The sequence below is a fragment of the Paenibacillus sp. NN59 genome (genome assembly GCF_057597225.1).
In genome coordinates, this window is record NZ_CP199678.1 from 403,699 (window position 1) to 634,384 (window position 230,686).

Here is a 230,686-nt window from a genome sequence, read left to right on the forward strand (position 1 = left end):
ATCCTTCTGATCCGGGTGTGCATGTAGATATGGCGACCTTGCGGATTATAGACAGATTCCAATGGAAGATGGACACAGAAGCGGATACTACGAAGTCTTCGTTGAACGAGCCATATGTTGAAGCGCAAGTCGTTGAGCGCTGGATAAGCCGGGTAGGTCCGACAATGGAAAAGGAAGGCAGACTTCGGTGGCAGGCTTCGCAGGCTAATCTGTACATGAACTATGATGCTGTCCAGTGGCGGGTGCAGACAGAAGCTGTGCATACCGTGGATCATGATCAGGTCCCTGTTACATTTTATCGTACATCACTTGTTTGGAAAGGGAACGAAGTTAAAGCGACGAAGGGCGAGAATGAACGAGTTGAAGATGCCGAAACCGCCAACGATGCTCCGCTAGAGATTGTATGTCAGATTGATTTTATGGTTGAACCCCATTAAGGAGAAGCCGAGGTGAGTCCACGTGAGTCGTTATACAGCCACAGCGACATATCCATGGAAAAATGAACTTGAAAGGTATCGCACATTAGCAGCTGAAGCTGGCTCTGCACCGGCAGATGGCTGGAGCAGGGAGCGTAAGCTGGCAATCGTGAAACAAATTGTGTGCGCTTACACGAAATATCAGGATAGTAACGGTGCAATTATCGATCCGTATTCAGGAATGGAACGGTACTACTCCACCCCGGCCTACGCTATGGCAGCTGCAGTACTGGTGGATGCAGGGCACATGGAGCTGCTGGATTCTGCATCGGCAGCTCTGTCCCATAGCATTGATGCGGTGGTAAGCGGTAGTGCGCCGGACAATCATCCGGATTTTTTTCCTGTACTGATGATGCGGGCATACATGTTGCTAAGATCTCATCGACCTGATAAGGCCTCTATCTGGGCCGAGGCACTTCGGACGATTGATCCCGAGAACGATTATGTATTTACGATGAGTAAGATGAATAATGCCAATCGCATGATCAACTGGAATGCCATTATGATCTCTGGTGAATATCTGCGATGGAGCGAACATCTTGCGAGTGAGGATACAACGTGGATGGATCGTTATCTGGAAGCATACCATCTGCCACGTTTTACTCCGCTCGGTCTGTATCAGGACGGTCCGCTGGATCGACCGAATTGTCCGTTTTCCTATGATATCGCTACCCGCTATCATCTGGAAGTGATGCTTGATGGAGGTTATGAAGGGGCAGTCGCAGATGCATTACGAGAGAAGCTGAATCATGGTGCGTTCAGCTCACTGCTGATGTTGTCTCCGCTGGGAGAAATACCGCCGCGTGGTCGCAGCTCCCAGCACCAATGGAATGAAGCGGCGGCGGCATATGTTTGCTCGGTACACGCCAAGCTGGCGATGCAGGCTGGGGATTCGGTGATGGCCGGGGCGTTTTCACGAGCGGCAAATCGTTGTTTTGAAGCCGTAGAGCGCTGGTTGATGCCGGATGGACGTTTGAAGATTGTACGCAACGAATATGCGCCTGAGAAACGTCACGGCTACGAAGTATACACCAACCACACCTGTTACAATCTGTGGACGGCAGCCGCGCTGGCACATGCCTGTCTTCGTGATTCAGATGAGGAGATTGTGCAATCCTATCTTCCCTCCGAGATTGGAAACAGAGTACTACAGGCGGACGGTTGGTTCGAAACCATGCTTGCCTCTGTGCCAGGCCAGCAGTTGGTTCTGCACACTGCGCTGAATGACCCGTACACGATCCCGGGGCTGGTACGAGTGCAACAGGCAGGTATGCCGGGATTAATAGGCCCGTCCGCAGCCAGTCATGTACAGGCAGGATTTACGGAATTTGCTGAAGGTGTTGTGCAGCCTTTGAGTTATTGCCCCGCTTGGAAGACAACGGATGGGGTGTGGCATAGTCTGGCTGAGGGCATACCATCAGGTAGTGAGTATGACCGTGATGCGGGAATTGATCCGGCGAACGGTGGCGGTTCAATCATATTTAAAATGGCGATCCGGATGGGTGAGATTACGGCGGATAATGAGCTACAAGAAACCGTGTCAGCAGTTGGTTCAAATATTGTGAAGAGCACTGCTGAGAAAGCCATGTTGAATACAACGGAGAATGATTTTGAAATTACCTGGACGGGGCCTTTACCTGGGATGCGATCTATCATTACCCGTTATGTGCAACGAGCAGATGAACTGGTGGTGACGTATATATTTGAGGGTGAGATGGAGGCGGTGGGAGCTGTGATTCCACTGATGTTTAGCGATGGTCGGGAGCAGGCTGTGATTACTTATACGGAGCAGAGTGTACGCACAGCGTACCTGGGAGCATACGTTGAATCGACAGTTCAAGATGCCAAAGCGGTAATTCAGCTGAATCCACAGGAAGTGGCTTCACGCAACGGACTGCTTAAGCAGGCGCGGATGGAAGTTTACGATGCACAGCAACTGACATTCACTATTCGATTGGGACGCGATCTCACATAGGAACAGGAGGACATGATCATGAATACCTCAACATCCGCAACATGGCTGGAGGAAGCATGGCAGCAAGGGGTTCACAAGACGATTCGAAATGCGAAACGAATCCAGGATACCTTTCCTCATATTTCACCGCAGGGTGAGTACGACAAAAATGCTCCGGAATGGTGGACAGCCGGTTTCTGGCCCGGACTGTTGTGGCTGGTGTACCGGGATGATCCGCAGCATGAAGCGGCCGCGGATCTGCGGCAAATCGCCGCTAGCTGTGAGCGACAGCTTGAAGATTGTCTGCGTGATCCAGACCTGGTGGATCACGATCTGGGTTTCATCTGGCTGCTTAGTGGCGTAGCCAGTTATCGCCAGATGGGCAGCGAGGATGGGCGCCGCCGCGGCATGCTTGCCGCGAATCTGCTCGCTGCCCGCTTTCACGTGCGCGGTGAGTTCATCCGCGCATGGAACTTCGGCTCGTCGATGATGGACACGCGCGGCGTTGCCATCATCGACAGCATGATGAACCTGCCGCTGCTCTACTGGGCATCCGAGCAGAGCGGCGATCCTCGCTTCCGATGGCTGGCGGAAGCGCATGCGGACACCGTGGCGCGCGAATTCGTCCGCGCAGACGGGTCCATCTGCCACGTGGTGGAGTTTGATCCACACACGGGGCAGAAGCTGCGGGAGCATGGCGGCCAGGGCCATGCTCCCGGGTCCGCCTGGGCGCGGGGCACCGCCTGGGCGTTGCACGGGTTTGCGCTGTCTTTCCGGTATACGGGCGAAGCCCGATATCTGGAGACAGCGGAGCGGGCGGCCGATTTCTTCCTCGCCATGCTTGGCGAAGACATCGTGCCGGTGTGGGATTTCCGCGCGCCTGCCGAGCATCAGGCGGCGTGGGACTCGTCCGCTGCGGCGATTGCCGCGAGCGGTCTGCTTGAGCTCGCGAAGCTGTCGCCACGCGGGCAAATCTACGCTGCCGCGGGAGAGCGCATCGTCCGCGGCTTGTACGAGCGCTACAGTCCTGCTGAATCTGTAGCGGAAGAAGGGCTGATAATGCAGGGAACGGTGCATTACCCGGAAGGCCGGGGAATCAATGTGCCGATTATTTACGGCGATTACTTCTATATGGAAGCGCTGGCGAAGTTGCGTGGAAACGAGGGGTTATTTTAACGGAAAACGCTGAAGAAAGCCGATTTTCCGAAAATTTGTTCCAAACAAGGAAGTTTGCCGCAGGCGTGCCGGGGCACGTCAAGGGGAAGTGACGTAGCTGAGGGCGAAAAAGGGGTAAAAGATGCAATTCAGTGGGTTTCAAGATACGCCTATCCAACCGCCCTGCATAGGGCGGTTATTTATGTTGCTTCTCTGCTGTATCTTCAGGAAGTGAACTTACTTCGCTGGCGAACGTCTCAGAATGACAAAGTCGGCAGAAGACTGCTCGGGATATCGCTGGCGTATGATCTCATGCACTTTGAATTCGGGATAATCGAATAGATAGTGGAACAGATTGCGATCCTGGATAGTTTTCACGCCGGAATCTCCTTGCTCCTTCAGCCTTGTATAGAGCACCACCCATTGAGTTGAAGTGTGGAGAACATCACGTAAAGTAGCCCGAAAATCCGTTTCATCTGTAATATGATACAGCACATCCAGGCACACAGTCAGATCAGCTTGCAGAAAACCGCGATTGACCCACAGGCCCGGTGTATACACCATGAAGCTTTTGGAAGGATCGCTGGCATATAGCGAAGCGCATTGTTTTATAGACGAGGATGCCACATCCATGCCCAGATATTCACCATAGTTCATATATTTCAACTGGTTTCCATCTCCGCAGCCGAATTCGATGACCCGATGAATACCTTCGCGCCGGATTAACGCATTGACCACCTCCGCTTTGAATTCCGCCAGCACGCCATATGAACCCCTGCCCGACGTTTTACCTGAAGAATAAGTCTGCTCCCAATAATGGATGTAATCAAATGACGGATTCACACCGATTTCCCCCGATACTGAAAAATGATGTTGCGTAAGATCGCAAGCCTTATATTCAGGTTATGCGCAGCGGGAGTAGATGAGACTATAGTATGATTTTCCATATAATTACCTGAAAATTTCCTGAAAGTCTAAACATCTGGAAAGTTCTTGCCGACATTAATTAGAGTAGGAAAAAATTGACGATTAATCGGAGGGAAATGATGTTTAAGCCAAGATTGACCAAGTACATGGTGATGATGCTGGTGTTGATACTGAGTATTTCCAACGTAGGCTTGGCCGCTGCGGCAGAGAAAGAACTGTCCAAAATTGTGGTTTCCAAAAATGAAATGTCGCTCGAAGTCGGCGATTCCGGGTCGGTTACCGTAACGGGGGTATATTCGGATAATACCTCGGCAAACGTTACGATCAGTTCATCCTGGACGAGCAGTGATGCTTCGGTAGCCTCTGCATATAATGGTTCAATAACAGCCAAAAAAGAAGGTACAGCCACAGTTACAGTGGCGTATCAAGGGCAAAGTCAATCTATTCAAATCAAAGTGACCAAGAAAGTCAAAGCCCTTTCCAAAAATGTGCAAGATCTTGATCTCCGTACAGGGGTTACCAAGGATATTTTGCTGACTGCAACGTATAGCGATAATACAACGAATGAGCAGGCGGCCAGCAGTGCTGAATGGTCAACAAGTAATGAGAAAGTGGCAACAGTGGTTAACGGTAAAGTGACGGGTCAGAGTGCAGGTACAGCGTTGATTACAGCGAAGCTGGGCAGTCAGAGCGTAACCATAGATGTTAACGTGGAAGTGGTTAAACGTGTGGATGTGGACAAAAGCCAGATCAGTCTACTTCTGAAACAGAAGGAAAGTGTCACATTAACAGCGACCTATCCAGATGGAACTTCCAAAGATGTAACCGATCTGGCAGAGTGGACGTCAAGCAACGAAAAGGTTGCAGATGTACTGAAAGGCAACATTACAGGTTATTCGGCAGGTTCTGCCACAATTACAGGTAAATATGGTACCAAGTCGGTATCCGTAGATGTGGATGTAGATCTGACGAGCAAGCTGAGCGTAGCGAAACAGAGTATCTTCTTCCGCTTGAGTGATACGAATAAAACGGCCAATGTCGCAGTTACAGCTTCATATCCAAACAGTAGTGATGTGAATGTAACGGATCAGGCAACGTGGACATCCAGCAATGAGAAGGTGGCTACGGTGTTCAAAGGCCAGATTACAGCAATAAGTGCGGGATCAACAACGATTAAGGCTGCATACAGTGGCAAAACGGTAGAGATCGCTGTCGATGTAGATACGGCGAGATATCTGGATATCAAAGATGTTACCGACAAACTTGCCATGAGCGTGACTGGTGATAACAAAAAGAAAAACCTGACAGCGAACGCTGAATACATCGATGCAAGCAAGGAAGATGTAACGTCCAAAGCGACGTGGACATCCAGCAATGCAGATATTGTATATGTATCGGGTGGTGAACTGATTGCATACAAATCGGGTACAGCTACCATTACCGCAGCATATGGCGGCAAAACGGTGAAATTCACAGTAAACGTAGACGTGCCTGACAAGTATGAGATGGATAAAAAGAAAGCAACCGTTGCTGTTGGCGGAACCACTGCTGCCAAAGTGCTTGCCGTATACGGTGAAACTTCCAAGGATGTATCTGACGATGCAACGTGGAGCAGTAGCAGCGAGAAAATCGCTGAGGTAGACAGCAAAGGGGTTATTACGGGTGTAGCGACAGGCAAAGCAACGATTACTGCTAAAATCGAAGGAAAAACGTTGACACTGCCTGTAGAAGTAGGGATGGCGAGCGGGCTGGAAGCGGATATGAACTTTGTCGTGCTGTCTGCAAAAGAAACTCAAGCCATTATCCTTACAGGCACGGATGGGGACGGTAATACGAAAGACGTCACAGCCGATGCAACTTGGAAATCAAGCAATGCGCGTGTAGCTGATGTGAAAAAAGGCGTAATCACAGGTAATAGCAGTGGTAAAGCGAACATCACAGCTGAATACGGCTCACAGAAAATCACAATTCAGGTTGAAGTCGATGTCATTTCACGGATTGAAGCATCTGAACCAGCTCTTTCGCTGAAATCCGGTGAAACCGTGGATTTGAAGTTGACTGCTACCTTGAGTGATGGCAGTGAGCGGGATGTTACAGACAAAGCAGAGTGGAAATCAAACAGTTACAAAGTGGCTCAAGTGACCAAAGGCAAAGTGAAGGCACTGAGCTCAGGTAAAGCAAGAATAACTGCGAAGTACGGTAGCAAAACGATTACGATTGCGCTGGATGTAGATACATTGAAATATTTACAGACGGATAAAGTCACGTTAACGATGAAAGTTGGCGATAAAGCAACCGTAGTCGCCACCGCAACGTATTTGGATGGAAGTGAAGCGAATGTGTCCAAACCAGCACTTTGGACTTCCTCCCGCATTGCGACGGCTTCCGTAAAAGATGGGATCATTCAAGCGAATGGTAAAGGTAAAGCGACTATTACCATCTCCTATGCAGGTGTAAAAACAAAGGTCAACGTTGTGGTTGAGGAGAAGTAAGGTCGGAATACGGAATTAGAAATAGTAAATGTCAAAAAGGTGATATCAGCATTCAAGCTGATATCACCTTTTTGAGTACCATATAGAGTCGAAAAACATACCTTTTCCCGAATTCATAATTTAGATTAGCGATCTAATAGCGATCTAATCTGGTCACATCGTATGTGACAGTACCAAAGCACCATAGGCAAAAGCAATAAGAATAAGAATTGCCGGGTGCAGCTTGGTTTTGGTCATGACCCAGAGGGAGATGCCTGCAATAATCAGCGTCTGCCAGATGCCGATGGAGTCCGTGGATACTTGGCCGAATTCCCAAGTGAGTAGAATCATGAGCACTGCGATTACCGGCTGAACAAGCAGAGTCATGCCTTTGACCTTAGGTGAAGTCCGGTGTTTGTTCAACAAACGAAGTAATAGAATGAGTGCAACTGCTGACGGTACAATGGTAGCGAAGCTGGCAATTAACGCACCAAACCAGCCTGCGACGTGATATCCGACAAATGCAGCAATTTTCGTGGCAATCGGGCCTGGGAGCGCATTACCGATCGCCAGTACATCACCGAACTGCTCGGTTGTCATCCAGCGGTAATGATTCACAATCTCTTCCTGCATCAATGGAATGGAAGCGGGGCCGCCTCCATATCCGAGGATGTTCGCTACGAAAAATCCCCAAAATAATTCCCACCATGTCTGAAGCATCCTACGATACCTCCTTGTCGGAGTTACCTTTGGATTTTATACGCTGTACCAGCCCGAAATGGAAGAAACCATAGACCAGGAACACCGTAATCACCAGTCCCGGATGAATATTGAGTAACTGTAATGCTGCAAAAGCAATCACACCGAATAAAATAGCAAACCACTTACCCAAGCCTTTCCAGGCTTTCATCGCAAATTCATAGGCCATCATACCAAGCATCACAAAAATGACAGGGCGCACGGCTGCTACCATACCCGCTACAATCTTGGATTCACGCAGTGCGTACATCGAACCGAGTAGAGCAATAATCGCGATGCTTGTTGGCAAAATATGAGCGAGTACGGACACAATAGCGCCTAGAACACCCTTTGTTTTATAGCCTAGATAAGCAGCCATTTTGGTTGCGATAGGTCCGGGCAAGGCATTGGCAATCGCCAGAATCTCGCCGAATTCATCGTCGCTGACCCACTTGTACCGGGTGACGGCTTCATAACGGATTAGCGGAATAACCGAGGGGCCGCCGCCATATCCCAAAATTCCGGTTCGTACCATGCCGATCACGAGACCGTTGTAATCTTTCCAACTCATGCTGATATCCTCCTAGAGTCTCATGCCCATGCGGCTTTTATATCGTTTTAAGAGCAGTTGTGATTCCACTTTGACGATGCCAGGCATCTTGTAGAGTTTCTCCAGTATGAACTGCTCCATCTCTTCCATATCTGCAAAAATACCGTGCATATGCAGGGTACTTGGGCCTGTCATATGATAGAGACTGGTCACCGCTGGCTCATCATCCAGCATCTCTGCAACTTCATCCAGGAAGCGCGGTTCCACATCGACATTGAAAAAGGCAGAGACCTGTAGCCCCACCTTGCCTGGGTTAATGACAACGGTGAAACGTTCAATGATTCCTTTTTCCGATAATGCATTGATGCGAGCTTGAACGGCTACGCGGGATAATCCGATCTGTGTACCCAGGTCTGTATAGGAAATCCGGCTATTCTCATGGAGCGCGGCGATGATTTTGCGATCCATCTCGTCCAGATTGTACATTTGCGGAATTTCTCCACCTTTGGAGGAACGTTTGTGAGACATGTTTGAATCACCCTTTTCGTTTTCATATGTTGCAAGATGTGTATCCGAATTTAAAGAGTAATTGAATGTACGCTTAATACATGCAGCATTCATAGTTTAATGACGAAACGTAACTAACGTCAACTGATTTTAGGGGGATTGTTAAAAATATTTAAGGAATCACCTTCATTTTGTCTCATCTATGAAAGAAAAAAGACTGCTCGCTTTATGCGGGCAGTCAGCACATCCTTGTTAGGACAAGTTACTTCATGAATTTGTATCAGCAAGGATGCTTCTCTCAGGAGATTAAGAGTTGTTGCTATAGTTAAGGTGTTTATCTGGATGGTGATGCATCACCCATTATGAGTTCACTGTCTTAGGTAGTAGTAGCGTAACCGTAGTTCCTTCGCCGGGTTCTGATGATACGCGTAACGTGCCGCCTGCTCCCCGTGCACGCTCCTCCATGCTGAACAGCCCAACACCATTCCCGGCAGTAGCGTCGTTAAATCCGGTACCTTGGTCTTCAATAACGACAAGCGTGAGCTCTTCCGTATCTTCTACGGTCACTTGAGCCTCGGCAACGTCGGCATATTTGGCTACATTAGTTAAGGCTTCCTGGATGATGCGATAGATGGCGATCTCTCGGTTCATCGGGAGCCGCTTGCGCAAATTACATTCGAGAGTAACTTCGATACCGTAATGGCGGTTATAGTTCTCAATATAGGTTCGAATGGCAGGAACAACACCCAGATCATCCAGCACAGACGGGCGAAGTTCCCAAGCCATACCGCGAACATCTTCCATAATGCCGGTAACCTGTTTCCGTAGTGCTTCAACGCCCGGGTTAGCTTGATCTGCCAGCAGACGGTCCATCTGAATTACGAGAGAGAACAAGCTTTGTCCAATCCCGTCATGAAGGTCACGAGAAATACGCCGCCGTTCTTCTTCCTGAATGTTCATGACTTGCGACATCATCTGTTGCAGCTCAGCCTCGACTTGTTTCAGCTTGGTTACCTCACTGCGCACAGCTAAATACTGGTATGGCTCACCGTCGTTATCGAGAAAAGGCACAATTGTGGTATTTACCCAGTAATAACTGCCGTCTTTCGCACGATTCCGAATCTCGCCATTCCACACCTTGCCAGCAGAGATGGTATCCCATAACGTCTTCATAAAGGTTTTACCGTGGTACCCCGAGTTAATAATCCGGTGATCCTGACCAATGAGCTCTTCGCGGCTATATTGTGAAATTTCGCAAAATTTATCGTTCACGTATTGGATTTTACCTAAACGATTCGTCAGCGCTACGATCGAGGATTCGTCGAGTGCAAACTTCAAATCACCAAGTTGATGCAGCGAACCTTTCAGTTTGCTTCGGAATTCATTGTCCGAGATGTGCTTGTCAATCTCGCTGAGTAGGTGCTGAACAGGTTGGTCGGCTAATCCGCTGAGTCTGTTTTTGCGTGGCTTACTCAAAGTTCAACAACCCCTTTTTCATCGCAAACTTCACCAGTTCCGGTCTGGTGCGCAGGCCAAGCTTTTCCATCAGATTGCTTTTGTGGGATTCCACCGTTTTGACACTGATGACCAGATGCTCGGCAATTTCCTTATTGGCGTATCCTTTGGCAATCCAGGACAAGATCTCTTTTTCCCGATCCGAGAGTGTATCGTATGGTCCGGCATTTTCCTGTTTGGCTTTGTCCAGATACTCGCTCATTAACCGTTTGGTTGCACTTGGATAGAGGTAGGCGCTTCCATCGGCTACAGAACGAATTGCAGCCAGCAATTCCTCGTGGGGCGCGCTTTTGAGGATATACCCGGAAGCTCCTGCGTGGATTGCGCGGAACAGGTATTCCTCGTCATCATGCATCGTAAGAATTAAAATCGATACATCCGGCATTAGCTTTTTTAACTCCGCCGTAGCTGTCAATCCATCCTTGCCCGGAGGCATGCTGAAATCCATCAGAACCACATCGGGTTTCAGTTCCTGTGCTTTGGCAATGGCCTCGTCTCCATCGGCTGCATCGCCAACAATATGTATATCGTTCTTTCCTTCCAGCAGGGCGATTAGCCCCGAGCGTACAACCACATGGTCATCCACAACTAACAGTCGAATCACATTCATTTCCCCCTGTCCGATTCCATCATCTATATCCATCATACCAAAAAAAGAGGCTTTTCAGAGGGGAATCTCCGAAAAGTCTCTTATTCAGTGTGTTCTGCTTCCATATTCTGCTCATGCATATTGTTCCAATTGTCTGGCAGCTTGCTCGGTTTGTACAATCATCTCGGGGGAAAACGTGCAAGGGGTTCTGCTTCCCACCAGCAATACACCGCTGGGCAGACTCCCTTCTCTGAACATGGGCACGGCTATCGCACAAACGAGTCGTTCAGCAAGCATAAGCGGGCAACGGTCCGGGATATATTCTCCATGGGACTGCTCATCCAGCATAACCGTGCGTCCGGTTCGTAGCGCTGTACCCACCAGATCTTGTCCAGGGCGCATAGCCATGCGTTTGACACGTTCATTGGTTGCCCCGAAGGTATACTTCCAGCGCAACATTGATCCAGACACACAAGCCATTCCGCAAAAATCGCCGGTGGTGTTCTGACACAGGCCGCTCATCATCTCCTGAACGGCAGATGAGACTTCATCATGCATGAGGGACACTTCCTTTTTTCGAATCATATGATGATCTGTTCTTCACTCGTTACGTTTCTTTCATTATTGTGGTCGTTCATCGTTGTCACAACATATGGGTAACCTTGAACTCAAGGCTCGTTGGATGGGAGAATCAGTTTACAATCAGGTTATTCCGATGTTAGTTCTATTGTAGACTGTTTCGTCAGCCTTGTAATTCAGGGAATACCCCTATTTCGCTTCTGGAAACTGCTGAACGTGGGCAGCGGATCACTCCGAGAAGCATAAGAATGAAAAAAACAGCTGGCCGATTAGCCAACTGTCACGTTTGAATGTGTATTCAGGAATGAGTATATATCTAGGAAGATTCTCCTGGAGATCAGAACATGTACACGTATCTTTCTTCTACATTGTAAATGTGCTCAGTAAGGCTGGCCATACTTCGATATTCTCATGACAAGAAGGGCATGTTGTGTTGCCTGCCAGATAGGGCAGATGCGTTGACAGTGTCTGTTCTCCGATCCTTGCTGTCCGTTCTGCTAAAATTCGTGTCTCCTCATCTGTCCATGCAGAAGTGGGATTGATGGCTTGAGCCTCCTGATCAGGTTGAAAAACAGGATCTTGTTCATAAGCTTTCAGAGGCACAGCATGATTTTCATCGGGCCATATGTACATTTCATTTGCGCATGCTGGGCACTCAGCTACATACTCATCCCCTTCCGAAAATGTCATCAGCATATTCGCGACGATATAGGATTTGCGGAATGCGGCATCGGCAATGAGGATGTAACGTTTATCCGTATCATCTGTGGATGGTTCGGCAGCATCGGTCAACACTTGTTCTGTCAGTGATCTGAGCTGGTCGATCGCTTCTACGTAATCAGTGTACACCTGCGTGCAGACCGTACTTCCCACCTCCTCAGCCAGCTCAGTCCAGGATGGCGGATATGGCATTTGGTGCTGCTCATCACGGCTTGCTTCAATAATACCGCAGTTGATATACAGTTCCTTGCGCACTGCTGTATCGGAAGTCGTACATGCCAGACGAGCTAGGAATGGCATGGCGGCGTAGGTAGCCGTATAGATTGTATTTTGATGAAACAGATATTCCTGAAACAGTTCGTCAAAGACCTTTTGGCTGAATTGCTGCTGCAATTGTTGCAATAGGCGGGGTGCATCTTCTGCTGACCCATAGGGGCCTGACAGTTTTGCCCAAAGATCACGATCTAACGATAACATATGTATTCCTCCTGTTCCGGAGATGCATAAGATTGTAAATTCGCAAGATTGAACACTCACAAGCATTTAACTGTATGCTAGCACTATCGTAAAAGTTTGACAATGCAAGATAAGATCACTCACAAACGGGGCATTATTGGGGATATGTGACTTTTCTCACAGCGAATTGGGGGAGTTTCCCGCCAAAGATCAGGTAATCCCCCGATAACCTTTCGAACTCATTCACGATATGATGTACACATAAGGAATCACCGAGGGGGACGAAAGTTATGGGTACAGTATTCGTGGAAAGAATCACCCGAAAAGTAGAGCAGACGCAGACACAGACACAGACGGAGGCGGGCAAAATGACACAGAGAACAGGCGGGATTCTGTCTTTTGTTACACCGGAGCAATGGAGTCTGATCGAAGAGAAAATGCAGCCTAAAAAAGTAAAGTCGGGATACAGTCTCTTTTTGGAAGGTGATGAAGCTGGATATCTGTACTACATTCGTTCGGGACGAGTGAAGTTGACCAAATCGACGGAGGATGGCAAAGAGATTATTCTGTCGATCCAGCAAAGAGGCGATCTGATCGGTGAATTCGGCGGTATTGGTGGATTGAACCACAGTTACAGTGCAGAGATGGCGGAAAAAGGGGAACTGGCCATCATCTCGCTGACGGATCTCGAAAGTGTGCTTAGCAAAAATGGGGATCTTGCGCTGAAATTCCTGCAATGGATGGCACTTGCACAGCGGATTACACAGTCGAGATTCCGTGACCTGTTGCTCTACGGCAAAGCGGGTGCACTTGCTTCGACACTAATTCGTGCCAGCAATACGTATGGCAAGATTGTTCCAGATGGCATCGTGCTGGAGATGAAGCTGAACCACACTGAACTCGCTGAGATGATCGGGGCAACTCGGGAAAGTGTTACTCGTATGCTCGGAGCATGGAAGGAGCAGGGTACCCTCGATATGCTGGACGGCAAATTAATGATTCGGGACATGGCTGCATTACGTTGCATGTGTGGATGCCCTTCGTTCCCAAGCTGTCCGAAAGAACTGTGTCGTCTGTAGGCCATATTACCAGTAGATTCAGACAGTAGAACAGTAACTTAGAGAGAACGCACGGGTGGGGAGACACGAGATCGGAACGGAACGTAACAAAGGAATTGGGCAAAACAGAACTAGCGGTACCAAATAGAGTAAAACGGGAACTAAAGTAGCGAAATGGAACGAATGAATAGAAAGGAAAAAGGATGAAGCGGCGCGGGCTGTTTCATCCTTTTTCCTACTTTTTGTTATGTAGCTTTTCCAAACTATCGGGTCTCGCTCTCCCGCGGCTAACGATCTCAGATGAGCCTATTTTATGTGTTTTAGCCCATTTGGAAATCTAACGATCAGGAGAGACGTTATTTCTCAAAATTCACACGAAAATGTAGCTTTTTTGCGGTTTTTTAGTGAAATAGCGTCACTGGAGATCGTTAGAATCCCAAACAGCTACAAAACATCCAAATAAGCTTCGTGATGATCGTTAGATTTTGGCTGCCACTGTGTACCTCGTTTCACCCGCAGGTAAGCACATCTGATATTTATTCTAACTCCCGATCCAGCATGGAGTAGAGAGACGAGTCATGATATGCCCCTTTATAGAACCAATGCTCCCGGAGAAGGCCTTCACGTTGCATACCGATCCGCTGCATGACGCGCTCAGAAGCCGGGTTTTCTGGACGGCATTTGGCATAAATCCGGTGAACGCCAAGTTCCTTGAAGCCAAAATGAAGTAATGCGCGGCAGGCTTCGGTCACATATCCATTCCCCTGATAAGCAGGGTGAAGCACATAGCCGATCTCAGCATTGGTCTGATCGACAAGGTGGAGCCCTGCGCCGCCGATGAGAAGCCCTTCCTTTTTCAAAACAATGGCAAGTTCATATCCTTCTCTCGGCTCGGCCAGCTGCATACGAATGACATCCTGTACATAAGCCCGGGTATCCTCCTCCGTGTTCGGGCCCCATGCGGTGTGTTCCGTGACTTCGGGCATCGAGGTGTACGTATGGATGTGAGGCCAGTCATGTTCTACAATTTCACGAAGAAGTAATCTTTCTGTTTCAAGCTTCATAATGTACACTCCTTTGCTCCAACTCAGGTTTCTTCTTTCTACTTGGAGTGGGTCATATCCCTCTGCTGAATGGATTCCGCATCGTATTGCATCCTATTGTAACGCACCATATGCACGCAAAAAAGCCCACGATCGAATTCATACAACTGAATTCCTCGCAGACTATTAGAAGATTACCAAAATCGTTTATGTGACGGTATGTTTTTATGGTTGGTTGCAAGTCGTTGCAGGATATGTGTAGGCTAGCTTGCGGATGATCTCCTTTTGCCATCTTGTGTCACCCAGGTTAATCGCCAGGTTCAGAAGATCCAAATAATCGTCAAGCTGCAGGACAGCCTTTTGCAGAGTTGTGTTCATTCGATGTTCGTTCCCCTTTATCTATAAAGTCGTAAGCATGGTTGGCATCATCATCGGAATTGAAAATAAACAAGCTCAATAATGATAATCATTATCACATATATAATGTCATTATGCATCGAATGTAGGTAAATTGCAATGCCTAACCACGCGATAACTCAACTTTTTTCAGGAAATAGGCTCATGATGACCTTTGTGGACTATAAAATTTTTCAAAAATTTTACATAAATCGAGAGGAATTCATCATATGAAGCTTTAAATTAGATAGGGACAAGCATCATACGTTATGGAGGAGGAGAAAGGGTATATGAAAAAGGCGTTAAGACAGCACTGGATCGGGGCATTCCTGGTCTTTGTTATGATGGCAACAACGTTATTCGCTCCGGGGGTTCAGGCTCCGGTTCAAGCCGCAGCACCACTTACCGTATCACAAGCGATTGCTGCCCAGAGCAGCGGAGGCACGGCAACCGTCGAAGGTTATGTTGTGGGACATGCGACCGGGTCACTGACGGCCAAGTTTACCTCACCGTATGCCAATGATTTCAATGTGCTGATTGCAGATTCTGCATCCGAGCGCTCGAACGCCAAACTGCTGGATGTGCAAGTTTCTTCTTCTTTCCGTGCTCAATATGGACTCGCTTCAAACCCTGGTCTGGTAGGCAAAAAAATTATCGTAACGGGAACGCTTGGCGCCTATAACAGCTATGCTGGTGTCAAAAATCCTACGTCGATTACCCTTTCTTCAGGTACCACGAACCCTGACCCCGAGCCAAATCCGAATCCGGGCACACCTCTTCCGGGCGGAAACGGCAAAAAAGTGTTGTTTGATAACACGCATGCTCAGACCGCAGGTGCGGCTGACTGGATTATCGATGGAGCTTTTTCAGACTTTGCGAATGGTTTGCGAAACGCAGGCTTTACCGTGGATCAGCTGGAACGCAGCATCCCGTATACATTCGGTGAGCAAGCGTACACCTATAACAAATTGAAAGACTACGACGTGTTTGTCATCGGCGAAGCCAACGTGCCATTCAAGGCCACGGAGCAGGCTGCGCTCCTGCAATACGTACAGAATGGCGGAAGTGTCTTCTTCATCTCCGATCACTATAATGCAGACCGGAACAAAAACCGCTGGGATTCTTCCGAAGTGTTCAACGGCTACCGCCGTGGTGCTTTCCTGAATCCAGCCAAGGGCATGTCCTCTGCCGAAGCAGAATCCCCGGCGATGCAAGGCGTGACCAGTTCCGACTGGCTTGGAACGAACTTCGGCGTTCGTTTCCGTTATAACGCGCTGGGTGATGTGAACGCCACAGATATCGTTGCACCTTCACAGGCTTTTGGCATCACGACAGGTGTACAAGCTGTAGCGATGCATGCCGGATCAACGATTGCCATTATGGACCCGAACAAAGCTAAAGGTTTGGTGTATGTTCCGGCCGGCGTGTCCAAATGGAATAACGCCGTCGATCAGGGCGTATATAACGGTGGCGGAAGAGCAGAAGGGGCGTACGCTGCGGTTGCCAAAGTAGGCGCAGGAAAAGCGGCGTTCATCGGTGATTCCTCTCCCGTTGAAGATGCGTCGCCAAAGTATTTGCGTGAAGAAAACGGAGCAACCAAGAAAACCTACGATGGCTTTAAAGAGGCGGACGACGCTACGTTCCTCGTGAATACGGTGAAATGGCTGGCAGTCAAAGAAAGTTACACCAGCCTGTCCCAAGTGCCAGGTCTGACCCTTGATACAGCAACAAGCTTGTTGCCAATGGAGACACCAGCAAGCTCCACCGAGCCACAGCTTGAGCCGTGGGCTGCGCCAGCTGCAGGGTACAAATGGTATGATCCAACGACATTTAAAGCAGGTTCGTACGGCAAGGCTCAATAATGGGTAAGTCAGGGCTAAATTAGAATTAGATAAGGATTTAGAATGACAATCATTCAAAATACGAAGCAACGTTAAACAAACGCAAAGAAGGAGCTGGTGATGTCACTCAGCTTCTTCTTTGCGTTTCTTATTTTAAATAATCATGAATGATCTTCTTATCAAAGCTATTTGAGATTTTATACTTCATGGATGTGTTCTTTTTAGGAGAGGCCTCGTAATCATAGACATCGATATACTTGTCATCATATAAAAACATTCCAAGTCTTGCGCCTCCATTTACATCAACCAGCAACCTATAAACCTCATTGAAATCTTTGGAAATACTCGAATCTTTCTTCACTTCAAGGTTATCGTGTTGAAGTCAACCTCGTTCCATGCAACTTCCTTTAGGGACTTTGTTGAATTCATTGTAAAGAACCATAGTACGATTGCTAAAAGGATGATCATACATGCCAGGATGTAATAATTACGTTTCTGCATCATAAATCTCCTTAATTTTGTCGTTATACATTTATTGTAACATTTAGCCAATTGGCAATGCATAAAGCTTCTTTTCTCCGGGCAAGGTATGGGTACTCGGGCTAGTAATCCAAAGAGGGAGGCGACACAAGATGAATCAGCACATCGGACAAGCAGACTGTGACAGTTCCCTGATGCGGCAGAAGTTAAAGGCGGACCTGCACCGCGTAGCAGAACGAATGAATCTGACATTATCGCGTTTTGACCATGACAGTGTCTGTTTGCTGGGGCAGTTTGCGGAGATTCGTGCCGAAATCAAACACATTGAGGTGCTTGCTTCTTCTTTTTATCTCGACTGTTATTTGTCCCCGTTTACGGAGAAGTTTGCAGAACTGACGTCCAGTGTGCAGCATCTATCCGACCGCAGGTACGGAGCGCTGATTGTGATTGAACGGGAGGTTCCGCTGGAGACGATGATTCATTCCGGTGTAGCGGTGGATGCCAAAGTAACTCACGCGTTGCTTGAATCGCTCTTCATCCCTGGTGCGCCATTGCATGATGGAGCTGTGCTGATTCGTGGCAACCAGATTGTATCTGCTGGCAATGTGTTGCCGTTATCCCAAGCCGAAGCCCACGAACGTAAGTTGGGCACACGCCACCGGGCGGCACTTGGATTAAGCGAGCTGACCGATGCGGTGGTGCTGGTAGTCTCGGAAGAGACGGGACAGGCTTCTTTTGCGGTGGACGGGGCGCTGCATCCGATTAATGTGGTTGAAACGCTGACCTAGAGCGTAGAGCGTAGAGAGTAAGATTTGTGCGAGGTGAGTACAGGTACATAGGTACATAATCGAGAGCACATGAGCATATTGACCTGCCCATGCTTCCATTTGAGATACGAGTTATTGAAGAGGCTAACCCACCAGTCACAGGATGACAGGCGAGGCCTCTTTTTGCTATGGTGAGTTTCACATTCAAAGATATCTCATCAGGCTTAACTATGGCTTAGATACGAACGGTGCTGCCTCAAAGCGAGCATAGTGGTGATCCTTTTGCACAAACTGGGTGAATATGGGTACAATAGAGGGTGGAGCTTGAATAGGAGCGCCAGAATTCAACACTGCGATTTATCGCAAAAATGGTTAGAGGAGACGTTAGCACATGAGTTGGTTTGAAGCAATGGAGCAACATGATTACGAGGAACTGGTCCTGTGCCAGGATCGAAATTCAGGTTTGAAGGCCATTATTGCCATACACGATACAACACTTGGGCCTGCGCTAGGCGGTACACGGATGTGGACATACGCTTCAGAGGAAGCTGCCATTGAAGATGCACTGCGTCTCGCTCGGGGCATGACATATAAAAATGCAGTATCCGGTCTTAATCTGGGCGGAGGCAAAACGGTAATTATCGGAGATCCGCGTCGTGACAAAAATGAAGCGATGTTCCGCGCCTTCGGCCGCTACATTCAGGGTTTGAATGGCCGTTACATCACTGCCGAGGATGTGGGCACGACGGAAGAAGACATGAACCTGATCTATCAGGAGACCGATTATGTCACGGGGATCTCAGCTAGCTATGGCTCATCCGGCAACCCTTCCCCTGCAACCGCTTGGGGGGTATACCGCGGCATCAAGGCTGCTGCGAAGGAAGCATTCGGAACCGATCTGCTAGAAGGTAAAACAATTGCCGTTCAAGGCGTGGGCAACGTAGCGATGCATCTGTGCAAGTATCTGTACGAGGAAGGTGCGCATCTAATCGTAACCGATATCCATAAGGATTCCGTGAAGCTGGCGGTGGAACGTTTTGGCGCCAAGGCGGTTGATCCGGCAGATATAACAAGCGTCGAATGTGATATTTATGCGCCATGTGCGCTCGGCGGCACGATTAATGACGATACACTTAAGACACTGAAAGCCAAAGTGATTGCGGGTTGTGCGAACAATCAGCTGCTGGAGCCACGCCATGGGGATGAACTGTATCAGCGTGGCATCGTGTACGCACCGGATTATGTCATTAATGCAGGCGGTGTGATCAACATTGCGGATGAGCTGAACGGATATCATGAAGATCGAGCATGGGCGAAGATCGGAGAGATTTACACCACGCTGGAGAAAATATTCGAAAGCTCCCGCACCGAAGGCATCGCTTCTTATGTCGCGGCAGACCGTCTTGCCGAGCAACGGATCGAGATGATGAAAAATACGCGTAGCACCTTTTTACAAAATGGTCATCACGCATTAAGTGCACGCAGACTGCGGAAATAAACGCTACCAGCCGCGCATCTGAAAGCTGAATTCATGTAAGACAACGTGTAAGACGATAGGTAAGACGAGCAGAAGAGCTAAGGGACAATCCTGAAGGTTTGGTCAAACGAACGTAGTAACCTCCGAAAAAAAACGCATTTTCGGAGGTTTTTCGTGCAGACCCCATTCAGTGTTGTCCCTTTTTGGTGTGATTGCTTGTTTTCGTTTTAGCATAAGTTTAAGCGGCAGCTCTTATAAACCGAGGCTTGGATTTAGACACTTTTCGAGTAATCGGGTGATTCGATTCCACGGTTATTTGTGGCGTTTTTTTCAATATACCAGAGAAGAACCATACAAATCGCATAGAACAGACTGATCCCCAGAATAATGATCCATACACTCTTCATATCCACACTTCGAATGAACAGACCCGTCAGATAAGGGCTAAGGGTATACCCCAGACAACCGACGAACAACAGCAAGCCGTTAAATCTCCCCTGATGGCTGTCAGGCACGCGGGATGCTATATATAGATTGATATTGGTCTGCACCAGAATCTCTCCAATCGTCCAGAGCACCGTGGATACCACAACGATAGCAAATTGAGGCCAATCCCCGAGCAGATATAGCGCACCAAATCCGATGCCATAAAAGAGAGCGCCTGCCGCGATGGAGTTTAGAGCCGTGAATTTACGGGTCGCCGATAGCACCAGCGTGGTCAGAAGAATGACACTGATCGCATTAATGGTCATGACAGAGCCGTAGTAAGCTGCTCCATGTTCACCGAACGTCTGATTCATCTGCAAGGGCAGGCTGAACGAGTATTGCATGTAAATAAAATAGTTAAGAAAAGATACCACGATGAAAAAAACAACGAGTGGATTCTTCAGCAGCATAGGGAACAATGGCGAAGGCAAAGAATCTGATCCTTGTTGCTGCCTGGATGGAGAGCGACCTTGTTTATGTTGTTGTTGTTGTTGTTGTTGTTGTCCCGGCTGAGGGTGTTCTTCTTGGTGTTGTTGCTTCCCATGTGGCCGTTGTTCCCCCTGTGATTGCTCTGTATGCTGTGCAGATTCCCCAGCAATGGTTTGCTTTGCTTGGCCGCTTGTACCAACAAAAACCTTTTTCCAAATGATGAAGGTAGAGATCAAAAATACGGTGCCGATACTCAGAAAGACGATATGCACGTAATCTTTAATAAAAAAGCCGGCAATCAATGGCCCAAGCGCGATACCGAGATTGGCTCCGAGATACATCAGGGAAAAGGCCGATTTCCGCTCCTTTTCCTCTGGACACAGCTGAATAATTAAGGCGTTATACGCCGGGCGTGTAATACTGATGAAGAACATGACCGCAATCAGAAGATAACCGATGGTCATCGTGCCTGACCAGAAGGAGCAGCTCATGATCATAAGGGCAGACAAAATCTGCCCGGAGATAATGATCGTTTTTTTGCCAATCAGATCACTTAAATAACCGCCAAGCAGTACACCGGGGCCGCTAATCAGAGCCGCCATGGATACAAAAATACCCGCGCTGACCACACTCATGCCCATCTGCAGCGTAAGCACCAAGGTGATCAGGGAGAAAATAAAATCCCCCGTGCTGTTAATGGTTCTCGCCAAGCAGAGATAATAGATGTCGCGGCTGAGTCCCGCGTATGTTTTGAATAAAGACAATCGTTTCAAACCTCCCCCAAAAAAACACAATCCCAGTAAAAAAACTACTACGTTAAGGTCGTTCTCTACTGCGTATTCACGATCTTATACGTTTTCGGGAACCGCCACCTCAATGACGAATCGATCGTACATCTCCAGTAACGTCTGACGTAATTCCTCGAACGAATCACCTTCCACAATAGCGAACCCTGAGCGGGTCATCGTGTCGTTTACAGCCCCGGCGTGTTGCCCCACTTCATAGGAGACGTTAAATTCAATGATGCCTGGAACGTCCGCATAATCGTCTCTGCCGGAGATGTGCTGGATCACTCCTGCGCGGGAGGGGAAGCAGATCATACCCGTGAATTTGTTGCTGGTCTCCTGCTGCGTAAAGGTATATGTACCGAGTTCCAGATCCGCCACTGCTTCGAAAAAGTCCACACCATGCGTGTTCTTGATGCAAGGCGGCATCACATGTGAACCCCCGATTCTGGCTCCAATCTCTCCGAAAACCACTTCGCCTTCCGGCGTGAGGAACAGTTCGGCATGGGTCACCGATTGATTGATGCCAAGCGCGGCAATAACTTGTCTGTTGATGTCTTCGATTCGCTGTATAAAATCTGCTTCTGTGCCTTTGGAGAAAGTAATGCTAGCCGGGGGTTTCTGCTGCGTTGCGATATCCAGACAGTTGTAGAGATATTGGGAAACGGAAGCAAACACCACTTCTCCCTTGCACACAATGGAGTCACAGTGGAACTCTGTGCCATGAATGAATTCTTCCAGCAAATCCCGTTGCTGTTCTTGTCTTGTGTATTGAAGGTAATGCAACAGTTCTTCCATACTGGACAATTTGAACGTGTTGATACTGCCGTAACCGCTGAGCGGCTTCACAATGATGGGGAAACCATACGTAGCAGAGAAATGAAGATAGTCCTGTTGCTGGAGCGCAATGGCCGTTCTGGACGTGCGGATTCTGCGCTGATGCAACATTTGTTTCATAATCCATTTGTTCCGAACCGCTTCGGCCTGATTGCGCTGCATGCCTGGAATGCCGAACTCGGAACGGAGTTGTCCGCCGATCTCGATGGCATTCTCACCCGGAGTTAACAGAGCACCGATGGAGTGAGATTGCAGGATTTGTTGCATATGTGCCCGGATGGCGTCCACAGATTCGAGATGATCAACGTATCTAATTTCATCAAAATAAGCTTCAAGCCGTTCAGGGTGATGTAATTGATGGCGTTCAATAATCAGAATTTTTCGGCAGTCTGTATATTTGGTCAAGGGTTTCACGAAGTTTAAACCAAAGGGAAGCCTGAAATCAGATATGTATACGATCGTTTTCATATGTCCTCCTGGATAAAATTTGAAATAATGAATGGTTTTCACAACATTATAGCTCATTATTTTCAGTTTTCAATACATTTTTTGTAAAATTTTATGCACGATTGTACATATTTTTGTTGCGTTGAAGTGTTAATTGACAGCAGGAATTTTTTGGTATAGTATCGTACCGAATTGGAAAATAAATGGGAGGTAATGGAGATAAATGGATATAAATAAAGAGAAATATGCCATACTGGGCACATTGGGTGACGATGAAGGATTCTTGACTTGCAGCATGCATATTGCGAAAAAAATGGATAATTCTGATATGATTAAGCCATACCCCGAATTCGAAGCGGCTGCAGAAGATCTGAAATCCGGCGCGATTTCCTGCTTGCTGGTGCCTGGAGCGTATCCCAAGCTGAACAGTTTCATTATGGATTCAGATCTGGTCGTGTCCGAAAGTTTTGTAGAGAAGATCCCTGCACTGGTGCTGTCCGGCTTCCACGCCGCTTGCCCGGAGCAGATTGATACGATTTTTCATCATCCGGCAACTACATACTTGTTATCTGAACTGAATATTGCCTATAGAGAGAACAGCACAGTATCTTCCAACCCGGAGGCCTGCAGGCAGGTTATGCTAAATACAGAGACCTCCATTGCGCTCACGAACCAGCTCTGTGCGGATCATTACGGACTGGTAACGTATAAAGTGCTGCGTGAAGGCATTCAAATGCCATGGGTATGTTTTACGAAAAAACCACAGAGGGTGAATGCACTCGTATGAAGAGAATCGCAATTATACTGGATAAAAATCTGGAGCAAGGAGCCGCAGCCAATGTGGCAGCGCTGCTTATGGGACAAGCTGCCCTGAACGAACCGGAGTTATATGCCGATCAGCCTGTACGGGATCAGAGCGGCATTCAGCATGCAGGAATCCGCTATAGCACCGTTATTCTGAAGGCGGGGGAGAATCAACTGATCAATCTGGCTAAGACCTGTGCCAAGAATCAGGACGGATTGAAGCATCTTGTTTTTACACAGACAGGACAGTCCTTGAATAACGCTTTTGAACAATATGCAAGTGAAATTGCATCGATGACATTGGAGGCGACCAAAGTCGTAGGTGTCATTGTATGGGGAGAAGACGAGTCCGTTCGGACGGCGACCAAGAAGTTCAGTGTGATGAAATAGTGTAATGAATAAGGCGGGTTTGGGGATACGCTTTAAATGGAGTACAACTGGGGTGCAGTTGCAACAAGCAGGCTGTCGCGCCTAGCTGGAACGGAACAGAACGGAGCAGAGTACCGGAGACTAGCGGACGACAGAAAAGCTTGTCGATGCGGGGTATGAAACATAAGGGCTACGAACATAAAAATAAGGGCAGAAGCGATCCTATGGATGGCCTCTGCCCTTATTTTGTACAAGAGAAATTTTTAGATGAATGCTCTGTATATGGTGATGAAGATGCAGGTGCAAGTACAGATAAGATACAGGTTATGTGCCGCTCACGGCTGTAACCTTTTTCTCTGTTAAATAGTATAGCAGCGCGAGCAGGGGCATGATCAGACCAATGAGTGTCGTGAGGCTCCAGCCGCCATGGGCATATGACCAACTTCCAAGTGAAGAACCGATGGCACCACCGATGAAAAAGATCGACATAAACAGGCCGTTCACACGTCCTCTTGCCTCGTTGCCAAGGGAGTAGATGATGCGTTGACCCAGCACCAGGTTACCGGAAACAGCCATATCCAGCGTAATGGCAACCACGACCAGCAGGATCAAGGCTGGTGTAGAATGACTCTGGAACAGATAGGCCAGACCAAAGGAGGCTGCGGCAATAACCATAGCGGCTCCGGTGAGCACCCTTGTAAAACCGCGGTCTGCCCATCTTCCGGCGATCGGAGCGGCAATGGCGCCGCCTACCCCGGCGAGAGCAAACCAGGCGATGCCTTGCTGCGACAAGCCAAAATCGGTTGCCAGTCGAAGAGGCACCGTCGTCCAGAATAGGCTGAATGCGCCGAACAAGCTGGCCTGATAGAACGCGCGCCGCCGCAACATCGGCAGGGTGCGAAGCAATGTGCCGAGGGAGAGAATCAATTGTCCATAAGTCAGGTTTGGATCAGGCCGACGGGCCGGAAGTGCCCGTGACAGTAACAGCATGAGCAACGCGATCACCACGGCCGAGAATGCAAAGACCGCCTGCCAGCCGAACACGCTGGTGATAAAGCTGGCGACAGGGCGTGCGAGCATTATGCCGAGTAGCAGACCGCTCATCACATTGCCGACCACCTGCCCGCGCTGCTCTTCCGAAGTCAGATAAGTCGCATACGGCACCAGAATTTGTGCAACGACAGAACCGATGCCAATGAGCAGTGAAGCCGTCAGGAAGAGGAAAGCACTGGTGGAGAAGGTGGCTGTAATCAGCGCTAGTACAAGTACAATAAGAAACAGAACCATTAAACGGCGATTCTCGATAATGTCGCTGAGCGGCACGATGAACAGCAGTCCAATGACATAACCAATTTGTGTCAGTGTTACGATTAATCCGGCTGCGGCAGACGAGAGACCTGTAGTGCTGCTGATTGGCCCAAGAACGGTCTGAGCATAATACAGGTTAGCTACGATCAGACCGCAGGAAGCAGCGAGCAGGAAAATAATCCAGGCAGGCACGGTAGTCTGATTCTGGTTGGTACTTTGTTTCTGTTTGGAATGAGGATATTTGGTATCCATAAGATCAACCTCCAATAAAAGTGTATGATGGTCATTCAATTGCCATTTTCACTTAAAACGATGTGTGATTTTAATTAATGAACGTTTCGTTTACTAATTACATCTAAATAATATACGATACGTTTAGTATTGTAAATAGGCAGTTACAGAACAAAGTGATTTTACATAAAGATGACGGAAACACAATAACATTGCTGGGAGCTTAAAAATGTATATCGACGCTGTATTTTAGTATAATGAACGTATCGTATTTTTTATTGAGGATAACAGCGATTCAACGGTTATTCTGTTATTGAATTGGTTGTGTAAATACTTTGGTTGAGCTTATATAGATGATTGCAATGGAGGGGTCAGCAATGACTGCAAAAAGAGGACGTCCCCGCAACATGGAGACCCAGAATGCCATTCTTGCCGCGGCGTATGAACTGCTACTGGAGGATGGGTTTGCAGCGGTGACGATTGAAAAGATTGCCGAACGTGCACAGGTCAGCAAAGCCACCATCTACAAATGGTGGCCAAGTAAAGGTGCTGTTATGCTGGACGGGTACATGTCGGCGTTAACGGCCAGGTTGCCTGTGCCGGATACGGGGTCTGTATATGAGGATGTGCGTGCTCATGCAGGGAACCTGGTTCAATTTTTGACAAGTGCCGAAGGGAAAGTCATTACACAGATCATCGGAGAAGGGCAGTCTGATCCCGCCCTTGCGGAAGAATACCGTAGCAGATATATTCAGCCGCGCCGCCGTGAAGCATGGGGCATTCTGGAGAAAGGCGTGGAACGTGGCGAATTGAAGCAGGGACTGGACATTGGGCTGTATATCGACATGATCTACGGGCCTGTATTTTACCGGATGCTGGTCACGGGCGAGCCGATGGATGATACGTTTGTGGAGTTGCTGCTAGGCACGGTATTCAAAGGCATCGGGTCTGAGGCATAGCAATAAGTGATAGCAGCATGTGATAGTGAAGGAAGAGAAGAAGAGAAGAAAAGGAAAAGGGAAAGGGCAATTCGGAGAAAGACCGAATTACCCGGGGATACGGTTACTGCGTAGCCAAACGAAGTCTATACCTGGAAGATCGGGGAGATGGCAGAGGGCCATGTGTCCGTTGGTTTGGGGACGAAGGGAGTTTCGTGCTTGTTTAATATTGGGGGATCATTCCACACTGAACTTGGCAGTTCGTGTCTGTCCGTGTTGTATAATCCTATGGAAATAGTAGGATATTGAAGTTGGAATAACTGTATCATGTTCCTGTCCATTCTTCTAATGGATTTTTTCTATAAGCAATTCGAGGCGAAGGCAAGCTGGAGATGTAGAAGTTCTTGTGCTTGCATAAAAATGTAAATTTATTGCCACGATTGTTATTGACCACTGTAAAATTTAGGATTAAAATTGGTCTAATCATATAAATTCAAATTTCTGGATTTTAATTGTGGAGGTGGGATACATGGAACCTGCAACTACGATACGCTCAACGATTGAGGATTACATCAGGAAACAGGGATATACCCTTCAATATTTTGCAGATATATCGGGAGTGAACGCTGGAACGCTTAGCGCCATTATTAAGGGAACACGCCCCATCGCCATGGCGCAGCTTGATCTGATTACCCAGGGCATGAATCTGGAGGAAGGCTATTTCTACGAGACGTATGGTGGGGAGTGCTTCGTAGAGTCGGCTCCACACTGGCGAAGGCTTGAGCCCTTCCTGCAACGCTGTGCGGAATTGGACAAGCTGGACTGCATCCAGCGGGTGATTCAACAAGTAACGGATGATCGTTCCTATATCTCGGAACTGTTCGAGATGGCCGAAGGTATGCTGGAGCGCGGTCAGCAACAAGCTGCCCGTATGTTATATGAATGTGTAGCCGAGTGCGAGAAATACCAGCATTCCGAGCGCCTGGCCCTCTGCCAGTATCGCATCTTCACCCTCTCGCTCGGTCAGAATCAGCATGACAATCTCCGTGCAGCGGTACACTTCGAGCCGTATATTAATCGTTTGGATGAGGAGAGGCAGCTGGATGCGATCAAGGATTTGGCGAATACGTATCTGGCTTTAAGGTATTGGGACAAATCATTTTCACTTGCTGATGATCTGGGACGGAAAGCGGAAATTATCCAATCCTATACTAAGAAAAAAATTAGTAAAGAGAACAGGGTCACAGCTTACCCTTTATTTGTGTACCAGGCATATTCAAACTTGCTTAAAGCCACTGCATGTGAGTGGCAAGGTGAGTATACTGAGGCACTGTTATATACAAGAAAAAATGCTGATTTAACTAGTGTGTTGAATTCTAGTGACGAAGATAATGTTTATATCGATATGTTTAATAGATGGACTGAGGCCAACACATATTTATATAATCTGATGATGGGGAAGAAAGAGATTCTTCCGGTATATTTAGCTTGGGTTGAACAAAATGAAGGAGAAACTCTTACTGCTCTTGTTAAAATTATTGAAGCGGCAAATAAATTTGAAATGGATATAGATTATATTTTACTGAAATTTGAAAACTCTTTTAATTTAATGCTGAGCGATAAAAACTTAACTGAAGGGTACAATGAGCAAATAAAGAATGATCAATACTCTAAACTTTTATTTGAACTCGCAATGTATCTTTTTAACAGAGGGCGGTACGCAGAAGGAATGGAAAAGCTGGTCACTTGTCTGAATTCAGCTATTAGAATTAATAATTCTAATGACATAATACAATGTGTTGCTCTCTTTGAGAGGTACAGGTCTTTTGCATCTAAAGAAGTGGAAAATAGCTATCGCAATCTAATGGAGGAGGTTCACGGCTATTATGAAAATAAAAAAAATCATGGCTATACTCTTGTTTAGTGTTGTGATTATTAGCATCTTTCCTATAAGTCAGTTTGATGTGAAAGAACAGATTTATGTACTATTAGGTCATGGTGCTGGAGGATTGTAACATAAGGTATAGGGGAGTATCTATGGATACTTTATTGGTTTATTTCCGAATGAGGAAGTAAACCTTTTTATGTTTTCATAGCTTAACCGATGCAAAATAATAGATTTTAATATAATTTACATAAAAGTGGTCTGAGTGATGGAGTTGTGATAATGAAATTGGTACCTACCATAAGAGTATTTCGAATAGTATGAAATCGATATATACATGGAAAATAAGCCAGCTCTCATAATTACAAGCGACCTATTTTTTAATTAAACATTATATATCATTCCAACTCATCCAGCCTGAAGCTTAGATTTAAAGATCAGCTTCTTCAATGAACTTAAAGTGAAAAACAATACAAGACACATACCTAATTTTACACCGATATCTGAGAGACGTTGAATATTACCAGCGGCAAAAACGTTGTATCCATTGGTGACAGCTGAACTAAAATGATCCCCAAAGAATAGATAATATGATCCGAAAATGACCATATGAGAAACTGTATACAAGATAGAGAAGGCGAAGGGCATCAAAGAGATGTAGATATTTTTGCTGATAACAAACAAAATGAGTGTTTGAACAGCTAGGATCAGACCACCAATAAGCATGAAGCTATTGCGCCCTGAAAAATCATAAGCGCCGCTGAAAAATAAATTCTCAAAAAGCGTAAATGAATCGAGGCCACCAAACATATTTTTGAAAAGACCCAGATATGCCTGCAAGTATCCTAATCCAAATAAAATGGGAACCGACAGTAGGCACCAACGATCAGTGTTTTTGCGAGTCAGCAACAGAGCACTGCTCAAGGCACATATTGTAATGAAGGCTACAGGGAGAAGTTCGATCACTCTGTTATGAACATCATAATAATGAAGAACTACTCCTGCGAACAGGGAGCTAAAATACAGGATTAAGCTCATGATTATAAACTGTAGGATCAGTTTACTTGATAGACCATAAGTCTCTTGAGTCAATTTAGTTTTTATGCTGATCGGATCGCCAAAAGACGCTATAGCTTTGGTGGTGGCTTGTTCTTCAGTGCATCCCTCATTGATATGATGCTCCTTGGAGGAGTGTAAATGAGTAGCCATTTCTTCGGCTAAATCGCTACGTTCTCGTTTAGATAAGAATGATTTCTTAAAAACTTGGTCTAAATAGGATTGAATGTCCATTCGCCGTTCCTCCTAAGAAAATATTAATGATATGTGTATTTTGTTCCCATGAGGTTTTGATCGATTCAAGTCGAAGTTGGCCATCATCTGTTATCCTGTAATATTTTCGTCTAGGGCCACCTTCTTGATCACCCCAGTAGCCCTCAATGTAAGAATTGGCTTCCAGCCTCTTTAATGCAGGATACAGCGTACCTTCCTTCAGCAGAAATGCTCCATCGGTGACTTGATTGATATATTGAGATATCTCATACCCGTATGCATCCCTTTGACTCAGAATGGAGAGCACAATACCATCGATATATCCTTTGATCATTTCATTCTTCAACTGATACACCACCTACTATGTAATTCTATGTAGTTAAATTAACATATATTTGAAGATGGTTCAAGAAGATAGAGCAATCTTTGGGCTCTATATTGTATGAATTCATCCTTTTGATAGAAGTTGACTATATCTAATAACATTTCTTATAGAATACTATAAAATATTTAGAAAAATATTATATAATTGGAATATATTTATCTGCGTTAACTTTCAATACAGCATGTAACAATGGATCAATTGGAGGTTGATTTTTGAAGATAACTCGTGAATACTTCCGTCTGTTTACTAAAATGATGTTAAGCAACAAAGTGGCATTCGTATGGTATCTGTTATTTCCCCTTATTGCGTTTTTCATTTTTAACTATCAGTGGTTTACCCAGGAGCCTGAGATCACTTTGATCTGATCGCAAATGTGATAAAACGCCCGCCAGAAATACAAGGTATTCCTGATGAGAAGGAGATCATCTACCAGCTGCAGGGTTTGTTATTTCCTCTAACCTTAAAGGCTAAGGATCTTTTTCGTTTTTTTCTGTATTCTGACCACTCCAACCGTATTGAAGTGAATAATGAACCTTATGTAGATGAAGCTATGAGTCCAGCTGAGGTTGATTTGGTACAGCGTGTATGGCATATGGAGTTTGGGCAACTATCTGTTGGGGAGAGGCGCTATCTGTGTATTTTGGCTATCACATTAATGAAGAGGAAATTGTACATCTTTGACGAGCCACTAGCGGGAATCGATCCTGAGATGCGTTATCATATTCTAAAAAGGATCGAAAAGCTTGCACTCCATAATGAGTGCACTGTACTGGTCTCGAACCATCACTTGCAGGATATTGCAAATATCCAGTGTGTTCTGCATTTTATTCATCAAGGTAAAATAACCTTTAGTGGGTCATATGAGACATTTATTGAAATGGGAGATGGAGTGAATCCTGACTTAGCGTTTTTGGAGCAGGTGAAGTAGGGAGAAGTGTTGCATTTTCAAAAAACGCAGTTACTCATTTTTAATTTTAACCGAGGACGGAGAGGGGAAAAGCTATTTTTTATTTTCACATCCTAGAAAAGGAAGAATGTAATGCTCTTTCTAAAGAATTATTTTTACAATATTATGCAAAGCATAATATGTTATAAAAAGCACTTGTAGTCATTAGCAAAATATATAGCTTACTCATATTAGTGGTACTTATGAATGTGAAGAACCAACGGGGTTATATTTTTACTGGCGAGATACTATTGGTTAATGACTAGACTTGATTTCACAATTTTGGTAATTTAATAACGCATACAATAGCGATACTATATTACTAAAGGAGAATTTAAATTTGAAAAGTAAAATGAATTTCTTAGTTCCCCTTATCTGTTCTATTATATTATTTGTTATTGGATTTCAGTTTATTGCTCAAAGTACTGATTGGGGTATGGACAAAGCTATGTTGGTTTTGGCAGAATACCAAAATGTAAAGTCTGATACCTCTGATATCTTTGGTAGTTTTATAAACTCAGAGATTTGGTCGTATAAAATTGAAGGAATATTATTGATATTTTTAGGGATGTTAATGTTGTATTTAGCAAATTCATTACGAAATAAATAAGGCAGGGGCTGTCCCATAAGTCATAAAATTGGCTAGGGACAGCCCTGTTTTCTAAATTGTAGCAACAAAAAAATGGGTCTGGCAAAACGACTTGATCTGATCGCAAATGTGGTTAAACGTCCGTCAGAAATACAAGGTATTCCTGATGAGAAGGAGATCATCTACCAGCTTTGCCACTTGCCCTTACTCAAAATTGTACGACAATAATTACCAGTAAAGAGTTAACTTGTGCAACAAACTGTGCTAAATTGAAGATAATAAAAAAGAGCAAGGATGCGCTAACATCCCTACTTTTTACAACAGCCGCTTCTAAGGGTGGTGGCTGTGCATAGGTAGCTGAAATAGATCATTACCTTAGCGGGGGCGGTCTATTTCTTTTTGTTTTGATTATTTAAGCAATTAACACCGAATCGCCACAGCCATCACCCTTGCAGCGATTAGAAAAAAACGATTGATATGACAGGGATTGCATTCGACACCAATGGGTTTTATTCATCAAGGTAAAAACACCTTTAGCGGATCATATGACACATTTATTAAAATGGGTGATGGGGTGAATCCTGACTTGGCGTTTCTGTGAAATGTGGATGGATCACGATATGTGGATAAAACATAAGACCGCGTATCCATATGTTGTATGTATTTTTGATTAATGGACATATTTTAAAATACTTAAGTTATGAAACTAAATCTTTGCAAACAATCATTAGATTTTGCAAAGGAATAAAATATGAATTTTTTGGCAATGTATCCTAAAATGATGTAAAACGAGGGGGTGCATGTTATGAGTGAACCGATGCAAATCAAGGATCGAATCGAACGGGATAGGCAGAAGTTACGTCGGTTGGCGGAGAATCATGGCATGCAGGATAACAAAGTCCTCGAGCAGTCCATGGTGTTGGATGAGCTAATCAACGAATATTATCGTTTCCAATATAAACATATGATGAAGAGACAACCGATTGCTTAATGCAGTCGGTTTTTTGATGTAACCCAAAAGAAGCCGACTGCAAAATTGCATTCGGCTTTTAATGTTTTCCGAAAGATAAATCACGCTTCCCTAACTTACTCCCATAACAGCCTTCCATCCAATTCCTCTTTAAATTCCGTACTAAATCCATAGCTTACAGGATCGTCGCGACATCTCTAAACTGGATATGATGACCTCAATTCACCCGGAATGGATGCATCTGTTGGTTCCAACGGATTGAACCATTTCATCGAACAACAGCGAGGGCTCATACAATGAAACGAAGGAGGGGGACAAGTGAATGGCAGAAAGGACGTTGAACTTTGTTAGTTCTATTCGAGATTTCATAGGTTTCAGCTCAATCCGAAAAAGCATAAACCTGCGCTCCAAGCTGCTAGTGCTTTTTCTGGCATTGACGCTCTTGCCGCTTAGCTTGCAGGGGGTGATGAGCTACGCTCATTTTTCGCAGACGCTGGATCGCAAGACGGAGCAATTCACCATTGATATGGTGAGGCAGATCAACACCAATCTGAACCGAATGCTCAAGGATTTTGAGCGGTTGTCGCTCTTGCCGCTTTATGACGAGACCGTTCTTAGAATCCTGCGGAAGTACGATGGGGCGATGGGTGCAGGGACGTGGGCGAAGTCGGATGATTATCAGAAAATGAAGCTGTATACGTCCGCTCAAGCCTATGATCGGCCAGAGATTCGAGGCATTCATCTGATCAGCAACAGCGGCATCCTGTTCTCCAATCTGGACTCCCTTGCGGTCAAACCCGTCTGGGACGGCAACCAAGAGAAATGGTTTGCCGAACTGAGGGGCACCGAAGGCATATGGCACTTGCTTCCTCCGCATATTCCCGGCTACTACGTAAGAGGTCAGGAAGCGGAATACATCAGCGTGGGCAGAGAGCTGCGTGATCCGGGAACGCTACAGCGGCTGGGGTACATTTTGATCGATATCCGGCTGGAGGCATTTGGACAGCTATTATCCAACCTGAATTTTGAGCAAAAGGCAAGTCTGATGATCGTGGACAGCCAGCAACGTCTTATTTTTGAAAAAACGTCAACAGACGGCTTATCCGCTTATGCTCCTTTGTTATCTCATGGAAAGCATCAGGATTATGCAGACAATCAGAAGATAGAGCTGGAGGGAAGATCTTATCTCCATGTAAAGCATCATTCAGGATATTCAGGGTTGTCCGTGATCAGTCTGACGCCAATTACGGTCATTCAAAAGGAGTCTGGGGAGATGCTGACCTTTACGATGGGACTTGCTCTTCTCTGTATGGCGGCTGTAGCGATCCTCGCCGTACTCGTATCGTATAGGGTCACACGTCCGCTTATCCGTCTGAAACATCATATGATTCGTGTGGAACAGGGGGATTTCAGTCAGCGGGTTACTCAGTACAGCAGTGATGAACTGGGGCAGATCAGCAGGGGATTTAACCGGATGATGGAGGAGATCCACCGTCTGTTCCATGAGGTGTATATGCTCGAAATTCAGGAACGGGAGGCTGAATTGTCGGCGCTACAGAGCCAGATGAACCCTCATTTTATATACAACACACTGGAGTCGATCAACATGATGGCTGTCCGCCAGAGGCATGCCGAAGTATCTGCCATGGTGACAGCGCTTGGCAGGTTACTTCGATACACCATTGATAAGGCAGATCGCATGGTGACGCTGCGGGAAGAGCTGGCGTTTGTCGATTCTTATGTACGAATTCAGCAAGTGCGTTACAACGGTGAACTGGAGATTATTTATGACATGGAGGAAGAGGTTAACGACTGTCTTGTTCCCAAGCTGATCCTGCAACCGCTGGTGGAAAATGCAATCTGCCATGGGATCGAAGGACGGCTAGCAGGCGGCAGCACGGGTGGTAATAATGGCGGCATGATCTGGGTATCTGCCGTTTTATTCGATCAGGAACTGCTCATCAGTGTTCGGGACAATGGCAAAGGGATGGAACAGGAGGAGCTGGATCGGTTAAATGCTTCTGTCTCTGGGCAGACCGTTTCTGGACAAAACGTGTACCCAACCGCTAATCCCATTCTGCATCGTCATGCCGGGGAAAGTCTGGGGTTGCACAATATCGCTCAAAGGCTGCATCTGGTGTATGGAAAAGACAGCGGACTAACGGTTGATGGCAGCCCCGGACAAGGGCTGGTTGTGACTTTATCCATTCACCTTCAACGGAAAGGGGATTGATACGCATGTATAAAGTACTGCTTGTGGAGGATGAAACGGTGATTCGTCAGGGGTTACGAGAGTTGATTGTACAGGCATCCCCTCAGTTTCAGGTGGTGGGGGAAGCGGCAAGCGGAGCCGAGGCATTGGAGGTACTGCGCTGTGAAGTGCCGGATGTACTAATCACGGATATCCGTATGCGCGAGATGGATGGATTGACGCTGGTTTCATTAGCGAGAGAGATGTACCCTGATCTGCTGATGCTTATCATCAGCGGGTACGGGGAGTTCGAATATGCACGCAGGGCGATGGAACACGGGGTATTAAGTTATCTTTTGAAGCCAATCGAACGTCATGAACTGGTGAAATGTCTGCAAAAAATACAATCGCTGCTGGACCGTAGGTATGGTCTCTCCACACTTCCCATCCCCGAAACCTCTGGCGCAGCCAACCCGGAACACGGGGAACCTCGCAAAATTATTCGTAGCGTGAAAGAGCATATCCACCAGCATCCCGATGGTGATCTGCGGCTCCAGACGGTTGCTTCACTGGTCAATCTGAACCCGACGTATCTGAGCCAATTATTCAAAACCGAGACGGGCATCAACTATTCGGAATATATCGCGGAGGCTCGAATGGAACGTGCCAAGTGGCTGCTGGCCAACACCGGACTCAAAATCTATGACGTTGCCCGGTTATCTGGATATCAGAGTCCGAAACATTTTATGTTGGTTTTTAAACAGCAGATGGGGTGTACGGCAGGGGAGTACCGTGACGGATATGGTGTACAGCGTGGGGAGTAGTAAGAAACAGAGAGTAAAGGCAAGGGATTAGCACTAGTACAATGCCTCTTGGTTTAGAAGAGTTTGGACGAGCGAAGTATAGAGAGCATTTAGGCGAGTACTGTATGAGGGCAGGGACAGAGCCACGAGTAAATCTCTTTAAAAAACGTACCATTTCTGCAACTGACGTGATTTAGGAGCAAGCAGCGCTTTCGATATACTGGGGTGGCACAGGAATACCATAACGTCCATAAGGGGGATTTCCATGAAAAAGGCAGGACTGATGCTGATTCTCGCGCTTATGATCACAGCTCTAATCGGGTGTACTAGCACCAATACGGGCGGGGGTTCTAACGCCTCTGGTGGAGAGAACGACAAGGTAGAGCTGAAGTTCATGATGTGGGGCAATCAGGCACACATTGATGTGTACAACAAGCTGATCGATGGCTTTACCAAAGAGAATCCGGGCATTAAGGTAACGATGGAATCGGTACCCTTTGCCGACTATCAGCAGAAAATATCGGTGCTTGCCGCTGGCGGATCGCTTCCTGATCTGGCCTGGGTATCGGAACGCATGATACCACAATTCAAGTCCAATCACATCCTGGCCGACGTGTCGGCGTTCAAGGATGATGCACAATTCAAGCTGGACGATTACATTCCCAGCACGCTGGATCTCTTCCGTGAGGGAGATCAACTGTTAGGCTTGCCGTTTTCCACACCGCCTGTGGTGATGTTTTATAATCAGACGCTGTTTGACAAGGCTGGGCTGACCGATCCGAATACGCTGGCTGCCAAAGGCGAGTGGACGTGGGAGCAGTTCGAGGCTTCTGCCAAAGCGATAACCAGCAAGGATGCGGCGAATCGCATCTATGGGGCTAACTTTTTTCGGGACTGGAAGACCTGGGCCGTGCTTTCTTCATACTCCTGGTCTAACGGAAGCGGGCCGTTCAACGAAGATATGACAGCGTTTACCTGGAATGACCAGTACGGTGTGCAGACCTTCGCGATGCTGGAACGCATGATGTTTACCGACGAATCTCACCCGAAAGCGGGCGAACAGGTGAGCTTTGATGCAGGCAATGTGGGCATGTTCTTCGATAACTACAGCTATGTGTCCAAAGCGAGGGAGATCAAGGATTTTGAATGGAGCATTGCCCCTATGCCGTCCGGTTCACAGGGCAGCGTACCGATGCTGGGGCAGGCGGGCTATGCCATGTTCAAGGATAGTAAGCACCCGGAGGAGACGAAGAAATTGCTGAAGTATTTTGCCAGTGAACAGGGAACGCAAGCAACCGCGACGTACTTTGTGCCTGCGCGTACTTCGGTGCTGAACTCCGATGCTTTCATCCAGCAGCCGAACAACCCGAGCAAAGAGCATATCGTGCAGGCGGTCATTGATGAAATGCCGAAAGCTCGTCTGATTCCTGGACATATCCGCTGGCAGGATATTGATAACGCGGTACTGCAAGGTTTTGACCGATTATTCGCCCGTACAGCCTCGCCAGAGGAAAATTTGAAACAAATGCAGACGGAAGTGCAGCGCATATTGCAGCCCTGAAGAGTTGGAGAGTGAAGGAGTGCGGGAGATGAAGCGTAAATAAGATAGAGCGTAGGGAAGACGGGAAAATGACGGAAAGAAAAATGACGGAAAAAAAGTGAATGGGGCGTATGCAGAGTGAGAGAAGTGAGAGAAGTGAGGGGATGAACCAGGTGGAAGACATGAAGAAGGGTCAGCGGACGGAGCAGACCAAGGAGTCGCAACAGATGCAGCATTCTCAGAGTTGGCAGAACTCCCAGAACCCGCAACATTCACATCAAGTCGATCAACTTCGGGCTAAGCAGCATGTGCAAAAGACAGGTCAACTGCAAGCCATGCTGGAACAAAAACCGCTGTCGCTCATCGTCAGTCTGCCCGGGAACGATCTCGCACTGGCTCGGGCGGCACGGGAGGAAGGTGCGGATGCTCTGAAGGTGCACTTTAATGTGGGCCATCGCGCAAGTGGCAACCATTTTGGTTCTCTGGATGAGTACACCGAGGTATTTCGGGCGATCCGCTCGGAGTTCGCTGGTCCGTTCGGCGTTGTGCCATCCGGGAGTATCGAAGGGACACGGAGAGAAGATGTGGAGCGCCTGGCGGATCTAGGCTTTGATTTCTACTCCATCTATGCGCATCATCTGCCTTCTTTTATGCTGCAAGACTTTGGAGTGGAATCTACGTTTGCGATTAACAACGAGTATGATGTGTCTTTGGTGGCATCTGCTGTACATTTCGGCTTTACTGCATTGGAGGCTTCGATTGTACCCGGCAAAGAATACGGCACCCCGCTCAGCTTTGCGGACGTGCTTCGTTATCGGCAACTGGTCTTGCAGGCCGGGGTACCGGTACTTGTCCCTTCCCAGCGTAAATTGGTACCGGAGGATGTTCCCGTGCTTCACCATAGCGGCATCAAGGCGATTATGCTCGGGGCCATGGTTACAGGCAAAACGGAGGATGAGCTGCGTAGAGCGGTGAGTAGCTTCCGCAATGCCATAGATCGTCTGACTGGGAGGGATGGCTCGTGAGCCGATCCAAAAAGCGGAGGCGTGGAGGGCCGCTCGCCAGGGAAGCGCAGATTGCTGGCTGGTTGTTTATTTCACCGATGGTGCTGGGCTTTACTTTGCTGCTTCTGTTCCCGATGGGGCTTGCGTTTTATATGAGCCTGACGGATTGGCCGCTGCTTGGGGATCACCATTTTATCGGACTGAACAATTACCGGGATATTATGACGGACGCCATGTTCTGGGAAGTGCTTGGCAATACGGTTTACTTTACGGCAGGTCTGGTGCCGCTGAATATCGTACTCGCTTTGCTGCTCGCCCTGCTCTTATCCAAAAGCATTCGAGGGATTGGCCTGTTCAGAACGGCCATTTTTGTCCCGGTGATGACGTCATTAATTGTCTGGGCCATCGTGTGGAAGCTGATGTATGCAACAGAGTCGGGGCTGATCAATCAGCTATTGCTGATGATGGGCATTAAAGGCCCTGCCTGGCTATATGATCCGAACCTGGCCATGCCTGCGGTCATTGTGACGAGTGTGCTGAAAAATGTCGGTCTGAACATGGTGCTGTTCATTGCAGCACTTCAGCAAGTCCCGCGTTCCTTGTACGAAGCGGCGACACTGGACGGCGCGGGCAGAAGGGCTTCTTTTTTCAACGTCACCCTGCCTATGATCACGCCGACCGTATTTCTGACCGTCGTGATGACCGTCATTGGGTCGCTCAAAGTATTTGGACAGATCTATGTCATGACCCAAGGCGGGCCGAGCAACAGCACGAAAGTTCTGGTCTATTACATCTGGGAAAAAGCGTTCAAGCTGTTTCAGTTCGGCTATGCTTCGTCCCTTGCGTATGTGCTGTTCCTGATTGTGCTGATTCTGACGCTGCTGCAATGGCAGCTTCGAAAGAGGTGGGTGTTTGGTGAAGGCGATGCCTAGTTTGTCAGGCCGAAGGTTCGGGGCTGCGGTTGGCACCTATTTGATACTGTCGGCAGTTTCGCTGATCATGATTGTTCCGTTGATCTGGATGGTCTCGACATCCCTCAAGGAACCGCAGAGCATATTTACCTATCCGCCGCAGTGGATACCGGACAGCTTGCAATTTCAGAATTATATCGATGTGTTTCGATTGATTCCGTTTCACCGTTTTTACGGGAATAGTGTGTATATCTCTGCGTTGGTGGTGCTTGGCACGGTGTTTTTTTCCTCGCTTGCTGGGTACGCCTTTGCCAAGATTCCGTTTAAGGGACGGAATGTGGTCTTTCTCATTTTGCTGAGCGCGATGATGATTCCGCATGAAGTCACAGCGATTCCGATGTTTCTGTTTATGCGGCAGCTGGGGTGGATCGATACGCATCTTCCGCTGATTTTATTGCCGATCTTTGGCGCGGGCGGCGTGTTTGGCATCTTTGTGATGCGGCAGTTCTTTATTACGGTGCCCACCGAGCTGGAGGAAGCGGCCATGATTGATGGCTGTAGCCGATTTCGGATTTATTGGCAGATTATGCTTCCGCTTGCCAAGCCGGGTATGGCGACGCTGACGATTTTTACATTTGTGACGAGCTGGAATGAGTTCTTCGATCCGTTGATTTTTATCAATTCGAGAGAGCTAATGACGCTGCCGCTGGGGTTGTCCCTGTTCACGGATGAGGTGGGCACAGCCTGGCAGTATTTGATGAGTGCGACCGTGATGGCGACGGTGCCGCTATTGATCGTCTTTTTCCTGGCGCAGCGGCGTTTCATTGAGGGAGTGGCGATGACGGGATTGAAGGAGTAGTCGGGATCGGGAAGTCAGACAGACAGAGGCACGATGCATCAGGCATCAGGCGATTGGAAGGGCAGCATATCGTATGGAAGGGAGAGGGCATGTTTGAATGAAGTGGCGAATGTCAAAAGGGAAACGGCGGATGTTGTCGTTGTCGGAGGCGGCCCCGCGGGAATAGCGGCGGCGATTGCAGCAGGGAGGCAGGGTGTTCGCGTGGTGCTAGTGGAACGCTACGGATTTGTTGGCGGGATGTCAACGGCTGCTATGGTCTACCCGTGGATGACGTTTCATACCGAGCAGGGTGAGCAGGTCATTCGGGGGATTGCACAGGAGATTGTGGATCGCTTGCAGGCACGTGGCGGTTCTCCCGGGCATCTGCGTGATACGGTTGGTTTTGTGCATAGCGTGACACCGTACGATCCGGCCGTCTATCAGGTGGTCGCGGCAGAAATGTTGAAAGAAGCGGGTGTTCGGCTGTTGCTGCACAGCTTCGTAGATGGTGTTACTACGGTGGATGACCGAGTAGAGGCGGTGCGAGTGACGAACAAATCCGGTCAGCTGGAGCTTCAGGCGAACGTATTTGTCGATGCGAGCGGTGATGCGGATGTGGCTTATCTGGCTGGGGCCACTATAGCGAAGGGGCGGGAGGAAGACAGCCAATCTCAGCCCATGACGATGAAGTTCCGTATGCGCGGCGTGGATCTCGGGCGTGTGAAGCAGTATATGCAGGAGCATCCGGAGGATTTTTATGAGAAAACACCTTTTGCCGAACTGGACACGATTCCGTTAACGGGCGTGAGCGGCTTCTATTCACACTGGAAGAGAGCGGCAGTGCCGATTCAACGCGATCAGGTGTTATTTTTCACCGGACCGGCGGCTGATGAAGTGTTGATTAACTGTACCCGGGTGCAGGGGCTTGATGCCACCAATGCTGTGGATTTAACCGAAGCTGAACAGGAGGGACGAAAGCAGGTGCTGATGATTGCCGAATTTCTGCGGAATGATGTGCCTGGTTTCGAACGAGCTTCGATCTCGGCTGTAGCCCCACAGATCGGCATTCGTGAATCCAGACGTGTCATTGGGCATTATGCGCTGACTCAGGAAGATGTCGTTGCAGGACGGAAGTTCGACGATGTCATCGCTAGAAGCGGTTATCCTATCGATATTCATGATCCCTCCGGGCAGGGCGTGACTGCAGCCTTTATTGAAGGAGATGGTGCGTATGATATTCCCTATCGTTCGCTGCTCTCGCAAAATATCAGCAACTTGCTGGCTGCCGGACGCTGTATCTCCACGACACATGAGGCTCACGCCACAACCAGACTGACCCCAAGCTGTATGGCAACGGGAGAAGCTTCGGGAACAGCTGCGGCTATGGCGGTAAAGCTGAAACTTCCGCCTGCAAAGCTTCCTGTATCACTGTTGCAAGCAGAGTTGCGTCAAAATGGTGCGGCAATTTGAGCGGAAAAGGGAACGAAGTTAGGGTAACCGCACAGTGGTGAAATTCTAACGATCACCAGAAGCCTTATTTGGGCAAAAAAGTAGACAAAAAAATTCTAACGATCCCCAGTGACGCTATTTTGCCAAGATTGCTCGGAATGGGGCGGAAAATGGCCTGAATCAGCAAAATAAGCTTCCTACGGATCGTTAGAATTGAAAATGCCTCAAAAATGGCTAAATAAGCTCATCTGAGATCGTTAGAGTTCAAAAGCTCCAATTCCACGAAAAATGTGGAACGGGAGCTTTTGAACGTTGAACCGTTACTTTGTTTAGCTCGTATTTTGGCAGTTCCACTTCGAGTATTGAAGCTGGACAGTTGAATCGCGAGCAACCGTAGCGGTAGCCTCAAACTGTTCAACATGGAGCAATAGAGTAGCTTAGCTTCAAACCATTGCTACAAGCAATGGAGACCAAAGGAACTGAACCTAAGCACCTGGAACAAAACAACGCCCACCTCCCTAGTTCATTCGTGCCTCAAGTCTTCTGGCAACGATCGAGAGGGAGTAGTTGATGATGAAATAGAGTACAGCAGCGAGCAACAACGCCGGGATGATGTAATCGAAGCTTTGACCTCCAAGGATCTGCACATTGCGCATCAGCTCCGGCAGGGAGATGATAATGGCCAGTGACGTATCCTTCAATAGTGAGATGAACTGGCTGACCATGGGCGGAGACATGCGGCGCAGTGCTTGTGGCATGATGATACCGATGAGCGTCTGCATGTAACTTAGGCCAGAGGAGCGGGCAGCTTCCACCTGACCACGTTCTACAGATTTAAGGCCGCTTCGCACGATTTCTGCGATCATGGCGCCTTCGAACAGACTCAGTCCTACAACCGTGGACCAGAAGGGTGGCATTTTAATACCAAGCTGTGGTAGCACGATATGGATAAAAAAGATGATGAGCAGCAGCGGCAGGTTACGAATGGTATCTACGATAACCGCCACAATCTGGGAGAGGACGGGGATTCGTGTAAATCGTATCGTACCGAGCAGTGTGCCCAGCACAAAGCTGAACACAATGGATAAGCCTGCAACTTGAAGGGTCACCCAAAATCCTTGCAACAGGAAACGAAGGTTAGGCCACTCATAGGCCCCGCTAAAGTCCATACATCCGATGCCTCCTTCGGTGAGCGATATATGTTCAATGAATCACCACATGTGACTGGGTAGTAATACCCTACATCGTAACCTGCCCGGCAGGTTTGTTTTTCTTCGGTTTACCTTTAGGTTTGCGCGCTTCTGCATCACTCTGTCCAAATCTGCGTTCCATATAATGCACCAGAAAGCTGAGCGGTAAGGTCAGTATCAGATAGAACAGAGCAACGATGGTGTAGACGCTTAGTGGCTGGAACGTATCGGAGTTCACAATGTCGGCAAAATACATCAAGTCCATGCCGGCCACAACCGCCAGGATGGATGAGTTTTTGACCAGATTAATAAATTGATTGCCAATGGAAGGCAGTACAATTTTGATGGCCTGCGGCAGGATGACCAGATTCATGGCCTGTACATAAGACAGTCCCGATGAACGTGCGGCCTCCAGTTGACCTCGAGGTACAGTTTGGATGCCTGCCCGAATCGCTTCTGCGATGAAAACGGCCGTGTATATGGTTAGTCCCAGTGTGCCCGCGACAAATCCATCCAGAGAAATACCCAGCGAAGGCAGTCCGAGATAGAAAAAAAACACAACCAGCAACAAGGGAATGTTGCGGATAAATTCAACAAAGGCCGTACCAAACCAGTTCAACGGTTTGACCGGTGAGATTCGAAAGATCGCCAGAATGGCCCCGAGTACAAAGCTGCCAATCAGAGCCATCACGCTCACTTGAATTGTATTCAGAAATCCTTCCATAAAGCGGTCGGAGTGTCTGAACAGTACGCTGAAATCCAATGTGCCCATAACAAGAGCCCCCGTTCTCCAGGTGTGAAAATAAAACAACAGCGCATCTGCTGCATACGTATTTCTCGTATACGGCAGATGCTTGCAGTGTATATTGAATGTTTAGCTGATGGTAGATTTGCTCATCATCAGGTACTTGGACTATTCAGGCTTGCTACCTAGCCACTTTTCATGCAACGTGTCATACTCCCCGCTATCCTTCAGGGCTTTCAGCATCTTGTTCACTTCTTCTACAAAAGCCGTATCGCCCTTGCGAATCGCCATGCCGTATGGCTCACTAGTGAAGTTGCCGCCAACCAACTTGTAGTTGTTGTCCGTCTGCTGCATGCCGATGAGGATGATGTTATCGGTCGTCAGCGCCTCGCCTTTGCCTGCTTTCAGCGCTGTAAACGCATCTTGATAATTATCAAACTCCAGCACGTCGGCTTTCGGTGCCTTCTCGCGGATATTCTGTGCAGACGTAGAGCCTTTCACGGCAAGCACTTTCACACCATCCAGGCTCTCCAGACCAGCGATGGCACTGTCGTTTTTCACCAGAAGGGATTGGCCTGCCTCGAAGTACACATCACTGAAATCCACTTGCTCTTTACGCTCATCCGTGATGGTCATCGTCGCAATGATGATGTCGATATCTCCGTTTTGCAGCATCGGTATCCGTGTTTTGGACGTTACTTCTTTCAGTTCGACCTTCGTTTCATCTCCCAAAATCTGCTTGGCCAGTGCCTTGGCAATATCGATATCAAAGCCTTCCACATCTCCACTTGCCGGGTCTTTGAGTCCAAATAACTTCGTGTCATATTTCACGCCAGCAATCAGCTTGCCGCGTTCCTTAATCCGTTCAATCGTACCTTGCGCTTCCGCATCGCCCCCACCGCTTGTGGAAGGTGTGTTTGTACCAGTGGAGTTACAGCCAGATAATACGAGTGATAACATAAGCACCAACATTAACGTTAAAGACGGGAACTTCATATTATTGTTCATCAATTTAAGACCCCTTTCAAAATGTGGAGTGAGCATAAATGATTGGATTAACGTCTGGGTGAAAGTACGAAGAGGTTAATGATGGATCAGGCGGCTAAGGAACTGTTGTGCTCTTTCTTCTCGGGGATTGTCAAAAAAATCTACTGCGGGAGCCTCTTCGACGATCCGGCCCTCGTCCATGAAAATGACCCGGTCTGCCACCTCACGGGCAAATCCCATCTCGTGGGTAACGACGACCATGGTCATGCCGTTGTGGGCAAGGGAGCGCATCACATCCAGAACCTCCCCGATCATCTCAGGATCAAGGGCGGACGTGGGTTCGTCAAAAAGCATAATCTTCGGTTCCATGGCGAGTCCTCTCGCAATGGCTACACGCTGCTGTTGTCCACCGGACAATTGGGATGGGTAACTGTCTGCTTTATCGGCAATGCCGACCCGTTCAAGGTATTTCATAGCGGTTGCTACGGCTTGGGCTTTGGGTTGCTTACGCACCTTGACGGGTGCAAGAGTGATGTTGTCGATGACTTTTTTGTGGGGATACAGATTGAAATGTTGAAAAACCATGCCGATGTCGCGGCGGAAGAGGTTGATGTCCACCTTTTTCTGATGCAGAGGAATGCCGCTGACAACGAGCTCACCTTCACTGATGGTCTCCAGGCGGTTAATACAACGGAGCAACGTACTTTTGCCAGAACCTGAAGGTCCGACAATAACGACGACTTCTCCTTCTTCGATACGAAGATGAATATCCTTGAGGACATGGAAATGACCGAAATGCTTTTGCACACGTTTAAATTCAATCAAGAACACACACCCTTTCTGCAATGGAGAGTAAAAATGGGATAAAAAGGCATTATTGCAAAGTGGTTATTTAATCATACATAGACATCCTGCTGATAGCAATTGGTCTGTAATAAAACGTGACATAAGTAATGGGTTTTATAGGGCTTTAGCCCAAATTTACGTTATATATATGTTATGTAGTTGATTTTCTTGTGACGAATGCTGACAGAAAAATGAATCAATACTCCTAGTTTATTTACAATGACTGGAATTGATGTATGCTGTAAACTAAAAATAGTGTCTTGTTTTTATAGACGGGCTAACAAATATAAATAACAAATAACATCAAGTTCACTCTGTACATGGCAAAAAAGCTTAACCCGTCGCTACTGTGCCGTTGATATGATGAAACGAGAGAATCGAGTAGAGAGGATGATTTCATACCATGAATATATATCGCTCCCCATTATCTGCAGGGTCAGGCAGTGCAACTGAACTTCAAGCATACGAAGTGGATTTGCCCGAGATTCCTAAAAATGATTTTCATATTACCGAGTATGGTGCCGTTGGAGACGGTATTACAGATAATACAGAGGCCTTTCGGTTGGTTATTGCGGCATGTGCAGACGCAGGTGGAGGCAGGATCATCATTCCTGCCGGCGTGTGGCTCACTGGACCGATCGTGCTGCGTAGCCGAATTGAACTGCACGTGCAAGCCGGCGCACTGGTAACCTTCAGTCAGGATTTCAACAAGTATCCTCTTATTGCATCAAGCTTCGAGGGTTGGCAGGTTGTACGTTGTCAATCTCCAATTGATGCAAACGGGCTCGAAGATATTGCGATTACGGGTGAAGGCATCTGGGATGGCGGCGGTGAAGCCTGGCGTCCGGTGAAACGTTCCAAAATGACGGCTGGCCAGTGGAAGCGACTGCTTGCCTCTGGTGGTGTTGTGGAAACGTCAGAAACGACGGATGAACAGATCTGGTGGCCTTCCCAATCTGCGATGGATGGCGGTGCCATTGCCGAGAAGCTCTACCTGGAAAAAGTACGTGATCTTGCCGCGCATCAAGAGATCCGGGATTTCTTGCGGCCGAACATGGTTAGCTTGCGCCAATGCAAACGGGTTCTGCTGGAAGGGCCTACTTTCCAGAACTCACCGGCCTGGAACCTGCATCCCTGGGCATGTGAGCATGTGACGATTCGTAAAGTGAATGTGCGAAACCCGTGGTTCTCCCAGAATGGAGACGGGCTGGATATTGAATCATGTCGTCATGTTCTGGTAGAGCAGAGTATATTTGATGTTGGTGACGATGCAATCTGTATGAAATCAGGAAAAGATGCCGAGGGGCGTGAACTCGGGCTACCATCGGAGTACGTTACGATTCGGGATTGCACGGTGTATCATGGTCATGGCGGCTTTGTGATCGGCAGTGAAATGTCCGGCGGTGTAAGGCATGTCCGGGTAACGGATTGTACGTTTATCGGCACGGATATTGGTCTGCGTTTCAAGAGCGCACGCGGACGCGGGGGGATCGTTGAGGATATTCAGATTGAGCGCATTTATATGAAGGATATCATTATGGAAGCTATTTCGTTTTCCTTTTTCTATGCGAATATGGAGGGGTCTGCCCGCGGTGGGGACCTTGCAAAAGAGGTCAGCGAAGAAACGCCGGTGTTCCGCGATATTCGCATCTCGGATGTGGTCTGCGCGGGAGCCGATACGGCATTATTTGTTAGCGGTCTACCGGAGATGCCTCTGGACAGCGTAAGTATCGAACGTTACAGCGTGGAAGCTCGTACTGGCATTCAGTGTGCTCAGGCAAAACATTTACAGATTACAGGGCTTCAGGCACAGATCACCGAAGGTCCGCTTATTCATCTTCATAACTGCAAAGGCGCTACACTGGAGGACATTAAAGGTGTGGGTGCGGATGGGAAGCTATTGAAAGTCACTGGACTTGAATCTGCGGGGATCGTATGTCGGGAAACGGATGCAGATACGGAAGGACGGCAGATATCGGTAAGTCCGGAAGTCCGAAATGGAGTTATCATTCGTAGATAAACGGTGTGATTTTTTCGTGCCTATTAGAAGTGTAATAGGGCAGCCATGTATGCAGTCCAGTCATCGCCTGAACTTCTCCTGAGATGGAGAAGAGCACATGCTGGAGCTGGAACACGGCTGCCCAATTGATTTTGTATAGGAAGAATAGGTCAGGACAACATGTCACATTCATCGATGCTCTTTGCGATAACGCAGCGGCGTTGTGCCTGTGATCTGTTTAAAGGTTTTGTTAAAATGAGCAGTATGCTCAAATCCGACCTTCTCTGCGATAAATTGAACCCGCTCTTGTGTTGAAAGTAATCTTCGCTGTGCCTCTCGAACTCGAACGATACGCAAATATTCGCTGAAGCGAAATCCGGTAAGCCTGCTGAACATTCGGCTGAGATAAGAAGGGCTGATATAAAAACGGGCTGCAGCATCTTCCAAAGTGAGCGGTTCGGTGTAGTGTTTATTGACATAGGTTACAATCTCGCTGATCTTGTCCTGCATCGGATGTAGCGAGCCTGGATTGGATTCCCGGATAACCTCCTGTGCCCGATGGACAAGAATCAGAAGTTGAGCCAACAGACTACGTACGGCGATCTCATAGTGAGGGCGTCGTTCTTTGCATTCCTGAAGCATCTGCCACAGGATGCGCTCGATCTCTGGTTGATCTGACTCGGGAAGACGGAGGAGGCTGGAGCATTTGAATGGCAGCAGACCACAGATGCCTAGCTCCATGCCCGTGGCAAAAGCAGGCGAAAAACCAATGAGAATCCGTTCGAAGCCAGGTTTGTTGCCTTTGGAGGTGGTGTGTACATCATGCGGGTTGATGAGAACCAGGTCACCTTTTCGCGCAGGCAAAATCTGTCCATTCATGGAGTATACCCGTTCACCTTCGAGCAGGTAATATAATTCGTAAAAGGGATGAGCATGAGGTTGCGGCATCGCACTCCCGTCATGTCTTCGCATATATTCTATGGTAAAGGCATAATCACCAATCCGATACTTGGGTCCGATTCGATCCTCAATGAGACTCATTAGGCAACTCCTCTCCACTTCAGCTTGGCGTTGATACTCATATCATAACGGAAAGTAGATAATTTTGTAAACGCTATCATATAGAGTGAGATTGCTTTTTGTGAAGATAGATATTATTCATCAGGGACGGGGGGATATTGTGGAGAAGGTGGACGAATGGAAGAATGCCCGTTATAAAGGTGACAAAACGGACATGTTGTTTTAGAGTAAGGAGAGCGAGGTCATGCTCCAGTTTGGGAGTATCCCCGAAAATGAATTGGAAGGAAGGAAACAAGTTATGACAGCACATGAATTATCACCGCTCGTAGCTGCGCTGGATATGCAGCCTCACGTTGAAGGTGGTTGGTATAAGGAAGTTTGGAAAGCATCTTATCAAATCCCTCAATCCGTATTACCGGACGCTTACTCTGGTCCACGCTTCTCAGCAAGTTCAACGTATTTCTTGCTTCATGCTCATGAGATCTCCGAGTGGCACACGGTGCTTTCGGATGAGCTGTGGTTATGGCACAGCGGCAGTCCAATTGAATTGAAATTGGGTGGCAACGGCGAAAACCCGGAGAATGAGGAAGTGCTGATTCTCGGCATGGATATCGAGGCAGGACAATCTCCGCAGGTACTTGTGCCTGCAGGTGTATGGCAGACGGCACGACCATTGGGCGATGAGCCGGTTCTGGTCACTTGCGTCGTAGCGCCAGGTTTTCACTTTGATGACTTCAAGCTGGTATCCAAAGGATAAGCTTATATTTAAAACTTTAAATTTAAAAAACCGATTCAGATATGCTTCAGCATCTGAATCGGTTTTTTTGAGTGCTCTTCTTTCTTGCTCTTACATTTCTCATATCTCCTTGATGTTCATTGTGAATGCTTTGCATGTCCGATGGCGAATACTGCTCACTTCGGATTTTCATTACTCATCCAGCTGTCTACATAAAACTCTCCATTATACTCCGGTAGCTTAGCGAGTTCCTTAAGCTTGAGTTCAGCTTCTTCCGCGGTAGAATACTCACCGATAACAGCCGTGAACTCATCCGTAGACGTTTTAAGGAAGGAGATATCCTCATCCGGATAAGATTCTTTTAATATACCCATGGACTCGCCAAAAGGCATTGATTCTGTACGGAGTGAGAACATCTTTCGAGGTGTGACTGGTTTGCCGTCAGAAGTCAGCTTCACTTCCAAATATCCAGGGTTCTTGAATTCCGTGACGGAATACTGTACGCCTTCTTTTAAAACAACAACGAATCCGACGGAGGAGTCGTCTAGAATCATGGAACCATAGACATCTTTCACTAAAGGTTGAGTCATGAAGTCGTTTTTTACTTTCTCCATATCCATGTAACGTGCACCGCTGAATGTAAAGAGGATACGATTGGGTGCTGACTTGTGTACTACATTATAATAAGGTGCGTCATTCGTCTGATCCTGGTCATCGGTACTAAAATGAATTTTAAGCGTATTTTGCGTTGCGTCCGAACCCACGGTTACTCCATCGGTAATCTTACCGCCATCGCCGAATTGTAATACTTGAACAATCGTTCCGACCACAGGTATTTTGACCATAGCATTTGCAACTGTAGGAATGTTGACGATGAACAGAAAAGCTGCACATGCTGCCAGAGCAGAAGCATAGCGAATGATACGAGATGATTTTTTGCGAGCAGCCGCTTTTCGCTGGGCTTGACGAATAACCTCTGTAAGTTGAGCCGGGATTTCAATGTTTTCATAACGTTCTTTACTTGTCATAGATCTCCAACCTCTCCTTCAACTAAATCCAATTTTAATTTATTGATGATCCGATAAAATTTTGACTTGACGGTATTCTCAGATAGGGAGAGCACTTCAGCGATTTCTCGAAAACGCATATTATCGAAAAACTTCAATATGATATAGGCTCTATCTTCAGGCACGAGGCGATCGAGCGCATCGTACAGATCCATCTTTTCTTCTATGGAGGCTCCTCGCTCTGGAGCTGCGAACTCTTGCACATGATCCTCCATATAAGTTACGCGCTGGCTGCGACGAATATGGTCGATCGATGTATTGATTACAATCCGTGACATCCAGGAATCAAAATAGGTCATGGAATCCATTTTTCCATAAGCAATATAACCTTTGTATGTGGCTTCGGATACGATGTCCAATGCTTCTTGTTCATTTTTCACATAGCAGTATGCCAGTCTGTATAATTTGTTTTGGATCGTTGTTATTTTTTCGCTGAACTGTTCTTCCTTTGTTTTTCTGCTGTTCAGTCTAATCAATCTTGTTCCCCCCTGATCAACCTAAATAATATTCAAGTCCTCGTGTATTCCAGGCCCGGATTGGTGTAGAGTGCTTGAGTTGTTTGATACCCGTTAGACTGATAAGGAGGCAAAATAGTTTTAAGGCTTGCAAAAAAAATATGTAATCTCTATTACAAAGGGGCCATACCTTCATTTTTCACAACGAAGTCTGTGACTATAACCTACACAGAACCATATCAAAACACCCGCTCTTCCAGAAACGAAGGCGGGTGTAGTTCAATTCAATATGTCAGAAATTAAAATTGTCCGGATCGGAACCGAAACGCTTATTCTCGTTCAGACCGTTAATCTGTTCAATCTCCTCAGCTGTTAACTCGAAATCATATAGCTCGGTATTGGCATGAATGCGCTCAGGTGTTACCGATTTCGGGATGGTCACGATGCCGTTTTGCAGATCCCAGCGCAATATGACTTGTGCCGAATTCTTGCCGTATTTGGCAGCGATGTCCTGGAGCAAAGGATGCTCCATCAGATTACCTTGTCCAAGTGGAGACCAGGCTTCAATCTGAATCTCATGTGTACTGCAATAGTCGCGTAGTTCCTTCTGAGTCAGGAGCGGATGAAGCTCGACCTGATTGACCGCAGGTTTGATGGTGGCATCCATCAAGAGGTCTTCCAGGTGGTGAGTCTGAAAGTTACTCACGCCGATGGCGCGAACACGTCCTTCTTTATAGAGTTTCTCCAGTGCTCTCCATGTATCTTTGTACTTGCCTTTGACAGGCCAGTGGATCAAGTAGAGATCGAGATATTCAAGCTCCAGACGTTGCATGCTTTCTTCGAAAGCGGCAAGCGTGCTCTCGTAGCCTTGGTCACTGTTCCATACTTTGGTTGTGATAAACAAATCTTCACGAGCAATGCCAGATTCACGAATGCCTTGAGCGACACCGGATTCGTTATTATATACTTTGGCGGTATCGATGCTGCGGTACCCAGCTTCAATCGCTGTTTTGACGGCACTTACAACCTCATCTCCGTCTTTCACTTTGAATACGCCAAAGCCAAGCCATGGCATCTTGACTCCATTGTTGAGTGTGGTTGTGTCCTGAACGTGTTTCATGATCTGTCATTCCTCCTCTGATTCTTCTGTGAATTTCCTATATATAGAGTACTACGATATTAGTAATCGGTCGAATTTTTCGAAATGAGATTTGTTAAAGAGAGTTAGTTAAATTTCAAGAATTATTTCTTTGAAACATATATAGTTATGTTGGACTAGTTATTTAAATAAAAGTAACTATTTACAACAAAATGGTTTATGGTTCCAAAAAACTATGATATAGTAAACTTGGTATATATAACCTATATTGTGATCTACATATTCACAATCGCGCATTCATAATTGGGGAATAACCCCAAAATTGCTTGGGGAAGGGATGATGGTTAAAGCTGAATTGCCTCAGATCTCGATTGTCGTAAAAAACATTTCATGATGCATGATGTTGATGAGTATGTCACGATTTAATATTTCTGTGTTCGTATAACAATGGAGGTAAGTGATATGAGTAGTTTTACTGAGCATAAGAATGAGCCTATTGCAATTATTGGTGTGGGGTGTCGTTATCCGGGCGGAGTGCATTCTACTGAGTCATATTGGAAGTTGCTTGTAGATGGAGTTGACACGATTTCTGAAGTGCCAGAGGAGCGTTGGAACAAGAATACATATTACAACCCTAAGAAGGAAAATATGGGTAAGACACAATCTAAGTGGGGTGGATTTCTAGATAGAGTGGATCATTTCGATGCTGCTTTTTTTGGTATTTCTCCAAGAGAAGCGGCGTTAATGGATCCGCAACAAAGGTTGCTGCTGGAAATTTGTTGGGAAGCAATGGAGGATGGACTTCAGGTTCAGGAGAAAATGGCAGGTACCGATGTAGGCGTGTTTATTGGTGCTTTTACATTGGACTACAAACTACTACAGTTTTCAGAATCAAACAGACACCTTGTTGATGCACATTCGGCTACCGGAGCAATGATGACTTTATTAGCGAATAGAATCTCATATGTCTATGATTTTCGTGGGCCTAGTTTAACAGTAGATACTGCTTGCTCTTCTTCACTTGTTGCTGTACATCTGGCATGTCAAAGTCTTTGGAATGGCGAAAGCTCCATGGCATTTGCGGGGGGAGTAAATGTAATTGTAAAACCAGAATATTATATTGCGGAATCCAAAGCAGGGATGTTGTCACCAGATGGTCGCTCCAGAGCGTTTGATTCAAGAGCTAACGGTTACGTTCGTGGAGAGGGAGCAGGAGTAGTGCTACTTAAACCCTTATCAAAAGCTTTGGAAGATGGCGATCCTATACATGCTGTAATTCGAGGAACTGGTAGTAATCAAGATGGAAATACACCGGGAATTACTGTGCCAAGGGGTGATTCACAGAAGCAGTTGATTCAGGAGGTTTATAGCAGAAGCGGAGTTCATCCGCAGAGCGTAAAATATGTAGAGGCTCATGGGACGGGTACTCCAGTAGGAGATCCAATTGAAGCTAATGCACTTGGCAGTATTTTTGGAAATCAGGCCGAAGGCCAACAATGTTACATAGGATCAGTCAAAACAAATATCGGACATACAGAAGCTGCTGCAGGGATTGCGGGGTTGATCAAAGCAATGCTATGTCTTAAAAATAAACAGATTCCTGCACATCTGCATTTTGAGAATCCGAATAAGGATATTGACTTAGAAGCATTAGGGATAAAGATACCGACAAAACTGACCGAATGGCCGACTAGAGAACATGAACCAGCTATGGCGAGTGTCAATTCCTTTGGCTTCGGGGGAACAAATGCTCATGTGATTTTGCAAGAGTATAATGATAAGCCACAAGATGCGAAGAATTCAATAATTAAAGATAAGGGAGATTCAACACCTGAAAATGTGATCTGTCCCATTGTAATTTCGGCACGTAGCCAGGATGCACTTAGAGATTTAGTACTTGCTTTTAAAGAAAAATTCGCCGGATCTACATATAGTCTTCAAGATATAGGATACAGTTTAGCTCGCAAAAGGAATCATCATGATCATAGGTTGTCTATCTCTGCTGTATCCATTAATGACTTGAACGAGAAAATTGATCAATTTCTAAATGGAGATATTGGTGATGGAATCAGTTCTGCAATTTCTTATGGGAAGCATAAGCAACCGTTAGCTTTCGTATTTACAGGTATGGGTCCTCAATGGTGGGCTATGGGAAGAGAATTATTAAAGGAAGATGTGGTATTTCAGGATTTTGCTAAAAAATGTGATGAATTATTTAAGAAATTTTCAGGTTGGTCTTTAATTGATGCTATGAATGCGGATGAAATGCATTCCCGTATGGATGATACGGAAGTCTCTCAACCTGCCAACTTTCTCTTACAGGTTGGTCTTGTAGAGCGATGGAAGGCATGGGGGATTGAACCTGATGCGATCGTAGGACATAGTGCTGGTGAAGTAGCTGCCGCATATTGTGCAGGTGTGCTGAGTTTAGAGGATGCCATCAAAGTTGTCTATTACCGAAGCCATCTTCAGCAGAGAACAACAGGATGTGGACGTATGGCAGCGGTTGGTTTATCCCACGAGGAAGCGAAGATTGCGATCCATGATATGGACCAGATATCCATAGCGGCCATTAATAGTCCAAACTCGGTCACCCTAGCAGGAACACCGGAATCGTTGGAAAAAGTTATCCAGTCATTGGATAACAAAAAGATCTTTTATAAATATTTACATGTTAACGTGCCATATCACAGTCACTACATGGATCCATTGGAAGATGATTTGATTCGTGGGTTAGAAGATATCCATGTTATGGAGGGTCATACACCGCTATACTCCACTGTTACTGGGAAAATAATGAGTGAAGGAGATTTCTCAACCCAATATTGGTGGAAAAACGTAAGAGACTCTGTTCTTTTTGCAGAGGCTGCAGGAAATATGATCAAGTCAGGTATTTTGAATTTTGTAGAAATTGGCCCTCATCCTGTGTTAGCAAGTTCTTTAAAAGAATGTTTGAGTCTGCATAACTCTAAGGGTGAGACATTCACATCCTTGCGCAGAAAGGCAAATGATAGAAAGACATTAATTGATTCATTGGGAGCACTATATAGTAAAGGGTATAACATAAACTGGCCTGCGATATATTCGGAATCAGCAGAAATGATAGCTATGCCTATTTATCCTTGGCAAAGAGAACGTTACTGGCAGGAATCAAAGATGTCAGAAGAAGAACGGGTTAATAGCCCCACGCATACTTTATTAGGAAGAAGATTGAATACACCAGATCCTACTTGGGAGAACGAATTGGACTTGTGGTGCTCTCCATTTCTGGAAGATCATCAGATTCAGGGTACGATTGTCTATCCGGGAGCAGCATATGTCGAGATGATGCTAGCTGCTGCTAAGGAATTATTTGGGGATACAAGCTATATCTATGGTGAAGATGTCAAGTTTAGAAAAGCACTCTTCTTATCTCCTTCCGAAATAATTAAACTCAGATTGATTTATGTTGAGCAAACTTCAGAAGTTGAAATTTATAGTCAAAAACTAGGGGCATCCGAAGGGTGGACTTTGCATGCCACAGGTTCAATTCGAACTGACGCTGGAACAAATAAGCCTGGTTACGAGCTTGCGAGTTTGAAAGAGCGGTGTGAGTTAGAGATATCCAAAGAAAAATGCTACTTACAGTTTAGAAAGTTTGGACTGGAGTACGGGGAAGGCTTCCAAGGGATCGAAAGATTGTGGCAAGGAGAACATTGTGCACTTGCTCAAATTTTGGTACCAGAATGTATACATTCTGAAGTGGACAAATTCCAGATTCATCCGGCTGTATTGGATCAATGTTTTCAGGTTCTTGCTGCTGCACTCCCTTTTCAGCAAGAAGACGAAAATTCTTCAGTGTACATGCCTGTTGGGGTTTCTAAAGGTGCGCTTCATGCACCATTGAAATCCAATATGTGGATATACGCATCTATCACAGAAAAAAGTGAAACTCTACTTAAAGGCGATATCTTCCTTATGGATTCTGAAGGTAAGACTATCATGGAAATTTTAGGGTGTGAGGCTATGTCATTGAAGGATGATACTGCTTCAAACTCTGTCAAAGTACCTCAAAGTATCTATGAAACGCAGTGGATTTTAGGGCCTAGGCATAATCCAATTGATTATGCGCCTGTGAATCATCAAGAGAAAGGTGCTTGGGTTGTGTTTTCTGATATGCAATCTATTGGTTCTATGCTCATTGAAAGATTAGAGGGGCAAGGTGAATATTGCTATCGTGTCAGTCACGGTTCAACTTATGGGAGAAACGGTGAGAACTTTATCTTAAATCCTTCCAGGTCTGAAGACTTTGTTAGTTTACTTCAAAGTGTAGTCTCTGAAGGCAAACGATTAAAAGGGATAATATACAACTGGGCCTTAGATATTTCTGAGGGCAGTATGATAAATTCGGAAGCTTTAAATGAAGCAGAGCAATTGGGTAGCATCGGTATTCTCTATTTAATGCAGGCCATAACACATAATCGACTTCAAGATAAAATTCGTGTATGGGTGGCGACCAAAGGAGCACAACAGGTCGTGGATGCTGCTCCTTTAAGTCAGATTTCTCAATCTCCGATTTGGGGATTGGCTAAAGCGATCGGTCATCAGGAGTATATGGATCAATGGGGAGGAATTATTGATTTGGATGATGATTGTTCTGCTGAGGACAATTCATCCCATTTATTTGAGGAAGTGTGGTATACGGATGGAGAAGATCACCTAGCTTATAGAATGGGACAGCGGTATATCCTCCGGTTGGAAGAAGATATTACATTGAATAGTTCCATTCCTGCCAAATTCCGTGGCGATGTGAGTTACCTTATTACTGGTGGTTTCGGTGGATTGGGACTACTGACTTCTAAATGGATGATTGAGCATGGAGCACGACGCTTGATCCTAATGGGTAGAGCAGAATTTCCAGAACGTAAGAGTTGGAGGGATATAGACCCTGAATCTGTACAGGGAAAGAGAATTGCTGCTGTAAAAGAATTGGAGAAACTGGGTGCGACGATTCATTTTGCCAAGGCTGATGTATGCAATAAGGAAGAAATTGAACGTGCTATTCATGAATACAATGAAGCTGGCTGGCCGGAAATACGTGGTGTCATTCATGCTGCTGGAGTTGCAAGACCTCAATTACTGTATCAGATGAATCAACACGACTTCATTAATGTCTTGCGCCCTAAGGTGCTAGGGGGCTGGAATTTGCATGAACAATTTAAAGATGATCCTCTCGATTTCTTTATTTTATTCTCTTCGGTCGCATCTATAGTGGTTATGAGTGGGCAAGCAAACTATAGTGCAGGCAATTCATTCCTAGATGCACTCGCGCATTATCGCAGAGCAAGAGGGATGCATGGATTAAGTATCAACTGGGGGCCATGGCTTGAATCAGGTATGGCAACACAGTTGGATTTACTTAACTTTTTTGACACACGTGGGTTGTTTGCAATGACCAATAGCCAAGGTCTCGAAGCCCTCAACCATATTCTATGTCAGACTCGAGCGCAGTTCACTGTGTTAGGAGCTGATTGGCCAAGAGTCGCGGATAAAAACTATCCTTTAGGTAATGTACCGCCATTGATTGCATCTCTTGTATCGAAACATAGAGCTCTGCAAGCTCAATCTGATTCTGAAGGTCAGCGTACAGTAAATTTTGTCGAGGAGTTAATGTCCGTTACTGAGCCCGAAGAAAGATTGGAAATGCTTGTATCTTATCTTTTGGATGTTTCAAGTACTGTACTTCGAATGAATAGATCCAGTATTGAGGCATCATCTCCACTCAATTCTTTTGGGCTAGATTCAATGATGGCTATGGAGCTCAAAGGAGCTATCGAATCTGGGTTACAGGTTAGTGTCGCAGTAGTTGATCTTTTAAGAGGAGTAACTACTGAAGATTTGGCTATTAGTATCATGGAAATGCTGATTGAAAAACAAGCTGGTCAGTCTGATCAAACGGTAGAAGAACTATTATCTGAGATGGAAGAGTTGCCAGAAGATATGTTACATGAAATGCTTAGCCAAATTGCAGCCGGGAGTGAACAAGTTGGGAAATCTCAATGATCGCATTTCAGCCCTGTCTGAAGAACAAAAGGCCTTATTGAAGCTGAAGCTTCAGTCAAAATTGCATCAGGAAGCTGAAGTGCAAGAGCTTGAATTGGATGTTGATTATGAAGCATTGTCCTTTTCGCAAAAACGCCTCTGGTTTCAGAGTCAATTGGATGTGGAGAGTGCAGCATATAATATTCCTTCTGCATTTTTGTTATTGGGGGATTTGAATCCACATATATTAGAGCGTTGCTTTTACGAATTAGTAGAGAGGCATGAAATATTACGTACAAATATCGTTGTTAATACAGAAGGTGAGCCTAGACGTAATCAGCTGTCTAATGTAGAGGTAACAATTCCGGTTGTGGATCTAACGGACTTGTCAAGAGATGACCAACGGAAAGAAAGAACTCGAATTGTACAGGAGGAGATCGGGAAACCGATCTCTCCGACTTCTTCATCCGTTCTATGGCGGTTGTTATTGATACGTCTGAATCAGGATGAGCATTATCTTGTCATTACGATGCATCATCTGATCTTTGATGGATGGTCAGTTACATTGATGCTTCAAGAGTTAAGTGCGCTTTATACTGCGTTCAATAAACAATTGTCCTCACCTCTGGAACCGTTGACAGTTCAATATTCAGATTATGTTACTTGGCAGAAACATCATAAATCGGAACAGGTCTTGCAGAAGCAATTGAAATATTGGTCAGATTACTTGGAAGGGGCGGCATCCGTCCTTGAGCTGCCTACTACATATGTACGTCCTTCTGTACAAACTTTCAATGGAGCTTCATACGTTCTCGAACTGTCAAAGGAATTAAATGAGAAGCTTAAAAATTTGTGTGTTTCTGAGGAAGCAACACCATTCATGGTTACCCTTGCAGTATTCAAAACATTATTATATCGATATACGGAGCAGTCGGATATCACATTAGGTGTTCCTGTTTCTGGCCGAAATGAACGTCAGTTTCAGCAACTGATCGGAGTTTTTGTTAACACGCTCCCGATTCGAACTGTTTTTGAGGAAAAAATGAGTTTTAGAACGCTACTTAGAACAATCAAGATGAACTCTTTAGAGGCATTTTCTAATCAGGATATACCTTTTGAGGATATTGTTCAGGCGGTGCAGCCTAATCGAAGTGCAAGTATGAATTCATTGTGTCAAGTGCTTTTTACATATCAAAAGGCAGTACCCAATTTTCAGCTAGATGATGTTTTAATGAACTATCAGCCTATTGATGGAGGTACTTCAAAGTTTGACTTATCACTAGACATTTTGGATGGTGGGAATCAATATCCACCTAAATGTATCTTTGAATACAATACTGATCTGTTTGATTTCTCGTTTATGAAACGTATGGCTAGTCATTTTGAGATTCTGTTGGAGAAAATCTCGGCCGACCCTGATGCTCTTCTGGGTCAATTTACATATCTAACTCCTGAAGAGATAAATAAACTTAAGTTTTGGCAAGGTACTACGATTAATTATTCGGAAAATGATAATTTTTGTACATTGTTCGAGAAAAACGCTATAGATAAAGGAAATTCCATTGCTTTGAGTTTTAATGGTGAACAAGTTACTTATCGTGAATTAAATGAACGTTCCAGCAAACTGTCCGCATATTTAATTGATAAACCAGTGGAGGCTGGAAGTGTAATTGGTATATGTTTACCGAAGTCCATAGAATTCATTGTTGCTGTCATGGGGATTCTTAAAGCGGGAGCGGCTTTTCTACCTATGGATCCTTCGTATCCTACCAGTCGTTTAGAACACATGGTAGTGGATTCAAAGATGGAACTCGTGGTCACGAAAAATGATGTTAGTTGCCTGGATTTCGGCTCTTGCGATGTAGAGAGAGTCTTGATTGAAGAAGCGGTTTTACAAATACCAACTAACAGTTGTACTCGTATGGTTTCAGGCGATGAACTTGCTTATGTGATATACACATCTGGTTCTACTGGGTTGCCTAAAGGCACGATGGTGACTCATCGTAATCTCATTCATGCTTATCGGGGTTGGGAACATGAATATCGTTTATCTACTGAAACGACTTCTCATTTACAAATGGCCAGTTTATCCTTTGATGTATTTGTAGGTGATGTGGTCAGAGCCCTTGGGTCGGGTTCAAAATTAGTTTTATGTCCTTCTGATTTGTTGTTGGAACCTTCTGGATTGTACCAATTGCTCTATCAAGAAAAAGTAGATTGTGCGGAGTTTGTACCCGCAGTGATCAGAGGGCTTATGCAATACCTTGATGAGAGTAATCAAGATCTTGACTTTATGAAGTTACTCATTGTCGGTTCAGATACGTGGACAATGGAGGAGTATTCAAAATTAAAGAGTTTGTGTGCAGATGACACTCGCTTAATTAGTTCCTATGGGCTAACAGAAGCTACAATAGACAGCTCTTACTATGAATATCAGAACGATACTGCTCACTTTAGTGAGACTGTTCCGATAGGGAAGCCATTTCCCAATACGCAATTACTTATTCTGGATAGACATAGACAAGAGGTTCCAATTGGTATCACTGGTGAATTGTACATTGCTGGTGATGGGGTAGCAAAAGGGTATATCCATAAACCTAACTTAAGTGAAGAGCGTTTTTTGATAATTTCCACAGGGGTTAGACAAGAATTGTCTGTTTACAAAACTGGTGATTTAGCCAGATACCTAGCTGATGGGAACATTGAATTAGTAGGACGCTCTGATTTCCAGGTGAAAATACGCGGGTATAGAATCGAGATTAACGAGATCGAAAAAAATATTCTACGTGTACCAGGTGTCAGCCAATGTGTAGTCGTTGTCAAAGAGGACAAATATGCATTGAAATATCTGGTTGGATATATAATTTGTGAAAAAGAAGCGGTCGTCACGAGTAAAGATGTACGAGACTATTTGAAAAAACAATTACCTGATTACATGGTACCCTCTTCTGTTGTTGTGTTAGATGAATTCCCATTAACAAGTAATGGGAAGATAAATAGATTACTTCTTCCAACGCCCACTGTTTTTGATATGAGTGTAGATACAATGTATGTGCAACCTCGAACAGAACTAGAAGAAATCATAAGTGGAATCTGGAAGGACGTTTTTGGGGTTTCACGGGTTGGCGTTCAAGATGACTTCTTCGAGCTTGGCGGATATTCCTTGTTGGCTATGAAGATTGTTGCCCAGATCCGTAAGGCTACTCAGGTTGAACTACCCTTGCAAGCTTTATTTCAAGCCCCTACTGTAGAAGGGCTTGCTGAGACGGTAGCATCACTTCTTAACAGTCAGTCGACAAATGTAAGTAAGACAAATACAGATTTAATGCTTATGATCCATGCCGATCCTATAAATAAATATAAGCCTTTCCCGCTAACTGACATTCAACATGCCTATTGGATCGGTCGCAACGAAAGTTACGAACTCGGAAATGTTTCCACACATAGCTATGATGAGTATGAAGCGCAATTTCTCGATATAGAGAAATTTGAGAACGCTTGGAATGTGTTAATCAAGCGCCATGATATGTTAAGAACAGTAGTTACATCCGAGGGGATGCAGAAGGTTCTTTCAGAAGTTCCGTTCTACCAAGTGAAAGTTACAGATCTTCGAGGTGAAAAACAAGAAGAAATTAAAAATTCAATTGATGCAACGAGACAAGAAATGTCACATCAGATGTTGAATCCACATCAATGGCCTGTTTTTGATATTCGGATTACTTTGTTGGATGATCAAAAGTCACAGATTCATTTCAGTACAGATGCCATAATGTGGGATGTATGGAGTTTTGTTATATTAATGAGAGAACTTGTTTTGATATATACAGGAAGGGAATCGGAACTTAGTCCTTTAGAAATTTCATTCCGGGATTATGTGATGGCACAACAAGAATTTAAGAAGTCAAAGCAATACAAGGAAGCTTTTGAGTACTGGAAAACTCGATTACCTACAATGCCTCCGGCACCTGAACTACCCTTATCACGAAATCCGACAGAGATTATAAAACCTAAGTTTGTTCGCTATCATGAAAAACTGGACATTGAATCATGGACTCGATTGAAAACCAAAGCAATGAAAATTGGTATCACAACAACAGGAATCTTATTAACTGCTTTTGCAGAGGTCATTCGAAAATGGAGTAAGAATCCTGATTTTTCATTGAATCTAACCTTTTTAAATCGAAATTCATCTCATGCTCAAATTAATCAAATTGTTGGAGAATTTACTTCGGTTCTATTATTTGAGGTGAAAAACCATAGCACATCCACTTTCAGTGAGCGTGCTAGACAAATTCAGAACCATTTATGGAATGATCTCGAGAACAATTATATTAGTGGCGTGGATTTAATCAGAGAGTTGAATGCAACTCATGGCGGAGGCAATCAAGCAAAGATGCCTGTAGTGTTTACCAGTGCCCTTGTCGTTCCAATTCCGGACGAGAAAGAAATGCCTTTCCCTATCAAACCTGTAGAAAGCTTGGGAGTAACCCAAACTTCACAAGTTTGGCTTGATTGTGGAGTATGGGATGATCGTAATGGGCTCTATTGCAATTGGGATGTCGTAGAAGAAATGTACCCCCCAGGCTTTATCAAGGAAATGTTTCGTGTATTCTGGTCGCTAGTGAAGCGGCTTGCAGAAAATGACGAAGTCTGGAACCAGCGGTGTATTCCATTAGTTCCTATGAATCAATTAGAAAGAAGGAACGAAACTAATCCCCAACAGCAGTTGCAATGCGCTGAGTTGCTACACACACTATTTAATAAAAGCGCACTTATTCATCCTAATCACCCTGCCATTATTAGTTCTCATAACATACTGACCTATGATGAACTTTTCAGAATATCGAATCAGATTGGTAGACAGCTTCGTTCGTATGACATTCTGCCGAATCACCTGGTGGCAATATACATGAATAAGGGCTGGGAGCAAGTCGCAGGCGTGCTGGGGGTTATGCAAGCTGGTGCAGCTTATATGCCGATTGATCCAGATCTCCCCGAAGAAAGATTGAGAGAATTAGTTGAATTCACAGAAATAAAATATGTCCTGACTACGAATGAACTATTGGAAAAAACAAGGAACTTACCTAGTGTTTTTACAGTGGTTATTAGTGAAGAATCACTAAAAAGTTGGTCAGATGAACCTCTGGATACAGTGCAGGCTTCAAGTGACCTTGCGTATACCATCTTTACATCAGGCACTTCTGGTAAACCAAAAGGTGTAATGATTGATCATGCAGGGGCTGTTAATACGATTATGGATGTTAACAGAAGATTTGCCGTAGATCAGAACGATAAGGTATTTGCTCTATCAGCATTTCACTTTGATCTCTCTGTGTATGATATTTTTGGAAGCTTGGCAGCAGGAGCTACAATCATCATTCCAGATCATCATAGGTTACTGGAGCCAGCACATTGGGAACATACCATAAAACAAAACGGAGTGACCATCTGGAACTCTGTGCCTTCGCTAATGGCGATGTATGTGGAGCATTTAAGAAACCACAATAAAAGTTCAACGACACTGCGATTAACGTTGCTTAGTGGCGACTGGATTCCACTATCTTTACCAAGTCAAATTAGATCTGTATCAAAAGTAGAGGATATTGTCAGTTTGGGGGGAGCAACAGAAGCTTCAATATGGTCAATCTTCTACAGAATTAATGAAGTGGAGCCAGATTGGAAAAGCATACCCTATGGGAAAGCGCTATCGGGACAAAAAATTTATGTGTTAAATGATGCACTTGAACCCTGCCCTGACTGGGTCACAGGACAAATCTATATCGGAGGAGTCGGTTTGGCTAAAGGGTACTTCAAAAATGAGGAAGCAACCAAGTCGAGTTTTCTTTATCACGCCAATGAGCACATCTATCGAACGGGAGATTTAGGAAGATATTTACCGGATGGAAATGTTGAATTCCTGGGTAGAGCAGATATGCAACTGAAAATTCAAGGATATCGAATAAATCCCAATGAGATATGTTATCAACTGCTCAAACATCCTTTAGTAGATGATGCGGTTGTATTATCGGTGGGTGAACCAAAAGCTTATCAGAAGTTAGTAGCCTACTATCGAGCAACTGAAAATCCCAACAATATTAGTGATGAATTAAGAAGCTTTTTGGCGTTGAAATTGCCGAAATATATGATCCCTGTAGCTTTTGTAAGGGTAGAATCGTATCCACTTAATGCAAATAACAAGATTGATTATGATTCTCTGAAGGACGGAGTAGACTGGACGTTGCACATGATCAATAACTATCAAGCTCCTTCTACAGCGTTGGAAAAAAGTATTGCCGCAATGATATCCAATATACTCCAGCTCCCTCTTCCTGGGGTAAGAGATACTTTTTATGAGTTAGGAGGGGATTCGCTACAATTAGTCAAGCTACTTACGAAGTTAAGAGAATACTATAGTATTGATCTACTTGTGGGAGAACTATTACAGAACCCGACAATAGAGAAGCTTGCTATATGTTTGAACCAGAAATATGGTATTGAAAATTAAAATAGTTGAATTCTTCAAAGAAGGGGCTGCTGATTTTTGAATAGAGTTTCTATGAAAAAGTATAATTCATGGATTGTAAGTTTCTATCCTGTAGCAACCCCCCGGCTTCGTATTTTTTGTTTTCCCTACGCCGGGGGGAATGCCATTGCTTACAAAGACTGGGGAGATTATTTCCCAGAAGATATTGAGGTTTGCTGTATCCAGCTTCCTGGGAGAGGTGACCGCTTGCTGGAGTCTCCAATCTCCTCGATCCCTGTAATAATGGAGAAGTTAGGTGATTGTTTTCTCGATTTTGCAGAGGGGATACCATTCGTTTTTTTCGGCCACAGTATGGGTGCGTTATTGGCCTTCGAATTTACGCATTATCTAAAAAAACATCATCAGATCGAGCCGGAGGCACTGTTCGTTTCTGCTCATCGCGCTCCCTATCTACCTAGAAAAGATAATTCAATATATTATAATTTGCCGGATGATGAATTATTGATAAGGTTAAAAGAATTAAACGGGACTCCTGACTGGTTTTTTGACGAGCCTGAACTGGTTAAACTTTCACTGCCAACGATCAAGGCAGATCTTGAATTATGCGAATGTTACAGTTATCAAGATTATCCCTTATTAAACATCCCAGTATATGCTTTTGGAGGAACAAGAGATCCTGAGATCAGTGAAGATAGTATTAAAGCATGGGAAAGGCATACGATGTCAGAATTTTATGCGAAGTTCCTGCCGGGTGATCATTTCTTTTTACATAGCTCAGAGGAATTACTTGTTTCTGAGATATACAAGGTAATGAGGAAAATTGTGTTGTCTAGTGTCAAACAATCGTAATAAGAGGAGTAGAGCCATGTCCTTTCTTTCAAGATTTAGTGTCAATAATCCGGTTGCCATATGTATTGTAATTATTTTGATTGTTGTTGCTGGGGTTTATTCTGTCCCTCGATATAAACAGGAGTCTCTACCATATGTTGAGATACCATACTTACACGTGACTACAGTATATGGAGGGGCATCTTCACAAGAGGTACAAAATGAAATCACAGTACCTATCAATCGTGCGTTAAAAAACGTTGAGGGTATAAAGGTATCTCAATCCACCTCTGCAGCAAATTTTTCTGATATAACGATGGAATTTGGATTTAAAGAAGATATGAATGAAAAGCTGAAGCAGGTTGAGGAAGTATTAAGGGCGGTTACTCTTCCGGCTGGAGCAGACAGACCACAAACCAGTAAATTTACGATTGATGATAAGCCGATTATGTATCTGTCTCTCAGTAAGCAAAATGATATTCAGGACAGTGAGTTTCAACAAGTTATAGCAGATGAGTTGATGCCTAAATTAGAGAATGTTAGTGGTATAAGTCAATTAAAAGTGTATGGGCTTGCATCTAAAAACGTTTACGTCAAGCTTGATCCAATTAAGTTAGAAGCTAATAAAATTGCTCCTCAACAAGTGATCCAGTTGCTGAGGGCAACCAACACAACAATTCCATTTGGCACCATTATGTTAAATAACTCTTCTACAGAAATACAAATAAGCGGAAATTTTGATACTATCGAAGATTTGGAAAAATTTGCACTTGAACCCTCGGGGCAATTAAGACTTAGTGATGTAGCAGTGATAAGTGAAGGTTTTGCTCAACAAGACACAATCACTAGACAGGGTGGGGCAACAGGCAGCTTGATACACATTATGAAAGATGCCAATGCGAATGTTGTTGAAATATCTGATCAAATACAAAAAATTTCCGATGAATTTGACTCAGGCAAAGTTAAAATGGAAATTATCTATGACAGTGCAACGGATGTAAGAAAGTCGGTTGGTGGATTAACTCGTGAAGCCATACTTGCTGCTATATTTGCTTCATTATTTATATTTATTTTCCTAAGAAATGCAAGGGCTACGTTAATCGCGATTGTTTCTATTCCATTGTCGATATTGATCACGTTAGCATTTTTGAAGTACTTTACGGATATTACGATGAATGTGTTAACCCTTGGTGGTATAACCGTTGCTATTGGTAGAGTTGTTGATGATAGCATTGTTGTGATTGAAAATATAATAAGAAGATCTAGAAACGAGAAAATAACGAAAGATCTTGTCGTTGAAGCTACAAAGGAAGTTGGTAAGGCTGTGACAGCCTCGACGGTTACAACTGTTGCTGTTTTCTTACCGCTAAGTGTGGTCAGCGGATATATTGGCAAAATATTTGCTCCGTTCTCACTAAGCGTCATTGTTGCTCTGGTTGCTTCTTTAATAGTTTCGCTAACAGTAGTGCCTATGTTGAGCTATGTACTTCTTCGAAACGCTAAAGTTGAGCAACACAAAGAAGAGGGGCTTCTTATTAGAAGTTATGTCAGATGTCTTAAGTGGTTCATAACGCACAAAAAAACTGTGCTTATTGGAGCTCTAGTATTCATTTTACTTAGTATCCCTTTGGTTAAATTAACAGAAATTACTTTTTTTCCGCAAAAGAGTGGTAAATATGTTAAGTTAATATATAACCTTCCCAAGGGTGTGAGCCTTGCTGAAGTAGACTCAAAAGCACAGGAAATTGATACTTTGATTAACCAGTCATCAGATGTAAAAAAAGCCGTTGTAACCTCTGGTTCACTTCCAGGTGAACTTGATCCTAATACGTACTTAGCCAGCACTGGTAATAAGGCCGAATGGTTTATTGCGCTACAAAATGATACAGACATTCAGAGCTTTATTGCAAATACGAAAGATCAATTAAAGGAGTATATCAGCGGAAATAATTTAGAGATTAGAGAGATTATTGATGGACCCCAAGGGCCTGATATTTCAATTGTAATTAACGGATCAGATTTGAAGGATATCAAATCCTCGACTGAACAAGTCATCGCTGCGTTAGAAGGAATTGAAGGAACAGCAAATATCGCAGGCAGTATTTCTGATTACACCAAAGCAGTTGACGTCAACATTCGCGCAGAGGATGCATTGAAATTTGGACTTACAACCGGACAGGCATGGGAATTAATTAATCCGATCTTCTCTCAAAATACTGTGGGTAAACTGGGGAATCAAGAAAATGCTTCTGATATTGTTGTACAGTATGACAAAAAGAGTTACTCCATAAATGAGTTGAGAAATCTCCCTATTCTATCACCGACTGGTCAATGGATTACAGCAAAAGATATTGCTGATATCAAGGAGGTTGAACATTTAGGATTAATTCAATACCAAAATGATGAGCAGTTTTCTGTAATTACAGGGCAGATTATTGCTGATAATAGCAGTGATATTAATTCAAAGATTAAAGAAAAACTAAGCTTGATCCAGTTTCCGGATAATGTAGATCTTGTACAAGGAGGAAGTAGTAAACAGGTTGAAGAAATGATTACAGATATGGTGCTCGCTATCATTATAGCTGTAGGACTTGTGTATATGGCTATGGTAGTAACATTTGGAGGGGGGAAAATACCTTTTACGATTTTGTTCTCATTTCCTTTAGCTTTTACCGGAGCGATTCTTGGTACTGTACTGGCAGGCCAGCCGATCTCTATAGCCAGTTTAATTGGTTTGTTAATGCTTATTGGTATTGTTGTGACTAATGCTATCGTACTGGTAGATCGAGTTCAACAAGAACGTGCGTCAGGTTTATCCATTCGTGAAGCTTTAATTCATTCGAGTAAAGTACGAGTTCGTCCAATAATCATAACTACAGTCACTACGATTGCAGCGTTATTGCCGCTTGTTATTGGTGTAGGTGAAGGTGGTTCTCTGGTTTCCAAAGGATTGGCTGTCGTGGTCATTGGTGGATTAATTACATCGACTGTTCTTACGTTGTTTATTATCCCGACTCTTTATGAGGTGTTCCATTATCGAAAAGTACGAAGTGAAACGAAGTAATTTCAGGCCTTCAGTGAAGTCTATTTTGCTTGTAAGCAACGTCCCTATAAATTTAAGAAGGTAGGTATAACTTTGGAAAAAAATAATGAGGAGTATGAACAGGCACTAAAACGGGTTAAAGCTCTTAAGGATTTTTATATTCATCTGGTGGTATATATTCTGGTGAATACTGGATTAATAATATATAACCTAGTATTTTATCCGGATAGCATATGGTTTATATATACGTTGTTAGGATGGGGAATTGGAGTGATTGCACATGGATTTACCGTCTGGGGTGGTGGATCGATATTTGGTGCTGAATGGGAAAAGAAGAAAATAGAAAAGTACATGAATAAAAAGTAATTATGGGTAAACTGGGCTCACTAATGCATAAATGATAGTGGGTCCAGTTTTATTTTTTAAGGACTGTCACAAAATAAGATTTAGATGTAACTATTTCTATATATTTACTTAGGTGTGAGTGGTGTATATAATTTGTATAGAATACATAATTATGGATAAAGGGAGTTGTTGATAACGGACACGAGCGAATTGCACGTTGTAGTAGGTACAGGACCATTAGGGATGGCAGTCATGGAACAGTTATTATTAAGAAACAAGAAAGTGCGAATGGTTAACCGAAGTGGCGAGATTGATTCATCGGCTAATGTAGAAGTAGTTAGAGGGGATGCAACTGATGATTTAGAGTTCAGCAAGGCTTGTTCGGGGGCTTCTGTTATCTATCATTGTGCCAAGGCTCCATATAAGGAATGGCCTGAGAAGTTTCCACCAATTATGGATGGAGTGATACATGCAGCTATAACTGAGAATGCGAGAGTTGTATATGCAGATAACTTGTACATGTATGGACAGACGAAATCCAAAATATCTGAGGACTTACCCAATCGAGCTACAGGACGTAAAGGCGTGACTCGTGCAAACATGGCAGAGACATTAATGGATGCACATAACAAAGGAAAAGTGAAAGCTGTGATCGGTAGAGCATCGGACTTTTACGGTCCAGGAGTGTTGGATTCTGCTCTGGGAGAACGTGTCTTTGGAGCTGTCCTTGATGGTAAGCCATCAGAGGTGTTAGGAAATATAGATTTGCCTCATACCTATATATATATTAAAGACTTTGCAAAGGGGCTTGTGGAGTTGGCAGAGGACAACGATTCTTATGGGCAGATATGGCACATCCCGAGTGCAGAGACAACGACGACCAGGGAAATAATCGCGCGTATTTATAGATTGAAAAATCAGGAGCCGAAGTTTCGAGTAGCACCTAAATTTTTTGTGAACGTGATGTCCCTCTTCAATTCTGATATGAGGGAACTTAAAGAAATGTTGTATTTGTACGAAGCTCCGTTTGTTGTCGATACAGAAAAATACGAAAGAAAATTTAAGAAGAATGTAACTTCACATGACGAGGCCATATTAGAGACATTGGCATGGTTCGAACAAAGAGCCTCTACAAGATAGTATGTTCAGTGTATTGCACGACCCTTCTATATCTATAGAGGGGTTCTTCGATTTTATTGGCACAAAAATGAAGGTTTGGTTTTGACGTTTGTGGGTGATAAGATGAGGTATACGAAAATCGACGGAAGTGTAGCATGAATAGTGGATCTTGATCATGATTCTTGGAGGGATACCTTTAGGAGGAATCTTATCCAAACCATGAAATCGTATGCTTTTACATAATCAAAGTCAATCAAGCGTAGTGATCTCGTATGACAAGTCGAGCTCGCGCGATTAACAATAAAGGAGCAAATTAATCATGGCTAAACCTAAAAAAACCAAAACGGCAGCAGCCTGGTCTCTCGTCATTATGGGAGCAGGTTTCGCAGCATCATTGCCATTCCAGGGGGTGCCGGTAGGTAAACTGCTGGTTGGTTCGTTTGAAGCAGGACTCGTGGGTGGACTTGCGGACTGGTTCGCAGTAACTGCGTTATTCCGTCATCCGCTAGGTATTCCGATTCCCCATACGGCGTTACTGCCGAAGAACCGGGATAAGATGACGGAAGGTTTGGTCTCCGCTGTGGAGAATAATCTGCTCAACAAGGACAGCATTACGGAGAAAATTGCTGGCTTCAAAGCAGCTGAGATTGTGCTGGATACTTTGGGCCGGGAGCTGCATAGTGACGGCATCAAAACCATGATTGATACGTTGTGCAAACGTATTTTGGCCGGGCTTCCGCTAGAGCAGATCGCTCCGATTGTAGCCAAAGAGATCAAGTCACAGGCCGGAGCGTTTGACTTGGGGCCGATTCTCGAACGGGCCGCTGTACAGGTAACTGAGCGAGGGTATGATGCTCAGGCTCTGGATTATGCGTTGAAACAGGCAGAGGAGTGGCTGGTCAAACCGGAAACGATTCTGTTCCTGGGTGAAAGTGGCATGAAAGCTATTAGTGGTATCCAGATGAATGGACTCATGCAGTTTGCGATGAATGCGTTCATGGGTTATTTGAATGAAGACCGTCTGGGCGGCATTATTCAAGGATATCTCTTTGACCGGGTAGAGGATATGAAACGGGAAGGCAGTGCGCTGCGTTACAAAGTGCTGGATATGCTTCGTACACAGGCCATGCGTATTGCGGTGAGTGAAGCTGTGCAGGATGGCCTTAACGGGTGGAAGAATAATCTGCTGGATGGCTGGAATGCTGAGGAAACCGTGCTGAACAAGCTCATCGAGATGCGGGATAAAGCACTAGTGGCGATGGAGGATGGTCGTTATGTGGATACGTATGCACTACCTGCAATAGAGAAGGTTTTGGCTGATCTGCGTGCAGATGATGCGTTAATGACAAGCATGAATGGCAAGATTGTAGAAGGTGTCACCACACTGCTGGAGAAAAATCACTCCAAAATCGGGAATCTCGTGCGCGAAAATGTAGATAAAATGGATAATGCTTCACTCATCTCGCTGATTGAAGATAAAGTAGGTCAGGATCTGCAATGGATTCGGATCAACGGTGCGGTGACCGGATTTATTATCGGGGTCTTACTGACCGCGCTACGGATGGTACTTGAATAAAAGGGAAGGCCGGGCCGATCTGGCTGGCCAGCAAGAAGAGCCGCTCGTGTGTAGAGCAGGCTCTTTTTTAGTGTCATCGTAATGATGTGGTTTGTTATCTTGTTGCTAGCTTGGGATGAGAGGTGGATTATTTGGAGGTTAGTTGCTTGGCTTGAGCGGGCAATTCATCTGCCGTCACTTCTTCCCAGTGCGTTACACCACGTATTGCGGCTACATAGAGCTTCAAATATGCACCACTTTTAAGTGATTTTCCTGTAGAAAAGTTTAATGTTTTGGATTTTCCCTCATCCGTATAACCGACTAGTTTGTAGCTGTATCGTCCATTTTCATCCTTGTTTACTTCAGTCTGATTCACAACCGTATAATAGGTTGTTTTGCCTGCTGGATTATCAGGTGTCAGTTTAGCCGGGTCCATGAATATAAGCCACAGGCAAGTCAGAATCACAAGCACTAATGCGAGAATACCGAGTGATTTTTTCATCATAGTGCACTCCTTTACAGATTGGAATTCAGGATGCTGCAATATCTTTATATTTTAGGTAGCGAATCGACCAGATGGCAAATAGAAGAATGAACAAGCTGTTCATAAATAAAAATACCATATTCTCTGAGGTAGTCAGCCCTTTCTGACTAAGCACACCCATACCGATCGTGAGCAGGGAAAACGGGAATAACATGCCAATCTTCAATACATACATGCCTAATCCAAAAAAAACTGCACAAAGGCTGATACCAATAGGTGTAGCAAAGCTGCGTATCCGAATGGATAACCCAAGTTGAAGTGAAGCGATGGAAAGAGAAGCAAACCACCCTCGTAGGCTCCAGACCAGAATTTCCGTTGGAAACTCGCCCGGAATGTTGAACATCTTGCCCGCAGCCCAATACATCAGCATGAAAAAGGCTTGGGCGAAAAAGATCAATAGGCCAACAATGACCAATTTGGCAACAAACAGACTGGTGACACTTAACGGCGAAGCCAGAACCATGTTCCAGTTGCGGTTGCTATGCTCCAGACGGCATACAAAGGCACAACAGATGGCGATGAGAATAGGCAGGAAGAATTCCCCGTAAAATAAACTGACCTGTGTCCACAAGCTGAACCAACCATTTTGTAAAGCGGCCTGGTTAAAATAAAAGTTAAAACATCCGATAAGCAGGCTGATAATAGGCAGGATTGCCAGTACCAGACCGATCCGGGAACGCCGAAGTTTAAGCCATTCGGCAGAGATACTCCTCAGCATATAGTTCCCTCCTTAGATTTCTTGTCTCGAGGCATGAAAATTGCCAGCAAGATAGAAGATGATCGTCATGCACAGGGCCGCTAACAATAGGCCGACAGGCAACATTCCAGATACATAGGTTCCTGAAGAGGCGCTGTAAATGTAAGTGACCGGGTTCAAATCCAAATAATAAGACCAGATAAACAAGTGACGAATAGCGGCTGGGAACAAACCGGATGTGGTTCCAATGAATCCTCCCAGCATGCCCAGACACAAAGCAAACGCCTGATTGCGGACGGTCAGCGACAACCATTGCTGTAGTGCTGTAATGGCAAGTGTAGTTAATAACGTCCCAACAACAAATTGCACAAGCAGGGAGAGTGGGATGGAACCGGAAATGTTTTTGGATAGACCAAAGCCCACGATAAAAATGGCCTGTGCTATGATGCCATACAGGATCAGACTGTTTGCACAGATATATTTGGCGGTGTAGACATGATTTCGCCCCGTATTGGTAGTCATTAACATCTTCCAAGTGTTCCCCTTATGCTCCATATCACAGATGCGGGACACCACAATCGCCGATATGATCGGCAGAAACAGACCATTCATCGAAGCGATGCTGAAAATGAGTGCTTCCCAGCTGGCATTACTCGCGCTTCGAGAGATCGAGATGCTCATGGACATGGCAGCCCAGATCATCTCTGCAGCAAGGAACAGGGTAATCATGATCCAAATCTTTTTGCGCCGGATTTTGTAATACTCCAGAGATAGAGCTTTCATTACAGGCTTCTCTCCTTTCCAGTCAGATCAAGGAAAATGTCTTCCAGACTCTTTTTGTGTTCCTCAATGCGAGTGACCGGAATGTTCTGTTCCACAAGCGCTTTATTCAGCTTCGATACTTCTTCGTCGCGAAGATACTTCAATATGAGCTGATTTCCATGAACTTGTGGCATATAGCCATGAGTTAGTAGAAGTTTTTCTGCTTTTGCCGGCTCGGGGGTCTGAAAACGGATCGTGGCCTGATTGTTAGCCTGTAGACTCTGCATGGTACCTTGAAACAACAATTTGCCATCACTGATAATGCCCACGGAGGTTGCGATCTGTTCGATCTCGGATAACAAATGGCTGGAGAGCAGCACGGTGATGCCATATTGACCAGGCAGGGACTTGATCAATTCTCTGATTTCACCGATACCGGCAGGGTCAAGCCCATTCGTAGGTTCATCCAGAACAAGCAAGTTGGGAAAAGCAAGTAAAGCCATGGCAATGCCCAGCCGTTGTTTCATACCGAGTGAATACTGATCGGCCTGTTTATGTTTCTGATTTTCCAGTCTTACAATTTTTAAGGCTTCATCGATATTTTTGCTTGGTACATTTCGCAACCGCTGCATCACCTTCATATTTTCAAGACCGGTCAAGTGACCATAATACGAGGGGGATTCAATCAATGAACCGGTTTGGCTCAGAATGGCGGGTCGATGTGTGGTCAAGTCTTTCCCAAAGACCTTGACCGTACCTTCACTAGGTTTGATCAACCCTAGCAACATTTTTAACGTGGTCGTTTTTCCTGCTCCGTTCGGGCCTAGAAATCCAAAAATTTGCCCCTTCTCAACCGACAAATTCACTTGATGCACACGATTCATACCGCCGTATGATTTGGACAGATTATGCGTTTCGACAATGGGGGAAGTGTTTATCATTGATTTCATCTCCATTTCACGGTGATCTCTGTTAAGTTCAATATAGATCAGACGTCTTGCTCTTGGCTGAAGATAACCTTACATTTACCTTAAATAGAATTGGAAAATATAGGCTTATATTCATGTCCTGATGTATAATGAAAAGGGTGATACGAATGGACATAATGAAAAACAAGAAAATACTGATTGTAGATGATGAACCGGAAATCCGTGAGATGATCGAACGCTTTTTGCGTAAGGAGGGCTTTTTCAGAGTCTATACCGCAGGTAATGTGGCCCATGCTCTGGCAATGTGCAGAATAGAGAAGCCGGATGCAGCCATCCTGGATATCATGTTGCCAGATGGAGACGGATTCTCCTTGTTGTCTTCTATTCGTTCCTTCTCGGACATGCCTGTGCTATTTTTGTCAGCGCGAGGGGAGGATGAGGATCGTTTACTAGGTTTAGGTTTGGGAGCAGATGATTATATGGTCAAACCTTTTCTTCCAAGAGAGCTGATTCTTCGGCTCATGGGCATTTTGAAAAGGGTATACGCTTCCAATACGATAGAAAGATTGCCTGTATTTCGTCTAGGTGGATTAACCATTGATTTGGAAAGCGCTGTCGTTCATGGGAAGGGAACAGAACTTCCACTGACAGCCAAGGAGCACGCTATACTGGTCAAACTTTATGAGAATCAGAACCGGATTGTAACCAGTGATGCACTATGTCAGGCCGTTTGGGGAGATGAGAGTTACGGATATGAGAATACCCTAATGGTTCATGTTCGGCGGATTCGGGAGAAAATCGAAGAGGACCCGTCTAAACCAGTGTTTCTGTTAACCGTCCGTGGGCTTGGTTATAAACTGATGACTCAGGAGACTCGATAATGGATGGTTTGGTTCGTATTCTAAGAAGATTTGTCGGCTCTACCATTCTTGTATCTGTTGTACTGCTTTTATTTAATCTCGTATTGCTGGGTTCATTGATCTTCAAGGAAATTCACGAAGGACCTTCCCCCAGTGCTGTTGTCAAACAGGTCGCAGGCAGTTTGAGCAAGAGCGAGCAGGGGGAGTACACATTACAAAGTAAAGGGATGGAGATTCTCGCTGAACATCAAGCCTGGGCGATGCTTTTGAATCAGGAGGGTGGGGTGCAGTGGAGTGAGCGTCTTCCAGCAGAAATCCCTCTTACTTACAGTGTGACCGATGTTGCTAAATTTTCTCGATACTATCTTAAAGAGTACCCGGTATATGTGTGGGAACGGGAAGATGGACTTTTGGTGTTGGGGTATCCCAAAAATACGTATGGAAAATACCAGTTCGATTTTTTGGCGGATTGGCTCAAGTCTCTACCGGTCAGGATTGTACTGTTATTGATATGCAATGTGGCACTTGCGCTACTTATCTCATTGCTAATCGGAACCCGTGTCATACGAAGCATTCGCCCGTTGATCGATGGCATTCATGCACTTGCTAAAGGAGAGTCGGTGCAGGTTGAAACCAAGGGCATATTCAATGATTTGTCTGAAAGCATTAACTCGACCTCCCATATGTTACAGGAGAAAAATGATGCGCTAAAGGCAAGGGATGAGGCACGATCCAACTGGATATCAGGGATATCGCATGATATACGGACGCCATTATCCATGATTTTGGGATATGCCAGTGAACTGGAGGAGCAAGCGGATCTAACAACCGAGCAAAAGCAACAGGCATCCATTATCCGGCGTCAGGGGGAGCGTCTGCGATCGCTCGTCAGTGATTTGAATCTGGTATCGATGCTAGAGTATGAAATGCAGCCCCTACAGATGAGATCCATTCGGTTGCCTGTTCTGGCAAGGCAAGTAGTATCTGATTTTTTAAATAATGGTCTGGACGAGCGTTATCCGATATCGTTGAATGTTCAAGACGAAAGTCTGTATGTGCAAGGGGATGAACGATTGTTATATCGAGCGGTAACCAATCTGGTGCAGAACAGCATCAGACACAATCCAGAGGGGTGTGCAATCGAATTGATGATCAAGCGTGAAGTGCAAAGTGGTTACGCACAATTCATAGTCTCCGATGATGGGAAGGGAATTCCCGAGGAAGATCTGCTTGATGTGCTGGTTCTTCCTTATACGGCAGGTCGCATAAGACCTCCACGTCATGGGCATGGTCTCGGACTTCCAATGGTATCACGGATTGCTCAAGCCCATCGGGGGAAGCTTCTGCTCCAGTGCAACAGCCAAGGAGGGCTTCGCGCAGTATTGGAACTGCCTGTAACGGTATGAGAGTTGCCTGTCTCAGGACAGGTTCTTTACAAGCACATGCGTATAACAACGTAATATAGAGAATTAATAATTTAAAGTAAGATCTAGTCGATTTTTGGGATGTTCCAAAGAAGGTAAAATAAGGATTTACAAAATCTAGCAAAGTGTGATAGAGTGAAGACAGAAGTAGATTACATATTTTATATTTAATGTAAATATATGTTTTGTTTGAATAAACTCCGGTGTTTAGCTTATTTAAGCTATACATATACAAAAAATTGAATGGAGGTTTTTTCAATGAAACAATTCAATCTCGAAGCATTAGCAGCAATCGAGGACATCAGTGATGATGAACTGATGGTGGTTACAGGGGCGTTGGCCGCAATCGAGGATAAGAAAAGCGGCGGTGTATTTTGCACAGTGAGTCATGAGTGCCATTATAATTCTGTTTCACCTTCTTCCTGGTTGACTTGTTGTTAATTCTGAATTCGATTTTCTTCAAGCACATAGCTGATCTCAGTTATGTGCTTGAAGTATTTATATGGCGTTTGCCTGTTTACCACCATTGATTTAGAAAGGGAGAGAAAACGATGAGCATACAGGAGCAGTTGAATAACTCCCGCTGGGGTGATGCTTTATATTTGACAGAGAAATACAAGCAGTATGAACTTGAAGTTGCTGCCGAGCCTTCCGCTCATGGAGATGCAGTATCCTCAAACGATGTAAGAATGAAGTTGTGGCTGGATCAGTTCTTTCAGGATCAGGAGCAATTAGCGGATCGATTCCAGGCTGAATCTATGGACATGAATAAGGTGAATAGTCTATTTCAAACTCCAGATTTCCAGTACGCGTTTACAGATATGGGCTGGCATCAGGAGCTTCGGAAGACGTTTCTTGAGAATGAGCATGAGGATATTACATATTTCATCGAGGGCAATACAGAGGAAATCCCTTTTTTTGAGTTTTCACAACCTTTTCTGCAACGATCTATTCAGATCATGACAGAGGGTCTTTCAGAAGGATATGAGTGGCTGGATCGGCGCCGTGTCATCGGGCTTGTACTGAAGACCGTCTCGGATAAAGTGTTTCACTTGTCTGCGAAGACACTCATCTATGAACTAAATAAAGCTCGGCTCCAGGAGGAATTGATAGGTGAAGATTCCCGGCAGAGATATTTGCATTTTGTAAGCGAGAAAATTCAGTCCAGAGAACAAATTCTCAACCTGTTACTGGAATATCCGGTTCTTGCCCGAGGTATTGCCGAGCAGACGTTGCGGATCAATCAGAATATGATTCGGGTTCTGGAGCGATTGACGGCCGACCGTCATGAACTGGAATCTTTGTTTGATTTTAAACTGGACAGGCTGGAGGATATCGTATTTCTTGGGGATTCCCATAATGGTGGAGCCAGCGTGCTGCGGTTGAAATTTACCGGGGACGTTGATGTCATGTACAAGCCAAGAGACATGGCAATTGATACTGCATTTGCTGGTATACTACATTGGTTTAATGAACAGGAGATTGGATTGCCTTTCCGGATTACCAAAACGCTGGACCGTTCCGAGTATGGCTGGCAACAATATATTTCTTACGAGGAAGTAACCCGGGAGGAAGAGGCAGAACGCTTTTTTGAGAGACAGGGACAATATTTAGCGATTCTATATGCATTAAATGCAACGGATATGCACATGGAAAATATCGTTTCCCAAGGAGAGCATCCGTTCTTCGTAGATCTGGAGTCTTTGCTGCACAATCAACCCTTCAAGTATATGGATGAGAAGGAGCAGTATACGGCACTGGAGAAGACCCTTTCGATATTGAATGATTCCGTATTAAAAACAAGCATGCTCCCTACGCTGGACTCCAACGCCTTGTATCATAGTGATCTGAGCGGGCTTGCCGGAGATGTGGAACAGATTCTCAATACCTATGAGGTTCACGATAAAAACACAGATATGATGAGGATCAAACGAAGCAAGATTGCTGTAAGTCGGTTCAGTCACCTGCCATCTTACAATCAAACGCCAATACAACCCGAACGCCATATCCATCGTTTAAAAGAAGGGTTCTATCGCACTTATCGTTCCATCATGGAGCAAAAAGACCGTTTCATCATGGCAGTACGCCACCATTTTCATGGGTGTGCTGTGCGGACAATTGTTCGGCCAACCGTGACCTATTTTACATTAATCGAAGCCAGCTCTCATCCTAAATATTTACGCAATGGGCTGGACAAAAGTCTGCTGTTTGACATGATGTGGGCCATCGTCCGGCAGGATCGTAACCGTGAGAAACTGGTCAGCTATGAATGCCATGATCTGTTGCACGGAGATGTGCCCATGTTCAAAACATTAATTGGTGAGAAGGTGCTGTTTCATCATTCGGATAATCAAGCCATTGAGGGTGTTTATGACTCGGATATCTTGACCCAGACGGAGACAAAGGTTCGGGCCATGAATGAAGATGATATGGATATGCAGTGGGAATTTACGGAGCGTACACTGCAAACGAAGTATGTACTGGAGCGCTCGTTCGCTATGGAGAAGAGTACAGCGAGTGTACGGCCAGAGGCGTTGAACGGGCATCCAATCTCCACGACCCGAGCTGATTACTTACGTGAAGCGGTAAGGATTGGTGATTATATTAAGGATATCGCGATCACGGGAGATGAGGGCAGCACCGTATCCTGGATCAGCATGGGCATGGATGCGGACGAGAAACTGATCTATAAATCCTCGGAACTGGGTCTATACAATGGGGTCACGGGCATCGCTTATTTCTATCTTTATCTAGGTCAAGAGACGGGTGACGGGAAGTATACGGAGATGGTCGATTTGTGTATCCAGACGGCCTGGGAGATGATTCGCAAAAACATGGACAGAAATATCTCTCTGTTTACAGGTTACGGATCACTTCTCTATTTGTTAGTGCATAAAGCGAAGGTATACTCCCAGCAGGATGTTCACCCGGAACTGCTCGAACTGCTGGATATACTGGATGAGATGATCGAGGAAGATGAGCGGCTGGATGTCATCTCAGGTTGTGCAGGCACATTAATGGCATGCGTGGATTTGTATATGATGTTCCACCTGCCTAAGGCACTGGACATAGCTACAAGATGCGCAGATCGTCTGCTTAAGCTGGCTGGGCCGATGGAACAAGGCTTGGCATGGGTGACATCGGCGATCAATAAAGTGCCCCTTAGCGGCATTGCACATGGAAACGCAGGCATATGTCTGAGTCTTGCCCGTCTGTACCGTGTTACAGGTCACGAACCTTATTTTGAAGCTTGTTTGGAAGGAATTAAATATGAGGAATCGATCTACAGTTCCGAAGTGAACAACTGGAAGGATCTCCGGTTCACGGATGGCAATATGTCGGAAGAACATTATGTCATGTATTGGTGTAATGGCGCACCCGGTTTGGGTATTGCCCGGGTAGGAACAGCACAGGAGTTAAGCTTCTGCGGGCCTATAGATGTGCTGGAAAAAGACATTCGCCGAGCGGTGACCAAGACTATGGAAGATGGTTTCACAGAAGTCAGTTATTCACTATGTCACGGAGATATGGGGAATTTGGAGCTGATCTTGCTCGCAGCCGACTATTGGCAGGATGAAACGTTAGAAGCATACGCTTATCAAATGGCTGATTATATCATGACCAAGGTTAGAGAGGATAACGGTCACTGGAGATGCGGCATTCCGAGTCGTCAACAAATACCAGGACTTATGCTGGGTCTGGCCGGAATCGGATACCAGTTACTGCGGCTGTATAATCGGACACTGCCTTCTGTACTTATGATGGAAGGGCCGGTAAGCCATGAACTGAAGGATGTAGAGCAGGTCACGCAGCAGGATAGAGTGGAGATGGCTTTTACCAGACAGCAGGAGTATACGGCAGAGCCGTCATCTGAACCGGGACAGCATTATGCCTAAACGTTCAGTATTTAGCCGTCTGCGTGGCAAGGCACAGCGAAAAATTCCTGTTAAATTGCAAATGAATCAATACGACTGCGGGCCCAGCTGTTTGCATATGTTGCTTGCGTACTACGGCTATGAAGCCGATTTTACCGATCTGAAGGAACGATTTGCCATGCTGGGGAGCGGTCGTGACGGAAGCTCCATGTTGAAAATGAAGGAGGTAGCCGAAACCTACCATCTGAAAGGTGTAGCCAAAAAGGCACCTGCGCCTTCACTCAGTAATGATTTCTTGCCGATCATCTGTTTCTGGGAGCAACGACATTTTATTGTGCTTGAGGAGATTAAGGCTGGTAAGTTATATACCATTGTTGATCCTGCCATGGGAAGAATGACGATCACTAAACAGGAGTTCGAAGAGAAATATTCAGGTATTTTTCTGCTGGTATACCCGGATGAGGGGTTTGTCCCTTTTTCAGAAAAAAAGATGAGTAAAGTAGCGTATTTCAAAGATTTGATTCGCAGCAACAAAAAGTATTTTGTATGGGCCGTATTGCTTGCCCTGGGATTACAGCTTGTATCGGTGCTTTTTCCGTTCCTGATGCAGGTTTCGATTGATGCGGTAACGGGCAATGAGGGATACTCCATTTTTCCCGTGTTGCTCACCAGTGTGGCTTTATTAACCTTGTTTCAGATCGGTTTTGGATATGTTAAGGATATGTGTATCGTGCGCCTTCAGGAAGTGCTGGATTCGCAGTTAACCACCAATTTTGTGTCCCACATGTTGAAGCTCCCGTATCAATATTTTGAGATTCGCTCTCGCGGAGATCTGATGATGCGAGTCAACAGCAATGTTACCATCCGGGAAATTTTGTCGCAAAAAATGATTTCCACGTTCATCAATTTATTTTTAATTGTGGTGACGTTTACCTACATTGTCATTCAGTCACGCATCATTGCGTTCACGTTGCTAGGTATAGGAATAACACAGGTCCTTATTTTTGTATACACGCGCAGCAGGTTCAAAAAACTGACGCAAACTCAGATTGTAGCTCAGAGCTTGGCAGGATCTTTTATGACCGAAGTGTTAGAAGGGATTTCAACAATTAAATCTCTCGGTATCGAGCAGCGCACGGAAGAAAAATGGCGGGAGTTATTCAAACGCCAGCTTGCCACGGTGAAGGAAAAGGCTATTTTTCAAACTCGAGTTAACACGATAACCAATACTTTGAATTTTATGACACCGATGCTCATTTTGCTCGTGGGTTTGTACCAGATTATGCAAGGCAACATGACGTTAGGTATGCTTGTTTCATTCCAGTCTCTGGCTGCACTGTTTTTGGGGCCGCTTAACTCACTTGCTTTGATGCTGAATGAGTTCGTAATGGCGGATGCGTTGCTGGATCGGATTTATGATGTGATTTTGGCAGAAAAGGGTCGGTCTTTTCAGAAGAAACCAACGGAGATGGTGCATGTTGCCGAGCTTCAGGGTGATATTACGATTGACCATGTGAGCTTCAAATATACGGAGTACAGTAGTCCTGTGCTTAATGACATTAGTATGACCATTAAAGCAGGAAAGAAGGTGGCTCTCGTTGGCAGATCAGGCTCTGGTAAAAGTACTCTCGCTAAATTGCTAGTGGGGTTGTACACCCCTACACAAGGAAATATTTATTTCGATGGCATTCATGCGGAGGAATTAGATCCTCAACATATTCGTGATCAAGTCAGCATCGTTCTTCAGGATAACTTCGTGTTTAACAATACCGTTTACGATAACATCAAGCTGCATGCGGAAGAAGCGACTGCAGAAGAGGTGATGTTTGCTGCAAAACTTGCCGATATTCATGCAGATATCGAACGCATGCCGATGAAATATAACACGTTAATTTCGGAGGCAGGCTCTAATCTGTCCGGGGGACAGAAACAACGGGTAGCTCTTGCACGGGCGCTTGTGAGCAGGCCCAAAATTCTGCTTTTGGATGAAGCAACCAGTGCACTGGATACGTTAACGGAATCTACGATTGCCGGGAACTTAAGCATGTTGAAATGTACGCAAATTATTATTGCTCACAGGCTGAGCACCATTCGAAATGCCGACACGATCTATGTGCTGGATCAGGGAGAACTTGTCGATGCGGGAACACATGAAGAGTTGGTTACAAGGTGTGACGCGTATCAGAGACTCGTAGGAGAGCAGCTGAATGAGGCCAAGCTCAGACAATATGGATAGAGCATGTTATTTATGAGGGTGTCTCTGCTTCGCTGGGCCTGGATAAGAGGTGTGTCATTTATAATCAAGCTTTCTTTTTGACACCAGCCGGTGTTCGGAAGAAAGTTTTTTATTTTTATATGGAAAAAGTTAGGGCCTAAATGGTACAGCAGTCTTAGAAGCGGGTAATATACACCCAAATATAGGCATGAATCAACTAGGAGAAAAGTTTCAGGAAAACGCTCCTGTGAGCGGATGTGTCTTATGTTGATTTTGTACTATGATGCATGTAACAGGTGAAGGGGGCGCTCTTTACTTACACAGGTTTGAGCCAAAAGGGGGAATTGCTATTCCGCGCACAAAAGGGATGAGAAGTTTATTCGCACTGATGATGGTGTTCACTATATTGCTGGGAGGGTGTCAGAAGATGACAGAGAGTGAGAAACAGGCGTTGTACCAGGAAGCTGAGAAGGTTGTGGTGCAGCACTTCAAAGAAAAGTTTGAACTGGATGTGGTCGTTACGAGCAAGGAACTGCTGCCAGAGATGGCGATGTCGCAGATCGGACTGAAGGGGCATGTGAAGGATCATGACGATCAGACCTTTGGCATATCGTACGATTACAAGAAAAAAATCACCAAAAATCTCGTGATTAGTCCCGAGCTCGAGGAAGTCATTAAAGCTAAAGGACATGATCCATACGCCAAATAAAAGGGGAGGTGCAGTGATTGAGTAACGGCAGGAACATTGATGATGAAACGTACAAAACCTTATCGGAGTTAGCCTATCAGGATCAAAAGGCAGGTGACCGTCTGACGGAGCTTCCCGGCTGGCAAGTACTGGAGGGCACAGAGAGTAATAAATTTTCCGGCTTCGATGCCGTAACGTTTTATAATCCGGAGACCAAGGAGGCAGTCATTGCCTATCGGGGAACCGAGGGGAGTGCCTCTCTGGACCGCTCGGTGCCTGATTTCGTGATGGATGCACGCATCGGGGGCGGAGAGTTGATCCGCAAAGGGCAACAAGACACGGCACAATTTGTAGACAACCTGACACCGGATTGGCTCGATAGAGGCGTTCAGAATATCAAAGATTCCACAGGTATTTCCAAAGTGGAGAACTGGGCTGGCGACAGGGTAAGAGATGTACAAAACTGGACGGGCGATCGAGTAAAGGATATCGAAAAGACCTATTCGCCTACGGGCTGGGCTAACCAGATGTATCAGTCGGAAGATTATGCGAACCATATGAAAGAAAAGTATGGCGATCTGAATTTCTCTCTGACAGGACATTCTCTCGGAGGTGGGGATGCGCAGTATGCTTCCGCTTATACAGGTCTTCCTGCGGTTACATTCAGTGCACCTTCAGTGATGGGCAACTTGACTCCTGAGATGCGTCGGCGGGTAGAGGCAGGTGAGTTGGATGGCCAAGTGACGAACTATGCGAGTCCGGGCGATCTGGTCGCTAGCGGAACGTTAGGCGGATATGATCGTCATGTAGGTTCTACGTATTATATTGATTCGAATTACGCAGATGCCAATAATGGTGTAAGTCTGATTGATAAAATCAAGAATACATTTGGCGGAGAAAACTACCACAGCCTGGATCAGTATAACTTCAAAAATGGTTACATTTCCAACGAGTTGTATGATCCGATCACGGGTGAGCGGGTTCGTTATTCGCCACGACTTATGGAGAATCTGGGACCGCTGAGCAAAGCGGTAGGTCCGATGGGGCTGAGAGGCGGTGCCGGCAGAGGAGCGGCTGCGGCGCTGGGATCTGGTCTAATCCAGGTTACCCCGGAGGAACTGAAAAGTGTGGCTTCCCGCTGGAAACAAAATGCCCAGCAGTGCAATGCCGAGTTGAATCAGGTGCGGACACGTATGGCTCAGTATTTACATACAAGCCGTAGCCGCAGACTGGAGCCCATTGTGACTCACTTGGATGCGTCTATCCAGGAGCTGAGCACATGGCATATGAAGCATACGAGCCAGTTCCTGAACTTTATTGAGGAAAAGGCGGAGGCTTTCCGGCAAGCGGATGAGAGTCCGGTACATTTTAACTAGTTATAAATGACAGGCTGGAGAGATAGCATTGAGTATTCAAGGTGAGAACGTGCACTGAGGGGGAGGGAACCACGGATGAGCGGACAATTGCTGGTGGAATTGAATGACCTGCGGATTGCGGAAAAAGAGCTGTCACAGCTACTGGTTCGCATGCAAGCGGATGAGCAGGAGGCAAGGGCGCTGTACAGCCGTCTGAACGATTGGAAAGGACAATCTGCGGATCATACGAGGCAACAGATTGAAGAATTTTTCGCAGGTCTCGCCAAGCGTATCCAATCCATCGAGATGCAGAAGAAAAGTCTGATCCAGTATATTGAATTTATGATTCAAACGGATCAGCAACGTTAATATGCAACGGTGTGCCATATTGCGGATGGCGCATGTATCGTGCACGGCAAGTTATCTGGATTCTAGATATGAGTTAACCAAAAAAGGAGTTTGTAGCATGAACGGGGTTATCCCGTTCGCTGCAAACTCCTTTTTGCATCTTATTTAAATATTTTCCTCGGCCAACCTGGATAGATAAACTGCAGATTAACGTTTTTTGCGGCGAGTGGCCAATGCAATGCCCAGGAAGGACATGATCAGAGCCAGGATCGATACGATTAACGTTGCTTGTTGCAGCTTCAACGTACCTGCATCGGAATCCGTGTTGTTCGGTTGACCTGTTACCGTATCGGAGAGAGCATCGCCGAGAGTGGTGTCATCATTTCCTTTTTTGCCATCAGTCGCAGTGTCAGAAGCATTGTCACCTGTCGCGGTACCAGCAGTACCTGCACTGTCATGCCCATCACTTGTTCCACCTGCTGCGGCATTGCCAGCAGTTGCAGGATCTTCGCTGATGGTTGTGATGCTGTGAGGAGAGTTTGCCCCCGGCTGGCCTGTCCACTCTACAATGCTGCCATCACTGTAATATTGGAAGGCATCCCATGCCACTTCTGTTTCTGTCTTTGGGTTCTGTGCAACAAAGTTAAACTGTTGGAACTGTCCAGCCAGAATCCCTTGGTTATCTCCATCAATCTCCCAAGTGATCGAGGTTACTTCTTTAGAATCATTTTTCTCAGTTGTGATCTTCCATCCAGACAGTGGCTGATATTGCTTAAATGCAACACCCTCTGGAATTTTGAGTGTGATTTTAGTTGTTGGCAACTCTTTCTCAGACGGTATTTTAATCGTATATGTCTGCCATGCACTCGTTTGTGCGACGGACGGATTTACCGTGACGTGAGCGCTGGCCAAACCGGAGAACAGCAGGAATGCTGCTGCACCTGTTGCCATAGCAGATGTTAATTTGGATACCCATGATGTCTTTTTCAAAATGATAACCCCTCTCATTCTTTCTTATGCAATCGTTGTTAGATACACTTCACTCTTTTAAAAATGGTTTCGTTGTTTACTACGGCTTTGCTGCCTCAATCTTGAACTCGGCATCGAGGGCATCAAGTGACCGAGTTAACGCGTGGACTTGGATACTCCACTTGCCCGGCATAGAGATGTAGTCCTCCGCCTTGTATACGCCCGTATCGTTCTTCGGAATGGTGATCTCATAGATACCCATATCCATATCCAGATGGATCAGAGACAACGTCACCTGTTCGAGATCTTTGACGATACTGCCATCCGCTCGCTTTATGCTGACTTCGAACTGATTTTCTCCCACTACGTTTGGGCTTACCTGGAGTGTTATCACGGAGCCATCATCTGTCGTTTGTGTGCCCTTATAAGGACCGACGGGTGCTGGCTGACCTGGAGACAGATGTGTCAGTACAGCCGCGAGCGCAAGAATGATGGCACCTGTAACCAGTTCAGCCTTTAGACTGCCAGACAACTGCTTACCTGTAGCGGCTCTTGCTCGATTGGCATGTATCAGCGCGAAACCGATCATCACGATAAGTAGCAGAATTTTACCAATCAGAACCAGGCCATATGCTGTTGTGAATAAAGAGTTCAGTAGCGGTGCGGGCAGGATGACCAGACTGCCATAGATACCCGTAGCGATCAAAACGGCTACAGCACCGATACCCCAAACGGTAAATCTCCTTATCGCTGCCCAGTAGACTTCGCCTCGCAATTTTGCAGGCAATCGATTGGTGAGTGCAGGCAGACACACTGCCATAGCGGTGAGAGCCCCGATCCAGAATGCAGCAGCGGCAAGATGTACAAAGTCCATGGCTACAGCAAGCACACGTTGCTCTGCGGCAGCAGGATGCCCCGTCATAGCATGGGTAAGCAGCCAGCCTAGAACCAGCACCAATGATCCGTATGAGGACCAGATTCGCACGCGCAGGGATCGATCCAGATCATAACCGGACAGTAGTGTGACTGCAAGCAACATGGCAATCAGCATCTGTAACATCCAGATCTGACCGAAGGAGGTCAGTTTGAGCGCACTGCCTAATAAGGCCCAACTGAATTCGCCGAGATTGACACCTGACTCATAGAGTGTGTTCAGCGGAAGGCTTATTAGTGCGGCAAAGGAAGCAGCAGCATAGCTGATCCAGAGCAATTTGTAGCTACCCGGTGCCTCCATCGGTTCCCGTAGCAGGGAAGCTGGGGCAATTCGCAGTAGCAGGAAGGCTAGCGTACCGAGAATGACGGACAGACCGAGATATTGAATCCAGTCCGTGAATGACACGATCCATTTCAATGGGCCACCGGTGGCACCTGAACCGGACGCCAAATCCTTCAATCCGGCAGGTGCTCCGGTAGGCTCACCGATATGGAACACATACGCTCCAGAGATTGGATGACCATCGGCAGATACGGCCTTCCAATTGACGAGATATGTCCCGTCAGCAAGGCCAGGCTTCAGACCCGTTTCCAGAATGTGCGGGCGTTCTGAGTCAATCTGTACGTCACCATTGTCCGCTTGATTTCCGTCAGGTCCGGTAATTTTAATATCATAAAAGGCCGTCTGCAATGATTCATTAAACTCCAACGTCAGCCGCTGCGGTGCAGTAACGAGCAGTTCATTTTCTTCAGGAGACGCCTTCACGATATAAGCATGAGCAGATGCCCATTGCGGCATCACCAGACAGAACACCAGTAACAGACTGGTGAGCAGCGCCCAGTGACGTTTGCTCCAACGCAGGGTTAAGCTTCTTACTCTCAAAAAATCATCACCCTTGGGTTATAGAATTACAATTATCCATAATTCGTCGTTCACACATAATCTATACCATTATAACTTTGTCCAAAATGAAGGCGTATGACTACATAGGGCTATAAAAAATCATGGATTACTGCATATTTGTGACAAATGCTTGAAATGATGCACATTTATAAGTGGTGCTATTACATAACGCATATCAGAAGTAAATCGTTTTGTGGTAGACTTCCCTATTCTATTCGCTCTGAAACATGTATTATTTACGAGGCTTGCGCCCGGCAAGCCCGCTCTCTAATGCGTAGCGAGTGAGCTGCACCCGGTTCTCCAGCTGTAGCTTCTGCAGAATGTTCTTCAGATGATTCTTGACGGTCTGATCCGAGATACCGAGCTGCTCGGCAATTTCACGATTGGTGTACCCGGCAGATACCCATTGCAGAATCTCCAATTCGCGAGCGGTTAACGGATTCTCTTGCACATCCTCACTGCGAGGAGCGGGAAACTCCTGCAATATTCGGTATGCTAGCTCCTTGCTCAGCGGTGCATCGTCACTAACAATGGCGCGAAGGTATTCCAGCCAAGTGGAAGGAGATAAATTTTTGCGTAGATAACCTTGGGCTCCTTGTTTCAATGCTTCAAAGAGGTAAGTGACATCATCCGATACGGTGACCATTACGATCATGACGTATGGGAAACGCAGTTTAATCTGCCTTGTTGCTTCGAGTCCATCCATATCGGGCATCTGCACATCCATCAGAATCAGGTCAGGCATCCAGTGTTCGGTTAGCTCAATCGCTTCCTGCCCATTTTTGGCTGTGCCAATGACTTCAAACAGGCTATCTTCGGATAAAATGGTGCATATCGCCTCACGCGCATGTGCGTGATCGTCAACAACGAGTACACGTACCAGTTCCATCAAGTCTGCCCCTTTCCAATGATCATTTGTGTATTACCTGGTGTCGAATCAAGCTGGAATGTCCACCCCATCTGCTCGGCTCGTTCTTTTGTGATTCGTAAACCGTACCGGTCCTTGAACAGCATCGGATCGCCTTGAATTCCAGTACCGTTGTCACGGATATGAACAGACCAGTTAGAGGCATTGCCTTTAGTGTAAACTTCCACTTTGGTGGCATGGGCATGTTTGCGTACGTTAAGCAGTGCTTCCCGAATACAAGCAAGCAGTTCTACCTGCTCTTTGGCCGAGAAGGAAACTTCGGTCAGATTCCATTCTATATCTGCTTCTGGAACGGTATCACTCACGATGGCTTCGACCTGAGCTTGCAAAGCGACGGCTTCAGGATCAGCAACAGGTGAAGGTACATAACGCAACTGAGCAATAGCTTGCCTTACATATGTATTGACTTCGTGCACGGTTTTTTGAATCTCGCGCAGATCCTGCTCATGGCTGGTGCCTGCAAGACTGCGTCCTGCTTTGTCAGTCTTTACCGAGAGCAGGAATAGCGATTGTGAAATGCCGTCATGCAGTTCCCGGGCAAGCTGGTCACGCGCTTCAAGCGCCGTTTTGGATGCTCGCTCTTGTTCGAGGGCAGCTCGGGCCCCTTCTAACATCAGGAACAAACGGCTTAGCAGTGTCACGCTGACAAGATATACAATTACAGGTGTCAACCAGTTTCCGGCATCCATCGATAGATAAGGCATCAGAAACTGATGGCGAATATATTCCCACAGTCCCACGGTGATGGTGGGAATTAGCAGGATCATCCATTTGATCTGTTTATAGGACATATATACATAACTCCTTTTAAGGGCTGGATACATCATACTGTAGCAGGTTGTACCTTTTCCACAATGAGGGTAATGGGATCATTATAACGCAACCTTGTCCAAGACCCTAGTCCGGGCTGTTTACAGGAAATGGGGGAGCATCATGGAGTATTTAGAAGGATATCTAAGAACACAGAGGGGTGAAATACTGTCACGCTAGGTGAGGGTTGATGTGCTCTGCTCAGGAGGGCTCTGCCCGTTTTCGCTATGAGGGAAGGTCCTCTATACTTATATAGAACGCAAAATCATTACAAAACATGTTAAGGAGTGACGCAGCAACATGAGTCAAGAAGTATTGGAACGTCGCAGTGAATTGCTCAAGAAGAACATTCACCAGATGCTTGTTCAAGACAATCAGCACGGGATCAGTCGCCAAGACAACATGTTTTTGCAACAGATGATCAAAGAGTTACATCAGACCTCGCATGAACTGAATACGATGAGTAACGAAGAGTCTTCACAAGACTGAACTGGCCCCTGATGCATTCGATGAATCAAATCACACTTCACATCACGATGAAAAATGAAAATGGCGCTATCCCTCATGGGATAGCGCTTTGGCGTTTATACATATATCAGACTACTGCAATAGTTGATGAGCCGCTCGTTTCTCGATATACCGAATGAACAACTCCGCGAGTTCCGGGTCAAATTGCGTACCTGAACATGCCCGCAACTCCTCTATGGCCTCATCCACATTTTTGGTTTTCTGATAAGGTCGCTCGGTGGTCATGGCATCAAAGGAATCGATCACGGTCAGCATCCGGCACAGCTTAGGAATTTCATGCCCCTTCAGGCCGTAAGGATAGCCATGGCCGTCATAGCGCTCATGATGCAATTCAATATACGGAATCAGATCGGCGAAGCGATCATTCGTCATCACCATTTTTTTGCCCCAAGTCACATGACCCTTGATGGTATCCCATTCCTCGCATGTCAGCTTTTCTCTTTTGTTCAATATAGACCAGGGGATCTCCAGCTTGCCAATATCGTGAATCAGCGCCCCAAGCACGAAACGCCGCTTTTCTGCATTGTCCAGTTTCAGCACTTCGCTAATATCGAGCGCGTATTTATAGACCCGTTTGGAATGTTTGAACGTATCCATATCCTTGTATTGAAACAGGTTCAGCTGCTGCTCGATGTCGCGGACGTCTTGAACCAGATCAATCTCGTGCTCCATACCGTCATTGCTACCATAGCGATGTACGTTGTTTTTGCCTTGCTTTTTGGCATAGTAAAGCGCTTTGTCCGCCTGATCCACCAGTTGAGACTTGTTATACATATCCACTTGGTATGCAGCAATTCCGGCAGAGAAAGAGAGACAGCCATGCGGTAAAACCTCTACCCCTTCAAAAGGTGTATCATTCAGCTGTTTGCGTAACTTATTCATAAATCTGTAAGACTCATCGAGTTCCATGCCTGGCATGAGCAACGTGAATTCTTCTCCACCATATCGAAAAGCGGTAACGGATGTGCCTTCGGTCTTGCGAATGAGAAAATCCCCAAGCAACGCCAGCAGGCTATCACCTTGAAGGTGACCGAACTGATCATTATATTTTTTGAAATCATCAATATCAAGCAATCCCAGACAGAGGGGCGTTCCTTGCGTACGAGCTTTGTTTAGCTCCGTTTCCAGCATGCTCTCGAAATAGCTATGGTTGAACAATCCTGTACGCTGATCCGAGTTTGCCTTTTCTTCAATGGACTGGTACATGATGAACAGTTGCTTGAACGCATGAGATAACAAGATGCTGAGGCTGAGATATAAAAATAGACCAAGGACACCGTTATGTACAACCAAAATGGTAAGCACAAGCGCCAAAATAAGTGTACAGAGGTAGACCAGGAGGGATTCGGTTACGAATGCCCGTTTCATCTGCTGTAATGCATCTTTGGTTGAAAAATGAAAGAACAATCCTAGCGTAATGGTATTAATAATAAAATAGGCAGCCAGCGCTGCAACATATGGAATCAGGTTGTAACTATCAATCGCTCCGACCTGACCACCTGTCCATTCGAACACAGTGGCGGCTCCGGTGATCATGAGACTATAGATACTGAAATTGACAACATGTTTCCACCAGGCAAGCTTGCGGTCTTTAATTAATAAAATGATAGAAATCGGCAACAACACCGAGAGGCTGAATGCCCCGCCAAACATAAATATGCAGGCCAGATACACAGAGGAATCCATCGATTGCTGGTTACCCTTCGGAGGAATCTGGAACGTAAAATAGTCGAGGATGAGCGCGGCTCCCAGCATGGTATAAACCATGACCCAATCGGTTGTAGTCAGATGTACATAAGACCACTGGTTCATATAGATAAAAACGCCAACCCCGGTGCAGCTAAGCAAAATAACATACATCATGCTTCGATCTGCTTTGCGGATAAGGTTACGAATAAAGTTCATAGAAAATCTCCTGCTTGGATTTAGTCAACTCGTGATGTTAGGTATAAACGAAAGGTGCAGTATCACGACATCTTATAAAGATAACAGACTCCTGCTCGATGCATTTATATTGGTTATTGTTGTATAGGTATATACTATATATTTTTTAACATAACAAGATCGCTTCCAAAAATCCAGCAAGAAAAAACAGGCCGCTCGCAGCCTGTTTGTCTGGTGTGGCAGCAGAACCTAACCGCCAAGCTTGTATCCCGAAGTAAGTGCTACAACGACAGACGCTACGATGATGGCGTTGATAACAATGCGGGAATATTTGATGCCCTCGAATTTCTTCATGGAAAAGACCTCCCTTCCTTGGAGTCTGGTCCGATGCTCACCCAATTCTCACTGGGTTTGATATGTTTCTGCGGACGACATATCTTCTTTGCCCCGATTCACCATCATGTACTGGATAAACAGGAATATGCCAACATTCATCACGACATCACCAATGCTGATGACCTGTGTTCGTGGGTATGGACTCGATAGCGGGATGATGTCGCCGAGAAAGGCAAGATGGGTTGATGCGTCCATCATATAATGCTTGGATACGGCGGTGCCTTCCCGAAGCAGATCGACATAATAAGGCCCAAGCACAGCAGAAGCTTCAACGGAGACGGGCATGCGTCCACCATTAAGAGCCATCACGATGAAGTTGAGAAACACCCCGATCCAGATCAGCGTGAACCCCCGATGATGTCTGTTGAGCCATAAAAAGATGAGGCCGGTGATATAAACAGCGGCAAACAGATAACCATTAATGGATGCTACCCAGCTCAACCGCTCCTGCATATAGAAAATGCCAAACTGGAAGAGTAACAGTAGAGGGAAGATCCAGCCGCCGCGTAGCTGCAGTGTTGCAAACTGGTTGAGTCCATAACGGACCCCACCCCTGAATAGACCAACAATCAAGCCGATCAGAATACCGTCGTATACCATGATTAACCCCTGTTCTTGCGGACGTGCGCAACGATACTTGCGTGTTTGTGTACATAAGAAATTCGACCTGATATTGGCAATTCCTGCATGGTCAAAATGATTTTTAAGAAGAATTTTGTAAATGCATATATAAAAGCCGTCTTCCCGAAAAATAGAGGTCGAAACCTGAACCCGAATCGGTGAAGACGGCTTTATATTTTGCTAAAAAATGATCATTTCAGTCAAGTGTTTATCTAGGGCGATATTTACTCGGAACCACCATTCAAATAATTAAAGAAAGGCTGATCCACCCAGAAGTTGTATGAGGTGATGTCTGTTTCAGGAGCCAGCTTGCGGAATCCTTCCTGAATAGCCTTGGCATTTTCTTTAAGTGAGAAAGATTGGGCATAATAATGACCAAGCGTAATTTTGTTGTTTGTAATCACTGGGAAATTAGCCAGTGCGGTTGGTGAGTAATACAGCGGCTGCCACCAGGAGTTGATGATCAGTGGAGATTGGCTGTTGCTGTTCTTTTTAGCAAATTTCAGAACGATGTCGTTGAAACGGACTTTGTCCGCCGTGTTGTTAAATTCAAACTGAATGTCATATTCCTTCGCATAAGCGATGTAATTGCCATTCTCAATCTGCGTAACTTTGTAATCTGGTGTTTCTTTCGGCTCGCCCCACTCTTTCAAATAGATAAAAGCAGATGTCTTCGGCTGGAATTGTACATCGGCATCGATGCCTTCGCTACGAAGCAGGCCAATCAGCTGTACTGCATGATTGATGCTATCATGACCATAAGTTAACGTCAGTTCATCGATAAAGTTGGAGTCAAATCGGCTGTCTTTCAGGTTGTAACCTGTAACGAGATCCTCACGTAGCGCCTGATCTACAATCTTTCTCAGTTCCGGAGCTTCAATCAGATCTGCCGTGCGATATGCAGCATAGAGCTTGGAGTAGATATCTGCATCATTGGAGCGTCCGATTTCATTTTTATATTTACCTTGGCTGATCAACACACGTCCAAGCAAAATGTTCGCTGCATCCTTGCTTGCTGCGCCGCCCTTAACCAGAGCGGGATACAGACTCTCCGGAACAAGTCCTGTATCAATGGCCGCGGCCAGTTCTTGTCCAGCTTGTCCTTGCAAGCGATTCGGCTTGATGCCTGCTTTGGTAAGGGCCTTCGCTGTTTTGTCCGCAGGATAGGTGTAAGCGAGTTCTTTGAAACCAGCTGCCTTGACGGCGAGGAATACCGCTGTGTAAATGCTCAGTTGATCTTTCGCACGTACCTCCGTTGTTGATAACACACCGTTGTTGAACAGCGCAACAGCTGCCTCGTAGGCGTCGTCACCCGATTTCAGATCGCTGAAGGCAGGTGCCTTTGTGGCATCCGTACTTGTAGTGGAGGCGGAACTTGCTTCCGTAATGGCTGCTATGGCTTTGATAAAATCACCCTTGGATGATTGCTGTGGCAATTGGACACCGTACTTGGCTTGCAGGAATTGAGCGAAATCTGCTGCACTCTCTGTGTAGCCAGCTGGTGCTGTTGCTGCAGGGGTGTTCACTTGTAGCGTTTTAGGTGCAACTGGCGTTGCCGATGCTGCAGAAGCAGAAGCGGGCAGACTGAGACTGCCGAGGGTTACCGGAGCGGCGAGCAGGGCTGCCAGCGTAATCTGGGTGATCTTTTTCAAATGAAAAGCCTCCTTAAAATAGGTTGGAAATGATAGGTGAATGAAATATAATCCTGACAAATCCTATCAGAATATAATAATTGGATTGACTTTAGCACGGAGTCGCGCCAAATGTCAACGGAAAAAAGCCAGTTATAATGCGGTTTCCAGAGTATGGAAACCAGTGTTGTTACGATGATCTTCCATATGAGTGTATACGCTGAAAGTTTTATTGACAAGGATCGACATTATCCGCTAGGATAATAAAAAAGATTATTGAAAAGGGGAATTTTCAAAATGAAAAGAGGTTTATCGTTCGTCTTATCAATTGTTATGTTGTCTATTTTGCTGGCCGCTTGTGGGAAATCAGCTACTAAAGACGAACAATCCGCTCAAGGCGGCGATTCTGAAAAATCCCTGCGAATGGCACTGGTACTTCCTGAAAAAATAGGGGTCAACCCTTTCTTTGTACAAATGGATGAAGGCTTCAAAAAAGCAGGTAAAGAGTTCAAGGTGGATACCAAAACGATTGAATCAACAGACCCTGCAGCATTCGAGCAAAACCTGCGTGCAGCTGTTGCTGAGAATTATGATCTGATTATTACAGCAACGTTCCAGGCAGAAGATGCACTCAAAAAGGTTGCTGCCGAGAATCCAAACAAGTCGTTTGCGATTGTAGATACAGCGATTGATCTGCCTAACGTTCGTAGCGTTGGTTTCCGTGAATATGAAGGAGCGTACCTGCTGGGTGCTGCTGCTGGACTTTCCACGAAAACGGATAAAGTGGGTATGGTCGCTGCAATGGACATTCCTTTGATTAAGAAATATACAGAAGGTTTCAAAGCAGGTCTGGAGTCGGTTAATCCAAAAGCAGAATTCCTGGTGAACTATGTTGGTGGTTTCAATGACCCGGCTAAAGCGAAAGAATTGGCACTGGTGCAATTCGGCAAAGGTGCTGACTTCATCGCAGGTGCATCTGCTGTAGGTGATCTTGGGGTGTTCGAAGCGGCAAAAGAAAAAGGCTTCTACACTTCTGGACAAGATACAGACCGTACAGTAGAAGATCCGGAGCATATCGTACTGTCCCAGTTGAAATCTACGGATACTGTTGCTTATGAGACCGTGAAAGATTTTGCAGAAGGTACATTCAAAGCAGGCGCAGTGAACTACGGCTTGAAAGAAGACGGTGTAGGCCTGACATACGTTACGCGTGACAGTGAGTCTCCATTGAATGCATTTGTTGGTCAAGAGGTTATCGACAAAGTTAAAGCGATCAAGGATGACATCGTATCCGGTAAAATTGTAGTTAAAGATCCATTGCAACAATAGTAAGGATATAAATCACTTCTTATATATGATCTGAAATATTTCATATGAAGAATGAGCAATGAATTGACGGATGTGTAATCCATCTAGTTAGCCGGCTGCCCAACCAGGCAGCCGGTTTTGCTACTGTTACAGTGACCATATATGTTGAACTTAACGTTTACACCATAACGGAGAGGACAGAAGAAACCTGGAGAAGCGAAGTGGTTGCCTAAAAGCTTTCTGCAAGAAAGCTACATCGTAAGCATAAGCTTATCCCCGGATTTTCTCCTTTATAAAAGGGAGTTCAAAAAAATCCGGGGATAACAGCGATCGAAAGGTTGTTCTGTCATCGGAGTGCCCAGTGTAACCATTTCACGTTGAACTTACATCAATCGAGAGGAGCGAACGCAAGATATGCTGTTGGAGATGGAGCAAATTACGAAGAAATACGGTAGCTTCACGGCGAACAAGGATATCCATTTTAATCTTCGCGAGGGGGAGATTCATGCTCTCGTCGGGGAGAATGGAGCAGGGAAAACGACGCTAATGCGTATGCTGTACGGGATGGAGCAACCGACAACAGGCACGATTAAAGTCCGTGGGCGCGAGGTAAGCTTTGCAACACCATCTCAGGCTATGGCGAGCGGGATTGGCATGGTGCACCAGCATTTCATGCTGTTTCCATCCTTTACGGTAGCGGAGAATATTGTCATTGGACGTGAACCTGCGGCGGCAGGGGTATTTGATCGAAAAAAAGCGGCAGCTCAGGTCGATGAATTGGGCAGACAATACGGCATGCCGGTCGACCCGTGGAAAAGAGTTGGAGAATGTCCCCTGGGTATGCAACAACGTGTAGAAATTCTTAAAGTGCTGCATCAGGGAGCAGACATCATTATATTGGATGAACCTTCCGCGGTGCTTACTCCGCTTGAAGTGAAAGAACTGCTGGCGAATATGAAATCGCTCGCGAAGCTGGGCAAAACCTTCGTCATTATCACACACAAGCTGCAAGAGGTTATGGATGTTGCGGATCGAATCACCGTACTTCGAGATGGACAAGTCACAGGTACATTAGAAGCGAAGGATACCGATGTAGAGGAGTTGTCACGTCTGATGGTCGGGCGTGAACTGGTGCGAATGGACAAACCCGCATCTGTTCCGGGTGAAGCTGTGCTTCAGGTGGAAGCCGTTCAACTCTCGGGAGCCAAAGACCGCTCTGCACTTAATAATATTCATATGAAGGTTCGCAAAGGTGAAGTGGTCGGGATTGCGGGCATCTCCGGTAACGGTCAATCCGAATTGATTCAGGTGATTGCCGGGTTGCGGAAGCCCGATGGAGGCCGAGTGCTTCTATCCGGACAGGACACGACCAATTGGCCGGTACGCCGGATTCGTGAGCATGGTCTCGCCCATATTCCGGAAGACCGCTATATGTGGGGGGCAGCGAAGGACGCCAGCGTGAAGGAGAACGGACTGATGGGACACCATCACCGTCTGCAAAAGCGGGGCATGGTCAAGGCCAGAGCAGCCAAAGCAATGGTGGAAAGCTGGATCAAACAGTTTAGCATCAAGACAGGCTCGGCGGAAACAAAAGCCCAATTTCTATCGGGCGGTAACTTGCAGAAGCTGATTGCTGCACGTGAATTTGCGCAGGATACACCGTTTCTGATTGCAGCAGAGCCTACACGTGGGGTAGATATCGGTGCAATGGAGACTATTCACGCGGAATTGTTGCGCAAGCGGAATGAGGGAGCAGGTATCCTGTTGATCTCATCCGAGTTGTCAGAGATTTTGCAATTATCGGATCGCATTATCGTGATGTATGAAGGCGAGATTGCCGGAGAACTTCCGGCAGCGGAAGCGACAGAAGAACAGATCAGCTTGCTGATGGCAGGAGGGAAAGAGCGGGTATGAATCGGGTAAAAGAAACACTTCGCGGACTTGTGCAGCCGCTACTTGCCGTATTGATTGGCTTGCTCGCCGGTGCGATTGCCATTCTGGTCGTTGGCGGCAATGTCATAGATACGTATGCCGAGATGTGGAAGGGTGCCTTCGGTAACTTCTACTTCTTCACCAATACATTGGCACGTGCCACGCCGATTATTTTGGCGGGTCTGGGTGTTGCACTGGCATTCCGCGCCGGATTTTTCAATATGGGTGCGGAAGGCCAGATGATTCTGGGCGGACTCAGTGCGGCGCTCACGGCGCTTTATCTGCCAGGGCCGGGCTGGTTCGTATGTATTGCTGCCATCTTGGCGGGAATTATCGCCGGCGGTGTGTGGTCCCTTTTTGCAGGGTGGCTGGATGCACGCTTTGGCATGAACCTTTTGATTACCACACTACTGCTTAACTATATTGCGACGTATTTTGGTGGATATATGGTTTCGTATCCATTCAAAGATAAGACAGGATCAGCAGCGATGGCGCAGACACCAATGATTGATCAGAGTGTCTGGCTGCCGAAGCTATTTCAGGGTATGGGACTGCACGCGGGTTTCATTATAGCGATTATAGCGGCGATGGTGATCTACTGGTTTACGCATAAAACGGTGACGGGTTATGAAATTCGTATGCTGGGTAGCAATCCGTCTTTTGCGGCTTATGGCGGTGTTCGCCGGATTCGTATGATGATGCTGTCCATGGTCATTAGTGGTGGACTTGCAGGTCTTGCGGGTGCAGGCGAAGTGCTAGGTACGCAGTATCGTTTCCTGGATGGCTCGTTATCCTCGGCAAGTTATGCGTGGAGCGGCATCATGGCTACATTGCTGGCGCGCTCGCACCCACTGGGTACAGCTGTAGCGGCTATTCTGCTCGCGGCATTACAGACAGGGGCGATGGGCATGGAGCGGAATACGGATGTCCCTCTGGAAGTTGGTAGCGTAATTCAGGCTGTCTTGACACTGTTTGTCTCGGCACAGATCGGTTATTCCTTCCTGAAGCGGAGAAAGGAGAAAAAGTCCAATGCAACAACTGTTTGATGCAGCCATGTTTGGCTCAACCTTGCGGATTATGACGCCGATTCTGCTCGCAGCACTTGGCGGGGCTTTATGTTCGCGCGTCGGTCTGTTTAACGTGGGTTTGGAAGGACTGGTGCTGATCGGGGCATTCTCCGCGATTGTGGGCAATTACTTGTTCGGCAATGTACTCTTGGCAGTACTGTTTTCGATTATTATCGTGATGCTGTTCTCGGCGCTTTTTGCATTTATAAGTATTAATCTCAAGGCTAACGCCATCGTCGTCGGTATATCGTTGAACTTTCTGGCGGCGGGACTCACGACCTTTGCCCTGCGGGCAATCTTCGACGTAAAAGGTGCATACTATGATAAAAATATGGTGGGCCTCCCGAAATTGGACATTCCGCTGATTAAGGATATTCCTTGGGTGGGCACGGTGTTATCTGGTCATAGCCCACTCGTATATCTAGGCATTATGATTGTTATTGCTTTACAGTTCTATCTATTTAAAAGTGTATCCGGCTTCCGTCTGCGTTCCGTGGGCGAGAATCCGATTGCAGCACAGAGCATTGGCATCAAGGTACGCGGCATTCAGTATGGTGCTGTACTGATGTGTGGTGTATTGTGTGCACTGGCTGGAGCGCAGCTGTCCCTTGGTCAGGTGACGATGTTCACCGAAGGCATGACCGCAGGTCGCGGCTTCATCGCTTTGGTTGCTACGATGCTGGGACAAGCCAACCCGCTTGGGGTGATGGGGTCTAGTGTACTCTTTGGATTCATGGAAGCACTCAGTATTCGTCTGCAAGGCTTCTCTCTGCCGACCCATTTCACCATGATGTTGCCGTATATTGTAACACTGGTGGCGATGTTCTTTTTCAAAGACCGGACGTATGCGCAGGATGCATTGAAAGCAGGCGGAAGCTCACGTTAATTGTAGCAAAGGAGGAATCAGGGACGTGCATAACAAAGCTGAGCGTTTGAAAAAAACCAAAACACCGTCACCGAAAGCTGGCGCCGATTACGGAGATCGGTTGCCGCCAGGTCAGGTGCTGACGGAGAAATTCCCGATTTTGCATGAAGGGGAAGTGCCGGAGTATGACCTTTCCACTTGGGATTTGAAGGTTTTTGGTGAAGTCGAAGAAGAGAAGGTGTTCTCTCTGGCTGAGCTTCAAGCGATGCCGCAGGTGAACATGGTAAGTGATATTCACTGCGTTACCCGCTGGTCAAAATTTGATACACCGTGGGAGGGTATCCGCTTCTCGGAATTCATGAAGCTGCTGGGGGTTAAACCAGAAGCGAAGTACGTCATGATTCATGCGGACCATGATTATGAGACCAATGTGCCACTCGAAGAACTGATGCATGATGATGTATTGCTTGCGTTCAAATATAACGGCGAGCCACTCACACCGAAGCATGGATTCCCACTGCGACTGGTTGTGCCACAGCTGTATTTCTGGAAAAGTGCAAAGTGGGTGCGTGGGCTGGAGTTTATGACAGAGGATCGCAACGGCTTCTGGGAAAGCAATGGTTTCCACCATTTTGCCGATCCGTTCAAGGAACAGCGTTTCTCGGGTGAGGATCTGCCGATTCCTGAGGATGAGTGGACGAAGAAGGAGTTTGATTAAGATGTTGATGCCGATTTTGCAGATTCATTCGGAAGATATGCCAGAGTATGCTATCGTGTGCGGTGATCCGGCTCGTGCGGAGAAAATTTCCCGAAAGTTGGAGAATGCCAGAGAGCTCGCGTTCAGCCGCGAATATCGCACATTTGTAGGTGAGTATGAAGGCATTCAGATGGCCGTGGTTAGTCATGGGGTAGGTTCACCGGGTGCAGCTGTGTGCTTCGAGGAATTGATTCGCGCAGGAGTGAAAACCCTGATTCGTGTAGGCACAGCAGGCTCATATACAGCCGATTATCCAGCAGGTAGCGTTATTGTGAGCACTGCAGCTGTACGCTCCGATGGGCTGACACGTCAGCTAGTACCAGATGGCTTCCCCGCGGTGGCGGATATTGATGTGACCAGCGCATTGGTTGCTGCTGCACGTGAGACAGGCAGTGGTAAAGGTGAGGCTGTGAGTGGTAAGGCAGGAACAGAAGCTGGAGCAGCATCATTTACAGGTGTGGGGGCTACCAAAGTTGGCGTGGGAATCACAGTAACACTGGATGCATTCTTTACAGGGGTAGAGGAGATTCCACACCGTAAATACAAGCAGGCTGGAGCACTTGCCGCCGAGATGGAGATCGCTGCACTCTATATCGTAAGCACCTTGCGTGGTGCACGGGCTGGAGCCATTGTAGCGATTGACGGCTTCGCAGACAGTGATCTTGCTGCCGAGTATGATCCGCATACCGATGCGGTCGCTAAGGCTGTGGAGCACGAGATCAATGCAGCGCTACGCGCACTTGCTACACTTGCTCGCCAAGATCAGGCGACAAGATAGCTTAAACATAATGTGAACGTCCACTGAGAGTGGACATTTTGTCAGACGTCCTTCTACGGTCATGAATATGGCCGGGGGGCGTCTTTTTTTACATCGAGGAAAGTTATTCTATCATCGGAGTGCAGTGTGTAAGAACTTTTGTTCAGCTGATGTAGTCAGAATGATTTTGAAATCATTGGGTAATTATATACAGGAACAGAATCCAACATGAGATTGCAAAAGGAGGATTTACACGATGACACAGAACAATCAACCTCAGGATGAAGCAAAACTTCGCAATAAACTGGATGAAGATGGCGACTCCTTGATGGAGAAAAAGAAGATCTTGAATGGCGTGGACATTGAGCCACAGGCGGATGATTGGGCAGCTAAACCATCACCGGTTGCTTATAACGAAGAAATCAATACAACCTCCAAAAAATAGTATTAATCGACAGAGCAGGTACCTTAGGGTATCTGCTTTTTCGTCCTAGTATAATATTATAAATACATAATAAGGAAAGGTGGAGGGAACAAATATGAAGAATACCATACAGATCCGAAATGCACAGCTTGCTGACTATCCTGGTGTATCTACGTTGTTGGATCAATTACACGAGTTACATGTACAGGCAAGACCGGACATTTACAAACCTTTGCACCCCAGGCTTGGGGAAAAGGAGTACACCGATTGGCTTGCGAAGGATGATCGTTACCTCTATGTAGCGGAACACGTAGAGGCTGGTAAAATTGTCGGCTTCAGTAGCGCACAGCTGAGCATCATTCAGGATCATTCGCTTTTTGCGGATCGCAGGATGTTATACCTCCACGAACTCGTGGTGGATTCAAGTCACCAAGGACATGGAACAGGCAAACGATTAATGCAGACCATGTTGGATCTGGGAAGAGAGCTTCAGGCGGACCACTTAGAATTAACGGTTTCTACATTCAACTCGCATGCACAGGCTTTTTATGAACAGATGGGGCTAAGGGTGCGTAGCAGCAGACTGGAGTTTTCATTGTAATTGTAAGTCGAGTAGTGGAATAAATCTGAGCATAAAAACTACATACACAAAATGTTCGATAATAAAATAAAATAAATCCTTGAATACCCCATGGGGGTATGTTAATCTGAATGAAGAACGAAAGAAAAGGGGTGTTATGATGGAACATCAAAGCCATCCCGAAGAGCCGGTATACACTGCGGAACATCAGTCCGAGCAACAAGCGGATTCATGCCACGCCGTGAACCTCGATAAAGACGGCAAGCCCATTCGTAAAAGCCACCATTCGCAGGAGATGAAGGGCAACCTGATCTCTCGTTTGAACCGGGTCGAGGGTCAGATTCGCGGCATCAAAGGGCTGATTGATAAGGACACATACTGTGATGATGTGTTAACCCAGATCGCTGCAGCACAGTCTGCGCTCAATTCGGTAGGCAAGCTTTTGCTGGAAGGGCATATGAAGAGCTGTATTGTGGAACGTATTCAGGCCGGCGAACACGAAGTCGTGGATGAATTACTGGTTACCGTTAGAAAACTGATGAAGTAATGTGCAGATGATAAACTATATATTTTGAACTAATCGTTTACACAGAAACGGAGTGCCCATGTAAATAATCTTTAGTTCAATTTATATAGTAAATACGAACATACTCAATCGAGGAGGAATGAAACATGTCTAATGTTACGTTGAATGTCAAAGGGATGTCTTGTAATCACTGTGTAAAGTCCGTTGAAGAAGCGGTGAAAAATGCGGGTGCAAATGGTCAGGTGGATCTGGCAGCCGGAACAGTAGCTGTAGAATATAATGAGCAGGCGGTTACAGTAGATCAGATCAAAGCCGCAATTGAAGATCAAGGATACGACGTTGTTTAATTGATTCGAGAGAAGTTCATTAACGAAAGATGGCAGTACAGGCTTAAACCTCTTGATTCTCAGTTGAACTTGATTATACAAGGGAGGGTTTAAGCCTGATTTTCCGTCCTGAATATACCCCTATAGGGTATATAAAACGTTCGAAAGGAGCTAACATGATGACAACGGGCGCATCTGAAAATATAGAACCTGTACCAACTCCTGTACCTGTGGAGAATTCAGGTCTCAAGACAACCTTGCACATTACGGGTATGACCTGTGCCGCATGTTCTACACGTGTGGAGAAGGGGTTGTCCCGCATGGAAGGCGTACATGAAGCTAATGTGAACCTTGCCATTGAACAGGCAACCATCTCGTATGATCCCAAAACGACCAGTGTGAACGCATTACGGGACAAAGTCGCGGCACTTGGCTATGGTACGGTGACAGAATCTGTTGATCTGGATATTACAGGAATGACCTGTGCGGCCTGCTCTGCACGTATTGAGAAAGGACTGTCACGACTACCGGGTGTTATTCAAGCTAACGTTAATCTGGCGCTAGAGACAGGGCATATTGAATATGCTGCCGGTACCCTCAAGCCATCTGATATTACAGCCAAAATCAAACAGCTGGGTTATGGCGCTGAAATGCAATTAACACAGGAGGAATCGACCTCTGTTCGGGAACGGGAGCTACAGCGTAAGAAATGGAAATGGATGATCTCCGCACTCTTGTCCATTCCGTTATTGTGGGCAATGGTTGCCCATTTCTCCTTTACATCGGGCATTTATGTACCTGAGCTGTTTTTGAACCCATGGTTCCAGCTGTTACTGGCGACACCCGTGCAATTTGTGATTGGATGGCAGTTCTATGTAGGTGCATATAAAGCACTTCGCAATGGTAGTGCTAACATGGACGTGCTTGTGGCACTCGGAACAAGCGCCGCCTTTTTTTATAGCCTGTATCTGACGCTCACGAGCGGGTACTTACCTGATGCCAGTGTGGGTCAGAGTATGGATCATGGTGCAATGGGAACGGGTATAGGAACTGCTGCAGGCGCTACCGCTATGCCGATGGTGGAGCTGTACTATGAGACAAGTGCGATTTTGATTACGTTGATTTTACTTGGAAAATGGTTCGAGGCTGTGGCGAAAGGGCGCTCTTCACAGGCGATTAAAAGCTTGATCGAACTCGCTCCTCGTGAAGCACGTGTTATCCGTGACGGACAGGAAGTTTTGATTCCGGCTTCCTATGTAGCCGTTGGTGATCTGGTTCTGGTAAAGCCTGGAGACAGCATTCCGGTGGACGGTATCGTAGAAGAGGGTCAATCCTCTGTCGATGAATCCATGCTGAGTGGAGAGAGTCTACCTGTCGATAAAAAGCCTGGCGATCCCGTCACGGGTGCAACGCTGAACAAAAACGGTGTTCTTCGTATTCAGGCGACCCGAGTTGGCTCAGATACGGCTCTATCTCAAATTATTAAAGTGGTCGAACAGGCACAGGGATCAAAAGCACCTATTCAGCGGATTGCCGATGTGATCTCAGGAATATTTGTGCCTATTGTGGTGGGGATTGCCGTACTGACCTTTTTGATCTGGTATCTGTTTGCAAGTCCGGGGGACTTCGCCGGATCGTTGGAAAAAGCGATAGCTGTGCTCGTTATCGCCTGTCCATGTGCGCTCGGGCTGGCGACACCGACCTCTGTCATGGCTGGTTCAGGTCGTGCGGCGGAATATGGCATTCTGTTTAAAGGCGGTGAACATCTGGAGTCAGCCCAGCAGATTCAGACGGTTGTGCTCGACAAAACAGGAACCGTTACCCAAGGCAAGCCTGTATTAACTGATGTTATTGCTGCACCCGGCTGGACGGAATCAGAGTTGCTTAAACGTGTTGGAGCGGCAGAGCAAAGCTCGGAGCACCCGTTAGCCGAGGCGATTGTGAACGGTATTCGGGAGAAAGGTCTGCTTTTGGAATCGGCCGCATCGTTTGAGAACATCCCTGGTTATGGTGTCCGTGCAAAGGTATCTGCTGAAGAGATTCTCGTGGGAACACGCCGCTTGCTGGCAGATGCGAACGTAGAGGTACCGGAGGAAGGCATACAGCAGATGAGCGCTTTGGAGGAACAGGGCCGTACGGCTATGCTGGTTGCTTCTCAAGGCCAGTGGGCGGGCATCATTGCGGTGGCGGATACGATCAAGGATACTTCTCGGGAGGCCATTGGACGGCTTCAATCTATGGGAATCGATGTCATTATGATTACGGGAGACAATGAACGAACAGCTCGTGCGGTAGCAGAGCAAGCGGGCATCCAGAACGTTTTGGCAGAAGTTCTCCCGGAAGGCAAGGCGGCGGAAGTGAAAAAATTGCAAGAGAGTGGCCGAAAGGTTGCCATGGTTGGAGATGGCATCAACGATGCCCCCGCACTGGCTACAGCCGATATCGGAATGGCGATTGGAACCGGAACCGACGTAGCGATGGAAGCCGCAGATATTACGTTGATGCGTGGTGACTTAAACAGCATTGCAGATGCCATCGAGATGAGCCGCCGCACGATGGGCAATATCAAGCAGAATCTATTTTGGGCACTTGGCTACAATGTGATTGGCATACCGATCGCGGCCGCGGGATTTCTGGCTCCGTGGCTGGCAGGGGCTGCAATGGCATTCAGCTCGGTGTCGGTTGTGCTGAACGCCCTGCGGTTGCAGCGGATGAAGCTTGCTCGAACGAAGTCATAAGATAAGAGATTAACACTTGGGTAATAAGAGCTATGTAACAGATCAATGATGATCCTTTAAAATGCGCGGCTCGCTTTAAGGCGAACTGCGTATTTTTTTACGCAAAAGCGGTCATAAGCTAACCAAGATTAACACTCATGAAAATAAACCCAGCTTCATTCATGAAAATAAGGTCAACTTTTCTGAATATTACGAAAGATTATTGACAATATAGACATATACCTTTAAAATTTAAACGATCGTTTGATTCAAACGGATGTTTAAATCAAATTTGAACTATTTTGAAGATGGAGGAACCTAATTATATGTTGCAAGCTCTACGTACATTGTTTAAAAAACCACCAGTGATCATAGGCATTGTTACTGCACTGATGTTTCAGGTTATTTTTAGTGTGATCTGGATGACCGCATATTCCGGTGTGAACGATCGGACGAAAGAATTAACGGTAGCTATTGTGAATGAGGATGGTGAACTGTCCAAAGGGATTGCGGATCGATTGGCAGAAACATTGCCTTTCCATACCGTGGCTAACCTGAGTGCCTCTGAAGCACTGGATCAATTGAACCATCATCAAGTGCACATGGTGCTGGACATTCCGGCAGGATTTAATGAATCCCTTCAAACAGCTGGCGCCACTGCCGAGATCAAATATACGATCAATGAAGCCAATCCGGTAACGATTAAAAGTATGATGCAAGGTGTGTCACAGAGCGTGACCAACACCATTAACAAACAAGCTTCCGCACAAGGTGTGCAAACTGTACTTACCGCTTCGGGTGCTTCTGCCGATCAAGCTGCTCAGGCCGCTAAGAACCTGACCAACCGGGTGGAAGGCAAGACGACATCGATTAATCCGGTGAACGGCATGAACAATCAGATGGTACCGATGATGATGGTGCTTGCCTCTTATGTAGGCGCCATGATTATGGGCATGAATCTTCAAGTAGCTATGGGTATGTTATCTTCAATGTATTCCCGCATGACATTGTTCGGTGCCCGAGTTGTCATTAATGTAGGTTCCGCATTGGTTGTTTCTTTGCTTGGTTCCTCTCTGATCGTGGCATTGGGAGGACAGATTGCACAAGGGTTTGTAGCCTTCTGGTTGTTCCAGGCGCTGTTCCTGTGTACGTTCATGTTTTTCTCCCAGTTCTTCCTGATTTGCTTTGGACCAGCAGGAAGTGTGTTTAACATCATCTCGCTATCCCTGCAACTGGTGTCATCCGGTGCGATGGTGCCGCGTGAATTGTTGAACAGCTTCTACAGCGGAATCGGTCACTACTTGCCTGCAACCTATGCGGTTCAGGGTATTCTAAGCGTGCAACTAGGTGGCCCGGGCGTGCAGTCTGCCGCAGGCTCCATCGTGGTTGTACTGCTGATTGCTGTTGCACTGTCCCTCGTTGTGACGCTGCTCAAAAAAGGGCGCAAACCGGCTGGCATGCCAAGCCCGGCTCCAGCAAACAGCTAATATACGTACGCATTATGAAGCTGCGTCGTTTGTACCAAGCACCCCGGTGATTTTCATCGGGGTGCTTGGTGTAATATAATAGATGGGATGAAGTGAGGGCTACAGTCTGCGTAAAATACTGTAGCAACTGACATGAACGGATAAGAGGAGAGAAACAAATGACGGAACCGGAATTGGATATCAAAACGAGGATATTGCTTGCAGCGAAGAAACTTTTTGCATTACAAGGGTATGACGGGACGAGTGTTCGTCAAATCTGTGATGAGGCGGGGGCAAATGTGTCGCTGGTGTCTTATCATTTTGGCGGTAAAGAGAAAGTGTTCGATGCACTATTTGAGCATTTTTTCCCCGAACATATTCTGAGTAAGTTAGCTGCAGAATCGATGTCCCCTGTAGAAGGTATCCGCCGAATTGTTGGTGAAGTCGTGAGGTTTACGATGACGGATCGCGAGATGAGTGACATTGTACAGTTGGAGATTACCCTGCGTACTCATCGGACTGCAACGGTGTTTCAATATCTGGATCCGGTCTGGAATAAAGTAAGAGAGTATCTACAGCAAGGTAAAGATGAGGGACTGTTCAAGATTGAATCTTCATCCTATGCCATGCTTCAGGTTATGGGCGTAGCACTTGCGCATAAGCGGGCCAAGCACTCGCGTTTTGGTTTTGATTATCAGGATATGAATACAGAGGAACTTGCCGAAGAGACGGTAGAGTTCGTACTTCGAGGATTAGGAGTGAACAGCCATGAATGAAACGATTGAACTGATGATGAGACATCGCTCTGTACGTAAATTCAAACCAGACCCGGTCAGTGAGGAGCAACTCGCAGCTATTGTTGCGGCGGGACAGATGGCATCCTCTTCAAGCAATGTACAGGCTTACTCGGTGATCGCTGTGACAGATCAAGAGCAGAAAGCCAAACTGGCTGAGCTTGCCGGGGGCCAGGCTTATGTCAATGAATGTCCGGTCTTTCTCGTATGGTGTGCTGACCTATATCGATTGAAGGATGCAGCGGCGCGTCATCTTCCGGAGAAGGAGTCTTATGCGGACTCCACCGAAAACTTTATGGTAGCTACGATTGATGCTGCCCTTGCTTCTCAGAATGCTGCTCTTGCAGCCGAATCGCTCGGTTTCGGCATTGTATATATCGGCGGAATCCGCACTCGTATTGAAGAAGTAGCTACATTGCTCCAATTACCGGATGGCGTTTATCCAGTATACGGGATGTGTATCGGGGTTGCGGATCAGGAAACCGGTATCCGGCCACGTCTTCCACTGAAGGCGGTATTACATCATAATCACTACCAGCCTGCTCAGACCCTGGAAGGTGTTCAGGAGTATGATGTGACCACGACGGAATACTTGAAAGAACGTACCCACGGTGAACGCGCAACCCCGTGGTCTGAACTCATGGCGAAGCGTCTTACCGAGCCTGCTCGTATGCAGGTGAGAGCATTCCTTGAACGCAGAGGGTTCTTGAAGCGGTAATGAAATAGATAGATTAATAGTAAATTCAAAATTAGTTTCAAAAGCCAGTAGGACAGAATTGAACAGCTACTCCAAGGTTAGTTGGATATGCCAACGTATGCTTAGTGGAGAGCTGCTCAACAAGAATCCGACTGGCTTTTTCGTGCTTATGCCCTCGTTCAGTGTTGCTTTATTGCTGCGTTCTCTTATTCTGGCAGGCGATAAAAACGCTTGGTGTTCCGGTAAAAAAGACGTGTGGCTCGCTCGATTCCCATACCTGTAATCTCACTCCAGGCCTGAATCACCTGACCTGTCATAGCCGGGTGTGTCATCTTATCTTGAAACGGCCCTTCAAAAGGCCAAGGCCCATCGGTCTCGGCCATCACTTGCTCTGCTGGATATTGCCTTGCGAGTTCGCGGATCTCCGTCTCGTATAGAATATCGGGTGTGAAGGAGATATAATACCCGTTGTTTGCCATACGCCGAATGGTCTGCTTGGATCCTTTGAACCAGTGGAAGTGGGCCCGTGTAAACTGATGTTTCTCCAGCAGTTCGCAGGCTATATCGGCATCCTCATACACGGCATGCAGGATGATGGGTTTATGGTGTTTTTTGGCGAGTATGATGAACTGCTCCAGCAGATCAATATATCCGTTTTGGTCAAAGCTAAGGCCTGCTCGCTGTGCTTCTTCACGGTTGTAATAGGGCAAGCCTACCTCACCGATGGCAATAGCATGTCCAATGTTTTCTTCAATCCAAAGAAAGAACTTTTCTTGCTCGTTGAGGGAGGGAAGTTGCTGTTCGGGATGATAGCCAAACGCCGGGTAGATGTAACGCGGATGCTGTTTAGCAAGTTCCAGATTGGCCTGAGCAGAAGCCAGATTCATGGAAACCGCAATGACGGCTTCGACCTGATGCGATGGTAAGCTTAGCAACATCTTCTCCTGTTCCTCATGTGTGTATTTATCAAAATGAATGTGGGCATCGATTAATGGTGCAAACGTTGGAGAATGCATGGGGGAGTGCCTCCTTATATCGTAGGTATGTATATATAACGCCGAGTTCATGGTGTTGGATCACCCATATTAGGAAAAATATAACTAAAAAACCCGCGCTATCAAGATAGGCGGGCTTTCTGCTGTTCTTCTTTCATCCACTGGGCAATCTGCCGTTTGCGTTCGAGAAAGGCAGGCTCTTCTGTTATTTCATCTCGTCTTGGACGGTCAAAAGGAACATGAACCTCGTGTAGCACAACCGCCGGTCGATTGGATAATACATAGACCCGATCCGCCAGTAACAGTGCTTCCTCGATATTATGGGTGATGAATAGCACCGAGCGACGATTCTGTTCCCAGATATCCAGCAACCAGCGTTGCATGTCGCTCCGCGTCAGAGCATCGAGCGCGCTAAATGGCTCATCAAGCAGCATCAGTTCCTGCGGGCTGAGCAGTGCACGAAGGAAAGCAACACGCTGTTGCATTCCGCCTGACAGTTGATGAGGATATGCCCGCTCGAAGCCTGCAAGGCCAACGCTGCCCAGCCACTGTCTTGCCTCTGCGAGCGCTTCGGCACGCGGAGCAATGGGGGCAGTGAACGCTGTAGCAGAAGCGATCTCGCCTGCCAGCAACACATTGTCTTCAATGGTTCGCCATGGGAAAAGGGCAGGTTGCTGCGGCATATAGCTGATATGTCCGCGTTGTCCCGTAACCTGCTTGCCATTCATGAGCACTTCGCCGTCCTGTGGCTTGAGCAGGCCGCCGATGATGTGGAACAGGGTACTTTTCCCGCATCCGGAAGGGCCGACGATGGCGACAAACTCCCCTTTTTGTACCGTAAGGGACAAGCCATTCAACACAGACAGTTTCCGCCGCCGTTCCTTGAAGGACACATGCAAGTTAACAATGTCTAGCGCGGGAGGAACCGAAATGGAACCCGGACCATTCGTTTTATCCTTCGGGTATCTTTTCATAGGGAATCACTTCCTAAGTACATAATACGTTAACCTCTGATATGCAAAACTAGCGCTTCTGTGGGCGCCAGCGAACGAGCAGCTTCTCTAACAGCGCAATGAGCAGGAAAAGAAGCAGGCTGAGTGCCACGATAATCATGATGGCAACAAAAAGGCGATCCGTGCGGTAAGCCGATTTCTGCAACATCATATAATAACCGATGCCTTTGTCGGCACCAATCCATTCCGCGATGATGGCACCCATGACACTGTATGTGGCGGCGATTTTGACACCGGAAAATATCGATGGAAGGGCATGCGGAAGCTCCAGTTTCCAAAAAATATGACGGCGATTCGCACCTGCCATGCGCATATAGTTCATCATCGCCGCATCCGTGCGTGTTAGACCGTCCATGGCAGCGACTGCTACCGGGAAGAAGCAGACCAGAATGATAGTAATCAATTTGGGTAGCAGGCCGAAGCCGAACCAGATCAGCAGGAGCGGTGCAAGTGCGATGGTCGGGATATTTTGACTAAGAATAAGTAGTGGATACAAAGCTGACTTCAGAAAAGGGATCAGATGCAGTACCATGGCAATGAACAGACCGACCGCTGTCCCGGCGACAAATCCGATAAGGGTTAGCTGAATCGTTGCAGAGGCGTGCATACCCAATCGGTCAGCCTGAGACGCCGCTTCGCGAGCGATATCGGACGGGGCGGGCAACATCCATTTCTCAATGTGGAATAGGGAGACGGCCCCTTGCCATATCGCAATAAAGAGAATAACCGCCACGAGGGGCGGCCATACACTTTTGAAATAGGTAGACATTAGCGATATTTCTCCGTCAGTGTATCCATGCTGAATCCGTCCGGGCTATGTGCGATTTTGATCTGGGAGATGATGCTTGGACTACCAGCTTCCACAAGTACCTCGTGCATTTTGCGAACAACCTCCAGCAGTTCATCCAGTTCGCCTTCCATGGTGGTATCTAGCGCATTGACCTGATATTTCAGGCCGGATTGCTGAATGACTTCAATGGCACGGTCTACGTATGGATATGAGTTCTCGCCGTTCGGTGTTTTGGGAATAACCTGAATACTGAGTAATGTACTTGCCATGAGAGATTAATGCTCCTTTCGGGTGTGGATGGATAAGTAGATATGGTCGTTGTACACTGTAACACTCCGATGACAGAATAACCTTCCAATCGCTGTTATCCCCAGATTTTTTGATTCCCTTTTCCAAAGGGGAAAATCCGCTTTTTCAGGTTTTTTCTGTACTCTCCGTTTCTTGTGTACAAAAAATTCAACTTATCCATTAAGCTGTGGAAAAAATTCAAGAGAAAGCGCGCTTATGAGGTGGTTTTCCTTAGAAAACCTTATAAGCGTTGACTTCTTCAATTTTTTTCTGCCCTCTTCGTTCAAAACGTGTAAATATCAAAGTTCATGGTTACAGTTAGATTTAATATTACTGTGGTAAAAATTCATTGGTGTATGCTTTCGTTACATCAATCTCTTTATCCAGCAGTTTCTTGCTGAACATCCAGTCGGTGTAGTTCTTCCATACGTCTTCCTTTTGTTCACCCCAGCGCGGGGCATCATCTTTGTATTTCGGGCTGAGCCACTTTTGGCTTGCGAGTACTAATTCTTTGTCCAGGTCGGGAACAGCTTTGATCAAAATGTTCGCTGCTTCTTCAGGGTGATCAATCGCATATTGATATCCTTCAGAAGTGGCCTTCAGGAAAGCCTTCACCAGTTCAGGGTCTTTCTGAATCGTCTGTTCATTGGTCACGAGTACAGGGGTGTAGTAATCCAGCGCTTTGGCATAATCCTTCACATATAACATGTCAATCGGTTCTCCGCGTAATTCAGCCTCAATTCCTGTCCAGGCATAGAAAATCCACGCAAAGTCGATGTCCCGTTTCACAGCTGTGAAGAAGTCGGCATCGCCCATGTTAATCTTTTTGACTTTGGATACGTCAGCACTTTCGCCCTCCATAATGGATTGCATCACCGCTTCTTCCACTGGGGAACCCCAGCCGCCGTAAGTTTTACCTTCAAAGTCTTTGGGTGATTTGATCTTACGATCCACTGGAGCGGCAAAACCGGATGTATTATGCTGAATAACTGCGGCAATCGACACAAGAGGAACGTCCTGCGTACGCGCCTGAGTTACACTTTCCTGATAACTGACGCCAAACGGTACCTCACCCGAGGCAACCATCGTATCCGCACCGCCGGCTCCTGGCTGTACAATCTCCACATTTAAACCTGCTGCTTTATAAAAACCTTGGTCCACCGCTGCATACAGACCGGTATGATTCGTATTTGGAGTCCAGTCGAGCACGACCTTTACATCTTTCAGTGCAGTACCGCTCCCCTGATTGGTTTGGTCCGAACCTGTCGCACCTTGCTGCTCTGTTGGAGCGGCTTCTTTGCCACCACATGCAGCTACGGTAACGAGTAGCACACACATGAGTAACATTCCCATCGTTTTACGCCATTTCATCGTGTTTCTCTCCTTCGGTATGTCCGGCCGGATGGCACGGGGGTACTCCTTGGCTTCATATCCAATCCCTTTGCATAAATCGACGAATTTATACTCGCGGGTTATCCGAATAACGTCATTTTTCTGTTTCTGCATGTCAAAAGAAAACAAAAAAAGCGCCCCGTAATCTGGGACGCGTGCAGGCGTGAGAGAGTGGCGTTCAGCTTATAGCTGTGCCGTTGCAATATACTCCGATTCCTACGCTGGCATGATCCAGATCAGGTCTAAGGGTTAGTATCTTGATGGGATACACTCTCAGCCGGCCAATTCCGACTCCCCTGGGAAACTATGAAGTTACGGGCATTACTAGGTGTAATTATAGGCCAGTGACAGGATTGTGTCTACATAAGTTGGACTAAAAATATTTTCACAGAATGTTCACTTATGTGAGGGTAGCCCGATTGTCTATAATGATCCAAGTTACAGAAAGGATGAGTGTATTGTCAGTACGCAAGAAACAACAAGTGATTTTTGGACTTATGATGTGTACAGGAATGGTCGTAGTGATGATGACCTTCAATCTATGGCATACGGGGATGTTAAGTCAGATGTCCGTGCTGCAGCTATTGCTCCAATTTGTGATCTGTTTTGCCATCGCCTTTTTGGTGGAGTCGTTCATCGTGGGACCGATAGCGAGAAAAATCACATTTTCCTTCTCATTTGCGAAGTCGAGTAAAATTAGAGGTGTAGTTACGATGTCCTTTTTCATGGTAATCGGCATGGTTTTGCTCATGTCTTTATATGGCATCATTACAGCCTATACTGCAGGTCAGCTAGAAGGAGATTCCGTAATCAATGCGTATCTTCATACGATTGTACGTAACTTCGGTCTGGCATTGCCTTATCAGTTGATTGTACTCGGGCCGCTAGTGCGTTATGTATTTGGCAAGTTGTTCAAGGGACCAGTAGCCGTTGTGTCGGTTTAAATCATCGTATCGTTATCCATCATAACAAAAGTATTTCCTGGGCAATCCTGTGGTTTAAGAAGTTCTAGCGTAAGCGATCCAAAACAAAATACCAATAACCACAGCGGCAATAATGATCGTAGTGAAAACTCCGCTCAACCATGAACCTCGCTGGGCTTGGCGGGCAAGTTCATCTGCTCTTTGTTTGGCGGCTTCGCCCTCGGATGAATTCAGATGGTTTGGGTCCATATTCATAAAGCAATCACCCCTTGGTGTTTTAGAAGTTATTTCAATTGTACTTGATCCAGCTTTGGAAAGATACGTAAACGGGCATATATGAGTTGCAATGTTGTTCTGTCTTCGTATATACTGAGAAACACAATTACAGATCGGATCATGCCGTTGAAGAGAATCCAACTCAGAGGCGTTTTCGCCAGGGAGCGAATTGAAACTATCCCAAGTTAACCGGAACCGCCCGTTATCGCGGACCAAGAGGCTGATCAGGAGATTTGAACTGATTTGGCAAGTTGGGTGGCACCGCGAGCAGAGCGCTCCTCGTCCCAAGGGATGAGGGCGCTCTTTGTATTTTTTTAGCCAAAGGAGACGGTGATCATGTTAGACATGAAGTGGGTTCGGGCACATGCAGAAGAGGTTCAGGCGGCGGCACACGGGAAAAAGATCAAGGTTGATATTGCTGTGTTACTACAGCGGGATGACGAGCGCAAGGCACTTTTGCAGCAAACGGAAGAAGCGCGTCGTCAGCGTAATACACTATCGGCTGAGATCGGGAAGCTTATGCAGTCGGGTGAGCGTGAGCAAGCGGAGAAGATGCGGGCACAGGTTAAACAATTGAATGAACAGCTGGAGCAAGAGGAAGCCAAGCTGGCGGTAATCCAGGAGGAAGTGACCAGACTGCAATGGCTGGTGCCTAATATCGTGTCGCCAGATACGCCTGTGGGCTTGTCGGATGAAGATAATGTAGAGCTACGGCGAGTGGGAGAGCTACCTGTGTTTGACTACGAGGCCAGAGATCATGTCGAGCTGGGAGAGATGCACGAACTGATCGACATTCCGCGCGGCGTGAAGATCGGTGGAACGCGAAGCTATGTATTGAAGGGGGCAGGTCTGTTGTTACACCGGGCGGTACAGCAACTTGCACTGGACCTGTTGCTGAAGCAGGGATTCACCCCGCTGGAGGTTCCACTCATGGTCAGGGAGGATACACTGGTAAACACCGGATTTTTCCCGACAGGCCGGGATCAGGTATATGAATTGCAAGGAGAGAACAAATGGCTGGTCGGCACATCGGAAGTACCGCTGGTTTCTTATTATGCGGATGAAGTGATTGATGTGAAAGAGCCCGTAAAGCTGGCCGCAATATCGACATGTTTCCGTAGTGAAGTAGGCTCGGGAGGACGGGATGTACGGGGCTTGTACCGTGTACACCAATTTGCCAAAGTAGAACAGGTCATCCTGTGTGCGCCGGATGCGGCGGAATCGGAACGGATGTTACAGGAGATTACGGGACATGCAGAGGAATTGCTGCAACGGCTTGAATTGCCCTATCGTGTAGTGGCGGTATGTACGGGAGATATGTCTCAGAAAACGTACAAACAGTATGACATCGAAACATGGATGCCAAGCCGCGAAGCATATGGGGAAACTCATTCGTCGTCGAATTTGCATGATTTTCAGGCTCGGCGTTCGAACATTCGCTGCCGTGATGAGGAGGGCAAGTTGGTCTACTGCCATACGCTCAACAATACAGCCGTAGCTTCACCGCGCATTTTGATCCCACTGCTGGAAAACCATCAGCAGGCAGATGGTAGCATTTATATTCCGGAAGCTTTGCGTCCATATATGGGCGGGGCCGAACGCTTGAATTTGCCAGAGCATGAGCAGGGTGAATAGAAGAAATACAGTGGTTTCAACTTAATGAAATGAAAGAGGCAAATAAAGAGGAGCCCGCATCGGGTTCCTCTTTATTCAAACATATGATCAACAACCCATTGAATTTTTTTCTGTATTTCTGGTGTTTGTATACGCTCCATGATTCACCTGTATTCTTAATGTAGCTTCCATTCAAACTCGTTAATAATTTCGATTTCTCCGGATTGCAACACCTTTTCAAAACGATTGCGGGCCATTCTCATCAGTAAGACCATCTCATCTTCTGAGCGTACCTTCGTGGATGGTGAAGTGGAAATGGCTCTCATTGCACTTTGTCATTTAACTTTAACCATCCAATGTCCGATATAAAGTATAGTAGATAGTAAAATATTAGGCGAAAAATAAATTAAACGGTTGGATGATGGGAGAATGAGACTGGACATGGACAAGAGTCGAATCAAATGGTCGTTACGAGGTATGCTTGCTCTAATTATCGCACTTACGGTTGTATTGCCTACGTCAGTTTGGGCAGCGTCAGGTGATGTCATTTCAATTGAGATTTCAGGTAGCAGTCCGCAGAAGATGAATGTGGGGGAGACTACATCCTATCAGGTGCTGGCGACGGTGGAAGGCGCGGACCATAAACAGGATGTTACCGGGGGAGTAACCTGGTCCACTAGCAATACTGCTGTGGTGACAATCACAAAAGGTAAAGTCAAAGCGATCGCTGCAGGCGAAGCTACGATTGTTGCTCAAGTGAGCGGGGTTAAAGCACAGGTGGTTGTTCAGGTGCAGGATAAAATCAAAAGCATCAAGGCTTCACCTAATGCGTATACGTTTGTAAAAGGAAACGAAGGCACGCTTCCGAAAGTCAGCATTACGCGTGCTAATGGCAAGGAAGAGGAGGTCACATCCGATATTGTATGGACGGTGTCCAGTAATCTGGCTGTGATTGAGAACGGAAAGATCAAAGGCGTCACTCCTGGTAAAGTGATACTGCAAGGGAAGTACGGATCGACTCTCGTTAAAGTACCGATAACGGTGACAGACACCATTAGCAAGATAGAGGTTAAGCCTGCAACAATCCAGTTAACGATCAAAAAATCTAGCCCACTTAAAGTGATGGGGGCGTACTCCAGTGGCAAAACAGTCAATCTATCCAGATCTGTGATATGGACGTCATCCAATCCCGGCGTGGCAGCAGTGAAAAATGGTACGGTCAAAGGGATGAACGAAGGACAAGCCACCTTGACTGGTACGTATCAGGGTCAGACCGTTACTGTACAAGTCAACGTAGTACCTACCCTCCAGAAGCTGATTATGGGTCAGAAGAGTTTGGTTTTGTCTCCGCAGTCCAGCTCGGCTCTAGGGGTAATGGCTCAGTATGATACAGGGAAAACGTTGATGGTGACAGGAAGTGCGGTGTGGAGCAGTTCTAAGCCGAATATCGCCACCGTAACAAATGGCAGAATCGTTGCTGTAGCCAAAGGTAAAACAAGCATTACCGCGAAGTGGGGCAATAAAAAAGTGACGATACCTGTGACGGTAAAATAATGTTCCCTTTTTCCATATAAGTGTTGATCAGATCGAATTGAATCCATGTATACTATGAGGGAGGCGTACTTATGCGTCTCCTTTTTTGAACATAGAATCGAGCTTCGAGGAGTGATTATGGAAATGACCGATCAGATGAACCCGGAGAATTGGCCTGCATGGGCCACGGAACCTGTAGAAGTTGTAGGAGCTAACCCCGCTTGGAGTGCGCAGGCTGAGGAAGAAATTGCGCAGTTAAGAGAGCTTTTGAAACACCTGGAAATACATACATTCGAACATATAGGGAGCACATCCATACCTGGTTTGTCTGCCAAGCCAATTATTGATCTGATGGGGAAGGTGCAGTCCTGGGATGACATGGAGCGCATTGCCGAGCAGTTGAACCCTGTAGGCTGGAACTACGTTCCGCCTGAACTGGATGGCCGGGAATACAGACGATTCTGGGTCAAAGTTAAAGATGGGAAACGAGCTGTGCATCTGCATCTCATGCGTCCAGATGAGGAACGCTGGGAGCGACAGATCCGGTTTCGGGATGCACTGAGATCTCGGCCGGATTTGGTGAAGGCCTACGCCGAACTGAAAATCAAGCTTGCAGATGAGAATAAAGACGACAGAGAATCGTATACCACTGCCAAAACCGAATTCATCTTAAAGGTTCTGGATGGACGGCTGTGAAGCATCAGAACGGGCTGTCCATTAAAAATAGATGGGTCTACTTCATCGCCGTGATCATCACGATGGCAGCGGGACTAGCTTCCAGAACATATGGAGCGGTTTTGCCGAAATGGATGTATGAGCATTTTGGAGATGCGCTATGGGCAGGCATGATCTATTTTGGCGTACGTATGGTATTCATTCACTTGAGCCGTGCGAGAGCAGTCTGGATCAGTGTTATATTCAGTTGGGGCGTTGAATTCTCTCAAATGATTCAGGTACCTTGGCTGAACGATCTGCGTTCGACGTTGTTGGGAGCTCTGATATTGGGTCGTGGATTTCTAGTCAATGATTTAATCCGATACCTAATCGGCATATTATGTGTTTATTTTATAGACCGTTTTATCTTGACTAGATTTATACGTTTATAGAGTCAATTCATAAATAGGAGGTACGCTGAATGAATATCGATAAACTTTTTGCAGCATCCCCTGAGTTTGAAACCGAACGGTTGTACCTCAGACGTCTTACGATGGATGACCTCGATGAATATTATGCATTTGCATCTGACCCGAAAGTTAGTGAGCAAAGCTTGTGGCAGTGCCATCAAAGCAAGGATGATTCCATCGGTTATCTGGAGCGAGTGCTGCGAAACTATGAGCAAAAAACGGTATATCTCTGGGCTTTTGTGCTGAAAGAAACGGGAACGCTGATTGGAAGAGGTGGCATTTTCCATCTGGATGAATTCATGCAGAGCGGGGAACTGGGGTACGCCATTGGTAGCGCCTATTGGGGCAAGGGGCTTGCCGCGGAAGCTATGCAACCTATCGTTGATTACTGCTTTGATCAACTGGACTGTAACCGGCTGGAAGGTAAATGCAATGCGGGCAACATCGGCTCTGCGCGTGTGATGGAAAAGCTGGGCATGGTGCAGGAAGGTCTGCTACGCAAGCAGTTGAAAATTAAAGGTGTGTTTACCGATCAGAAAATGTACGCCCGCATCCGGGATGATCTATAATATTAGATTAACATGAGCTGTCTTACAGCGACCAAGGAGGAAACCTTATGATCTATAGCATTATTTCCCGTTCCGTATGGGAGGAAGTGTCCAAAGGAGACACATATGCACCAGAGAGTTTAGAAACGGACGGCTTTATTCATTGTTCCACCGCAGAGCAGATTCCATGGGTAGCTGAACAGTATTATGCGGGACGTACCGACCTGTTGCTGCTCGGGATTGAAGAGAGAACGTTGAAGGCAGAGCTGGTCTATGAAGGTTTGTATGAATTAAATGAGCTGTTTCCACACATCTATGGAGAGTTGAATCTGGATGCAGTAAGTAAGGTATTGAAATTTGAACCGAATGCAGACGGCACGTTTTCTTTCCCGGCATAACTTTCTGAAATGGGGGTAAGACGGATGGACATGAATCAGGCTTTTTTGGAAACAGCGGAGAAACAGTTCCTTTACTACAAGCAGCTTGGTGAACGCGCAATGGAGCAATTGGAGACGGAGCAGTTGTTCCAGACATGGAACGAGGACACCAACAGCATTGCAGTCATCGTGAAGCATTTGTGGGGCAATATGCGATCCCGCTGGACGGATGTGCTGACAACGGATGGTGAGAAGCCATGGCGTGAGCGTGATGCCGAATTTGTGGGTGATTTTCATACGAGGGAAGAGTTGCTTGCCAAGTGGGAAGAGGGCTGGGACTGTCTGCTGGGAGCGCTGCGTTCGTTTACTCCGGATCACATGTCTCAGATCATATATATTCGGAATGAGGGCCATACCATTATGGAGGCGATTATGCGGCAGTTGGCGCATTATCCGTACCATGTGGGGCAGATTGTGCACACGGCCAAAATGTTAAAAGAAACGTCGTGGGATAGTCTTTCTATCCCCAGAAATGGGTCAAATACTTATAACGAAGGCAAGTTTTTGAAACCAAAGACCAGAAAACATTTTACAGAGGACGAGCTTGAATGAGTTTTAGAGAAAAGAGGGATTACAAACGATGACACAAATTGCGTTGATACGTCACGGCAGTACGGCATGGAATAAAGAAAAACGTTCGCAGGGACAGACAGACAACCCGCTTGATCAGGAGGGCAGAGAACAGGCGGCTTTGTTAGCGGCGAGGCTGGCGGAGGAATCCTGGGATGCCATCTACGCCAGTGACTTGGAGCGGGCAAGTGAAACGGCTCGTGTTATCGCAGATCGGCTTGGTATTCAGGAGATTCATCTCGACCCGAGATTACGTGAAATGGGCGGAGGTCAGGTGGAGGGTACAACAGAAGAGGAACGTGTCGCGAAATGGGGAGCAGATTGGAGTTTGCTCGATCTAGGAAAAGAGCAACCGGACACAGGTGCTTCCCGAGGGAAAGCGGCGTTAGAAGATATCCTTCGGCAACATCCGAATGGACGAGTCATCGTGGTGAGTCACGGGGCTGTGCTTCGTAATACATTGCGGGCACTGGTACCGGAACTGGATATCAGCGTGAAGCTGGGGAACACCTCCATTACACGGGTGAACCATCGGGATCAGGCATGGCAGTGTGAATTGTACAATTGCAGTGCGCATCTGGAGTGAGGTAAAGCCATGGACACAATCTCCTATAACTGGACAGAGGACAGGTTATCTCCACTCGGAGAGCGTGGAATTGTAATTCGCTGCGGCGAGTCGCTGTCTGAGGTGGTACATCAGAGAGTGGTGTCAGTATGTGCTCTTTTGGAAAAGGGATCTGTGACAGCTGCGGTGGATTGGGTGCCTTCTTACTTGTCTGTCACATTGTTTTACGATCCTTGGATATCGTCTTATGAGGACACATGTGGGCTTCTGCTACAACATTTGCGTCAACTCAATGACGAATCTAAAGATTTGAAGTCCATTGGGATGGGGAATTCTCCTAGGATTGTGACTATTCCGGTATGTTACGGCGGAAAGTTCGGGCCGGATCTGGAACATGTGGCTAACGAACATGGGCTGACAATAGAGGAAGTCATAGCGATCCATTCATCGGTTGATTACCTGGTACATATGATTGGATTTGCCCCCGGCTTCCCATATTTAGGAGGACTGCCTGAACAAATAGCCACGCCACGGAGGGTAACGCCGAGGCTTCAAGTAGAGGTGGGGACGGTAGGCATAGGTGGTTCTCAGACAGGGATCTATCCGATAACGACACCAGGTGGGTGGCAGTGTATTGGACGGACACCTATCCGTCTTTTCCGTCCGGAAACGAATCCTCCAAGTCTGCTTGAAGCGGGAGACTTTGTTCACTTCAAGCCCATTACGATGCAAGAATACTTGGAACTGGCGCGGAAGGAGGAGGAGTGATGAGTATACAGATCATTCGTCCTGGCTTGTTAACAACCGTTCAGGATGAAGGTAGAATCGGGTATCGCCGTTATGGTGTGCCCGTAGGCGGTTCAATGGACATGTTCGCGGCGCGAGCAGCCAATATACTTGTCGGTAACTCTCGGCACGATGCAGTACTTGAAATCACGATGTCTGGGCCGGAACTGCAAGTGCGAACCAATCAACTGCTTTCGCTATGTGGTGCAGATCTCAGTGCCACGGTAGATAGGCAGCCTGTACCTTTGTGGCGCCCTGTGCTGTTGCGGGCTGGCAGTGTATTGAAGTTTGGCGCATGCCGGCATGGCCTGCGTGCATATTTGGCGTTTGCTGGCGGGATCGATGTACCAGAAGTAATGGGCAGCCGTAGTACGGATGTTAAGACCGGGTTTGGTGGTTTTCATGGGAGAGCTCTGCGTGCGGCAGATGTCCTGGATACGGGAAGCATCCAAGATCAGGTTCGACAATGGATGCGTTTTATGGAAGAACAATTAGGTGATAACAAATCCATGGTCGCTCCGGCATGGCTATTATCAGAGCGGGAGAGACCCAACTATTACGGTAAAGCTGTCGTTCGAGTGATGCAAGGTCAAGACTGTGCGGAATTCAGCGCAGAGAGCCTGGATCGATTTGGTACCGAAGATTACCTCATCTCTCCCCAATCTGATCGTATGGGATACCGGATGCAGGGGTTACGGCTGGAGCTGGATCGGCCATTGCATCGTTTATCCGAGGCGGTCACCTTTGGCACGGTGCAGGTACCTGCGGATGGGCAGCCTATCGTATTGATGGCGGATCACCAGACCATTGGAGGATATCCTGTGATTGCACAGGTAGCTGCGGTTGATTTGCCCATTCTGGCTCAGGCCAGGCCCGGAAGTCGCGTTTCTTTTGCAGAGATTACGCATGAAGAAGCGCGTGATCTCTACATCGAACGTGAGCGGAACTTAAGACTGCTGGATCAGTTGATTCGCAGGAAAATGGCCGAAATGGAGGTGATATCATGAGCGTTTCATATACACTGGATATCAATTGTGATCTTGGTGAGAGTTATGGTTTTTATCAGACGATGATGAATTCCGATGAAGCCATGATGCCATTGATCACATCGGCTAATATTGCCTGTGGATTCCATGCGGGTGATCCCTCCGTCATGCGGCTGACGGTAGAACGGGCAATCGTGCATCAGGTAGCCATTGGCGCACATCCCGGGTTGCCTGATTTGCAAGGATTCGGAAGACGAAATATGGAGATTACACCACGGGAAGCCTACGACATGGTGGTATATCAGATTGGGGCTTTGCAGGCTTTTGTCTATGCCAGAGGGGGACATCTGCATCATGTAAAACCACATGGAGCACTTTATAATATGGCGGCAACCAATTCGAAGCTCGCTGAGGCTATTGCCGAAGCGGTTTATAGGGTGCAACCTGAGCTTTATTTATATGGTTTGGCAGGCAGTGAGCTGATCAGGGAAGCTCAGCGAATCGGTGTACGCGGCGTGAATGAAGTATTTGCAGATCGGACGTATACCTCTGATGGCAGATTAACGCCTCGCAGTCACGAAGGTGCTCTCATAGAACGATCTGAAGAAGCACTGGCTCAGGTGATTCGCATGGTTAAAGACGGAGTGGTCGTATCTACGGATGGAACCTTAGTTCCCATTACAGCAGATACAGTTTGCATCCATGGTGACGGCACACATGCGCTTACGTTTGCTCAAGAGATTCGTCGCATGCTGGAAGCCGAGGGTGTTGCACTGACAGCATATGAAGCGAGATAAAGATGGAGAATGGAGGAGTTGTACACCATGAAACCGATACGGAATTCGGCCAAAGCGGTCATTGTTCAGGACGGAAGTTTGTTACTGATTCGTCTACAAGATCAGTATGGTGATGCTTATGTTTTTCCAGGCGGTGGGCAGGAGAAGGGTGAAGAACTGAAAGATGCGGTAGCTCGGGAATGTCTGGAGGAGATTGGACAGGCGGTGCAGGTAGGTGAGCTATTACATATCCGGGAATACATCGGTGCCAATCATGAGTTTGCTGAGTGGGATGCAGATATCCATCAGGTGGAGTTTTATTTCGAGTGCAGTCTGGTTGATCCAAAAGCTTCAGTCTTTGAAGGCTCTAACCCGGATGATCATCAGGTTGCTGTAGAATGGATTGCGCTCGAGGAGCTGTCCAACATCCGCCTGTATCCCAAAACCATCGGTGAATTGCTGTTGAAAAAGGGAGAGCAACGCATTTACCTTGGAGACCTTAATTAAGTTAACATTCTCAAAATTGTCATGCATATGTTCTGGTTCAGGGATTCATCATAGGTGAGGCGGGTACACTATAAGTACAGGCGTATGTTAAAGGAATCGTGCTTAAATATACATCTGTACATTGTGTCATTAGGAATCTGTGTCGACTGTTAGAGACATAGATTGTATACAATTAATCTTAAAAGAATAGTTCAAAGCTTTTGGGCTTTGAAACTGCTTCTACCAATGAAAGAACTGCAGAAGTAGTGAAAGGGACGAAGTCGATTCTGAAGAAGCGAAGCGCTCGCCTTTATCACCGGATTATTTACCATTAAACCATATTCAATAATAAATCCGGGGATAACAGCGATCGAAAGAACGATTCGTCACTGTAACGGTCACACTGCATAACTATGTTGGTAGCTAGCATCAAAGCCAAGCTTTCAAACACTCCCCCATCCCGAAAGGAGCAACTCCCATGAACCAGAACGAATTGGAACAAAACATTGTGAAGGCTTTGGAAAACAACCCGTATTGCAGTTTCTCCACCGTAGAGAATGGCAAGCCAAAGTCCCGTTATATGGCTATTTTTAATGATGGGCTGAATATTCATCTGGCAACCAACCGTCAGACGCACAAAGTAGAGGAACTGGAGAACAATCCAAATGTTAGTCTTCTGCTTGGTTACGAAGCCGGAGGCACCAAGGAAGTGGTGGAGATCGAGGGTACTTGTGAGGTCACTAAAAATGAATCCTTGCGTGAGCAAGTGTGGAATGATGAGTTGAAGGCATGGTTCGATGGACCTAATGATCCCAACTATGTAATCTTGGATATTACCCCAGCTCGCATAGAATATACAGGCAAAGACCATGAGCATCATGTGTGGGAGCAATAAATTCAGGCGTAGCTTCAAGGTAAAGCCAATTACCAAATTATCTTGGCGAATACTCGTTGTCAGACGACGAAAATATAGAGAATGTTCAACCGTGAATGCCTTTTCTAAGGCTTCGCGGTTTTTAATTTTATCTCAAAACAGCAAGATATGCACTTGATGTAACATTGATGTAATATACGTGATTTTGAGTAATTATACCCTAACCCTTTCCTTATTCACTGCAAAATATGTCGAAATCACGCATGAAAACGTAAATTAGACTAGTTATGTGCGGATAACGTAAAAATTAATGCTTTTCATTGTTTTAACATTACGTTATGATTTGATGTGTAAATACACGCACAGATATGAATAGATGTTCATGTGAGATAAACTTACCTGAAGACGCCGATGAGTGCTCATTGGATCATCAGTACGCACAACCCATGAAATCTATTATTTTCTGTGCCTGTATTTGCGGTATTGCATGATTTAATGTACATAAACCGGGAGGGGTTATTTTTGAAGAAAAGTAAGAAGTTATTATCAAGCCTGACTGCCGCTTTCGTTGCATTTAACGTGCTTGCGGTATTTCCAGTACCTGTATCGGCTGCCGATGCGGCCAAAGTCAAATTGCGGATCATGGAAACAACGGACATTCATGACAACCTGATCAACTATGACTATTATTCAGACAAAGCGACGGATCAATATGGACTGGCCAAAACGGCTACACTGATCAAGAAAGCCCGTGAGGAAGCGAAGAACAGCTTGTTGTTCGACAACGGTGACTTGATCCAGGGTAACCCGATGGGAGACTATGTTGCGAAGATTGATCCTCTGAAAAAGGGTGAAACTCACCCTGTATATAAGGCGATGAATCTGCTCGATTATGATGCAGGCAACATCGGTAACCATGAATTCAACTATGGTCTCGATTTCCTTGACATGACGCTGGAGGGGGCAAACTTCCCTTACATCAATGCCAATGTTTATGTAGACGATGGTGACAAAGATGAAACTAATGACAAAAACTACTTCACTCCTTATAAAATTTTGGACAAAAAAGTAACGGATGAAAATGGTAAGGAGCATACCATTAAAGTGGGTGTGATCGGCTTTGTGCCGCCGCAAATCATGCAATGGGACAGTGCTAACCTTGAAGGTAAGGTGATTGCCAAGGATATCATCGCTACTGCGAAAAAATTTGTTCCGAAGATGAAAGCGGAAGGTGCGGATATTATCGTAGCGATCCCTCACTCGGGATTCGAGGATATTCCGCAAACCGACCTGATGGAGAACTCCGTGCTGTACCTGAGCCAAGTGGAAGGCATTAATGCCATTCTGTTTGGACATGCCCACAAAGTATTCCCTAGTGCAGACTTTAAAGGTAAAAAAGGAGTAGATCTGGAGAAGGGTACAATCAATGGTGTTCCTGCTGTCGAGCCTGGCTTCTGGGGTGATCACCTCGGAATCATTGATCTGGACCTGGAGCAAGTGGACGGTAAATGGAAAGTGGTTGATTCCAAAACAGAAGCACGTCCAATCTACGATACAGCGAACAAAAAACCGCTGGTAGATGCGGATCAGGCAATCGTTGATGCTGTCCATGACGAGCACGAAGGCACACTGGAATATGTACGTGGTCCCGTTGGCGAAACGACAGCACCGATCAACAGCTTCTTCGCTCTGGTGCAGGATGACCCATCCATTCAGATCGTAACGAATGCACAGAAATGGTACGTGGAAAAGAAACTGCAAGGCACTGACTATGAGAATGTCCCAGTCCTGTCTGCGGGTGCACCTTTCAAAGCAGGTGGACGTTCTGGTGCTTCGTATTACACGAACATTCCTAAAGGTACGATTGCCATCAAAAACGTGGCAGACCTTTATGTATATCCAAACACGGTACACGCTGTAATGGTGAATGGTGCCGAATTGAAAGAGTGGTTAGAATGGTCAGCAGGCCAATTTAACCAGATTGATCCAGCTAAAGGCGGTCAGCAACAATTAATTAATATGGATTTCCCAACGTATAACTTTGATGTTATCGATGGTGTAACCTACCAGATTGATGTTACACAACCAGCTAAGTACGATAGTAAAGCGACAGTGGTTAATGCATCGGCTAGCCGGATCAAAAACTTGAGCTTCGAAGGCAAGCCGGTAGATCCAGCACAAAAATTCATCGTAGCAACGAATAACTATCGTGCATCTTCATCCAAATTGGCTAACCCGGACGGTAAACGTATCGTTCTGGCTGCACCGGATGAGAACCGTCAAGTGATTATCGACTATATCCGTGAGAACAAAACGATTAACCCGACAGCGGATGGCAACTGGTCACTGGCACCAATTAAACCTTCTGCTGGTGTAACAGCGGCAGCGCTGAATGACCTTGAGGTGGTATTTGCTTCTTCCCCGGATGCGAAGGATCTGGTAGAAGCCAATCCGGCCATGTCTTTTATTGGTACCAATAAAGATGGCTTCGCAGAGTACGGATTGAAACTGACAGGTGAGGCAGCAACAACACCAAAACCTGAACCAAGCCCGGCTCCGACACCGAAACCCGAACCAACACCAGCGCCGGCACCAAAACCTGTACCAGCACCAAAACCACAGCCTGAGAAACCAGCTACGAACCATAAAGTCGTATATGTGGTGCAAAAAGGGGACAACCTGTATCGCATCGGTTTAAAACATGGTGTAGACTGGCGTGTCCTTGCCAAAACAAACAAAATCACCAATGTGTATAACCTGAAAGTTGGACAAAAAATTGTCATTCCTGCTTCATAGAGTCTAATAAAGGGTATAGACGAGAGACTGGCAGTCATCAGACTGCTGGTCTTTTTTGTGGCAAGACGGAATACAAATGTTTCTGTATACCTCATATAGGAAGTCATTAAAACATTAGAGATTAATTGTTGGACCCATGATATACTATTTACAAACTTTGGGTATAAAACTTGGTAACATTAATGATGTAGCTTGATAAACTGGCAAGGGGGTTCTACATGAATTGCAGTGGCTGCAGTCCAATCTATCCGATAGAGGGCCAAGGTACGTTGTACCTGCGTCCCGTCTCCCCTGCTTTGCTGGAAGCGCTGCAAACCAAGGGAAGGCATGTTGATTATTCAGAAGAGATGCTTTGGTTCCATTTTTCAGAGGTACAGGAGTTACAGGATCGGATGGAAGAGATTATAGATATGGAGAAGATATTGTCGATTTCGCTGGCCGTTCAGTTAAAGTCTGTAACGGAACCATTCACCGATGATTATGAGGGTGAGTGGATTAGTCTATCCATGCAACATGCCAGAATCAAATATGCTGATATCGTTTCTACTATTTTAGAACGCCAGTTTACCAGTTATATGCAACCGATTGTAGATGTCTCACAGTGCATTATCGGATATGAGTTTTTGCTTCGTCCGGCTGAACATGGGAGAGCATTTAGTTCCTATGAATTGTTTGAAGTAGCTCGCGAAACGGGACTGCATTCGTTTCTGGATCGTACTGCCCGTATTAAGGCCATTGAGACAAGCGCCAAATATCTGCCTCGCGGTGTGAAACGTTTTGTTAATTTCCTGCCTTCCTCTATTTATAACCCCGAATATTGCCTGACACATACATTTGAGGCGATAGAACGTCTCTCGCTCGATCCGAAAGATTTCGTTTTTGAAGTCGTGGAAACGGAACAGATCCAGCAACTGTCTACATTGCAACATATTTTTGAAGTTTATCGCTCTCGCGGTATGTCTGTAGCATTGGATGATGTAGGTGCTGGATTTTCGACGATCGAACTAATGAACCGCTTAGAGCCGGATTTTGTGAAAATTGATCGCAGCCTGATTGACTATTGTGATCAGGATGAAGTGAAGCAACAGAAGATCAGGAACATTGTTCAGTTATCCAATCGATTTGGAGGCAAAGTGCTTGCCGAGGGGATCGAACGAATGGAGGAGTTTGATTTCTGCCGATCGGTTGGAATTGAACTTGCACAAGGATATTATTTTGGTAAACCCGCAGCACAACCTCCCGATGGTCCATATTCAGATCCATCGTACAGAGAAGCGAGATAACTGCAGTTCACATTTGGACTAAACACTAATATTCAACATTAACATGACAGCACAAGTCACTTTCCCCTTGAAGTGACTTGTTTGTTTTGAACTTTGTTTTTATTCAAAAAAATTCCGTCATTAGCCGATATATAGTATAGACCAATAGAAGTTCATACATAGCTGGGAGAATGGCTTCATAATATGAGGGGGAGAACCGATTGAAAGAGACTAAGAACAAAAAGAAAAGTAAAAAGAAAGCTTTTGTCTGGAATATCCGCAATAAAATGCTCGTTTCTTTTTTGGTTGTTCTTTTGGTACCAAGTTTGGCAATTGGCTTGGTGTCTTTGTATATCGCGGAGGATACAGTACAAGGACAACTGAAAGACAGTGCCCTTCAGAGCGTAAGTACGGCTAATAAGATTGTGGAAAGTCAGGTTAATAACAAGATTTTTGACATTAATTTCTTCTCGGATTCACTCGAACCGTCCTTGATCAAAGGAGAAGATGATAGCACGGAGCTTCAAACCAAGCTTGCTCAGTATCTGGGACTGCATCCGGATGCTTTAAATATTTTTGTAGGGTCGACAGAAGGAGTCATGGTTCGCGGCAAGCCAACAGAGAGTAGCCAGCGAGGAGAAGCTTATGATCCAAGAGAGCGTGAGTGGTATAAGCTCGCGATGGATAAGCCGGGTACGGTTGCTATTTCACCTGTCACCAAAAATACAGATGGCGTAGCGGTTGTTTTTATCTCCAAAACGCTTAAGGATCAATCCGCTGTAATTGGTTTGTCACTTGATTTGACCGAGCTACGGGATCAGGCTGCGATTAAGGTTGGTCAAGAAGGGTACGTTATTATCCTGGATAAAGATAAACATGTTGTTGTTTCTCCTGTACAAGAAGTAGGTACACAGGAAAAGAGCGGCGTGTTGGATCAGATGTATGATGGCAAGGAAGGTCAATTTGACTATGATTACGAAGGCCGTTCCAAAACCATGATTTTCTCTACGAATGAAGCAACGGGTTGGAAAATTGCAGGTACGATGTTCAAGAGTGAAGTCACCGACGCAAGTAAGGAAATAAGACTTGCTACGCTTATCGTTCTTCTGGCTTCTGTGTTCCTAGCCCTTATCTTTATTATCTGGTTCACTCGTTCGTTAGTGAGCCCGATTAAACGGTTGCAGGAAAATGCAAGAGCTGTAAGTAAAGGCGACCTCACCGTGAAGATGGATAGTAAACGTAAAGATGAAGTGGGTGAACTCGCGAAGTACTTTGAACGCATGGTGGATAACTTACGCATGATGATTCTGGGTGTGCAGGAAACAGCAGAACAAGTATCTGCTTCTTCACAAGAGTTGTCTGCGAGTGCGGACCAAACAACCAAAGCCATCGAACATTCAACTATGGCGATCCAAGAATTGGCCGAGGGTGCAGAGCAACAAGTGAATAGTGTGAAGGACGGTTCTGGACAGATGAGCCGTATGGCAGAAGACGTTCGTCAGATGTCAGAGCGTGTACAATCTATAACCACAGCGATGCGAAATACATCCGGGGCAGCATCTTCAGGGAATGAAGCAGCGGGAGAAGCTGTTGAACAGATGAATATCATCCAGGAAACGGTAGAACGGTTAGGAGATGTTGTGCAGTCTCTTAATGCCCGTTCAGTTGAGATCGGTAGTATGGTTGATGTCATTGCATCTATCTCGAAACAGACCAACCTTCTCGCACTGAATGCATCTATTGAAGCAGCAAGAGCAGGGGATGCAGGACGTGGATTTGCAGTCGTAGCTGGAGAGGTACGCAAACTGGCTGAAGAATCGGGTAGTTCCGCGGCTCAGATTGGTGAACTTGTGCATAATATTCGTCAGGACATGGACTCTGCCCTAACAGCGATGAATGCTGCCCAAAGCCGTGTCGGTGAGGGGATACAGGCTGTAAATACTTCTGGAAAATCCTTCGCCCAAATTCGTGAAGCGGTGGAGGATGCTGTTCATACGCTGGATGAACTATCCGAAACGACGAAACAATTGGAGAATGGCGCCTCTCATGTGGCTCAAACGATGACGGATATCTCGAACGTCACTCAGGAATCTGCGGCGAGTACCGAATCTGTATCGGCTTCATCGCAAGAACAACTGGCTTCTGTTGAGGAAATTGCTTCGTCTTCTGCACATTTGAATAGTATGGCTGAACAGTTACAAGGATTGCTGGGTATGTTCAAAATGATGGATGATCCCGCAAAAGATAATAGCAAATCCTGACCATAAAGGGTCAACCAACCATTATCAAAATAATAGCAAAAAATAAATATAGACATTCCTCTTGCGTCCCTGTATAAATATATCGTCTGGTTCTTACGGGCAATTGTACAGGACAGCAGGAGGAACTATGGTATATGTAGCAATATTAATATTCGTTTTGACCATTACGATGGTGATCTGGCAGCCTCGTGGCATCGGCATTGGCTGGAGCGCTTCAGCAGGGGCAATCCTTGCCCTGGCAGCAGGAGTAGTTAGTTTCAATGATGCTTCGGATGTGGCCTCGATTGTATGGAATGCTACGCTGGCCTTTGTTGGCATTATTATGATTTCATTGATTTTGGACGAGACTGGATTCTTCGAATGGGCTGCCCTTCATATGGCCCGGCTGGCCGGAGGTAACGGACGTAAATTATTCCTTTATTCTATTTTACTGGGGGCTGCGGTGTCTGCCTTGTTTGCCAATGATGGCGCTGCGTTGATTCTGACACCGATTGTTCTGGCAATGGTTCGTGCTTTAAAGTTTGATGAGCGCATGGTGCTGGCATTTGTCATGGCAAGTGGTTTCATCGCGGATACGACCTCATTGCCACTCGTGGTCAGCAATCTGGTGAATATTGTTTCTGCCGATTTCTTTGGCATTACATTTGTAGAGTATGCGATACGTATGTTTGTGCCTAATCTGTTCTCTATTGCAGCGAGTACGGCGATGTTGTTTTTGTTTTATCGTAAAAGCATCCCGCAGACGTATGATGTCACGGCCGCTCGTGACCCCAAGGAAGCCATCCGTGATCCACGTGTGTTCAAGATTGCATGGTTTATGCTGGGGCTGTTATTGGTAGCTTACGCTTCCAGTGAATTTCTGCCGATTCCAGTCTCCGTTATTGTAGGTGCGGTGGCCCTGCTTTTCGGTATACTTGCACGCAAGAGCGAAGCGGTGGATTTGAAAAGGGTGGTTAAGGAAGCACCTTGGTCTATTGTTGTCTTCTCGGTAGGGATGTACATTGTTGTTTATGGTTTGCGTAATGCTGGATTAACGGATCATCTGAGCAGCTGGCTTGATGCTATAGCGGATTATGGTCTGTTCGCAGCATCGCTAGGTATGGGCCTGACCGCTGCGGTATTATCATCCGTGATGAACAATTTACCAACGGTATTAATTAATCTGCTCGCCATTCAAGGTGCACACACCGAGGGTATCATTAAGGAAGCTATGATCTATGCCAATGTCATTGGCTCGGATCTAGGTCCAAAGATGACGCCGATTGGGTCACTTGCAACCTTGTTATGGCTGCATGTATTGTCCCGTAAGGGTGTTAAGATTACATGGGGATATTATTTCAAAGCAGGCATTATTCTAACCATTCCAACGTTGTTGATTACATTGGCCGGTTTAGCAGTATGGCTGTGGATCTTGGGATAACAATAAGCATCGAGCTTACAAATAGAGATAGAAATGAAAAGGCGCCTCATATGATATGTGTAATACATATCATATGAGGCGCCTTTTTTTGATCAACTTCTACGTTTCTTATAGTTAGAAAGAAAAAACATTCTTATCTTGTAGAAGCAAAGCGCTCGCCTTTGTCTCCGAATGTTTACATATGAAAAATGAAATCCATAACGATTTGGAGACAACAGCGATCGGAAGAATGATCCGTAACCGGAACGCCCAGCACGGAGTGGTTCTTTTACTGCCCTCAGCCTTAGCTAGGAATATAAATGTTTTAGAAACAGATGAGCGCTGACGCAGCGGAGGGAACGGAACGATTGTGGAAAAGCGGAGCGTTCGCCTTTATCCCCGGATGTATTCCTCTTAAATATACAATCAAATATATCCGGGGGTAACAGCGATTGAAACAACGTCCGTTCCCGAAGCGGCCACCTGCGCACAAAATTATATTTCGTATGTTTCGTATTTAATCCCTAGCCCACATTTTTAACATTGCGTTTACAAAACATTGATTTTCAGATGACATAACGAAACTACAATGATTAAAGAGTTGATGGTGATCACACAAATTCACAAAACGCCATCACTACATTGGGGGAGGAAAACAAAAAATGTTTAAAAAGTTGCCGTTTATTTTGATGACCTTAACGTTCGTACTGGTGCTTGCAGCATGCGGATCGAAAAACGACGCAGGTACTACAAATGGTGCCGCAAGTAATGGATCAGGAGATAATACTGCTGCTGAACTCAGCGGTAACATTCTTGCTGTTGGATCAACAGCACTGCAGCCTCTGGTAGAGCAAGCTGGACAAAAATTTATGGCAGTTGATCAATATAAGAACGTGACGGTACAAGTGCAAGGCGGCGGTAGTGGTACAGGTCTGACTCAAGTATCTGACGGACAAGCTACGATCGGTAACTCTGACGTATTTGCTGAAGAGAAGTTGAAAGACGAAGCAAAAGCTAAAGAACTGGTTGACCACCAGGTAGCAGTTGTAGCAATTGCACCAGTAAGCAACAAAGATGCAGGTGTAACGGATCTGACAAAAGAACAACTGGTAGATATTTTCTCCGGTAAAATCACGAACTGGAAAGATGTTGGTGGTAAAGATCAAGCGATCGTTATCGTTAACCGTCCAAGTAGCTCCGGTACACGTGCAACTTTCGAAAACTTCGCGCTGGGAACGAAAGTAGAGGATATTCAAGGTTCAATCCAAGAAGATTCTTCCGGTACAGTTAAGAAGCTGGTATCTGAGACTCCAGGAGCAATTGGTTACCTGGCTCTGTCTTACCTGGATGACAAATTGCAAGTTCTGAAATACGGCGGTGTTGAAGCTACAGTTGAGAACGTAGAAGCAGGAACATATCCAGTATGGGCTTACCAGCACATGTATACAAAAGGTGAGCCGGATGCAGCAACAAAAGCATTCCTCGACTACATGCTCAGCGATGAAATTCAACAAAATGACGTTAAGGAACTGGGCTACATTCCGGTATCCGGCATGAAAGTAAAACGCGATGCAGCAGGTAATGTGACTCAGTAACATTCTTTGAACTTGCGCATACAGCGAAAGAGGCGGACCCAGGTCCTGCCTCTTTGCGCGGTTTGCTCAGAAATTATCCCATATTTTGCACTAATTCTACTATAGAAGGATGGTTGTTATGGAACAGACCGAAGGGGGAACGGTGATGAACAATAAACTGAAACCACGCCGGCCCTTGAGAGAGAAACATTACTGGGAAGAGTGGACGGGACGGATCTACACGTCGATATGTGTCGTTTTCCTGATCGTTGTCATGTTTTCCATCGTATATTTTGTCGCATCCAAAGGGTTATCAACCTTTTTCCAGGATGGCGTCAGCCTGCGTGAGTTCATTTTCGGAAAAACGTGGAATCCTACAGGTGAGCCTGGCGTTTATGGTGCATTACCGTTTATCACGGGTTCCTTTACAACCACCTTGCTTGCAGCATTGATTGCAAGTCCGCTTAGTCTATGTGCAGCACTCTTTATGACCGAGATTGTACCGGGTAAAGGTAAAAAGATTTTGCAGCCCGCGATTGAATTGCTTTCCGGTATTCCATCCGTTGTATACGGATTTATCGGTCTAAGCGTAATTGTTCCGATGTTACGCAGTATCTTCGGAGGACCCGGCATTGGGATTGCAGCCGGATGTCTGGTGTTGTCCGTCATGATTCTGCCTACAGTTACGAGTATCATGGCAGATGCGTTGTCTGCTTTGCCTAAGGGCTTGCGTGAATCTTCTTATGCGCTTGGCGCAACACGCTGGCAGACGATTTATCGGGTAATCATTCCGACGGTGCTACCTGCATTGCTGACAGGTATTGTCCTTGGTATGGCTCGTGCATTTGGTGAAGCATTGGCTGTACAGATGGTCATCGGTAATGCGCCGCATGTACCGACATCCCTGCTCGAATCCGCTTCAACATTAACAAGTGTAATCACCCTGAGTATGGGTAACACCACGATGGGTTCTGTTCATAACAATGCATTGTGGAGCATGGCGCTTGTCCTGCTGGTAATGACCTTTGTCTTCGTCATTCTGGTTCGCCTGCTTGAAAGGAGGAACCGGGTATGAGAATGAAGCCAAAAACAGCGGATAAAATTGCAACAGTAGTCATCGTGATTCTGGCTTTATTCATTGTTGTACTTTTGCTCGGTTTACTCGGATTTATTCTGTTCCGGGGGATCGGTCAGATCAACTGGCACTTCCTGACGAGTGCACCGCAATTGCTCAAAGGTGGCGGCGGTATTGGACCGCAACTCTTTAACTCTATCTTTTTGCTTGTACTAACGTTGATTATTACCATCCCGCTCGGCTGGGGCGGAGGTATTTATATGGCGGAATATGCCAAACCGGGTCGGATTACGAGTTTCATTCGACTGGTTGTCGAAGTATTGTCATCTTTCCCGTCGATCGTTATCGGTTTGTTCGGACTTTTGCTGATCGTAAATACGTTTGGCCTGGGCTTCTCACTCTTATCGGGTGCGATGGCACTGGCGATTTTCAACTTGCCACTTATGGTACGGACGACAGAGCAAGCTTTCCGAGCCGTTCCCAAAGAGCAGAAGGAAGCAGGACTTGCTCTTGGATTGTCCAAATGGAAGATCATTACGTCCATCCTGTTGCCTGTGGCACTGCCAAGCTTGATTACGGGCACCATTCTGGCATCCGGTCGGATCTTCGGTGAAGCAGCGGCCCTGATGTTCACTGCGGGTATGAGTAGTCCACCGCTGGACTTTACGGACTGGAATCCAACAAGTCCGAGATCACCAATTAATCCACTTCGTCCTGCGGAAACACTAGCTGTACACATCTGGAAAGTCAACAGTGAAGGCATCGGACCAGATTCCAAAGAAGTTGCAGCAGGGGCTTCTGCCGTGCTGGTCATTCTGGTACTGGCATTCAATCTGAGCGCGCGCTGGATCGGCCGGGTTGTGTACCGCCGTATGACAGCTTCGAAATAAGGAGGAAATCCACATGGCCATACCTTTTGGTACGGAACAGTTAAGCATATATTATGGACATTTTCAGGCCGTGAAGCAGATCAGCCTGACTTTCCCCGAAGCGAGTGTAACGGCCCTGATCGGGCCGTCCGGTTGCGGGAAATCCACATTCCTTCGTTCGTTAAATCGGATGAATGATGAGATTGCCGGGTCCCGCACGGAAGGACATATCTGGATGGACGGCAATGACCTTAACGAACCGGGGACGGATGTAATCAAGCTTCGTCAGAAAATCGGCATGGTGTGGCAGAAGCCAAACCCTTTTCACAAGTCTATTTACAACAATATCGCATTTGGCCCCCGCTACCGCGGTACAAAAAGTAAGAAGGCACTGGATGAAATCGTGGAAAAAAGCTTGCGCCGTGCTGCTCTCTGGGATGAAGTGAAAGACAGGCTACATGAGTCAGCCTTGGCACTTTCAGGTGGACAGCAACAGCGTCTCTGTATCGCGCGCGCACTGTCTGTAGACCCGCAGATCCTATTGCTTGACGAGCCTGCATCTGCGCTTGACCCTGTATCTACGGGTAAAGTGGAGGAATTAATCTCGGAGCTGAAGCAGGAGCTACGCATCGTTATTGTTACCCATAACATGCAGCAGGCGGCTCGCATCTCGGATTATACCGCTTATTTTTATTTGGGAAGTCTGGTTGAGCATGGTGAGACGGAGCACATTTTTACTAACCCGGACAATCGCTTAACGCAGGAATATATTATGGGGCGTTTTGGTTAATTGAAAACAAAAACAAGGCTTCTGGATTAGTCTATCCGGGAGCCTTGTTTTGCTCTATCTAAATGTTTGCCGGATAGGATGCACCATGCTAGGATAAATAAATATCGAGAAATCATTACATGAGTTAAGCGGCAACTTATTTGAAATTTCATTATGAGACGGAGCGTCCTGAAGTTCAGGGTGCTCTTTTTGTTGTAGAGTGCGGTTTAGAGATCTGGGATATAGACGATTTGTAATTCTAAAGAAACTATAAACTTTGCAGCATCACGAGTATTTTTCGCTACACTTTAATCCAGGGAGGATGAAAGCGCAATGACAGACAAGAATAACATACTGTTAGTAGAGGACGATCCAGAAATTGCCCGGATCTTAATGGACCATCTTCGTCGTGAAGGGTATGCAGTGACCTGGGCATCAAGTGGACTGGAGAGCTGGGAAGATTTCAAGAACGGATTATATCATCTTGTCCTACTTGATCTAATGTTGCCGGAGATGGACGGATTTACAGTATGCAAACATGTCAGGTTGATCAGCGATGTTCCGGTATTGATCATGAGTGCCCGGACCCAGGAAGAAAGCAAACTAGAAGGACTTGGCTTAGGCGCAGATGATTATATCACCAAACCTTTTAGTTTGGCGGAGCTTACGGCTCGAATTAAAGCCCACCTGAACAGATATCGTAGATATCAAGGTGGTCAGTCCAATGCATCGCTTCAGCAATACAACGATGGGTTAACGATTCACCCACTGAATCAGCAGGTGAGACTGAATGGTATAGAGGTGCAGTGCACAGCTAAAGAAGGAGCATTGCTAATGCTGCTGACTTCGCACCCCAACCGAGCCTTTACGAAAACAGAGATTTACGAACATGTGTGGGGTCAATCGGCAGAAGGAAGCTCCGCCGCTACAGTTACTGTGCACGTGAAAAGTTTGCGGGCCAAGCTGGGAGATGAGCCGCACCAGCCGCGCTGGATTCAAACCATATGGGGCAGTGGATACCGCTTTATTGGAGAACGGGTTAAATGAAACTGAAATATTGGCTGATGATTGCGTTCCTGATCGTGATGTTTTTGCCTGTGGCGGCAGGGTGGGCTTTATTTTCCTTATATAGCTATTATGAAAATCACCGTGCAGTAGCGGAGTATGTTGAAATGACAGGACGCATTGCACCGATAGAAAAGGTCTTAAATGATCCAACGCTGTATCAGCTGAATTCGTCTGAGCGTGATCAAACCCTCCCTGCGCTTGCCAGCGAACAGCTAAGTTTCAATCTTTATCTACCTTCTGGGATTCGGGTGTACACATCTGGCGGGGATATTACTTGGTCAACAGGTGGATATACGGTAAGAAGCTCTGAATTATATCGAAATCTGTATCATCTTCAGATTCGACACCGCACATTTTCATTGAAAAAACCAGTTTGGGATCAAGGGGAGCTGGTAGGGATTTATGAAATAACGATGTTGCGTGAGGATCGGCTTGAAGGAATATCGCTTCGAACGACATGGGTTATCGGTGGATCAGTGGTATTTTTTGTTCTCTTGTACGGAACAGTGTTGTGGTTGTTATCCCGCAAGCTTTTCTTCCCTATGAAAGTTCTGATAAACAGGATGCATGGATTTGCCCATGGAGAAGAACCAGATGAGATCCCGGTCAACGGTCTCAGTGATGAGATGGGTATGTTGTTAAAGCAGTTTGATGCGATGCAACAAACCATCAGGCAGACCCAGAAGGAAGTGGAGAGGCAACAAAAAGAAAAAGAGATGATTGTAGCTTCTCTGTCACACGACCTAAAGACACCTCTCATGTCCATCAGTGCTTATGCGGAAGCACTTAGTATGGAGAGAGATTCTAGACAATTAGAGAGACAGGAGTATAGAGATGTCATCGCTAGAAATGTGGAGCGTATGAAACAGATGATCGGTGAGCTGGAGATGTACACAGCATTGGGTTCCAGAGATTCAGAGCTTGCTATGGTTGAGGTAGAAGGGGAAGAGTTTTTTGAGATGCTGCTTGGCAGTTACGGAGGTCTTGCGGAACGTGATGAGTATGACATGAAGATGTCTGTTCGGACCAATCATTGCTATCGAATTCATCCTGAATCCCTGATGCGTCTGACCGATAATCTAGTGCATAACGCGCTTCGCTACACTCCTCCCCAAGGTAGCATCGGGCTCGCTGTAATGGATTCAGCATCAGAACTGGCGGAATGGATCGATCCATCACTGGGGGCAGAACTGGATGCGTACAGAAATGGTGCGACACTGCTTATCGTTCAAAATGAAGGCCCTCCTATTCCGGCAGAACAGCTGGAGCGGATTTTTGAGCCGTACGTTCAATATCACAAAGAGCAACTAGGCGGTTATGCAGGAGGCTCTGGATTAGGATTAAGCATATCAAAGAGAATCGCATTAAAGCATGGAGGAGATATACGCATGTGGTCCTCTGAACGATATGGGACTGTAGCTGTTTGTCGATTGCCGGAACGAAGGAACCCGGATGAAACACAGGATATAACTTAAGGAAAGGTGAGAATGATGATAAAAATGGGATGGAAGCTGATGGGAGCGGCCTTGATTGCAGGTTCATTGTTTGCTGGATGCGCAGAGAAAGATATGCTTGGGATGTCAGGAGCGGATATGATTGAGAAAATAATTGCATCCGAGTCTGGGCCAGGGTCATACTATGCCGAAGGTACGATGAAGATGTGGACAGATAGTGAGATTACGAGCACGATACACGTGAAGGAATGGGTCGACGGAAAAACAGGGAAAAAGCGGATCGAGACCGATGAAAACGGAAACGTGAGTTATGCGGTTCATAACGGTTCAGAGATTCTGCTCTATGAAGAAGAGGCGAAGACCGCTATTGCGATGGATTCATCAGCGCTCCAGCAGGAACCCAACCAAACCCAGAAGCAGATGCTGGTGGATCAACTGGAACGTATGCGTGATAACCATAATGTGAAGATGCTGGGTCAGGAAAAGCTTCAGGACCAGGAGGTCATTCATATTGAACTAACTCCGAAGGATAAGGATTCACTCTCCATGTCTTCGGAGTATTGGATAAACCCTAAAGAGTGGATGGTTGTGAAAGCCACGAGTACGTATGGGGATACCAAGTCAGAGTTTCTATATGACCAGATCAATTACAATCCTGAGTTCACAGACAAGACGTTTACGTTGGATATTCCTGCAGATGTAGAAGTGAAAAATATGAATGACGTGATGAATAACCGAGAAATCACACGAGAAGAAGCAGAGCAGGCCGTGGGTCAGCCCTTCCTACAGTATATCGGAGCGGATATGAAATTATCGAGAATTGAGCTCATTTCATCTATGGGTGAACAAGGCCGGGATGAAGTGACACTGTATTATGTGAAGGATAACAAACCAGAGATCAGCATGACCGTATTTAAAGCACCAGGGGAAAACGGTAATGAAAAACTGCTTCCAGAGGAAAAGAAAGTTAACATTCGTGATACAGAAGGTTCATATATGTCTATCATTCGGAACTTGTCGTGGAGCGAGGATGGTCTTCGTTATTCGGTCATGGGCGAAAATGATTTTTGGACAGAAGAACAACTACAGATGTGGGTAGATGAGTTGCAAATAACGAAGCAAGCGAAATAATATTGCGGATAGAGAAAAATGAACAAGCTTTGAACCATATGAACGAAAGGAGCATATCGTATATAGAAAGTGATGTGCTTCGAGATTACGTCACTTTTATTGACATATAGCGTATGGCATATTACGCTGTATATGATTGAATGCATGGCAGAATGGTGAACTTTCATTCATGGAATAACAGAATATAGCGAATGATAACGAGCGGGAGAGACCTAGCAGGATGATGCAATACAGTACAAGTAGGCATGATTAATGCAATTTAAGATGTAGAACTGTACTGTACAGATGGCTTGGGCACCGAAGGAGCAAGCAGTTATGCACCCGGCATAACCGTTAATCTCTCAGGTAAATGTACCGTCGTTGGACGCAACTCTGGAGAGTGCGCGGAAGAAGCGCCACCCAAGGGGTATATGATTGTCAGATTGCTGAACAGATGAGTGCTTGCGTGTACTCGGCCTTGTTCTTCCTGGCTTAAAATCATGAAACTCTCAGGTATCAAGGACAGAGAGAGGGCTAACGGCCTTCTTCTGTCCTTTTTTGATGTCATCAATCAGTAAATCAGGAACATTGTGGTGGGTCTTGTCCAGATATCGATGACAAAACCAATTGGAGGGTTAACAGGTGCGATTTAAAGATGTTTTTTCAATTATTGGCCCGTCGATGACGGGACCATCCAGTTCACATACAGCCGGTGCTGCAAGATTGGGACGAATTGCGCGTCAGTGGCTGGGATGTACACCGGAACGTGCAAGGCTTACGTTATATGGCTCATTTGCGGATACCTATCAGGGACATGGAACAGATCTGGCACTAATCGGTGGTTTGCTGGGTTACGTTACAGATGATCCGCGTATACCGGATGCAGAGCAATATGCAGATGAAGCAGGCATGGAGGTTGAATTTTACACCAGCGGTCTACCGGCTCCTCATCCGAACACGGTCAAGATTGAATTGTGGCACGGCGAACGGGCATGCTCTTTAATAGGCGCTTCCATCGGTGGCGGCAGTGTATCTGTGCATGCATTAAATGATTTTCGCGTACAGATCAGTGGAGAGTTTCCGACACTTGTTTTGCGTCATGCCGATAAAGCAGGAGTTCTGGCATCCGTGACCTCAACCATTAGCTCATCCGGAGTGAATATCGGCTATATGCAAGTGGATCGAAAGGCTCGTGATGGTGAGGCACTTACAGCAATGGAGATGGATGCACCGCCGAGTGAAGACACGTTGAACAAGCTGCGTTCATTGGATCATATGCTGGATATTCGTGTGATTGATCTGAAGAGAGGGGGTGATCCGGATGCGGTTTAAACATCTACATGAATTGAACACCATCTGCACTGCGGAGTCCAAAACGATTGCACAGTTGATGATTGAAGAGCAGGTGCAGGAGACTAACACACCCGAAACAGATGTCGTAAAGCAAATGTCGGAGTACTACCAGGTGATGAAAGAAGCGGTTCGTAAAGGACTTACAGAAGATACCACCTCACGTAGCGGACTGACGGGTGGGGACGGGAAAAAGATGGCCGAATATATTCGCCAAGGCGAAACATGCTCTGGCGATGCTTCTGCCCTTGCCATGGCCTATGCACTTTGCGTATCGGAAGTGAATGCCTCCATGGGACGGATCGTGGCTACGCCAACAGCGGGCTCTTGTGGCATCATTCCGGGTGTGTTTATCAGCTCGCAGGAACGATTTGGCTGGACGGATGAACATCTGGTGAATGGATTGTTCTGCGCCGGTGCTATTGGATACGTGATCGCCAACAATTCATTTATTTCAGGGGCCGAGGGCGGCTGTCAGGCGGAAGTAGGATCAGCGATTGGCATGGCTGCCGGTGCGATGGTGGAGCTTCGTGGAGGGACGCCGGAGCAGGTAGTGCATGCTGTAGGATTGGCTTTGAAAAATACACTGGGCCTCATCTGCGATCCGGTTGCTGGCCTGGTAGAGATTCCATGCATCGTGCGCAACGGACTCGGTGCCGTTACTGCACTGGCTGCCGCAGATATGGCACTCGCTGGTGTACGCAGTGCCATTCCGTCTGACGAAGTCATTGACGTGATGTTGGAGGTAGGCAGTGCGATGCCAAGCCGTCACCGCGAGACAGCGCAAGGTGGGCTCGCTCAGACACCTACAGGCCGCAAGATGATGGAGAAGCTGGCGAAGCCAAAGGCCAAGCGCTTGCCGGATGAGTCATCCGAAACATCAACAACAGGCTCAGAGGCAGAATAGCAAGTGGATCATATACAGGACAGGGGCAGATAGCTTAGGAGCACACAACCAAGTTCCGATTATCAATTAAATTAGTAATTAGAGCATGTTAGTCGTTATTACTTCATAACAAACAAGCGTCCGCGAACCTGGTTTTCTCAGGTTATGCGAGACGCTTGTTTGTCCAGTTTGCCTAAACCGCCAAGATAGCAGTCAACCACTCAGAATTGGAGAAGGCAGTCATTTATTGTTGTTTCCAAAAGGCATCTATTTTACTTCTGTGCGCATCACGGCATATCCGTAAGCAGGCAGTTCAATGGCAAGCACACCGTCTTCCAGAGCGGTGCGATGGTTGCCCTCAAACAGCTCCGTCCAAGGTTGCTCTCCTGCATCCAGTTCAACGATGGCGGTTTCCTCAGAACGGTTGAACAGAATGAGGATGCGTTCCTCGTCACTTTGCCGCTCCATCACAAGCTGGCTACCGCCTTCCTGGGCTTGCAGGAAACGAATGGTTCCTGCTGCACGCAGTGCAGGATGAGCATGACGCAGAGCAATCAGCTTTTGATAAAAGTGAAGTAGCTCCCGATCCTGCTTCGCTTCGTCCCACTCCATGCATTTGCGGCAACCTGGATCATGTTCTCCGTCGAGCCCGATCTCGTCACCATAATAGATACATGGGGCTCCCATATAACTGAACTGGAACAAGGCAGCCAGCTTCATCTTGCGTTGATCGCCCTCGCACAAGGTAAGCAGGCGCGGAGTATCATGACTGTCGAGTAAGTTGAATGCCACCTCGCTCGCTTGAAGTGGGTAGCGAGATAGCTGCCTGCCAAGGGCACTCGCGAATTGTTCAGCGTGCATCTTATCTTCCACAAAGAAATGATTTACGGCGGCGGTGAACGGATAGTTCATGGCAGCATCGAACTGGTCCCCTTGTAGCCAGGAAGAAGATTCGTTCCATATCTCACCTAGAATGTAGGCATCTGGGTTGGCTTCCTTAACAACCCGCCTGAAATCTCTCCAGAAAGCATCGTCCACTTCATCAGCTACATCAAGACGCCAGCCGTCCGTGCCAACTTCCTTGATCCAATATTCCGCTACTTCGAGCAAGTAGGCCTTCACATCGGGATTCTCTGTATTCAGCTTGGGCATATGAGCCTCAAATCCAAATGTCTCATAGGTTGGAATGCCATCCTTCACGTCCAGCGGGAATTCATGTACGTGAAACCAGTCCTTGTATTTGGACTTGGCACCAAGCTTTTGTACATCGACAAAAGGAGCAAATGTTTTGCCTGAATGATTAAACACGGCATCCAGCAGTACACGAATACCCCGTTCATGACACAGCTTCACCAGACGCTTCACGGTGTCAGCATCACCGAAATGGCGGTCGACGCGCAGATAGTCTTCGGTATCATATTTATGATTGGTTGTAGCTTCGAAAATCGGAGTAAAATAAATCGCATTAATGCCCAGTTCACTGAGGTAATCAAGGTGGTCGATTACACCCTGCAAGTCACCGCCAAAGAAATTAAAGGGTGTAGGTTCACCGCCCCAAGGTTCAACCTCTTTGGGATTGATATCCGGGTTGCCATTGGCAAAGCGCTCGGGGAAAATCTGATAAAACACAGCATCTTTCACCCATGCTGGGGGTGTAAACACAGCTCCGGCATGAAGATATGGGAACTGAAACATGCGGCCTGGGTCATCGGGCTCCTCCTCTTGGAAATCCGTCTCGGTCATCCAGATGTGTTCATCTCCACTTTTGAGCAAAAAAGCATACTTCAATCGATGATACGGAGGTCTCACTTCCCCCTCGTAGTAGTCAAACATAGAGTCTGACGTCAATTTGGTCAGAGGAACCATATCTTTTGTTTCCTCCCACGCGTATTTATCTCCAGTCAGGGCATACACCTCGGTGAGATCATTCTTTTTGGCACGCAGACGTAGACGAATCGTATCCTGATCATAGGCATAGGCCCAGTTTCGTTTCGGTTGGTGGAAGATGGCTTCAAGCAGCATATGTAATTCCTCCTGTCAGATATGAATGAAGTAAGCAGAGACCAATTCATTTAAATTCGATTAAATATGCTAGTAGTACAGTAATACAGGTGATATGTAGACATTATTGCTGAAAGATATAGCTTCATATTACGTGACTGCAGATTGCGTTATAATGAGGGTATGAAAAGAGAGGGCAGGCTCTAAACGAGCGACATGGAATGTACTGAGGCCTAGGCAACGGACATTGTAGCTTGTGCAACCAGGCTTGCATTTAAACTCGCGGGGAGGTTCGCCCCATTCAAAATTTAAAGCCAAAAATCATAAAGATAAGCATTGCCGCCCAGATACATCATTAACCCAAAGGGAACGGAAAGGAAACGAGTACATAGATGAAAAACAAACTGTTATACATTGAGGATGATACGGAAATTGCAACATGGGTGAGAGAAGATCTGGAGGAGCGTGGATATGAGGTCGTCTGGCTTGGGAGCGGTGAAGGGGCCACCGAGGCTGTGGCAGACTGCTCCCTAGTCATTCTGGATGTCATGCTGCCAGGGCTCGACGGATTCACGGTAGGCCAGCGATTAAAAAAAGAATATCCTGCTGTGCCCATCGTTATGCTCTCGGCCAGAACATCCATTGATGACAAGTTGCATGGGCTTGATTTTGCCGATGACTATGTGACCAAACCTTTTCATCCGGACGAGCTTGCAGCGCGAATTGAGGTTCAACTGCGGAAAGCAGGCAAAGTAGGTTCAAGTGAAGCGGTACTTAAGCTGGATCATCTGTCGATTTATGAGCAGGATAACCGGATCGTGAATGAGCAGACGGGGGAAGAGATTATTTTATCCGGTAAACAGTTCCACATCTTCGCTTATTTGCTTCGGCATATGGGCATGATTCGCACCAAAGAGCAGATCTATGAAGCGGTGTGGAACGAGTCTTATCTGGATGGGGACAAAACGTTGATGGTGCACATTCGGCATCTGCGCGAGAAGCTGGAGATTGATCCGGCCAATCCTGTCATTATTCAGACAGTACGCGGTGTTGGCTATCGTGTGAAGAAGCCATGATCAGATGGTATAGAGAACGGAAGGCAAGGAAGTCTGAACAGAACAGAGGCAGTGAAACAGGACAGCCTATCCGTCCCAAAATAAAGTTTGGGCGATCACTGATGTCCAGATACATGCTACTGATTCTGGCAGCTTTTCTGTTTGTACCTGTTGTGGTACCGATGGTAGCAACGGTTTTTATTGTAGTCATCAATAACGTAAGCTCTAGTGAAGAAGCACCTTACGGAAACGCTGACCAAATTACCGAACTGTGGGCTATGGAATCCAAAAAGCTGGGCGGGGCTTCTGACCAAATCATAGATAAACGGATGAAAGAACTGCAGGAGAAATACCCTAAATCGGCTATGTATCGTGTAGATGCGGCAGGCCGAACGAAGTTAGTGCTTGGCGGTGAAGAGGCGGATGTACTGAAGTCTAAATCATTGCATCCTTCAGTCACCTCGGAAGGGGAGCCGGCGTCTTTAAATACAGACGTCATTCTGAAGTGGTCGCTCGCAACTGGAGAAAAAGCAGAGACCCGAATCCCGGCAAGATGGACACCAAATGATACGGTTCAGTTCATGAAGGAAGCCTTGTATCGCGATCCTCTAACCGTGGTTTCTTTTATTGGCGGAGTAAATGTGAATAAGGGACAAGGGTTTATGGTGATTGAAGTCCCTCGTGAGCTCATTCAAAACATCACCAATAACGGGGTATTAGAATTCATCTATTTCGGGGCAGTGATGCTGATTGTGTTTGTGATCTTTATTGTGATGTCCGTTCTGTTCTTCGCCAAAATTCGCAAACGACTGATTCACTTGCAATCTGCTATGGTTACCCCGGGCAAGGAGGGTATACCACTTCCAGTGGACATTAAGAGATCGGATGAGATTGGACATTTGGAGGAATCCTTTAACCAGATGGTACATCAGTTAACGGATAGCCTTCAGCGTGAACGGGAAGAGGAGCAACTTCGCAAACGGCTTGTGGCAGGGTTATCCCATGACCTGAGAACACCGCTTACGGTAATTCGCGGGCATATGCATGCACTGAATAAAGAAAACCTAAGTGATCAAGGCGTGCGGGCACTGAGTCGAATGGAAGGCAAGATACAGGATCTTGGTGAACTGATCGACAATTTGCTCACGTATAATCTGCTGACTAGTGGAAGATATACTTTAAAACTGGAGCAGAAAGATGCACTGCGTATGATAAGGGAAGCTGCTGCTTCCTGGTATCCGGTGTGGGAGAAGGAAGAGTTTGAGATCGATATTGACCTGCCTGAAACTCCGTTAATCTGGGATGTAGATGCGCAAGGGCTGCGGCGTGTGCTGGATAATTTGTTTCAAAATGTAGTTCGTCATGCGGCAAGCGGAAAATATATTCGCATTTCCACGGAGCAGATTCAGGGTCGAACTGCCGTAGTGATCGAGGATCGCGGACCGGGAATTCAGCCGGATTCGGGTACGAAGGGCACAGGACTTGGCTTATCCATTGTCGATCTGCTGATTCGTGAGATGGGCTTGCGGAAGCGGGTAGATAGCTCAGATGCGGGTGTCCGTACCTATCTATACAGCGGCTAAGGGATTGATCGGGAAGTTTGAACGCAGGCAGAAGAGGTTTCTTTTTAAACTAAACTTAAACTTGGATGTACGCTGGCTTTAACCTTGGAGGGTTACGATAGTTCCGAGGTGATAATGAATGAGCGAAAATATTATTCAAACAGCGAATTTATGGAAAACATATAAGGACCGTGCAGCGGTTCGTGAACTTGACCTTCATATTAAAAAAGGAGATATCTACGGCTTCCTTGGTCCTAACGGTGCCGGCAAAACAACAACGATCCGCATGCTTCTTGGATTGATTAAACCGACCAAAGGTGTCATCCGGGTCTTCGACAAAGATATTCGCAAGGACCGTATGGACATTTTACGGCGTGTAGGTTCTCTGGTGGAGTACCCCTCCTATTACGGTCATCTGAATGCGGTAGAGAATCTTGAGGTACTGCGCCGCATTATCAATGTACCCAAGTCAAGGATTGCGGAAGTGTTATCTATTGTTGATCTGACAAAAGATGCTAAACGAAATGTAAAAGGGTATTCCCTCGGCATGAAACAGCGTTTGGGCATTGCCAGCGCGCTACTCGGTGAACCGGAGCTGCTTATTTTGGATGAGCCAACGAACGGACTTGACCCCGCGGGGATTCAGGAGATTCGGGAACTCATCAAACGTATGCCGCTGGAGCATGGCATCACCGTTCTTGTATCCAGTCACTTGCTGAGTGAAGTGGAGCAGATGGCGAGTCGTGTCGGTATTATAAGAGATGGCAAAATGGTGATGCAGGACACGATGGCGAGTCTCCATAGTCAGACAGGCAGCTCAATCAGGCTCACGGTGTCTGAACCGGAGGCAGCCATGAAGCTTGCTCGTGAGCAGGGGCAATTTGGTCAGAGACAGGGTGCTGAGCTTACCTTCCCCTACATGGATAACAGCGCAGTCGCACTGCTGGTACGCCGATTGATTGAACAGGATCATGATGTATACCGGGTCGAAGAACAGAGACAGTCTTTGGAGGATCTCTTCATGCGTGTCATTGGCGAGGGGGCTTCCCTATGACAGGACGTGCATTATCAGCCGACTGGCTTAAAATTCGTGGCAAAGGCATCTGGTTTCTGGTGTTTCTGGCCCCAATCGGCTTGACGGCCATGCAGGCTCTGAATTTCGGATTACGGCTGGATTATCTGAAAGAGCAGTATGCCGATAATTTGTGGGGAGGTCTGCTGGGAAACGTGGTTGTTTTTGTGCCGCTGGCTTTAATGCTGGGCGCAACCATTTTGAGTTCGATGATCGCCGGAATAGAGCATGAGCAGGGGTCGTGGAAGCAACTTCTGGCGATGCCAATTAAAAGGCCAGCCGTTTATCTTGCAAAGTTTCTGCTGGCCTGTGTGCTACTAATGATCTCATGTTTGTTGCTAACGGCGGGGGTTGTTGGACTGGGACTTGTGCTTGGTTTCGATGCCAAAGATATACCGTGGGCACAGGCACTGAAGCTGGGGCTTATGCCGCTAGCTGGCGCACTGCCTGTATTGTCCATTGAATTATGGTTTACGCTGGTATCCAAAAATCAGGCGCTACCGGTTACATTCGGCATTATTCTTGCGATTACCGGTATGTTTTCACTCAGCATTTCTCCACATTTTCCACTTGCTTGGGCACAGATGGCTTGGAGTGCGCCTAACGCTTACTTATACGCAGCAATGGGTGCATGTTTAGGAATCCTCATTTTGCTGATAGGCATGATGCACTTCAGTCGGAAGGATGTGGCCTGATATGAATTTTGCTACAACCTATTTTCGTATCTTATCTGCGGAACGTTTGAAAATGGCCAAATCGCCAATCTCGCTTTTGGTTCTAATCAGTCCCTTGATCGCACTGCTCATCGGTCTGCTCTCTTCCCCATCGGGCGATTGGATTGCATTGATGTCAGCCATGGTGATGATTCACGGTATGCTTTTGTTACCGATGCTGACAGGGGTGTTCACCTCATTTGTCTGCCGTTTTGAACATGCAGGGGGTGGATGGAAACAGCTCTTGGTTCTGCCACTTACACGTACAGGTGTGTATTTAGGCAAATTCACAATGGTGTTACTGCTCCTCGCTGGTACACAGTTACTTCTATTCGGAAGTATCGTTTTGACAGGATTAATCCATGGGATGGCATCACCGGTACCTTGGGGATTCCTTGTCAGTAAAATGTTGCTTGGACTTCTGGCTTGTATCCCATTGGCGGCATTACAGATGTTTGTGTCTCTGATCTGGAGCAGTTTCGCCGCGCCGCTTGCCCTGAACTTCGCGCTAACGATACCTAACATTCTGGTTGCAAACTCCGCAACGTATGGCCCGTATTATCCATGGGCACAGCCGATGATTCTGATGCTTCCCATTGAGGGAACAGGGTTCGGTGCGTTCAATGTTCCGCTCGGCACACTTCTAGCCGTAGTTGGTGGCAGCGCCGTGTTATTCATTGCGATGGGCATGATTTATTTTTCGAAGAAGGAAGTATAAAGTATACGTTCGATGAGAATAACAAATGAACCTTTCCTGAGGCTGTGCATCCAAAGAGTTGGTATGCAGACAGTCTCAGTTTTTTTTTATATTATGCGATAAAGGGCAAATCCCATCTTTTTCATGCCTATTGATGTGAATTTCATCCTATTTGATAAGCAAAATGAGACGAGAATCTGGTAAAATAAAAAAAGCTGTTTCTAGTCAGGCGAACATGGTTATTCGAGGGTAAGACTGTTACAGCCGAAAATGGCGCATATGTAATGTGATGAAGAAAGAAGATTTTGGCTGAGAAAAGAGGGGTAGGCCTTTGGATCATAATAAAACGGAAACCCTGAAACGAATTATTTCTGAGGGTAGCTCTTACCGATCATTGTTTTTTAACCACCCGGATGCCATCTATGTGATGGACATTAAAGGGAATCACATCGATGCTAACCCTTCGTTTGAACGGTTATCTGGCTACAAGATTGAAGAGCTTGCAGGGGTGAGTCGGGATCGCATCAGCCCGCCTGAGAGTGAAAATAGAAGAGTGCAATTCATCGAAGATGTTCTGGCTGGACGTTCAGTCAGCGAAGCGATGGCTTTTTATCATAAAGATGGCTCTGTGAAACATGCACAGGTGACCTATATACCGATTACAGAAGGTGATGATGTCGTCGGCATCTATGGTATTGCCAAGGATGTGACGGATAAAGTAATCATCGAACAGGAACTGCAACAGACTCAAGAGAAATATCAGGTATTGGCCGAACATGCGCAAGATCTGATTACAACCTGTGCTATAGATGGTGAACTCTTGTATGTCTCTCCATCTGTTCGTGCACTGCTTGGTTATGAGCCGGAGGAAGTCGCAGGGAAATCGTTTAAATCCTACTGTTACCCGGGAGATTATCCGGACCCTTTGCTCATTTCTAATATTGGTCATGGCTGCAAGATGAGAGTGTTACACAAAGATGGGCATTACATCTGGATGGAGACATTGGCGAAGCCCGTGACCGGGGAACATGGCAAAATAACGCAAATTGTGAGCATTAGCAGGGATATTACCCAGCAGAAAGATGCTGACAGACGTCTTCGCGAAAGCCGTGAGCGGTACAAGTCATTGTTTGAATATAATCCAGCTGCGGTATACTCCCTCGATCTGGAAGGGAATTATAGTGCTGTGAACAGCAATATGGTGCAAATGCTTGATATTCCGCGTAGCAAACTCATCGGGCAGTCCTTTCTGTCGAACCTGGATAAACGAGAACTGCAGAAGGGGGAAACTGGATTTGAGCTCGTGAAGCAGGGGAAGCCTCAATACTATGAGACTCGTGTTGTAAATTCCAGTGGCCGGAAGATCGAAGTTTCGGTAACGAATGTGCCGATTATTATAGATAACGAAGTAGTTGGTGTCTACGGTATAGTATCAGATATAACGGAGCGCAAGGAGTACACGGAGCGTATTCAGGAGCTGAGCAAGCAGCATGAGTTGATCCTCAATACCGTTACCGAAGGAATCTACGGTCTCGATGCGGATGGCATTACCATGTTCATGAATCCGGCTGCGGCATCCATGTTCGGTTATGAAGCTCATGAATTCATTGGTAAAAGTTCACACCCGATTATCCATCACACGCGTGCAGACGGAAGTTATTTTCCGAAAGAAGAATGTCCGATTCACATGACGGTGCTCGATGGACATGCGCGTTCAGTGACGGAGGACGTGTTCTGGAGAAAAGACGGCAGTAGTTTCCTTGTACAGTATCAAGTAACTCCGATTATTGATGAGGGTCAGATTCGTGGTGCGGTCGTTGTTTTTAATGACGTTACCGGTGAACGTGAAATTGTTCGCGCCAAGGAAACGGCTGAGCTCGCTGCACAAGCCAAGTCCGAGTTCCTGTCTCTCGTCAGTCACGAAATCCGGACACCGATGAACGGCATTGTAGGAATGACTGAGCTATTGGTGGGTACAGACTTGTCAGAGGAGCAGCGAGAGTACGCCCAGATTATTCAAGAGAGCGGCGATGCATTGCTGAACATCCTGAATGATATTCTGGACTTCAGTAAGCTGGAGTCTGGTAAAATGGCCCTGGCCTACGAGCCGTTCTCGCTCCGCAAGATGCTGGAGCAGGTTGCGGAGCTGTTCAAGCCACGAGCAGACGAGAAACATCTGGATATTCGTTTTCGTCTGAACCCGAATATTCCTGATTATATGGCGGGGGATTCGATGCGAATAAGGCAGATTCTGGTGAACCTCGTTGGCAACGCGCTGAAATTCACAGATCAGGGAAGTATCGATGTCACGGTGGATATCATTAAAGGAAGTAAACCTGAGGATAGTGTACTGGATTTTGCTGTGCAAGATACGGGGATTGGTATTCCTGCGGACAAGCAGGATCAGTTGTTCCAGTCGTTCTCTCAACTACATCCAGTAATTAACCGCAAATACGGCGGAACAGGACTTGGGCTGGTGATCTCCAAGAGACTTGTTGAGATTATGGGTGGAAGCATCAGTGTGGAGAGTACGGAAGGAGAAGGCTCCGTTTTCCGGTTTGCTATTCCGACGACGCGAGTTGAAGCATCAGGTGAAAAGTCAGCAAGTGAGTTCCAGCATGACCGTACACGTCAAAGTGACAAGGTGGCTATGCGTATTCTCGTAGCAGAAGATCATCCGGTCAACCGGAAGATTTTACAGGAATATTTGGAGAAACTGGGCTATGAGGCCGATGTGTGCACGAATGGAGTAGAAGCGATTGATGCCATCTCGCAGAATGCCTATGATATTGTTCTGATGGATATCCATATGCCTGTAATGGACGGTCTGAAAGCCACGAATCTGTTGCATCGGTTAATTCCTGAGGATCGGATTCCCCCGATTATTGCCGTTACGGGCAATTCGAGGCGGGAAGATAAAGAGGCCTGTCTGGAGATCGGCATGCGGGACTTTATCAGCAAGCCGGTGATGCTAAGTGAACTGAAGCGGGTCCTCCAGCAATGGGGACCGTCTGATGAGCCGCGGATTGGGCCTAGTTAAGTAGAGATTCATATGTGGATCATTGGATTGAGCCCAACGGATTAAAAAGATAGTGTAGCAGAACAACCTTCATGTCCACAGTGTGGTGAAATGAAGGTTGTTTTTTTTGTTCTATTTTGCAACAAGCTCGCAGTGTAGACCTGTTCCTACTCAGAATTTACGAAGGCTTAGGCGATGGTCAGGCGGTTAATATTACCGGATAAAATTTCACAGGAGCGCTCGAATTTCTCAATCTCCGCTTGATCGAGATTTAATTCGATAATCTCTTGAATACCGCCCTCCCCAATGATTGCAGGGACTCCTGCACAAACATTCCGCTGTCCATATTCGCCATCAAGAATCGCGGATACAGCGATGATTTTATGCTCGTCATTCAGGATGGAGCGAGTAATATGGGCAAGTGCATTCCCAATGCCAAACTGGGTTGAACCTTTGCGAGTGAAAATTTCCCAGCCCGCATCCTTCGTTTTTTTAGCAATATCGTCCAGATCCAGATGTTTGAACCGTTCCTTGTGTTGATCCAAAATGTGCAGAATAGGCTTGCCACCAATGGTAACATGGGACCAGGCTACGAATTGGGACTCGCCGTGCTCACCGAGTGCGTAGCCGTGTACGCTGCGCGGGTCGATGGAGAATACCTCGGATAGCAGTGTTTTGAGCCGTGAAGAGTCGATCGAGGTTCCCGTCCCGATGACACGCTCACGCGGCAAACCGGACAATTTCCATACCATATACGTAACAATGTCCACGGGGTTGGCTGCGACAACGAAGATTCCGTTAAAACCACTGTTCATGATCGGAACTACGATATCTTTGGCAATAGACTCTGCTTCCTCCAGAACGTCGAGTCTTGTCTGTCCAGGCTTCGGATTGGCTCCAGCGGTCAAAATGATGACATCCATACTGCCGCAATCGGCATACGTTCCTGCGTATACTTTCGTTCGATTGTGTGTAAAGTCCATGCAATGGGAAAAATCGAGTGCCTGTGCTACCGCACGGTCATACGTCCGATCGACCATCATAATCTCCCTGCATATCGATTGATTGATCATCGAATATGCACAACTTGAACCTACAAGACCTGCCCCGATGACCGCCACTTTCCCTGATTTGCCTAACACTGCCTTCAGCCTCCGTTTACATTGGATTTATCCATTACTTGATTATTATTATGTTAAGTATAGTGCTTTATTTTATGCTGAAATTCAATTCTACGTTACATAAGATAACACATGAAAAAGCAATACAGCAATGATTCCCTCTGTCGCGGGAGCGTATTGGAGTAATGGAGTTAACAAAATTGACATCAATTCGATGCATTCCGAAATTTAGACGGCATTTGCATGTACCGTTTTCGACACGACAGCATTCCTGTAGCTTGTCGGATGGAGGGGCTTTTATGCGGAATATATACCTGACAAAAGTTCTTATGAATCCCCAGAAACAGAACTAAACCGTCAAAGGGTTCTGCAAGCAGATTGACGAATACTTACCGACATGCAAGAGAGAAGCACTGGCGGGTCACATGTAGAAGGTTGTTTTAGGATTGTTTAAGGTTTCATGTTCACAGTCCATGGTTGTGCAAGAGAAAGGTCACCCGATCCGATGACAGTTCGTTGCAGGAGCGCTAAAGTCGTGATTTTGCAAGCCAAAAAGACTTCATACCGGGAGGGAATTCATGATGATTGAAGAAGTAGGAGCAACGACGGAAACGGCCAAGAGCCTGGGTATAGGTGCCAGTACTCTTCGTAAATATGCGGCAGCACTTGAGGAGCAGGGATATCGTTTCGAACGTTCTGCGAATAAATCCAGATTGTTCAAATCCGATGATATCGAGTGCATTGAACGTCTGATGACGGAGCTTAGAGAGCATAACCTGCCGCTGGCTGATGCAGTGGTTACGGTGCTATCCCCGGCAGAAGGGAAAACAGAACAGCAGTCTGTCCAAGCCATACGTGAGCATACAGAGCAGGAGTGTGCTGCAACCAGTACGGTCTTATCTGGATCTAATCCATTACCGCCGTTGGAAGTGGATCAGTACGGTCAATTGAGATCTTATGAAGGACTCGGCCAGCTTGTAAGTGAGGTTACCTACGGTGCGGTTGAGCCCAAGCCGGAAGAGGACGATCGCGTGCAGGTGTTACAGCACCGGGTGGATGAACTGGAACTGACACTCCAGCATCTGGCGGAGACTCATCTTGCGCTCCAGGAACAGATGGAGAAGCAACGTCAGTGGATGAACGAAAAACTGGAGGAAGAACGAGATCGCGAACTCGTGACCAATTTGCGCAGCTATCAGGGGCGAAAACGAAAGTCCAAAATCACTTCACTCCGTATGTTGTTTGGTTTGATGCCAAAGAAACATAAAGAAGCTTAAATGAATCTGCATTATGGATGATCGTGATTTCACATATACAGCCTGCTATAATTAGCTCCAATACAACATGAAGTCCAGCCGCTGATCAGCCGTTTCTCATGACAGGACAGGAAACCGGATCAGGCATCAGATAGCTGGCGTGGGAGGCAACGTGGAGCTGGGGAGAAGCTGGCAAAGATTGATCGGATTATTTGCAGACCGTCCTGGGCGGCAAGGAATAATCATAGGGGATCGTTATGTGATACGGGAGCTTCTAGGCATGGGGAGTTACGGACTGACCTATCTGTGCGTGGATCAGCAGACGGGAAGGGAAGTCGCGTTGAAGGAATCGAAGCCGAGTAAGGGCAGACTTGCTGCGCGGCTGCTGAGCAGGGAAGCGGATGTGTTACAGCATTTGCATCATCCAGCAATCCCTAAGCTTTTGGATACCTTTAACGTGCGAAGACGGAATTATATGGTGACAGAGTATGTCCGGGGACAGACGCTGGAACAATTGATCTTCGAAGAAGGTCAGCAATATACAGAGCGTGAATGCGTGGAACTCGCTTGTCAGCTACTAGTTCCGATAGCTCATGTACATCAGCAGGGATTCATTCATGGCGACGTGCGAATCCCTAACGTCATTGTACGAGAGGGACGAGTACATTTAATTGATTTTGGCCTGGCAAGACGCTTGGGGGAGCCGTTGTTGCCAGAGTTAAAACGCCGAATGAAAGATGTGCCTGAGCCTGAGGATGAACCGGCTATACCTGATCAGGATTTGCAGGATATTGGTCACTTTCTGCTTTTCATGCTGTATTCGGCCTATGAGCCTCAGAAGGGTAGCGCACCTGCCAGCTGGCAGGAAGAGCTCCAGCTTACGCCTGCACTGCATGAGATGCTGGAGCGGCTTCTCGGGCTTCGTCCGGGTTATGAGGGCGGGGCAGGAGAGTTGCAGCGTGAGATGGATCGGTTGAGACCGTTGCTGTAGAAGCAGAAGAGCGGAGTAGAAGTGTTATAAACTAAAAAGCAGGGGTGTTCCGAAGGCCGTGTGTACGGTATCGATGGAACACCCCTTTGTTATATCTGGTGGTAAAGAGTCAGGTTCAAGCGAGAGCGAATTCGGGACCGACGTAGAGTCATATCAGATTCAATCGTTTAGCTGGAGCTATACTTTCTGCTTTTGTAATATCCTGATCCATGGCGCTGATCCCTGTACTTCATATCAGATGAGGAATAGCGCTTGTAGCCGCGTTTGCCAGAGGAACTGCTGTATTTTTTATAGGAACGTCTATTGGAAGAACTGTAACGTTTGTGTTGAGATGAGGACTTGGAGTCGATGAGTTTGCCTATGAGTTTCTTAAACATGAGTCGTTCATCCTTTCGTTTTCAGTTATTTTTATGCTAATACGTGGCTTGCCCAAGAGGGGTTTCGTGTTTTTGGAGAAAAAAATACTCATTCATTCACAGCTTGGCGTATAATAGGATGTTGCCTCAGTTATCGGAATTTTTTATTTTGAGCGTTTCGCGTTACAATAGAAGACAGGATAAGATCATAACGGACAAGGAGTAGTTGGCATGATCATGATAAAGACGAAAGAACAGATTGAACAAATGAGAAGAGCTGGAGAAATTCTGGCTGCGTGCCATAGAGAAATTGCAAAACTGATTCGTCCGGGAATCACAACACAGGAGATTGACCAGTTTGCAGAGGCATTTATGAAGAAAAATGGCGCTATACCGGAGCAAAAGGGCTACAACGGGTACCCTTATGCGACATGTGCGTCGGTTAATGACGTGATCTGTCACGGTTTTCCGGGAAAATACGTGCTGAAAGACGGCGATATCGTTACCATCGACATGGTCGTGAATTTGGATGGATGGCTGGCGGACTCGGCTTGGTCTTATGCAGTCGGAAATGTAAGTCCTGAAGCGCAACATTTGTTAGACGTGACGAAAAACTCTCTATACAAAGGCATTGAGCTTGCTATTGTCGGTAACCGGATCGGAGACATCTCGCATGCCATTCAAACGTATGCTGAAGGAGAAGGACTGTCCGTGGTTCGTGAATTTATTGGACACGGTATTGGAGAGAAGATGCACGAAGAGCCGCAGGTTCCTCACTACGGCCCACCGCATCGCGGTCCGCGGCTTAAAGAGGGCATGGTCATCACCATTGAACCGATGTTGAATATCGGAACATTCCGCAGCAAGCTGGATTCGGATGGTTGGACTGCACGCACTTTGGATGGAAGTCTGTCCGCTCAGTATGAACATACCATTGCCATTACAGCCGATGGACCGGTCATTCTGACTGCGCAATAAGATGGGGTAGGGATTCAGATGGGTGGACTACACACAGATGTAAGGCTATTCGCCCAGAATGAAAAGATTGTGTCATTTCACTATTGGCTAATTCATTTTCACTGTGCTGTAAGGTTGGTTTAGAGCTATAATGTGACGAAATTTGTATATTTCCGGGCGGCCCACGTTTGTGATCCGCCTGTTTCGGTTTAAACTATTATGAAGATCAACATAGAGCCAGTGGTGTGCCTGTGTTACTGCAGATGACAAGGGCTGACCTTGGAGCCACTGGGAATCAGGAGGTTATTTTAATGAGTGTAAATAAACAGATCGTACTGGCGTCCCGTCCTGAAGGGGCTCCATCCAAAGAGAATTTTGAATTCGTTGAGGCATCGCTACCTGAACCGGAAGCTGGGCAAGTGCTGGTTCGTACATTATATTTGTCGGTCGATCCGTACATGCGGGGACGAATGAAAGATACGAAATCCTATGCACCGCCGTACGCCCTGAATGAAGTCATTAAGGGAGGAGCGATCGGGCAGGTTGTGGAATCATCCGAGCCCAATTTACGCAAAGGTGATCTGGTGACGGGGATGTGGGGCTGGCAGCAATATGCTGCGGTCAATACGACGGATCTGTCGCTGATTGATTCGGACGAGGCTCCAATTACAGCTTATCTCGGTGCATTGGGTCTGACAGGTTTGACCGCGTATTTCGGCATGGAGGATATCGGCAAACCCAAAGATGGAGAGACCGTTGTGGTCTCTGGCGCGGCAGGAGCTGTGGGGATGATCGCAGGTCAGATCGGTAAAATCGTCGGTGCGCGTGTGGTTGGTATCGCAGGTTCTGACGATAAATGTACCTATCTGAAAGAAAAGCTTGGTTTCGACGTTGTGCTGAACTATAAGACGGAGCAAGATATGTCGGCAGCGATTGAAAAGGCTTGTCCTGACGGAGTCGACGTATACTTCGACAATGTTGGCGGCGATATCTCGGATGCTGTACTGCGTCATATCAATCGGAATGCCCGTATTCCGCTGTGCGGACAGATCTCGTCTTATAATCTGGAGAAACCGGATATCGGCATGCGTCCACAAACACTGCTGCTAACGAACACGGCGCTGATGAAAGGTTTTCTGCTGGGCGACTACACGAAGTCTTTCAAGGAAGGACGTGCTAAGCTTGCTAAGTGGATTCAGGAAGGCAAGCTGCAGTATGAAGAAAATATTGTGGACGGCTTCGAACGGACGCCGGAAGCTTTCATTGGACTCTTCTCTGGAGATAATCTGGGCAAGCAGCTAGTGAAGGTTGCAGACCCTGAATAGATGGATTGAGCGAGTAAACTTGGGTTGATGGATGAGTACATTCATTCCAACGATTAAAGCGACTTCCGCATAACAGTTCTGATTAAGTCGTTGCAGCCTGCAAGCAAAAGACACGTTCTTGGCACCTTTTGATGGTGTGTTGAACGTGTCTTTTTAAAATGATGTTGATGTCGATTGATGTTATCGATAAGTTGATGTGATCAATGTGATTGGTAAATGCTTAATACCTTGATTGTCTAATTTCTTATTGCTCTAGACCTATAAAAATCAGGGTAGTGCCGGGAGATTTTAGCTACCGTTTAGTTCTGAACAGCGAGCACTTCCTTGTAGTGTTTGTACATATATACACGCCAGCGCACAATCATACCGAACGCCAGCAGGAAGAACAGGCCGCCTGTTTGCGGAATGCTGACATATCGCTGGATAACTTCATGCAGAATCAGGCGTACAGCCAGAAGTCCTAGCAAAATGAAGGCAAAGCTGCGGGAACGTGTGGCAAAAATCTCTTCTCCTACGCGTTCAAACTTGGTGCTGCGAATGAGAGGATACGAGAAAATAAACCAGCCGACCAGCAGAGCGATGAATGCCCATAACCATGGAACATGGGTCTCCGGTACAACAAACATAAAAAAGCCTGTGCTCATGCCGAGCGGCGGAATAATAATTTTACGGATGGTGACCGGCCGGTGGCTGGCTTTCATACGAATGAAGATGGCAAGTAAGGCCATGACAAGCATGCCAACAGTCGCCCCGATTTGAAGATAGTACGGAGAGATTTGAGCCACGTAAACGCCCTCTTTCTACAATGATATGTAATCCGTTCAACCGGATAAGATACAAAAAGACCTGATTTTTCAGTTCCTATTATAGCACAAACACAGGAAATCGATAGAATACATATCTTTTAAAAATGCAGGCAATGTTGATCGTTTTTTATTCGGAAAATATGTAAGAAGTGTCTGAAAACTCTGAAGAAAGCTGATTTTGCCGAATGTTCATTCCAAGCAAGGAAGTTTCCCGCAGGCGTATCGGGACACGTCAAGGGAAAGTGACGTAGCAGGGGGCGGAAAGGGGGAAAGATGCACTTCAGTAGGTTTCAAGACACGCTCTAGTATTGTTCCCGCTGAGTTGTCGTTTATTCGAATAAGGAGGAAATTAAGCAGATGTACTAACAGATGTACTAATGGCTGCACTAAGAAGGGATTACTGCAACAGATGGACAGGCGTGGGATGGTGTATCTAAACTTATTAACCTCCTGCTCCTGTTCCTGGGCACAAGCTATGTAGGCTAACGATCACCAGGAAGCTTATTTGCCGCATTTTCTGCTTCTTTTAATTCTAACGATCAGGAGAAACCTTATTTTGTGAATTCTCGGTCTGTTATATGGTTTCTAACCGTTTTTTGAGAGAATAGCGTCTCTGGTGATCGTTAGAATTCCAAAAGGCTGTTTATCGGGCATGTAAGCTCTCTGGTGATCGTTAGAATTCTGGCAGACGCATGGAAGTCTCACTTTGTTGAGAGGAAATTGTAGTAGGTCGGACAGATTCAACGGATCAGGCGACGGAGGTTAGCTTAGTTGTAGGCATGCTTCGCATGAAGAGGGGCACCGCGTGAGCCAGGAGCTACAAGCGGTGCGGGAAACTTAGTTCGTTTGATTAGACAGACTTCTATTACTTGGTGTAGCTCAGCTTCCGAAAGTATCATCCTTCCTTCGGTTGCTTACGAGTGTCTCGGCGGTTTTCTCTTGCTCGGATATTTAGGAAACTTAGCTTTGTCCTCATTTATATGTCTTCGGACAGGTGGCGCAGCCCGTGGAGAAAAGCGGATACGGTCAGACGCAGGCTATCGTCCGGACTGAAATCCATGCCGAAGCCGCCTTGTGCCTCAATAGAGGCAAAACCATGGCAGAGGCTGCGCAACCCCCGAACAGCATGCAATGCTTGCGCTTCGGTGAGGGGGTATGGCTGCAGGGTATGCAGCAGCATGTCCAGCAGAGCTGTTTTGCATGCCGCGAGCTGCGGTTCATTCAGGTCGGGCGCATGGTATGAGGCTTCGTAGAGCCCGGGATGCTGGCGAACGAAGCCGATATAAGCAGCGGCGATGGCTTGAATGGCCTCGTCGCCGGTGCGATCCGCCGTAGCCTCGTTGACGGCAAGGCTAAGCTGTTGCACTGACATCAGCGCCAGTTCCTGGCGAAGCCCGGGGAGCCCGCTGATGTGGTTATAGAGCGACGGCGAGCGCACATCCAGCCGCTTCGCAAGAGCGGCCAGGGTCAGCGCCTCAAAGCCGTCGCTGTCCACGATCTGAATCGCAGCGTCAAGCAACGCGCCGCGATCCAGACCTTGCCGGGGGCTCATCGCTGCCCCCCGGCTGGTTGCAGTCGCTGCTGAGCATCAGCGACTGCCGCGCGCATGGCCGCCGCGGGCTGGCGGAGCATTCGTCCGTGGCCAACGGCCAGCACGGACGGCTCCAGCTCCGCCAGACGCATCCCGCTGGCTAGTGCCGCTTCGCGATTCCACGTGGCCAGCGCAGGGAACGGGAAGAGCGGGCGCACGCGGCCGGACACGGCGAGGCCCCCGCGCACTTGATACGCATCGCCGGCGATCAACACTCGGCTGCGTGTATCCATGAAGGCCATATGCCCAGGCGTATGGCCTGGAGAAGCAATAGCGACCAGCGATCCAATCTGGTCGCCATCTTCGAGCAGGCGATCCGGCTGCGTACGGATGCCTTTGGGCACACTGCCGCGTACCGGGGTCTGCGGCTCGTGCGATAACAGCGATGTGTCCCCGGTTAATAGTTTGGCATCTCGGCTGGAGATGCATACCTCAGCATCGGGGAGCGCATCCTTGAGACCATCAAGCGCCCCAACGTGATCCGCATGGGCATGGGTCAGGATGATGGTGGTGATGGGTTTCCCCAAGGAAGCGGCTGTCTCCAGAATACCTTTTAGACTGAATGGCATGCCTGTATCAATCAGGGTCAGGCCTTGTTCCTCTTCAACAAGATAGACATTTACAGGGAAGAGGCGGGGAAGAAAGGTGACTTGGTAAACATCGAATTCACGGGTGATCCGCATCGGAAATCCTCCTAAAACTAATGATGTTAGTAATATAACTAATGCCATTAGTTTACGCAATATAAATTTTCCTCATAACCGGATAACTCCTGAATCAGCTTAAAATCAAACTTTACAAAAAAAGCGTTTTCAAAATGAAGATTAGCGATTATAATAATCACGTAAGCCCTTTCATATGTCTATCTTATTGGAGCCCTTCGCGAAGCGAAAGGCTCACTTTTTTATGCATAGAACGTTTTCAACAACCGTTTTGAATCAGCGTTCGGCAGATTACCAAGAGAGTGTAAGTATTGATATAACAGGGAAATCTATGATCAAATGACGTTCAGGAGCAAGTGTTGACAAACATAACTGTTATTCATATAATGACAGTTATACTTACCTTGGAATGAAATTCATCGGTGTTGTATGCCGGGAAGGGAGTAAGTTATGAACAGCGAATTTACCATTGCGGTGCATTGTCTTGTTTTTCTATCGATGAGAAGCGAGTGTATGGCCAACAGTGAAGACCTGTCTCAAAGTGTGGGCACACATCCGGCCAGAGTCCGCAAGGTACTGAGTGTTCTGCGCAAACATGGTTACTTGACGACCAAAGAAGGTGCTCATGGGGGATACTTGCTTAGTCGACCAAGTGAAGAGATCAAGCTTGGAGAAGTGTACAGACTAGTTGCTGGAGGTTCGCTCGGGCCAAGCTGGTGTTCAGGTGAATCGGGTTCGCCGTGTAAAGTTTCCTCTAATATGCAGGGTGTGATGGGGGCTATATACGATGGAGGGGAAGAAGCGCTGAGCGCTTATTTCGACCGCATATCCATCCTTGATGTGATGCAAAGCATTGAGCGTGGAGAAGGTCCTTTTCCGATGGAAGGGGTATGTACCAAAGAGAAGATCTGAATGCGTGCTGTCAGAGTCATGGCTCCTGGGAGAAAAGTGTAAGAGATACGTATGCTCCGGTGTAAAAGAGGTTGAAAGTTGGGTAATTCCGGGCATAACGTGAACACAGATGGGGAGCGTTCGTCTGCGCTGATGTTATTTTCGGAAGGCCTGTGCTTGGGGCGGAATGGCTTTCAAGGCGTGCTTTGCGAACGTAAAAATATAATATTCCAAACAGAACTAAGGAGTGGAACACATGTCCGTTACTGAAAAAAATGAAACACTTAGCGTTATTAGCGAACGCCACGCAGTTAAAAAGTATGAAAAAGGTTTTGTATTGCCGGAGGCTGACCTGAACGCAATCTTGACTGCAGCTTCTGAAGCCCCGTCTTCCTGGAACCTGCAACACTGGAGATTCCTCGTGATTGAATCCGAAGCAGACAAAGCAAAATTGCTCCCGATCGCTTACGGACAAACTCAAGTAGTGGACAGTTCTGTTACGATTGCCGTTCTCGGTGATCTGGAAGCGAACCGCAATACATTCATCTACGATCAAGCTGTTGAAGCTGGCGCATTGCCTGCTGAAGTTCGTGACGCGTTGGTGGGTCAAATTAACGGTGCTTACCAAAGCCCGCAAATCGCTCGTGATGAAGCAATCCGCAACGCTTCTTTCGCTTCCCAAAACATTATGCTGGCAGCACGTTCCCTGGGTTATGACACTTGCCCAATGGGCGGATACAACCCACAACAATTGATCGAAGCATTCAACATCCCTGCACGCTTTGTACCAACTTTGCTGATTACTGTAGGTAAAGCTGCTGAGCCAGCTCGTCCATCAGGTCGCTTCCCATTGTCCGAAGTGGTTGTAAAAGGTTCTTTCTAAGTCTATCTAAACGTGAATTATAGGCAGTAATATTCTAAGCGAGTACATCCTCTTATTGGAGGAAAGTACTCGCTTTTTTGCTATTTTTACAGACCGTCGGTATGCAATTTCTAGTAGAACACCAGTTGATTTTTTTAGATCCGTATCAGGAGGATGGCTCGCTTAAGGAAGATTTGATCCTACGAAGCTCGGATTTAACCGACCTGGGAAACCAGTTTTTCTTAGAGGTTTTCCCCAAGTGTCTTAGAATCGCACTGAGGCTGTACACAAAACCCCGCACTTTCTAAAGAAGAAAGATGCGGGGTTTGCCATTCTATTCTTTTATCCTGAGATACCATTTACTTCTCCGGTGTTTCCGGGATTTGCGGTGTGAAGAAGGATTTCATGTGCTCCATGGCATTGTACATCATCACGGCAGCCTCAGCACGAGTAATGGTTTGTTTCGGATGGAACTGTCCTTCCGCATCCAGCGCGCTAATCTTCAGCACCAGAGAACGTTGTACGGCACCTTGGTACTCTGGTGTAAGCTCATTCTCGTCCGCAATGTCTACCGGCTGGATTTTGATCATAGGCAGACCACCTTTGGCCTCAATCGCTTGCATGAGGAACAGAGTGTACTGCTCACGAGTGAGCGGTTTGGAAGGATCAATATTTTGCGGAAGCTTGATACTGTTGTACTGTGCGCGGATGAAAGCATCGCTGTACCAGACACCGTCTTTTACAGCAGAGAAATAATCACTAGGCACAGGCATTTTAATAAAACGAATAGCATTCAGGTTTAAGTCCAGTCCGTCTACGATCAATTGAACGCCTTGAGCGGTACTCAGCTGTTCTTCTGGTTTGAACAAGTTATCGCTAACCCCTTTAATTAATCCATTCTGATGGAGAGATTCGATTTTGTCTGCACCTGGAATACCTTGAATATCCGTAAATTTGGACGGCGCAGCATGGAGAGGGCCCGCACTTAAGGAGAGTGTAAGCAGGGCTCCTACTGTAAGAGTTGCTATAATATTTTTCTTCATTTCGGTGTCGCCTCGCTTTTCCAGGAAGTTCATATCCCTTTGTTTTAAAGTGATTTGCCCCTATAGACGACCCTTTTGTTCAAAAGGTTGCTGAATTTCCCACAAATTTATCCTTTGGATTGGTTCCGGTAATCCGTGGGGGATTGACCCATCATTTTGCTGAACAGTCGTGAAAAATAGTACGGGTCACTGAACCCCAGCTCGGAGCTGATCTGTTTGATTGTCCAATCGGTAAAATCAAGATAACGGCAGGAATGCTGGATTTTGAGCCGTAAGAAATAATCGATGGGTGAATGACCCGTCACCTGTTTGAACACTTGGGAATAATGCGGCACGGACAAGCGGGCATGCGCTGCCAGTTCCTTGAGTGTAACCCCGCTCTCCAGGTGCTCCAGCATATACTGTACAGAATACTCGGCTGCTTGTTTGCTGGTCATCACTCCGTTATCTGTCGCAGAGGCATAGGAACCGTAAGCAAGCAAGCCCAGCATGTAACCAATAATCTGTGAGGCAAAGGTCATCGTTTGCAGCGAATATCCGGTTTCGAGTGCGCCGTAACACTCATGAAAAAGCTCCAGCCATCGTTGTGCCTTCGCAGGTGGCATTGTTGTAATTTGCTGCGAGATCAAAGATTCGATATATGCATGGGCGTGTTCGCCGCGCAAGTGAAACCAGTGTATACTCCACGGTTCTTCCGTGTTGGCACCATAGATATGAGGAACGTGGGCGGGCAAAATAATCAGGTTCCCCGGTTGCACCTTGCAGGTTTTACCCTGCTCCAGTTCATACCAGCCTGAGCCTTCCGTGCAGTACATCAGAATGTGGGAGTCACATCCTTCGGGGCGATCCCGATAATGATGCTCTGCTTCATGGAAATATCCAATATCCGTAACATACAATCCCGATGTCACCGGGGAAGCAGCCGCTTCCATCAGTAATGATTCGGGTAGCACCATTAGTTTTTGCCGGCGGAATCCGTCTGATTTACGTAACAGGGGTGGTCGGTGTGTTGGTCTCATATTTTATATTATGGTGAGGGAGGGAAGTGGAGTCAATGTTGCGGTATTTCGGTAAAAAACGGAAAAAAAACGTTTGACAGTCATATAGACTGCCTTTATTATACGTATATAACTTACTAAACAGGTAGGAATAATAAAAATGACTGCAAACACTTGAACAGCATAACGTTCTCACCGTATAGACGGAGGAACACCGCAGTGCATTTTACCGATGAAGCATACACGACTTTAGGGGTCGGTATGACTTGATGAAGGGAAGAATGCGCAGGGGGTTCCTCCGTCTTTTTGTTCTTTTCTGGTGCGTATCGCTGTTCTGCCGACCTGTAGTTGATCATGCAAGTTTATATCGGGGGGAGTGTAAGATGATGAAAAAGAGAGTTCACAAAGGAATTCTGATGGGGCTGGCATTGGTGTTAACGGGGGTGCTGGCAGCTTGCGGATCAAATAACGACGGGTCAAGTGCAGCGGGCGCAGCAACAGGAACGGGGACAGATGGGAATAAAGAAGGCAGCAAAGCAGTTGAACTGCTCAATGTCTCCTATGACCCGACAAGGGAACTTTATGAGGAATATAACAAAGCATTTGCCGCCCATTGGCTGAAAGAGAAAGGCCAGGAAGTGACCATCAAACAATCTCACGGAGGTTCGGGTAAACAGAGCCGTTCCGTCATTGACGGACTGGATGCAGATGTGGTTACACTGGCACTGGGCTATGATATCGATGCGATTGAAGATAAAGGTCTGATTAATGCAGGCTGGCAGGACAAATACGAGCACAACAGTTCACCATACACGTCCACGATTGTATTTCTGGTGCGCAAAGGCAATCCGAAAGGCATCAAGGATTGGGATGATCTGATCAAAGGAGATACGCAGGTCATTACTCCGAATCCGAAGACATCAGGCGGAGCACGGTGGAACTATTTAGCGGCCTGGGGTTACGCGCTGAAGCATAACAACAACGACGAAGAGAAGGCTAAGCAGTTCGTGGCAGAGCTGTTCAAACATGCCCCTGTGCTTGACTCGGGTGCTCGTGGGGCGACAACGACATTTGTGGAACGCGGCATTGGCGATGTATTGCTGGCTTGGGAGAATGAGGCATTCCTTTCTGTCAAAGAGTTAGGGCCAGACAAATTTGACATTGTCGTGCCTTCTATCAGCATTTTGGCTGAACCTCCTGTAGCGATCGTGGATAAAAATGCGGATAAAAAAGGCACTCGCGACGTGGCAGATGCGTATCTCAAATACCTATATAGCGAAGAAGGCCAGACGATTGCTGCCGAAAATTACTACCGTCCTACGCTGGATAGTGTAAAGGAAAAATTCAAAGATCAGTTTCCGAAGCTGGAGCTGTTTACGTTAAAAGATGTCTTTGGTACTTGGCGGGATACCCAGGCCAAACACTTCAAAGATGGCGGCATCTTTGACCAGATCTACGTGCCGGGTAGCTAAGAATAACAGGGCAACAGCATCCGAAGCGAGTAAAGAAATTAATCAAAGCAAACCAGTCAAAGTAAATCAAACAAAGCATAAATTGCGCTGTACGCAGCCAACCAGCCTAACCGGCTGACGGCAGAGAGGATGAATAGGCATGAGCAAGGTTATCGAGGCCCGGGGAAGGCGGACATTGCCGGGATTCGGATTAACGATGGGGTACAGCGTGCTTTACCTGAGTCTGGTCGTGCTGATTCCGCTGACGGCACTGTTATTCAACTCCACGGGATTGACCTGGGCAACGATGGTGGAGGTGGCTACCAATCCAAGGGTGCTGACTTCGTTCCGGGTCAGTTTCCTGACAGCTGGTGCGGCGGCACTCATTGATCTGTTCCTGGGCCTTCTTCTGGCCTGGGTGCTGGTTCGGTATGAATTCCCCGGTAAGAGATTGTTCGATGCGGTTATTGATCTTCCGTTTGCGCTACCCACGGCCGTAGCCGGGGTGGCTCTGACAGCGATCTATGCCGGGAATGGATGGATCGGACAATTTGTAGAACCTTTGGGCATCAAGCTGGCATACTCTCAAGTGGGAATTACACTCGCACTTATGTTTATCGGCATCCCTTTTGTCGTGCGTACGGTACAGCCAGTGCTGGAAGAGCTTGAAGCTGAGGTCGAAGAAGCAGCTGCGACGCTGGGTGCGGGGCGATGGCGGATATTCCGTGCCGTTTTGCTGCCGGATCTCGTCCCCCCTCTGCTAACGGGGTTTGCGCTGGCTTTTGCACGGGGCATTGGTGAGTACGGTTCGGTCGTATTTATTTCAGGCAATATGCCGATGAAAACGGAAATCGCGCCGCTGCTCATCATGTCCAAGCTGGAGCAGTTCGATTACGCAGGGGCTACAGCGGTAGCCTTGTTACTCTTGTTGATCTCATTTATCCTGCTGCTCATCATCAACTCTCTCCAGCGCTGGAGTCGGAAGGCCGGGAGAGTGTGATCGCAGCAATAGTAGAGCCAGAAGTGTGCCTGATCACTTCACATTCTGTCCGTGCGGCTTGCCCATTCGTGGTGGCCCGGATGGATTTACATTGCCACAATGTGGCGCAATCACCAAACCGAAGGGGGTGTACATATGGCGGGTTCTGTTCCCCTTAGTCCTGTTCCACCTGTAAAAACCGGTCTCAGTACAAATCGTGCCACAACAGAAGCACCTTGGGTAAAATGGCTACTGATCGGACTTGCGAGTCTCGTCCTGATCTGGTTGCTGATCCTGCCACTGGTCATCGTACTTATGGAAGCGTTGAAGCAAGGCTGGGGGGTCTACATCGCTGCGCTGACGGAACCGGATGCCTGGTCTGCACTGAAGCTGACACTGCTGGTTGCCGCAATAACTGTTCCACTCAACACGATCTTTGGCGTGGCAGCGGCTTGGGTCATCACCAAGTTCCAATTCAAAGGTAAAGGACTGCTCATCACACTGATTGATCTTCCCTTTTCCATCTCGCCTGTCGTTGGCGGTTTGATCTTTGTCCTGGTGTTTGGCTCAAACGGATGGTTTGGCCCGTGGCTGGCAGAGCATGATATCAAAATCATTTTTGCACTGCCGGGAATTGTGATTGCGACGTTATTTATTACCTTTCCTTTTGTGGCGAGAGAGCTGATTCCGTTGATGGAAGATCAAGGCACGCGAGAAGAAGAAGCGGCTGTAACACTTGGAGCCTCCGGGTGGCGCATCTTCTGGAGTGTGACATTACCCAATATTAAATGGGGGCTTCTCTACGGAATTATCCTGTGTAATGCACGTGCTATGGGTGAATTTGGAGCAGTGTCGGTTGTATCCGGACATATTCGTGGAGAAACCAATACCTTGCCACTGCACGTCGAGATTTTGTATAACGAATATCAGTTTTCAGCCTCATTTGCCGTCGCTTCCCTACTGTTAATCTTGGCTTTAGCTACGTTGCTACTCAAGAGCTGGCTTGGTCATAAAGCAGTTGCAGAAAAGGCATAGTGTGGATCAAAATATCAATTGACAGCTGCTGGAAGCCCTGATATGGTATAAACCAAGTATATAGGTTGGATAAGAATGAATTATAATTCAATACTTTAAATGACAGGTACGTACAGGATGAATAACGGGTGTTAGCCCGAGAAGAGGAGGCGGCTCAAGTGGCTAAGCCGTTAAAAGTGGATGAGGTATGGTTAAACCGAATTGCCGGACAGCTGGATGACATGGAATTTGGTTCATTGCATATTGTGGTACATGAGGGACAGATTGTGCAGATGGAGCGTACCGAGCGCAAACGTTTTGAAAATACGTCCTCAGGCAATGCCTCCAAATCTGGCAATACGGCTAGAAGCAACTCCGCCCGTTCCGTTCGTGGATCGAACGCGAGTGCGAAAGGATAATCCTTTTTCATCTTATCCTAAGAGCATTTCATATGAAAATCCTGTGTGTTACATGGTTGATTTTAAAAAATAAACAGGCTATCCCTGTCGTCGTGATGACTTAGGGATAGCCATTTTTGTGTGAACTAGTCGGACGCCGATACAGATCTGCGAGGTGTCACAGGGGGAGGGGAATCCTCTACAACAGCTCCATGTACTGGCGTAGTCATACGGCTATTGCTACTGTTTTCATCTGTTTCAGCATGTCCGGCATATGGGCGCTCGCTGCGGGAGCGTGATCCAGTTAATCCGAATCCGGAGACAAACAGAATGAGTTGCAGAGCAAGGGCATAAGGGGCCGCCGCAAGTCCGATCAGATGAAGCAAAGAGCAGAGTGCGATCAAGAGTGATAGCCATTTGACCAGAGCTCCTGAAGTGCCACGCTTGGGGCTGGACCAAAGCAGGTAACCGTATAGTATCGTAAGCATGAGGGAAATGGCCTGAAACCATGGTAACAGGTTATCCCAGGAATCTACGGGGGTACTAGTGATACGCTCTGTGTAGAACAGGTATCCGATTAAAAGTGCTGTGGCCGTGAGTGCGGCAGGTTCAGCTGCAGGCCTGAGAATGTTCCAGATGGCACTGCCCCAGTGCACCGAATATGTATTTCGGCTGAATTCATCCGATAGTGCAGTGCACTCCCGTTCAAGTGCTTTATGCATCAGAGCAAGCCTGGCGGGATCTTCATTTTTAACGCAGTCACGAATCTGATCCTGAAGCTGCGGGGAGAGGCATGAGGCCGCTTTGCAGGCCTGCATTGCTTGTAACAACTCATGATGTTCCTGTGCGGGATCTTCATATTTTCGTTGTTCCCAAATGGTAAGTAGTCCCAAAAGGCCTGTGCTTATGTATAATGTATCTCGTATCCTCTGCATATGCCTTTCATGGCTTCGCCGAATTTCTGTGGCTGACCATAGATAAGCTGCCAGAAGCAATGCAACAACACCAAGCAGTATAAACGTAGCATCGGGATGTGATGACAGGTTATCCAACCAACGTTGAAACACAACATTTCCTCCTTTACAACCAACTTGACGTATCTAAACACGCTTTTACGCAAGCCTTCTCTCACTATTACACAGGAAGTAGATGAATTCAAGCAGTTAGAGCATGGAATTGTACGATATATGACGCTTTTATTTAATTAGATATGAAGCCAGTTTACTTGCAGATTGCGTGTGGAGACTGGAAGGTAAACCATGGGAGATGATCCATTCTTAATTGGAGAATTCCTGGTTTTTTGTTAGGATACATCTGTATGAAAGGAAATCAGGTTCTGGAGGAAATTAGCATGAAATGGACAGAGAAAGAAAAGGCTCAGAGGGGTTTGCTTTACGATAATAATAACGATAAACAGTTGATTCGAGAGCGTACTTATGCGAAGGAAATGTGTTATGACTATAACCAGATTCGCCCAAGTAATCTAAAAGACAGAGAAATACTGATTCAGAAGCTTTTTGCGAAAACCGGGGAGAAATTTCTGATTGAGCAGCCATTTTATTGCGATCAGGGATATAACATTGAAATTGGAGACCATTTTTATTGCAATCATAATACTGTCATGCTGGATGCGGGCAAGATCAGTTTCGGAGATTATGTATTTATCGGGCCCAATTGCGGCTTTTATACACCTGAGCATCCTCTTGACGCGGAACAGCGAAATCAAGGTTTGGAGGTTGCTCTACCCATCTCGGTAGGAAATAATGTTTGGATAGGTGGAGGGGTATCTGTTCTGCCAGGGGTCACCATTGGGGATAACACCGTTATTGGTGCAGGAAGTGTAGTTACAAAATCTATTCCTGCCGGCGTTGTTGCTGCTGGGAATCCATGCAGGGTGATCAGGGAAATTACAGAGGAAGATCAACATAAATATCCACGCGTTTGATGCAGGTCAATAAGATACAAGATCAGAAAGGGGAGGAACAGATGAACGAGGTGAACATTGAACATGCACCGCCGGCTGCGGTTGAATATTTGGCACTGCGGCAGATTGCGGGGCTGAGTCCGATGAGCCGGGAGGGGGCTGAGATAGGGCTGCCTCGCAGTTTATTTGCGGTGTGTTTGCGAGAAGCCGACGTTCTCATCGGGATGGGACGTGTCATTGGGGATGGTGGTTGTTTTTTTCAAGTGGTCGATATTGCAGTGCATCCTGATCTTCAGGGGAAGGGCTATGGGAAACTGATCATGATCGAAATTATGAACTATTTGCGTGAAGCCGTGCCTGCGAGGGGGTTGGTCAGTCTACTGGCTGATGTTCCTGCGGATCGCTTGTATGCTCAATTTGGCTTTGAATATACAAGCCCGAAATCGGAAGGCATGTGGTGGAGGCAGGGGGAATAAAGTATAAACCGGAAACCGCCAATACAGCAGGTTCAACAAAAATAGTTACCGCAAACCTTTGGGAAACCAAAGGTTTTTTGCTTTACAACCATATTTTTACATGATAATGTAAAATAAATACAATTTACGATTTACAAATTACAGATTATAAAATATGGAGGAAATATGTTGAACAAAAATCAAAAAATACAGTTCAATCAAATGATCGAGCGATCAATGGAACAGGCTGCTAAAAATCTTTCGGGTACCAAGGGGGTAGTTTCCGTTCGATTAAGTCAGGATGAGATTGATGTGATCGACCAAATGGTATTTCTGGAACTCGCCAAAAACCGCTCAGATGCGACAGCGATGCTGATTCGGGAAGGGATTCGCACGCACCAGACACTGTTTCACGAGTTACAGGAGTACACAGCTGAGCTGGAAGAAGTTAAAGCCAAAATGCAGCGAAGAATACAAGAATCGGGTCTGGTTGCTCAATTAAAACAAGGGGATGAGCGTGGGGAGATTCCGATTGGAGGCGATGGAAATGAACCAGAAAACAACGAATAAGACTGGCGAAGACGGCTATCTTGCCGTGTTACGAATACCTTCCTTTACAGTGCTGCTGGTAGGCAGGCTTGTCTCAGGTGCAGGTCAGATTTTATTTTCCATGGCCACGATGTGGTACATCTTGCAGTTAACTGAATCCGCACTTGCTGCGGCACTAATTCCGATGCTTCCCTATTTGATCTACGCTTTCCTGGGTATTCCACTTGCAACGATCAGTGACCGTCTGCCAAAGAAACCATTGCTGATCTGGACCGACATATGGAGAGCCGTTATTGCTTGTATCTTAGCGATTCTATTTCTGACGGGTAGCATGCTTCCGTGGCATATCTATGTAGCCAATCTGCTCATTGCGATTCTCGGTTTCATGTTCAACCCTGCCACTCAGACGGTCATTCCGGCGATTCTGCCCAAACCGACTGAGCAACTCGCTCCAGCCAATGCCCTATTGAACTCCTCCTCCAAAACGATAGAACTGCTCGGTTATGCTCTAGGGGGAATTTTAATTGCCTTTATCTCCGTACAATCCATCTTGTTCATCTATGCGATCACTTTTCTGTTATCCGCACTTGCGATTGCCTTCATTCGTATTCCTGTGACCAAAGTGGTCAAACAAAAAGGATTTTCAGGTTTTGTCAAAGACAGCATGCAAGGGATTACCTTTTTATTTTCAAACAAAGTTTTGGCCTGCTGTATTATCTTTGGTGCCATTATCAATTTTGCAGGGGCCCCGCTACATATCTTCACGCCGATTTTTGCCAATATGGTGCTTGAAGCCGGGCCACAAGGATATGGGTTGCTTCAATCTGCTTTTGCCGCTGGCAGTATCGTTGGTTCTTTGCTTAGTGGAAAATATGCCAAACGTCTGTCACTCGCCCATTGGTTCCTAATCAGTTATCTGATCTCGGGCGCAAGCTTGCTGTTCATGCCGATGTATCCTAACTTGTACTTTGCCATTGCCTGCTCTTTCCTGTTGATGTTGGGGCTTGCTCTTGTAAATGTACCGTTAGTCACTTCCATTCTGTTATCTACACCGGAAGAAAAAAGAGGACGTGTCATGAACAGTATGGGAGTACTTATGAGTGGTGTTAGTAACCCGCTCGGTTTGTTACTCGGAGGATGGTTAATTGAAGCCTATAGTCCTTCATGGGTGTACATGGGAATCGGCATGTTTGTTATTTTTATGGGCACGGCAAGCCTGTTTGTCAGACCTTTTCGGGAAGATCGAGCAGGACATACCTCACACAGGAAATCGTCCGTTTCGTCTGGAATTTGATGTCAGATTACTCCTTTTTTTAAGGGAAAACCAAAGGTTATGACATGTATTACAACTATATATGGGTTTCTTAAATAATTTTTGTAAAAAAATTCAATTAAAAAGAAGGAATTTAAAATTTTATGTAGAATTTGGTTTATAAGAGGGGGAGACAAATGGGAGGTAATTTATCATGGAAAACAAGGAAATTTTATCTGTACAGGATTTGATGGCTCTGGAGGTTGAAGAGGATAACAACATGTTCGAGGAAACTAGCTTGTGTACAGTGTGCAGCTGGACAAGCTCACAAACGATCGTTGTAGAGGCTTAGAACTCTTCATCGTCTCGAACCACTGAATGATTCGTAAGATAAGTCTTTGATTTCGCATTACTAAACTAAAATAATTGTACCTCCCCCTCTTACTCTACTTCAAAAAAGGAGTGATTCTCATTGAAATCAGCAAGCCTGACTGAAAAGAAGGACGCCTATGAGAACGCTTTGCATTATATAATCCGGGATCTACCCGAATCCATCCAATGGTCGAATGACGGCCATTGGATTTGTTTTAAACCGGACCGATTAACACTTCCCCCGCAGGGATGGAAGATTCATTTATCGGTTGTGCCTGTAGAGGGAGCGGAACTGCTACGAAGGATTACACCCATTCTGACAACGTATGGTGTGATGTGGAAAGTCGTAAATAGTGGGCTAAAGTTAATTGAAACATCCAATGGTTCTACACCGCTACCTCAGACCGGGAAGTGTGTGACGATCTATGCACGCAGTGATGAACAATTTATACAATTGCTTGAGGAGATGTATGTTTGTACGGGTGATCTTAAAGGCCCCGCGATCCCTACAGATCGGGCTTATCGGGGAAGTTCATGTGTATTTTATCGCTATGGAGCCTTTGTAGACCGGTTCTATTATGATCGTTACTCTGGGGCAAAAGTATATGCGATCCGGAACCCGGAAGGTAGACTGGAGGAAGACCGGAGAATACCAGGCAGATACAAGCCCGAGTGGGTAGACGAGCCGGAAGAACTGGTGAGCATACAGGCCGGGTGGAAGAAAGAAAATGAGGCAGTAAATAATCCCGATAATTCCAGTAACAATGAGTTCGGAATACGTAAAATCCGTGTGAAGCGGGTGCTCAAAAAATCGGGCAAAGGAGGCGTATTTCTTGTCTCCACGTCCCGGCATGAGCAAGCTGTGATGAAAGAAGCGGTTCATCTCATGCGTGTGGATGGTGCCGGACGTTCTGCCCGTGATTATCTGGATAACGAGTATCATGTGCTTGATCTGATGAAGGATACGGGGTATACTCCGCGGCCAATCGATCTGTTCAGTGCTGAACGGAATCGATATCTGATTCTGGAATACTTTGAGAGCATCAGCTTGCGCGAGCATGTCCACCGCAGACATGTAGCTGCCGATGGCATTCATCAGGCAGAATTTTACCGAATCGGCTTAGATATTCTGGATATTGTAGAACATTTTCACGATAGAGGCATTGTCATCAACGATTTAACTCCGAATAACATTGTTGTGATGTTTGACGGAAGTGTGCGGTTGATCGATCTGGAGTTAGCCTATGTGAAAGATAGCAAAAGTCAGGTGAAACCATTAACAGGGCACACGCCTGGTTATGTGCTTCGAGGAAGAGAGCACAGTCAGCGATCGGAATACTCCGATGATCTCTACGCGCTGGGAGCCGTTTATTATTACATGGCAACCTCCATGGACCCTTATCTGAAATACAGACAGTCTCATCTGTCTGCTGGACAAGTCTATTTGGACAATCTCAATGATAAACAGCTTCTTGAGCTGGGAAGTCTGGGGATCGAGATCATGTCTGCACGATATAATGATTTATCTGAAATACGTGAACAGCTAATACGTAAGTGTGAACAAGCTAAGGGAGATTTAACAGGGAGCGAGCAATCTTCGTGCGCGAATGAAGCAGGCATGACGGCAGAAGAAGTACTTCATCAAGCCGAGCTTATGGCTACCAAGTTGGTTCAATCTCTTGATTTTAATCATCCTCATCAGTTATATCCCGAAAATAGGATGAGCAAGATGTTTCACCCGGCTAATTTCAACTTTGGATGGACGGGCATGGCCTACGGTTTTCATCAGCTTGGGCAGATTACGCAGAACAGACATTATCATCAGTATGCACGTGAAGTATTGGAGTGGATATTGAATCATACGCCTTATGTTCCCGGAGAAACGCCAGAAAGCCTGTATTTCGGTTATGGGGCTGTTCCTTGGGCACTGGCACAGACAGCGGATGCGCTGGATGATAAACCGTTACTTCGCATTGCTGAAAATCTGGCCTTGGAGATGACGAGGCATGACCCGGTTCAAACCAATATCAGTCATGGAGCGGCAGGTTTAGGATTAATGCTGATGGAGGTACATCATCTTGGAGGTTGTTCCGAACTTTTGATAAGGGCTGATGAACTCGGTGAAATGATTTTACAGCAGGAAAAGCGAACAGAAGACGGGCTGAGCATGTGGGAAGTGAAGGACAAGTCGGATAAAAAAAGCCACCATTCGTATGGGTTTTCGCATGGCATGGCAGGGATCGGTTATTTCTTGCTTGCTTTAGCGAAGCAGACGGGGAAGGGCGAGTATTATTCGGCGGTGAAGCGCATTGTGGACACGCTGGAACATGCGAGTTACAAAGGCAAGAATGGGGTGAGGTTATGGCCTGCTTCCCCCGAAAAGCCGGATGCTCTCTGGGTTCATTGGTGTAATGGTTCGGCGGGTATAGGACGGTTTTTACTGACTGCAGCCGAGGTTCTGCAAGATCCGGTATGTTACAGACTTGGTCAGCAGGCCGCGGATGCGGTAGCCCAGTCGACCATTTTTGCTTCTTTCGGCCAGTGTCATGGGATCGCGGGTAACGGGGACTTTTTGATCATGGCCAATCGGAGTTTCCCTGGCAGATACGAAGCCAAATTGAAAGAGTATACACAGAGTCTATACATGCTTCGCAGTGATGTGCAGGAAGACTTTTGGATGTGGCCACTGGAGGATATGGAATCATTCTCCCCGGACTATATGACGGGATACATGGGGATTTACTCTTTTCTGCTTCGTCGATTTTATCCTGCGGTTTCTCATGAACCCATGGTATATTCAGGCTTCGACCAGACCAGGGAGGTGCAGGTATATGATGCAAACATCCATAGCTGATATCCTGCCACAATGTCAGCATGAACCCGGCAAGGTCGGGGGTCGATACTATGCCAGTGAGCCTGGGAAAAGAGAAACGAGCTCTTCCATGCTATTGATAGATCATGGGGAAGGTCAATATATGATGGATTTATGGAGTGAAGCTTCATCTCATGCATATTGGGAAGGACGGATCACATCCTTATTGGATACGTTGTCCTACTCCTCTATATATGTAACTGCACCCGCCTCGTTTCCATGGGAAAGGCTCGGGTATAAGGCAGATGTGCTTGCCCATCGATATCGCTTTTACGGTGATCTGAAGCACATTTCTGTTCCGGTTATGCCGGACCTGAACGGGAAGTGGTTGCCTGCAGAAGGGCAAGAGGAAGTTATGGCTCATTTGCTTCAAAGCAGTGATCCAACCTGCCCCGGAATCCAAGCTGCTCGCAAGGCAGTGGATGATATCTATGAAGGGCTGTATGGACGTTTACTGGAAGGGTCGGGACTTGTGGAACTGGAAGGAACGAAGATCGGAGGCTGTCTGTTAAGTGATGAGTTTGATAGCATCCTTCTGTCACATATATTCACCATGCCTGCGGCAAAACGCAAGGGCTGGGCACGGTGGCTTGTTGCTTATGCTCTACATCAGTGCAGTTCCGACCCGGAAAAGCAGATTAAGGCTTCTCTTGATGCAAACAATCAAGGGAGCTATCGCTTGATGAGTGCATTGCCTTTACAGCAGGTGCCTGAACTTATACATGTATGCCGGATCAGGAAAGAGAGGGAGTCCTCATGAAACCTGTTTTGCTGGAAAGTACGGACTATCATGATCTGAGAAGTACATGGTTTCGTGCGAGCCACGAACCAGGGTTATTTGTGGTTGAAGGACGTTCGGATATTGTGCAGCAAGAGCTACGCAAGTTAAGTATGCATTGGCAGGATCAGGCGATTCGCCTTGTGCTTGATGATACGTATCACACGTTGCCATTCATTTATCAGTTGAACCCTGTTCACCCGATTGATGATCTGGTGGCATGCAAAAATGCATTGCTCCGATTCCATCGAGCCGGCTGGGCACCGGGGCCACGGAAATGGATCTTGGTTGAGGTGGTCTCCGGTCTGCATCCTGCAGATTTGGGAGCCATACATCATCTGCTCTATCGTCAAAAACTAAAGGACGTAAGCGTATTGTTATTTTTTCATCAATATCCCGTGAGTGTTAACCTTCCCCAACATGTATCGAGGCTGGCTATTTCTCTGGTGAGAGATACACCGGAACATACCCGGCGTTTGTTAAATGAACAGTTGCGGATGGCTGGTAGGCACGATGAAGCGGAAGGTAAACAACAACGTAAAGCATTGGCTCTATATAACAGGCTGGCCTGGATTTTGTTGTGCAAATCGGATAATCACCTGCGGTACAGGGCTTGTTTTCGCTTTTTTAGTCAAAACGCCATATTCCAACAATTATCAGCTTCGCAGCAGGCCATTCTATGGTTTGAACTGGGTCAGTTATTAACCAAAAATGGGGATGATTATGACGCGGCAAGAGAATGTTATGCTCACGCTCGGGCCGTTCTGGAGCATGAGGAATTGGACGAAGTTTATCGTATTGGAAAAGAGGCGGCACTAGATAACGGTGAAGCATTAATTGAGATGCAGGAAGGCCACATCTCACGTGCAATTGAACTGGAGAAGCGAGCCGGGATGCGTATTCGTGAGCTTCCTCCAGGGCCGGATCGGCATGTTTTTCAGATTCAAACGGCTCTAAATATTGCAGGGTTACAGATCCGGGCAGGACTTCTCATGGATGCCGAGACGACACTAATAGCTGGCGAAAAGCTCTGTACAGGTGTGTACTCGGGTTGGCTCGGGCATATACTTCAATTAAAAATGTCGGTATATCAACAACTCGGCGAGCAGGAGTTAGAATACAAAATGTTGATTCAAGTGTTACGGATGAAGACGGGTTCAATTCCTTCCAAATTGTTGCAACGTTCAATCGAAATGGCTGGCGTGCTCATCCAGCAAGGGGAAGAGGAACATGCTGCGGAGGTGTATCGTCTTCTGATCGCGGGATTGCCAGCAACCAATCTGAAGCAAATCCGTTTGATCCGGCAAGCGTTAAGTAGTTTGGGAACAGAGAGTCCTGCTGCAACGGCCACACAGCATCAGCTTACGCTCAAGCTGGGACTACAGCTTGATACCTGGGAGCAATTCAAGCATTGGCATGAGGGGAGGGAATCCGGTTGGGCAATGCATTCCTGAACCGAATGAGTGTGAACCGGGAGCGGACAAGCATGGTCTTGTGTTATGACGACCAGACATGTGAATGGTGTGGGCTTGACGATGCTGGCGATGTTCAAGGTGTGCTTTGTCTTTCCGATCATTGGACAGAACGGGGCCAGACTGTACAGCATGTTCAATTCATCGGAACAGACCAAGTGGTGGCAATCACCCTGGAGAAGACGGAGAGATGGATTCATGTATTTCAAAAAGAGCAGGAGCGCATAAGCATGATTCAAACGCTCTCTCTAAAATTACCGTTTCCGGTGATGCAGTTTGCCTGGCAAGATGCACAACTCCTGCTGCTTTTTGCCGTTCGGCATCGTTCAGGAACGGTGCAGATCGGGCTGTACGATCCCGTAAAGGAAAAAGCCGAGTGGGTTACTCCAGAACTGGATAACCCGCAATTTGTGTTTTGGGCCAAGCCTGAGCGAGAGATTGGTGTTAATGTAGGCGGGGTTGGCAGAGTATATTTTTACGGGAAAGATACCGGATCATCTCGGGAAATTCCTTATCAGGAATATGCTTATCCGGTGATGGACAAGCAGGGTGATCAGATTGCTGTCTGCATTCCGGCGGGAGATGGTTTTTATCCTGGCTGGATGAGCGTTCAGGAGAATGTTGTTCAAGGTAGTCTGGAGCACAGTGAGCCGTTCTCTGAGTTGATTCGTATCCAGCTGGATGTGGATCGACAGCATATCTTATGCGAGGGAATAAGGCGTGGTAAGTGGCAATACGTTCAGTACACGCTGGATGGAACAAAGACATTTGAGCTGTGTGACTATCCCGGAACGTTAACGCAAGCGGTTCACAGCAAGGACAAGCAGAGTCTCATAGGTAAATTCGAGTCCATTACGACTGCCCCGGTGCCCGCCAGGTATAAAATATCTGAATCGTTTGGTGACATTACCCCACTTTCGGTCAGGCATGGGGATGCACTTGTGAGTAATCTTGTACAGCAACCGGAGACCAAGTACAAACACCTGCGTTACGGGAATGAGTTCATTCCTTATATGGATATCCATCCGGGAGGTGAAGGACAGGCAGTCATCTATCTGCACGGCGGGCCTCATAATTGCCTTCTGGACAGTTACAGTCCGGTTATTGCGCGTTTATGTGAGGCTGGAGTGAGGGTGATTGGGCTGAATTATCCCGGTAGTTCAGGATTCGGTTCTGATTACAAGCAACGTATTCAGAATGATTGGGGCGGTGTGGATGCAGATGTTATTCGGATTATTCGAGAGCAGGTCTTGGGTTCATATTCGGCAGTTTCACTGTATGGCGTCAGTTATGGGGCTTATTTAGCGCTGTTAGGGGCAGGTAGAAACCCGGAACTGTGGAGCGCCGTTGTGGCTTGCGCACCGTTTACGGACTTAAGCAGCTTGTATGCTGGTGGTGGGGCGAAGCTAAGATCGTTTTTGCAGATGGAAATTGGAGGATTGTTACAGGATGAATCCGCACTGCGGGAGAGAAGCCCGTTAACCTATGCGTCTGGATTGTGTGAAGTAGATCTACAGCTTGTCCATGGACGGAATGATCAGCTCTGCCCCGTGGAACAGACGGAGCGTTTATATCAGGAGATATTCAAGCGGAAGGAGCCTGTAGAGGCGAAAGACAGGCAACTTGAACTGCATATCATAGATGATCTTCAGCATGAGGTGTATGCGGAGCGAATCTGGGCGGCGAAGTCGGTTCATTTTCTAACCCGTAACAAGGTAACTCAGCCAGGGTAAGATGATCAAGATAAAATGTGGAAGCCGCCCGTGCGGCTTTTTTGGCGTACGTGGATCTAATTAGACGAGAGAAGAATGGGTTGAAACCTGGGAGAACATTTATAAAGAAATCTACAATATGCGAATGAAATAGAAACGCTCAGCTGAGGTGTTGGTTCCGCTGATGAAGATTCGAGTTTACAAGTAGGTTTATCCGGTTTAAGATGGCGTGAGCCGTTTAAGGTATATAACAACAGGATTAAGTATTAAAATAACGGTACAGCTTATTTAGATGACATCGATAGAAAAGAGGGATTCAGATATGAAAGTAACTATTTTTGGAGCGACAGGAGCGATTGGTAAGACGATTTTGTGGGAATTGATGGATCGTGGTCATGAAGTGACAGCAGTCGTACGTGATCCGTCCAAGGTGGAGATGGTGCATGAGCGCTTGCGTGTGGAGCAGGGAGATGTGCTTAACCCGGATCAGGTTGCAGATTTTGCAGCGGGACAAGAAGCGGTAGTGAGTGCTTACGGGCCGAAGTTTGGCGAAGAAGAGGAACTGCTGGAGGTAACGCGTTCACTGATCGAAGGCGTGCGCCGTGCGAATGCCGGGCGTCTGGTTGTTGTAGGCGGAGCAGGTAGTCTGATGACCGATTCAGGTGAAATGCTGATGAATACCCCTGGATTCCCGGAGGAAATCAAACCTCTTGCGCAGGCTCATGCGGATGCTTATGGGCTTTTGGAAGAATCCAACATTCACTGGACGTATATGAGTCCGGCAGCAACGATTACGACAGGGCGGAGAACAGGTCAATTCCGGATTGGCATGACTCGTGTCATTACAGATGATCTGGGCGAAAGCAGCATTTCTGTAGGTGATTTTGCCGCAGCTTTGGTGGACGAACTGGATGATCCGCAATTTGTTCAAGCGCGGTTTACGGTGGGGTACTAACTGAGGATAGATAAGCAAATGGGATAATTATAGATGTGACAGATAAGCCCTTGGCGCAAACCACGAGTGAGTGGAGAACCAATGAGACATGAATGGGTTGAAAACTCATAAGGCACGAATGGTCGGAAAACGAGTAACACACGATAGATTGGGAAACTAATGGCAATGGAAAACTTATGAGAATGGAATACCCATGAGTGTGATGCTCTAAGCAGTGTTATTCATAACACGACCGGGGAGGGATGAGTGTTGTTTATCGTAACCGCTGATCAGATGCGGGCTATGGACGAGTATACGATTCAGCAGCTTGGTATTCCTGCGGCCAGTCTGATGGAGAATGCAGGCAGAGCTATCGCCGAGGAAGTTATCAAGCTGTGCCGGGAATGGCAAGAGGATGGCAGTCGGGGTGATCGTGGCTGGGGTGAAGGCAGTCATGCTGAAAGTGATGAAGCACGGCACAGAAACATTGGTGAAGGTGGGGGTGGCTGGCCTGATCGCGGCCAGCGAAAAGAGGCGTTACGGGCACATACCGGGCCCGGCGACCGCGTAGGTTACGGGGGTGACATCATCGCCGATCCGGCGCTGGTGATGGCGCATCCCGGTGATCAGCATTGGTACATGCTGATCGGCAAGGGCAACAATGGCGGCGACGGGCTGGTTGCGGCGCGCCATTTGGTTGAAGCGGGGCTGGGCGTGACGTTAGTCTACGCCGATGCCCCGGAGGCACTGCGGGGCGAAGCCGCAGTGCAACGGGATGCCGCCGCGAAGCTCGGCATCCCTGCCATTGTCCACGGGCGCGAAGCCGTGGACTTTAGCCGGTGCACAGGCATCGTCGATGCGCTACTGGGCACCGGCTCGCGTGGTGCGCCGCGCGGAGCATACGCGGCGCTGATTCGCGCGGCGAACGACAGCGGTAAGCCAGTCGTATCCGCCGATGTGCCAAGCGGGCTGGACGCCGACACCGGTGAGGTGTACGAGCCGTGCATTGAAGCCCGGGTGACGGTATGCCTTGCGCTGCTTAAGCGTGGTCTGGTACAGTACCCGGGCGCTTCTGCCGCGGGGCGCATCGTTGTGCGCGCCATCGGCATTCCCGCGCGCCTTGCGCCAGAGCATGGCCCCTCGGTCCGTTTGCTAACGGACGAGGTGCTGCGGGGTGCGCTGCGCGTGGACACAGGCCGTCGCCGGGCACCGGACGGCCATAAGGGCACCTACGGCCATGTATTGCTGGCCGCAGGAAGCATGCCGATGAGCGGCGCTGGCCTGCTCTCGGCCAAAGCCGCGCTACGCGCAGGTTGCGGGCTCGCCACATGGGCGCTGCCCGCGGCACTGTTGCCGCATGTCATCGGCAACGTGCCTGAGCTGATGCTCGCCGCTGCAGCCGATGGCGCCAGCGGCGAATGGAACGCGGCTTCCGCCGCAGCGGTGCTGCGCCTTGCGGAGAGCCGCGACGTGCTTGCGACCGGCCCGGGCCTTGGTCGCTTCGAAGGCGACACCGACTGGCTGCGCCGTCTGTGGCAACAGACGGATCGTCCGCTCGTCATCGACGCGGACGCCCTCAACATGCTGGCAGATGCAGGCCCAGATGGGCCACGCACCTGGGGCCAGCGCAGTGCGGCGACCATACTGACGCCGCACCCTGGCGAGATGGGCCGACTGCTGCGCATGTCGACCCCCGAAGTGCAGCGTGACCGAATTGGACACGCTGCACGGTACGCCCGCGAGCAGGGCGTGACCCTTGTGCTCAAAGGAGCACGAACGGTCATCGCAACGCCTTCCGGCGAGGCGTACATCAACACCACCGGCCACGCCGGCATGGCAACAGGCGGTGCCGGTGACGTGTTGACCGGCATCATCGCCGGTCTGCTTGCTCAAGGGCTAGGCGCGGAACAAGCCGCCGCGTTCGGTGTATACCTGCACGGACAGGCTGCCGAACGGGCAGCATTGCGGCGAGGCGATCCATCTTCCTTGCTGGCAGGAGATATTATCGATGCACTGTAGAGGAATGTTCAATCCAGCGTGCAGGATCATACGGAAGCGATAATGTTTAAATACCTATCACATGAAAGTATAAACATATGAAAAAGGAGCCCGCCATCATCTCGAGGGGCTCCTTTCTCATATAAAGTGAATTTATAAATAAAAAACAATCTATATCGTTTTTTATTGAAAGCACCGAACCACCCATTTGGAAACATTGTTACAGTATCTACCCAACTCATCTACCCACCCATTGCACATTCATCAGCCCAACTTGATTAACCTGACCATCGCACATTCTATCGTTCCAACTCACTAACATGACCTACTGCCTATTCAAGTGTTGACGGAACAACGTTTCTTAGTGCCGATCTGCATTCTTTTTCAGGGTGAACATTTCTAACGATCATGAGAAACCTTATTGGGCACGTATTCACCCGTTTTATTTTCTAACGATCTCAGGGAACCTTATTTCAATCATTTATTATAAAAAGGAGACATTTCCCTCCACTTTGGCCCAAATAAGCTCTCTGGGGATCGTTAGAATTTCAAACGACTCAGAATCATGCAAATAAGCTCATCTGAGATCGTTAGGATAAAATTTAATTTTCACTCACCTTTCGCTCACATAATCCTCATACTCCGCGTGCATACTGCAGCTTCATTGATTACTTTACTACAGGTACACACATCTCGTGGACTCCTCTTACAGACGGAAACGCTGGAGTTCCTGATGCATCTCAGCACTGATATCACGAAGTGACTTGACCTTGATACTGGCTTCGGAGAAAGAACGTTGTTGTTCTGCGGTGGAAGCAGTGATTTCTTCACTGCTGGCTGCAGATTGCTCGGTGATGGCACTGATGTTTTCAATCGCCTGTTGCACCTGTGAACTAAGTTTGTTGGATTGTGACATGTCCTCTGCAAGCTGCTGAATGCCTTCGCTGATGCGCTCCACACTCTCGCGAATCGCCGAGAAGGATTGTTGAGTCTGACTGGTGGCGTGCTCCTGTTCCCCAAAGAGTTGCATGCTTTGCACCACGGAACTTTTTACTTTTTCCATCGAGGCTGTAATCTCGTTAACGGCGGCATAGATATGTTTGACGGATTGAGCAGACTGCTCGGCCAGCTTGTTCACTTCTCCAGCCACAACAGCGAATCCGCGTCCGGCTTCCCCGGCACGTGCAGCTTCAATGGAAGCGTTCAGGGAGAGCATGGTGGTTTGCTTGGCAATCTCGGATACATATCCCGTCATCGTTGTAATGCGAGCCGCGCTCTCTTCCAGCTCCAGCACGGTCTGTTCCACTTCGGACATGGCATGGCGATTTACTTCGGCGAGTCGCAACTGTTCTTCAATCGCCTTGTTTCCCTCTTCCACTGTGGTTAGAACATCGCGTCCATCCTTGGCAGATTGGGCAGTGGCCTCCAGATTATGGTTAAAGGTAGACTGCATCTTGTCTACGACTATAACCGTTTCGCTGAGATCTTCCGCAATTTTTTGACTGCCAACGGACAGCTCTTCTGTGGTACGTGACACCTGCTGTACGATGGCTTGCACCGTATCATTACCGCGATCAATATCCTGAGCCATCTGATCGACTCGCTGCCCCGCCGTGTCAATGGATTGGATGATTCCGCGAATATTATTCGTCATTTGCCCAAAAGAACGGCTCAGATCATCCAGTTCATCTTTCCCCCGAGGTTCCGGCAGCGTTTGGGTCAGGTCACCACTGGCAATATGCCCGGCAGCATCCTTGATCAGACGAATACGCTTGGCTATCTGACGTGATGTGTACATATTAAAGAGCATGACGGCGATGAACAAGAGCACAGCCCCGCCAAGAGCAATCTGCCATGTCTGCTGGATGTCACTCTCCAGATCGAGCGTATATTGAGTGTAGCGTCCCCGCGTTATCTCATTCAGTGAGTAGATGTCATTCTGTATGCCTCGAACCCGTGCACTGTAACGTTTTGCTTCCGCACTATCCATGCTGCTCATCGCTTGGGTTGCACCCTGATCCAGTGCTTGCAGCTTCGTTTGAACCGTTTGGATGAGCTGTAGCTCCTGTTCCGTTTCCAGCAATCCACCTTTGAGTTCCTTAATCATGGCTTGGCCTTCTTTTAGAAGAAGCAGAACAGCTTCCTGATTGCCGGCAGTCATTGAGAAGGAATAGACATCCAGTGCCTGCTGGGTTTGAATCTGGTTGGAGTTCAGCTCACTTACCTTGAGCATCGCAGGTACCAGATTTTGATTTTTTGCATTCATGCTAAGCAGTTCCATAATAATATAAGCGACCAGCGCAAGGCATAGAAGCAGTGAGATCAGAGCATTGACAATAAGTTTTCCCTGTAGTTTCATATGCGAGCCTCCTCGAATCTTGGGTTATGGATTCACTGTGATTTTGGTTTGACCCGAAGAAATTTTGGCTTTCAGATCATCGAAAGTCCGCTGTTGTTCATCACTCAGCGTGATGTTATGCAGTGCAGTTAAGCCTACAGCATTCTCGGCGAGTCCTTCTACGATCTCCTTTTTCGGGAAGGTATGTTTGTTCTCGATAAACGACTTCACGGCGTTGTAGATGGAGACATCCACATTTTTTAGCATGGATGTCAGAATTGCTTTTTCCGCTAAAAAGAACTGATCGGTATCTACACCAATGGCGTATTTGCCGAGTGCTTGAATCTCATTCAGTGCGCCGACACCGGTAAGACCAGCGGCCACATAAATTACGTCGGCACCTTTCTCCCGAATCATTTGCTCAGCGAGTTGCTTGCCCAGATCGGCATTTCCAAAATCACCAGCATAGACGATATCTACTGCAGCTTCTGGATTAACAGCAAGCACACCCTGTTTGAAACCCTGCTCAAAATTTTTGAGCACCGCAATTTCCATCCCGCCCAAGAAACCGACATGTTTCTCCTTGGAAGCCATGCCTGCGATCACACCTGCCAGATAGCTGCCTTCCTCCGCGCGAAATGAAATGGAAGCGATGTTAGGAAGCTCAGAGGTACTGTCAATTAAAAGGAATTGCTGGTCCGGATATTTGGCAGCAACCTTCTCCATATCTGCTTGAACGGTATCGCTTAAACCAATAATAAGATCGAACTTTTCTTGGGAAAATTCCTCAAACGCTGCTTCTGCAGTCGAATCTTTGCTTGGTTCACGATAGTCAAAAACAATGCTTTTCTCGTCTCTCGCCTTGACCAGTCCGTTAAAAGCCGCATCATTAAAAGATCGGTCTCCCAGACCGACCTCTGTAAGTACAATTCCCACTCTGGTCTTTACGTCAGTGGTTGCTGTTTTAGAGCCGGTTGAACAAGCAGCTAACATGATCAGTGTCAGGGCCAGAAGCATGGTGAGCCCTAAACGGATGAACATCGTTGTTTTCATGTGAAATGCCCTCATTTCTGTAAGTTTCTTATGTAATAATTCTGGAAATATACTGGAAGATGGATGAACCCCAATCATCTATGCAACGAGTTTTTCCCTTTATCTATATCGGTGAAAAAATCCGTTTTTTTACGATCTCTAATGAAAATTTACAGAAATATAAATCTATTTCATGAATTATACATAGTTTTTACAATTATGTTGTTTAATCATTCTTATAAGAACTTATGAGTTGGCATCGTGATGCCGTAAAAAAACAAAAAAAGCAAAGTAGAGCGAGAATCCTACTCTACTCTGCTCTGCTTTGCTTTACATTGCCTTGCTCAACCTTTACATTCATCACGTTATGGATTTCCTACCACGCCGCAATCGAGCCGTCCGTCCGACTTTCCGTTCCGCCGCATAACACACCTGTGTCCGGGTTGCGCCAGATGATCTGCCCCCGTCCGAATTGGGACGAATCGAGCTCGGTTTGGATATTATGTCCTCTGCGAGCCAGCGCTTGGGCAACGTGAGAAGGGAAGCCTTGCTCGACCAGTATCGTTTTGTCTTTAATCCACTGCCAGCGAGGTGAATCGAGAGCGGCTTGCGGATTCAGATGATGATCAATCGTATTCATAATGACCTGCACATGACCCTGAGGTTGCATGAAACCGCCCATGACCCCGAATGGTCCGACCGCTTCACTGCCTTGGGTGAGGAATCCGGGGATAATCGTATGATACGTGCGTTTACCCGGCTCCAGTGCATTCGCATGTTGCGGGTCCAGCGAGAAGTTATGTCCGCGGTTCTGGAGTGCGATACCTGTGCCTGGCACCACGAGTCCTGAACCAAAGCCCATATAGTTACTCTGGATAAAAGAAACCATGTTGCCTTCGCCGTCTGCCGCGGCCAGATAAACGGTTCCGCTTCCGCGTGGATCACCTGCCTCGGGTGCACGTGCGGTATCGCCAATCAGCTTGCGCCGTTCTGCGGCGTAGGCTTCGGACAGCAAATCTTCCACGGATACGCCCATTTTTCGTTCTTCCGTAATGTATTTTTCTCCATCGGCAAAAGCCAGCTTCATCGCTTCCAGCTGTCGGTGATAACTGAGGACGGATTCCTTCTCGGCGAAGTCGAATCCCTTCAGTAGATTGAGTGCGGATAGGGCGATGAGTCCCTGCCCGTTCGGCGGAATCTCCCATACATCATAACCCCGGTAGGAAACGGAGATCGGATCAACCCATTCCGGCTGAAAAGCCTTCAGGTCATCTCGTGTCAGGTAACCGCCGTGTTCTGCCATAAAAGCATGAATGCGTTCCGACAGTTCTCCTTCGTAAAAGTCTCGCGCTTCGCTCTCGCCAATCCGGCGCAACGTGGCCGCATGGCCCGGCGAGCGCCATAGTTCCCCCGCCGCGGGTGCACGCCCGCCAGGGGCAAACGTCTCAAACCATGCACGCCCTGCTTCCGCATCGCCTTGGCGTGCATAGACCTCGGCTGCCCGTGCCCAGTGGCGGGCCAGCCCCGGCGCAAGCGGATAACCTTCCTCCGCATAGCGGATGGCCGGTTCCAGCACTTGCGCCAGCGTGAGCCGTCCAAACCGACGGCTCAGCTCCGCCCAACCCGCCGGTGCACCAGGCACCGTCACCGGCACAACCCCCAGCTTCGGCATCTCCGTATAGCCTGCCGCCTGTAGCGCCTCAATCGAAATGCTCTGAGGCGCAGGTCCACTGGCATTCAGGCCATGTAGCTTGCCCTCCGTCCAGACGAGGGCAAAAGCATCGCCACCAATGCCATTGGAGGTCGGCTCCAGCACGGTGAGTGCTGCCGCTGTGGCGATGGCGGCATCAATCGCATTGCCGCCTTGTTTCAACACATCCAGACCAGCCTGTGCAGCAAGTGGCTGCGACGTAGCCACCATGCCTTGCTTGGCGTATACCGGCACACGGTACGAGGAATAAGGTTGGTAGAGGGGATCAAAGTTCATTCGTCAATCAGCTCCTTGTCACGAGATGTCAGATTCCGTTGTTTAACCGGAGTGTAGCTTCTAACCCTTTTCGCAACCGACAAGCCAATCTCCTGCCAAAACATCCAAATCCAACCTGACATCATGGGGCAGGAACATAGAATATAAGCAAAGCCGTTTGAATGTACACATACTCATGCCAGTAGCCCTTAAGTTGTAACCATATCGCCACCGTTGACATGGATGCATTCGCCGGTGACGTAGGAGGAATCGCGTGACGCCAAATAGACATAGGCTGCAGCTAGCTCGTAAGGTTGACCTGCTCGGCCCATAGGTGTATCGGTGCCGAATACCTGCACATCTTCAGCCGAGAAGCTGGCTGGAATAAGCGGAGTCCAGATGGGCCCCGGAGCCACGGCGTTTACACGAATGCCTTTGTCAGCCAGCGATTGGGAGAGTACACGGGTGAGGGAGACGACAGCGCCTTTGGTCGATGAATAATCAATGAGCCTCACATCACCTTTGTAAGCTGTAATGGAGGCGGTGTTGATGATGGACGCCCCTTGGCACAGATGGGGAAGGGCAGACTGGATCAGGAAGAAATACGAGAACACATTTGTTTGAAACGTATGATAGAGCTGCTCCTCGGTGATGTCGACAATGCTTTGCTGTACATACTGCACGGCGTGGTTGTTGACCAGTACATCGATCTTCCCGAACATTTCCATTGTCTTGCGAATGACGGCTTCGCAGTTTGGTTTTAGCCGAAGATCCGTCTCGATGAGCAGACAGCGCTGACCCAGCTCCACGATTCGGTCACGTGTCCATTCCGCGTCCGTTCGTTCATATAAATAAGCGATCACAACATCTGCACCTTCTTTGGCAAAAGCAATCGCCGCCGCCCGACCGATACCACTATCGCCGCCTGTGATAATCGCAACTTTGCCTTGCAGTTTGCAACTGCCAATATAAGCAGGGTCTTCACTGATCGGTTCGGGCACCATCAGCGATTCCAGACCGGGCTGCTGATCCTGATGCTGGGGCGGAAAAGCTAACTTCTGTGGTTTGCATACCGTCTTCTCACCGTAAAATGGATAGACAGGGTTCATGGTTTGCATATCCTCCTCGAACGTTCCTTGATAAGCCTACCCTATGCATTCATCCCGAAAAAGATGCAGTTTGGCCGTGCTATAAGCTTGTGTTCTACCGAAAATATATACCATAATAAGGGAGTAACCCTTTAAATTTGATGGAGGTGTCAGGAGCCCTATGAACATTCAGGGAATTAATCATTTGTGCTTTTCCGTATCGAATCTGGAGCGATCTATTACGTTCTTTGAGCAGGCTCTCGGTGCCCGAATTCAGGTGAAAGGACGCAAACTGGCCTACTTCGAACTGGCGGGCCTCTGGATTGCTTTGAATCAGGAGGATGTGCTTCGGAATTATACGGAACGAACCTATACCCATATCGCATTTACGGTAAAAGAAGAAGAGTTTGACGCATCCGTGGAGCAACTACGAGCTGCAGGAGCCGATATTATTCCAGGAAGAGCGAGAGATGAGCGGGATGGGAGATCGGTTTATTTTACAGACCCGGACGGGCATCTATTTGAACTACATACAGGCAGCTTGAAGAAGCGGTTGGACTATTATCGTGAGGCTAAACCGCATATGACCTTTTATTCATGAGGTATGTACAAATAAAAAAAGAAAATGGAATCAAAGCTCACATATCTATTGTGAAAACAATGGAATAAACGATAAACTGGACAAATGGAACCTTAATTTACCAATGTTAAATTCATGGGTTTAATCTTAAGGAGGTTTGTCATGATTCAGTTTCCGAAACCGGATGTAGAGCAGTATTTTCAGACGTATCGTATTTCGCATTTTGCCGTATCAGCGGATGAGAAAAAGTTGTATATGGATAGCAACCTGAATGGTCAGCCGAATATCTGGGCGATGGACTTGCCGGGAGGGTATCCGTATCCACTGACGTATTTGAACCAAAGCAGTCAATTTATTAAAGCTGATCCGCAAGGGCGTCATCTGCTGACCGCTTTTGATCGAGATGGGAACGAAAACTATCACCTCTATGCGTTGCCACCGGAGGGGGGAGTTCCGCTTCCGATTGTCCCAGCTGATCCGAATGACCGCTGTTATTATGCTCATTTATCTGAGGACGGAAAACGGTTATATTATAACACCAGTTCAGGCAATCCGAATTATATGAATGCACGCCTTCGTGACCTGGAGACTGGTGAAGACGAGCTTTTGTATCAGGGAGAAGAGGTAACCAGCAGCCTGATTGCGGTAAGTCCCAATGAAGAAGCCTATGTAATCCTGAAAATGTACTCCAACACGTATCAGACTGCTCATCTGCACCGGAACGGAGAATCTCATGCCATAGTACCGGTTACGGAGCGGCAGAGTCAGGTTCCATATGTTCTATTTGCAGGTAATGACCGTTTGTTGCTGATTACCAACGATAACTCGGCATATGCCTATGTAGCTGAGTATGTCATAGATACGGGAGAATTCCGTGCGTTGTGTCATATTGAGGGTGAAGATGTAGATGAAATCCGCTGGCATGAGGCAACTGAAACGTTATATATCTGGACACTGACCGGGCCGGAGTATCATATGTATGCGCTGGAAAAAGGTACTGGAAAACCTCGCCGCATGGACATGCCGCTCGATACGATTGAACAGGTGAACGTGACCAAATCCGGTAACGTGTATATTCTCGGACGTGGTGCTGTGCAGCCGCATAATATCTATCGACTTGTTGCAGATAGTGAGTCCTGGGAGCCGTTAACGGCCAATCGAGTAACCGGTCTGAACCCGGATGATCTCGTATATCCAGATGTCGTGCGATACCATTCCTATGACGGGCTGGAGATTGAAGCATTGCTGTTCAAAGCGAAGCCGGAGCAGGCGAACGGATACAGTGTATTCTGGCCACATGGCGGGCCACAGGCATCGGAAGCCAAGTTTTTCCGTCCGATGTTTCAGTTGTTGCTTGCACAAGGGTACAATATCTTCGCTCCGAACTTCCGGGGTAGCACAGGATATGGTGCTGAATTCGTGAAGATGGTTAATCGGGATTGGGGCGAAGGACCGAGACTGGACTGTGTTGCAGGCATTGGGTGGTTGTTTGATCAGGGGATTAGCTCGCCAGAGCGTTTATTTGTGGTAGGCGGTAGTTATGGAGGTTACATGACGCTGCTACTTGCAGGTCGTCATCCAGAGCTGTTCCGTGCAGCAGTTGATATCTTTGGCCCAAGCAATCTGTTTACTTTCCTGGAATCTGTACCGGAGGATTGGAAGCCAATGATGGACAGATGGCTGGGTGATCCGGTACGTGACCGTGAACGCTTAACCAAAGATTCCCCGATTACGTATCTGGATCAGATGGTGAACCCGATGCTAGTCATTCAAGGGGCCAACGATCCAAGGGTGGTCAAGGCTGAATCGGATCAGATTGTAGCCGCACTTCAGGAGAAAGGTGTAGACGTCGAGTACATCGTATTGGATGATGAGGGCCATGGTTTCTCCAGAAAAACAAATGAAATTTTAGTTTATCGTAAAATGGTAGAGTTTTTGCAAAAGCATCAAGAGACTCCTGTTGCACAAGTTTAATTCGAATCATTTGATCACCATAGACTTCAGTGGATCATTCGTATGAGGGTGACAAGAGGTAGCTCATACAGACATGGAGTCTACTATAGAGCAACAAATAATAGCCAGTGATCACAAGGATCACTGGCTATTTTTGTTTCAAGTCAATCACATGAAGTTGTTATTTATATATCATCTGGTAGTCACGGATTCCTTTAGCACCTACAAGCCGCATGCTTGTATTACAATCAGAACGTTCAGTCCAGCAAAGAGAGTACCTTCTCGATATACCGCTCTGCCCACGGAGCAAAAGGTAGATCAGCTTCCCAGGTCACTTGTCCTGTCGCCTTCGCCTCACCCCACCATAGAATACGTTGATACAATAGGTGAATCAGAAGGCGCGAACGAAAATGTTTACATTTTTCCACATCGTCTGCACAGACGTTTTCCCGGTAATGATGAAGAAATCTCGCGGCCAGATCAGGCCTGTCTTCCCGGAGGTATCTTGCGGTTATTTTAGTCAGATCGGCTGTGCCATCACCAAAATAGGCCGTCGTAAAATCAAATAATCCACTGATTCTCCAAGAGGATGCAGGCGGATCTGTTTTTTGGATAAGAAAGTTCTCAACTTTGAAATCTCCCATGACAAATTCATGAACCGTCGAGACTAAAAAAGCAGACTCGGACTGTCTCAATTGCTCATCCACCCAGCATACATCATCGTCAGTAATGACAGAGTACTTCTCCGCATCATGTAACCAGTGGCGGATGCTTCCGTACAGCCAGTCCAGATACGAGCCGGCAAAAGGCATGATTTTGTCTGCCACAGGATCGTATTCTCCGGCATCCGGAACTTTCCAGTGATGCAACTCGGCTAACGTTTCAGCCAGTACATCTGTAATGTCTTTATGATCTTGTGAAGTTAGAGTCGTTTGGAAAACAGGATCATATAGATGGTTTCCAGGCAACTTGGGCATGATTACGTAACTCCAGCCCAGTAGCTGCGTGTCCTCCTGAATCCGATAGGGAACAGGCACAGGGATGGTAGTGCGCGCCGCCAGTTGTTCCACGAAAAATTGCTCTTCCTGAAACTGTCCGTTGTATAACGGATTGCCTTTCAGAATAAACTCGCCTTGCGTAGTTTGAATGAGCAGGGTTTGCCCCATCACCCCTTCAGCTGTCCGGTGAGAATGGACTAATTTCCCGAGATTGAAATGATCAAGTGCCCGTTGCAGATCGGGCTCCGAGACATGACCGAGACTATTGGAAGCAAAGTAAATGCGAGTCGTCATAAAAGGGCTCCTTATCTTCTGTTTAGTCCAGCTCCGCTCTTGAAAACAGGTCGAGAATAAGATCACGTTGCTCACATGCCTGCTTGAATCCGAGAATAAAGGATATGAGCGCTTCTTTGTCATCTGTATAAGCACAGAACATATCCGCTTCCGGATCGAAACGAATAACCGAAGTCAGATGAGGCATCTTTTCTTCAAGAAAGACAGATGCGAGGGAGGCCCAATCGTACCCGCCACCTTCGAAACCTTCATCTGCGCGTGAGTCAAATACGTCTTGAAGATATGTACCTGCATTCAGAATCACGGAATAGGAATTGGTTCCTGCATCAATGAACCTAAAAGGGGCAATGGCTTCTTTAGAGAAGGTTGACACGCTTTGGTTCTCAGTGAATACAGCAGTAATTGCTTGTTCTTCATCAAGAGAGTCAGAGCCTTCCTCGTCAAGCAAATTAAAATCCTCTTCGTCCAGCAAACCCCGAATGAAAACTTCGAAATTCGGTGCCAGATAAGTAATTTCATAATCGCTTTCCTGATCCACATGAACGACACAAGGTTCGCCTTGAGGGCCGCAGAAGCGATAGTCCAGCATGACGACATCATGACCGGCAGACGGGCAATCACAGATGACAACCCCGAGGTCAGGGTATCCCCAGTCTTCGATCATAAAGCGACTGCCGAACTCTCCACCAAGGGAATACATCTTATCCCGTCCAATACCCAAGATGCTTGTAATGGCGATATGATTCTCTGCCCAACTTGTACCTTCTTGGGTCGGAAACGTTGTGCGCGCAGGAAAACCGCCATTTTGCGTTTTCATTAGCTGGATATAGGAAGCTGGCAGTTTGTAGCCGAGTTCCTGTTCAATGGATTGAATTAATTCCTCGTCAAAAGGAGAAGACACATGGTTATCTTGCGCATAATCGCTATACCGCCAGAATGTTGCGGGATCGTATGTGCCTGAAGCAACCTGAAGCTGGTTTAGTGTTCCGCTTTGCTCCCACTCTGCCTGCTCCGTCTCCCAGCGAATGCGATCCCGATCCATTTTAGCTGCTTTCGGGCGAATCCAGTCCAGGTATTCCAGGGTAGACTCATCATTGGGCTCAAGTCGATTCGCTTCTTCAAAAGCTGCCTGTGCCAGCTTGTATTCAGCGACGTAACAGTAGGCATAACCTAACCGGAAGTGCCATAACGGGTCTAGTTGGCCTTGTTCCTTAACGCCTTGTAATAGTTTAATGGCTGTGCGATACTCTTCCAAATTGTTATATGCTCTTGCAAGCTGTCCGATCGTTTCGGCATCCTGCTCGGATTCGGGTAATGCCTCAATACGTTTAACGATGAGCGCATAGTCTTCCTGTTCATGCCAAACATTAATCTGTTCCAGCAACTCTCTATCCATGATTAGACCTCATTTCATCGTGAAAGAATAGGAAACTCTACCCACTATTTTACAAGGTTTAGAGACAAAAAAACACTCTCTCATACGGGTAGCCGTAAAGCTTCCCAGCATGAGAGAGTGTGCAGTGTTAGACGTTATTCTACAAATCGTCAAATCCGTTATCGTCGCCGACTTTACCGTAGTTACGGGATTTGGCTTCGAAGAAGTCTGTTTTCGTTGCGTTCAGCGCTTCGTCGGAGAAAGGTTTGATCCAAGGCATGCAGTTCACGTCAACGCCTTCATATGCCTTTTCCATACCCATTAGACGCAAGCGTTTGTTCGCTGTGTATTTAATGTAGTCTTCCAGCTCGTTCAGGTCGATGCCGCGAACGTTGCTGAGTGTATAATGTGCCCAGTTCGTTTCCAGCTCAACTGCGCGGTCAATCGTTTTGTACACGTAGTCCATGTTTTCTGGTGTGTTCAGTTCAGGGAAGTCTACCAGCAACTGTTTGAACACTTCCGCGAAGAAGTAGCAGTGCTGATTTTCATCCCGCTGGATGTACGAGATCATCTGGCTGGTTGCCATCATTTTCTGGTCACGAGCCAGGTTATAGAAGAACGCAAATGTACTATAGAAGAAAATACCTTCGAGAATCAAGTCAGCAACCATCGCTTGGAAGAACGTCTGTGGAGACGGGTTGTCCCGGAAGCTTTGATAAATATCCGCGATGAAACGGTTGCGGTCCAGCAACACCGGATCATGTTTCCAATATTCGAAAATCTCTTTCTGCTCCTGATCGGAAACGATGGAAGACAGAACGTAGGAGTAGGATTGGTTATGCACAACTTCCTGTTGTCCGATGATCGCCGAGATCGCTTCAAGGGAAGAGTCGGTAAAATAACGTTTCACGTCACCAACAAACATCGTTTGCATGGAATCCAGTACAGCCAGCAGGGAGATGTTAATTTTGAACGTACGTTTCTCTTCTTCGTCCAGTTGGGCAAATTGGGAAGCATCCTTGGACATCGGAATCTCGTCAGCGATCCAGTGGTTAAGCAACAATACTTTGTACAATTTGTACATATGAGGCATACGAATGTCGTTCCAGTTCAGGATACCCGAGCATTCACCTTCAATAATACGTGTCGATTGGTTAGGCGCTTCGGTATTGAAAATTTTCTGTACTTGCATAATCCGTTCACTCCTTGAATGAATTTAAACTATATAACGATGATGACAGAACAAGCTTGTACTGTTTTGGCTGGCATATATTTAACATCTTGCGATGCTGTGGTCAGGTTTTGGGCAAAAAAGAACCAGGGCAACGCTATTTTGCATTCAAAACAGGGATGCCCCGGTGGTCATCAAGATCAGCGTGACAGAATGGAGGTGCCCATATCCATCACGATGTTACCATTCTTATGTGGATCAGCTTGCGCAGGAATCACATTCCTCGATCGTTAATGCACGGCTACGAACATAATAGGTCGATTTCATGCCGGCTCTCCAAGCGTGAAGATGCAATTCCAGGAACTCCGTCGCCTTAATATCCGGACGAACATACAGGTTGAAGCTTTGACCTTGGTCAACGTGACGCTGACGGGCAGCAGCCATATTGATGGAAGCATGTTGATCCACCATAAATGCCGTTTTGTAGTACCAGATCGTTTTTTCGGAAAGATCCGGTGCCGGGTTGGCAATTTTGTATGTTGTTTTCTCTTCATAGGACAACAGCTCATAAAGTGGATCGATACTTGCTGTTGAACCGGCGATGATGGAGGTGGAACCGTTTGGTGCGATAGCAAACATCCATGCGTTACGTACGCCGTTTTGTTTGACTTGTGATTGCAGTTCTTTCCATTGATCTGTAGTTACGAATTCGCCTACGCGCTCACCCGTTGTGTACTCGCGTTGATCGAAGTAATGACCACTTTCCCAGTCGGAGCCTTTGAACTTCGGATAATGTCCTTTTTCTTTGGACAGTTCCATGCTGGCTTGAACGAGCAAATAGTTAATTTTTTCATACAGATTATCGTTATAGGTAACAGCTTCTTCGGATTCCCAACGAATGCCTTCGAGCGCAAGCAGGTGATGCAATCCGAACGTTCCCAGACCAACAGCGCGATACTGACTGTTCGTGTATTGGGCTTGAAGCACCTCAATGTTGTTGATGTCAATAACGTTGTCCAGCATACGAACCTGAATCGGAATCAGACGCTCCAGTACGTTATGAGGTACCGCGCGAGCCAAGTGGATCGAGTTCAGGTTGCAGACGACGAAGTCACCAGGCACTTTGGAGATCACGATGCGTGTCTGACCATCCTTGGTCACCAGTTCTTCTTTTTCCACCACGGTAGCGGATTGGTTCTGCATAATTTCAGTACACAGGTTGGATGAATACACCATGCCATGTGCCCGGTTAGGGTTCGAACGATTTACAGTGTCACGGTAGAACATGTACGGTGTACCTGTTTCAAGCTGTGATTTCATGACACGTTTCATGATGTCGATTGCTTGTACCGTAATACGGGACAACAGCGGATGATTCACGGCTTCTTCGTATTTCTCGCGGAATGTACCTTGACCCTGAGTTTCATCGTAGAAGTCTTCCAGACCCAGTGCACGGCCGTTCTCATCTTTCCAGCCCATCACTTTTTTCGTCTCGTGCGGGCAGAACAAGCTCCATTCACCACGACTTTCGACACGCTCCATGAACAGGTCAGGCAGACAGATCCCGTGGAAAACGTCATGTGCACGCATCCGCTCGTCGCCGTTGTTCAGCTTCAGGTCGAGGAATGCCAGGATATCTTTATGGAAAACGTCCAGGTAAACCGCAATCGCACCTTTACGTGTGCCAAGCTGGTCTACGCTTACTGCTGTGTTGTTCAACTGGCGAATCCAAGGAATAACGCCTGAGCTTGTGTTTTTGTGACCGCGGATGTCTGAACCACGTGCTCTGACTTTACCGAGGTACACGCCGATGCCGCCGCCCATTTTGCTCAAACGAGCTACGTCTGTATTGGAATCAAAGATCCCTTCGAGCGAGTCATCTACTGTGTCGATGAAACAGCTGGAGAGCTGTCCGGCTACCTTTTTACCTGCGTTGGACATTGTCGGCGTAGCTGCCGTCATATACATGTTGCTCATCGCCCAGTAGGCTTCTTTCACCAGATCCATACGTTTGTCAGCAGGTTCCTGGTGCATCAGGTACATGGCAATGACCATGTAACGCTCCTGTGGCAATTCCATGACTTTTCCATCAAAATCGTTGGCGAGGTAACGCTCAGCCAGTGTGAGCAAACCGATGTAATCGAAGAGCAGATCGTTGCGATAGTCAATGCACTCCGCAAGTTCGTCGATCTGTTCCTTGGTGTAACATTCCAGCAACTCTTCGCGATAGATGCCTTTTTTGACAAGGTCAACGATCAGCGGATGGAATGCACCATAAGGTTCGTCCGGGTAGGATTTGTATCTGCGGTTGGTTGCCGCTTTTTTGTAAAGGGAAGTAAGCAGGGATCTCGCTGCTGCAAATTTCCAGTTCGGCTCTTCTTTCGTTACCAGTTCCAGAGCGCTCATCATAAAAGCATTGCTGATCTCATCTCCGGTAACTTCGTCACGACGAAGTTTGCTCGTTACTCCGCGAACCAGACGTTCCTTGTCGAGCATGTCCAGTCCTTCCAGGATACGGTCGGCATATACCGAGATACGCATCTCGTCAAAGGCAAGCTGGCGATTGTTCGGCTTGGTCACAACTTGTGGCATGAATATTCCTCGCTTTCACATGATAAAAAGATAATGATAAAAAAATAAATTAAACAATTCTTTGAAAATAAGAATTGGAGGTCTACAACGGTGAGTAAAATTCGGATTTTGCGGACTACAGTGGCAGTAACCAGATACGTTTGGGATGAAATCATGCGACAAGGAGTGGACAGAACCTGCTCATACAAAAAGCATTCCCCTTGCCTTACGGCTGAAAATGCCCATTCATGTTCTGGTTTTTGACAGTCTTATCTATGCATGCCTTCGACAGAACAAGTTGCTGTATGTAAGCTTTTGTCTGATCATTTCATACCTGTGAATAATGTTAACGGACGCAGTCCAAACAGCCCCGTTAACCTCCATGCCAGCCCTGTCTTCGAGAAAGCGATTTACACCTACAGGGACGTGCCTTTGGAGGTGATTTCATCTTGTTTTTCGATAGATTCCAGATGCTGGTTATAAGAAGTGGGGTATCCCGTTTCACTATATTTTGTTGTTGTTATACTAATGTACCCCAACATATAGTGTTTGTAAACAGGGAGGAAACCTTAAAACGTAATTCCGAGTATACCATCTAAGCCAGAAATCCGCAAAGGAAAAGGACTGGAAGATTTGAAGATTCTGCGAAAAAAAATTTACGGGATTTGGAATGACGTCATAACGTCAGTTTGAATTGGAGCACTTTAAACTGGTAAAATAAAATCAGTCAAAACTCGACTAAAACTTGAGCGGCAACGGTTCGAACGGTGCCCAGAGGAGGCAGAGCGAAGTGGCAATTGCAGAAGTAACCGTTATTCCGATTGGAACAGGAACCACCAGTCTGAGCAGTTATGTAGCAGACATGCAAAAGATATTGGAAAGACAACGTGGCATTACATATCAGTTAACTTCGATGAGCACCATTATTGAAGGTCCGCTAAATGAAGTTTTCACCGCCATCGCGGCTTTACATGAAGCTCCGTTTCTGTCAGGAGCCCAGCGTGTCTCCACATCCGTGAAAATCGATGACCGGCGTGATAAACCGGATGCTTCCAGCGTGCAGAAACTGCAATCCGTACAAGATAAGCTGATTTCACTACACAACAGGCCGAATTGAGAAACGGAATAAAACCCATTTTACGCGGTAAGTCTCAATAGGGGCTTGCCGTTTTTGAGTTTTGACAAATGACTCAAAATACGCGGTGCTCTGTCCTATATCAAGAATGATAAGCCAGTTGCCAAATGTAAACCGGGGTATCTACATCGAGAAAACAGTTCAAGGTTTTGTGATCATGTGCATTCAAAAAAAGAACTTTACACCAAACAGGCCGGCTTAAACTTAATTAAGCTGGCCTGTTTGTACCTATTCTTGGTTTGTATTATTCAGCAACGATTAAAGATGCACCTACTATAGTAGAATTGGTGTATCCGCCACTAACATTGTCGAAGGAGTAGTTAGCGATAGGTGCGCCAATAACAGTGGCATAGTCCCCATCAAGCAAGTCTCCGGTCGAGGCAGGATATATGGCTGTAATATAATTTCCGTAATCGTCCTCTAACAGCAAGATAGAAATGGGTGATCCAAGTGAATTGTCTTCTTCCACCTGAATAACCTGTCCGCTTATTTTTACAAAATTTTCATAGTAGTTGGCTACATTTTTATTGAGATGTCGGGTGGTTACATCGGCTTTAACAAGTCCTTTGACCTTTTTGCGAAGCTCAGCAGTATCTGCTGGGAACAGGTCGGTATGTTTTGCGAGAAAATTATAAGATGCTTGCTCCATCACGGCTGTCTCAGATGAGACGGATAATGTAAGATCGTTAAAGAAATCAGCAGCAGTTGCTGCGGCCGATGAATCTGCAGCAGATGTATTTACAGCTGTTTGCGCCAGCGGAGAAGTAATATTCAAGGAATTAAGAATATCACTCACTTCATCTGAATGATATGATTCTTTGCCATAAGTTAACGTCAAGGTATACAGGTCTGTATTTGTTGGAATCATGTACTGAACTAGAACTACATTGGTTCCAGAGGAATGAGTATAACTTCCTTCCAGTACGCCTGCATTTATGTCTTTATAAGGCTTGATGCTAAAATTGGTCTTTTTATAATCAGATATACCAATAGATGCGCCATTCTTTACATAATAGTCAGCTGTGTTATTAGCAAATTCCTCAGGGTTGATTGAACCTGATGTGTTGGCTTCGATCGTTAGATTAATGTTATCTGCAAACTTCTTTGTTCCTGATTGGTCTGAGAACGCGCCCTTCACTGCTGCGTGCATTTGACTTGTATCTACACTTTCCCAAGACTCCGGATATGAGAACGAAAATCCTTCACCGTTATATGTAGTATATTTTGTTTCTTTAGCTTCAGCTTTGACAGTTTCAGCAGCATTCGTTGTTTCCGAGGGCTTGTTGTCAGCTGTTTTAGTTGTCTCCGAATTACCACAAGCGCTGAGCAATACAGTTAAAGCAAGAATCATAACCCGTTTTTTCATTTTTCTAATCCCCTAGTATGCTTCCCATCGGTTGGGTTTTTTTACTCCGGTCATCAGGTGAAATACCAAACTCTAAAATTTGTACTTTTTATTCTGCAAAATAAATGTTGGTCATTTGTAGGTTACTTACTCAATCTAATCAGACATTTAATGATTGATATTGAATGGTTCGAATGGTTCAATCTAGAAACTACTGTACTTTGTAATAATGGACACATTGCTCAAAACAAGCTGAAATACTCCCTTCCGTATAGATTTTAGAATAGCAGCCCTTCTGAATAAATGGATAGCATATATCAATATTAGGAACATAAAGGCTACAAATCTAATAAATTATAACACTAAGTATTAATTAAGGTAAGCGAAAGACAATAAAGGATATATTTATAAGCTCAATTAATACTATTCTTCCTGGTGAAGAATGTAGTCAAAACTGGAAGTCAGCCCATTTTACATCTGCGCCCGGTCGGTTGTGCGTCCGATGCATATAGTGAACTGTACCTCAAATCAAAGGAGGGTTTTACATGAGTGGAGTAGTTGGTGGATACGGCGGTGCATGGACATCGACTGGCGCGATTCTGGTTCTCTTTATCTTGCTGGTGATCATCTCTAAAGCATTCCTGATCTAATAAACGGTTTTGTAAATTTACACGTAAGGGAGGGTTTAAGATGGGTGAAGTAGGAGGAATGGGATACGGCGGCTGGACTTCCACTGGAGCAATCCTGGTGTTGTTCATTCTGCTCGTAATCATCACTAAGTCTTTCTGGGTATAATGTGTCTTGCTCTGCCGGGTAACCGGCAGGGTTTTATGAGACTGGACAAGCACCGTTGGGGAAGGAAAGAGAGTTCAGTCCCCTAATCGTTGTAACGGAAGCAAGGTGTAGTTTATTTATCAGTGGTTAAACGCCTATTTTGAGATCATGAGGGCCATAGCCCGGTCACCGTATAGGGCAAATACATAGCTTAAGGTGTAGGCAAATGTTAAGGAGGCATGACGATGAGCGAAGTTAAACCGAACTCACCGAACGGACAGGGGCAAGTTTACGGACAACAAGGAGGGCATGAACATATGTACGGATACCAATATCCAGGTCAAGACATGTACAATTACGGAACAATGCCTTATGGCTACCAGCCAAATCAAGCACCGATGGTGCAAGGATACCACCATGGTTGTTCACCTGCCTGTGGTGCTGGCGTGTGGAGCTCCATGGGAACCATTCTTGTTTTATTCATTCTGCTCGTAATCATCTCTAAAACCATGTTTATCTAATCCCTCTGCTGAGAGGCCGCGGTCCAAACGTGGACTGCAACATCGGGCTGATCGGAAAGCCTGACTGGATCATGCAATTCAGATCCGTTTCTTATAAGAATCTTTCTCGAAAGAATATAACGGAATCATTAACGTGTTAACTCCGGCAGTAAGCCGGGGTTATCTTTTTTTTAAGACGTGCTTTTCTCAGGGAGCGGGGAACGTGTACCGGTTTTCTCCAAAAGCGATAAAGAGAATTGGATATAGAAAAGCACCCGGAACCCAATTCCGGGTGCTTGATGTATGTTTTCAATCTTCTCAAGAATAAATGATATCCAAAACAACAAAAGCCCTACCTCTCTTTTGTCCTTGCGGCTCCGATGACCGCGCCAGTGTGAATGGGAACATCTTGTAAACCCTTAGTCTACCGGGTTATTGTGATTCAGGTTCGTCAATCTCCATAGGTTAGTTAGCATATTCGCTGCGGTCGCAGCATGAAGAAAATATTCCGGGGTTAAAAAGAAGACAGAAAATCATATGAGGTTGTTTATACAACTTTTATATCATACCACAGTCTGTAATTTATTGCAATAAAAAGGAAGGATAACTCCTGAGGCACGGGTTTAAGCCTTCATTTGAGTCCGGAGTTTAGAAGAAATATCTCAAAAAAATGTTATTGAGGGTAATCCTCTTCAAACGTTTCTGCGTAGGTTATAATATGAGGGAAGATACAGAAAGGGGCCCTCGGATGACTGAATCGATAGAGGACAGCAGGTTGATGCAACGAATTGCAGAGCGTGATGCTTCTGCACTGGAACTGCTATATGACCGATATGAACGGGCCGTCTATTCTTTTGCTTACCGAATTGTTGGTGATTCGATGACGGCAGAGGAGACCGTGCAGGAACTTTTCCTGCGCATCTGGAACAAGGCGGAACGATTTGATGCCTCACAGGGGAAGCTGACCACGTGGATGTTCGCGATTACGCGCAATATCGCAGTGGACATGCTGAGGCGGAGATCGAAAGGAGCAGCAACCACTCCAGTTGAGAATGAGACACTGGCGGCGTATGCTGACGAATATACAAATACAGAAGAAGAGGTCCAGCGCAAATGGGAAGGCACACGTATTAAAGAGGCATTGACCCAATTGAACGAGGACCAGAAGCAAGTGATTGAATCGATATATTATGCAGGTTTAACGCAACAAGAGGTATCCAGCCGATTCGGGATTCCGCTGGGTACGGTGAAGAGCCGTGTCAGGCTTGCCATGCGTCAGCTCCAGAAGTTACTTGCTGATGCTGAATTGCATCCGGACGCGGGAAGGGAGGGCATACATCCATGATAGAACGACATGAGGAGTGGTCTGATCTGGCACCGATGTATGTGCTGGGCGGACTGGAAGCAGAGGAAGTGGCGGCATTCGAAGCACATATGTCGAATTGCGAAGCTTGTCGTCAGGAGGTAAGGGAATTGCAGGAGGTAACCGGCTCCCTGCCACTTGCGGCGGACCCAGTGGCACCGCCGCCGGGCATGCGAGCACGCGTGCTGGGCAACGTGCTCGGTCAGGCGCAGGAGAGCACCGGCGCGACGCCGGCTGCGACTCCTGCGCAGCAACCTGAAGCACCCGCATCCGCGGTGCTTCAAGAAGACCTTGCGCCGCAGCATGAGCGTGCGGCGCAGCCCGGGCCTGGCTTGCCGCCAGCGGCGGTGCCTGCGGCCCGGGCCGAAGAGGCTGCCCAGGCACAGCTGGGGCAGCCAGGTACGCGCGCACGTGCGCGCGGTGGCCGCGCTTGGCGCGCAGCCAGTGCGGGCCTCGCGGCAGCGGCGCTGGTGCTCGGCGTGTACACGGCGCAGCTGCAGAGCCGCATCGACTTGCTGACGCAGCAAGCCGAAGGCGTATCGGCCGCGCAGGAGCAGCTGGCTCAGGCGCAAGCGCAGAATGCACAGTTGCAAGAGCAACTCGCTTCAGCTGTGGCGCCTGCGCAGGGCATGAAAACGGGCGAGGCCGTCAAGCTGAGCCCGGCAACGCAAGATATTGTTGCTCAAGGTCTGGCGACCATCGTGATCGATAGCAAAGGCACGCACCTCGTGGTGCAGGCAGAGAAACTGCCTGCTCTGGAAGGTAATCAGGCATTTCAGGTATGGCTCATCAAGGGGGATACTCCTAAGAATGCCGGGACTTTCCTAAGTCACGACGGTACGGGAGCGGTCTATTACACGCTGGATTCCGCAAACGATTATGACACCGTAGCGATCACGCTTGAACCGGATGCGCTGGGGGATCAACCACGCGGCACAATGATTTTGGCGGCTAAAATTAAAACGAGTTAGATGCCAAGTCGCCAAAAGGAGCTTTAATGGAATACACGTAACAAAAACCTTAATAAAAGGCCGCTCCCCCAGGGAGCGGCCTTTTCTATGAAGCAATCCCCGAAGACAGCCAAGCAGAATATGTAGTATTTTTCGCAGGATTTTATTAATTTTTTTAGTGGGAATAACCGATAAATATATAGGAGAAAACATCCTTATTCTCCCTTTTTTATCAGGGCGGAACGGGTTAGACATAGAGAGCGAGGGATTGGATTGGAAGTATATCGTGCATTTATCTTCCGTCTGCTACGCAATTATCTAATTGGTTCATTATCAGCCGTCTTTGTTGTGGGTTCCGTGGTGATGATTTCAACCTTACAGGTACCCAATATCCAATATGTTCGATTGATTTTCATTGTACTCATATCGATTCTGTTTATGCTGGTTGCGGAGTTGATTACATTGTGGGCTCAATTGGGTCCAATAAGGCAATTTTTCGCTGCTGAGCATCATGAAATGGCTGAACTAAATCGGATGTATGAACGAATTCACCGCTTTCCGGGCCAGACCATATATCGCATTATTGGACCACATATGCTAGGTTTCTCTCTGCCTGCGGCTGGACTTACGCTATGGATGATCTCCACAGGCTGGCTAGAAATCCCCTATGGATATGTCGTTGTTGCGGCTATGTGTGCATTCCTGATTGCAATTATGCATGCCCTGATTGAATATTACCTTACGGTGAGGGCGGTGAGGCCGCTACTACTCGAAGTTCGCCGTAGAGGCAAGATGCTGTATAGGATGGAGCCTTCGCTTGGCGGACGCATCTTGATCTCAATACAGCGGAAGTTTCAGACCAGTACTGCACTTATCGGTTTATTTCCGTTATGTTTATTTTTTCTGGCTACTTATATTCGGCTCCAGTACATAGACCCGGTGTTTGCAAAAGAATACACGTTATGGGGTGTACTCATCGTCATCTTGGGTGCAGGATTCTCCATGGTGGGCAGTTGGTTGTTAATTCGGGATGTCCGTGATCCGGTGTCTGAGTTGACACAAGAGATGAACCGGATTCAGGGCGGTGAGTTCGGCAGAAGAACGCCGGATCTGTATTCGGATGAATTCTCGCAATTGATCTCGGGATTCAATATGATGATTAGTCGGCTAGAGATGAGACAGGAGCGCAATCGGCAACTGCTGCAAAGTTATTTCTCTCTGCTTGCGGCTGCACTGGATGCCCGGGATAAATATACGGCGGGACATTCGATGCGTGTGGCGGAGTATTCCATTCTGATCGGCAGGCTTAGCGGCATGAATGACGAACAGGCCGACTTGTTGTACAAATCAGCTTTGCTCCATGATATCGGAAAAATCGGTATACCTGACGAGGTATTACTCAAAGATGGCAAGCTAAGTGATGAGGAATTTGCAATCATCCGTACGCATCCCGTGTTAGGAGAGAGTATTTTGCTTCAGATTGAACCTGTGGATGCCATGGCTGACTTTCTACCGGGCGTGAGATCCCATCATGAGAGGTATGATGGCAAAGGTTATCCGGATGGCATGGCAGGCGAAGAGATCCCGCTGTTCGGGCGTATTATTGCGGTAGCGGATGCCTTTGATGCCATGACGTCAGACAGACCTTACCGGAATGGAATGAGCGATGAGAAAGCGCTTATGATTCTGGAAGAAGGAAAGGGGACCCAGTGGGACCCCTATTATGCAGGTTTGTTTATTGACGAGTGGAGAAGACAGAAGCAACTGGACAAGAAGCCTGAAGAGGGGGTTAGTTGATCCCCTCAGTCCATTTGGAGGCTTTTCTGCGACGTCGATAAAGCGCTAATCCAGTAATGATCGTGAAGATACATTCACCGAGAATAACTGCACTCAGTGCGTCGTAAATGACATGTTGCTTGATGAGCAGTGTAGAGATGATAATCAGGGATGCACCGGCAACTACCGCCACCTTGACGGATTTACGGATGGTTGAAACCGATAGAACGGCACGCATCACCAGATAAGAGTGCAGCGCGTGAATACTGGGAAAACAGTTATATGGACGATCCTGGCTGTAGAGCCATCCGATGACGACTGTACCCAAGCCAGAACCAGTTAATTCTGGCCGTGGAACCATGGTTTGGAAGTTGAAGTAGATCAGATAACAGATCCAGACACAGATGTTCATGGATAACAAGACCCGATAATACATAAGTCGATCTTTGGCACACAGGTAAGCCAGCACGCCGAATACAAACGGGTACCATCCCAGATAGGGAATCGACATCGCGGGTATAAAAGGAAGCATCTGGTCAATTGGAGAATTTAGGATAACATATCCACGACCCGGATTGTTCAGAATATCATAGAAAAGTCCCATGACAGCCAGGGATAACATCAGACTAAGCGACAGCCAGTAGGATTTGTCTTTTAACAATTGCACAGCTGTAGATCTCCTTTCATCATGCTTCAAGCAAACATGATCATAGCGGTAAATGAAAAAAATGAAACAACAATATATTTTACTATGTCTTGTACACAAATTGAATCCTCATTTTGTGTATTTTTTTGTTTCTTTTTGATGAGGTTTCCATGCCGAGGTGGGCCTAGCGTGATATGATGTAAAAATACGAACGAAATAAGCACTTGGGTTATAACGTCGAACAACAGGAGTGAATGCATGCAATTTTCGAAAATGTTCGTACTCAATATGGGGATGCTTATTACGATTGCTTATCTTGCAAGTGTTTTCTATAAATATATCGTAATACGTGCCTCTTCCCAGGTAAAACAGATCTGTTCCGTGCTAGTGCTGATTTTTGCTGGCTGGATCAGTACCGTGTTTGGATTTCAGCTGAATGATGAAGTCGTTTTTGATCTTCGTTATGTACCTCTAATTGTTGCTGTTCTGTCATACAGACAACCGTATAGTGTCATGATTATAGGTGTGGGGATTGGACTATCGAGGCTAACCTTTGGTATTTCCGATGCGACCGTAGCCGCGGTAATTAACATGTCTCTTCTGGGATTGCTCTGTGCGGGACTCAATATATGGATGCGACGCAGTAGCTACAGACTTATTGTCAAAGGAATCATCGTTACACTGATCGTGAACGTTGTCAACAGTGTGAATATCGCCTTCGTGGGTGTCATTCCTACGGCCTATTTCTTCTCACACATTATGCCTTATACGCTTCCTACCGGAATTGCTCTTAGTCTTATATTTGCATTTATCTTACGTGATTTTCAGAATGAACAAAATCGGATTCTCTTGATCCAGAGTACGAATCGCCTCTTATCTGTGCAGAAGGAAGAGTTACAAAAAGCGCAGATTGTTCTGGAGGAGCGAGCCAAGCAGTTGACAATTGCTTCACAGTACAAGTCGGAGTTTCTGGCGAATATGTCTCATGAGTTGCGTACACCGCTCAACAGTGTGATTAACTTCGCCCAGATGATTGGTGAGAATGCCGATACCATGGATCAGGATGAGATTGTGCGTTTTGCAGGTATGATTGATCAATCCGGACAAGAACTCCTCAGGCTAATCAACGACATTCTCGATTTGTCCAAAGTTGAAGCTGGACGGCTGGATATTGTATTGGAGGACATCAGTCTGAGTCAGTTGATCGAAGATGCCATGAATCATTTTGGGCTCGTTGCTGACAAAAAAGGAATTGAGCTGGTGCTGGAGAAGCAAAAGGGACTGCCAGATACACTCTGGTCTGATCCGCAACGCGTGCAGCAGATTTTGCGGAATTTAATGTCCAATGCCATCAAGTTTACTCCGAAAGGGAAGGTCACTCTGACCGTGAGTACCCAACAGACTAAACAGGCGGATATGGTAAGTCAATGGCTCGTTTTTTCGGTTCAGGATACCGGGATCGGCATTCCGAAGGACAAGCATCATTCTATATTTGAAGCATTTCAGCAGGCAGATGGTTCGATTAGCCGTAAATTTGGGGGTACCGGACTTGGCCTCTCGATCAGCAGGGATCTGGCAAGATTACTGGGTGGATCAATTGAACTTGAAAGTGCTGAGCACAAGGGGAGTATCTTTCGTCTGCGGCTTCCACTCACCGTGAAAAAATGAGTTGACAACCTCTGTGCCGTGAGTAGAATTTGGGGTGACAACTAGCATCGGCCGGCAAAGCTTTACCCGGTCTAAGGAGTGTATCCCCATACAGAAGATGGTCAAGATGAACCCCTCTTCGTTAGGCAAGCCACGGCGCAAGGGTTCGACACAACGCACGAATTTATCAATTGCAACATGGGAGGGCGTACCGGCAATTATTTTGCAAACGTTGCTGGGTGGTCCATTTCTAACCGGGTTTTTGCTGTATCTTGGGGCCGGGTCGAGGCATATCGGCTTTGTGCTCGCGATTACCACGTTTGTAAACATCGCGCAGATCGGCGCAGCATACTGGATGCAACGTATTCGGAGCCGTAAGCGCGCGCTTTTGCTGTTCGTCGGAGGGCACCGTATTTTGTGGAGTGCAACGGGATTAATTCCGTTCATCTTCCCTAAGGAATGGTGGGTCAGTGTTTTTATTGGCCTATACACGGTTGCATTCATATGTAATACCATCGGCGGTATGATCTGGACATCCCTGATTGGGGATATCGTACCTGCCAAGGTAAGAGGACGTTATTTCGGGATACGAAATACGATTCTGAATGCACTTGGAAGCGTTTGTTTATTTGGTGGCGGGATTTTGCTGGATCGTTATCCGGGAGAGACCGGTTTTCTGATTTTGTTTATTCCTGTATGGATCTGTGCTATCGCCAATACGGTCATTTATTTCTTTTATCCGGATCTGCCCTTTGAACGGTCGACCGAAAAGTCGTTCTCACGGATGTTTATCAAACCGTTTCAGGATCGGGTTTTTCTGAAGGCGACTATTTTTCTGGCGGCATGGCTATTGATCCAGACATTAATTGTGCCTCTCTATTCTTACGTTATGCTCGATCTGCTGAAAGTCAGCTATCAGATGGTCTCACTGATCACGGTCGTGCAAACACTGGTAATGATGGGAGGATTCTATATTTGGGGCAACCTGAATGCCAGATACAGCAACAAAACGCTGTTATTCTGGACGTTACCCGTCATCGCCTTGTCCTGCCTGTCGTGGGGGTTGATGTCCTTTACTCCGGTACTGGTTGCGTTGTTCCTGTCCCACATTTTTCTTGGGATTGGTGTTGGCGGTTTCAACCAGCTCGCGTTTAATTTTACGATTGGCGACACACCGAAAAGTGAAAGACCGATGTTTATAGCCGTTTATTCAGCTTTGACTGGCGTAACATCGTTTATTGGCCCGCTGATTGGAGGCTGGCTGTACGAGAAGATGGAGACTCTCTCGGAAGCGATGGTCTGGATATCCACTTACGGATTCCAAGTGACGGTTGGTGCAGTGATGTTGCTGCTTACGTTTACTTTGGGACGTCGGGTTCTTTTAAAATAACAACAAAAAAAGCTGATTACGATGTTCTTTGATATAATACTCAGCTATATATGAATAGATTGGGGTGGTTGGAGAGATGCATCATCCTGAACGCAAAGCGATGGTGATCGGGGCTACTGGACTGGTGGGTGGGCTTTTGGTTCACAATCTGCTCGGGCACCCCGCATACAGCGAGGTTCGCATTCTGGTCAGACGCAGACTTGATCTGGAACATCCCTCACTGAAGCAATACGTTGTAGACTGGGAACAGCTTGAGGGTCAAGGGCATTTGTTTGAAGGAATCGATGACCTGTACTGCTGTCTGGGTACGACGATCAAGAAAGCAGGCAGTCAGGAGAACTTCCGTGAAGTGGATTATCACTATCCGGTTCGCGCAGCGACGCTGGCAAAGCAGCATGGTGTGGAGCAGATGCTAGTGATTTCCTCGATGGGAGCGAATGCGGATTCGCGTGTGTTTTATAGTCGAACCAAGGGTGAGATGGAGGATGCACTTTCGAGTATCGGGTTCCGTGCCTTACACATTTTTCGTCCATCTCTTATTCTGGGGGATCGAGGCGAGAAACGTCCGGGTGAACAGTTCGCTGCACATGTGATGACTTTTCTGGATCGCTGGATGAAAGGCCGTTTAGACAAATATCGGGCCATTCAAGCGTCAACGATTGCTCAAGCGATGAGAAATGTCGCAATGGTGCAGACGAAGGGCAATCATGTTTATCCCAATGAAGTGATTCATGCGCTTGGGGTACAGGACGCTTAAGACTTGCAAGGGCGCAGGGAGACAAACGTTTCTTGTCAGAACAGGTGCATGGTATAATAGGTTTTAAAAATAAAAGCACGCCTTGTCTCCATGTCGTGGCGGGGTAGCGAACACAAAGGAGTACCTGTCGAATGAAAAAAGCAATCTCGACCGAACAGGCGCCAGGCGCCATTGGTCCATACAGTCAGGCCGTAGATGCTGGTGATTTCATCTATACGTCTGGTCAGCTTGGCCTTAATCCGCAAACCGGTGAATTTGGTGCGGATGTACAGGAACAGACTCGTCTGTCTCTCAGTAATGTTAAAGCAATTCTCGAAGCAGCAGGCACAAGCATGGATAAAGTGGTGAAAACAACTGTATTCCTGAAAGATATGAATGACTTCGTTCCTGTCAACGAAGTATATAGCAGCTTCTTTACGCAGCCTTATCCTGCACGCAGTGCTGTGGAAGTTGCGCGTTTGCCGAAGGATGCACTGGTTGAGATTGAAGTGATCGCGCTGAAATAGGATCATATTTCAGCCTTGTAACAGGATGAGCGATTGAATCCTGTGTTGTATAAGATTACAGCAAAAAGCCGATTTAGGGTCGTTTGACCTGAAAATCGGCTTTTTGTGTTCGGTTTATTTTATAATAGAAAAGGGTACTCAATCACGGTCTTGATTGCGCGCAAGGAACAGCCACACGGCGTAGATCGCCAAAACGATGGCAATGATAATTCCTGTATAGTAGACAGAAATGACATCCTTTTGTTTCAGAGCGATAGCAATGTATGCCCAAGTGAATACGAGTGGATACACACTGTCACGGTACCGGAAGCTGACAAGCACGGCCAGAACCATACCAACGATCAGCATAATGATCGTCCACGCCGTTTCACTGATGCCGAATCCATCCCATCCGATTTTGTACAAATAAACGGCTGTGTTAACGATGGTTGCTACGCTAACCCATCCGAGATAGATGCTGAATGGCAGTTTGACTAGCCAGATTTCAGCCGTGGTTGGCATAGTGATCGCACGTGTTTTGACGTACAGCATAATCAGAGTAATTAGCAGTAATGCGATGATCAGCAGCGCGAGTCCAGTCTTGAGATTTTGAAAGGCGAAAATCCAGGCGACATTAAAGGCGCAGCTGGCGAGAAACCAGTATCCGAGGCGGGTAATCGAATTATTTTTCCAGGAGGCAGGGGTGAACTGATAGATGATAAAACCTGCGAGAAGCAGGTAGATCAGCCCCCATATTGCAAAAGCATAACCCGAAGGTGTCAGCAGTACAGGGTACATATCCGAAACTTCCTTGTTGGTTTTGCCGCCAATGGGCAGGGCATTGGAGAGATAATTTACAATAATCACAGCAATAAAACCGAGGGCGTTTAACCACTTATACGGATTGTTACGGGACATGACGTTTCCTCCTTGGTTTAACAAATGTAATGAACCGTGGGTCAGTCTACAATAAATATACCCACTAAAGACGTGTTTTAATAATCTGTTTTCAAAATTTGAGAACGCTCACCTTCCGGAGACCTCGCATGGTCTAGCTTATTGGAACGGAGTGTACTCTGTCCCAATGTACGCAACTTCAGGCGTGAATATGTCCATAGGAGTGTTTTCATACAGTAGGGGGAGAGAGATGATAACAAGAGAAACAATGGACAGACAACAGACCTGGTTCTATGTGATGGCTCTATTTGCAGGTGCATGGATCGGGCTAGCCGCTCCGGCTTGGGGCACTGTACTGCACTATGCGGTATCACCCGTTCTTGCCGTACTTCTCTATAGCATGCTCGTGCAGATTCCGTTTACAGAGCTTCGGGCATCCTGGTCCAATCTGCATTTTATGGCTGCGCTGCTCATCGCGAATTTTATCACTGTTCCAATTGTGGTCTGGCTGCTTACGCTTGTTTTTCCGCAATCGCCTGATGTGTTGATAGGAGTCTATCTAGTTTTGTTAACTCCTTGTATTGATTACGTCATTGTGTTTACACAGCTCGGGAAGGGGAACGAGAAGCTGATGCTGGCAGCAACTCCGCTGCTGTTTGTAGTTCAAATGATTTTGCTTCCGGGGTATCTCTGGTTATTCATGGGCAGTGATGCAGCCACAATAATGAAGGCAGGGCCGTTTGTAGAGGCTTTCATGCTACTGATTGTTGTTCCGCTATTGCTCGCATTGATGACACAAGTATTGTGCAAAAAAGGCGGAAGTGCGCAGCGGCTGCTTCATGCGACGGCATGGCTCCCGGTTCCGATGATGGCACTCGCCCTGCTCGTTGTGGTAGCTTCCCAGATTGGCAAGGTCTACAATGATCTGAACAGTATTGTGAATGTCATTCCGATCTATGCTGCATTCCTCATCATTATGCCCTTCATATCCAGGTTTATTGCAAAGCTCTTCCAGCTCGATACAGGTGCTGGTCGGGCGCTGATTTTTAGTGCGGCAACCCGTAATTCGCTGGTTGTTTTGCCATTGGCATTGTCGCTCTCGCCAGAGTGGGCAACCATTGCTGCGGCAGTTATCGTCACACAGACGATAGTGGAGCTTGCAGGAGAGTTGATTTATATCCGGCTTGTGCCTGGTGTGATCCTGAAAGATCGGTAACCATCGCTCCCGTCCAATATGGATTGATATGATACAATACTTTTAAGGGCACCATATTTGGTAAATAAAAGGAGGGATAATCGTCAATACGTATTGGAAAGTGTTGTTCTATCTGGATATTGCCATATTGCTGTTCAGTGTAATCTATTTCCCCATCATGGCTCAGAAAACAGGGGATAACCTCCCTTATGTGTTTATGACCGTTTTTGTAATAGGAGCAGTCTTTCGAATGATATATTATTTTAGAAAAAAGAGAGCGAGTAAGCCATCCTGACTAAACTTGCATTGATGTATACGTAAGGCATAAAGAGGACTTCCGACAGATCATGTCGAGAAGTCCTCTTTTTTAATCGAAACAGGGATGTTAATTACCGGTTCCTGATATGGTTTTGCGATATTCTGCGGGGGTGATGCCCTCTATTTTTTTAAACACTTTGCTGAAATATTTTTCATCCTGAAAACCGACCATTTCCGAGACTTTGGCAACTCGCAGAGAAGGGTTTTGTAGCAGGAGCTTGGCATTGTTAATCCGCAGCTTGCCGAGATATTCTGACCAGTTCAACCCGAACTGCTGTTTGAATTTCCGAGAAATGTACTCCCTACTCAGATAAAAGCGTGCGGCAATCTGTTGCAATGACAAGTCCTCCTGATAATGAGCTTCCATGTAGCGAGCGATTTCGCGCATCGGATCAGGATCGGCGTGACGCTGAGCTGTGAGTGCTTTTCCGGCGGCAAGCAATCGTTGCTCTAACAGAGAACGAAGAAGCGGGAACGAAAGCAAACCTTCAGCGTCGAAAGGCAATTCGGCAAAAGGAGGAAACTGATCCTCGGCACTTTCTTCCTCGGGGGAGAGCTGACCATCGGCATCATCTAGCCAACGGTTGAGCATCCATTCCAGCTCTTGCATCCATTGTTGCAGTTGCTCTGCACTGATCACCTCCAGCTTGGTAAACGGCTCAAGCCACGCTGTGACGGTATCGGTTACACTGATAGCATGACAGCTCAAGGCAGCTATACGCATAGGCTCTTCAAAAACAGTCAAACGTTGACCCTTATTCCTGCTCGAAGATTCAAGGGTAGAGTGAATACGCCGCTGCGTAAGTATGGTGTTGCGTCGCCACAATTTAGAGCTGGCATCCAGATAGGCTCCGGAAATACCGGCAGGGTAGTTTTCACAAGTAGATATCCCAAAATGAAGCCTGCGCTGAATCGTCTGCTCCAATCCATCGTTAATGCTGTCCAGGATGCGTACCAGTGAGGACGGTTCCCCCCAATGCAACAGAACAATTTCATCCGGCTGGTTGAGCTGACGAAAGGTGACGCCTTCATCTGGTGTGCGCATCATCTCCGCACAGATGTTAAGCACGGAGAATACGAGCAGATCTGGTTGACTGCGATATTTCGCTAAACAATCCGCATCCAGATGAGACAGACTGGTGACGGCCACACAGCACATCGGAATGAGGCGGGGGAGATTCAATTCTTCCTGTAATCGCTGAATATGTGCGGAAGTATTGCCTCTGCCAATGGCCAGCTCGGTGAGTAGACGATCCTGATAATGCGGGCGCATACGATTCACCACGATGGATTGTTTGGTGGACTCTGTGCGTAAGGTGTGCTCCTCTTCCCAAGATTTCACTGCCTTCATCAAGGAGGCATTCAGTTCGTCTGCTTCGACGGGTTTCAGTAAATAGTCCATGCCGCCATGCCTTATTGCATGTCTTACCAGTTCAAAATCGTCGTATCCGCTAATAACAATGACTTTACAATGTGGAGCATGTGCTGAGATCCATTCAAGCAATGCCATTCCATCCTTGCCGGGCATTCGCATATCGCTCAGTATGATCTCAGGTTGATGCGCTGTAATTGCCTCGATCGCTTCATTTCCGTCTGCTGCTTCGAGCAATACGTCAATCCCCAGGTCATCCCAATGACCAAGGAGCTGGATCGCATGGCGGACATGCTGTTCATCATCAACAAGCAGTGCTTTCATGTTGTTCACTCTCCCGCGTATAGTTTGACTTGAAGTTTTACACCGCCTGCTTCCAAATTATCAATTTCGATCCTGGCAGGCATGCCGGGATGAGCGTTAAGTGCAAGTCTGCGTACCACATTGCGAAGACCGATGGATTCGGACATGGCAGAATCCTGGGAGGACATTGAAGATTCTGTCTCTTGGGGTTGTAGCCATTCGCGTATTTCAATCAGTTTATCCTCAGGAATAGCTGGACCGTTGTTGATCAATTCAATTACTATCCAGTGTTTGTCTACTTGGCGACTAGTGATGGAGATGTATCCTTTTCCCGGCTGTACATCGGCTCCGTGTTTGAAATAGTTCTCAATCAATGGTTGCAATGTCATGCGAGGCATCTGAACAGATAATGTATCCTCTGCAAAATCCATGTGTACCTCCAGGCGTTCACCAAAACGTTCCTGCTGTAGATCTAGATACAGCCGAGCATGCTCTGCTTCCTCGCGGAGGGTTACGCAGGTCTGATCCCGCATGCTGTAGCGCAGCATTTTGGACAGGGAAGATAGTAAGGTATATGCTCGTTTTCCTTGCTGTTGTAACGCCAGAGTTCCAATGGATTGTAAAGTGTTATATAGAAAATGCGGGTTAATCTGTGCTTGCAATGCTTTGAGCTGATTCGTCTTGTTCGCAAGTTCAAGCTGGTACTCTCGCAAGATCAAATTATTCACAGTATCCATCATATCCCGAAAATGCCTCGCAAGTACCCCGAATTCGTCTCGGCTCGATAGACGGATATCCACATGCAGGCGTCCTGCCTGAATCTGATTCATGTATCGCATGAGCTGTTTGAGCGGACCTGTAATACGTATGGAGATGAATAAAGTTGCCACGATCACAAGGATCAACGCTGCAATAGCAATCATTGCATTGTTCCAGGTTAACGCTGTGGCTCTCGCATATAACGTTTCATTCGGAATTTGCTTCACTATGGTCCAGTCCGCGTAGTTGCTTCCAAGTTGCTGATATATATACATGGACTGATCTTGTTCAAAATGTCCAGCTGCATTCCTTGCCGAACCGGCGAGGTTTCGTCCATCTTCGAGCGTGCTTCCTGCCACTTGTTGCAGATGACCAGCCTCATTGGCCGCTTGTATCTCGGTACGCCCTTGATAAACAATCCGGTTCTGCCCATCGACGACATAGATCTGCTCTTTAGCGGGATCATACAGTCTGCTACAGATCGCAACAATACTGTTCATGTTGAGGTCAATCGCTAGAACGCCCAGCCGCTCAGGGGATGGGATATCCCGAATGATCCGGTGCAAGGTAATCACGGTTCTTGGTGAATCGTCAGGAGAAGCTGCCTTGAAACCGTAGGTGTGACTCATATGTGCAGATTCTACCCAGATATCCGATCCTCCGTCCCCTGTTTTACCATGCAGTGAATCGGAATAGGCTTGCTTACGTTCCTCCCGCTTCGGGAAAGGGTTGGTAATCAAGGTGGATTGGTTGGATACAAAAGAATGCAGATAGAGCTGGAATACATCCGGTACAGCGGCTCTGATCGTTTGCAACGTTGTATACACCTCGGCAACAGCCCGATAATCCCCCGGCAATTTAGCCAGATTCCGCAGGAAAGTGGGATCATTGTATATGGCGAGCGATGCCCGTGCCACGTTATCGACGTAATTGTTGAGATTGGTTGAAGCCTGATAAATAAGACGTTTATTCTCTTCCAGTGCCTGTTCTCGCAAGGCTGTTTTGGTCTGAATAAAGGTCATGCTTATAGATGCCAACAGCGGAATCGTTGTTGCAATTAGCATAAAGGCGATGAGCTTGGATCGGATACTGTAGTATTTGGACATCAGTACACCCCTTCTGGTGACTCGTCAAGAGAGGACAATATTTTACACCCAACTGTTCACGAGTGTCGGTGTTTCCCTTCACGATTTTGGAGTTTAATAGAAAAAGAGACCAATATCATCCATCTATAGAAGGGGAGAACGATATGAAGCATCGCAAATCTTCACAGCTGTTACAGCAGCTTGTGTTCGTGGGTCCCTCCGTTGTATTTTTTATTCTCATCATCGTGGTCCCTTTCCTGCTTGGCATGATGTATTCCTTTACGGATTGGAACGGAGTATCCGCCAGCATTAACTGGGTTGGGCTTGATAACTTCGTGCATATTTTTGCAAACGATCCCAAGTTCCAGAATGCATTCTGGTTCACAGTACGCTTCACCGTTGTAGGGGTGATCCTCACCAATGTCATCGGTTTTTTCCTGGCCTACTTCCTGACCAAACCGCTCAAGACGAGAAATATTCTGCGTACGATCTTTTTTATGCCTAACGTAATCGGTGGATTGTTACTCGGGTTTATCTGGCAATTCATATTTGTGAAAGGGTTTTCAGCAGTAGGCGACGTGACGGGTTGGTCCTTCTTTAACCTCCCATGGCTGGGAGATGAGCCGACGGCCTTCTGGGGAATTGTCATCGTGTTTGTATGGCAGACCGCCGGATATCTGATGGTCATCTATATCTCATCTTTAACGAATGTATCACCTGATCTGCTGGAAGCTGCCGAGATTGACGGAGCCAGCCGCGGACAAGTGCTACGGAGCATTATTTTACCACTCATTATGCCTGGTGTAACCATCTGTCTGTTTCTGGCGATCTCTTGGTCGTTCAAAATGTTCGATCTCAACTTGTCACTCACCAAGGGTGGCCCGTTTGGTTCAACCGAATCGGTTGCACTCAATATTTACAATGAAGCCTTCGTGAACAACCGGTACGGAATTGGAACCGCCAAAGCGTTTATATTCTTCGTGATCGTTGCCATCATCACCATGGTTCAGGTTCGTTTGACGAAGAGCAAGGAGGTTGAAGCCTGATGGAAACAACGAAAAATTATCGCTTCGGTACCGTAATTACCGAGATTGTGATGGTGTTGATCGGATTGTTGTTCCTGATTCCGTTTTACTTCCTGTTTGTGAATTCGGTTAAAACCTTTGGTGACCTGCTTACCAATTCGGCTGCCTGGCCGGAAGTATTCCAGTGGGGCAACTACGCGAACGCTTGGGAGAAAATTAGCTTTCCATCGGCGCTCATGAACTCGCTGATTGTAACGATCGTCAGCAATCTGTTGCTCGTGCTGATCAGTTCCATGGCCGCGTACCGCATGGTTCGCAGCAATACACGGTTCAACCGGATCTTATTCGGTCTGTTTATCGCCGCAATGGTGATTCCGTTCCAGTCTATCATGATCCCGCTGGTTACGGTAACCAGCAATTTGGGACTGATCGACAGCCTTGGCGGACTCATAATCTGTTATCTCGGGTTTGGAGCACCGATGTCCATCTTCCTGTTTCACGGATTCGTTAAATCGGTGCCACTTGAGATCGAAGAAGCGGCCCGTGTGGACGGCAGTTCGGCCTATGGGGTATTCTTCCGGATTGTTTTCCCGCTAATGAAACCGATGTATGTAACCGTCATCATTCTGAACACACTCTGGATCTGGAATGACTACCTGTTGCCATCCTTGATCCTGCAAAGCTCCAATCTGCGCACCATTCCGATTGCAACCTTCGCACTGTTTGGTCAATATACAAAGCAGTGGGATCTGGCGCTACCTGCTCTGGTACTTGGGATCATGCCAATCATTATTTTCTTCCTGCTGATGCAGAAGTATATCATTCAGGGGATTACTGCCGGGTCCGTTAAAGGGTAGTGCGAGGACTGGCCGCTCCGTCATCATGTGCGCTTTCGGTCGCTGTTGCTCCTCGGGGGCCTGAATGATTGAGGCAAGGAAGCCCCCGAGGTTCAAAGGCGAACGCTCCGCTCCTCCAGCGCATCATGATGCCTCCGCTCCTGCCTCGCACGGTGGTGGGCAAAAGGCGCATCTGCCCGCAGGGCTTGGACAGATGCGCCAGAGCAGTAGAACGTGAAAAGACAGAGTAAAGACGAGATTAAAACAAGGGATACAAAGAATGGATTTCTGTAAAAGGTCGAGTAAAAAGACTGGCCTCACCGACATCAAAGGCATAGCGACAAGAGCTGGCTTGACCGTTAATTCGTGATCAACTACGCAATCACATTTGTGGGAATTGTGTTAGTTCATCTATATAAGCAACAGAATTAAAAGCAGGGACAGGGTCATTCTAAACAAACGAAGTACAGCCGGAGTAAGAGGCAAAGTGTACGCAAGAGGTGCAGGCAGTAAAAGTGAAACTACTTACAGGGAGAGTGTATCTATGAAAAGAATGACAAAGTTAACATTGCTGATGCTCATTGCTTTTTCAGTCATGCTGGCAGGTTGCGGAAACGGGGACAAAAGCGGTAGTCCCGTGAATACAGATGCTCAAACGGGTGGTGGTGACGCAGCGGGTGGCGCCAAAACGATTAAAATTTTCCAATACAAAGTTGAAATTGCCGAAGCGCTTAATCGTCTCAAAGCAGAGTATGAGTCTTCCCATCCAGGCGTGAAGCTGGATATTCAGACGGTCGGCGGTGGAAGTGATTACGGGGCTGCATTAAAAGCGAAGTTTGCCGCAGGCGAGCAACCGGACATTTTTAACGTCGGTGGATACCGTGAACTCGATACCTGGCTCGAATATCTCGAAGACCTATCTAGTGAACCGTGGGCTAAGGATGTACTGGAAGTGGCCAAAGAGCCGATGACTAAGGATGGCAAGCTTTATGGACAGCCACTCGCGCTGGAAGGGTACGGTTTTATCTATAACAAAGATCTGTTTGCCAAAGCAGGCATCACTGAAATCCCAACAACACTGGAACAACTGGATCAAGCAGCAAAGAAACTTCAGGACGCAGGCATTACACCGTTCTCGAACGGTTATCAGGAGTGGTGGGTGCTCGGGAATCATAACGTCAATGTAGCCTTTGCGAATCAGGCCGATCCGGTAAAATTCATTCAAGGTCTGAATGAGGGCACGGAGAAAATTCCGGGTAACCCAGTCTTCGAGGAATGGATCAACCTGCTTGATCTGACGCTCAAATACAGCAACAAAAATCCGCTCACCACAGACTACAACACGCAGGTAACTCTTTTTGCTAGTGGCGAAGCGGCGATGATGCAACAAGGAAACTGGACACAAGTACAGATTGACGGCATCAATCCGGATCTGAATCTGGGTATTCTGCCTATGCCGATTACGAATGAACCGAATGATAAGCTGTTTGTAGGCGTGCCTAACTACTGGGTTGTGAATAAAAACTCTCAAGTGAAGGCGGAGGCAAAAGAATTTCTGGACTGGCTCGTTACCTCCGACATTGGTAAAAACTATTTAACTAAAGAGTTCAAGTTCATTCCGGCCTTCAGTTCCATTCAGGCATCGGAGGAAGAGCTCGGGGACCTCGCAACAGATATCATGAAATATAGTCAGGAAAACAAAACATTAAGCTGGAACTTCAACCGTTTCCCTGAGGGTGTTCCACAAGAGTTCGGTAGCACTATCCAAGCATATGTTGCAGGTAAATCGGACAAAAAAGCATTACTTGATGCATTACAGCAAAACTGGGATAGTCTTAAAAAATAAGTAAAGTACGCACACTTGAAGTCAGTTGCAGCTTGTGCAACTGGCTTCTTTGCATTACCTGTTATAGTACAGTATTCACCTCGAGAATGTGGATAACTTTGCTCGTTTATAAATGTCAAAGTACAACTTTTACATCGGCTTAATACTAGATGTGGATATCCTGTGTGTATATGATCTAAATGTGGACAACTTTTCAGAAAATGAACTTCTGATCTACTTTTATAAACAGCCATGCTTGCTTTTGTTAAAATAGTACTATATAGTTCTAGTTATGAATAATAACAATACATCACATCAAGGGACTCCTGAATCTTCTAAATCATCCAAACCTAGAAGCTCCAGTCCCAGAAGTTCTAGTCCAGTTAACCGTACCAAAGCGGTGGAAGTTGCTGCGCAGTTATTCCTCCGGCAAGGCTATGCTTATGTCAGCATGGATGAGGTGGTGCGTGTTAGTGGCGTATCCAAATCCAATATCTATTATCATTTTAAAAATAAGGAGGAACTGCTTCAGGCGGTTGTGCAGTTCTGGATTGCGCAATATGAATCAGAGCTGTACTTGCTACTAAGTCAGCGTGAGCGGGGAGTGGAGGAACGGATCAACTCTTTCCTGGAATTGCTCTCGGCAGGTATAGAAAGTAGAAACTTTGAAGGTACATGCCCGTTTGTCACTCTTTATATGCAGGCACCGGAAAGTGCTTCCCTGGCGAAGGAAAGCATCTCGATCTTTTTCCGTGAACTTGTACCTATGGTGGAGAAGCTGTTCCAGCAAGGGGCAGAACGAGGCGAATTCCGCAAAGGGATTGAGCCGGGGGCGGCAGCTTCCTTATTTGTCGTAGCACTTGAAGGTTCGCTGATCTTGGCCGGGACTTCTCGTGATCTGGGTATTATAGAGCAGTCCGCACGTACGTTTTGTCAGATGCTTCGTTAAACGAAGCTCTTTTTTTGGGATGTATTAGTACTAAACAGTACTAATATGTAGTTTAATAATAAAAGATCAAGATAAATTGGAGGCATATCGATGAACGAAGCAAGATTAGAGCAAACCGTTCTGTTTATGACAGGTAGTACCGGTTTTATTGGAAAGGAAACAGTCAAACAACTTGTGGAGAAAACAGATATACATATGCTGCTGTTGGTTCGCTCCGAGCGGCGCGCCAGATCAGTTCTGGAGAGTTACGGTGTGAGAGGCTTTGAACGGATTACGTTTATCGAAGGTGATTTATCTTTGACAGGTTTAGGGCTTGTTCGAGCAGATCGTGAACGCATCAGGAAGGCGAATGTCATTCTTCATGCAGGGGGAACGATGGACATTACGCTGGGACGAGAGACAGCAGAAAAAACATTTATGCATGGAGCCAGAGAGATTGCTCAGCTGGCTCAGGAGATGAAGTTTGGCGGAAGTCTGCGACATTTCATTCATGTGGTTGGTTTTATGAGCCCTTATGGGCAAGGGAATGAGCAAGAGAAACAAGAACAGGTTGAAATGAATCATGCCGGTAACCAAGAGAGTGCTTATGAAGAGATGAAATTCAAGGCCGATGCTTATATAAGGGCACATGCAAAACAGTATGACTACCCGTTGTCCGTGGTAAATCCCAGTACGGTAGTCGGGCCACGCCCAACAGGTGAAACCGAGCAGACTGGCGGGATCGGGTTACTTATTGGAGCCGTTCAGAAAGGTTTTATGCCGGTTGTGCCTGGTGGATCGTCGTACTGGTTGCCACTCGTGGAGAATGATGTGGTGGCAGAAACACTTGTCTTTCTAATTCGGGATGAGGCACCGTTCGGAGGGACTTATCCACTGCTCGCCCGTAAGGAAGAGAGTCCGGACATGAAGGAATTATTGCATCTGATCACAAAGCAACTGGATGTGCCCAGACCGGCAGGATCATTGCCATTATCCTGGATTCAACGCCTTATGAGCCTTGGTGGAAGTCGCGTCAGCGGTATACCTTCACAGTCACTTGCTTTTATTACAGACAGGACATTTTCGGTAGAGGAGACCGAGGGGCTGATGCAACGAATGGGGAGAAACTGGCCAGATATCCGGGAGCAGCTTCCGTTCATTATTGCTGATCTGGATTACCGGCTTCTGTCCAAGGCTGGAGCTGAGCATAAACATGTTCTAAACGATTATATCCGTGTGCGTTTGGGAAATCTGGCGAGTTTAGGCTGGGAAGGGGAGGGGGAGCCGTGGGTGATCGTGCATGGTTTGTTGCAAAGTGCCGATGATTTGCTTCCATTAGGGTCACAGTTGCGGAAACTTACGGGTAATCCTGTCTGGATCGTTGATCTCGCAGGATTTGGTCGTTCACCTGTTCACCAGGCAGAAGATGCATTTACAGGTCAGGTTAACGCTCTTGTGGAAGCCCTATCTGAAGTGCAGGGTCCAATCAAACTAGTAGGTCACTCTGTAGGTGCAGCTATCGCGGCGGCAGCGTTGAAGCGAAGCGGACGTACCGATATTCGTTTGGCGTTACTCCAGCCTGTTGCGAACAATGTGAATGAGGGGAATAATGGACGTTTAAAACAGGTGCTTCATCTGCCTAGGCGTGTTGTGAGGACATTACTGCGGAGTAAGTCCCGGAGCAGTTGGGCGCGGATGTTTAGTGCGAGCGGTGAAGAAGTGGTGGATAAGATCAGCTTTACGAGGCTGGCTGAGAGGGTACAAGCCTATCTCCGTTCACCTCGTATAGCGGGTGCGCATGTAGATTTGTTGCGATGGATTCACTTGGGACATAAGCAGACGATAAGCTTTTGGGATGAACTCGGAAGCTTTCAGCAGGCAGGGTATAACGCAGACCCACTGGTTGTTTGGGCTGAAAAGGATCGAGAATATCATTTTCCTGCTAGTTTACATGCGGGTTATACAAAAGTGGGACTCCCTTATGGTCATTATTTTCCAGTTTTTCAGGTTGAACATACAGCGGAAATCCTTCTTGGTTGGGCTGGTGAAAGCGATGTGAATAACAATAGGGTGAAAGTGTGAAATCCAATATTGTTATTGAAAGGCTTTCCACAATATGTCCACAGTAGAGGATAAGCAGGCGAAAAACGACAAAGTTTACGTTAGATTTACAAACAAATACACAACATGTCCACATCAAAAATATGAATATCCACATAAATGAAGGTATATATCCACAGATTGTGTGCAACATGTGCACAACTTATCCACAAATGGGGTATAACTTTATATTTATATTCACGATAAGCAAAGTTTTAGAATTTTTTAATGGGTTATCCACAGAAATGAGAGTTAAATCGCTTATTTTTCAAAGAAAACAGGGAAAGAGATGTAACTGCGATTCTTCTTCTTGAAAGCCTAAACAATTACGCCAAAATTACCGATACAACATGTAACGACTCATCGTCTAAAGTTCGACAGCCAAAAGCGTGTTGATGATCTGATTTTACGGAATGAGAGGGTATGGGGACATTATGGATGAAGTAATGCAATATATTAATTTCTCGGTGGGAGATCAAATTTTTGCACTTCGCATTGATCAGGTTCATGAAATTATTAGAATGGTAGAGGTTACAACGGTTCCTTTCGGAAGTCCAGAGATCAGAGGATTCGCTTCATTGTACGGTAAGGTAGTTTCTGTCGTGAGTCTTCGTGTGTTGCTCGGCATGCCGGAGAAGGAAGATACCTCATCTACACGAATTATCGTAGTCCCTTACAAGAACGGGTATGTGCCTCTAATTGTAGACATGGTAGATTCGGTTGTGACGTATGATCGTTTCGAAGAGCCTGCAGAAGAACACCGCCGCTTTATGCTTGGTGTTTTTGATAAAATCGGGTTCTGTGCGGATCACCGCGCGGGTATTCTGAACCTGGATGTACTGCTCGGAAGTCTGGTCAGATCCTGATCGGATCAAAAATGGTGACCGTCTGACGGCCCGCATCATTAAATGTTTAAACAAAATGTTCCTCATCCGAATAATGGAGAAGGGACATTTTTTTGTATAGAAAAAGAGCATGATCAGCACTTTTTATACGTAAAGGTTTTTAAATCCGTCCATTTTCGTATATGATGGAGAGTAACAATGCGAAGGGATGACGGGAGACTGTAATGATGCAATCGCTGTATGGAGTATGGCTTGGAGACGTATTTTTTTGTTTTTCCGGTGAAACATCGGAACCGCGCGTAGATGCATGGAGTCACGTGGTGCGAAGGCTGCAATTTGGCGACGGGGGTCGTCTGTTTCAGCCTGCCGCGCTACGTCTTGCCGAACTGCGCTGGCCGAATCCGCTTCGAAATGCGGCAGAAGCCAAAAACGTAAAGCGGAGGCAGTTGCTTGGACGCACGCTTGAAGGATTGGCGGTTTCACCGAAGGATGCTTTCAGACTGTTATTGCAGTGGGACGATCAGATGTTACATGCAGCTGGGATTCAGGCTGGAGAAGAGATGCGTTACTGGGTCAAGGCAGCACAGTTCACACAGGAATTGTTGCTACGAGGGGCAATTGCTCCGGCGGCGGCATTTGCCGCTAAAACAGGCGCAAGACGGCGAACGGGTCAGGAGACCCTTACAGGGCTGTGGCATCCGCGTTTGCAGCTTGAAGAAGATCAGGAGCGTTTCAGAAGCCTTGCCGAATCCATGCCTCCCATTGCGCTGTCAGCGCCGGGGGCCTATGCCTCCACGGAGCCGGAGACACGTGAGGAAGCGGCAGGCACGGTATTGTTTTCATTTATGAGTGGCATCATTCATGCGGTGGTAACGAATGAACTGGAGAGCATGGATAGTGAACTTTCACGTTACCGGACATCGTTCAGGCGCGGCTCTTCACCGGTGTCTGAGCTATGGTGGAACAGTCTGATCTCCATATTCCGCCCAGTCACTGTGCAAGGACCGACAGAGGATATGGCGGACTTCGTGGATGCGATCCATGAGGCCGGGGGTACAACGATGCCTGCATTTGGTGTCGAAGAAATGCCGCCTGCGGAAGGGAAGTTCAGACTGGTCCTGCGTTTGGAGCCGCCTCTGGGGGAGCAGGAGACCACCTGGGGTATCAGTTTCTGGGTGGATAGCGATCAGGAGGCAGGTCTCAGGCTGCCTGCACGAAGCATTTGGGCACATCCTGAGCGCGATCTGGATCGGGGAAAAGTCTACTACGCCTCTGTGGCAGAACAGTTACTGATGGCCATCGGTGAGGCGTCTGAGCTGGCACCAGAACTGGAGACTGCTTTGCTGCATGCTCGTCCCGAGGGGATGCAGTTGCAGCAACAGAGTTTTTTTGAATTTCTTACCCATGCCGTTCCCAAGTTGCAGAAGGCTGGGGTAACGGTTCTAATGCCGTCGAGATGGAGTCGCGCGGGGAAACGGCGTGCAGGTCTGCGCTTGCAGATGATGAACGGAGCACCGGAGCGTCAACCTGGAGCTGGTTCTACACTCGGCATGGAGCAACTCGTAGCCTTTACAGCAGAGCCGATGCTGGATGGCAAGCCGATTACGGCAGAGGAACTTGCCGCACTGGCTGAATCCACCGTTCCCTATGTTATGTTTCGCGGGGAATGGATTGAAGTGGATACCAAAGAGATTCGCCAAGTGCTTCGATATATGAAAAAAGAAGAAGAACAATACATGCCGCTTTCCGAATGGCTACATCTTGCCGCAGATGAAGGGGAAGATTCCATTTGGAAAGGGATGTCTGTTTTCGGTGCTGAATCTGAAGGCATGCTCGCTTTCCTGCTAGAGGGACAGGTGCTTCGTAACATTGAACCTCGCCCAGTGCCAGCGGAGTTGCATGGTGAACTGAGACCGTATCAGGAACGTGGATTTCAGTGGTTATCTGCCATGGGTGAACTGGGCTTCGGGGTATGTCTTGCCGATGATATGGGACTTGGAAAAACGGTTCAGGTCATCACATGTCTGCTGGATCGCAAAGAGGAGGAGCGCAAGGCTGCACTGCAAGAAGCTCAGGAGTCCGTTGGTGATCCAGATACAGATATGCCGGAAGGTCAATGTCCTACACTTATTGTCTGCCCAACATCTCTACTGGGCAATTGGCAACGTGAGCTGAAGCGTTTTGCTCCAGACCTGTCACTGTACATTCATCATGGTGGACAAAGGCTACATGGAAATGCTTTTGAAGAGGAAGCGCAGAAGCATGACATCGTGCTCACAACCTATCACCTGGCAGGCCGTGATGGCCCGGATTTGGCTTCGTTGCACTGGTCGACCGTTGTACTGGATGAGGCACAGTATATTAAAAATTATCGGACGAAGCAGGCTCAGAGTGTCATGCGGCTGTCCACTTCTCATCGGATTGCCATGACAGGAACACCGGTGGAGAACCGTTTGAGTGAGCTTTGGTCTATTTTCCAATTCCTGAATCCGGGATATCTCGGTACATCTTCTTCGTTCCGCCAGCGGTATACAGGTCTGGCCCCTTCGGAAGAGAACGCGGCTTCGCTCCGGGAACTGCATCGACTGGTGTCGCCGTTTATGTTACGCAGACTGAAGAGTGATCCGGATATTCGCAAAGATTTGCCAGAAAAGCTGGAACTGAAATCCTATTGTTCACTGACACCGGAGCAGGCGATTCTGTATCAACGGGTCGTGGATGATCTCATGGGTGGTCTGGATGGACGGAACGGTATCGCACGTAAAGGGATTGTGTTATCCTCTCTGACCAAACTGAAACAAATTTGTGACCACCCTGTTCTGGCGGACAGCAGCCGGAAGGAGCACGGCAAGGCCGAAGCATCCGGCAAAATGGAACGATTGCTCGAATTGCTGGATGCTATTCGGGATAATGGAGAATCGGCTTTGATCTTTACCCAGTATGTTGCGATGGGGGATCTGTTGGTTTCCAGACTGAACCGGCGTTACGAAGAAGAGCCTTACTTCCTGCATGGCGGGGTTTCCAAGTCACAGCGGGATGAAATGGTGGAGACATTCCAAAAAGGGGAAGGCCCGTCTATGTTTGTCCTGTCTCTTCGTGCAGGCGGCGTGGGTCTGAACCTGACACGGGCAAGCCATGTCATCCACTATGATCGCTGGTGGAATCCGGCGGTGGAGAACCAGGCGACAGACCGGGTATTCCGCATCGGGCAGAACCGTAACGTTCAGGTACACAAGTTGATCTGCCAGGGTACATTGGAAGAACGAATCGATGAGCTGATTGAGAGCAAGAAAGCTCTCTCCGAGCAGGTCGTAGGTTCGGGTGAAAACTGGCTGACCGAGATGTCAGACGATGAACTGCGTAGTCTGATCTCGCTTCAAGGAGAGACTTGGTTGTAGATTAACCCATGAGTAGTGTGCTCGTGGATCAGGTGATGGATGATTTAGGAAGGGAGGGGGATGATGATGAGCGAAAAATGGAACATCGAGCTGCATATGTCCCCCGGGGTGTGGACAGCAGAGGTGAATGCAGTGGCGGATTCGGGAGAGACTGTGCCTGGGTCGGCTGATACAGATCAGACCGGAACAGCCGCATCCGGCGTGTTCACGGTCACAGGCACGCTGCCGCAGCTAAGCGAGGCGCAGCGCGAGGCCGTGCTGGCGCAGCTGCGCAAGCGCCCGCTGGCGCTGTACGCCCTGCTGCGCGGTGGCCCGGCGCCAGAGGAGCTCGCCGGGCTGTTGCCCGCGGCGGCGCCTGCCGGCACGCCAGGCGAGGCCACGCTCGGCGCTGCGCCTGCAGCGGCATGCACCTGCGGCCACGCGGGCTGCGCGCATGCCGCGGCGGCTGAGCGCGCCGTTGCTGCGCGCCTCGCGGCCGAGCCGCTGCTGCAGCTGGCGCATGCCGGCCTGCCGCGCGAAGCGCTGCTCGCCGGCGTGCTGGGATCATGGGCAGAGGAACTTGCCCATGATCCCAGCGGCCCGGGCCGCGCAGCGGAAACGGCGGGCCGCCCGCAGGCGCGGGCTGGCGAAGGCGGCGCGGCCGTCGGCGAGTGGATCGCCGAGGCCGCCGCGGACGGCGCCATGCACCAGCCGGGGCCGGGCTTCGGCGCCGTGGAGGTGCGGCTCGCGCAGCCGGGCAAACCGCCTGCGCTGCCCGAGCTGACCGCGCTGCTGCCGGGTGTGCCCGCAGCAGCCGGTCTGGATCTCATCCGCGAGCGCGTGGCGGCGCGGATGTGGCAGGCTGTCCAGAAGCATAAGGACAGCCCGGCAACCAAATGACGCATCACACAAGTACAGCGGGGGAGATCACCAGATCGCCCCTGCTTTTTTTGTGGAGCTTAGCTTTCATTTCCAGTTTCCATCTGAAGTTATCTAAGATTGGGATGTTGCATTAAATGTACAGAAATAAAGGCTACGAGCTGTATAAAGGGTATATCCTTGCATAGAGACTGGGAGAAGGAACTCTTTACTGGTGGAGCTTATCGTACATTTAAGGTATACTGTCGCAGGGAACATCATAGTAACCATGAGAAAACGCAAAAAAGATATTCATTCTACTAAGGTGATAGGAGTTTTATGATGAAATCAGGAACAGGAAGACAGCGCCGAATCGTGGTTCTGCTGTCCTCATTTATGATATGTGGAGCCTTGCTGGCTGCGTGCGGTTCCGGTGCGAACGAGAATCAGAACGCGAACGGAACACCTAACACGGAGCAGGGAACGGATGGCACAACCGTGCATTTGACCGATGAATCTGGCTCAGATGGCAAAGGTAATGCGGAGGGCAATAACACAACCAATTCGGGTAGCGATGAAGGCACAGATAACGGCTCAGGCAGCGTATCTACCGGAGAAGGGCAGGGTTCTGCGGACAATGGAAGTGGTGGTGCAACAGCAGAAGATCCGCTCATGGAGAAACGCAGCATCAGCGCTCTGCAGACCACGATTGACTCCCAATCGGTGGTTACTAATGCGGAGGCCATGACGGTCATTGTCAACAAACAGCGTAGTCTGCCGGAAGGTTATGAGCCGAGTGATCTGGTCGAGCCTGACGTGCCGTTCTCATTCGAGGGGCCACATGAGAAACGTCATATGCGCAAAGAAGCTGCGGAAGCGCTGGAGAAACTGTTTGCTGGTGCCAAAGCAGACGGGATTGAGCTTCGTGCCGTGTCTGGATACCGGTCTTACAAGCGTCAGGTATCCATCTACAACAATAATGTGAAAACCAAAGGGGAAGAGTATGCTTCCCGTGTAAGTGCCGTTCCAGGCCGCAGTGAACACCAGACAGGTCTTGCCATAGATGTATCCAGTCCAAGCGTGGGCAATGTGCTGGAAGAGGTGTTCGGCTCATCCAAAGAAGGCAAATGGCTGGATGAACATGCTGCCGAATATGGCTTTATCATTCGTTATCCGAAAGGCCAAGAGAGCAAGACGGGTTATGTGTATGAGCCTTGGCACATTCGTTATGTTGGTGCAGATATTGCATCCGATGTTGTAAAGAGTGGTTTAACGCTGGAAGATTACTTTGACGAGGCTAATATTAAACTGTAATTCGCTGGTACGTTATTTAAGCCCCCTGAACAAAACCAAGCCTTAATCAAGGTGAAATTGACTTGTTCAGGGGTCACATAAAGCGAGGTTAGGAAAATGAGCAGACAGCAGGTATTTACGGGCTCCCCTTGGGAACCACTGGTTGGGTATTGTCGTGCAATTCGTGTAGGTAACCGGGTTGAGGTTGCTGGGACAACAGCAATGCAGGATGGCGTCGTTGTGGGTGCGGGTGACCCGTATGTGCAGACCAAATTTATTTTGGAGACGATCGAAAAAGCGCTGAAAGAGCTTGGTGCAGACTTGACCGATGTGGTTAGAACACGTATGTTTGTCACGGATATTTCGAAGTGGGAAGAGGT

The 230,686-nt window shown here is 46.9% G+C and carries 197 protein-coding genes and 3 riboswitches (2 of these 200 running past the window's edge); of the genes, 134 read left to right on the forward strand and 63 right to left on the reverse strand.

The window, feature by feature from the left end; translation table 11 throughout:
- The 3 genes in view from ACT89M_RS01910 to ACT89M_RS01920 are tightly spaced (at most 22 nt apart) and all read left to right on the forward strand, a layout consistent with a single transcriptional unit that may run on beyond the window.
- On the forward strand, positions 1-437 hold the 3' portion of the coding sequence (locus ACT89M_RS01910) for a heparinase II/III family protein (protein WP_308723028.1). It extends 1,750 nt beyond the left edge of the window; only the last 437 of its 2,187 coding nucleotides appear in the window; its start codon lies off the left edge, out of view; the stop codon is at positions 435-437.
- A 22-nt stretch (positions 438-459) separates the two neighbouring features.
- Positions 460-2,451, forward strand: a complete 1,992-nt coding sequence (locus ACT89M_RS01915) for a glycosyl hydrolase (RefSeq protein WP_308723027.1) — start codon at positions 460-462, stop codon at positions 2,449-2,451.
- Positions 2,452-2,469: 18 nt separating this feature from the next.
- Positions 2,470-3,606 carry a glycoside hydrolase family 88 protein gene (locus ACT89M_RS01920; RefSeq protein ID WP_308723026.1) on the forward strand — a complete coding sequence of 379 codons (1,137 nt, stop codon included), beginning with the start codon at positions 2,470-2,472 and terminating at the stop codon, positions 3,604-3,606.
- 216 nt (positions 3,607-3,822) lie between these two features.
- Here the strand turns inward: ACT89M_RS01920 and ACT89M_RS01925 are convergent, their stop codons facing one another.
- The gene (locus tag ACT89M_RS01925) at positions 3,823-4,428 is read right to left on the reverse strand and encodes a class I SAM-dependent methyltransferase (protein WP_308723025.1); all 606 of its coding nucleotides are present in this window, start codon (positions 4,426-4,428) and stop codon (positions 3,823-3,825) included.
- Between the two features lie 200 nt (positions 4,429-4,628).
- Here ACT89M_RS01925 and ACT89M_RS01930 point away from each other — a divergent pair, with 200 nt between their 5' ends.
- Positions 4,629-7,004, forward strand: coding sequence for an Ig-like domain-containing protein (locus ACT89M_RS01930; protein ID WP_244159280.1), 2,376 nt, complete (start codon positions 4,629-4,631; stop codon positions 7,002-7,004).
- A 153-nt stretch (positions 7,005-7,157) separates the two neighbouring features.
- Here the strand turns inward: ACT89M_RS01930 and chrA are convergent, their stop codons facing one another.
- The 7 genes from chrA to ACT89M_RS01965 form a co-directional block, all read right to left on the reverse strand.
- Entirely contained in the window at positions 7,158-7,703 is a 546-nt protein-coding gene (gene chrA, locus ACT89M_RS01935; protein WP_154892044.1) for a chromate efflux transporter ChrA, read from the reverse strand.
- Position 7,704: 1 nt separating this feature from the next.
- A complete protein-coding gene (gene chrB, locus ACT89M_RS01940) occupies positions 7,705-8,292 on the reverse strand; it encodes a chromate efflux transporter ChrB (protein ID WP_154892043.1) in 588 nt (195 codons plus the stop codon).
- Positions 8,293-8,304: 12 nt separating this feature from the next.
- Positions 8,305-8,799: a chromate efflux transcriptional regulator ChrS gene (chrS, locus tag ACT89M_RS01945; RefSeq protein WP_090918940.1), complete on the reverse strand. Its 495-nt coding sequence runs from the start codon at positions 8,797-8,799 to the stop codon at positions 8,305-8,307.
- 339 nt (positions 8,800-9,138) lie between these two features.
- The gene (locus tag ACT89M_RS01950) at positions 9,139-10,254 is read right to left on the reverse strand and encodes a PAS domain-containing protein (RefSeq protein ID WP_154892042.1); all 1,116 of its coding nucleotides are present in this window, start codon (positions 10,252-10,254) and stop codon (positions 9,139-9,141) included.
- Positions 10,247-10,897: a response regulator gene (locus tag ACT89M_RS01955; protein ID WP_090919046.1), complete on the reverse strand. Its 651-nt coding sequence runs from the start codon at positions 10,895-10,897 to the stop codon at positions 10,247-10,249. The genes ACT89M_RS01950 and ACT89M_RS01955 overlap by 8 nt, the downstream gene beginning before the upstream one ends.
- A 117-nt stretch (positions 10,898-11,014) precedes the next feature.
- Positions 11,015-11,440, reverse strand: coding sequence for a GAF domain-containing protein (locus tag ACT89M_RS01960; protein WP_186809865.1), 426 nt, complete (start codon positions 11,438-11,440; stop codon positions 11,015-11,017).
- A 384-nt stretch (positions 11,441-11,824) separates the two neighbouring features.
- The gene (locus tag ACT89M_RS01965; RefSeq protein WP_308723024.1) at positions 11,825-12,658 is read right to left on the reverse strand and encodes a hypothetical protein; all 834 of its coding nucleotides are present in this window, start codon (positions 12,656-12,658) and stop codon (positions 11,825-11,827) included.
- 269 nt (positions 12,659-12,927) lie between these two features.
- Between ACT89M_RS01965 and ACT89M_RS01970 the strand changes: the two genes are divergently transcribed.
- The gene (locus ACT89M_RS01970) at positions 12,928-13,716 is read left to right on the forward strand and encodes a Crp/Fnr family transcriptional regulator (RefSeq protein ID WP_308723023.1); all 789 of its coding nucleotides are present in this window, start codon (positions 12,928-12,930) and stop codon (positions 13,714-13,716) included.
- A 515-nt stretch (positions 13,717-14,231) separates the two neighbouring features.
- On the opposite strand, the gene ACT89M_RS01975 is transcribed toward ACT89M_RS01970, so the two are convergent.
- Together ACT89M_RS01975 and ACT89M_RS01980 are read right to left on the reverse strand one after the other, a co-directional pair.
- Positions 14,232-14,759, reverse strand: coding sequence for a GNAT family N-acetyltransferase (locus tag ACT89M_RS01975; RefSeq protein WP_341181501.1), 528 nt, complete (start codon positions 14,757-14,759; stop codon positions 14,232-14,234).
- Between the two features lie 204 nt (positions 14,760-14,963).
- Positions 14,964-15,116, reverse strand: a complete 153-nt coding sequence (locus ACT89M_RS01980) for a hypothetical protein (protein WP_167375706.1) — start codon at positions 15,114-15,116, stop codon at positions 14,964-14,966.
- A gap of 359 nt (positions 15,117-15,475) precedes the next feature.
- Here ACT89M_RS01980 and ACT89M_RS01985 point away from each other — a divergent pair, with 359 nt between their 5' ends.
- Complete coding sequence (locus tag ACT89M_RS01985; RefSeq protein ID WP_487345298.1) at positions 15,476-16,996, forward strand: DUF6359 domain-containing protein; 1,521 nt, start codon at positions 15,476-15,478, stop codon at positions 16,994-16,996.
- Positions 16,997-17,123: 127 nt separating this feature from the next.
- Here the strand turns inward: ACT89M_RS01985 and ACT89M_RS01990 are convergent, their stop codons facing one another.
- Positions 17,124-17,336, reverse strand: coding sequence for a hypothetical protein (locus ACT89M_RS01990; protein WP_487344974.1), 213 nt, complete (start codon positions 17,334-17,336; stop codon positions 17,124-17,126).
- A gap of 271 nt (positions 17,337-17,607) precedes the next feature.
- Here ACT89M_RS01990 and cdaS point away from each other — a divergent pair, with 271 nt between their 5' ends.
- On the forward strand, positions 17,608-18,243 hold the full coding sequence (gene cdaS / locus ACT89M_RS01995; RefSeq protein ID WP_090918921.1) for a sporulation-specific diadenylate cyclase CdaS: 636 nt from the start codon (positions 17,608-17,610) through the stop codon (positions 18,241-18,243).
- Positions 18,244-18,613: 370 nt separating this feature from the next.
- The gene (locus tag ACT89M_RS02000; RefSeq protein WP_154959959.1) at positions 18,614-19,720 is read left to right on the forward strand and encodes a Glu/Leu/Phe/Val family dehydrogenase; all 1,107 of its coding nucleotides are present in this window, start codon (positions 18,614-18,616) and stop codon (positions 19,718-19,720) included.
- A gap of 251 nt (positions 19,721-19,971) precedes the next feature.
- Here the strand turns inward: ACT89M_RS02000 and ACT89M_RS02005 are convergent, their stop codons facing one another.
- Together ACT89M_RS02005 and ACT89M_RS02010 are read right to left on the reverse strand one after the other, a co-directional pair.
- Positions 19,972-21,378, reverse strand: a complete 1,407-nt coding sequence (locus ACT89M_RS02005; protein WP_487344975.1) for an MFS transporter — start codon at positions 21,376-21,378, stop codon at positions 19,972-19,974.
- Positions 21,379-21,462: 84 nt separating this feature from the next.
- On the reverse strand, positions 21,463-22,704 hold the full coding sequence (locus ACT89M_RS02010) for an ATP-grasp domain-containing protein (RefSeq protein WP_308723021.1): 1,242 nt from the start codon (positions 22,702-22,704) through the stop codon (positions 21,463-21,465).
- Positions 22,705-22,906: 202 nt separating this feature from the next.
- Between ACT89M_RS02010 and ACT89M_RS02015 the strand changes: the two genes are divergently transcribed.
- From ACT89M_RS02015 to ACT89M_RS02025, 3 genes are all read left to right on the forward strand, one after another.
- A complete protein-coding gene (locus ACT89M_RS02015; RefSeq protein ID WP_090918912.1) occupies positions 22,907-23,470 on the forward strand; it encodes a hypothetical protein in 564 nt (187 codons plus the stop codon).
- Positions 23,467-23,877: a DUF2000 family protein gene (locus tag ACT89M_RS02020; RefSeq protein ID WP_221790875.1), complete on the forward strand. Its 411-nt coding sequence runs from the start codon at positions 23,467-23,469 to the stop codon at positions 23,875-23,877. Before ACT89M_RS02015 ends, ACT89M_RS02020 begins: the two co-directional genes overlap by 4 nt.
- A 155-nt stretch (positions 23,878-24,032) precedes the next feature.
- Positions 24,033-24,203, forward strand: coding sequence for a hypothetical protein (locus ACT89M_RS02025; protein ID WP_487344976.1), 171 nt, complete (start codon positions 24,033-24,035; stop codon positions 24,201-24,203).
- Here the strand turns inward: ACT89M_RS02025 and ACT89M_RS02030 are convergent.
- Positions 24,181-25,416, reverse strand: coding sequence for an MFS transporter (locus ACT89M_RS02030; protein ID WP_221790878.1), 1,236 nt, complete (start codon positions 25,414-25,416; stop codon positions 24,181-24,183). The genes ACT89M_RS02025 and ACT89M_RS02030 overlap by 23 nt on opposite strands.
- Before the next feature lie 356 nt (positions 25,417-25,772).
- Here ACT89M_RS02030 and ACT89M_RS02035 point away from each other — a divergent pair, with 356 nt between their 5' ends.
- Both ACT89M_RS02035 and ACT89M_RS02040 read left to right on the forward strand, forming a co-directional pair.
- On the forward strand, positions 25,773-26,354 hold the full coding sequence (locus ACT89M_RS02035; protein WP_221790880.1) for a TetR/AcrR family transcriptional regulator: 582 nt from the start codon (positions 25,773-25,775) through the stop codon (positions 26,352-26,354).
- A gap of 598 nt (positions 26,355-26,952) precedes the next feature.
- Positions 26,953-28,257, forward strand: a complete 1,305-nt coding sequence (locus ACT89M_RS02040; RefSeq protein WP_154892029.1) for a transcriptional regulator — start codon at positions 26,953-26,955, stop codon at positions 28,255-28,257.
- Positions 28,258-28,626: 369 nt separating this feature from the next.
- Here the strand turns inward: ACT89M_RS02040 and ACT89M_RS02045 are convergent, their stop codons facing one another.
- Both ACT89M_RS02045 and ACT89M_RS02050 read right to left on the reverse strand, forming a co-directional pair.
- Positions 28,627-29,508, reverse strand: a complete 882-nt coding sequence (locus ACT89M_RS02045) for a permease prefix domain 1-containing protein (protein ID WP_308723020.1) — start codon at positions 29,506-29,508, stop codon at positions 28,627-28,629.
- Positions 29,474-29,842: a PadR family transcriptional regulator gene (locus ACT89M_RS02050; RefSeq protein WP_373323270.1), complete on the reverse strand. Its 369-nt coding sequence runs from the start codon at positions 29,840-29,842 to the stop codon at positions 29,474-29,476. Before ACT89M_RS02050 ends, ACT89M_RS02045 begins: the two co-directional genes overlap by 35 nt.
- 403 nt (positions 29,843-30,245) lie before the next feature.
- On the opposite strand from ACT89M_RS02050, the gene ACT89M_RS02055 reads away from it, so the two are divergent.
- The 10 genes from ACT89M_RS02055 (at position 30,246) to ACT89M_RS02100 (ending at position 41,134) form a co-directional block, all read left to right on the forward strand.
- Positions 30,246-30,800, forward strand: coding sequence for an AAA family ATPase (locus ACT89M_RS02055; RefSeq protein ID WP_308723018.1), 555 nt, complete (start codon positions 30,246-30,248; stop codon positions 30,798-30,800).
- Positions 30,801-31,158: 358 nt separating this feature from the next.
- Positions 31,159-31,428: a hypothetical protein gene (locus ACT89M_RS02060; RefSeq protein WP_308723017.1), complete on the forward strand. Its 270-nt coding sequence runs from the start codon at positions 31,159-31,161 to the stop codon at positions 31,426-31,428.
- A gap of 784 nt (positions 31,429-32,212) precedes the next feature.
- Positions 32,213-32,398 carry an aspartyl-phosphate phosphatase Spo0E family protein gene (locus ACT89M_RS02065; RefSeq protein WP_308723016.1) on the forward strand — a complete coding sequence of 62 codons (186 nt, stop codon included), beginning with the start codon at positions 32,213-32,215 and terminating at the stop codon, positions 32,396-32,398.
- Between the two features lie 301 nt (positions 32,399-32,699).
- Positions 32,700-34,610 carry a sensor histidine kinase gene (locus ACT89M_RS02070; RefSeq protein WP_308723015.1) on the forward strand — a complete coding sequence of 637 codons (1,911 nt, stop codon included), beginning with the start codon at positions 32,700-32,702 and terminating at the stop codon, positions 34,608-34,610.
- Between the two features lie 5 nt (positions 34,611-34,615).
- Positions 34,616-35,392, forward strand: coding sequence for a response regulator transcription factor (locus ACT89M_RS02075; RefSeq protein WP_154959973.1), 777 nt, complete (start codon positions 34,616-34,618; stop codon positions 35,390-35,392).
- A 244-nt stretch (positions 35,393-35,636) separates the two neighbouring features.
- Positions 35,637-36,932, forward strand: a complete 1,296-nt coding sequence (locus tag ACT89M_RS02080; protein WP_308723014.1) for an ABC transporter substrate-binding protein — start codon at positions 35,637-35,639, stop codon at positions 36,930-36,932.
- Positions 36,933-37,033: 101 nt separating this feature from the next.
- Positions 37,034-37,936 carry a beta/alpha barrel domain-containing protein gene (locus ACT89M_RS02085; RefSeq protein WP_341181509.1) on the forward strand — a complete coding sequence of 301 codons (903 nt, stop codon included), beginning with the start codon at positions 37,034-37,036 and terminating at the stop codon, positions 37,934-37,936.
- Between the two features lie 77 nt (positions 37,937-38,013).
- Positions 38,014-38,847 carry a carbohydrate ABC transporter permease gene (locus tag ACT89M_RS02090; RefSeq protein ID WP_373323273.1) on the forward strand — a complete coding sequence of 278 codons (834 nt, stop codon included), beginning with the start codon at positions 38,014-38,016 and terminating at the stop codon, positions 38,845-38,847.
- Positions 38,840-39,685 carry a carbohydrate ABC transporter permease gene (locus ACT89M_RS02095; protein ID WP_308723011.1) on the forward strand — a complete coding sequence of 282 codons (846 nt, stop codon included), beginning with the start codon at positions 38,840-38,842 and terminating at the stop codon, positions 39,683-39,685. Before ACT89M_RS02090 ends, ACT89M_RS02095 begins: the two co-directional genes overlap by 8 nt.
- Positions 39,686-39,778: 93 nt before the next feature.
- Positions 39,779-41,134, forward strand: a complete 1,356-nt coding sequence (locus ACT89M_RS02100; protein ID WP_308723010.1) for an FAD-dependent oxidoreductase — start codon at positions 39,779-39,781, stop codon at positions 41,132-41,134.
- A 497-nt stretch (positions 41,135-41,631) separates the two neighbouring features.
- On the opposite strand, the gene ACT89M_RS02105 is transcribed toward ACT89M_RS02100, so the two are convergent.
- The 4 genes from ACT89M_RS02105 to ACT89M_RS02120 all read right to left on the reverse strand — a co-directional run bounded on the left by ACT89M_RS02105 (position 41,632) and on the right by ACT89M_RS02120 (position 44,881).
- Entirely contained in the window at positions 41,632-42,282 is a 651-nt protein-coding gene (locus ACT89M_RS02105) for an amino acid ABC transporter permease (RefSeq protein ID WP_154959977.1), read from the reverse strand.
- 70 nt (positions 42,283-42,352) lie between these two features.
- A complete protein-coding gene (locus ACT89M_RS02110; protein WP_090918871.1) occupies positions 42,353-43,075 on the reverse strand; it encodes an amino acid ABC transporter permease in 723 nt (240 codons plus the stop codon).
- A gap of 141 nt (positions 43,076-43,216) precedes the next feature.
- Positions 43,217-44,056 (reverse strand): ABC transporter substrate-binding protein, encoded by an 840-nt coding sequence (locus tag ACT89M_RS02115; RefSeq protein ID WP_154891470.1) that lies wholly within the window; start codon positions 44,054-44,056, stop codon positions 43,217-43,219.
- A 75-nt stretch (positions 44,057-44,131) separates the two neighbouring features.
- Positions 44,132-44,881, reverse strand: coding sequence for an amino acid ABC transporter ATP-binding protein (locus ACT89M_RS02120; RefSeq protein WP_276539760.1), 750 nt, complete (start codon positions 44,879-44,881; stop codon positions 44,132-44,134).
- Positions 44,882-45,284: 403 nt separating this feature from the next.
- Between ACT89M_RS02120 and ACT89M_RS02125 the strand changes: the two genes are divergently transcribed.
- Entirely contained in the window at positions 45,285-46,901 is a 1,617-nt protein-coding gene (locus ACT89M_RS02125; RefSeq protein WP_308723009.1) for a glycoside hydrolase family 28 protein, read from the forward strand.
- A gap of 168 nt (positions 46,902-47,069) precedes the next feature.
- Here the strand turns inward: ACT89M_RS02125 and ACT89M_RS02130 are convergent, their stop codons facing one another.
- Complete coding sequence (locus ACT89M_RS02130) at positions 47,070-47,921, reverse strand: helix-turn-helix transcriptional regulator (RefSeq protein ID WP_090918863.1); 852 nt, start codon at positions 47,919-47,921, stop codon at positions 47,070-47,072.
- Between the two features lie 277 nt (positions 47,922-48,198).
- On the opposite strand from ACT89M_RS02130, the gene ACT89M_RS02135 reads away from it, so the two are divergent.
- Positions 48,199-48,657 carry a cupin domain-containing protein gene (locus ACT89M_RS02135; RefSeq protein WP_090919039.1) on the forward strand — a complete coding sequence of 153 codons (459 nt, stop codon included), beginning with the start codon at positions 48,199-48,201 and terminating at the stop codon, positions 48,655-48,657.
- 155 nt (positions 48,658-48,812) lie between these two features.
- Here ACT89M_RS02135 and ACT89M_RS02140 read toward each other — a convergent pair whose 3' ends face one another.
- From ACT89M_RS02140 to ACT89M_RS02150, 3 genes are all read right to left on the reverse strand, one after another.
- The gene (locus ACT89M_RS02140) at positions 48,813-49,664 is read right to left on the reverse strand and encodes a hypothetical protein (protein ID WP_308723008.1); all 852 of its coding nucleotides are present in this window, start codon (positions 49,662-49,664) and stop codon (positions 48,813-48,815) included.
- Positions 49,661-50,179 carry a sigma-70 family RNA polymerase sigma factor gene (locus tag ACT89M_RS02145; protein ID WP_154891466.1) on the reverse strand — a complete coding sequence of 173 codons (519 nt, stop codon included), beginning with the start codon at positions 50,177-50,179 and terminating at the stop codon, positions 49,661-49,663. Before ACT89M_RS02145 ends, ACT89M_RS02140 begins: the two co-directional genes overlap by 4 nt.
- Before the next feature lie 271 nt (positions 50,180-50,450).
- Positions 50,451-51,278: an aldo/keto reductase gene (locus tag ACT89M_RS02150; protein WP_308723007.1), complete on the reverse strand. Its 828-nt coding sequence runs from the start codon at positions 51,276-51,278 to the stop codon at positions 50,451-50,453.
- Positions 51,279-51,719: 441 nt separating this feature from the next.
- Between ACT89M_RS02150 and ACT89M_RS02155 the strand changes: the two genes are divergently transcribed.
- The 7 genes from ACT89M_RS02155 to ACT89M_RS02185 all read left to right on the forward strand — a co-directional run bounded on the left by ACT89M_RS02155 (position 51,720) and on the right by ACT89M_RS02185 (position 70,673).
- On the forward strand, positions 51,720-57,299 hold the full coding sequence (locus tag ACT89M_RS02155) for a type I polyketide synthase (RefSeq protein ID WP_308723006.1): 5,580 nt from the start codon (positions 51,720-51,722) through the stop codon (positions 57,297-57,299).
- A complete protein-coding gene (locus ACT89M_RS02160) occupies positions 57,283-63,783 on the forward strand; it encodes an amino acid adenylation domain-containing protein (RefSeq protein WP_487344977.1) in 6,501 nt (2,166 codons plus the stop codon). Before ACT89M_RS02155 ends, ACT89M_RS02160 begins: the two co-directional genes overlap by 17 nt.
- 51 nt (positions 63,784-63,834) lie before the next feature.
- The gene (locus ACT89M_RS02165; RefSeq protein WP_308723003.1) at positions 63,835-64,611 is read left to right on the forward strand and encodes a thioesterase II family protein; all 777 of its coding nucleotides are present in this window, start codon (positions 63,835-63,837) and stop codon (positions 64,609-64,611) included.
- Positions 64,612-64,627: 16 nt separating this feature from the next.
- A complete protein-coding gene (locus ACT89M_RS02170) occupies positions 64,628-67,654 on the forward strand; it encodes an efflux RND transporter permease subunit (protein WP_308723002.1) in 3,027 nt (1,008 codons plus the stop codon).
- A gap of 66 nt (positions 67,655-67,720) precedes the next feature.
- On the forward strand, positions 67,721-67,999 hold the full coding sequence (locus tag ACT89M_RS02175) for a 2TM domain-containing protein (protein ID WP_123065505.1): 279 nt from the start codon (positions 67,721-67,723) through the stop codon (positions 67,997-67,999).
- Positions 68,000-68,188: 189 nt separating this feature from the next.
- A complete protein-coding gene (locus tag ACT89M_RS02180; RefSeq protein ID WP_261764649.1) occupies positions 68,189-69,118 on the forward strand; it encodes an SDR family oxidoreductase in 930 nt (309 codons plus the stop codon).
- Between the two features lie 298 nt (positions 69,119-69,416).
- Entirely contained in the window at positions 69,417-70,673 is a 1,257-nt protein-coding gene (locus tag ACT89M_RS02185; RefSeq protein WP_154984949.1) for a DUF445 domain-containing protein, read from the forward strand.
- A gap of 127 nt (positions 70,674-70,800) precedes the next feature.
- On the opposite strand, the gene ACT89M_RS02190 is transcribed toward ACT89M_RS02185, so the two are convergent.
- From ACT89M_RS02190 to ACT89M_RS02205, 4 genes are read right to left on the reverse strand one after another with little or no spacing between them, the layout of a single operon-like run.
- Positions 70,801-71,157, reverse strand: coding sequence for a YxeA family protein (locus tag ACT89M_RS02190; protein WP_308723000.1), 357 nt, complete (start codon positions 71,155-71,157; stop codon positions 70,801-70,803).
- A gap of 25 nt (positions 71,158-71,182) precedes the next feature.
- Entirely contained in the window at positions 71,183-71,914 is a 732-nt protein-coding gene (locus ACT89M_RS02195; RefSeq protein WP_154891461.1) for an ABC transporter permease, read from the reverse strand.
- Between the two features lie 12 nt (positions 71,915-71,926).
- Positions 71,927-72,676 (reverse strand): ABC transporter permease, encoded by a 750-nt coding sequence (locus tag ACT89M_RS02200; protein ID WP_090918850.1) that lies wholly within the window; start codon positions 72,674-72,676, stop codon positions 71,927-71,929.
- A complete protein-coding gene (locus ACT89M_RS02205) occupies positions 72,676-73,593 on the reverse strand; it encodes an ABC transporter ATP-binding protein (RefSeq protein WP_154891480.1) in 918 nt (305 codons plus the stop codon). The genes ACT89M_RS02200 and ACT89M_RS02205 overlap by 1 nt, the downstream gene beginning before the upstream one ends.
- Positions 73,594-73,751: 158 nt before the next feature.
- Between ACT89M_RS02205 and ACT89M_RS02210 the strand changes: the two genes are divergently transcribed.
- From ACT89M_RS02210 to ACT89M_RS02245, 8 genes are all read left to right on the forward strand, one after another.
- Complete coding sequence (locus ACT89M_RS02210; RefSeq protein WP_154891459.1) at positions 73,752-74,465, forward strand: response regulator transcription factor; 714 nt, start codon at positions 73,752-73,754, stop codon at positions 74,463-74,465.
- Positions 74,465-75,850, forward strand: a complete 1,386-nt coding sequence (locus ACT89M_RS02215) for a sensor histidine kinase (RefSeq protein WP_154891458.1) — start codon at positions 74,465-74,467, stop codon at positions 75,848-75,850. Before ACT89M_RS02210 ends, ACT89M_RS02215 begins: the two co-directional genes overlap by 1 nt.
- A 276-nt stretch (positions 75,851-76,126) precedes the next feature.
- On the forward strand, positions 76,127-76,309 hold the full coding sequence (locus tag ACT89M_RS02220) for a type A2 lanthipeptide (RefSeq protein ID WP_161556976.1): 183 nt from the start codon (positions 76,127-76,129) through the stop codon (positions 76,307-76,309).
- Positions 76,310-76,419: 110 nt separating this feature from the next.
- Positions 76,420-79,764, forward strand: coding sequence for a type 2 lanthipeptide synthetase LanM family protein (locus ACT89M_RS02225; protein WP_308722999.1), 3,345 nt, complete (start codon positions 76,420-76,422; stop codon positions 79,762-79,764).
- Complete coding sequence (locus ACT89M_RS02230; RefSeq protein WP_308722998.1) at positions 79,757-81,979, forward strand: peptidase domain-containing ABC transporter; 2,223 nt, start codon at positions 79,757-79,759, stop codon at positions 81,977-81,979. The genes ACT89M_RS02225 and ACT89M_RS02230 overlap by 8 nt, the downstream gene beginning before the upstream one ends.
- A 346-nt stretch (positions 81,980-82,325) precedes the next feature.
- Positions 82,326-82,667 carry a hypothetical protein gene (locus ACT89M_RS02235; RefSeq protein WP_253498321.1) on the forward strand — a complete coding sequence of 114 codons (342 nt, stop codon included), beginning with the start codon at positions 82,326-82,328 and terminating at the stop codon, positions 82,665-82,667.
- A gap of 17 nt (positions 82,668-82,684) precedes the next feature.
- Complete coding sequence (locus tag ACT89M_RS02240; RefSeq protein ID WP_186809805.1) at positions 82,685-84,022, forward strand: Tle-like phospholipase domain-containing protein; 1,338 nt, start codon at positions 82,685-82,687, stop codon at positions 84,020-84,022.
- A 75-nt stretch (positions 84,023-84,097) separates the two neighbouring features.
- Complete coding sequence (locus ACT89M_RS02245; protein ID WP_090918837.1) at positions 84,098-84,370, forward strand: hypothetical protein; 273 nt, start codon at positions 84,098-84,100, stop codon at positions 84,368-84,370.
- Positions 84,371-84,556: 186 nt separating this feature from the next.
- On the opposite strand, the gene ACT89M_RS02250 is transcribed toward ACT89M_RS02245, so the two are convergent.
- The 4 genes from ACT89M_RS02250 to ACT89M_RS02265 form a co-directional block, all read right to left on the reverse strand.
- Positions 84,557-85,339 carry a YcnI family copper-binding membrane protein gene (locus ACT89M_RS02250; RefSeq protein ID WP_261769539.1) on the reverse strand — a complete coding sequence of 261 codons (783 nt, stop codon included), beginning with the start codon at positions 85,337-85,339 and terminating at the stop codon, positions 84,557-84,559.
- A 79-nt stretch (positions 85,340-85,418) separates the two neighbouring features.
- The gene (locus tag ACT89M_RS02255; protein ID WP_154891453.1) at positions 85,419-87,134 is read right to left on the reverse strand and encodes a copper resistance protein CopC; all 1,716 of its coding nucleotides are present in this window, start codon (positions 87,132-87,134) and stop codon (positions 85,419-85,421) included.
- Positions 87,135-87,387: 253 nt separating this feature from the next.
- Entirely contained in the window at positions 87,388-88,044 is a 657-nt protein-coding gene (locus ACT89M_RS02260) for a response regulator (protein WP_090918831.1), read from the reverse strand.
- Positions 88,044-88,874 (reverse strand): sensor histidine kinase, encoded by an 831-nt coding sequence (locus tag ACT89M_RS02265; protein WP_154891452.1) that lies wholly within the window; start codon positions 88,872-88,874, stop codon positions 88,044-88,046. The genes ACT89M_RS02260 and ACT89M_RS02265 overlap by 1 nt, the downstream gene beginning before the upstream one ends.
- 319 nt (positions 88,875-89,193) lie before the next feature.
- On the opposite strand from ACT89M_RS02265, the gene ACT89M_RS02270 reads away from it, so the two are divergent.
- Positions 89,194-89,382, forward strand: a complete 189-nt coding sequence (locus ACT89M_RS02270) for a hypothetical protein (RefSeq protein ID WP_090918827.1) — start codon at positions 89,194-89,196, stop codon at positions 89,380-89,382.
- 111 nt (positions 89,383-89,493) lie between these two features.
- On the opposite strand, the gene ACT89M_RS02275 is transcribed toward ACT89M_RS02270, so the two are convergent.
- The 3 genes from ACT89M_RS02275 to ACT89M_RS02285 form a co-directional block, all read right to left on the reverse strand.
- Positions 89,494-91,326, reverse strand: a complete 1,833-nt coding sequence (locus ACT89M_RS02275; protein ID WP_154891451.1) for a bifunctional diguanylate cyclase/phosphohydrolase — start codon at positions 91,324-91,326, stop codon at positions 89,494-89,496.
- 381 nt (positions 91,327-91,707) lie between these two features.
- Positions 91,708-92,301, reverse strand: a complete 594-nt coding sequence (locus ACT89M_RS02280) for a DUF5317 domain-containing protein (RefSeq protein ID WP_154891450.1) — start codon at positions 92,299-92,301, stop codon at positions 91,708-91,710.
- A 245-nt stretch (positions 92,302-92,546) separates the two neighbouring features.
- The gene (locus tag ACT89M_RS02285; RefSeq protein ID WP_308722997.1) at positions 92,547-93,974 is read right to left on the reverse strand and encodes a hypothetical protein; all 1,428 of its coding nucleotides are present in this window, start codon (positions 93,972-93,974) and stop codon (positions 92,547-92,549) included.
- A gap of 276 nt (positions 93,975-94,250) precedes the next feature.
- Between ACT89M_RS02285 and ACT89M_RS02290 the strand changes: the two genes are divergently transcribed.
- The 14 genes from ACT89M_RS02290 (at position 94,251) to nfsA (ending at position 108,190) form a co-directional block, all read left to right on the forward strand.
- The gene (locus ACT89M_RS02290; protein ID WP_090918818.1) at positions 94,251-95,282 is read left to right on the forward strand and encodes a BMP family lipoprotein; all 1,032 of its coding nucleotides are present in this window, start codon (positions 94,251-94,253) and stop codon (positions 95,280-95,282) included.
- Between the two features lie 393 nt (positions 95,283-95,675).
- Positions 95,676-97,175 carry an ABC transporter ATP-binding protein gene (locus ACT89M_RS02295; RefSeq protein ID WP_308722996.1) on the forward strand — a complete coding sequence of 500 codons (1,500 nt, stop codon included), beginning with the start codon at positions 95,676-95,678 and terminating at the stop codon, positions 97,173-97,175.
- Positions 97,172-98,239: an ABC transporter permease gene (locus tag ACT89M_RS02300; protein ID WP_090918814.1), complete on the forward strand. Its 1,068-nt coding sequence runs from the start codon at positions 97,172-97,174 to the stop codon at positions 98,237-98,239. The genes ACT89M_RS02295 and ACT89M_RS02300 overlap by 4 nt, the downstream gene beginning before the upstream one ends.
- Entirely contained in the window at positions 98,223-99,146 is a 924-nt protein-coding gene (locus tag ACT89M_RS02305; RefSeq protein ID WP_154891447.1) for an ABC transporter permease, read from the forward strand. The genes ACT89M_RS02300 and ACT89M_RS02305 overlap by 17 nt, the downstream gene beginning before the upstream one ends.
- A gap of 25 nt (positions 99,147-99,171) precedes the next feature.
- The gene (locus ACT89M_RS02310; protein ID WP_154891446.1) at positions 99,172-99,843 is read left to right on the forward strand and encodes a sulfite oxidase-like oxidoreductase; all 672 of its coding nucleotides are present in this window, start codon (positions 99,172-99,174) and stop codon (positions 99,841-99,843) included.
- Between the two features lies 1 nt (position 99,844).
- On the forward strand, positions 99,845-100,660 hold the full coding sequence (locus ACT89M_RS02315) for a nucleoside phosphorylase (RefSeq protein WP_154891445.1): 816 nt from the start codon (positions 99,845-99,847) through the stop codon (positions 100,658-100,660).
- Between the two features lie 235 nt (positions 100,661-100,895).
- On the forward strand, positions 100,896-101,084 hold the full coding sequence (locus ACT89M_RS02320; RefSeq protein ID WP_090918807.1) for a hypothetical protein: 189 nt from the start codon (positions 100,896-100,898) through the stop codon (positions 101,082-101,084).
- Between the two features lie 94 nt (positions 101,085-101,178).
- A complete protein-coding gene (locus ACT89M_RS02325) occupies positions 101,179-101,664 on the forward strand; it encodes a GNAT family N-acetyltransferase (RefSeq protein WP_154891444.1) in 486 nt (161 codons plus the stop codon).
- 139 nt (positions 101,665-101,803) lie between these two features.
- Entirely contained in the window at positions 101,804-102,190 is a 387-nt protein-coding gene (locus ACT89M_RS02330) for a metal-sensitive transcriptional regulator (RefSeq protein ID WP_154891479.1), read from the forward strand.
- Between the two features lie 125 nt (positions 102,191-102,315).
- Entirely contained in the window at positions 102,316-102,516 is a 201-nt protein-coding gene (locus ACT89M_RS02335) for a copper ion binding protein (RefSeq protein WP_090918799.1), read from the forward strand.
- Positions 102,517-102,674: 158 nt separating this feature from the next.
- Positions 102,675-105,233 carry a heavy metal translocating P-type ATPase gene (locus tag ACT89M_RS02340; protein ID WP_373323272.1) on the forward strand — a complete coding sequence of 853 codons (2,559 nt, stop codon included), beginning with the start codon at positions 102,675-102,677 and terminating at the stop codon, positions 105,231-105,233.
- Positions 105,234-105,538: 305 nt separating this feature from the next.
- Positions 105,539-106,699 carry an ABC transporter permease gene (locus ACT89M_RS02345; protein WP_154891443.1) on the forward strand — a complete coding sequence of 387 codons (1,161 nt, stop codon included), beginning with the start codon at positions 105,539-105,541 and terminating at the stop codon, positions 106,697-106,699.
- 158 nt (positions 106,700-106,857) lie between these two features.
- Positions 106,858-107,454 carry a TetR family transcriptional regulator gene (locus ACT89M_RS02350; protein ID WP_145334097.1) on the forward strand — a complete coding sequence of 199 codons (597 nt, stop codon included), beginning with the start codon at positions 106,858-106,860 and terminating at the stop codon, positions 107,452-107,454.
- Complete coding sequence (gene nfsA / locus ACT89M_RS02355; protein WP_090918793.1) at positions 107,447-108,190, forward strand: oxygen-insensitive NADPH nitroreductase; 744 nt, start codon at positions 107,447-107,449, stop codon at positions 108,188-108,190. Before ACT89M_RS02350 ends, nfsA begins: the two co-directional genes overlap by 8 nt.
- A gap of 185 nt (positions 108,191-108,375) precedes the next feature.
- Here nfsA and ACT89M_RS02360 read toward each other — a convergent pair whose 3' ends face one another.
- The 5 genes from ACT89M_RS02360 to ACT89M_RS02380 form a co-directional block, all read right to left on the reverse strand.
- Positions 108,376-109,185 (reverse strand): TatD family hydrolase, encoded by an 810-nt coding sequence (locus ACT89M_RS02360; protein ID WP_253498300.1) that lies wholly within the window; start codon positions 109,183-109,185, stop codon positions 108,376-108,378.
- A 101-nt stretch (positions 109,186-109,286) separates the two neighbouring features.
- The gene (locus ACT89M_RS02365) at positions 109,287-110,138 is read right to left on the reverse strand and encodes an ABC transporter ATP-binding protein (protein ID WP_308722993.1); all 852 of its coding nucleotides are present in this window, start codon (positions 110,136-110,138) and stop codon (positions 109,287-109,289) included.
- Between the two features lie 49 nt (positions 110,139-110,187).
- Positions 110,188-110,946, reverse strand: a complete 759-nt coding sequence (locus ACT89M_RS02370) for an ABC transporter permease (RefSeq protein WP_154960014.1) — start codon at positions 110,944-110,946, stop codon at positions 110,188-110,190.
- The gene (locus tag ACT89M_RS02375; RefSeq protein ID WP_090918785.1) at positions 110,946-111,236 is read right to left on the reverse strand and encodes an MTH1187 family thiamine-binding protein; all 291 of its coding nucleotides are present in this window, start codon (positions 111,234-111,236) and stop codon (positions 110,946-110,948) included. The genes ACT89M_RS02370 and ACT89M_RS02375 overlap by 1 nt, the downstream gene beginning before the upstream one ends.
- Positions 111,237-111,585: 349 nt before the next feature.
- On the reverse strand, positions 111,586-112,626 hold the full coding sequence (locus tag ACT89M_RS02380) for an ABC transporter substrate-binding protein (RefSeq protein ID WP_154891477.1): 1,041 nt from the start codon (positions 112,624-112,626) through the stop codon (positions 111,586-111,588).
- Positions 112,627-112,842: 216 nt separating this feature from the next.
- A riboswitch (TPP riboswitch) is annotated at positions 112,843-112,955 on the reverse strand.
- A gap of 141 nt (positions 112,956-113,096) precedes the next feature.
- Between ACT89M_RS02380 and ACT89M_RS02385 the strand changes: the two genes are divergently transcribed.
- A complete protein-coding gene (locus ACT89M_RS02385; protein ID WP_308722992.1) occupies positions 113,097-113,591 on the forward strand; it encodes a DUF2798 domain-containing protein in 495 nt (164 codons plus the stop codon).
- A gap of 54 nt (positions 113,592-113,645) precedes the next feature.
- Here the strand turns inward: ACT89M_RS02385 and ACT89M_RS02390 are convergent, their stop codons facing one another.
- Positions 113,646-113,825, reverse strand: a complete 180-nt coding sequence (locus ACT89M_RS02390; RefSeq protein ID WP_090918782.1) for a hypothetical protein — start codon at positions 113,823-113,825, stop codon at positions 113,646-113,648.
- A 357-nt stretch (positions 113,826-114,182) separates the two neighbouring features.
- On the opposite strand from ACT89M_RS02390, the gene serS reads away from it, so the two are divergent.
- Positions 114,183-115,481, forward strand: coding sequence for a serine--tRNA ligase (gene serS / locus ACT89M_RS02395; protein WP_154891438.1), 1,299 nt, complete (start codon positions 114,183-114,185; stop codon positions 115,479-115,481).
- A gap of 155 nt (positions 115,482-115,636) precedes the next feature.
- Here the strand turns inward: serS and ACT89M_RS02400 are convergent, their stop codons facing one another.
- Positions 115,637-115,786, reverse strand: coding sequence for a hypothetical protein (locus ACT89M_RS02400; RefSeq protein WP_186809804.1), 150 nt, complete (start codon positions 115,784-115,786; stop codon positions 115,637-115,639).
- 115 nt (positions 115,787-115,901) lie between these two features.
- Here ACT89M_RS02400 and ACT89M_RS02405 point away from each other — a divergent pair, with 115 nt between their 5' ends.
- From ACT89M_RS02405 to sdaAA, 25 genes are all read left to right on the forward strand, one after another.
- A complete protein-coding gene (locus ACT89M_RS02405) occupies positions 115,902-117,014 on the forward strand; it encodes an Ig-like domain-containing protein (RefSeq protein ID WP_308722991.1) in 1,113 nt (370 codons plus the stop codon).
- A gap of 123 nt (positions 117,015-117,137) precedes the next feature.
- Positions 117,138-117,689 carry a GrpB family protein gene (locus ACT89M_RS02410; RefSeq protein WP_308722990.1) on the forward strand — a complete coding sequence of 184 codons (552 nt, stop codon included), beginning with the start codon at positions 117,138-117,140 and terminating at the stop codon, positions 117,687-117,689.
- Positions 117,686-118,099, forward strand: coding sequence for a ribosomal maturation YjgA family protein (locus tag ACT89M_RS02415; RefSeq protein WP_253498278.1), 414 nt, complete (start codon positions 117,686-117,688; stop codon positions 118,097-118,099). The genes ACT89M_RS02410 and ACT89M_RS02415 overlap by 4 nt, the downstream gene beginning before the upstream one ends.
- Before the next feature lie 29 nt (positions 118,100-118,128).
- Complete coding sequence (locus tag ACT89M_RS02420; RefSeq protein ID WP_253498275.1) at positions 118,129-118,686, forward strand: GNAT family N-acetyltransferase; 558 nt, start codon at positions 118,129-118,131, stop codon at positions 118,684-118,686.
- Positions 118,687-118,733: 47 nt separating this feature from the next.
- On the forward strand, positions 118,734-119,063 hold the full coding sequence (locus tag ACT89M_RS02425; RefSeq protein ID WP_308722989.1) for a DUF952 domain-containing protein: 330 nt from the start codon (positions 118,734-118,736) through the stop codon (positions 119,061-119,063).
- 24 nt (positions 119,064-119,087) lie between these two features.
- A complete protein-coding gene (locus ACT89M_RS02430; protein WP_253498272.1) occupies positions 119,088-119,654 on the forward strand; it encodes a DUF1572 family protein in 567 nt (188 codons plus the stop codon).
- A gap of 28 nt (positions 119,655-119,682) precedes the next feature.
- On the forward strand, positions 119,683-120,258 hold the full coding sequence (locus tag ACT89M_RS02435; protein ID WP_308722988.1) for a histidine phosphatase family protein: 576 nt from the start codon (positions 119,683-119,685) through the stop codon (positions 120,256-120,258).
- Positions 120,259-120,267: 9 nt separating this feature from the next.
- On the forward strand, positions 120,268-121,005 hold the full coding sequence (pxpB, locus tag ACT89M_RS02440) for a 5-oxoprolinase subunit PxpB (RefSeq protein ID WP_308722987.1): 738 nt from the start codon (positions 120,268-120,270) through the stop codon (positions 121,003-121,005).
- Positions 121,005-122,030 carry a 5-oxoprolinase subunit C family protein gene (locus ACT89M_RS02445; RefSeq protein WP_308722986.1) on the forward strand — a complete coding sequence of 342 codons (1,026 nt, stop codon included), beginning with the start codon at positions 121,005-121,007 and terminating at the stop codon, positions 122,028-122,030. Before pxpB ends, ACT89M_RS02445 begins: the two co-directional genes overlap by 1 nt.
- A complete protein-coding gene (locus ACT89M_RS02450) occupies positions 122,027-122,806 on the forward strand; it encodes a LamB/YcsF family protein (RefSeq protein ID WP_308722985.1) in 780 nt (259 codons plus the stop codon). Before ACT89M_RS02445 ends, ACT89M_RS02450 begins: the two co-directional genes overlap by 4 nt.
- A 27-nt stretch (positions 122,807-122,833) precedes the next feature.
- Complete coding sequence (locus ACT89M_RS02455) at positions 122,834-123,292, forward strand: NUDIX domain-containing protein (protein ID WP_154891429.1); 459 nt, start codon at positions 122,834-122,836, stop codon at positions 123,290-123,292.
- A gap of 457 nt (positions 123,293-123,749) precedes the next feature.
- Positions 123,750-124,166, forward strand: coding sequence for a pyridoxamine 5'-phosphate oxidase family protein (locus tag ACT89M_RS02460; RefSeq protein WP_090918752.1), 417 nt, complete (start codon positions 123,750-123,752; stop codon positions 124,164-124,166).
- Positions 124,167-124,667: 501 nt separating this feature from the next.
- A complete protein-coding gene (locus tag ACT89M_RS02465) occupies positions 124,668-126,941 on the forward strand; it encodes a bifunctional 2',3'-cyclic-nucleotide 2'-phosphodiesterase/3'-nucleotidase (protein ID WP_090918750.1) in 2,274 nt (757 codons plus the stop codon).
- A gap of 218 nt (positions 126,942-127,159) precedes the next feature.
- Positions 127,160-128,224 (forward strand): EAL domain-containing protein, encoded by a 1,065-nt coding sequence (locus ACT89M_RS02470; RefSeq protein ID WP_487344978.1) that lies wholly within the window; start codon positions 127,160-127,162, stop codon positions 128,222-128,224.
- Between the two features lie 200 nt (positions 128,225-128,424).
- The gene (locus tag ACT89M_RS02475) at positions 128,425-130,464 is read left to right on the forward strand and encodes a methyl-accepting chemotaxis protein (protein WP_253498256.1); all 2,040 of its coding nucleotides are present in this window, start codon (positions 128,425-128,427) and stop codon (positions 130,462-130,464) included.
- A gap of 127 nt (positions 130,465-130,591) precedes the next feature.
- Positions 130,592-131,884 (forward strand): arsenic transporter, encoded by a 1,293-nt coding sequence (locus ACT89M_RS02480; RefSeq protein ID WP_487344979.1) that lies wholly within the window; start codon positions 130,592-130,594, stop codon positions 131,882-131,884.
- 641 nt (positions 131,885-132,525) lie between these two features.
- Positions 132,526-133,458: a phosphate ABC transporter substrate-binding protein gene (locus tag ACT89M_RS02485; RefSeq protein ID WP_154891424.1), complete on the forward strand. Its 933-nt coding sequence runs from the start codon at positions 132,526-132,528 to the stop codon at positions 133,456-133,458.
- 118 nt (positions 133,459-133,576) lie between these two features.
- On the forward strand, positions 133,577-134,512 hold the full coding sequence (gene pstC, locus ACT89M_RS02490) for a phosphate ABC transporter permease subunit PstC (protein WP_373323268.1): 936 nt from the start codon (positions 133,577-133,579) through the stop codon (positions 134,510-134,512).
- Positions 134,513-134,514: 2 nt separating this feature from the next.
- Positions 134,515-135,402, forward strand: coding sequence for a phosphate ABC transporter permease PstA (pstA, locus tag ACT89M_RS02495; RefSeq protein ID WP_090919024.1), 888 nt, complete (start codon positions 134,515-134,517; stop codon positions 135,400-135,402).
- 13 nt (positions 135,403-135,415) lie between these two features.
- On the forward strand, positions 135,416-136,171 hold the full coding sequence (pstB, locus tag ACT89M_RS02500) for a phosphate ABC transporter ATP-binding protein PstB (RefSeq protein ID WP_154891423.1): 756 nt from the start codon (positions 135,416-135,418) through the stop codon (positions 136,169-136,171).
- A gap of 312 nt (positions 136,172-136,483) precedes the next feature.
- Positions 136,484-137,197 (forward strand): response regulator transcription factor, encoded by a 714-nt coding sequence (locus ACT89M_RS02505; protein ID WP_154891422.1) that lies wholly within the window; start codon positions 136,484-136,486, stop codon positions 137,195-137,197.
- Positions 137,194-138,693, forward strand: a complete 1,500-nt coding sequence (locus ACT89M_RS02510) for a HAMP domain-containing sensor histidine kinase (RefSeq protein WP_154891421.1) — start codon at positions 137,194-137,196, stop codon at positions 138,691-138,693. Before ACT89M_RS02505 ends, ACT89M_RS02510 begins: the two co-directional genes overlap by 4 nt.
- Positions 138,694-138,699: 6 nt before the next feature.
- On the forward strand, positions 138,700-139,803 hold the full coding sequence (locus ACT89M_RS02515) for a LolA family protein (protein ID WP_487344980.1): 1,104 nt from the start codon (positions 138,700-138,702) through the stop codon (positions 139,801-139,803).
- Between the two features lie 192 nt (positions 139,804-139,995).
- Positions 139,996-140,169: riboswitch (glycine riboswitch) on the forward strand.
- Between the two features lie 4 nt (positions 140,170-140,173).
- Positions 140,174-140,310, forward strand: a riboswitch (glycine riboswitch).
- 114 nt (positions 140,311-140,424) lie between these two features.
- Positions 140,425-141,114 carry an L-serine ammonia-lyase, iron-sulfur-dependent subunit beta gene (sdaAB, locus tag ACT89M_RS02520; protein ID WP_154891419.1) on the forward strand — a complete coding sequence of 230 codons (690 nt, stop codon included), beginning with the start codon at positions 140,425-140,427 and terminating at the stop codon, positions 141,112-141,114.
- Complete coding sequence (gene sdaAA / locus ACT89M_RS02525) at positions 141,104-142,039, forward strand: L-serine ammonia-lyase, iron-sulfur-dependent, subunit alpha (protein WP_154891418.1); 936 nt, start codon at positions 141,104-141,106, stop codon at positions 142,037-142,039. The genes sdaAB and sdaAA overlap by 11 nt, the downstream gene beginning before the upstream one ends.
- Positions 142,040-142,285: 246 nt before the next feature.
- Here the strand turns inward: sdaAA and ACT89M_RS02530 are convergent, their stop codons facing one another.
- Positions 142,286-144,040: an alpha-glycosidase gene (locus ACT89M_RS02530; protein WP_308722984.1), complete on the reverse strand. Its 1,755-nt coding sequence runs from the start codon at positions 144,038-144,040 to the stop codon at positions 142,286-142,288.
- Between the two features lie 371 nt (positions 144,041-144,411).
- Here ACT89M_RS02530 and ACT89M_RS02535 point away from each other — a divergent pair, with 371 nt between their 5' ends.
- The 6 genes from ACT89M_RS02535 (at position 144,412) to ACT89M_RS02560 (ending at position 152,158) form a co-directional block, all read left to right on the forward strand.
- The gene (locus ACT89M_RS02535; RefSeq protein WP_154891416.1) at positions 144,412-145,095 is read left to right on the forward strand and encodes a response regulator transcription factor; all 684 of its coding nucleotides are present in this window, start codon (positions 144,412-144,414) and stop codon (positions 145,093-145,095) included.
- Entirely contained in the window at positions 145,092-146,657 is a 1,566-nt protein-coding gene (locus ACT89M_RS02540; protein ID WP_308722983.1) for a sensor histidine kinase, read from the forward strand. Before ACT89M_RS02535 ends, ACT89M_RS02540 begins: the two co-directional genes overlap by 4 nt.
- Before the next feature lie 118 nt (positions 146,658-146,775).
- Entirely contained in the window at positions 146,776-147,690 is a 915-nt protein-coding gene (locus ACT89M_RS02545; RefSeq protein ID WP_090918727.1) for an ABC transporter ATP-binding protein, read from the forward strand.
- Positions 147,687-148,403 (forward strand): ABC transporter permease, encoded by a 717-nt coding sequence (locus ACT89M_RS02550; protein WP_154960034.1) that lies wholly within the window; start codon positions 147,687-147,689, stop codon positions 148,401-148,403. Before ACT89M_RS02545 ends, ACT89M_RS02550 begins: the two co-directional genes overlap by 4 nt.
- Position 148,404: 1 nt before the next feature.
- Positions 148,405-149,139, forward strand: a complete 735-nt coding sequence (locus tag ACT89M_RS02555; protein WP_253498238.1) for an ABC transporter permease — start codon at positions 148,405-148,407, stop codon at positions 149,137-149,139.
- A gap of 310 nt (positions 149,140-149,449) precedes the next feature.
- Positions 149,450-152,158, forward strand: coding sequence for a PAS domain-containing hybrid sensor histidine kinase/response regulator (locus ACT89M_RS02560; RefSeq protein WP_253498235.1), 2,709 nt, complete (start codon positions 149,450-149,452; stop codon positions 152,156-152,158).
- Positions 152,159-152,325: 167 nt separating this feature from the next.
- Here ACT89M_RS02560 and ACT89M_RS02565 read toward each other — a convergent pair whose 3' ends face one another.
- On the reverse strand, positions 152,326-153,279 hold the full coding sequence (locus tag ACT89M_RS02565) for an L-lactate dehydrogenase (protein WP_154891411.1): 954 nt from the start codon (positions 153,277-153,279) through the stop codon (positions 152,326-152,328).
- 557 nt (positions 153,280-153,836) lie between these two features.
- Between ACT89M_RS02565 and ACT89M_RS02570 the strand changes: the two genes are divergently transcribed.
- From ACT89M_RS02570 to ACT89M_RS02585, 4 genes are all read left to right on the forward strand, one after another.
- Positions 153,837-154,535 carry a hypothetical protein gene (locus ACT89M_RS02570; protein WP_154891410.1) on the forward strand — a complete coding sequence of 233 codons (699 nt, stop codon included), beginning with the start codon at positions 153,837-153,839 and terminating at the stop codon, positions 154,533-154,535.
- Positions 154,536-154,686: 151 nt separating this feature from the next.
- Complete coding sequence (locus tag ACT89M_RS02575; RefSeq protein WP_308722982.1) at positions 154,687-155,505, forward strand: serine/threonine protein kinase; 819 nt, start codon at positions 154,687-154,689, stop codon at positions 155,503-155,505.
- Positions 155,506-156,092: 587 nt separating this feature from the next.
- Positions 156,093-156,839: a type I methionyl aminopeptidase gene (gene map / locus ACT89M_RS02580; protein ID WP_090918710.1), complete on the forward strand. Its 747-nt coding sequence runs from the start codon at positions 156,093-156,095 to the stop codon at positions 156,837-156,839.
- Positions 156,840-157,129: 290 nt separating this feature from the next.
- On the forward strand, positions 157,130-158,143 hold the full coding sequence (locus ACT89M_RS02585) for an NADP-dependent oxidoreductase (RefSeq protein WP_090918707.1): 1,014 nt from the start codon (positions 157,130-157,132) through the stop codon (positions 158,141-158,143).
- A 299-nt stretch (positions 158,144-158,442) separates the two neighbouring features.
- Here the strand turns inward: ACT89M_RS02585 and ACT89M_RS02590 are convergent, their stop codons facing one another.
- The 3 genes from ACT89M_RS02590 to ACT89M_RS02600 form a co-directional block, all read right to left on the reverse strand.
- Positions 158,443-158,928, reverse strand: a complete 486-nt coding sequence (locus tag ACT89M_RS02590) for a CcdC family protein (protein ID WP_186809802.1) — start codon at positions 158,926-158,928, stop codon at positions 158,443-158,445.
- Between the two features lie 997 nt (positions 158,929-159,925).
- Positions 159,926-160,501: a TetR/AcrR family transcriptional regulator gene (locus tag ACT89M_RS02595; protein ID WP_487344981.1), complete on the reverse strand. Its 576-nt coding sequence runs from the start codon at positions 160,499-160,501 to the stop codon at positions 159,926-159,928.
- Entirely contained in the window at positions 160,498-161,223 is a 726-nt protein-coding gene (locus tag ACT89M_RS02600; RefSeq protein WP_308722980.1) for an MBL fold metallo-hydrolase, read from the reverse strand. The genes ACT89M_RS02595 and ACT89M_RS02600 overlap by 4 nt, the downstream gene beginning before the upstream one ends.
- A 429-nt stretch (positions 161,224-161,652) precedes the next feature.
- Here ACT89M_RS02600 and ACT89M_RS02605 point away from each other — a divergent pair, with 429 nt between their 5' ends.
- Together ACT89M_RS02605 and ACT89M_RS02610 are read left to right on the forward strand one after the other, a co-directional pair.
- Complete coding sequence (locus tag ACT89M_RS02605) at positions 161,653-162,114, forward strand: RrF2 family transcriptional regulator (protein ID WP_308722979.1); 462 nt, start codon at positions 161,653-161,655, stop codon at positions 162,112-162,114.
- Positions 162,115-162,349: 235 nt separating this feature from the next.
- Positions 162,350-162,976: a nitroreductase family protein gene (locus tag ACT89M_RS02610; RefSeq protein ID WP_090918698.1), complete on the forward strand. Its 627-nt coding sequence runs from the start codon at positions 162,350-162,352 to the stop codon at positions 162,974-162,976.
- A 338-nt stretch (positions 162,977-163,314) separates the two neighbouring features.
- On the opposite strand, the gene ACT89M_RS02615 is transcribed toward ACT89M_RS02610, so the two are convergent.
- Both ACT89M_RS02615 and ACT89M_RS02620 read right to left on the reverse strand, forming a co-directional pair.
- Positions 163,315-163,998: an S-layer homology domain-containing protein gene (locus ACT89M_RS02615; RefSeq protein ID WP_154891404.1), complete on the reverse strand. Its 684-nt coding sequence runs from the start codon at positions 163,996-163,998 to the stop codon at positions 163,315-163,317.
- Between the two features lie 107 nt (positions 163,999-164,105).
- Complete coding sequence (locus ACT89M_RS02620) at positions 164,106-164,954, reverse strand: AraC family transcriptional regulator (RefSeq protein WP_186809801.1); 849 nt, start codon at positions 164,952-164,954, stop codon at positions 164,106-164,108.
- Positions 164,955-165,382: 428 nt separating this feature from the next.
- Here ACT89M_RS02620 and ACT89M_RS02625 point away from each other — a divergent pair, with 428 nt between their 5' ends.
- From ACT89M_RS02625 to ACT89M_RS02640, 4 genes are all read left to right on the forward strand, one after another.
- Complete coding sequence (locus tag ACT89M_RS02625; protein ID WP_154891473.1) at positions 165,383-166,468, forward strand: sulfate ABC transporter substrate-binding protein; 1,086 nt, start codon at positions 165,383-165,385, stop codon at positions 166,466-166,468.
- Positions 166,469-166,607: 139 nt separating this feature from the next.
- On the forward strand, positions 166,608-167,447 hold the full coding sequence (gene cysT / locus ACT89M_RS02630) for a sulfate ABC transporter permease subunit CysT (protein WP_154891402.1): 840 nt from the start codon (positions 166,608-166,610) through the stop codon (positions 167,445-167,447).
- Positions 167,448-167,582: 135 nt separating this feature from the next.
- Complete coding sequence (gene cysW, locus ACT89M_RS02635; protein WP_154891401.1) at positions 167,583-168,461, forward strand: sulfate ABC transporter permease subunit CysW; 879 nt, start codon at positions 167,583-167,585, stop codon at positions 168,459-168,461.
- A gap of 158 nt (positions 168,462-168,619) precedes the next feature.
- On the forward strand, positions 168,620-168,859 hold the full coding sequence (locus ACT89M_RS02640) for a YezD family protein (protein ID WP_090918685.1): 240 nt from the start codon (positions 168,620-168,622) through the stop codon (positions 168,857-168,859).
- A gap of 125 nt (positions 168,860-168,984) precedes the next feature.
- Here ACT89M_RS02640 and ACT89M_RS02645 read toward each other — a convergent pair whose 3' ends face one another.
- Positions 168,985-169,905, reverse strand: a complete 921-nt coding sequence (locus ACT89M_RS02645) for a hypothetical protein (protein WP_154891400.1) — start codon at positions 169,903-169,905, stop codon at positions 168,985-168,987.
- 284 nt (positions 169,906-170,189) lie between these two features.
- On the opposite strand from ACT89M_RS02645, the gene ACT89M_RS02650 reads away from it, so the two are divergent.
- The 11 genes from ACT89M_RS02650 (at position 170,190) to ACT89M_RS02700 (ending at position 183,177) form a co-directional block, all read left to right on the forward strand.
- A complete protein-coding gene (locus ACT89M_RS02650) occupies positions 170,190-170,783 on the forward strand; it encodes a sugar O-acetyltransferase (protein WP_154891399.1) in 594 nt (197 codons plus the stop codon).
- 41 nt (positions 170,784-170,824) lie between these two features.
- Positions 170,825-171,238 (forward strand): GNAT family N-acetyltransferase, encoded by a 414-nt coding sequence (locus tag ACT89M_RS02655; protein ID WP_154891398.1) that lies wholly within the window; start codon positions 170,825-170,827, stop codon positions 171,236-171,238.
- 165 nt (positions 171,239-171,403) lie between these two features.
- Complete coding sequence (locus ACT89M_RS02660) at positions 171,404-171,787, forward strand: ribbon-helix-helix domain-containing protein (RefSeq protein ID WP_222591863.1); 384 nt, start codon at positions 171,404-171,406, stop codon at positions 171,785-171,787.
- Positions 171,765-173,060 carry an MFS transporter gene (locus ACT89M_RS02665; RefSeq protein ID WP_186809799.1) on the forward strand — a complete coding sequence of 432 codons (1,296 nt, stop codon included), beginning with the start codon at positions 171,765-171,767 and terminating at the stop codon, positions 173,058-173,060. The genes ACT89M_RS02660 and ACT89M_RS02665 overlap by 23 nt, the downstream gene beginning before the upstream one ends.
- Before the next feature lie 172 nt (positions 173,061-173,232).
- Positions 173,233-173,370 (forward strand): hypothetical protein, encoded by a 138-nt coding sequence (locus tag ACT89M_RS02670; RefSeq protein ID WP_161556981.1) that lies wholly within the window; start codon positions 173,233-173,235, stop codon positions 173,368-173,370.
- A gap of 120 nt (positions 173,371-173,490) precedes the next feature.
- Positions 173,491-176,244: a lanthionine synthetase LanC family protein gene (locus ACT89M_RS02675; protein ID WP_487344982.1), complete on the forward strand. Its 2,754-nt coding sequence runs from the start codon at positions 173,491-173,493 to the stop codon at positions 176,242-176,244.
- Entirely contained in the window at positions 176,222-177,022 is an 801-nt protein-coding gene (locus tag ACT89M_RS02680; RefSeq protein ID WP_154891394.1) for a GNAT family protein, read from the forward strand. The genes ACT89M_RS02675 and ACT89M_RS02680 overlap by 23 nt, the downstream gene beginning before the upstream one ends.
- The gene (locus ACT89M_RS02685) at positions 177,019-178,494 is read left to right on the forward strand and encodes a hypothetical protein (RefSeq protein ID WP_154891393.1); all 1,476 of its coding nucleotides are present in this window, start codon (positions 177,019-177,021) and stop codon (positions 178,492-178,494) included. The genes ACT89M_RS02680 and ACT89M_RS02685 overlap by 4 nt, the downstream gene beginning before the upstream one ends.
- Positions 178,476-180,245, forward strand: a complete 1,770-nt coding sequence (locus ACT89M_RS02690) for an alpha/beta hydrolase family protein (protein WP_487344983.1) — start codon at positions 178,476-178,478, stop codon at positions 180,243-180,245. The genes ACT89M_RS02685 and ACT89M_RS02690 overlap by 19 nt, the downstream gene beginning before the upstream one ends.
- A gap of 301 nt (positions 180,246-180,546) precedes the next feature.
- Positions 180,547-181,179, forward strand: coding sequence for an NAD(P)-dependent oxidoreductase (locus ACT89M_RS02695; protein WP_090918666.1), 633 nt, complete (start codon positions 180,547-180,549; stop codon positions 181,177-181,179).
- A 249-nt stretch (positions 181,180-181,428) separates the two neighbouring features.
- The gene (locus tag ACT89M_RS02700; protein ID WP_487344984.1) at positions 181,429-183,177 is read left to right on the forward strand and encodes an NAD(P)H-hydrate dehydratase; all 1,749 of its coding nucleotides are present in this window, start codon (positions 181,429-181,431) and stop codon (positions 183,175-183,177) included.
- Positions 183,178-183,862: 685 nt separating this feature from the next.
- Here the strand turns inward: ACT89M_RS02700 and ACT89M_RS02705 are convergent.
- From ACT89M_RS02705 to ACT89M_RS02720, 4 genes are all read right to left on the reverse strand, one after another.
- Positions 183,863-185,515: a methyl-accepting chemotaxis protein gene (locus ACT89M_RS02705; protein WP_308722974.1), complete on the reverse strand. Its 1,653-nt coding sequence runs from the start codon at positions 185,513-185,515 to the stop codon at positions 183,863-183,865.
- A 24-nt stretch (positions 185,516-185,539) separates the two neighbouring features.
- Positions 185,540-186,547 (reverse strand): BMP family lipoprotein, encoded by a 1,008-nt coding sequence (locus ACT89M_RS02710; protein WP_154891389.1) that lies wholly within the window; start codon positions 186,545-186,547, stop codon positions 185,540-185,542.
- A 355-nt stretch (positions 186,548-186,902) separates the two neighbouring features.
- Entirely contained in the window at positions 186,903-188,513 is a 1,611-nt protein-coding gene (locus ACT89M_RS02715) for a gamma-glutamyltransferase family protein (RefSeq protein ID WP_253498191.1), read from the reverse strand.
- Positions 188,514-188,701: 188 nt separating this feature from the next.
- The gene (locus tag ACT89M_RS02720; RefSeq protein ID WP_308722973.1) at positions 188,702-189,601 is read right to left on the reverse strand and encodes an SDR family oxidoreductase; all 900 of its coding nucleotides are present in this window, start codon (positions 189,599-189,601) and stop codon (positions 188,702-188,704) included.
- Between the two features lie 160 nt (positions 189,602-189,761).
- Between ACT89M_RS02720 and fosB the strand changes: the two genes are divergently transcribed.
- Together fosB and ACT89M_RS02730 are read left to right on the forward strand one after the other, a co-directional pair.
- Positions 189,762-190,181, forward strand: a complete 420-nt coding sequence (gene fosB, locus ACT89M_RS02725; protein WP_154960479.1) for a metallothiol transferase FosB — start codon at positions 189,762-189,764, stop codon at positions 190,179-190,181.
- A gap of 141 nt (positions 190,182-190,322) precedes the next feature.
- Positions 190,323-192,134 (forward strand): S9 family peptidase, encoded by a 1,812-nt coding sequence (locus ACT89M_RS02730; protein WP_308722972.1) that lies wholly within the window; start codon positions 190,323-190,325, stop codon positions 192,132-192,134.
- Positions 192,135-192,370: 236 nt separating this feature from the next.
- On the opposite strand, the gene ACT89M_RS02735 is transcribed toward ACT89M_RS02730, so the two are convergent.
- From ACT89M_RS02735 to ACT89M_RS02750, 4 genes are all read right to left on the reverse strand, one after another.
- Positions 192,371-193,405 (reverse strand): phosphotransferase family protein, encoded by a 1,035-nt coding sequence (locus tag ACT89M_RS02735; RefSeq protein WP_221790687.1) that lies wholly within the window; start codon positions 193,403-193,405, stop codon positions 192,371-192,373.
- A 22-nt stretch (positions 193,406-193,427) separates the two neighbouring features.
- The gene (locus ACT89M_RS02740) at positions 193,428-194,801 is read right to left on the reverse strand and encodes an Imm51 family immunity protein (RefSeq protein WP_221790688.1); all 1,374 of its coding nucleotides are present in this window, start codon (positions 194,799-194,801) and stop codon (positions 193,428-193,430) included.
- 139 nt (positions 194,802-194,940) lie between these two features.
- Entirely contained in the window at positions 194,941-195,972 is a 1,032-nt protein-coding gene (locus ACT89M_RS02745) for a ribonucleotide-diphosphate reductase subunit beta (RefSeq protein ID WP_090918646.1), read from the reverse strand.
- A 237-nt stretch (positions 195,973-196,209) separates the two neighbouring features.
- Positions 196,210-198,543: a ribonucleoside-diphosphate reductase subunit alpha gene (locus tag ACT89M_RS02750; RefSeq protein WP_221790690.1), complete on the reverse strand. Its 2,334-nt coding sequence runs from the start codon at positions 198,541-198,543 to the stop codon at positions 196,210-196,212.
- Between the two features lie 769 nt (positions 198,544-199,312).
- On the opposite strand from ACT89M_RS02750, the gene ACT89M_RS02755 reads away from it, so the two are divergent.
- A complete protein-coding gene (locus tag ACT89M_RS02755) occupies positions 199,313-199,639 on the forward strand; it encodes an MTH1187 family thiamine-binding protein (RefSeq protein WP_090918642.1) in 327 nt (108 codons plus the stop codon).
- Positions 199,640-199,901: 262 nt separating this feature from the next.
- Here ACT89M_RS02755 and ACT89M_RS02760 read toward each other — a convergent pair whose 3' ends face one another.
- Positions 199,902-201,023 (reverse strand): PsbP-related protein, encoded by a 1,122-nt coding sequence (locus tag ACT89M_RS02760; RefSeq protein WP_308722971.1) that lies wholly within the window; start codon positions 201,021-201,023, stop codon positions 199,902-199,904.
- Positions 201,024-201,547: 524 nt separating this feature from the next.
- Between ACT89M_RS02760 and ACT89M_RS02765 the strand changes: the two genes are divergently transcribed.
- The 6 genes from ACT89M_RS02765 to ACT89M_RS02790 all read left to right on the forward strand — a co-directional run bounded on the left by ACT89M_RS02765 (position 201,548) and on the right by ACT89M_RS02790 (position 206,386).
- Positions 201,548-201,652 (forward strand): hypothetical protein, encoded by a 105-nt coding sequence (locus tag ACT89M_RS02765; protein WP_017690880.1) that lies wholly within the window; start codon positions 201,548-201,550, stop codon positions 201,650-201,652.
- A 40-nt stretch (positions 201,653-201,692) separates the two neighbouring features.
- Positions 201,693-201,797, forward strand: a complete 105-nt coding sequence (locus tag ACT89M_RS02770) for a YjcZ family sporulation protein (RefSeq protein WP_222592193.1) — start codon at positions 201,693-201,695, stop codon at positions 201,795-201,797.
- Between the two features lie 224 nt (positions 201,798-202,021).
- A complete protein-coding gene (locus ACT89M_RS02775; RefSeq protein ID WP_308723050.1) occupies positions 202,022-202,297 on the forward strand; it encodes a hypothetical protein in 276 nt (91 codons plus the stop codon).
- 727 nt (positions 202,298-203,024) lie between these two features.
- Entirely contained in the window at positions 203,025-203,621 is a 597-nt protein-coding gene (locus tag ACT89M_RS02780; RefSeq protein ID WP_090918634.1) for an RNA polymerase sigma factor, read from the forward strand.
- Positions 203,618-204,610, forward strand: a complete 993-nt coding sequence (locus ACT89M_RS02785) for an anti-sigma factor (protein WP_154891380.1) — start codon at positions 203,618-203,620, stop codon at positions 204,608-204,610. Before ACT89M_RS02780 ends, ACT89M_RS02785 begins: the two co-directional genes overlap by 4 nt.
- Before the next feature lie 252 nt (positions 204,611-204,862).
- Positions 204,863-206,386, forward strand: a complete 1,524-nt coding sequence (locus ACT89M_RS02790) for an HD-GYP domain-containing protein (protein ID WP_154891379.1) — start codon at positions 204,863-204,865, stop codon at positions 206,384-206,386.
- Here ACT89M_RS02790 and ACT89M_RS02795 read toward each other — a convergent pair.
- Positions 206,379-207,032 carry a phosphatase PAP2 family protein gene (locus ACT89M_RS02795; protein ID WP_154891378.1) on the reverse strand — a complete coding sequence of 218 codons (654 nt, stop codon included), beginning with the start codon at positions 207,030-207,032 and terminating at the stop codon, positions 206,379-206,381. The genes ACT89M_RS02790 and ACT89M_RS02795 overlap by 8 nt on opposite strands.
- A 237-nt stretch (positions 207,033-207,269) precedes the next feature.
- Here ACT89M_RS02795 and ACT89M_RS02800 point away from each other — a divergent pair, with 237 nt between their 5' ends.
- From ACT89M_RS02800 to ACT89M_RS02815, 4 genes are all read left to right on the forward strand, one after another.
- Positions 207,270-208,679, forward strand: coding sequence for a sensor histidine kinase (locus ACT89M_RS02800; protein WP_154960489.1), 1,410 nt, complete (start codon positions 207,270-207,272; stop codon positions 208,677-208,679).
- Between the two features lie 106 nt (positions 208,680-208,785).
- Positions 208,786-210,048 carry an MFS transporter gene (locus ACT89M_RS02805; protein WP_186809807.1) on the forward strand — a complete coding sequence of 421 codons (1,263 nt, stop codon included), beginning with the start codon at positions 208,786-208,788 and terminating at the stop codon, positions 210,046-210,048.
- A gap of 76 nt (positions 210,049-210,124) precedes the next feature.
- Complete coding sequence (locus ACT89M_RS02810; protein ID WP_308722969.1) at positions 210,125-210,805, forward strand: oxidoreductase; 681 nt, start codon at positions 210,125-210,127, stop codon at positions 210,803-210,805.
- Positions 210,806-210,936: 131 nt separating this feature from the next.
- Complete coding sequence (locus ACT89M_RS02815) at positions 210,937-211,311, forward strand: RidA family protein (RefSeq protein ID WP_090918620.1); 375 nt, start codon at positions 210,937-210,939, stop codon at positions 211,309-211,311.
- Between the two features lie 138 nt (positions 211,312-211,449).
- Here the strand turns inward: ACT89M_RS02815 and ACT89M_RS02820 are convergent, their stop codons facing one another.
- The gene (locus tag ACT89M_RS02820) at positions 211,450-212,208 is read right to left on the reverse strand and encodes a tryptophan-rich sensory protein (protein WP_154891374.1); all 759 of its coding nucleotides are present in this window, start codon (positions 212,206-212,208) and stop codon (positions 211,450-211,452) included.
- 229 nt (positions 212,209-212,437) lie between these two features.
- On the opposite strand from ACT89M_RS02820, the gene ACT89M_RS02825 reads away from it, so the two are divergent.
- Positions 212,438-213,403: an arsenic resistance protein gene (locus tag ACT89M_RS02825; RefSeq protein WP_154891373.1), complete on the forward strand. Its 966-nt coding sequence runs from the start codon at positions 212,438-212,440 to the stop codon at positions 213,401-213,403.
- 364 nt (positions 213,404-213,767) lie between these two features.
- Here ACT89M_RS02825 and ACT89M_RS02830 read toward each other — a convergent pair whose 3' ends face one another.
- A complete protein-coding gene (locus ACT89M_RS02830; RefSeq protein WP_154891372.1) occupies positions 213,768-215,396 on the reverse strand; it encodes a response regulator transcription factor in 1,629 nt (542 codons plus the stop codon).
- Between the two features lie 5 nt (positions 215,397-215,401).
- Positions 215,402-217,240: a cache domain-containing sensor histidine kinase gene (locus ACT89M_RS02835; protein ID WP_154891371.1), complete on the reverse strand. Its 1,839-nt coding sequence runs from the start codon at positions 217,238-217,240 to the stop codon at positions 215,402-215,404.
- Between the two features lie 143 nt (positions 217,241-217,383).
- Here ACT89M_RS02835 and ACT89M_RS02840 point away from each other — a divergent pair, with 143 nt between their 5' ends.
- The 11 genes from ACT89M_RS02840 to ACT89M_RS02890 form a co-directional block, all read left to right on the forward strand.
- Complete coding sequence (locus tag ACT89M_RS02840) at positions 217,384-218,265, forward strand: carbohydrate ABC transporter permease (RefSeq protein ID WP_090918610.1); 882 nt, start codon at positions 217,384-217,386, stop codon at positions 218,263-218,265.
- Entirely contained in the window at positions 218,265-219,101 is an 837-nt protein-coding gene (locus tag ACT89M_RS02845; RefSeq protein WP_090918608.1) for a carbohydrate ABC transporter permease, read from the forward strand. Before ACT89M_RS02840 ends, ACT89M_RS02845 begins: the two co-directional genes overlap by 1 nt.
- A gap of 64 nt (positions 219,102-219,165) precedes the next feature.
- Complete coding sequence (locus ACT89M_RS02850) at positions 219,166-219,318, forward strand: hypothetical protein (RefSeq protein ID WP_186809798.1); 153 nt, start codon at positions 219,166-219,168, stop codon at positions 219,316-219,318.
- A 306-nt stretch (positions 219,319-219,624) separates the two neighbouring features.
- Positions 219,625-220,926: an ABC transporter substrate-binding protein gene (locus ACT89M_RS02855; protein ID WP_090918601.1), complete on the forward strand. Its 1,302-nt coding sequence runs from the start codon at positions 219,625-219,627 to the stop codon at positions 220,924-220,926.
- Between the two features lie 271 nt (positions 220,927-221,197).
- A complete protein-coding gene (locus ACT89M_RS02860) occupies positions 221,198-221,854 on the forward strand; it encodes a TetR/AcrR family transcriptional regulator (protein ID WP_154891369.1) in 657 nt (218 codons plus the stop codon).
- 90 nt (positions 221,855-221,944) lie between these two features.
- Positions 221,945-223,915, forward strand: a complete 1,971-nt coding sequence (locus tag ACT89M_RS02865) for an alpha/beta fold hydrolase (protein ID WP_308722968.1) — start codon at positions 221,945-221,947, stop codon at positions 223,913-223,915.
- Between the two features lie 431 nt (positions 223,916-224,346).
- A complete protein-coding gene (locus ACT89M_RS02870) occupies positions 224,347-224,799 on the forward strand; it encodes a chemotaxis protein CheW (protein WP_090918595.1) in 453 nt (150 codons plus the stop codon).
- Between the two features lie 203 nt (positions 224,800-225,002).
- Positions 225,003-228,176 carry a DEAD/DEAH box helicase gene (locus tag ACT89M_RS02875; RefSeq protein ID WP_487344985.1) on the forward strand — a complete coding sequence of 1,058 codons (3,174 nt, stop codon included), beginning with the start codon at positions 225,003-225,005 and terminating at the stop codon, positions 228,174-228,176.
- Positions 228,177-228,236: 60 nt separating this feature from the next.
- Positions 228,237-229,055: a hypothetical protein gene (locus tag ACT89M_RS02880; RefSeq protein ID WP_487344986.1), complete on the forward strand. Its 819-nt coding sequence runs from the start codon at positions 228,237-228,239 to the stop codon at positions 229,053-229,055.
- A 300-nt stretch (positions 229,056-229,355) separates the two neighbouring features.
- On the forward strand, positions 229,356-230,327 hold the full coding sequence (locus ACT89M_RS02885) for a D-alanyl-D-alanine carboxypeptidase family protein (RefSeq protein ID WP_154891471.1): 972 nt from the start codon (positions 229,356-229,358) through the stop codon (positions 230,325-230,327).
- Between the two features lie 96 nt (positions 230,328-230,423).
- Positions 230,424-230,686, forward strand: the 5' portion of a protein-coding gene (locus ACT89M_RS02890) for a RidA family protein (RefSeq protein WP_253498157.1). Its footprint extends 136 nt past the window's final position; only the first 263 of its 399 coding nucleotides appear in the window; it begins with the start codon at positions 230,424-230,426; its stop codon lies off the right edge, out of view.

Bases quoted from the DNA above. Each gene is read 5' to 3' on its own strand.
- ACT89M_RS02245 (WP_090918837.1), top strand. From the start codon at position 84,098: ATGAGCGGACAATTGCTGGTGGAATTGAATGACCTGCGGATTGCGGAA.
- ACT89M_RS02810 (WP_308722969.1), top strand. From the start codon at position 210,125: ATGCATCATCCTGAACGCAAAGCGATGGTGATCGGGGCTACTGGACTG.
- ACT89M_RS02025 (WP_487344976.1), top strand. From the start codon at position 24,033: ATGAAACATAAGGGCTACGAACATAAAAATAAGGGCAGAAGCGATCCT.
- ACT89M_RS02880 (WP_487344986.1), top strand. From the start codon at position 228,237: ATGATGATGAGCGAAAAATGGAACATCGAGCTGCATATGTCCCCCGGG.
- ACT89M_RS02815 (WP_090918620.1), top strand. From the start codon at position 210,937: ATGAAAAAAGCAATCTCGACCGAACAGGCGCCAGGCGCCATTGGTCCA.
- ACT89M_RS02445 (WP_308722986.1), top strand. From the start codon at position 121,005: ATGAGTATACAGATCATTCGTCCTGGCTTGTTAACAACCGTTCAGGAT.
- ACT89M_RS02200 (WP_090918850.1), bottom strand. From the start codon at position 72,676: ATGAAAGCTCTATCTCTGGAGTATTACAAAATCCGGCGCAAAAAGATT.
- ACT89M_RS02885 (WP_154891471.1), top strand. From the start codon at position 229,356: ATGAAATCAGGAACAGGAAGACAGCGCCGAATCGTGGTTCTGCTGTCC.
- ACT89M_RS02390 (WP_090918782.1), bottom strand. From the start codon at position 113,825: ATGAATATGGACCCAAACCATCTGAATTCATCCGAGGGCGAAGCCGCC.
- ACT89M_RS02360 (WP_253498300.1), bottom strand. From the start codon at position 109,185: ATGCATTCTCCAACGTTTGCACCATTAATCGATGCCCACATTCATTTT.
- ACT89M_RS02400 (WP_186809804.1), bottom strand. From the start codon at position 115,786: ATGAGAGCCATTTCCACTTCACCATCCACGAAGGTACGCTCAGAAGAT.
- ACT89M_RS02020 (WP_221790875.1), top strand. From the start codon at position 23,467: ATGAAGAGAATCGCAATTATACTGGATAAAAATCTGGAGCAAGGAGCC.
- ACT89M_RS02805 (WP_186809807.1), top strand. From the start codon at position 208,786: ATGAACCCCTCTTCGTTAGGCAAGCCACGGCGCAAGGGTTCGACACAA.
- ACT89M_RS02000 (WP_154959959.1), top strand. From the start codon at position 18,614: ATGAGTTGGTTTGAAGCAATGGAGCAACATGATTACGAGGAACTGGTC.
- ACT89M_RS02190 (WP_308723000.1), bottom strand. From the start codon at position 71,157: ATGATGAAAAAATCACTCGGTATTCTCGCATTAGTGCTTGTGATTCTG.
- ACT89M_RS02225 (WP_308722999.1), top strand. From the start codon at position 76,420: ATGAGCATACAGGAGCAGTTGAATAACTCCCGCTGGGGTGATGCTTTA.
- ACT89M_RS02085 (WP_341181509.1), top strand. From the start codon at position 37,034: ATGGGGCGTATGCAGAGTGAGAGAAGTGAGAGAAGTGAGGGGATGAAC.
- ACT89M_RS02275 (WP_154891451.1), bottom strand. From the start codon at position 91,326: ATGAACTTTATTCGTAACCTTATCCGCAAAGCAGATCGAAGCATGATG.
- ACT89M_RS02620 (WP_186809801.1), bottom strand. From the start codon at position 164,954: ATGGTGCTACCCGAATCATTACTGATGGAAGCGGCTGCTTCCCCGGTG.
- ACT89M_RS02740 (WP_221790688.1), bottom strand. From the start codon at position 194,801: ATGGATAGAGAGTTGCTGGAACAGATTAATGTTTGGCATGAACAGGAA.
- ACT89M_RS02510 (WP_154891421.1), top strand. From the start codon at position 137,194: ATGAAACTGAAATATTGGCTGATGATTGCGTTCCTGATCGTGATGTTT.
- ACT89M_RS02845 (WP_090918608.1), top strand. From the start codon at position 218,265: ATGGAAACAACGAAAAATTATCGCTTCGGTACCGTAATTACCGAGATT.
- ACT89M_RS02070 (WP_308723015.1), top strand. From the start codon at position 32,700: ATGGCAGAAAGGACGTTGAACTTTGTTAGTTCTATTCGAGATTTCATA.
- ACT89M_RS02265 (WP_154891452.1), bottom strand. From the start codon at position 88,874: ATGTCCTATAAACAGATCAAATGGATGATCCTGCTAATTCCCACCATC.
- cdaS (WP_090918921.1), top strand. From the start codon at position 17,608: ATGAATCAGCACATCGGACAAGCAGACTGTGACAGTTCCCTGATGCGG.
- ACT89M_RS01920 (WP_308723026.1), top strand. From the start codon at position 2,470: ATGAATACCTCAACATCCGCAACATGGCTGGAGGAAGCATGGCAGCAA.
- ACT89M_RS02380 (WP_154891477.1), bottom strand. From the start codon at position 112,626: ATGAAATGGCGTAAAACGATGGGAATGTTACTCATGTGTGTGCTACTC.
- ACT89M_RS02610 (WP_090918698.1), top strand. From the start codon at position 162,350: ATGTCCGTTACTGAAAAAAATGAAACACTTAGCGTTATTAGCGAACGC.
- pstA (WP_090919024.1), top strand. From the start codon at position 134,515: ATGAAGCCAAAAACAGCGGATAAAATTGCAACAGTAGTCATCGTGATT.
- ACT89M_RS02435 (WP_308722988.1), top strand. From the start codon at position 119,683: ATGACACAAATTGCGTTGATACGTCACGGCAGTACGGCATGGAATAAA.
- ACT89M_RS02325 (WP_154891444.1), top strand. From the start codon at position 101,179: ATGAAGAATACCATACAGATCCGAAATGCACAGCTTGCTGACTATCCT.
- ACT89M_RS02485 (WP_154891424.1), top strand. From the start codon at position 132,526: ATGTTTAAAAAGTTGCCGTTTATTTTGATGACCTTAACGTTCGTACTG.
- ACT89M_RS02035 (WP_221790880.1), top strand. From the start codon at position 25,773: ATGACTGCAAAAAGAGGACGTCCCCGCAACATGGAGACCCAGAATGCC.
- ACT89M_RS02825 (WP_154891373.1), top strand. From the start codon at position 212,438: ATGATAACAAGAGAAACAATGGACAGACAACAGACCTGGTTCTATGTG.
- ACT89M_RS02570 (WP_154891410.1), top strand. From the start codon at position 153,837: ATGATGATTGAAGAAGTAGGAGCAACGACGGAAACGGCCAAGAGCCTG.
- ACT89M_RS02165 (WP_308723003.1), top strand. From the start codon at position 63,835: ATGAAAAAGTATAATTCATGGATTGTAAGTTTCTATCCTGTAGCAACC.
- ACT89M_RS02195 (WP_154891461.1), bottom strand. From the start codon at position 71,914: ATGCTGAGGAGTATCTCTGCCGAATGGCTTAAACTTCGGCGTTCCCGG.
- ACT89M_RS02220 (WP_161556976.1), top strand. From the start codon at position 76,127: ATGAAACAATTCAATCTCGAAGCATTAGCAGCAATCGAGGACATCAGT.
- ACT89M_RS02765 (WP_017690880.1), top strand. From the start codon at position 201,548: ATGAGTGGAGTAGTTGGTGGATACGGCGGTGCATGGACATCGACTGGC.
- cysW (WP_154891401.1), top strand. From the start codon at position 167,583: ATGGCGGGTTCTGTTCCCCTTAGTCCTGTTCCACCTGTAAAAACCGGT.
- pxpB (WP_308722987.1), top strand. From the start codon at position 120,268: ATGGACACAATCTCCTATAACTGGACAGAGGACAGGTTATCTCCACTC.
- ACT89M_RS02625 (WP_154891473.1), top strand. From the start codon at position 165,383: ATGAAAAAGAGAGTTCACAAAGGAATTCTGATGGGGCTGGCATTGGTG.
- ACT89M_RS02505 (WP_154891422.1), top strand. From the start codon at position 136,484: ATGACAGACAAGAATAACATACTGTTAGTAGAGGACGATCCAGAAATT.
- ACT89M_RS01980 (WP_167375706.1), bottom strand. From the start codon at position 15,116: ATGAACACAACTCTGCAAAAGGCTGTCCTGCAGCTTGACGATTATTTG.
- ACT89M_RS02405 (WP_308722991.1), top strand. From the start codon at position 115,902: ATGGACAAGAGTCGAATCAAATGGTCGTTACGAGGTATGCTTGCTCTA.
- ACT89M_RS02450 (WP_308722985.1), top strand. From the start codon at position 122,027: ATGAGCGTTTCATATACACTGGATATCAATTGTGATCTTGGTGAGAGT.
- ACT89M_RS02855 (WP_090918601.1), top strand. From the start codon at position 219,625: ATGAAAAGAATGACAAAGTTAACATTGCTGATGCTCATTGCTTTTTCA.
- ACT89M_RS02080 (WP_308723014.1), top strand. From the start codon at position 35,637: ATGAAAAAGGCAGGACTGATGCTGATTCTCGCGCTTATGATCACAGCT.
- sdaAA (WP_154891418.1), top strand. From the start codon at position 141,104: ATGCGGTTTAAACATCTACATGAATTGAACACCATCTGCACTGCGGAG.
- ACT89M_RS02460 (WP_090918752.1), top strand. From the start codon at position 123,750: ATGAACCAGAACGAATTGGAACAAAACATTGTGAAGGCTTTGGAAAAC.
- ACT89M_RS02840 (WP_090918610.1), top strand. From the start codon at position 217,384: ATGAAGCATCGCAAATCTTCACAGCTGTTACAGCAGCTTGTGTTCGTG.
- ACT89M_RS02110 (WP_090918871.1), bottom strand. From the start codon at position 43,075: ATGGGCACATTGGATTTCAGCGTACTGTTCAGACACTCCGACCGCTTT.
- ACT89M_RS02170 (WP_308723002.1), top strand. From the start codon at position 64,628: ATGTCCTTTCTTTCAAGATTTAGTGTCAATAATCCGGTTGCCATATGT.
- ACT89M_RS02830 (WP_154891372.1), bottom strand. From the start codon at position 215,396: ATGAAAGCACTGCTTGTTGATGATGAACAGCATGTCCGCCATGCGATC.
- ACT89M_RS02270 (WP_090918827.1), top strand. From the start codon at position 89,194: ATGAGTCAAGAAGTATTGGAACGTCGCAGTGAATTGCTCAAGAAGAAC.
- map (WP_090918710.1), top strand. From the start codon at position 156,093: ATGATCATGATAAAGACGAAAGAACAGATTGAACAAATGAGAAGAGCT.
- ACT89M_RS02105 (WP_154959977.1), bottom strand. From the start codon at position 42,282: ATGGACTTTAGCGGGGCCTATGAGTGGCCTAACCTTCGTTTCCTGTTG.
- ACT89M_RS01970 (WP_308723023.1), top strand. From the start codon at position 12,928: ATGGGTACAGTATTCGTGGAAAGAATCACCCGAAAAGTAGAGCAGACG.
- ACT89M_RS02850 (WP_186809798.1), top strand. From the start codon at position 219,166: ATGATTGAGGCAAGGAAGCCCCCGAGGTTCAAAGGCGAACGCTCCGCT.
- ACT89M_RS01985 (WP_487345298.1), top strand. From the start codon at position 15,476: ATGATGGCAACAACGTTATTCGCTCCGGGGGTTCAGGCTCCGGTTCAA.
- ACT89M_RS02660 (WP_222591863.1), top strand. From the start codon at position 171,404: ATGTTGAACAAAAATCAAAAAATACAGTTCAATCAAATGATCGAGCGA.
- fosB (WP_154960479.1), top strand. From the start codon at position 189,762: ATGAACATTCAGGGAATTAATCATTTGTGCTTTTCCGTATCGAATCTG.
- ACT89M_RS02530 (WP_308722984.1), bottom strand. From the start codon at position 144,040: ATGCTGCTTGAAGCCATCTTCCACCAACCGAAACGAAACTGGGCCTAT.
- ACT89M_RS02155 (WP_308723006.1), top strand. From the start codon at position 51,720: ATGAGTAGTTTTACTGAGCATAAGAATGAGCCTATTGCAATTATTGGT.
- ACT89M_RS02385 (WP_308722992.1), top strand. From the start codon at position 113,097: ATGAGTGTATTGTCAGTACGCAAGAAACAACAAGTGATTTTTGGACTT.
- ACT89M_RS02425 (WP_308722989.1), top strand. From the start codon at position 118,734: ATGATCTATAGCATTATTTCCCGTTCCGTATGGGAGGAAGTGTCCAAA.
- ACT89M_RS02705 (WP_308722974.1), bottom strand. From the start codon at position 185,515: ATGAAACTACAGGGAAAACTTATTGTCAATGCTCTGATCTCACTGCTT.
- ACT89M_RS02235 (WP_253498321.1), top strand. From the start codon at position 82,326: ATGAGAAGTTTATTCGCACTGATGATGGTGTTCACTATATTGCTGGGA.
- ACT89M_RS02650 (WP_154891399.1), top strand. From the start codon at position 170,190: ATGAAATGGACAGAGAAAGAAAAGGCTCAGAGGGGTTTGCTTTACGAT.
- ACT89M_RS02480 (WP_487344979.1), top strand. From the start codon at position 130,592: ATGGTATATGTAGCAATATTAATATTCGTTTTGACCATTACGATGGTG.
- ACT89M_RS02785 (WP_154891380.1), top strand. From the start codon at position 203,618: ATGATAGAACGACATGAGGAGTGGTCTGATCTGGCACCGATGTATGTG.
- ACT89M_RS02735 (WP_221790687.1), bottom strand. From the start codon at position 193,405: ATGACGACTCGCATTTACTTTGCTTCCAATAGTCTCGGTCATGTCTCG.
- ACT89M_RS02865 (WP_308722968.1), top strand. From the start codon at position 221,945: ATGAACGAAGCAAGATTAGAGCAAACCGTTCTGTTTATGACAGGTAGT.
- ACT89M_RS01975 (WP_341181501.1), bottom strand. From the start codon at position 14,759: ATGAAGCTTGAAACAGAAAGATTACTTCTTCGTGAAATTGTAGAACAT.
- ACT89M_RS02295 (WP_308722996.1), top strand. From the start codon at position 95,676: ATGCTGTTGGAGATGGAGCAAATTACGAAGAAATACGGTAGCTTCACG.
- ACT89M_RS02665 (WP_186809799.1), top strand. From the start codon at position 171,765: ATGAACCAGAAAACAACGAATAAGACTGGCGAAGACGGCTATCTTGCC.
- ACT89M_RS02410 (WP_308722990.1), top strand. From the start codon at position 117,138: ATGACCGATCAGATGAACCCGGAGAATTGGCCTGCATGGGCCACGGAA.
- ACT89M_RS02345 (WP_154891443.1), top strand. From the start codon at position 105,539: ATGTTGCAAGCTCTACGTACATTGTTTAAAAAACCACCAGTGATCATA.
- ACT89M_RS02150 (WP_308723007.1), bottom strand. From the start codon at position 51,278: ATGAAACACGTTCAGGACACAACCACACTCAACAATGGAGTCAAGATG.
- ACT89M_RS02595 (WP_487344981.1), bottom strand. From the start codon at position 160,501: ATGAGCCCCCGGCAAGGTCTGGATCGCGGCGCGTTGCTTGACGCTGCG.
- chrS (WP_090918940.1), bottom strand. From the start codon at position 8,799: ATGTCTCACAAACGTTCCTCCAAAGGTGGAGAAATTCCGCAAATGTAC.
- ACT89M_RS02010 (WP_308723021.1), bottom strand. From the start codon at position 22,704: ATGAAAACGATCGTATACATATCTGATTTCAGGCTTCCCTTTGGTTTA.
- ACT89M_RS02770 (WP_222592193.1), top strand. From the start codon at position 201,693: ATGGGTGAAGTAGGAGGAATGGGATACGGCGGCTGGACTTCCACTGGA.
- ACT89M_RS02730 (WP_308722972.1), top strand. From the start codon at position 190,323: ATGATTCAGTTTCCGAAACCGGATGTAGAGCAGTATTTTCAGACGTAT.
- ACT89M_RS02685 (WP_154891393.1), top strand. From the start codon at position 177,019: ATGAAACCTGTTTTGCTGGAAAGTACGGACTATCATGATCTGAGAAGT.
- ACT89M_RS01960 (WP_186809865.1), bottom strand. From the start codon at position 11,440: ATGCATGATGAAGTCTCATCTGCCGTTCAGGAGATGATGAGCGGCCTG.
- ACT89M_RS02750 (WP_221790690.1), bottom strand. From the start codon at position 198,543: ATGCCACAAGTTGTGACCAAGCCGAACAATCGCCAGCTTGCCTTTGAC.
- ACT89M_RS02130 (WP_090918863.1), bottom strand. From the start codon at position 47,921: ATGAGTCTCATTGAGGATCGAATCGGACCCAAGTATCGGATTGGTGAT.
- ACT89M_RS02875 (WP_487344985.1), top strand. From the start codon at position 225,003: ATGATGCAATCGCTGTATGGAGTATGGCTTGGAGACGTATTTTTTTGT.
- ACT89M_RS02615 (WP_154891404.1), bottom strand. From the start codon at position 163,998: ATGAAGAAAAATATTATAGCAACTCTTACAGTAGGAGCCCTGCTTACA.
- ACT89M_RS02215 (WP_154891458.1), top strand. From the start codon at position 74,465: ATGGATGGTTTGGTTCGTATTCTAAGAAGATTTGTCGGCTCTACCATT.
- ACT89M_RS02555 (WP_253498238.1), top strand. From the start codon at position 148,405: ATGAATTTTGCTACAACCTATTTTCGTATCTTATCTGCGGAACGTTTG.
- ACT89M_RS02260 (WP_090918831.1), bottom strand. From the start codon at position 88,044: ATGGAACTGGTACGTGTACTCGTTGTTGACGATCACGCACATGCGCGT.
- ACT89M_RS02095 (WP_308723011.1), top strand. From the start codon at position 38,840: ATGCCTAGTTTGTCAGGCCGAAGGTTCGGGGCTGCGGTTGGCACCTAT.
- ACT89M_RS02585 (WP_090918707.1), top strand. From the start codon at position 157,130: ATGAGTGTAAATAAACAGATCGTACTGGCGTCCCGTCCTGAAGGGGCT.
- pstC (WP_373323268.1), top strand. From the start codon at position 133,577: ATGGAACAGACCGAAGGGGGAACGGTGATGAACAATAAACTGAAACCA.
- ACT89M_RS02305 (WP_154891447.1), top strand. From the start codon at position 98,223: ATGCAACAACTGTTTGATGCAGCCATGTTTGGCTCAACCTTGCGGATT.
- ACT89M_RS02030 (WP_221790878.1), bottom strand. From the start codon at position 25,416: ATGGATACCAAATATCCTCATTCCAAACAGAAACAAAGTACCAACCAG.
- ACT89M_RS02820 (WP_154891374.1), bottom strand. From the start codon at position 212,208: ATGTCCCGTAACAATCCGTATAAGTGGTTAAACGCCCTCGGTTTTATT.
- ACT89M_RS02375 (WP_090918785.1), bottom strand. From the start codon at position 111,236: ATGGCAAGTACATTACTCAGTATTCAGGTTATTCCCAAAACACCGAAC.
- ACT89M_RS02135 (WP_090919039.1), top strand. From the start codon at position 48,199: ATGACAGCACATGAATTATCACCGCTCGTAGCTGCGCTGGATATGCAG.
- ACT89M_RS02860 (WP_154891369.1), top strand. From the start codon at position 221,198: ATGAATAATAACAATACATCACATCAAGGGACTCCTGAATCTTCTAAA.
- ACT89M_RS02720 (WP_308722973.1), bottom strand. From the start codon at position 189,601: ATGAACCCTGTCTATCCATTTTACGGTGAGAAGACGGTATGCAAACCA.
- ACT89M_RS02365 (WP_308722993.1), bottom strand. From the start codon at position 110,138: ATGAAAAGATACCCGAAGGATAAAACGAATGGTCCGGGTTCCATTTCG.
- ACT89M_RS02745 (WP_090918646.1), bottom strand. From the start codon at position 195,972: ATGCAAGTACAGAAAATTTTCAATACCGAAGCGCCTAACCAATCGACA.
- ACT89M_RS02775 (WP_308723050.1), top strand. From the start codon at position 202,022: ATGAGCGAAGTTAAACCGAACTCACCGAACGGACAGGGGCAAGTTTAC.
- ACT89M_RS02420 (WP_253498275.1), top strand. From the start codon at position 118,129: ATGAATATCGATAAACTTTTTGCAGCATCCCCTGAGTTTGAAACCGAA.
- ACT89M_RS02780 (WP_090918634.1), top strand. From the start codon at position 203,025: ATGACTGAATCGATAGAGGACAGCAGGTTGATGCAACGAATTGCAGAG.
- ACT89M_RS02455 (WP_154891429.1), top strand. From the start codon at position 122,834: ATGAAACCGATACGGAATTCGGCCAAAGCGGTCATTGTTCAGGACGGA.
- ACT89M_RS01965 (WP_308723024.1), bottom strand. From the start codon at position 12,658: ATGTTATCGTTAGATCGTGATCTTTGGGCAAAACTGTCAGGCCCCTAT.
- ACT89M_RS02315 (WP_154891445.1), top strand. From the start codon at position 99,845: ATGTTGATGCCGATTTTGCAGATTCATTCGGAAGATATGCCAGAGTAT.
- ACT89M_RS02350 (WP_145334097.1), top strand. From the start codon at position 106,858: ATGACGGAACCGGAATTGGATATCAAAACGAGGATATTGCTTGCAGCG.
- ACT89M_RS02550 (WP_154960034.1), top strand. From the start codon at position 147,687: ATGACAGGACGTGCATTATCAGCCGACTGGCTTAAAATTCGTGGCAAA.
- ACT89M_RS02335 (WP_090918799.1), top strand. From the start codon at position 102,316: ATGTCTAATGTTACGTTGAATGTCAAAGGGATGTCTTGTAATCACTGT.
- ACT89M_RS02015 (WP_090918912.1), top strand. From the start codon at position 22,907: ATGGATATAAATAAAGAGAAATATGCCATACTGGGCACATTGGGTGAC.
- ACT89M_RS02115 (WP_154891470.1), bottom strand. From the start codon at position 44,056: ATGAACAATAATATGAAGTTCCCGTCTTTAACGTTAATGTTGGTGCTT.
- ACT89M_RS02065 (WP_308723016.1), top strand. From the start codon at position 32,213: ATGAGTGAACCGATGCAAATCAAGGATCGAATCGAACGGGATAGGCAG.
- ACT89M_RS02320 (WP_090918807.1), top strand. From the start codon at position 100,896: ATGACACAGAACAATCAACCTCAGGATGAAGCAAAACTTCGCAATAAA.
- chrA (WP_154892044.1), bottom strand. From the start codon at position 7,703: ATGCTTCAGACATGGTGGGAATTATTTTGGGGATTTTTCGTAGCGAAC.
- ACT89M_RS02140 (WP_308723008.1), bottom strand. From the start codon at position 49,664: ATGACAAGTAAAGAACGTTATGAAAACATTGAAATCCCGGCTCAACTT.
- ACT89M_RS02185 (WP_154984949.1), top strand. From the start codon at position 69,417: ATGGCTAAACCTAAAAAAACCAAAACGGCAGCAGCCTGGTCTCTCGTC.
- pstB (WP_154891423.1), top strand. From the start codon at position 135,416: ATGGCCATACCTTTTGGTACGGAACAGTTAAGCATATATTATGGACAT.
- ACT89M_RS02800 (WP_154960489.1), top strand. From the start codon at position 207,270: ATGCAATTTTCGAAAATGTTCGTACTCAATATGGGGATGCTTATTACG.
- ACT89M_RS02760 (WP_308722971.1), bottom strand. From the start codon at position 201,023: ATGAAAAAACGGGTTATGATTCTTGCTTTAACTGTATTGCTCAGCGCT.
- ACT89M_RS02715 (WP_253498191.1), bottom strand. From the start codon at position 188,513: ATGAACTTTGATCCCCTCTACCAACCTTATTCCTCGTACCGTGTGCCG.
- ACT89M_RS02125 (WP_308723009.1), top strand. From the start codon at position 45,285: ATGAATATATATCGCTCCCCATTATCTGCAGGGTCAGGCAGTGCAACT.
- ACT89M_RS02045 (WP_308723020.1), bottom strand. From the start codon at position 29,508: ATGGACATTCAATCCTATTTAGACCAAGTTTTTAAGAAATCATTCTTA.
- ACT89M_RS02370 (WP_154960014.1), bottom strand. From the start codon at position 110,946: ATGTCTACCTATTTCAAAAGTGTATGGCCGCCCCTCGTGGCGGTTATT.
- ACT89M_RS02655 (WP_154891398.1), top strand. From the start codon at position 170,825: ATGAACGAGGTGAACATTGAACATGCACCGCCGGCTGCGGTTGAATAT.
- ACT89M_RS02710 (WP_154891389.1), bottom strand. From the start codon at position 186,547: ATGAAAACAACGATGTTCATCCGTTTAGGGCTCACCATGCTTCTGGCC.
- ACT89M_RS02835 (WP_154891371.1), bottom strand. From the start codon at position 217,240: ATGTCCAAATACTACAGTATCCGATCCAAGCTCATCGCCTTTATGCTA.
- ACT89M_RS02280 (WP_154891450.1), bottom strand. From the start codon at position 92,301: ATGGTATACGACGGTATTCTGATCGGCTTGATTGTTGGTCTATTCAGG.
- ACT89M_RS02680 (WP_154891394.1), top strand. From the start codon at position 176,222: ATGATGCAAACATCCATAGCTGATATCCTGCCACAATGTCAGCATGAA.
- ACT89M_RS02670 (WP_161556981.1), top strand. From the start codon at position 173,233: ATGGAAAACAAGGAAATTTTATCTGTACAGGATTTGATGGCTCTGGAG.
- ACT89M_RS02695 (WP_090918666.1), top strand. From the start codon at position 180,547: ATGAAAGTAACTATTTTTGGAGCGACAGGAGCGATTGGTAAGACGATT.
- ACT89M_RS02430 (WP_253498272.1), top strand. From the start codon at position 119,088: ATGGACATGAATCAGGCTTTTTTGGAAACAGCGGAGAAACAGTTCCTT.
- ACT89M_RS02540 (WP_308722983.1), top strand. From the start codon at position 145,092: ATGATCAGATGGTATAGAGAACGGAAGGCAAGGAAGTCTGAACAGAAC.
- chrB (WP_154892043.1), bottom strand. From the start codon at position 8,292: ATGAGTTGGAAAGATTACAACGGTCTCGTGATCGGCATGGTACGAACC.
- ACT89M_RS02090 (WP_373323273.1), top strand. From the start codon at position 38,014: ATGGTGCTGGGCTTTACTTTGCTGCTTCTGTTCCCGATGGGGCTTGCG.
- ACT89M_RS02300 (WP_090918814.1), top strand. From the start codon at position 97,172: ATGAATCGGGTAAAAGAAACACTTCGCGGACTTGTGCAGCCGCTACTT.
- ACT89M_RS02545 (WP_090918727.1), top strand. From the start codon at position 146,776: ATGAGCGAAAATATTATTCAAACAGCGAATTTATGGAAAACATATAAG.
- ACT89M_RS02535 (WP_154891416.1), top strand. From the start codon at position 144,412: ATGAAAAACAAACTGTTATACATTGAGGATGATACGGAAATTGCAACA.
- ACT89M_RS02330 (WP_154891479.1), top strand. From the start codon at position 101,804: ATGGAACATCAAAGCCATCCCGAAGAGCCGGTATACACTGCGGAACAT.
- cysT (WP_154891402.1), top strand. From the start codon at position 166,608: ATGAGCAAGGTTATCGAGGCCCGGGGAAGGCGGACATTGCCGGGATTC.
- ACT89M_RS02605 (WP_308722979.1), top strand. From the start codon at position 161,653: ATGAACAGCGAATTTACCATTGCGGTGCATTGTCTTGTTTTTCTATCG.
- ACT89M_RS02210 (WP_154891459.1), top strand. From the start codon at position 73,752: ATGGACATAATGAAAAACAAGAAAATACTGATTGTAGATGATGAACCG.
- ACT89M_RS02340 (WP_373323272.1), top strand. From the start codon at position 102,675: ATGACAACGGGCGCATCTGAAAATATAGAACCTGTACCAACTCCTGTA.
- ACT89M_RS02290 (WP_090918818.1), top strand. From the start codon at position 94,251: ATGAAAAGAGGTTTATCGTTCGTCTTATCAATTGTTATGTTGTCTATT.
- ACT89M_RS01930 (WP_244159280.1), top strand. From the start codon at position 4,629: ATGATGTTTAAGCCAAGATTGACCAAGTACATGGTGATGATGCTGGTG.
- ACT89M_RS02600 (WP_308722980.1), bottom strand. From the start codon at position 161,223: ATGCGGATCACCCGTGAATTCGATGTTTACCAAGTCACCTTTCTTCCC.
- nfsA (WP_090918793.1), top strand. From the start codon at position 107,447: ATGAATGAAACGATTGAACTGATGATGAGACATCGCTCTGTACGTAAA.
- serS (WP_154891438.1), top strand. From the start codon at position 114,183: ATGTTAGACATGAAGTGGGTTCGGGCACATGCAGAAGAGGTTCAGGCG.
- ACT89M_RS02075 (WP_154959973.1), top strand. From the start codon at position 34,616: ATGTATAAAGTACTGCTTGTGGAGGATGAAACGGTGATTCGTCAGGGG.
- ACT89M_RS02870 (WP_090918595.1), top strand. From the start codon at position 224,347: ATGAGAGGGTATGGGGACATTATGGATGAAGTAATGCAATATATTAAT.
- ACT89M_RS02230 (WP_308722998.1), top strand. From the start codon at position 79,757: ATGCCTAAACGTTCAGTATTTAGCCGTCTGCGTGGCAAGGCACAGCGA.
- ACT89M_RS02470 (WP_487344978.1), top strand. From the start codon at position 127,160: ATGAATTGCAGTGGCTGCAGTCCAATCTATCCGATAGAGGGCCAAGGT.